The 230,686-nt window shown below is 71.4% G+C and carries 197 protein-coding genes, 2 tRNA genes and 7 pseudogenes (1 of these 206 only partly in view); 126 read left to right on the top strand and 80 right to left on the bottom strand.

From position 1 onward, the window contains the following. Nucleotides 1-671, top strand: the 3' portion of a protein-coding gene (locus CFW40_RS07000) for a pirin family protein (RefSeq protein WP_088796968.1). The gene continues 292 nt to the left of window position 1, outside the view; the window shows 671 of its 963 coding nt (coding positions 293-963); its start codon lies off the left edge, out of view; the stop codon is at nt 669-671. A 27-nt stretch (nt 672-698) separates the two neighbouring features. On the opposite strand, the gene CFW40_RS06995 is transcribed toward CFW40_RS07000, so the two are convergent. Next, entirely contained in the window at nt 699-1,811 is a 1,113-nt protein-coding gene (locus CFW40_RS06995; protein ID WP_088796967.1) for a DUF5925 domain-containing protein, read from the bottom strand. Between the two features lie 233 nt (nt 1,812-2,044). Here CFW40_RS06995 and CFW40_RS06990 point away from each other — a divergent pair, with 233 nt between their 5' ends. The 3 genes from CFW40_RS06990 to CFW40_RS06980 all read left to right on the top strand — a co-directional run bounded on the left by CFW40_RS06990 (nt 2,045) and on the right by CFW40_RS06980 (nt 4,351). Then, complete coding sequence (locus CFW40_RS06990) at nt 2,045-2,755, top strand: YoaK family protein (protein ID WP_088796966.1); 711 nt, start codon at nt 2,045-2,047, stop codon at nt 2,753-2,755. A gap of 254 nt (nt 2,756-3,009) precedes the next feature. Further along, nucleotides 3,010-3,816, top strand: coding sequence for an SGNH/GDSL hydrolase family protein (locus CFW40_RS06985; RefSeq protein WP_088796965.1), 807 nt, complete (start codon nt 3,010-3,012; stop codon nt 3,814-3,816). Between the two features lie 271 nt (nt 3,817-4,087). After that, nucleotides 4,088-4,351 (top strand): hypothetical protein, encoded by a 264-nt coding sequence (locus tag CFW40_RS06980; RefSeq protein ID WP_088796964.1) that lies wholly within the window; start codon nt 4,088-4,090, stop codon nt 4,349-4,351. A gap of 265 nt (nt 4,352-4,616) precedes the next feature. Here CFW40_RS06980 and CFW40_RS06975 read toward each other — a convergent pair whose 3' ends face one another. Beyond that, complete coding sequence (locus tag CFW40_RS06975; RefSeq protein ID WP_088796963.1) at nt 4,617-5,879, bottom strand: type ISP restriction/modification enzyme; 1,263 nt, start codon at nt 5,877-5,879, stop codon at nt 4,617-4,619. Between the two features lie 218 nt (nt 5,880-6,097). Here CFW40_RS06975 and CFW40_RS06970 point away from each other — a divergent pair, with 218 nt between their 5' ends. Next, nucleotides 6,098-7,489: an MFS transporter gene (locus CFW40_RS06970; RefSeq protein ID WP_088796962.1), complete on the top strand. Its 1,392-nt coding sequence runs from the start codon at nt 6,098-6,100 to the stop codon at nt 7,487-7,489. A gap of 546 nt (nt 7,490-8,035) precedes the next feature. Here CFW40_RS06970 and CFW40_RS06965 read toward each other — a convergent pair. Together CFW40_RS06965 and hmgA are read right to left on the bottom strand one after the other, a co-directional pair. Beyond that, complete coding sequence (locus tag CFW40_RS06965) at nt 8,036-8,782, bottom strand: GntR family transcriptional regulator (protein ID WP_088796961.1); 747 nt, start codon at nt 8,780-8,782, stop codon at nt 8,036-8,038. Between the two features lie 16 nt (nt 8,783-8,798). Next, on the bottom strand, nt 8,799-10,148 hold the full coding sequence (gene hmgA / locus CFW40_RS06960; RefSeq protein ID WP_088796960.1) for a homogentisate 1,2-dioxygenase: 1,350 nt from the start codon (nt 10,146-10,148) through the stop codon (nt 8,799-8,801). A gap of 223 nt (nt 10,149-10,371) precedes the next feature. Here hmgA and CFW40_RS06955 point away from each other — a divergent pair, with 223 nt between their 5' ends. From CFW40_RS06955 to CFW40_RS06945, 3 genes and pseudogenes are all read left to right on the top strand, one after another. Beyond that, nucleotides 10,372-11,058 carry a TetR/AcrR family transcriptional regulator gene (locus CFW40_RS06955; RefSeq protein WP_088796959.1) on the top strand — a complete coding sequence of 229 codons (687 nt, stop codon included), beginning with the start codon at nt 10,372-10,374 and terminating at the stop codon, nt 11,056-11,058. 218 nt (nt 11,059-11,276) lie between these two features. Then, complete coding sequence (locus CFW40_RS06950) at nt 11,277-12,788, top strand: CitMHS family transporter (protein WP_088796958.1); 1,512 nt, start codon at nt 11,277-11,279, stop codon at nt 12,786-12,788. 111 nt (nt 12,789-12,899) lie between these two features. Continuing rightward, nucleotides 12,900-13,658: pseudogene (locus CFW40_RS06945) on the top strand (MFS transporter); the annotation flags it as partial. Between the two features lie 252 nt (nt 13,659-13,910). On the opposite strand, the gene CFW40_RS06940 reads toward CFW40_RS06945, so the two are convergent. Further along, nucleotides 13,911-14,492, bottom strand: a complete 582-nt coding sequence (locus tag CFW40_RS06940; protein ID WP_088796957.1) for a hypothetical protein — start codon at nt 14,490-14,492, stop codon at nt 13,911-13,913. A 345-nt stretch (nt 14,493-14,837) separates the two neighbouring features. Between CFW40_RS06940 and CFW40_RS06935 the strand changes: the two genes are divergently transcribed. Continuing rightward, on the top strand, nt 14,838-16,232 hold the full coding sequence (locus CFW40_RS06935) for an aldehyde dehydrogenase family protein (RefSeq protein WP_088796956.1): 1,395 nt from the start codon (nt 14,838-14,840) through the stop codon (nt 16,230-16,232). A 187-nt stretch (nt 16,233-16,419) separates the two neighbouring features. Next, the gene (locus CFW40_RS06930; RefSeq protein WP_088796955.1) at nt 16,420-17,502 is read left to right on the top strand and encodes a Zn-dependent alcohol dehydrogenase; all 1,083 of its coding nucleotides are present in this window, start codon (nt 16,420-16,422) and stop codon (nt 17,500-17,502) included. Between the two features lie 71 nt (nt 17,503-17,573). Here CFW40_RS06930 and CFW40_RS06925 read toward each other — a convergent pair whose 3' ends face one another. The 3 genes from CFW40_RS06925 to CFW40_RS06915 all read right to left on the bottom strand — a co-directional run bounded on the left by CFW40_RS06925 (nt 17,574) and on the right by CFW40_RS06915 (nt 20,437). After that, nucleotides 17,574-18,626 (bottom strand): hypothetical protein, encoded by a 1,053-nt coding sequence (locus tag CFW40_RS06925; RefSeq protein ID WP_088796954.1) that lies wholly within the window; start codon nt 18,624-18,626, stop codon nt 17,574-17,576. A 292-nt stretch (nt 18,627-18,918) separates the two neighbouring features. Continuing rightward, the gene (locus tag CFW40_RS06920; protein ID WP_088796953.1) at nt 18,919-19,656 is read right to left on the bottom strand and encodes a hypothetical protein; all 738 of its coding nucleotides are present in this window, start codon (nt 19,654-19,656) and stop codon (nt 18,919-18,921) included. Between the two features lie 133 nt (nt 19,657-19,789). After that, the gene (locus CFW40_RS06915) at nt 19,790-20,437 is read right to left on the bottom strand and encodes a TetR/AcrR family transcriptional regulator (RefSeq protein ID WP_088801947.1); all 648 of its coding nucleotides are present in this window, start codon (nt 20,435-20,437) and stop codon (nt 19,790-19,792) included. Nucleotides 20,438-20,602: 165 nt separating this feature from the next. Here CFW40_RS06915 and CFW40_RS06910 point away from each other — a divergent pair, with 165 nt between their 5' ends. Further along, complete coding sequence (locus tag CFW40_RS06910) at nt 20,603-21,253, top strand: TetR/AcrR family transcriptional regulator (RefSeq protein WP_088796952.1); 651 nt, start codon at nt 20,603-20,605, stop codon at nt 21,251-21,253. Between the two features lie 82 nt (nt 21,254-21,335). Here CFW40_RS06910 and CFW40_RS06905 read toward each other — a convergent pair whose 3' ends face one another. After that, a complete protein-coding gene (locus CFW40_RS06905; RefSeq protein WP_088796951.1) occupies nt 21,336-21,797 on the bottom strand; it encodes a MaoC family dehydratase in 462 nt (153 codons plus the stop codon). 155 nt (nt 21,798-21,952) lie between these two features. Between CFW40_RS06905 and soxR the strand changes: the two genes are divergently transcribed. Beyond that, nucleotides 21,953-22,522 (top strand): redox-sensitive transcriptional activator SoxR, encoded by a 570-nt coding sequence (soxR, locus tag CFW40_RS06900; protein ID WP_256331562.1) that lies wholly within the window; start codon nt 21,953-21,955, stop codon nt 22,520-22,522. An 87-nt stretch (nt 22,523-22,609) separates the two neighbouring features. Here soxR and CFW40_RS06895 read toward each other — a convergent pair whose 3' ends face one another. Both CFW40_RS06895 and CFW40_RS06890 read right to left on the bottom strand, forming a co-directional pair. Next, entirely contained in the window at nt 22,610-24,052 is a 1,443-nt protein-coding gene (locus CFW40_RS06895; protein WP_088796950.1) for an amidase, read from the bottom strand. A gap of 247 nt (nt 24,053-24,299) precedes the next feature. Next, nucleotides 24,300-24,920, bottom strand: coding sequence for a hypothetical protein (locus CFW40_RS06890; protein ID WP_088796949.1), 621 nt, complete (start codon nt 24,918-24,920; stop codon nt 24,300-24,302). A 253-nt stretch (nt 24,921-25,173) separates the two neighbouring features. On the opposite strand from CFW40_RS06890, the gene CFW40_RS06885 reads away from it, so the two are divergent. Together CFW40_RS06885 and CFW40_RS06880 are read left to right on the top strand one after the other, a co-directional pair. Then, nucleotides 25,174-27,993: a penicillin acylase family protein gene (locus CFW40_RS06885; RefSeq protein WP_088796948.1), complete on the top strand. Its 2,820-nt coding sequence runs from the start codon at nt 25,174-25,176 to the stop codon at nt 27,991-27,993. Between the two features lie 239 nt (nt 27,994-28,232). Next, nucleotides 28,233-29,255, top strand: coding sequence for a LysR family transcriptional regulator (locus CFW40_RS06880; protein ID WP_088796947.1), 1,023 nt, complete (start codon nt 28,233-28,235; stop codon nt 29,253-29,255). A 21-nt stretch (nt 29,256-29,276) separates the two neighbouring features. On the opposite strand, the gene CFW40_RS06875 is transcribed toward CFW40_RS06880, so the two are convergent. After that, nucleotides 29,277-30,611 (bottom strand): MFS transporter, encoded by a 1,335-nt coding sequence (locus CFW40_RS06875; RefSeq protein WP_256331564.1) that lies wholly within the window; start codon nt 30,609-30,611, stop codon nt 29,277-29,279. Nucleotides 30,612-30,714: 103 nt separating this feature from the next. Beyond that, nucleotides 30,715-31,992: an exo-beta-N-acetylmuramidase NamZ domain-containing protein gene (locus CFW40_RS06870; RefSeq protein ID WP_088796946.1), complete on the bottom strand. Its 1,278-nt coding sequence runs from the start codon at nt 31,990-31,992 to the stop codon at nt 30,715-30,717. Between the two features lie 262 nt (nt 31,993-32,254). On the opposite strand from CFW40_RS06870, the gene CFW40_RS06865 reads away from it, so the two are divergent. The 4 genes from CFW40_RS06865 (at nt 32,255) to CFW40_RS06850 (ending at nt 36,462) form a co-directional block, all read left to right on the top strand. After that, nucleotides 32,255-33,028: an SDR family oxidoreductase gene (locus CFW40_RS06865; RefSeq protein WP_088796945.1), complete on the top strand. Its 774-nt coding sequence runs from the start codon at nt 32,255-32,257 to the stop codon at nt 33,026-33,028. 135 nt (nt 33,029-33,163) lie between these two features. Beyond that, entirely contained in the window at nt 33,164-34,858 is a 1,695-nt protein-coding gene (locus CFW40_RS06860; protein ID WP_088796944.1) for an AMP-binding protein, read from the top strand. Nucleotides 34,859-34,883: 25 nt separating this feature from the next. Then, nucleotides 34,884-35,489 carry a TetR/AcrR family transcriptional regulator gene (locus CFW40_RS06855; RefSeq protein WP_088796943.1) on the top strand — a complete coding sequence of 202 codons (606 nt, stop codon included), beginning with the start codon at nt 34,884-34,886 and terminating at the stop codon, nt 35,487-35,489. A gap of 352 nt (nt 35,490-35,841) precedes the next feature. Further along, a complete protein-coding gene (locus CFW40_RS06850; RefSeq protein WP_088796942.1) occupies nt 35,842-36,462 on the top strand; it encodes a class I SAM-dependent methyltransferase in 621 nt (206 codons plus the stop codon). Here CFW40_RS06850 and CFW40_RS06845 read toward each other — a convergent pair. The 8 genes from CFW40_RS06845 to CFW40_RS06810 all read right to left on the bottom strand — a co-directional run bounded on the left by CFW40_RS06845 (nt 36,450) and on the right by CFW40_RS06810 (nt 43,195). After that, entirely contained in the window at nt 36,450-37,091 is a 642-nt protein-coding gene (locus CFW40_RS06845; RefSeq protein ID WP_088796941.1) for a MerR family transcriptional regulator, read from the bottom strand. The two genes, CFW40_RS06850 and CFW40_RS06845, sit on opposite strands and share 13 nt — an antisense overlap. Before the next feature lie 150 nt (nt 37,092-37,241). Then, on the bottom strand, nt 37,242-38,456 hold the full coding sequence (locus CFW40_RS06840; RefSeq protein ID WP_088796940.1) for an acyl-CoA dehydrogenase family protein: 1,215 nt from the start codon (nt 38,454-38,456) through the stop codon (nt 37,242-37,244). Between the two features lie 7 nt (nt 38,457-38,463). Continuing rightward, nucleotides 38,464-39,516, bottom strand: a complete 1,053-nt coding sequence (locus CFW40_RS06835; RefSeq protein ID WP_088796939.1) for a phosphotransferase family protein — start codon at nt 39,514-39,516, stop codon at nt 38,464-38,466. 182 nt (nt 39,517-39,698) lie between these two features. Continuing rightward, nucleotides 39,699-40,670, bottom strand: coding sequence for an MBL fold metallo-hydrolase (locus CFW40_RS06830; RefSeq protein ID WP_088796938.1), 972 nt, complete (start codon nt 40,668-40,670; stop codon nt 39,699-39,701). Between the two features lie 167 nt (nt 40,671-40,837). Then, nucleotides 40,838-41,200, bottom strand: coding sequence for a DUF202 domain-containing protein (locus tag CFW40_RS06825; RefSeq protein WP_088796937.1), 363 nt, complete (start codon nt 41,198-41,200; stop codon nt 40,838-40,840). Nucleotides 41,201-41,203: 3 nt separating this feature from the next. Beyond that, nucleotides 41,204-41,614: a YidH family protein gene (locus tag CFW40_RS06820; protein ID WP_088796936.1), complete on the bottom strand. Its 411-nt coding sequence runs from the start codon at nt 41,612-41,614 to the stop codon at nt 41,204-41,206. A 43-nt stretch (nt 41,615-41,657) separates the two neighbouring features. Then, entirely contained in the window at nt 41,658-42,191 is a 534-nt protein-coding gene (locus CFW40_RS06815) for an NUDIX hydrolase (RefSeq protein WP_176956559.1), read from the bottom strand. A gap of 110 nt (nt 42,192-42,301) precedes the next feature. Next, complete coding sequence (locus tag CFW40_RS06810; protein WP_088796934.1) at nt 42,302-43,195, bottom strand: DMT family transporter; 894 nt, start codon at nt 43,193-43,195, stop codon at nt 42,302-42,304. A 206-nt stretch (nt 43,196-43,401) separates the two neighbouring features. Here CFW40_RS06810 and CFW40_RS06805 point away from each other — a divergent pair, with 206 nt between their 5' ends. The 6 genes from CFW40_RS06805 (at nt 43,402) to CFW40_RS06780 (ending at nt 49,880) form a co-directional block, all read left to right on the top strand. Beyond that, nucleotides 43,402-45,057 carry an FAD-binding dehydrogenase gene (locus CFW40_RS06805; RefSeq protein WP_088796933.1) on the top strand — a complete coding sequence of 552 codons (1,656 nt, stop codon included), beginning with the start codon at nt 43,402-43,404 and terminating at the stop codon, nt 45,055-45,057. Between the two features lie 302 nt (nt 45,058-45,359). Then, nucleotides 45,360-46,328 carry a tetratricopeptide repeat protein gene (locus CFW40_RS06800; protein ID WP_088796932.1) on the top strand — a complete coding sequence of 323 codons (969 nt, stop codon included), beginning with the start codon at nt 45,360-45,362 and terminating at the stop codon, nt 46,326-46,328. 168 nt (nt 46,329-46,496) lie between these two features. Then, nucleotides 46,497-47,162, top strand: coding sequence for a molybdopterin-dependent oxidoreductase (locus CFW40_RS06795; protein WP_088801945.1), 666 nt, complete (start codon nt 46,497-46,499; stop codon nt 47,160-47,162). Beyond that, nucleotides 47,146-47,841 (top strand): cytochrome b/b6 domain-containing protein, encoded by a 696-nt coding sequence (locus CFW40_RS06790; protein ID WP_256331565.1) that lies wholly within the window; start codon nt 47,146-47,148, stop codon nt 47,839-47,841. Before CFW40_RS06795 ends, CFW40_RS06790 begins: the two co-directional genes overlap by 17 nt. Nucleotides 47,842-48,012: 171 nt before the next feature. After that, entirely contained in the window at nt 48,013-48,579 is a 567-nt protein-coding gene (locus tag CFW40_RS06785; protein WP_088796930.1) for a helix-turn-helix domain-containing protein, read from the top strand. After that, nucleotides 48,576-49,880 carry an MFS transporter gene (locus CFW40_RS06780; RefSeq protein ID WP_088796929.1) on the top strand — a complete coding sequence of 435 codons (1,305 nt, stop codon included), beginning with the start codon at nt 48,576-48,578 and terminating at the stop codon, nt 49,878-49,880. Before CFW40_RS06785 ends, CFW40_RS06780 begins: the two co-directional genes overlap by 4 nt. A gap of 90 nt (nt 49,881-49,970) precedes the next feature. On the opposite strand, the gene CFW40_RS06775 is transcribed toward CFW40_RS06780, so the two are convergent. The 3 genes from CFW40_RS06775 to CFW40_RS06765 form a co-directional block, all read right to left on the bottom strand. Beyond that, nucleotides 49,971-51,107 (bottom strand): sensor histidine kinase KdpD, encoded by a 1,137-nt coding sequence (locus tag CFW40_RS06775; RefSeq protein WP_088796928.1) that lies wholly within the window; start codon nt 51,105-51,107, stop codon nt 49,971-49,973. Next, nucleotides 51,104-51,907: a response regulator transcription factor gene (locus tag CFW40_RS06770; RefSeq protein ID WP_088796927.1), complete on the bottom strand. Its 804-nt coding sequence runs from the start codon at nt 51,905-51,907 to the stop codon at nt 51,104-51,106. Before CFW40_RS06770 ends, CFW40_RS06775 begins: the two co-directional genes overlap by 4 nt. A gap of 210 nt (nt 51,908-52,117) precedes the next feature. Next, a complete protein-coding gene (locus CFW40_RS06765) occupies nt 52,118-52,519 on the bottom strand; it encodes a hypothetical protein (RefSeq protein ID WP_088796926.1) in 402 nt (133 codons plus the stop codon). 88 nt (nt 52,520-52,607) lie between these two features. On the opposite strand from CFW40_RS06765, the gene CFW40_RS06760 reads away from it, so the two are divergent. Continuing rightward, the gene (locus CFW40_RS06760) at nt 52,608-54,074 is read left to right on the top strand and encodes a cytochrome P450 (protein ID WP_088796925.1); all 1,467 of its coding nucleotides are present in this window, start codon (nt 52,608-52,610) and stop codon (nt 54,072-54,074) included. Between the two features lie 415 nt (nt 54,075-54,489). Further along, the gene (locus tag CFW40_RS06755) at nt 54,490-56,109 is read left to right on the top strand and encodes an ABC-F family ATP-binding cassette domain-containing protein (protein ID WP_088801944.1); all 1,620 of its coding nucleotides are present in this window, start codon (nt 54,490-54,492) and stop codon (nt 56,107-56,109) included. Between the two features lie 64 nt (nt 56,110-56,173). Here the strand turns inward: CFW40_RS06755 and CFW40_RS06750 are convergent, their stop codons facing one another. From CFW40_RS06750 to CFW40_RS06725, 6 genes are all read right to left on the bottom strand, one after another. Next, the gene (locus tag CFW40_RS06750) at nt 56,174-56,623 is read right to left on the bottom strand and encodes an NUDIX hydrolase (protein ID WP_088796924.1); all 450 of its coding nucleotides are present in this window, start codon (nt 56,621-56,623) and stop codon (nt 56,174-56,176) included. Nucleotides 56,624-56,643: 20 nt separating this feature from the next. Beyond that, complete coding sequence (locus CFW40_RS06745; protein WP_088796923.1) at nt 56,644-57,318, bottom strand: HAD family hydrolase; 675 nt, start codon at nt 57,316-57,318, stop codon at nt 56,644-56,646. A 141-nt stretch (nt 57,319-57,459) separates the two neighbouring features. Further along, nucleotides 57,460-58,401 carry a pseudouridine synthase gene (locus CFW40_RS06740; protein ID WP_088796922.1) on the bottom strand — a complete coding sequence of 314 codons (942 nt, stop codon included), beginning with the start codon at nt 58,399-58,401 and terminating at the stop codon, nt 57,460-57,462. Nucleotides 58,402-58,580: 179 nt separating this feature from the next. Then, a complete protein-coding gene (locus tag CFW40_RS06735; protein ID WP_305523244.1) occupies nt 58,581-65,954 on the bottom strand; it encodes a MupA/Atu3671 family FMN-dependent luciferase-like monooxygenase in 7,374 nt (2,457 codons plus the stop codon). Further along, complete coding sequence (locus CFW40_RS06730; RefSeq protein ID WP_088796921.1) at nt 65,951-69,214, bottom strand: type I polyketide synthase; 3,264 nt, start codon at nt 69,212-69,214, stop codon at nt 65,951-65,953. The genes CFW40_RS06735 and CFW40_RS06730 overlap by 4 nt, the downstream gene beginning before the upstream one ends. Then, nucleotides 69,214-70,479 carry an MFS transporter gene (locus tag CFW40_RS06725; RefSeq protein ID WP_088796920.1) on the bottom strand — a complete coding sequence of 422 codons (1,266 nt, stop codon included), beginning with the start codon at nt 70,477-70,479 and terminating at the stop codon, nt 69,214-69,216. The genes CFW40_RS06730 and CFW40_RS06725 overlap by 1 nt, the downstream gene beginning before the upstream one ends. Nucleotides 70,480-71,122: 643 nt before the next feature. Here CFW40_RS06725 and CFW40_RS06720 point away from each other — a divergent pair. The 3 genes and pseudogenes from CFW40_RS06720 to CFW40_RS06710 form a co-directional block, all read left to right on the top strand. Next, a pseudogene (locus tag CFW40_RS06720) lies at nt 71,123-71,361 on the top strand (cupin); the annotation flags it as partial. Next, a complete protein-coding gene (locus CFW40_RS06715) occupies nt 71,358-72,068 on the top strand; it encodes an aldo/keto reductase (RefSeq protein WP_306427426.1) in 711 nt (236 codons plus the stop codon). The pseudogene CFW40_RS06720 and the gene CFW40_RS06715, both read left to right, overlap by 4 nt. Nucleotides 72,069-72,095: 27 nt before the next feature. Next, nucleotides 72,096-72,950, top strand: coding sequence for a hypothetical protein (locus CFW40_RS06710; protein ID WP_088796918.1), 855 nt, complete (start codon nt 72,096-72,098; stop codon nt 72,948-72,950). A 68-nt stretch (nt 72,951-73,018) separates the two neighbouring features. Here the strand turns inward: CFW40_RS06710 and CFW40_RS06705 are convergent, their stop codons facing one another. Beyond that, nucleotides 73,019-73,654: a recombinase family protein gene (locus CFW40_RS06705; protein WP_218136803.1), complete on the bottom strand. Its 636-nt coding sequence runs from the start codon at nt 73,652-73,654 to the stop codon at nt 73,019-73,021. 263 nt (nt 73,655-73,917) lie between these two features. Next, nucleotides 73,918-74,005, bottom strand: a tRNA-Leu gene (locus CFW40_RS06700). Nucleotides 74,006-74,311: 306 nt separating this feature from the next. On the opposite strand from CFW40_RS06700, the gene CFW40_RS06695 reads away from it, so the two are divergent. The 3 genes from CFW40_RS06695 to CFW40_RS38665 all read left to right on the top strand — a co-directional run bounded on the left by CFW40_RS06695 (nt 74,312) and on the right by CFW40_RS38665 (nt 76,981). Further along, on the top strand, nt 74,312-75,637 hold the full coding sequence (locus CFW40_RS06695) for a M20/M25/M40 family metallo-hydrolase (RefSeq protein ID WP_088796916.1): 1,326 nt from the start codon (nt 74,312-74,314) through the stop codon (nt 75,635-75,637). 142 nt (nt 75,638-75,779) lie between these two features. Further along, nucleotides 75,780-76,013: a chaplin gene (locus CFW40_RS06690; RefSeq protein ID WP_088796915.1), complete on the top strand. Its 234-nt coding sequence runs from the start codon at nt 75,780-75,782 to the stop codon at nt 76,011-76,013. 170 nt (nt 76,014-76,183) lie between these two features. Beyond that, entirely contained in the window at nt 76,184-76,981 is a 798-nt protein-coding gene (locus CFW40_RS38665; protein WP_088796914.1) for a chaplin, read from the top strand. 85 nt (nt 76,982-77,066) lie between these two features. On the opposite strand, the gene CFW40_RS06680 is transcribed toward CFW40_RS38665, so the two are convergent. Next, a complete protein-coding gene (locus tag CFW40_RS06680; protein ID WP_006607658.1) occupies nt 77,067-77,255 on the bottom strand; it encodes a DUF5703 family protein in 189 nt (62 codons plus the stop codon). A gap of 47 nt (nt 77,256-77,302) precedes the next feature. On the opposite strand from CFW40_RS06680, the gene CFW40_RS06675 reads away from it, so the two are divergent. Continuing rightward, a complete protein-coding gene (locus tag CFW40_RS06675; RefSeq protein ID WP_088796913.1) occupies nt 77,303-77,977 on the top strand; it encodes a hypothetical protein in 675 nt (224 codons plus the stop codon). Nucleotides 77,978-78,145: 168 nt separating this feature from the next. Here CFW40_RS06675 and CFW40_RS06670 read toward each other — a convergent pair whose 3' ends face one another. Together CFW40_RS06670 and CFW40_RS06665 are read right to left on the bottom strand one after the other, a co-directional pair. Further along, nucleotides 78,146-80,839, bottom strand: coding sequence for a helix-hairpin-helix domain-containing protein (locus CFW40_RS06670; RefSeq protein ID WP_088796912.1), 2,694 nt, complete (start codon nt 80,837-80,839; stop codon nt 78,146-78,148). Then, complete coding sequence (locus CFW40_RS06665; RefSeq protein ID WP_088796911.1) at nt 80,836-81,819, bottom strand: aldo/keto reductase; 984 nt, start codon at nt 81,817-81,819, stop codon at nt 80,836-80,838. The genes CFW40_RS06670 and CFW40_RS06665 overlap by 4 nt, the downstream gene beginning before the upstream one ends. Nucleotides 81,820-81,946: 127 nt before the next feature. Here CFW40_RS06665 and CFW40_RS06660 point away from each other — a divergent pair, with 127 nt between their 5' ends. Both CFW40_RS06660 and CFW40_RS06655 read left to right on the top strand, forming a co-directional pair. Further along, a complete protein-coding gene (locus CFW40_RS06660) occupies nt 81,947-83,002 on the top strand; it encodes an LLM class F420-dependent oxidoreductase (protein ID WP_088796910.1) in 1,056 nt (351 codons plus the stop codon). Between the two features lie 283 nt (nt 83,003-83,285). Next, nucleotides 83,286-84,074 carry a hypothetical protein gene (locus tag CFW40_RS06655; RefSeq protein ID WP_088796909.1) on the top strand — a complete coding sequence of 263 codons (789 nt, stop codon included), beginning with the start codon at nt 83,286-83,288 and terminating at the stop codon, nt 84,072-84,074. Nucleotides 84,075-84,128: 54 nt separating this feature from the next. Here the strand turns inward: CFW40_RS06655 and corA are convergent, their stop codons facing one another. Next, nucleotides 84,129-85,121 (bottom strand): magnesium/cobalt transporter CorA, encoded by a 993-nt coding sequence (gene corA, locus CFW40_RS06650; protein WP_088796908.1) that lies wholly within the window; start codon nt 85,119-85,121, stop codon nt 84,129-84,131. Between the two features lie 59 nt (nt 85,122-85,180). Here corA and CFW40_RS06645 point away from each other — a divergent pair, with 59 nt between their 5' ends. The 5 genes from CFW40_RS06645 (at nt 85,181) to CFW40_RS06625 (ending at nt 92,061) form a co-directional block, all read left to right on the top strand. Next, entirely contained in the window at nt 85,181-85,879 is a 699-nt protein-coding gene (locus CFW40_RS06645; RefSeq protein ID WP_088796907.1) for a histidine phosphatase family protein, read from the top strand. 118 nt (nt 85,880-85,997) lie between these two features. Then, complete coding sequence (locus CFW40_RS06640) at nt 85,998-86,588, top strand: DUF3090 domain-containing protein (protein ID WP_088796906.1); 591 nt, start codon at nt 85,998-86,000, stop codon at nt 86,586-86,588. Continuing rightward, nucleotides 86,552-87,481, top strand: a complete 930-nt coding sequence (locus tag CFW40_RS06635) for an SCO1664 family protein (protein ID WP_088796905.1) — start codon at nt 86,552-86,554, stop codon at nt 87,479-87,481. The genes CFW40_RS06640 and CFW40_RS06635 overlap by 37 nt, the downstream gene beginning before the upstream one ends. 132 nt (nt 87,482-87,613) lie before the next feature. Next, the gene (mshC, locus tag CFW40_RS06630; protein WP_088796904.1) at nt 87,614-88,843 is read left to right on the top strand and encodes a cysteine--1-D-myo-inosityl 2-amino-2-deoxy-alpha-D-glucopyranoside ligase; all 1,230 of its coding nucleotides are present in this window, start codon (nt 87,614-87,616) and stop codon (nt 88,841-88,843) included. Between the two features lie 161 nt (nt 88,844-89,004). Further along, the gene (locus tag CFW40_RS06625; RefSeq protein ID WP_088796903.1) at nt 89,005-92,061 is read left to right on the top strand and encodes an NPCBM/NEW2 domain-containing protein; all 3,057 of its coding nucleotides are present in this window, start codon (nt 89,005-89,007) and stop codon (nt 92,059-92,061) included. A gap of 68 nt (nt 92,062-92,129) precedes the next feature. Here the strand turns inward: CFW40_RS06625 and CFW40_RS06620 are convergent, their stop codons facing one another. Next, the gene (locus tag CFW40_RS06620) at nt 92,130-93,290 is read right to left on the bottom strand and encodes a PAC2 family protein (RefSeq protein WP_088796902.1); all 1,161 of its coding nucleotides are present in this window, start codon (nt 93,288-93,290) and stop codon (nt 92,130-92,132) included. Between the two features lie 261 nt (nt 93,291-93,551). Between CFW40_RS06620 and CFW40_RS06615 the strand changes: the two genes are divergently transcribed. From CFW40_RS06615 to CFW40_RS06580, 8 genes are all read left to right on the top strand, one after another. Further along, on the top strand, nt 93,552-94,895 hold the full coding sequence (locus CFW40_RS06615; protein WP_088801942.1) for an enolase C-terminal domain-like protein: 1,344 nt from the start codon (nt 93,552-93,554) through the stop codon (nt 94,893-94,895). Next, on the top strand, nt 94,892-95,689 hold the full coding sequence (locus tag CFW40_RS06610; protein WP_088796901.1) for an SDR family NAD(P)-dependent oxidoreductase: 798 nt from the start codon (nt 94,892-94,894) through the stop codon (nt 95,687-95,689). The genes CFW40_RS06615 and CFW40_RS06610 overlap by 4 nt, the downstream gene beginning before the upstream one ends. Before the next feature lie 122 nt (nt 95,690-95,811). Next, on the top strand, nt 95,812-96,843 hold the full coding sequence (locus CFW40_RS06605; protein WP_088796900.1) for a sugar ABC transporter substrate-binding protein: 1,032 nt from the start codon (nt 95,812-95,814) through the stop codon (nt 96,841-96,843). A gap of 2 nt (nt 96,844-96,845) precedes the next feature. Continuing rightward, entirely contained in the window at nt 96,846-98,477 is a 1,632-nt protein-coding gene (locus CFW40_RS06600) for a sugar ABC transporter ATP-binding protein (protein ID WP_088796899.1), read from the top strand. Continuing rightward, nucleotides 98,474-99,505 carry an ABC transporter permease gene (locus CFW40_RS06595; protein WP_088796898.1) on the top strand — a complete coding sequence of 344 codons (1,032 nt, stop codon included), beginning with the start codon at nt 98,474-98,476 and terminating at the stop codon, nt 99,503-99,505. Before CFW40_RS06600 ends, CFW40_RS06595 begins: the two co-directional genes overlap by 4 nt. A gap of 7 nt (nt 99,506-99,512) precedes the next feature. After that, the gene (locus CFW40_RS06590) at nt 99,513-100,514 is read left to right on the top strand and encodes an aldo/keto reductase (protein WP_256331566.1); all 1,002 of its coding nucleotides are present in this window, start codon (nt 99,513-99,515) and stop codon (nt 100,512-100,514) included. 73 nt (nt 100,515-100,587) lie between these two features. Further along, nucleotides 100,588-101,445 (top strand): amidohydrolase, encoded by an 858-nt coding sequence (locus CFW40_RS06585; RefSeq protein WP_088796897.1) that lies wholly within the window; start codon nt 100,588-100,590, stop codon nt 101,443-101,445. Nucleotides 101,446-101,682: 237 nt separating this feature from the next. Beyond that, nucleotides 101,683-102,468 carry an SDR family oxidoreductase gene (locus tag CFW40_RS06580; RefSeq protein WP_256331819.1) on the top strand — a complete coding sequence of 262 codons (786 nt, stop codon included), beginning with the start codon at nt 101,683-101,685 and terminating at the stop codon, nt 102,466-102,468. A 132-nt stretch (nt 102,469-102,600) separates the two neighbouring features. On the opposite strand, the gene CFW40_RS06575 is transcribed toward CFW40_RS06580, so the two are convergent. The 5 genes from CFW40_RS06575 to CFW40_RS06555 all read right to left on the bottom strand — a co-directional run bounded on the left by CFW40_RS06575 (nt 102,601) and on the right by CFW40_RS06555 (nt 108,555). Then, nucleotides 102,601-103,272 carry a FadR/GntR family transcriptional regulator gene (locus CFW40_RS06575; protein WP_088796896.1) on the bottom strand — a complete coding sequence of 224 codons (672 nt, stop codon included), beginning with the start codon at nt 103,270-103,272 and terminating at the stop codon, nt 102,601-102,603. 293 nt (nt 103,273-103,565) lie between these two features. Further along, entirely contained in the window at nt 103,566-105,170 is a 1,605-nt protein-coding gene (locus CFW40_RS06570) for a glycerol-3-phosphate dehydrogenase/oxidase (protein WP_088796895.1), read from the bottom strand. Nucleotides 105,171-105,172: 2 nt separating this feature from the next. Then, entirely contained in the window at nt 105,173-106,723 is a 1,551-nt protein-coding gene (gene glpK / locus CFW40_RS06565) for a glycerol kinase GlpK (RefSeq protein WP_088796894.1), read from the bottom strand. 49 nt (nt 106,724-106,772) lie between these two features. Then, complete coding sequence (locus CFW40_RS06560; RefSeq protein ID WP_088796893.1) at nt 106,773-107,561, bottom strand: MIP/aquaporin family protein; 789 nt, start codon at nt 107,559-107,561, stop codon at nt 106,773-106,775. Between the two features lie 229 nt (nt 107,562-107,790). Then, entirely contained in the window at nt 107,791-108,555 is a 765-nt protein-coding gene (locus tag CFW40_RS06555; RefSeq protein ID WP_088796892.1) for an IclR family transcriptional regulator, read from the bottom strand. Nucleotides 108,556-108,824: 269 nt separating this feature from the next. Between CFW40_RS06555 and metH the strand changes: the two genes are divergently transcribed. From metH to CFW40_RS06535, 4 genes are all read left to right on the top strand, one after another. After that, nucleotides 108,825-112,334: a methionine synthase gene (gene metH / locus CFW40_RS06550; protein WP_088796891.1), complete on the top strand. Its 3,510-nt coding sequence runs from the start codon at nt 108,825-108,827 to the stop codon at nt 112,332-112,334. A 248-nt stretch (nt 112,335-112,582) separates the two neighbouring features. Beyond that, nucleotides 112,583-113,296: an HAD family phosphatase gene (locus CFW40_RS06545; RefSeq protein ID WP_088796890.1), complete on the top strand. Its 714-nt coding sequence runs from the start codon at nt 112,583-112,585 to the stop codon at nt 113,294-113,296. Nucleotides 113,297-113,659: 363 nt separating this feature from the next. Beyond that, entirely contained in the window at nt 113,660-115,267 is a 1,608-nt protein-coding gene (locus tag CFW40_RS06540; RefSeq protein ID WP_088796889.1) for an ABC transporter substrate-binding protein, read from the top strand. Nucleotides 115,268-115,355: 88 nt separating this feature from the next. Next, nucleotides 115,356-116,954, top strand: a complete 1,599-nt coding sequence (locus tag CFW40_RS06535) for an ABC transporter substrate-binding protein (protein ID WP_088796888.1) — start codon at nt 115,356-115,358, stop codon at nt 116,952-116,954. A gap of 93 nt (nt 116,955-117,047) precedes the next feature. On the opposite strand, the gene CFW40_RS06530 is transcribed toward CFW40_RS06535, so the two are convergent. Together CFW40_RS06530 and CFW40_RS06525 are read right to left on the bottom strand one after the other, a co-directional pair. Continuing rightward, a complete protein-coding gene (locus tag CFW40_RS06530) occupies nt 117,048-117,719 on the bottom strand; it encodes a response regulator transcription factor (protein ID WP_088796887.1) in 672 nt (223 codons plus the stop codon). Between the two features lie 55 nt (nt 117,720-117,774). After that, nucleotides 117,775-118,746 (bottom strand): RecB family exonuclease, encoded by a 972-nt coding sequence (locus CFW40_RS06525; protein WP_088796886.1) that lies wholly within the window; start codon nt 118,744-118,746, stop codon nt 117,775-117,777. Between the two features lie 175 nt (nt 118,747-118,921). Between CFW40_RS06525 and CFW40_RS06520 the strand changes: the two genes are divergently transcribed. The 3 genes from CFW40_RS06520 to CFW40_RS06510 all read left to right on the top strand — a co-directional run bounded on the left by CFW40_RS06520 (nt 118,922) and on the right by CFW40_RS06510 (nt 121,990). Then, the gene (locus CFW40_RS06520) at nt 118,922-120,187 is read left to right on the top strand and encodes a site-2 protease family protein (RefSeq protein WP_088796885.1); all 1,266 of its coding nucleotides are present in this window, start codon (nt 118,922-118,924) and stop codon (nt 120,185-120,187) included. Nucleotides 120,188-120,285: 98 nt separating this feature from the next. Next, entirely contained in the window at nt 120,286-121,212 is a 927-nt protein-coding gene (locus tag CFW40_RS06515; protein WP_088796884.1) for a tRNA (adenine-N1)-methyltransferase, read from the top strand. Nucleotides 121,213-121,414: 202 nt separating this feature from the next. Beyond that, on the top strand, nt 121,415-121,990 hold the full coding sequence (locus CFW40_RS06510; protein WP_176956708.1) for a hypothetical protein: 576 nt from the start codon (nt 121,415-121,417) through the stop codon (nt 121,988-121,990). Nucleotides 121,991-122,035: 45 nt separating this feature from the next. Here the strand turns inward: CFW40_RS06510 and CFW40_RS06505 are convergent, their stop codons facing one another. Further along, entirely contained in the window at nt 122,036-122,329 is a 294-nt protein-coding gene (locus CFW40_RS06505) for a ferredoxin (RefSeq protein WP_088796882.1), read from the bottom strand. Between the two features lie 249 nt (nt 122,330-122,578). On the opposite strand from CFW40_RS06505, the gene arc reads away from it, so the two are divergent. From arc to prcA, 6 genes are all read left to right on the top strand, one after another. Next, entirely contained in the window at nt 122,579-124,345 is a 1,767-nt protein-coding gene (arc, locus tag CFW40_RS06500; RefSeq protein ID WP_088796881.1) for a proteasome ATPase, read from the top strand. Nucleotides 124,346-124,619: 274 nt separating this feature from the next. Continuing rightward, nucleotides 124,620-126,131, top strand: coding sequence for a depupylase/deamidase Dop (dop, locus tag CFW40_RS06495; RefSeq protein ID WP_371127150.1), 1,512 nt, complete (start codon nt 124,620-124,622; stop codon nt 126,129-126,131). A 189-nt stretch (nt 126,132-126,320) separates the two neighbouring features. Beyond that, entirely contained in the window at nt 126,321-126,539 is a 219-nt protein-coding gene (locus tag CFW40_RS06490) for a ubiquitin-like protein Pup (protein ID WP_088796879.1), read from the top strand. A 129-nt stretch (nt 126,540-126,668) separates the two neighbouring features. Next, entirely contained in the window at nt 126,669-127,052 is a 384-nt protein-coding gene (locus CFW40_RS06485; protein WP_088796878.1) for an endonuclease VII domain-containing protein, read from the top strand. Further along, nucleotides 127,004-127,849, top strand: a complete 846-nt coding sequence (gene prcB, locus CFW40_RS06480; RefSeq protein WP_088796877.1) for a proteasome subunit beta — start codon at nt 127,004-127,006, stop codon at nt 127,847-127,849. The genes CFW40_RS06485 and prcB overlap by 49 nt, the downstream gene beginning before the upstream one ends. 69 nt (nt 127,850-127,918) lie before the next feature. Further along, nucleotides 127,919-128,791, top strand: a complete 873-nt coding sequence (gene prcA / locus CFW40_RS06475) for a proteasome subunit alpha (protein WP_088796876.1) — start codon at nt 127,919-127,921, stop codon at nt 128,789-128,791. A 70-nt stretch (nt 128,792-128,861) separates the two neighbouring features. Here the strand turns inward: prcA and CFW40_RS06470 are convergent, their stop codons facing one another. Continuing rightward, nucleotides 128,862-129,911 (bottom strand): LacI family DNA-binding transcriptional regulator, encoded by a 1,050-nt coding sequence (locus CFW40_RS06470; protein ID WP_088796875.1) that lies wholly within the window; start codon nt 129,909-129,911, stop codon nt 128,862-128,864. 121 nt (nt 129,912-130,032) lie between these two features. On the opposite strand from CFW40_RS06470, the gene CFW40_RS06465 reads away from it, so the two are divergent. The 10 genes from CFW40_RS06465 to tatC all read left to right on the top strand — a co-directional run bounded on the left by CFW40_RS06465 (nt 130,033) and on the right by tatC (nt 138,395). After that, a complete protein-coding gene (locus tag CFW40_RS06465) occupies nt 130,033-131,292 on the top strand; it encodes an MFS transporter (protein ID WP_088796874.1) in 1,260 nt (419 codons plus the stop codon). A gap of 9 nt (nt 131,293-131,301) precedes the next feature. After that, nucleotides 131,302-132,663 carry a Pup--protein ligase gene (gene pafA / locus CFW40_RS06460; RefSeq protein ID WP_088796873.1) on the top strand — a complete coding sequence of 454 codons (1,362 nt, stop codon included), beginning with the start codon at nt 131,302-131,304 and terminating at the stop codon, nt 132,661-132,663. 228 nt (nt 132,664-132,891) lie between these two features. Next, nucleotides 132,892-133,800 carry an FKBP-type peptidyl-prolyl cis-trans isomerase gene (locus CFW40_RS06455; protein ID WP_088796872.1) on the top strand — a complete coding sequence of 303 codons (909 nt, stop codon included), beginning with the start codon at nt 132,892-132,894 and terminating at the stop codon, nt 133,798-133,800. A gap of 57 nt (nt 133,801-133,857) precedes the next feature. Then, nucleotides 133,858-134,232: an FKBP-type peptidyl-prolyl cis-trans isomerase gene (locus CFW40_RS06450; protein WP_018087767.1), complete on the top strand. Its 375-nt coding sequence runs from the start codon at nt 133,858-133,860 to the stop codon at nt 134,230-134,232. 164 nt (nt 134,233-134,396) lie between these two features. Beyond that, nucleotides 134,397-135,365 (top strand): YafY family protein, encoded by a 969-nt coding sequence (locus CFW40_RS06445; RefSeq protein ID WP_088796871.1) that lies wholly within the window; start codon nt 134,397-134,399, stop codon nt 135,363-135,365. Nucleotides 135,366-135,381: 16 nt separating this feature from the next. After that, nucleotides 135,382-136,332: a YafY family protein gene (locus tag CFW40_RS06440; protein ID WP_088796870.1), complete on the top strand. Its 951-nt coding sequence runs from the start codon at nt 135,382-135,384 to the stop codon at nt 136,330-136,332. A gap of 58 nt (nt 136,333-136,390) precedes the next feature. Then, nucleotides 136,391-136,651 (top strand): hypothetical protein, encoded by a 261-nt coding sequence (locus CFW40_RS06435; RefSeq protein ID WP_088796869.1) that lies wholly within the window; start codon nt 136,391-136,393, stop codon nt 136,649-136,651. 17 nt (nt 136,652-136,668) lie between these two features. Next, on the top strand, nt 136,669-136,881 hold the full coding sequence (locus CFW40_RS06430) for a hypothetical protein (RefSeq protein ID WP_088796868.1): 213 nt from the start codon (nt 136,669-136,671) through the stop codon (nt 136,879-136,881). A gap of 204 nt (nt 136,882-137,085) precedes the next feature. Then, the gene (gene tatA / locus CFW40_RS06425) at nt 137,086-137,370 is read left to right on the top strand and encodes a Sec-independent protein translocase subunit TatA (RefSeq protein WP_088796867.1); all 285 of its coding nucleotides are present in this window, start codon (nt 137,086-137,088) and stop codon (nt 137,368-137,370) included. Between the two features lie 62 nt (nt 137,371-137,432). Then, on the top strand, nt 137,433-138,395 hold the full coding sequence (tatC, locus tag CFW40_RS06420; protein WP_088796866.1) for a twin-arginine translocase subunit TatC: 963 nt from the start codon (nt 137,433-137,435) through the stop codon (nt 138,393-138,395). A 182-nt stretch (nt 138,396-138,577) separates the two neighbouring features. On the opposite strand, the gene CFW40_RS06415 is transcribed toward tatC, so the two are convergent. Then, nucleotides 138,578-138,982 carry a hypothetical protein gene (locus tag CFW40_RS06415; protein ID WP_143034579.1) on the bottom strand — a complete coding sequence of 135 codons (405 nt, stop codon included), beginning with the start codon at nt 138,980-138,982 and terminating at the stop codon, nt 138,578-138,580. 278 nt (nt 138,983-139,260) lie between these two features. Then, nucleotides 139,261-139,548, bottom strand: coding sequence for a hypothetical protein (locus CFW40_RS06410; RefSeq protein ID WP_088796864.1), 288 nt, complete (start codon nt 139,546-139,548; stop codon nt 139,261-139,263). A 263-nt stretch (nt 139,549-139,811) separates the two neighbouring features. On the opposite strand from CFW40_RS06410, the gene CFW40_RS06405 reads away from it, so the two are divergent. Further along, on the top strand, nt 139,812-142,628 hold the full coding sequence (locus tag CFW40_RS06405) for an RNA helicase (RefSeq protein ID WP_088796863.1): 2,817 nt from the start codon (nt 139,812-139,814) through the stop codon (nt 142,626-142,628). A 97-nt stretch (nt 142,629-142,725) separates the two neighbouring features. Here CFW40_RS06405 and CFW40_RS06400 read toward each other — a convergent pair whose 3' ends face one another. Continuing rightward, nucleotides 142,726-143,583, bottom strand: a complete 858-nt coding sequence (locus CFW40_RS06400; protein WP_088796862.1) for a siderophore-interacting protein — start codon at nt 143,581-143,583, stop codon at nt 142,726-142,728. 51 nt (nt 143,584-143,634) lie between these two features. After that, on the bottom strand, nt 143,635-144,549 hold the full coding sequence (locus tag CFW40_RS06395; RefSeq protein ID WP_088796861.1) for a 5'-3' exonuclease: 915 nt from the start codon (nt 144,547-144,549) through the stop codon (nt 143,635-143,637). 227 nt (nt 144,550-144,776) lie between these two features. Between CFW40_RS06395 and CFW40_RS06390 the strand changes: the two genes are divergently transcribed. The 3 genes from CFW40_RS06390 (at nt 144,777) to CFW40_RS06380 (ending at nt 149,600) form a co-directional block, all read left to right on the top strand. Then, nucleotides 144,777-146,021: a glycine betaine/L-proline ABC transporter ATP-binding protein gene (locus tag CFW40_RS06390; RefSeq protein WP_256331567.1), complete on the top strand. Its 1,245-nt coding sequence runs from the start codon at nt 144,777-144,779 to the stop codon at nt 146,019-146,021. Beyond that, on the top strand, nt 146,014-148,623 hold the full coding sequence (locus CFW40_RS06385) for an ABC transporter permease/substrate binding protein (protein ID WP_088796860.1): 2,610 nt from the start codon (nt 146,014-146,016) through the stop codon (nt 148,621-148,623). Before CFW40_RS06390 ends, CFW40_RS06385 begins: the two co-directional genes overlap by 8 nt. Nucleotides 148,624-148,823: 200 nt before the next feature. Next, entirely contained in the window at nt 148,824-149,600 is a 777-nt protein-coding gene (locus tag CFW40_RS06380; RefSeq protein WP_256331568.1) for a helical backbone metal receptor, read from the top strand. A gap of 91 nt (nt 149,601-149,691) precedes the next feature. Here CFW40_RS06380 and CFW40_RS06375 read toward each other — a convergent pair whose 3' ends face one another. Beyond that, nucleotides 149,692-150,852 (bottom strand): TDT family transporter, encoded by a 1,161-nt coding sequence (locus CFW40_RS06375; protein WP_088801938.1) that lies wholly within the window; start codon nt 150,850-150,852, stop codon nt 149,692-149,694. Between the two features lie 86 nt (nt 150,853-150,938). Between CFW40_RS06375 and CFW40_RS06370 the strand changes: the two genes are divergently transcribed. Then, nucleotides 150,939-151,871: a LysR family transcriptional regulator gene (locus CFW40_RS06370; protein ID WP_176956560.1), complete on the top strand. Its 933-nt coding sequence runs from the start codon at nt 150,939-150,941 to the stop codon at nt 151,869-151,871. Nucleotides 151,872-152,022: 151 nt separating this feature from the next. Here CFW40_RS06370 and CFW40_RS06365 read toward each other — a convergent pair whose 3' ends face one another. From CFW40_RS06365 to CFW40_RS06355, 3 genes are all read right to left on the bottom strand, one after another. Continuing rightward, on the bottom strand, nt 152,023-152,721 hold the full coding sequence (locus tag CFW40_RS06365; protein WP_088796859.1) for a gamma-glutamyl-gamma-aminobutyrate hydrolase family protein: 699 nt from the start codon (nt 152,719-152,721) through the stop codon (nt 152,023-152,025). A 123-nt stretch (nt 152,722-152,844) separates the two neighbouring features. Further along, nucleotides 152,845-154,332 carry an ethanolamine permease gene (gene eat / locus CFW40_RS06360; protein WP_088796858.1) on the bottom strand — a complete coding sequence of 496 codons (1,488 nt, stop codon included), beginning with the start codon at nt 154,330-154,332 and terminating at the stop codon, nt 152,845-152,847. A 149-nt stretch (nt 154,333-154,481) separates the two neighbouring features. Further along, complete coding sequence (locus CFW40_RS06355; RefSeq protein WP_088796857.1) at nt 154,482-155,213, bottom strand: FadR/GntR family transcriptional regulator; 732 nt, start codon at nt 155,211-155,213, stop codon at nt 154,482-154,484. Nucleotides 155,214-155,286: 73 nt separating this feature from the next. Here CFW40_RS06355 and CFW40_RS06350 point away from each other — a divergent pair, with 73 nt between their 5' ends. From CFW40_RS06350 to CFW40_RS06335, 4 genes are all read left to right on the top strand, one after another. Beyond that, nucleotides 155,287-156,654 (top strand): glutamine synthetase family protein, encoded by a 1,368-nt coding sequence (locus tag CFW40_RS06350; RefSeq protein ID WP_088796856.1) that lies wholly within the window; start codon nt 155,287-155,289, stop codon nt 156,652-156,654. Nucleotides 156,655-156,664: 10 nt separating this feature from the next. Continuing rightward, nucleotides 156,665-158,035: an aldehyde dehydrogenase gene (locus CFW40_RS06345; RefSeq protein WP_088796855.1), complete on the top strand. Its 1,371-nt coding sequence runs from the start codon at nt 156,665-156,667 to the stop codon at nt 158,033-158,035. Continuing rightward, on the top strand, nt 158,032-158,817 hold the full coding sequence (locus tag CFW40_RS06340; RefSeq protein ID WP_088796854.1) for a 3-oxoacyl-ACP reductase: 786 nt from the start codon (nt 158,032-158,034) through the stop codon (nt 158,815-158,817). Before CFW40_RS06345 ends, CFW40_RS06340 begins: the two co-directional genes overlap by 4 nt. 112 nt (nt 158,818-158,929) lie before the next feature. Continuing rightward, entirely contained in the window at nt 158,930-160,198 is a 1,269-nt protein-coding gene (locus CFW40_RS06335) for a haloacid dehalogenase-like hydrolase (RefSeq protein WP_088796853.1), read from the top strand. 34 nt (nt 160,199-160,232) lie between these two features. On the opposite strand, the gene CFW40_RS06330 is transcribed toward CFW40_RS06335, so the two are convergent. Then, nucleotides 160,233-161,486 (bottom strand): amino acid deaminase/aldolase, encoded by a 1,254-nt coding sequence (locus CFW40_RS06330; RefSeq protein ID WP_088796852.1) that lies wholly within the window; start codon nt 161,484-161,486, stop codon nt 160,233-160,235. A gap of 255 nt (nt 161,487-161,741) precedes the next feature. Between CFW40_RS06330 and CFW40_RS37860 the strand changes: the two genes are divergently transcribed. The 4 genes from CFW40_RS37860 (at nt 161,742) to CFW40_RS06305 (ending at nt 165,908) form a co-directional block, all read left to right on the top strand. Beyond that, complete coding sequence (locus CFW40_RS37860; RefSeq protein ID WP_256331569.1) at nt 161,742-163,025, top strand: hypothetical protein; 1,284 nt, start codon at nt 161,742-161,744, stop codon at nt 163,023-163,025. Beyond that, nucleotides 163,022-164,194 carry a type VII secretion-associated serine protease mycosin gene (mycP, locus tag CFW40_RS06315; RefSeq protein ID WP_088796849.1) on the top strand — a complete coding sequence of 391 codons (1,173 nt, stop codon included), beginning with the start codon at nt 163,022-163,024 and terminating at the stop codon, nt 164,192-164,194. Before CFW40_RS37860 ends, mycP begins: the two co-directional genes overlap by 4 nt. 91 nt (nt 164,195-164,285) lie before the next feature. Beyond that, entirely contained in the window at nt 164,286-165,017 is a 732-nt protein-coding gene (locus tag CFW40_RS06310) for an SseB family protein (protein ID WP_088796848.1), read from the top strand. A gap of 117 nt (nt 165,018-165,134) precedes the next feature. Next, nucleotides 165,135-165,908 carry an aquaporin gene (locus tag CFW40_RS06305; RefSeq protein WP_088796847.1) on the top strand — a complete coding sequence of 258 codons (774 nt, stop codon included), beginning with the start codon at nt 165,135-165,137 and terminating at the stop codon, nt 165,906-165,908. An 86-nt stretch (nt 165,909-165,994) separates the two neighbouring features. Here the strand turns inward: CFW40_RS06305 and CFW40_RS06300 are convergent, their stop codons facing one another. Continuing rightward, a complete protein-coding gene (locus CFW40_RS06300; protein ID WP_086719722.1) occupies nt 165,995-166,375 on the bottom strand; it encodes a DUF1844 domain-containing protein in 381 nt (126 codons plus the stop codon). Between the two features lie 331 nt (nt 166,376-166,706). On the opposite strand from CFW40_RS06300, the gene infC reads away from it, so the two are divergent. The 10 genes from infC to CFW40_RS06250 all read left to right on the top strand — a co-directional run bounded on the left by infC (nt 166,707) and on the right by CFW40_RS06250 (nt 177,995). Next, the gene (gene infC / locus CFW40_RS06295) at nt 166,707-167,405 is read left to right on the top strand and encodes a translation initiation factor IF-3 (RefSeq protein ID WP_088796846.1); all 699 of its coding nucleotides are present in this window, start codon (nt 166,707-166,709) and stop codon (nt 167,403-167,405) included. A gap of 124 nt (nt 167,406-167,529) precedes the next feature. Then, nucleotides 167,530-167,724, top strand: a complete 195-nt coding sequence (rpmI, locus tag CFW40_RS06290) for a 50S ribosomal protein L35 (RefSeq protein WP_016576627.1) — start codon at nt 167,530-167,532, stop codon at nt 167,722-167,724. 105 nt (nt 167,725-167,829) lie between these two features. After that, nucleotides 167,830-168,213 carry a 50S ribosomal protein L20 gene (gene rplT, locus CFW40_RS06285; RefSeq protein ID WP_006607577.1) on the top strand — a complete coding sequence of 128 codons (384 nt, stop codon included), beginning with the start codon at nt 167,830-167,832 and terminating at the stop codon, nt 168,211-168,213. Nucleotides 168,214-168,344: 131 nt separating this feature from the next. Next, complete coding sequence (locus CFW40_RS06280; RefSeq protein WP_088796845.1) at nt 168,345-169,199, top strand: RNA methyltransferase; 855 nt, start codon at nt 168,345-168,347, stop codon at nt 169,197-169,199. Between the two features lie 83 nt (nt 169,200-169,282). Then, entirely contained in the window at nt 169,283-170,443 is a 1,161-nt protein-coding gene (locus tag CFW40_RS06275) for a PAS domain-containing sensor histidine kinase (protein ID WP_088796844.1), read from the top strand. Nucleotides 170,444-170,657: 214 nt separating this feature from the next. Further along, complete coding sequence (pheS, locus tag CFW40_RS06270) at nt 170,658-171,782, top strand: phenylalanine--tRNA ligase subunit alpha (RefSeq protein WP_088796843.1); 1,125 nt, start codon at nt 170,658-170,660, stop codon at nt 171,780-171,782. After that, entirely contained in the window at nt 171,782-174,307 is a 2,526-nt protein-coding gene (gene pheT / locus CFW40_RS06265) for a phenylalanine--tRNA ligase subunit beta (RefSeq protein WP_088796842.1), read from the top strand. The genes pheS and pheT overlap by 1 nt, the downstream gene beginning before the upstream one ends. 369 nt (nt 174,308-174,676) lie before the next feature. Further along, nucleotides 174,677-175,897, top strand: coding sequence for a PP2C family protein-serine/threonine phosphatase (locus CFW40_RS06260; protein WP_088796841.1), 1,221 nt, complete (start codon nt 174,677-174,679; stop codon nt 175,895-175,897). Between the two features lie 181 nt (nt 175,898-176,078). Further along, nucleotides 176,079-177,416, top strand: coding sequence for a transcriptional regulator (locus tag CFW40_RS06255; protein ID WP_088796840.1), 1,338 nt, complete (start codon nt 176,079-176,081; stop codon nt 177,414-177,416). A 48-nt stretch (nt 177,417-177,464) separates the two neighbouring features. After that, nucleotides 177,465-177,995, top strand: coding sequence for an NUDIX domain-containing protein (locus CFW40_RS06250; protein WP_088796839.1), 531 nt, complete (start codon nt 177,465-177,467; stop codon nt 177,993-177,995). A gap of 30 nt (nt 177,996-178,025) precedes the next feature. On the opposite strand, the gene CFW40_RS06245 is transcribed toward CFW40_RS06250, so the two are convergent. From CFW40_RS06245 to CFW40_RS06220, 7 genes and pseudogenes are all read right to left on the bottom strand, one after another. Next, a complete protein-coding gene (locus CFW40_RS06245; RefSeq protein ID WP_088796838.1) occupies nt 178,026-178,283 on the bottom strand; it encodes a hypothetical protein in 258 nt (85 codons plus the stop codon). Nucleotides 178,284-178,664: 381 nt separating this feature from the next. Beyond that, nucleotides 178,665-181,139, bottom strand: coding sequence for a type VII secretion system-associated protein (locus CFW40_RS06240; RefSeq protein WP_256331570.1), 2,475 nt, complete (start codon nt 181,137-181,139; stop codon nt 178,665-178,667). Beyond that, nucleotides 181,136-181,543, bottom strand: coding sequence for a hypothetical protein (locus tag CFW40_RS37855; RefSeq protein WP_180289468.1), 408 nt, complete (start codon nt 181,541-181,543; stop codon nt 181,136-181,138). The genes CFW40_RS06240 and CFW40_RS37855 overlap by 4 nt, the downstream gene beginning before the upstream one ends. Continuing rightward, the gene (locus CFW40_RS06235) at nt 181,540-183,336 is read right to left on the bottom strand and encodes a putative T7SS-secreted protein (protein WP_088796836.1); all 1,797 of its coding nucleotides are present in this window, start codon (nt 183,334-183,336) and stop codon (nt 181,540-181,542) included. The genes CFW40_RS37855 and CFW40_RS06235 overlap by 4 nt, the downstream gene beginning before the upstream one ends. Then, nucleotides 183,336-183,944 (bottom strand): hypothetical protein, encoded by a 609-nt coding sequence (locus tag CFW40_RS06230; protein WP_143034580.1) that lies wholly within the window; start codon nt 183,942-183,944, stop codon nt 183,336-183,338. The genes CFW40_RS06235 and CFW40_RS06230 overlap by 1 nt, the downstream gene beginning before the upstream one ends. Before the next feature lie 7 nt (nt 183,945-183,951). After that, the gene (locus CFW40_RS06225) at nt 183,952-184,416 is read right to left on the bottom strand and encodes an SseB family protein (protein WP_088796834.1); all 465 of its coding nucleotides are present in this window, start codon (nt 184,414-184,416) and stop codon (nt 183,952-183,954) included. A gap of 616 nt (nt 184,417-185,032) precedes the next feature. Further along, a pseudogene (locus tag CFW40_RS06220) lies at nt 185,033-185,128 on the bottom strand (3-hydroxyacyl-CoA dehydrogenase family protein); the annotation flags it as partial. A gap of 692 nt (nt 185,129-185,820) precedes the next feature. On the opposite strand from CFW40_RS06220, the gene CFW40_RS36565 reads away from it, so the two are divergent. The 3 genes from CFW40_RS36565 to CFW40_RS06210 all read left to right on the top strand — a co-directional run bounded on the left by CFW40_RS36565 (nt 185,821) and on the right by CFW40_RS06210 (nt 189,124). Further along, a complete protein-coding gene (locus CFW40_RS36565) occupies nt 185,821-186,183 on the top strand; it encodes a hypothetical protein (protein WP_143034581.1) in 363 nt (120 codons plus the stop codon). An 86-nt stretch (nt 186,184-186,269) separates the two neighbouring features. Next, a complete protein-coding gene (locus tag CFW40_RS06215; protein ID WP_256331571.1) occupies nt 186,270-186,941 on the top strand; it encodes an ABC transporter ATP-binding protein in 672 nt (223 codons plus the stop codon). Then, nucleotides 186,938-189,124 carry a hypothetical protein gene (locus CFW40_RS06210; protein ID WP_088796833.1) on the top strand — a complete coding sequence of 729 codons (2,187 nt, stop codon included), beginning with the start codon at nt 186,938-186,940 and terminating at the stop codon, nt 189,122-189,124. The genes CFW40_RS06215 and CFW40_RS06210 overlap by 4 nt, the downstream gene beginning before the upstream one ends. Nucleotides 189,125-189,699: 575 nt before the next feature. Here CFW40_RS06210 and CFW40_RS06205 read toward each other — a convergent pair. Then, nucleotides 189,700-190,557, bottom strand: coding sequence for a 3-hydroxybutyryl-CoA dehydrogenase (locus CFW40_RS06205; RefSeq protein ID WP_088796832.1), 858 nt, complete (start codon nt 190,555-190,557; stop codon nt 189,700-189,702). 168 nt (nt 190,558-190,725) lie between these two features. Here CFW40_RS06205 and CFW40_RS06200 point away from each other — a divergent pair, with 168 nt between their 5' ends. Then, a complete protein-coding gene (locus CFW40_RS06200; RefSeq protein ID WP_088796831.1) occupies nt 190,726-191,955 on the top strand; it encodes a glycoside hydrolase family 10 protein in 1,230 nt (409 codons plus the stop codon). Between the two features lie 128 nt (nt 191,956-192,083). Here CFW40_RS06200 and CFW40_RS06195 read toward each other — a convergent pair whose 3' ends face one another. Together CFW40_RS06195 and CFW40_RS06190 are read right to left on the bottom strand one after the other, a co-directional pair. Further along, nucleotides 192,084-192,293, bottom strand: coding sequence for a DUF1918 domain-containing protein (locus CFW40_RS06195; RefSeq protein ID WP_088796830.1), 210 nt, complete (start codon nt 192,291-192,293; stop codon nt 192,084-192,086). Nucleotides 192,294-192,540: 247 nt separating this feature from the next. Continuing rightward, nucleotides 192,541-193,524, bottom strand: coding sequence for a DMT family transporter (locus CFW40_RS06190; RefSeq protein WP_088796829.1), 984 nt, complete (start codon nt 193,522-193,524; stop codon nt 192,541-192,543). Here CFW40_RS06190 and CFW40_RS06185 point away from each other — a divergent pair. From CFW40_RS06185 to CFW40_RS06175, 3 genes are all read left to right on the top strand, one after another. Further along, entirely contained in the window at nt 193,523-195,028 is a 1,506-nt protein-coding gene (locus tag CFW40_RS06185) for a PLP-dependent aminotransferase family protein (protein WP_088796828.1), read from the top strand. The genes CFW40_RS06190 and CFW40_RS06185 overlap by 2 nt on opposite strands. A gap of 149 nt (nt 195,029-195,177) precedes the next feature. Beyond that, entirely contained in the window at nt 195,178-195,630 is a 453-nt protein-coding gene (locus tag CFW40_RS06180) for a GNAT family N-acetyltransferase (protein ID WP_088796827.1), read from the top strand. 43 nt (nt 195,631-195,673) lie between these two features. Beyond that, entirely contained in the window at nt 195,674-196,246 is a 573-nt protein-coding gene (locus CFW40_RS06175) for a histidine phosphatase family protein (protein WP_088796826.1), read from the top strand. Between the two features lie 12 nt (nt 196,247-196,258). On the opposite strand, the gene CFW40_RS06170 is transcribed toward CFW40_RS06175, so the two are convergent. Then, nucleotides 196,259-196,504 carry a hypothetical protein gene (locus CFW40_RS06170; RefSeq protein ID WP_143034582.1) on the bottom strand — a complete coding sequence of 82 codons (246 nt, stop codon included), beginning with the start codon at nt 196,502-196,504 and terminating at the stop codon, nt 196,259-196,261. 204 nt (nt 196,505-196,708) lie between these two features. Then, nucleotides 196,709-197,311: a MerR family transcriptional regulator gene (locus CFW40_RS06165; RefSeq protein ID WP_107446762.1), complete on the bottom strand. Its 603-nt coding sequence runs from the start codon at nt 197,309-197,311 to the stop codon at nt 196,709-196,711. 218 nt (nt 197,312-197,529) lie between these two features. Here CFW40_RS06165 and CFW40_RS06160 point away from each other — a divergent pair, with 218 nt between their 5' ends. Next, nucleotides 197,530-198,246, top strand: coding sequence for a hypothetical protein (locus tag CFW40_RS06160; RefSeq protein WP_088796824.1), 717 nt, complete (start codon nt 197,530-197,532; stop codon nt 198,244-198,246). A 5-nt stretch (nt 198,247-198,251) separates the two neighbouring features. Then, entirely contained in the window at nt 198,252-198,614 is a 363-nt protein-coding gene (locus tag CFW40_RS06155) for a DUF4333 domain-containing protein (RefSeq protein WP_088796823.1), read from the top strand. Nucleotides 198,615-198,676: 62 nt separating this feature from the next. On the opposite strand, the gene CFW40_RS06150 is transcribed toward CFW40_RS06155, so the two are convergent. Then, on the bottom strand, nt 198,677-199,426 hold the full coding sequence (locus CFW40_RS06150; RefSeq protein ID WP_088796822.1) for a helix-turn-helix transcriptional regulator: 750 nt from the start codon (nt 199,424-199,426) through the stop codon (nt 198,677-198,679). A 193-nt stretch (nt 199,427-199,619) separates the two neighbouring features. Beyond that, a complete protein-coding gene (locus CFW40_RS06145) occupies nt 199,620-200,708 on the bottom strand; it encodes a methyltransferase domain-containing protein (protein ID WP_088796821.1) in 1,089 nt (362 codons plus the stop codon). Nucleotides 200,709-200,873: 165 nt separating this feature from the next. On the opposite strand from CFW40_RS06145, the gene CFW40_RS06140 reads away from it, so the two are divergent. Beyond that, nucleotides 200,874-201,065, top strand: coding sequence for a DUF1059 domain-containing protein (locus CFW40_RS06140; RefSeq protein WP_088796820.1), 192 nt, complete (start codon nt 200,874-200,876; stop codon nt 201,063-201,065). Between the two features lie 150 nt (nt 201,066-201,215). Here CFW40_RS06140 and CFW40_RS06135 read toward each other — a convergent pair whose 3' ends face one another. Further along, the gene (locus CFW40_RS06135; RefSeq protein WP_088801935.1) at nt 201,216-202,040 is read right to left on the bottom strand and encodes a LysR substrate-binding domain-containing protein; all 825 of its coding nucleotides are present in this window, start codon (nt 202,038-202,040) and stop codon (nt 201,216-201,218) included. Between the two features lie 58 nt (nt 202,041-202,098). Here CFW40_RS06135 and CFW40_RS06130 point away from each other — a divergent pair, with 58 nt between their 5' ends. After that, complete coding sequence (locus CFW40_RS06130) at nt 202,099-202,503, top strand: DUF5997 family protein (RefSeq protein ID WP_088796819.1); 405 nt, start codon at nt 202,099-202,101, stop codon at nt 202,501-202,503. A gap of 71 nt (nt 202,504-202,574) precedes the next feature. Here the strand turns inward: CFW40_RS06130 and CFW40_RS06125 are convergent, their stop codons facing one another. After that, nucleotides 202,575-203,693 (bottom strand): NAD(P)/FAD-dependent oxidoreductase, encoded by a 1,119-nt coding sequence (locus CFW40_RS06125; RefSeq protein WP_088796818.1) that lies wholly within the window; start codon nt 203,691-203,693, stop codon nt 202,575-202,577. 136 nt (nt 203,694-203,829) lie between these two features. On the opposite strand from CFW40_RS06125, the gene CFW40_RS06120 reads away from it, so the two are divergent. From CFW40_RS06120 to CFW40_RS06110, 3 genes and pseudogenes are all read left to right on the top strand, one after another. Next, nucleotides 203,830-204,411: a TetR/AcrR family transcriptional regulator gene (locus tag CFW40_RS06120; RefSeq protein ID WP_088796817.1), complete on the top strand. Its 582-nt coding sequence runs from the start codon at nt 203,830-203,832 to the stop codon at nt 204,409-204,411. 151 nt (nt 204,412-204,562) lie between these two features. After that, nucleotides 204,563-205,423, top strand: coding sequence for a class I SAM-dependent methyltransferase (locus CFW40_RS06115; RefSeq protein WP_088796816.1), 861 nt, complete (start codon nt 204,563-204,565; stop codon nt 205,421-205,423). A 94-nt stretch (nt 205,424-205,517) separates the two neighbouring features. Further along, nucleotides 205,518-205,685 (top strand): annotated as a pseudogene (locus CFW40_RS06110) (FAD-dependent oxidoreductase); the annotation flags it as partial. 71 nt (nt 205,686-205,756) lie between these two features. Here the strand turns inward: CFW40_RS06110 and rox are convergent. Further along, nucleotides 205,757-207,193 carry a rifampin monooxygenase gene (gene rox, locus CFW40_RS06105; protein WP_088796815.1) on the bottom strand — a complete coding sequence of 479 codons (1,437 nt, stop codon included), beginning with the start codon at nt 207,191-207,193 and terminating at the stop codon, nt 205,757-205,759. 324 nt (nt 207,194-207,517) lie between these two features. Here rox and CFW40_RS37845 point away from each other — a divergent pair. Beyond that, nucleotides 207,518-207,592, top strand: a pseudogene (locus tag CFW40_RS37845) (ATP-binding protein); the annotation flags it as partial. Between the two features lie 97 nt (nt 207,593-207,689). On the opposite strand, the pseudogene CFW40_RS06100 reads toward CFW40_RS37845, so the two are convergent. Beyond that, a pseudogene (locus CFW40_RS06100) lies at nt 207,690-207,985 on the bottom strand (MFS transporter); the annotation flags it as partial. A 209-nt stretch (nt 207,986-208,194) separates the two neighbouring features. Between CFW40_RS06100 and CFW40_RS36560 the strand changes: the two are divergent. Continuing rightward, a complete protein-coding gene (locus tag CFW40_RS36560) occupies nt 208,195-208,560 on the top strand; it encodes a hypothetical protein (protein WP_143034584.1) in 366 nt (121 codons plus the stop codon). A 212-nt stretch (nt 208,561-208,772) separates the two neighbouring features. On the opposite strand, the gene CFW40_RS06095 is transcribed toward CFW40_RS36560, so the two are convergent. Beyond that, nucleotides 208,773-209,366, bottom strand: coding sequence for a hypothetical protein (locus CFW40_RS06095; protein ID WP_088796814.1), 594 nt, complete (start codon nt 209,364-209,366; stop codon nt 208,773-208,775). 111 nt (nt 209,367-209,477) lie between these two features. Next, nucleotides 209,478-210,524 carry an LPXTG cell wall anchor domain-containing protein gene (locus CFW40_RS06090; protein WP_088796813.1) on the bottom strand — a complete coding sequence of 349 codons (1,047 nt, stop codon included), beginning with the start codon at nt 210,522-210,524 and terminating at the stop codon, nt 209,478-209,480. Between the two features lie 513 nt (nt 210,525-211,037). Between CFW40_RS06090 and argC the strand changes: the two genes are divergently transcribed. From argC to CFW40_RS06060, 6 genes are all read left to right on the top strand, one after another. Further along, nucleotides 211,038-212,066, top strand: a complete 1,029-nt coding sequence (gene argC, locus CFW40_RS06085) for an N-acetyl-gamma-glutamyl-phosphate reductase (protein WP_088796812.1) — start codon at nt 211,038-211,040, stop codon at nt 212,064-212,066. A gap of 70 nt (nt 212,067-212,136) precedes the next feature. Then, nucleotides 212,137-213,315: a bifunctional glutamate N-acetyltransferase/amino-acid acetyltransferase ArgJ gene (argJ, locus tag CFW40_RS06080; RefSeq protein WP_088796811.1), complete on the top strand. Its 1,179-nt coding sequence runs from the start codon at nt 212,137-212,139 to the stop codon at nt 213,313-213,315. Between the two features lie 64 nt (nt 213,316-213,379). Then, nucleotides 213,380-214,297, top strand: coding sequence for an acetylglutamate kinase (argB, locus tag CFW40_RS06075; RefSeq protein WP_088801934.1), 918 nt, complete (start codon nt 213,380-213,382; stop codon nt 214,295-214,297). Then, nucleotides 214,294-215,529, top strand: a complete 1,236-nt coding sequence (locus CFW40_RS06070; RefSeq protein WP_088796810.1) for an acetylornithine transaminase — start codon at nt 214,294-214,296, stop codon at nt 215,527-215,529. Before argB ends, CFW40_RS06070 begins: the two co-directional genes overlap by 4 nt. 8 nt (nt 215,530-215,537) lie before the next feature. Continuing rightward, the gene (locus tag CFW40_RS06065) at nt 215,538-216,095 is read left to right on the top strand and encodes an arginine repressor (RefSeq protein WP_030987163.1); all 558 of its coding nucleotides are present in this window, start codon (nt 215,538-215,540) and stop codon (nt 216,093-216,095) included. 252 nt (nt 216,096-216,347) lie between these two features. Then, nucleotides 216,348-217,469, top strand: coding sequence for a mechanosensitive ion channel family protein (locus tag CFW40_RS06060; protein WP_088796809.1), 1,122 nt, complete (start codon nt 216,348-216,350; stop codon nt 217,467-217,469). 172 nt (nt 217,470-217,641) lie between these two features. Here the strand turns inward: CFW40_RS06060 and CFW40_RS06055 are convergent, their stop codons facing one another. Next, complete coding sequence (locus CFW40_RS06055; protein WP_088796808.1) at nt 217,642-217,830, bottom strand: hypothetical protein; 189 nt, start codon at nt 217,828-217,830, stop codon at nt 217,642-217,644. After that, entirely contained in the window at nt 217,827-218,150 is a 324-nt protein-coding gene (locus CFW40_RS06050; protein WP_256331574.1) for an ATP-binding protein, read from the bottom strand. Before CFW40_RS06050 ends, CFW40_RS06055 begins: the two co-directional genes overlap by 4 nt. Nucleotides 218,151-218,416: 266 nt before the next feature. Here CFW40_RS06050 and CFW40_RS06045 point away from each other — a divergent pair, with 266 nt between their 5' ends. The 3 genes and pseudogenes from CFW40_RS06045 (at nt 218,417) to CFW40_RS06035 (ending at nt 220,228) form a co-directional block, all read left to right on the top strand. Further along, the gene (locus tag CFW40_RS06045) at nt 218,417-219,316 is read left to right on the top strand and encodes a hypothetical protein (RefSeq protein WP_305523602.1); all 900 of its coding nucleotides are present in this window, start codon (nt 218,417-218,419) and stop codon (nt 219,314-219,316) included. After that, nucleotides 219,250-219,666, top strand: a pseudogene (locus CFW40_RS06040) (GNAT family N-acetyltransferase); the annotation flags it as partial. The gene CFW40_RS06045 and the pseudogene CFW40_RS06040, both read left to right, overlap by 67 nt. Nucleotides 219,667-219,745: 79 nt before the next feature. Then, complete coding sequence (locus CFW40_RS06035) at nt 219,746-220,228, top strand: SAM-dependent methyltransferase (protein WP_088796807.1); 483 nt, start codon at nt 219,746-219,748, stop codon at nt 220,226-220,228. 105 nt (nt 220,229-220,333) lie between these two features. On the opposite strand, the gene CFW40_RS06030 is transcribed toward CFW40_RS06035, so the two are convergent. Further along, a tRNA-Pro gene (locus tag CFW40_RS06030) sits at nt 220,334-220,407 on the bottom strand. A gap of 142 nt (nt 220,408-220,549) precedes the next feature. On the opposite strand from CFW40_RS06030, the gene CFW40_RS06025 reads away from it, so the two are divergent. The 6 genes from CFW40_RS06025 to CFW40_RS06000 all read left to right on the top strand — a co-directional run bounded on the left by CFW40_RS06025 (nt 220,550) and on the right by CFW40_RS06000 (nt 228,258). After that, complete coding sequence (locus CFW40_RS06025) at nt 220,550-220,927, top strand: DUF488 domain-containing protein (protein WP_176956561.1); 378 nt, start codon at nt 220,550-220,552, stop codon at nt 220,925-220,927. A gap of 117 nt (nt 220,928-221,044) precedes the next feature. Beyond that, nucleotides 221,045-222,238, top strand: coding sequence for an argininosuccinate synthase (locus CFW40_RS06020; RefSeq protein WP_088796805.1), 1,194 nt, complete (start codon nt 221,045-221,047; stop codon nt 222,236-222,238). Between the two features lie 117 nt (nt 222,239-222,355). Beyond that, a complete protein-coding gene (gene argH / locus CFW40_RS06015) occupies nt 222,356-223,798 on the top strand; it encodes an argininosuccinate lyase (protein WP_088796804.1) in 1,443 nt (480 codons plus the stop codon). Nucleotides 223,799-223,929: 131 nt separating this feature from the next. Further along, nucleotides 223,930-224,481, top strand: a complete 552-nt coding sequence (locus tag CFW40_RS06010) for a TetR/AcrR family transcriptional regulator (protein WP_088796803.1) — start codon at nt 223,930-223,932, stop codon at nt 224,479-224,481. Beyond that, nucleotides 224,478-226,022: an MFS transporter gene (locus tag CFW40_RS06005; protein WP_088796802.1), complete on the top strand. Its 1,545-nt coding sequence runs from the start codon at nt 224,478-224,480 to the stop codon at nt 226,020-226,022. The genes CFW40_RS06010 and CFW40_RS06005 overlap by 4 nt, the downstream gene beginning before the upstream one ends. A gap of 265 nt (nt 226,023-226,287) precedes the next feature. After that, entirely contained in the window at nt 226,288-228,258 is a 1,971-nt protein-coding gene (locus tag CFW40_RS06000) for a bifunctional UDP-sugar hydrolase/5'-nucleotidase (RefSeq protein WP_088796801.1), read from the top strand. Nucleotides 228,259-228,363: 105 nt separating this feature from the next. Here the strand turns inward: CFW40_RS06000 and CFW40_RS05995 are convergent, their stop codons facing one another. After that, nucleotides 228,364-229,032, bottom strand: a complete 669-nt coding sequence (locus tag CFW40_RS05995; RefSeq protein WP_088796800.1) for a 1-acyl-sn-glycerol-3-phosphate acyltransferase — start codon at nt 229,030-229,032, stop codon at nt 228,364-228,366. Between the two features lie 307 nt (nt 229,033-229,339). Between CFW40_RS05995 and CFW40_RS05990 the strand changes: the two genes are divergently transcribed. Beyond that, nucleotides 229,340-230,476, top strand: coding sequence for a glycerophosphodiester phosphodiesterase (locus tag CFW40_RS05990; RefSeq protein ID WP_088796799.1), 1,137 nt, complete (start codon nt 229,340-229,342; stop codon nt 230,474-230,476). Nucleotides 230,477-230,686 lie beyond the last annotated feature (210 nt).

Raw genomic sequence — 230,686 nt, 5'->3', positions numbered from 1 at the left:
TCGGCAGCCTGCAGACCGTACGGCCGGGCGAGCTGGGCCTGATGACCTCGGGCCGGGCCATTGCTCACTCCGAGGAGTCACCCTCCGGCCATGGCCGCATCCTGCACGGCGCCCAGCTGTGGGTGGCGCTGCCCGGTGGACACCGCGACACCGCACCGGCCTTCGAGCACCACACCGAGCTGCCGGTGATCACCGGCGGTGGCGGACTGTCCGCCACCGTCGTCCTGGGCGAGCTGGCCGGCGCCACCTCACCCGGCACCACCTACTCCCCGCTGGCCGGCGCCGACCTCGCGCTCGCCGCCGGCACGGACGCCCGGCTGCCGGTCGAGCCCGATTTCGAATACGCGGCGCTGGCCATCTCCGGCGAGAGCGAGGTCGACGGGGTGCGCCTCGCCCCCGGCGCCCTCCTCTACCTCGGCTGCGGACGGAGCGAACTGCCCTTGCGCGCCGACGCCGACAGCAGCCTGATGCTGCTCGGCGGCGAGCCGTTCGAGGAGCAGATCCTCATGTGGTGGAACTTCGTGGGGCGTTCGCAGCAGGACATCGAGGAGGCCCGCGACGCCTGGATGTCGGGCTCCCGCTTCGGCGAGGTGCACGGCTACGACGGGGAGCGGCTGCCGGCCCCCGACCTCCCGGGGGTGCCCATGAAACCGCGGGGGCGGGCGCACTGACGGGGCGGGCGGCACAGCGTCAGAGGTTCACAGGTACAGCCCCGCATCGGCACCCGAGTCCTGCGACGGGACCGAAGCGGGCCGGGTGCCGCGCCGCAGTGCGTACAGTTCGGCGAGCGAGGCGCCCGCGCGTCCGATGCCCTGCTCCGTGCCGAGCCAGCTCACGGCCTCCGGGCGGGTCAGCGGCCCGACCTCGATCCGGGCCAGACAGCGTCCGGGGCGGATCACCGCCGGATGCATCCGTTCCAGATCCTCGTTGGTGGTCACCCCGACCAGGACGTTACGGCCCTGCCCCAGCAGTCCGTCCGTCAGATTGAGCAGCCGCGACAGCGCCTGGCCCGCGGCGTGCTTGGCCTCGCTGCGGATCAGCTCGTCGCAGTCCTCCAGGAGCAGCAGCCGCCAGCGGCCCTTGCCGGTGCTGTCGTCCTCGCCGATCGCGATGTCCATCAGATAGCCGACGTCGTGGAACAGCCGCTCCGGGTCCAGGACGCAGTCCACCTGGCACCAGTCGCGCCAGGAGCGGGCGAGCGTGCGCAGCGCGGAGGTCTTGCCCGTACCGGGCGGGCCGTGCAGCAACAGCAGCCGTCCGGCGATCTCCTCGGGCGCCACCTTCATCAGCCGGTCCATGGCCTCGGCCACCGGCGCGGTGTAGTTGGGCCGGATCTCCTCCCAGGTGCCGGCCGAGATCTGCCGGGACGTGCGGTGCGGTCCGCGGCGCGGCGAGAAGTACCAGAAGCCCATGGCCACGTTCTCCGGCTGTGGCTCCGGTTCGTCCTGCGCACCGTCGGTGGCGGCTCCCAGCACCTTCTCGGCCAGCTCGTCGGTGACGGCGGTGACCGTCACATCGGCGCCGCGGTTCCAGCGGGAGACCAGCAGGGTGAAACCGTCGCCCTCGGCGAGCGTGGCGCTGCGGTCCTCGTCCTTCGCCGAGCGCAGGACCCGTGCGCCCGGCGGCAGCAGCGTCAGGCCGGACTTCACCCGGTCCAGGGACCGGCCGCGGGCGTACGGCTGTTCTCCCTTCGCGAATCGCCCCAGGAAAAGCGCGTCGACGACATCGGCGGGCGCATCGCTGTCGTCCATGGTCAGCCGGAGCGGAAGGGAATCCTCGGTGGCGGACGGCTGGACGTGATCGGCACACATGCCGCCATGATCTGTCACAGCCGTCCGCCGCGTACACGGATTATCCCGGCGTTTTCCCCGCACCAGAACAGAACTGTTACCCAGAAACCCGGGCGTAGTGGGTGGTTCGCCGGCTGGTGTGCCGCGGCGCCGGGCCGCCCTCGGACGGCGCAATGGCGCCGGCGCGGGCCGGCCGTCCGGAGACTGGGGGGACGTGCCGCGAGGCGAGGTGACCGCCGGAAGGAGCCGTGCCCGTGGAGCCGCCGAGCGGAATCGCCCTGACGGTGATCATGGTGTGCCTGACCGTGGCCACCGGGGTGCTCGACGCCGTCAGCTTTCTGTCGCTCGGTCAGGTCTTCACCGCCACCCAGACCGGCAATCTGCTCTTCCTCGGGTTCGGTATCGCCGGTCAGGGCGGACTGCCGGTCCTGGCGACGGTGGTGTCGCTCGGCGCCTTCGCCCTGGGCGCGGCGCTCGGGGCGCGGTGGGAATCGGCGCTGGCCGTGCGGCGGCGCCAGTGGTTCCCGGTCGCGCTGGTCACGGAGGCCACGCTGCTGGCCGGGGCCGCGGCGGCCGCATGGGAGTGGGGGCCGGTCCGGGGCCTGCCGCCGGGCCGGCGCCTGGTGGTCGTCGGGCTGATGGCGGTGGCGATGGGCATGCGCAATGTCACCGCCATACGGACCGCCGCCCCCGACTTCACGACGACGGTGGAGACCCGGGCGATGACGGCCCTGGTCAGCGGGTCACCCCTGGGGCACGACAAGCGCCTGGGGTACGGCAGCCATGCGGCGGGCCGCCGGCTGGTCTCGGTCTCCGCGATGTTCGCCGGGGGCCTGCTCGGCGCCGGACTGCTCGGTCTGGGGACACGTCCGACGCTGGTGATCCTGCTGGTGGCCGTCGTCATCGCGGCCACCGCCTTCCTCGTCCCCGGCCTCGCCGGCCGGCTGGGCCCCGCCGAGGAATGACCGGCCTCCCGCACACCGGCCCGGAGAGGCGGACGGGACCGGCGGAGGAGCGGCCCCGGCGAGGAGAAGCCCCGGCGAGGAGGAAGGCCCGTGCCCCCGTAGGCAGGGGGCCGTGACGGGAGGGCGGAGGGCGAACATCCCCACGTATCGGGATATTTGCCGTGAACTGCCGACGAATTTTGGCATGGACACTTCCGGCTACCCGTGAGTTTTGCTACCACGAAAGTGGCAGAGACCCTGCTAAGGGAGGTTTCATGAGACTGTCCCGATGTGCGGCCTTGACATCCGCCTTCTTCGTCACCATGACGCTCGCGCTCACCGGCGCGAGCGCCGCCGTATCGGCTCAACTCCCCACCGCCACGGGCTATGTGGCCCTCGGCGACTCCTACTCCTCCGGTGTGGGGGCCGGCAGCTACGACAGTGCCAGCGGCTCCTGCAAGCGCAGCAGCAAGGCCTACCCGGCCCTGTGGGCCGCCGCGCACTCCCCCTCCTCCTTCCAGTTCACCGCCTGTTCCGGCGCCCGAACGGGTGACGTTCTCGGCGGCCAGCTCACCCCGCTCAACAGCTCCACCGGCCTGGTCAGCATCACCATCGGCGGCAACGACGCGGGATTCGCCGACACCATGACGACCTGTGCACTCCAGGGCGAGAGCGCCTGCCTGTCCCGGGTGGCGCAGGCCAGGACCTACATCGACACCACCCTGCCCGGTCAGCTCGACGGGGTGTACAGCGCCATCTCCCGGAAGGCCCCGGCCGCGCATGTGGTGGTCGTGGGCTACCCCCGCTTCTACAAGCTCGGCGGAAGCTGTATCGCCGGCCTCTCCGAGAAGTCCCGTGCCGCGATCAACGCGGCCGCCGACGACATCAACGGCGTGACCGCCAAGCGGGCCGCCGACCACGGCTTCACCTTCGCCGATGTCAACGCCACCTTTTCCGGCCATGAGCTGTGCTCCGGCAGCGCTTGGCTGCACAGCGTGACCCTCCCCGTGCTGGAGTCCTACCACCCCACCGCCACCGGGCAGTCCGGCGGCTATCTGCCGGTGTTCGCCTCCGCTGCGTAATCACCCGCTCGCCGGTCGCCGGGGAGAGGCAGTGAGATTCCGGTCTCTCCCCGTGCACCCTGGCGCCCCGTCAGGCGCCCCGCGCGCCCCCGGCGGCAGCCCGATGACGCTCAACTCGCCCTGGCCCATGCGGCGTACGTGACATTCCGTATGGTGTTCGTCAACGTCAAGGCGAGGCAGGTGAATCCGTTGACCGGTCTGCACGCGTGTCCTCCGAGAGAGATAGGGTTACCCTGCCCGGGCCGGGTGCCCTCGTAGGGTGGGGAGAGTCATGGAACAGATAACAGTGCGTAGCAGGGCGCGAGTCCCTGCCATCAATTGCGGGAGCGGTGCGTCCAGTGCACGTCTCGACCGCCATTTCGCGGTGCTGGGTGGTCCCGCCATTCCGCAGCGCGAGGTGGAGGGCGCGACCTCGCTGATGCAGGAGCTCACCGCACGCGATCATTCGCGTGCGAGGAACAGCCGCGGCGCCAGGGTGTCGTTGTTCGCGCCGCTGCGCAGGCTGCGGCGCTCGCTGTTCGGGGGTCACGGCTGATCCGCTGCTGAAGCGGCATCTCGGGCGATCACACCGTCCCGGCGCGGCACCGCGGTCCGATCGCTCGTCAGACTCAGGGCGCCGGCAGCTCGTCGGTGTGCTCGCCGGGGCGGGAACCCTTGCCCCGACGATGCCGTGAGGCACCCGCTCGATTGCTCCGGCCCCGTCCCCACCCGGCCGGCACAGCACTCCCCACCACCCGTTGCCCGGCAGCGGGTGGTTTTGTGTGCCTACGGGGCCTCCGGGGCCCTTCGCGCGGCCGGACTCACAGCAGCGCGAACTGCCCTTCCGGGCCCTCCTCGTGGTGATCGAGCACCGAGGCCGGGCGGTGCGCGGAGATTGGCGCCGGGAGGATGCCGGCTGCCCGCAGTTCGCCGGCTGTCACCAGCGGACCGCCGTCCTCCGCGGATCGCCGCAACTCCTCACACCGCGGCTGCAGTTCGGACAGCAGCGCCAGTACGGTGATCAGCTCCAGCAGCTCCGAGGTCCACTCCTGCGGCCAGCCGGCGGGGCGCAGCGCCGCCAGCGAGCCGGCCTCGGGCGCGTCCGTACCCGCCGCGGCCGTGACGGTGCGCTCGGCCAGCCACGCTTCCAGGACGCGTACGCCGCCCGCGTGGAAGTCCCAGGCGCCCGGCGGCACCGGTGAGATCCGGCCGCCGCCGAGCAGCAGCGCCTCCTGGGCCGGGTCGTAGGCGACCTCCTGCGGCAGTCCGCGGGCGGGGAGCGCGGAGCGCACGTACGGGCGCCGGCCGCCCGGCATCCGGGGCCGCTCGCCGCCGCGCGCGCCGTCCGCCCCGGGTGCGTAGGCGCCCCGGGTGGCGAGCCAGAGCAGGCGCTCGCCGAGGGCGACGCCGCGGTCCCAGAGCTCCGGGTCGGCGGTGAGCGGCACCGTGCAGCCGTCGGGGGAGTGCCGGGCGCTCGCGACGAGCCAGGCCAGCAGGTCCGTCGGCGCCACCGGGCGGTCCAGGCGGCGGCCGAGCAGGGTGAGCAGGCCAGGGGCGAGATTGGGCTCGTGTCCGCCGGGACGCCGGTAGAACGGGCGGATCCGTCCGGGGCGGCCGGCCGGGGAACGCCCGTCGGGCAGCAGCGCGGAGCACACCACCGCGGGGCCGGGCACCTGCGGCACCGGCCCCCACTCGACCACGAACAGCTGCCGTTCGTCCGCCACCCGCCACAACTCCGGCCGGGCGCCGTCGATCAGCCGGTGATCGGGCAGCAGCCACTGCTGGTCGAACGGGCCGTGCGTCACCCGTACCGGCTCGGGGCACGGGCCGCCCGCACGGTACAGCCGCTCGGTCGCCGTGGCCTGGCCCGGCAGCTGGCCGACGGCGGAGTGCAGGGTCCGGGCCCGGGACGGCCGGAACAGCCGTTCGCGGGCCGCCGCGTCCTCGGCGTCCACCAGCGCCGCCCAACGGGCCCGCAGCGTGGCCGGGTCCGGCGCCAGCACCCAGGAGCGGCCGAGCCGCAGCGGCGCCACGGACCAGGGCATGAGATCGGACAGCCGTGGCGCGTCCTGCTTCGCCGTCACGCGGAGCCCCTCCCGGACCGTTCGGTTGACCCCGGCATGGTATCCACCGGGCCGGCCGCGACATCGAATCCGCAGGCCACCTCCACCGCCGGGGCGGCCGGGAAGGCGGTCTTCCGCTTGCTGATCTTGGCGGAGTACGGTCCTCGCCGTACGCCCGACCACGCGGTGCGGACCTGGCTCCGTCCTGCGCGCCGGGACCTGCTCAGGGGAGGACCGCCATGACGGACACCACCTCTCCCACGCCTGAACGGCGCGGGGGGACCCCCACCGGCACCCGGGCCGCCGCACGGCTGGACCGGCTGCCGCCGTCCCGGTGGCACCGCCGGATCACCCTCGTCGTCGGCATCGGGGCCTTCTTCGACCTCTACGAGATCTTCCTCGGCGGAGTGCTGGCCACGGCCCTCGCCGAACAGTGGCACCTCGGGCCCACTGCGAAGTCCTGGGTGATCGCCGCCGGCTTCCTCGGGATGTTCGTCGGCGCGAATGTGCTCTCGGTGCTCGCCGACCGCTTCGGGCGGCGCCGGATGTTCCTGATCAACCTGGCGGCGTACTCGGTCTTCTCGCTGCTGTGCGCCTGTGCCCCCGACCTGTCCTGGTTCCTCGCGCTGCGCTTCCTGGCCGGTCTGGGGCTGGGCGCCGAACTCGTGCTGGCCGACACCTATCTCGCGGAGTTCCTGCCCCGGGCGGTACGCGGCCGCTATATCGCCCATGCGTACACCTTCGGGTTCCTCGGCGTTCCGGTGGCCGCGCTGCTCGGCGCCCGGCTGGTGGCCGCCCATCAGCCGCTGGGCGTCGAGGGCTGGCGCTGGCTGCTGGTCGCCGGAGCGCTGGGCGCCGGGTTCCTCCAGGTAATGCGCCGCCAACTCCCGGAATCCCCGCGGTGGTTGGTGGTGCAGGGGCGCGGCGAGGAAGCCGAACGGATCGTGGCCGGGCTGGAGGAGCGGGTGGCCCGGGAGAGCGGCGGCAGCCTGCCGTCGGTGCCGGAGGCGGAGACCGTACCGGAGCGGAAGGTGCCGCTGGCCGAGATGTTCCGGGGCGACCAGCGGCGGCGCACCGTCATGTGGTGGATCTTCCAGGTGCTGCAGACGGTCGGCTACTACGGCTTCGGGTCGCTGGCACCGGTGGTACTCACCGCGAAGGGCCACACCGTCACCGAGTCGCTGCTGTACGCGGCGCTGAGCTTCTGCGGCTATCCGGTCGGGTCCGCGCTGTCCGTCCCGCTCATCGACCGGATCGAACGCCGTACGCTGATCATCGCCTCGGCACTGGGTATCGTCGGCTGCGGTCTGGCCTTCGGTTTCGCCACCGCCTCCTGGGCCGTCGTCACCTTCGGCTTCCTGCTGACGGTGTGCAGCAATGTCTTCTCCAACGCCTTCCACGTCTACCAGACCGAGATCTTCCCGACCGCCCTGCGCAGCAGCGCGATCGGCATCGCCTACTCCCTGTCCCGGCTCACGTCGGTCGTGCTGCCGTTCGTGGCACTGAGCGTGCTGAACGACCTGGGCCCGGCCGCGGTATTCACCGGCTCGGCCGGGCTGATGCTGCTGCTGTGCGTGGACGTGGCGTTGCTGGGGCCGCGGAGTACCGGGCGGAGCCTGGAACGGATTTGAGCTCCTCCGGTTTTGGCTGCCCCGCCGGTTCGCTGCGCTTTGCCTTGGCCCGTTTTTGGCTTTCCCGTCGTTGCGCGTGCGCGTGCGCCTGGCGGCGGGCCGTGCCGCTGCGCGGGGCGGGTCCGCTGCGCGGGGCGGGTCCGCTGCGCGGGGCTGTCGGGGTGCGGTGACGGGCCTCCGCGGGTGGGGGTGTCCGGACTGCTTCGCTTTACGTCCGGACACCCCCACCCGCTCCGACCCGTCCCCTCCCGTGGAGGGGTGGGAAAAGTCAGGTGGGAGTGCAGGTAGGTGGTCCGGTGCACGTGTCACTCACAGTGAAGTGAACTGGCTACGAACTTCGCGCGCCCCCACTCACCGTCACTCACTCCCCCACGGGAGGGGACGGGCCGGAGGGGCGGGGGTGTGGGACGTAAAGCGAAGCAGTCCCACACCCCTGCCCCGGAGGTCCGTCACCGCACCCACAGCCCCGCGCAGCGGACCCGGCCCGCCGCCAGGCGAAAGCAAGAGAAACCCCCACGGCGGGAAAGCCAAAAACGTGGGCAGCGGCTACGCCTCAAGCGTCACCGTGAAAGAGAACCTGTCGCCCCGGTAATGAATCCGGGCGACATCAACCACGTCGCCATCCTCACCGTAGGTGACCCCCGTGTAGTGCAGGATCGGGCTGAGCAGCGGAACCTGCAGCAGGCGGGCGGTCTCGGGGTCGGCCAGGCGGGCCTCGACGCTGTCGGTGATCCGGCTGATCCGGACGCCCACCCCGTCCCGCAGCACCTTCGTCATCGGCCAGCGCAGCAGATCCGCCGGATCGATCCGCTCGGCGACCTCGGGGCGTACGTAGTTGTGTGCGTGATTGGTCGGCTCGCCGGTCTCCTCGTCGCTGCGCAGCCGGCGGAATCCGGCCACCTCCGCCATGTCCGGGAAATACTCGGACAGTTCGGGCGGGACCGCGGTGGGTCCGTGCTCCAGCAGTTCGGTGCTCATCCCGGACTGCTGGGCCACGATCGTGTCCACCGAGCCCAGCAGCCGCACCGGCGCACCGCGCCGGGCGCTCGGCTCGATGAAGGTGCCACGGCGCCGGTGCCGGCTGATCAGGCCCTCCGCCTCCAGCTCCTTGAGGGCCTGGCGCATGGTCAGCACGCTCACGCCGTAGTGTGCGGCGAGCGCGTCCTCGGTGGGCAGCCGCAGCGGCGCCTCGGGCGAGCGGCCGAGTATGGAGGCGCGCAACGACTGCGAGACCTGGTACCACAGCGGCAGCTTGCGGTTCAGGGCGAGCGAGTCGGGAGCGAAGGTGGTCACGAGGCGTTCCCCGGTGTCACGGGCGGAAATGACGTTGCAGACCCTGCCATACGTCGTCGTAGCCGCGCTGCAGATGGCCGGCGTCCCGGGCCTGTTCGGTCAGCGTCAGCGGCCAGCGGGTCTCGAACATGAAGGCCAGTCCGTCGTCGATCTTCTGCGGCCGCAGCTCGGCGGCGCTCGCCCGGTCGAAGGTCTCCCGGTCGGGCCCGTGCGCCGACATCATGTTGTGCAGTGAGCCCCCGCCCGGAACGAAGCCCTCCGCTTTGGCGTCGTAGGCGCCTTCGATCAGCCCCATGTACTCGGTCATCACATTGCGGTGGAAGTACGGCGGCCGGAAGGTGTCCTCGCCGACCAGCCAGCGCGGCGCGAAGGCCACGAAGTCGACGCCCGCCAGCCCCGGGGTGTCGGAGGGCGCGGTGAGCACGGTGAAGATCGACGGGTCGGGGTGGTCGTAGCTGATCGAGCCGATGACATTGAAGCGGCGCAGGTCGTAGACGTAGGGGACGTGGTTGCCGTGCCAGGCGACGACGTCCAGCGGTGAATGGTCGTAGGTGGCCGTCCAGAGGTGGCCGCAGAACTTGTTCACGACCTCGACGGGGCCCTCGACGTCCTCGTAGGCGGCGACCGGGGCGCGGAAGTCGCGGGCGTTGGCCAGCCCGTTGGCGCCGATCGGGCCCAGATCGGGGAGCTGGAAGGGGCGGCCGTAGTTCTCGCAGACGTAGCCGCGGGCGGCCGGGCTCTGCCCGCCGTCGGGTGCGGTGTCCAGCAGCTCGACGCGGAAGCGGATGCCGCGCGGGATCAACGCCACCTCGCCCGGTTCGGCGTGCAGCAGGCCGAGTTCGGTGCGCAGCAGCAGCCCGCCGCGTTCCGGCACGATCAGCAGCTCGCCGTCCGCGTTGCCGAACACCCGCCGTTCCATGGAGGTGTTGGCGCTGTAGAGGTGGACGGCCATGCCCGTGCGCTGGGTGGCGTCGCCGTTGCCGCCCAGCGTCCACAGCCCGTCCAGGAAGTCGGTCGGGCCGGCGGGCGCGGGCAGCGGGTTCCAGCGCAGCCGGTTGGGGTCGGGGGTGCAGTCGGTGAACGGCGCCGAGCGGACGCCGCGCTGCCCGGCCCGGACGAACGGCGGATGCGCGGCGGACGGGCGGATGCGGTAGAGCCAGGAGCGGTGGTTGTGGCCGCGCGGTTCGGTGAAAGCGGACCCGCTGAGCTGTTCGGCATACAGGCCGAGCGGTGCGCGCTGGGGGGAGTTGCGGCCCACCGGCAGCGCGCCGGGGACGGCCTCCGAGCTGTGCTCGTTGCCGAAGCCGGTGCTGTACGCCAGCCCTTCGGCCGTCTTCCTCGCCTGCTCGTTGCCCGTGCCTGCCATCGCGTGCTCCCGCCGCTCAAGGAATCCTATGCAAGACCTTAGGATTGCTGTCGGGGGGCGTCAACGGAGGCTCCCGGCCGCGTCGGCCGGATCGCGCCGGTCGGTCGGATGCCGGGGCGGCCGGACGGGGCCGGTTCGCTGCGGTCAGCAGGTGGCCGGCTCCGGTGGGCCGGATCGCGGCGATGGCGCTCACGCCCGTCGGGGCGGCGGGCAGGATGGACGGGTGCAGCAGCCGACCCCTCGCCCCGGCCCCCCGCCCGCCTCCCTGCGCCGTGCACCCGTCCAGCAGCGCAGCGCCCAGCGGCTGGCCAGAATCCTCGATGCGTGTGCCGAAGTCCTGGACGAGACCGGATACGACGAGCTGAGCACCCGGGCCGTGGCCGGCCGCGCGGGCGTCCCGATCGGCTCCGTCTACCGCTTCTTCCCCAACAAGCGCGCCATGGCCAAGGCCCTGGCCCGGCGCAATCTCGACGCCTACGCGGACCGCATCACCGCCCGGCTGACCGCCCCGGCCGGCCGGCCGCTCCAGTGGCGCCACGCGATGGACGTGGTGGTCGACGAATACCTCGCCATGAAGCGGACGATGCCGGGCTTCGCCCTGGTGGAGTTCACCGTCCCCGCCCCGCACGCCTCCCGGCAGGCCAATGACGAGGTCGCCGACCGGTTGCGCGCCCTCCTCGCCGGCCCGCTCGGCCTGGACACCGCCGACGAGCGGCTGCGCACCGCCTTCCTGGTCGCTGTCGAGACGGCCGACGCGCTGCTCCAGCTCGCCTTCCGCACGGACCCGGCCGGCGACCCCGCCATCGTCACGGAGACCAAGGAACTGCTCCGGGCCTACCTGGCGCGCTATCTGGACGCGGCGGTCTCGGGGGACGGGGAGACGGCGGAGGGGAAGACGGTGGAGGTGTGAGGGGTCGGCCGGGCTCCGGCGGTGCCGCGTCCCGGCGCTCCGGTCGGCGGCAGGTTGCCGGTTGTGCGCACGCCCGTCCGGTGAGATCCGTATTGACCTGGGGTTTTGCTCGTATTGCTCGCGTGTCAAGACCTTGTTAACAAAAGTTAAGGGGACCTACCGTCGCCTGAACTGCCACCCCCCGGCAGCTGTTCAAGGGCGAACGTGAGGTACCCCTAATGCTGACAATCCTCGGATTCGTCATGATCGCCGCCTTCCTGGCGCTGATCATGATGAAGAAGATGTCACCGATGGCCGCGCTGGTGCTCATCCCCGCGCTGTTCTGCGTCCTGGTCGGACAGGGCGCGCACCTGGGCGACTACGTCCTCAAGGGCATCGGCGACCTGGCCCCCACGGCCGCGATGCTGATGTTCGCCATCATCTACTTCGGGGTGATGATCGACGTCGGGCTCTTCGACCCGGTCGTCCGCGGCATCCTGAGGTTCTGCAAGGCCGACCCGGTGCGGGTGGTGCTCGGCACGGCCCTGCTCGCCGCGATCGTCTCGCTCGACGGCGACGGCTCCACCACCTTCATGATCACCGTCTCGGCGCTCTACCCGCTCTACAAGCGGCTGAAGATGAGCCTCGTCGTCATGACCGGTGTCGCCGCCACCGCCAACGGCGTGATGAACACCCTCCCCTGGGGCGGACCGACCGCCCGCGCCGCCACCGCTCTCAAGCTCGACGCCGGCGACATCTTCGTCCCGATGATCCCGGCCCTGGCCGTCGGCCTGGTCGCGGTGTTCGCCCTCGCGTACGTCCTCGGCCGGCGCGAGCGCAAGCGGCTCGGCACGCTGACCCTCGGCGACACCCGGCTGGTGGCCGGGGCCGCGGACGAGCGGGAGAGCGCGAAGGAGACCGAGCAGGTGCTGGTCGGCGCGGGTGCCGGCGGCGCGGGGGGCGCCGGTGGCACGGCGACCGCCGGCGGCGGTGCGCAGCGGGGCACCGGCGGCGCGGGCACCGGCTCCGCCAGCCAGGCCGACGCCGATGCCGACAGCGACAGCGACAGCCACAGCGACGGTGGCACCCGCACCGACACCGACGAAGGCCTCCAGGTCCTGGACCCGCAGCGGGCCACCCTGCGCCCCAAGCTCTACTGGTTCAACGCCGCGCTCACCGTCGCGCTGCTCACCCTGCTGATCCTGCAGGCCCTGCCGATCCCGGTCCTCTTCCTCCTCGGCGCGGCCCTCGCCCTGACCGTCAACTTCCCGCACATGAAGGACCAGAAGGCCCGCGTCGCCGCGCACGCCGAGAACGTGCTCAATGTGTCCGGAATGGTCTTCGCCGCCGCCGTCTTCACCGGTGTGCTCACCGGCACGGGCATGGTCGAGCACATGGCCCGCTGGCTGGTCAGCGGCATCCCCGACGCGCTCGGCCCGCACATGGGCATCGTCACCGGCGTCCTCAGCATCCCGCTGACCTACTTCATGTCCAACGACGGTTTCTACTTCGGTATCGTGCCGATCCTCGCCGAGGCCGGCGCCGCCCACGGCGTGGCCCCCATCGAGATCGCCCGTGCCTCCCTCGTGGGACAGGCCCTGCACATGTCCAGCCCGCTGGTCCCCGCCGTCTACGTCCTCGTCGGCATGGCCAAGGTCGAGTTCGGTGACCACACCAAGTTCACCGTCAAGTGGGCCGCGCTGACCTCCCTGGTGGTCCTGGGCGCCGGTGTGCTCTTCGGCATCCTCTAGAAGACCGGCACCCACAACGGCGCCGGCACCGTCACCGGCAGCGCGAGGCCCGGCAGGAGCTGGCTGCTGCGCCTGGTCGTCACCTTCTCCTTCGCCCAAGGAGCGGTGAGCATGGCCAGGCCTGCCGTCTCCTACCGGGCCCTCGCGCTGGGGGTTGGGGTCTCCCCTGCTCGAACGTAGTTGAGAGCTTGGGGAAGAGCGGGCCATCGGCGTGATCACTGCCGTCTACGCCCTGCTCCCGCTGCTCGTCGCCGTCCCGCTCGGCCGTCGTACCGACCACGGCCGCTGTGCTCCACTGCTGGTCGTCGGGGTGGCGCTGATCAGTGGGGGGCTGTGCGCTCAGCGGTCTGGCCGGTTCGCTGCCCGTGATGGCCGCCTGGAGCGGGGTGATGGGGCTGGGGCACCTCTGCTTCGTCATCGGTGCCCAGTCGATCGTCGCCCGCCGCAGCGCGCCTGCTGCTCAGCCTGCGGGCCGCGGCCACCATCGCCTGCCGGCTGGTGATGACGCCGATGATCCGGTGGCTGGGGCGCACCGCGCTGATGGCCGGCAGCTGTGCGCTGGCCGGTCTGCTGTGCATGGGCCTGGTGCTGCCGGTTCCGGTGGCGGCACTGGCGGCGATGCTCCTCGCGCTCGGCTTCTGTCTCGGCGTCGGCCAGCCGCTGTCGATGACGACGGTCGTCCAGGCCGCTCCCGACCGGGCCCGCAGCACGGCACTGGCGCTCCGCCTGACCGGCAACCGGCTCGGCCAGGTCGCCGCCCCCGCCGGCCTGCTGGCCGGACTCGCGGGCACCGCGGCGCCTTTCGTCCTGCTCGGGGCGCTGCTGCTGGCCTCGGGCGCGATGGCGGCGCGTACGGGCGGGGGTGCGGGGTGGCGAAACCGCACCCGGCGCGGGCGGGGTGCCCGCTTCGGGTACCGACGAGGCCGGGCCGGGGCGGGTGGGCAAGGGCACCGGTGCTCCGCCCGCCCGTCCCAAGGGGCCGTGAGCGGACCGGCGGCAGGATGCATCGGCGTCATCGAGGGAAGGCGCAAGCCGTCCGCCGAGGGGGAGGGCGGGGGCGCCTTCGGGGGCGAAGTGGTCAGACCGGGTTCGACCGCCACAAGAACGCGGAGCGTTCCTGGTTCAGCCGCCGCAGCCCTCGATGTCGTCAGCGCATCCGTCCACATCGCCCGGAGCGACGGTGTTCAGGCGCCACAGGACCAGGCCGGGGACGCTCCGGACCGTTTCGACGCGGGCTGTGAAGGGGGCACCCGGCGGGATGTTGAACTGATCGGCCTCACGGTCCCCGCAGCCGATGCCATAGGCCTGTTCCCTGCTGCCGCGTGTCAGGGTCAGGGTGAGTTCGTCAACGCCCGCTGCGTCACAGGTGATGTCGAGGCGGTACCACCGCTTCCCCGGTGCCTGGAACGTCTTGTTCACTCCGCTCGCGAGATGCGCGGACCCGGCCTCGGCGCGTTCCGGGCGGCTGCCGTCGTCGTCATAAGCGTCCAAAGCCCGTTCCGCGCGTTGCAAGGCATCGTCGGGTTCCCATGGCCTGCCGCGGTCCGGTGCGGAAGTCCTCGGCTCTTCCGCTGTCGCCGGGGCCTTTGCCGAAGCGGTGGCCTGACCCGGGCTCTCTTTCTCCGCGCCGTCGGCGCAGCCGGAAAGGAGGAAGGCCAGGGCGGCGCCGAGCGGGACGAGGTGGCGCAGACGGTGCAGACGCATGTGAACCTCAGGTATCGGGTGTTGGCCGAGGGCGGGAGCCGTTGACGGGCCCAGCCCTCAGTGCGAGATGCCCGATGGTGACCCCATTCGGCATGTTTCCGCAATGCGGAATGCTCGCCTTCGGATGGGCGAGGGGAGCCACTGCCGGCCGCCGGCAGCCGGCAGGCGGTCGAACGGTGCGTCGGCGTGTTGGTCCAGACTCCCGGACCGCGGACAGACTGCGAGGTCGCGACCGATCAGGTCGGTCCCTCGTGGTCACCCCCAGCGGGTGCCGGGCTCCCTGGCAGCGCAAAACTACCGACGCTAGTTTAGGGCGGACCAGTAGCCGGCCCGGGAGGACACGACGTGAAGCAGCACGACGCGATGTACATCGACGGAAGCTGGCGGCCCGCCGAGGGCAGCGGCACGATCGAGGTCGTCAACCCGGCCGACGGGCAGGTCTTCGCCACCGTCCCGGCCGGCTCGGCGCAGGACGTGGACGCCGCGGTCCGCGCCGCCCGCGCCGCGCTGCCGGGCTGGGCCGCCACCCCGCCCGCCGAGCGCGCGGCCCGCCTGGCCGCGCTGCGCGACCAACTCGCCGCGCGTGCCGAGGAGATCGCCGAGACCGTCACCGCCGAGCTCGGCTCGCCGCTCGCGTTCAGCACGATGGTGCACGCCGGGGTGCCGGTCGCGGTCTGCGGCTCGTACGCCGAACTGGCCGGTACCTACTCCTTCGAGGAGAAGATCGGCAACTCCACCGTGCTGCACGAACCGGTGGGGGTGGTGGGCGCGATCACGCCCTGGAACTACCCCCTGCACCAGGTCGTCGCCAAGGTCGCCCCGGCGCTCGCGGCCGGCTGCACGGTGGTGCTCAAACCCGCCGAGGACACCCCGCTGGTCGCCCAGCTCTTCGCCGAGTGCGTCGACGCGGCCCGGATACCCGCCGGTGTCTTCAACCTCGTCACCGGACTCGGCCCGGTCGCCGGACAGGCACTCGCCGAGCACGAGGGGGTCGACCTGGTCTCCTTCACCGGCTCGACGGCCGTCGGCAAGCGGATCGGTGCCCTCGCGGGCGCCGCCGTCAAGCGGGTGGCGCTGGAACTGGGCGGCAAGTCCGCCAATGTCATCCTGCCCAGCGCCGACCTGCCCAAGGCGGTCGCGGTCGGCGTCGCCAATGTCATGGCCAACTCCGGCCAGACCTGCAGCGCCTGGACCCGGATGCTGGTCCACAAGGACCAGTATGCGGAGGCCGTGGAGCTGGCGACCGCGGCGGCCGCCAAGTACGTCCCGGGGGAGCGGGTCGGCCCGCTGGTCAGCGCCAGGCAGCGGGACCGGGTGCGCGGCTACATCGAGCAGGGCATCGCCGAGGGCGCACGGGTCGTGGCGGGCGGACCGCAGGTACCCGCCGGGACGGGCTTCTACGTCACGCCGACCGTCTTCGCCGATGTCACCCCGGAGATGACCATCGCCCAGGAGGAGATCTTCGGCCCGGTCCTGGCGATCCTGAAGTACGAGGACGAGGACGACGCCGCCCGGATCGCCAATGACACCGTCTACGGGCTGGCCGGCGCGGTCTGGGCGGGCGACGACGCCGAGGCGGTCGCCTTCGCCCGCCGCCTGGACACCGGTCAGGTCGATATCAACGGTGGCCGGTTCAACCCCCTTGCCCCCTTTGGCGGCTACAAGCAGTCCGGCATCGGCCGCGAGCTGGGCCCGCACGGTCTGACCGAGTATCTGCAGACCAAGTCGCTGCAGTTCTGATCGGGGGGGCGGGCGTGCTGCGGGGCGCGGCCCGGCGGGGCAGTGCCCGGCCGGTGCCACATCCCGCCGCGCCGCTCGCCCTTCCTCGCCGGCCCCGCCACCCTCACCACCCCGTCACCCTCACCACCCCGCCAGTCCCGCCCTTCGCACTCCGCCCTCCGCCCTCCGCACCGAGGAGACTCCTTCCATGGTCCGCGCCGCCGTACTGTCCGCCGTCAACGCCCCGTTGCAGGTCACCGAGATCGACCTGCCCGAGCCCGGCCCCGGCCAGGTCCGTATCCGGCTCGCCGCCGCCGGTGTCTGCCACTCCGACCTGTCCCTGTCCAACGGCACCCTGCGCCAGCCGGCCCCGGCCGTCCTCGGTCACGAAGGCGCGGGCACGGTCACCGCGGTGGGCCCTGAGGTGACCACGGTGGCCCCCGGCGACCAGGTCGTCCTCAACTGGGCGCCGTCCTGCGGCGACTGCCACTTCTGCGGGCTGGCCGAGCCGTGGCTGTGCGCCCGCTCCGGCCATGCCGCGGACGCTCCGTACGCCACCCTCGCCGCCGACGCCACCGACCTCTACCCCGGCCTCGGCACCGCCGCGTTCGCCGAGGAGACCGTGGTGCCCGCGCGGGCCGCGCTGCCGCTGCCCGACGGGGTGCCGCTCGCCGACGCGGCGCTGCTGGGCTGCGCGGTGCTCACCGGCTGGGGCGCCGTGCACCACAACGCCCGGGTACGGGCCGGGGAGTCGGTCGCGGTCTTCGGCGTCGGCGGGGTGGGCCTGGCCACGCTGCAGGCCGCGCGGATCGCCGGCGCGGGCCCGATCGTGGCCGTGGACGTCTCCCCGGAGAAGGAGGAGCTGGCCCGCGCCGCGGGTGCCACCGAGTTCGTGGTGGCGGGCGACGACACCGCCAAGCGCATCCGCAAGCTCACCTCAGGCGTGGGCGCCGATGTCGCCGTGGAGTGTGTGGGCCGCGCCGACACCATCCGTACGGCCTGGTCGTCGACCCGCCGCGGCGGCCGCACGACGGTCGTCGGCATCGGCGGACAGGACCAGCAGGTGGCCTTCTCCGCCCTGGAGCTCTTCTACTTCGGCCGGACCCTCTCCGGCTGCGTCTACGGCAACAGCGACCCCGCCCGAGACCTCCCCGTCATCGCCGGCCACGTCCGCTCCGGCGCCCTCGACCTGTCCGCGCTGGTCACCGAGCGGATCGGCCTGGACGACATCCCGGCCGCCTTCGACGCGATGCTGGCGGGCAGGGGCGGACGGGCGCTGGTGGTCTTCTAGGCGGCGGGCACGGGCCGGGCGGGGCCGGGCTGCTGTCAGGCATGGCCCCCGGGTCGTACCCTTGTTTTGGCTCACTCAAGTCGGCGCATGTCGCGGTACATCGATTTCAAGTAGTCGGAGAAGTCCTCGACATAGCTTTCGTGTTCTCGACGCCATGTGTCGAGGTCGGACTGATTCACGGGCTCCCCCAGCACCACGGACAGATGCTGGGCCAAGAAGTCGTCATCCTGTTGCGGAGTGAAGGTCACCGCCTTGTTGCTTGAGATATCGAACCTACGGATCAGGTCGAGGCGGAGCGTCTTGTAGAGGAATGAGCCCACAGGGAATCGCAGCGACTCGGGCATCTCCAATGAACGTGACCGGGGACTGTCATACCAGGAGACGTATACAGAGTCGTCGAACATTTCATACCTGTAGACCGCTGTGTCTTCGACGTACAGCAGGTCCACCGGGCAAAAACTGCGGTAGTCGAAGAGTGAGACCACGCTGAGGATAAGTTCATGGCGCAGGTCGCTTTCGAGTTGCTGCATATCTCTACCCTGGGATCGGCCCCATGGTGCCCTGTCCGCTGCACGCCGTTGGATTGCCCTGGGGTCGCCGGGGCTCAGCATGGCGACCTTGACCTGCTGAGGATAATGGTTCGATTCGCGAAGCCGCGCTGCCACATATCGCGCGCTGGGTCCGCGAAAAGCGTAGAATCTTGTTTCCTCAAGGCTGCGAGTCATGTCGACGTTGAATCGGTCACCGTATTCGGCGTTCTTCGGGTCGAGCGGAGGGTAAAGCGCGTCCGGGAGGAATTCCGTATTACCCTGCGCCACTGTTGCCGTGAGTTTGACGGAGAAGTCTTTGTAGGTTTTCGTCATCTCGCCCGAGTAGGCTTTGAAGCTCTCTTCCAGCGACTCGTTAAGGCTTCTCTCTTGAACGCGTCCGCTCAACCAGGAGAAGATAACGGCAAAGATGACACTGGCGATCAAGTTCAGTCCGAGATTCGCCAGAATTTGACGACTCGTCAGGCTGTGGTCAAGATTCACGAAAACGATGCCCACGACCAGGATGGCCAGACTCGCCGTCGCGAACGCGTAGTCGGCCAGGTTCCTGCGGATGTTTCGCCGACTCGCCGTCATACGTCCTCCCGTTGCCGGCTTCCGTCCCGGTACGACCAAGCTCATGAGCGAAAAGGCGCCTCAGAGTGTACGTCAGGCGGCGTCGGGCCGGGCGGATCACATAGACCGAACACACCTGAGATCAAGGGTGAGTTGGTCCTGGTCGACTACGGGACCGACGGCTGAGGTTCACACCTGACTCGGCCGGCCTCGCGCTTTCGCGAAAGAAGAGCCCTCGCTCCCGGCGGCCGTCGATGCTCTGGCGCAGGGGACGCCCCCGGTGTCTGCGCAACGGGTCTACGGCGCCGTGGAACTACGGCTGCGTGCGGGCCAGTTCTTCCAGTGCTGTGTGGCCCACGTGCGGTGCGCTCATGGCCAGCCAGCCGTGGCCGCGTATCTCGGCGTCGGCGTCAACCGGGCGCGGGTGCACGGACAGGTACTCGCACGCCTCCATGGCGTCGGCGGTGCCTTCGTCGGGCTCGGCCTCGTCGAACTCCGGGTCGAAGTCCTCGTCGTCGACGGCCAGCGTTTCCCACGGCAGGGGCTCGCCCACCCACTCGGGATTGCTCTCCAGCGCGTACCGGCGCCGGATGCGGCCGGCTTCGGCGACCGCCCAGATGTCCGCTCCGCCCGCGAAGTCTTCATAGAACATCTGCGCCTCGCCGCAGTGCGCACTCAGCCGTTCCACGGCCCCCGTCATGTCGTTCCAGCCCCGGCCGATGACGCTGTCGAGGTTGCCGAATATCAGCCGCCAGCCGTCGATTTCAGGAGTGACGAAGACGGGGTCGGCGTTCGGCCGGGCAGGCAGGCCGGCCACGTCGAGTCCTTCGCGGAAGGTGACCGGGACCCGGTCGTGGAGGTCCAGCGCCGCGAACAAGCCCTCGTAGCTCTCGCCGGGCACCGCGTACCACCAGCAGGTCGGGAGATGGAACGGCGGTTTCTCGCCGCCTGCCTTGAGCAGAGCGCGGCGCGCCAGCAGCTTCCGGTCCCGCTCGCCCAGGCAGTCGGTGAAGCCGGCCCGCAGCAGGGTGCCGAGTCGGTTCTCGCTCATGCTCCAGGAGCTTACGGCGCACCACTGACATTCTCCGCAGCAGGCAGCAGGCAGCAGGCAGCAGGCAGCAGGCAGCAGGCAGCAGGAGTAGGTAGTAGAGGGCAGAGGCGGTCGGCCGGTCCGTCCTGCGTGCTCAGCCGCCGTTCGGTGGTACGAGTCCCGGGTGTTGCAGCGCCAGGCCGTCCACCAGGGCCCGCAGCCCGGTCTCGAACGCTCCCTCGTCCACCTGCCGTTGATGCTCCGCGAGCAGATGGGCCTGGCCCAGATGCGGATAGTCGGCGGGGTCGTAGGCGCTCGGGTCGTCCACGAAGCCGCGGGCGAAAGAGCCCAGCGCGGAGCCGGCGACGAAGTAGCGGACCATCGCACAGACCCTGGTGGCCTGGGCGGGCGGCCAGCCCGCCTCGACCATGCCGCCGAACGCCGCGTCGGCCATCTTCAGTCCGGCGGGGCGGCGCCCTGGCCCCTGGGCGAGGAACGGCACGATGTGCGGATGGGCGGCGAGCGCCGCGCGGTAGGAGCGGGCCCAGTCGAGCAGCCCGGCGCGCCAGTCCTCGCCCGTCTCCAGCGCCGACACATCGACCTGGGCGATGACCGTGTCGGCCACCGCGTCGAGGATCTCGTCCTTGGTCGTGAAGTGGTTGTAGAGGGAGGGCCCGCTCACCCCCAGCTCCGCCGCCAGTCGCCGGGTGGAGAGCGCCGGCAGCCCTTCGGAGTCGATGAGCGCCAGCGCCGTGGAGACGATGCGTTCGCGGCTCAGCAGGGGCTTACGGGGTCGGGCCATGAGGCACATAGTAGGGGCCCTCCGAGGAAAACTAGCAGTGCTCATTAAGCGCTCCGGCCCGGCCCGCCCGCACCCCGCGGGGCCCTAAGCGCTTGCTCAGCGGCGCGATATGGTGTTCGATCCGTCAGAGGAGGGTCCCTGGCGGATCGAGGAGCGGGGTACGCGATGGGTGCGGCGGCGAAGCGGGCCGAAGAGGAGAACCAGGAGTGGGCCGGGGTGACCCCGGACGCCGCGCGGCGCCTGGTCAGCGCCGCCGTCGAGGCCTTCGCCGAGCGTGGCTACCACGCCACCACCACCCGTGACATCGCCGGCCGCGCCGGTATGAGCCCGGCCGCCCTCTACATCCACTACAAGACCAAGGAAGAGCTGCTGTACCGCATCAGCGGCATCGGCCACGAGAAGGCGCTGCGCATCATGGAAGCCGCCGCCGAGGCCGAGGGCAGCGCCACCGAGCGCCTTCGCGACGCCGTGCGGACCTTCGCCCGCTGGCACGCCGAGCACCACACCACCGCCCGGGTCATCCAGTACGAGCTCCAGGCGCTGAGCCCCGAGCACTACACCGAGATCACCGGTCTGCGCCGCCGTACGGACCGGGTGCTGCGGCAGATCATCCAGGACGGTGCGGACAGCGGGGAGTTCCAGGCCGACGACGTGCCGGGCACCACCCTCGCGGTGCTGTCGCTGTGCGTGGACGTCGCCCGCTGGTTCACGGCCCAGGGCCCGCGGACACCCGACGAGGTCGGCACCCTCTATGCCGACCTCGTGCTGCGCATGGTGGGTGCGCCGGTGGACCGGGCCGCCGCCCGCGAGGGGTAGAACGGCCCGCTTTCCGGAACGGGCCGGCCGGGCGCGGGCGTCGGGAGCCGCGTGTCCCGCGGTCCGCCCGGCCGTCGCCCGGCTACAGGTAGAAGCGGCTGACCGACTCCGCGACACAGACCGGCTTGTCGCCGCCCTCGCGCTCGATGGTCACGACCGTGGCGAGCTGGACGCCGCCGGGCACCTCGGTCACCTCCGCGATCCTGGCGGTGGCGCGCAGTCGTGAGCCGACCGGGACGGTGGCGGGGAAACGGACCTTGTTGGTGCCGTAGTTGATGCCCATCTTCACGTTGTCGACCCGCATCAGCTGCGGTACGAAGGCGGGCAGCAGAGACAGCGTCAGATAGCCGTGCGCGATGGTGGTGCCGAAGGGGCCGGCCGCGGCCTTCTCCTGGTCCACGTGGATCCACTGGTGATCGCCGGTGGCCTCCGCGAACAGGTCGATCCGCTTCTGGTCGATCTCCAGCCAGTCGCTGGTGCCCAGCTCCTCACCGACTGCGCCGCGCAGTTCGTCGAGCGATCCGAACACTCGGGGCTGTGCCATTTTCGTCCGCCTCCTCGGGATCCATCCGCCGCTGTGCTGCACCGGCCGATGCTTACTAAGCGCTTGCTCAGCATGCTGAGTGCAGGGCCCGCTGTCAACGGTCGGCGAGCCCGGAGGCCGGGAGGCCACCCCCAAGGGTCGCCTAGGGTTGAACCGTGCCCCAGCTTCCGTACAAGGTTCATGAGCTCACCGTCGGCCAGCTCTCCGCGCGCAGCGGTGCCGCGGTGTCCGCGCTGCACTTCTACGAGTCCAAGGGGCTGATCAGCAGCACCCGGACGGCGGGCAACCAGCGGCGCTATACCCGTGACGCGCTGCGCCGGGTCGCGTTCGTGCGGGCGGCGCAGCGGGTGGGGATCCCGCTCGCGGTGATCCGTGACGCGCTGGCCGAGCTGCCCGACGAGCGCACGCCCAACCGCGCCGACTGGGCCCGGCTCTCCGCGCTCTGGCGCGCCGAACTGGACGAGCGGATCACCCAACTCGTCGAGCTGCGCGACCGGTTGACGGACTGCATCGGCTGTGGCTGCCTCTCGCTGGAGACCTGCGCACTGTCCAATCCGTACGACAACCTCGGTGAGCAGGGGCCCGGCGCGCGACGGCTGCGGGTCGACCGGAGCGTCAAGGACCCGGACGGGGCGCAGCAGCGCGCGGGCGGCGAGCAGCGGCATCCGCGGGTCCGGTCCGGTGAGCGGGACGAGCAGGGCTGCTGTCCGGACGACGAGCCGTGAGCGCGGGTGCGCCCGCCCCGGTCGTGGTGCCCCACGGCTCAAAAGCGCCCGCCCCACGGCAGGGCGGGCGCGGGTGATGCGGCTGCGTCACCACATGGCCGGGGTGCGGTCCGCCCACGGGCGGGCCTGCTCCAGCTGTGCCGACAGCGCGATCAAGGTGGCCTCGTCGCCGTAGCGCCCGGCCAGCATCACCCCGATCGGCAGCCCCTCGGCGTTCCACTGCAGCGGGACGTTCACCGCGGGCTGGCCGGTGGCGTTGTAGAGCGCGGTGAACGGTGTGAAGGCGCCGATGGCGGCGAACTCGGCTTCCGGATCGGCGTCGTTGCGCAGCGCGCCGACCGGCACCGGGGGCGCGGCCAGCGTGGGCGAGAGGATCACGTCATAGCCGGTGCCCGGCGGCATCAGGCCGTCCGCGATGGACTGGGCGAGGAGCCGGAACGCGTACATCGAGCGTGCGAAGTCGGGACCGGAGACCTCGGCGCCGCGGGCGCGCAGTGAGCGGGTGAGCGGCATCAGCAGCTCCTCGCGCTCCGGGGGTACGGGGCGGCTCGCGGCGAGCACCGACCAGACACGGGTGAAGGCGAGCAGGATGCCGTCGTCGGCCGGCAGGGACAGCTCCTCGACCTCGTGGCCGAGCGCGGTCAGCAGGGCGGCGGTGTCGGTGGTGGCGGTGCGGCAGTCGGAGTGGACCTTAAGGCCGGGGACGGGCGGCTCGGTGAGGCAGGCGATCCGCAGCCGTCCGGGGTCGCGGCGGGCGTGGGTGGCGAAGGTCTCGCCGGGCGGCAGCGGCGGCGCGGCGAACGGATCTCCGGGCATCGCGCCCGCCATGACGTCCAGCAGGGTGGCCGCGTCCGCGACCGTACGGGCCAGTGGTCCCGAGGTGGCCAGGCCGGAGATGTCGTGGAGCAGCGGGCCGCCGCTGATCCGGCCGCGGCTGGGCTTGATGCCGAACAGCCCGCAGACGGAGGCCGGGATACGGACCGAGCCGCCGCCGTCGCTGGCGTGCGCGAGCGGTGCCAGGCCGCCGGCCACGGCCGCGGCCGCCCCGCCGCTGGAGCCGCCCGCCGAGCGCTCCGGGTCCCACGGGGTGCGGGCGGGCGGCGCCAGGTCGTTCTCGGTGTAGCACGGCAGCCCGAATTCGGGGGTGTTGGTCTTGCCGAGCAGGATCGTGCCGCCCGCCCGCAGCTTGTGGACCACATGGTCGTCGACGGTCGGCACATGCCCGGCCAGCGCCCGGGAACCCATCGTGCAGCGCACCCCGGCGACCTGGTTGAGGTCCTTCACGGGGACGGGGACGCCGTGCAGCGGCGGGAGCGCACGGCCCTCCCGGCGGGCCGCGGTGGCCTCGCTCTCGGCGTCCGAGGCCTGCTTGCGGGCCGTCTCCGGGGTGCGGGTGAGGAACGCGCCGAGTGAGTCGTCGAGCCGCTCGATCCGCGTCAGATAGTGCTCGGTGAGCTCCACGGGGGAGAGCTCACCGGACCGGATCTTCCCGGCCTGTTCGAGCGCGGTCAGATCGTGCAGGTCGGCCATGGACGCCAGCCTCTCCTCAGGGTGCCCGCACGGCCCTGGTGCCGTACGGGCGGGAGGGCCGACGCCGGCCGGGCGCGATGCCGGTGCGGGGACGGCCCGTGAACAGTTGTTTCAGGTGGAGGGGTGGCTCGTAAAGGAGGCCATGGGGGAGGGGGATGCCCGCCCGGGCCGGACGAGAGCGCGCCTGGGCCGGACGAGGGCGGACGGGAGGGCGGCGCCGCCCGTTCGCCCCCCGCCCCGGCCCCGGTCAGGCCGCCGCGAACGCCCCCGCCTCGTGCACCCGCACCCGGCCCGCCGTGGTCAGCGCCTCGTGCGTCAGCACGGACAGCGGGGCCAGCACCCCGCACTGCCGGCAGGCCGGCCCGGGTGCCGGTGCGTCCACCGCATCCGGGAGCCAGGCGAAGCGGGTGCCGCCGCACACCGGGCAGTCGTGGCGCGGCCGCCCCGCTTCCATGGCCACGATCATGCGGCGCAGCACCACCGCGAGGCGGGCCGCGGGGTGGCGCTGCGGTGACTCGCACGGCACGATGTCGCAGCCGCCCCAGGTCCGCCGGTGCCATTCGTCGATCGCGCCGGGCTGCCGGATGCCGTCGTGTTTCTCCTTGCGGCGCCGGGTGGCGAACTCTTCCTCGTACGCGAGCCAGAGCGTGCGGGCCTCTTCCAGCTCGGCGAGCGCGGCCATCAGCCGCTCCGGATCGGGGTCACGGTCCTGGGTCGCGATACCGGCCCGGGTGCACAGATGGTGCCAGGTCGCCCGGTGCCCGTAAGGGGCGAAGCGTTCAAGGCACTTGCGCAGGGCCGTGCGCCGCTGGGCCGCGACGAGTCGTGGATTGCGGACCTGTTCTGCGAGGGCTCTGAAACCGGCCATTTCATCCCACCTCCGTGGGGAGGATCCGACTGAACGGAGATGGGACGTAGTCGATCACCAACTGGATCCCTCGAACTTTCTTGCGGTTTCAGGGTGATGTTCCGGCTTTCCGGGGCGGCTCCGGCGCAAACTCCCGGCGCAAGAACAAAAGTTGACTGTTGTTCATCTTCCGGTCAGGGATAACCGGCGGTAACGTCCCGCCCGCCCTCCCCCTCGCTCGTGACGGGCAGGGGACCCCCAGCGAGGAGCAGGAATGCGACGACGTACCGGAAGGCTCAGGACTGCCGCCGCGGCGGCCCTGTTCGCCTTGGGTGCCATGCTCTTGGCACCGCCCCCCACCGCGGCCGCGGCCGCCGCACCGAACGACGACTACTGCCAGGGCCAGTGCGCCGACATCCTGCCGCCCGGCGCCACCGGCAACGCCACCTTGGTGGAGATCCTCGGCAACAAGCTGTTCGGCACCCACCCCGAGCACTCCACCGACCAACTCGGCCCGTACGGCGCGCTGGCGAGCGGCTACCAGTCGCTCACCGACGACACCCTCACCACGTTCTTCAACGACGCCTCCTTCGGCGTCCCCCAGGACCAGGTCGGCAAGGTCACCGCGCCCCGCAACGACGTGACCATCACCCGGGACAAGAAGACCGGGGTGCCGCACATCAAGGGCACCACCCGCTACGGCACCGAGTTCGGCGCCGGCTACGCCGCGGGCCAGGACCGGCTCTGGCTGATGGACCTCTTCCGCCACATCGGCCGCGGCGAACTGACCTCCTTCGCCGGCGGCGCCCTCGCCAACCAGGGCCTGGAGCAGCAGTTCTGGCCGCAGGCGCCGTACACCGAGGCCGATCTCCAGGCCCAGGTCGACAACATCCGCGATTCCAACGGCGAGCGCGGCAAACTGGCCATGCAGGACGCCCAAGCCTACGTCGACGGCATCAACGCCTACCGCGAACAGTCCAAGAACGGCCGCTACTTCCCCGGCGAGTACGTCCTCACCGGCCATGTCGACGCCCTCACCAACGCCGGTGAGATCCAGCCCTTCAAGCTCACCGACCTGATAGCCCTGGCCTCCGTCGTCGGCGGGCTGTTCGGCAACGGCGGTGGCGGCGAGGTGCCCTCGGCCCTCGCGCTGCTCTCCGCCCAGCAGAAGTACGGCGTCGAGAAGGGCACCCAGGTCTGGGAGTCCTTCCGGGAGCGCAACGACCCCGAGGCCGCCAAGACCCTGCACGACGGCAGCAGCTTCCCGTACGCGGTCAAGCCGGCCAAGGCCAAGGGCACCGCACTGCCCGACCGCGGCTCGGTCACGGCCGAGCCGCTGGTCTTCGACCGCACCGGTGCGGCCACCGTCAAGAGCGGGACACCGCCGCGGGACCCGGTCAAGGCCCCGAAGAAGTACAGGAAACTGGAAGGCCTCTTCAAGGACGGGGTGCTGCCCAAGGGGAGCTTCGACCCCACCCAGCACCGTGGGATGTCCAACGCCCTGCTGGTCTCCGGCAAGCACTCCGCGAGCGGCCACCCGGTCGCCGTCTTCGGCCCGCAGACCGGCTACTTCGCGCCGCAGCTCCTGATGCTCCAGGAGATCCAGGGGCCCGGCATCAGCGCCCGCGGCGCCTCCTTCGCCGGCGTGGGGATGTACGTCCAGCTCGGCCGCGGCCAGGACTACGCCTGGAGCGCCACCTCCGCCGGCCAGGACATCACCGACACCTACGCCGTGGAACTGTGCAACGCGGACGGCTCCGCGCCCACCAAGGACTCCACCTCCTACCGCTACCGCGGCGCCTGCGTCCCCATGGAGAAGCTGGAGCGCACCAACTCCTGGAAGCCCACCGTCGCCGACCCGACGGCGGCCGGTTCCTACCGGATGCAGGTCTTCCGGACGAAGTACGGGACCGTCACCCACCGCGCCACCGTCGACGGCAAGCCCGTCGCCTACACCGCGCAGCGCTCCACCTACCGTCACGAGGCCGACTCGATCATCGGCTTCCAGATGTTCAACGACCCGTCCTACGTCCGCGACGCCAAGACGTTCCAGCAGGCCGCCGAGCACATCGGCTACGCCTTCAACTGGTTCTACGCCGACTCCCGTGACATCGCGTACTACAACAGCGGCCTCAATCCGGTCCGCAACCCCGACGTCGATCCCGCACTGCCCATCAAGGCGGAGGACGCCTACGAGTGGAAGGGCTACGACCCGGACACCAACACCACCGACTACACCCCGCCCGCCCAGCACCCGCAGTCCGTCGGCCAGGACTACTACATCTCGTGGAACAACAAGCAGGCCAAGGACTACGACTCGGCCGGCTTCGGCAACGGGTCGGTGCACCGCGGCAATCTGCTGGACGACCGGGTGCGCGCACTGACCGAGAAGGGCGGGGTGACCCGGGCCTCGCTGACCCGCGCCATGTCCGAGGCCGCCGTCACCGATCTGCGCGGCGAGGACGTGCTGCCCGAACTCCTGCGGGTCCTGGGCAGCAAGCCCGTCACCGACCCCCAGCTGAAGACCGCGGTCCAGCAGCTGGAGGCCTGGCACAAGGACGGTGCCCAGCGCCGCGAGACCGCCGCGGGCTCGCACACCTACACCCACCCCGACGCCGTACGCCTGATGGACTCCTGGTGGCCGCTGATGATCGACGCGGTCTTCAAGCCGGGGCTGGGCGGCGATCTCTATGACGCGCTGCGGGCCAATCTCGGCATCGACGAATCCCCGTCGGCCGGTCACGGCCCGACCGGGGCCCACGCCGGATCGGCCTTCCAGTACGGCTGGTGGAGCTACGCGGACAAGGATCTGCGGTCGGTGCTCGGCGACCAGGTGGCCGGCCCGCTCGCGCAGCCGTATTGCGGCAACGGTGACCTGTCCGCCTGCCGCGACACGCTGCTGGCCACGCTCCGGCAGGCGGCCGGGAAGACGGCCGGGCAGGTCTACCCCGGCGACGACAGCTGCAAGGCCGGCGACCAGTGGTGCGCGGACGCGATCATCCACCGCGCGGTGGGCGGTCTGACCCACGACACCATCAGCTGGCAGAACCGGCCGACCTACCAGCAGGTCGTGGAGTTCCCGGCACACCGGTAACACCGGTAACACCGGCAGAGGGAGCACGAACGGCCAGGCCCCGGGGCATCACCACCGCCCCGGGGCCTGCGCGCGCCCGCCGGTTGCCCCGCCGTCCCCTCTCCCGTGACGGGAAGCGCGAACTCCGGTACCGGGAAGCGCGAACTCCCCTACCGGGAAGCCCGACTGGCCTCCGGGCCGGAATTCCGCGGGGGTTATGCTGCAGGGTTCGGAAGTCCAGGGAAATGGGAAAGCGAGGCATGGCCTTGTCAGGTCCGCAGCAGTACCCGACGGAGCTGCTGGATACCACCATGGACCAGCTGCGCACGCTGATCGTCGTCCACGAGGCGGGCACCGCGCTGGGCGCCGCGCGGCGGCTGGGCCGCGAACAGTCCAGTGTGCAGAAGCAGTTGGACACCATGAACCGCACCTTTGCCGCGCTGTGCGGCGAGGAACTGGTCCTCAAGCAAGGACGGGGCCGGGACGCCCTGTTCACCGCGACCGGCGAGGCGCTGGTCGAGCTGGCGCGGCGCACGCTGGGGGAGTGGTCGGACGGCGTGCGCGACGCCCGCCGCCGGCTCGGCCGGACGCTGTCCGTCGGCACCACCCGCTACACCCTCGGTTTCCTGCTGGACGCGGTGGAACGCGTCGCCGAGGACTATGAGCGCGACGACGTCGATCTGAAGGTCACCCATGTCCGCACCGGAGACCTCTTCACCAAGCTGCGCACCAAAGAACTCGACCTGGTCTGCGGCAGCGTCGTGGTCACCCAGGGCGACGAAGCGGAAGTGCTGGCTCCGTACGAGGTCATGGAGTGGCGGCGCAGCGGGCTCTCCCTGCTGACGAACCTGCCGCCGGAACGGCTCCCCGGCACCTCCTTCGGCGCCCACGACCTGCCCCGGCTGCCGCTGGTCGTCTCGACACGCGGCCTGATCAGCCGTTTCCTGACCTCCTGGTACGGCCCCGACTACCGGAACAAGCTGTCCGTGGCGGCCGAGATCGAGGCCGCGCACTACGGCTTCGAACTGCTGCGGTCGGGAGTGGTCAGCGGGGCGATGCTGGTCACCCGGGGCATCGGGGAGGCCGCCGCGGACGGCCGCCTCCCGGAAGCCGGCGGGCTGCGCACCCTGGAGATCGTCGGGGAGGTGGGCCCCCGGACCGAGGTGCTGGTCGGCGTCTTCACCCGCCGCGGCGAGCGGGACTCCTACGCCCCCGGCCACCCCCTCAACCTCCTGTGGGAGGCGCTGTCCAGGGAGAGCGGGCGATGGTGGCTGAGCTCGTGAGCGCGCGGCGTCACCGGCGCCTCAGACCAGGTCCCGCTCCCGGGTCTCCGGCAGCGCCAGCACGCACAGCAGCGAGACGACCGCCATCGCGCTGACGTACCAGCCCACCGAGGCCGATCCGTACGCCGACTGGAGCCGGGTGGCGACCAGCGGGGCCACCGCGCCGCCGAGGACACCGCCCAGGTTGTAGGCCAGCGAGGCGCCCGAGTACCGCACCCGCGTACCGAACAGCTCCGGCAGATACGCGCCCATCGGGCCGTACACCACACCCATGCAGAACAGCGCGCCGCCGATGCCGAGGGCGATCAGCACCGGCGCCCCGGTGTCCAGCAGCGGGAAGAGCACCAGCCCCCACACGACCGCGAGGGCGCTGCCGGCGAGGATCAGCTTGCGGCGCCCGGCGCCGTCGGAACGGGTGGCGGCGAGCCAGGTCCCGGCGGCCAGGAACAGGCAGGCGACGAGGGAGAGCCCCAGCATGGTGTTGCGGGAGATGCCGAGGGTGGCGGTGGCGTAGGACAGGCAGTAGGTCGTCGCGGTGTAGAAGAGGCCGTACGCGACGATCATGCCGCCCGCGCCCAGCAGCAGTTCGCGCGGATGACGGCGCAGCACCTCGACGGCGGGCACCTTGCTCGCCTCCTGGGCGTCCAGCACCTTCGCGAACACCGGCGTCTCACTGATCTTCAGCCGTACGAACAGCCCCACGCCGACCAGCAGGAACGACAGCAGGAACGGCACCCGCCAGCCCCACGAACAAAACGCCGCGTCATCGAGCACGGACGACAGCAGCCAGAACACCCCGGTCGCCGCGAAGAACCCCACGGACGGGCCGAGTTGCGGGAAGGCCGCATACAGCCCCCGGCGCCTGCGCGGCGCATGCTCGACCGCGAGCAGCGCGGCCCCGCCCCACTCGCCGCCCAGGCCGATGCCCTGCAGGAAGCGCAGCACGAGCAGCAGCAACGGCGCCCAGACGCCCCAGGCGCCATAGCCCGGGAGCAGCCCCACGCACGCCGTCGAGAGCCCCATCAGCAGCAGCGAGACGACCAGCACGGATTTGCGGCCCACCCGGTCACCGAAGTGGCCGAAGAGCACCGAGCCCAGCGGCCGTGCGGCGAACGCCACCGCGTAGGTGGAGAAGGACGCGAGGGTGGCGTTGACCGGGTTGAGCGTCGGGAAGAACGCCTGGTTGAGGACGAGCGCGGCGGCCGTCCCGTAGATGTAGAAGTCGTAGAACTCGATGGCCGTCCCGATGAACGAGGCCACCGCCACCCGGCGCAGGCTCTCACCGCCGCCGGCCTCCCCCGCCGTCTTCGGCGGAGCGTCTGCTGATCCCTGTGCTGCTGTCGCGTCGCTGCTCACCAGCGCACTTTCCGGCCCGGTGGAGCGGCCGGTCAAGAGCGCAGCGGGCCCGTCTCGGTTCGTGAGACCGGGGCGGGCCCGGACCGCCGTCGGCCCAACGCCCCTACGCGTAGCGCAAATAGGGCTTCCGCAGTGCGCGGAAGCGGGCGAGGTTCTCCCGCCAGGCGGTGACGATCTCGTCCGTCCCCGCGCCCGCGTCGATCATCTTCCGGACGGTCGACGAGCCGGTCAGCCGGTCGATGCCGTTGTCGGGACGCCAGGCGAAGCCGCTCCAGACCCGCTTCGCGGTCACCAGGAGGCCGATGCCGGTACGTACCGGGTCGAACGCCTCGCGGTCGTGGACGTGCAGCTGGACGCCCCCGATCGTCTTGCCCTGGAACTTGGAGAAGGTGGGGGCGAAATAGGCCTCCCGGAAGTGGACGCCGGGCAGGTCCAGTTCGGTGGCGGCCGCGGCCCAGCGGCGGTCGATGCCCTCCGCGCCCAGCAGCTCGAAGGGGCGGGTGGTGCCGCGCCCCTCGGAGAGGTTGGTGCCCTCGAAGAGGCAGGTGCCGGAGTAGACCAGGGCGGTGTCGGGCGTGGGCATGTTGGGGCTCGGCGGCACCCAGGGCAGGCCGGTGGCGTCGAAGAAGTCGGTGCGCCGCCAGCCGGTCATCCGCACGGTCTCCAGCTCCACCGGGCGCCCGGCCGCCTGCGGCACGAACTCGCCGTTGAACAGCAGCGCCAGTTCCCCCGCCGTCATCCCGTGTGCCTGCGCGATCGGCTCCCGGCCGACGAACGAGGCGTACGCCTTGTCGAGCACGGGGCCGGTGGCCGAGCGGCCGGTGACCGGATTGGGCCGGTCGAGGACGACGAAGCGCTTGCCGGCGAGCGCCGCCGCCACCATGCAGTCGTACAGCGTCCAGATGTAGGTGTAGAAGCGCGCGCCCACGTCCTGGATGTCGAAGACGACGGTGTCCACACCGGAGGCGCCGAAGATGCCGGCGAGTTCCCTGCCGCTCTTGTTGTACGTGTCGTAGACCGGCAGTCCGGTGGCCGGATCGTCGTAGCGGCCTTCGGAACCGCCGGCCTGCGCGGTGCCGCGGAAGCCGTGTTCGGGGCCGAAGACGGCGGTCAGCCGCACCCGTTGGTCGGCGTGCATCACATCCACGATGTGCCGCAGGTCGCGGGTGACGCCGGTGGGGTTGGTGACGATGCCCACCGTGCGGCCGTCCAGCAGGCGGTAGCCGTCGGCGGACAGCCGGTCGAAGCCGGTGTGCACCCGCCGGCCGCCGCCGTGCGCGGGTCCCGCCGCCTGCGCGGGCCCCGCGCCCGTGGCCAGTGCCGCACCGGCCGCGCCGGCCGTCGCCAGCCGCCCGAGCAGAACGCGTCTCGACAGAGCCATCCGCACACCTCCGTGATCAGGAATCAACCGGGTACGTGTCGTGTGCACGCTAGCCCGCTCCGGGGCGCGGCGGAACGGACTCGGCGGGCGCGGCGGGACGGACTCGGCGGGCGCGGCCAAGACTCCTCCGTAGGGACGCGGCGGGTGCGGCGCGGACTCTTCCGCACGGACCCGGCGCCGGTTCGGCAAGGGCTCTTCCGCCGGGACATACCGACTGGTTAGTCTGCCTCCGTCGCATCGACCCGACCGAGGGAGACCCAGGGTGGCAGCCGTACGGGACAAGACCGTTGTCGTGACCGGGGCGGGCGGGGGGATCGGCGCCGCGCTGGCCCGCCGGTTCGCCGCCGAGGGCGCCCGGGTCGTGGTCAACGATCTCGACGAGGCCAAGGCGGCGAAGACCGCCGGGGAGATCGGGGCGATCGCGGTCGCCGGAGACGCCTCCGCCGTCGTCCCGGCCGCACGGGCGGCGCTCGGCGGCGGTATCGACATCTTCTGCGCCAACGCCGGGGTGGGGACCGGCGGCGGGCCCGAGGCGTCCGACGAGGACTGGACGCTGGCCTGGGACGTCAACGTCATGGCACATGTCCGGGCCGCGCGGGAGCTGCTGCCCGAGTGGCTGGAGCGCGGCAGCGGGCGCTTCATCTCCACGGTCTCCGCCGCCGGCCTGCTCACCATGGTCGCCGCCGCCCCGTACAGCGTCACCAAGCACGGCGCCTACGCCTTCGCCGAATGGCTCTCGCTGACCTATCGGCACCGCGGCATCGACGTCCACGCCATCTGCCCGCAGGGCGTCCGCACCGACATGCTGGCCGCCACCGGCGCCGCCGGGGACCTGGTCCTGACGCCCACGGCCGTGGAACCCGAGGACGTCGCCGACGCCCTGTTCGCGGCGATGGCCGAGGGCCGCTTCCTGGTCCTGCCGCACCCCGAGGTCGCGGACTACTACACCGCGCGGGCGGCGGACCCCGACCGCTGGCTCGGCGGGATGAACCACCTCCAGCGGAAGTTGGAGCAGGCCGAGGGCGGCCGCTCGTAGGGCCACCCGCCGGCGCGGGGTGACGGGGCCGGCCCCGGCCCGGCGCGTCACCGCACGTCACCGCCACCCCGCGTCACCCGGGCGTTTCCCCCGCAGGGATGATTCAGGCGATCAGGAAGAAAGGGCCGCACCCCGATGACCTCCTACCAGGACATGCCGTGGCTGGCACAGCTCACCGACGCCCAGCGCGCCCCCGTGCAGCCGCCCCCTTCGACACTGCACGCCTTCCGCGCCGCGGTCGGCCGCGTCCCCGACCGTACGGCGCTCGCCTACTTCGACGGCCGGCTGTCCTACGCGGAGACCGACGCGCTCTCCGACGGCATCGCCGCGCACCTCGCCGAGCGCGGCTTCCGGCGCGGCGACCGGGCCGCGGTCATGCTGCAGAACACCCCGCACTTCGTGCTGGCCCTGCTCGGCGTGTGGAAGGCCGGCGGGGTGGTGGTACCGGTCAACCCCATGTACAAGTCCGCCGAAATGCGGCACATCCTGGACGACGCCGAGGTCACCGCCGTCATCTGCGCCGACCGCACCTGGGACGGCTTTCTGCGGGCCACCGCCGCCGGGGCGCCGTCCGTACGGATCGCGCTCACCGCCTGGGAACGGGACCTGCAGACCCGGGACGACCGGCGGGTGCTGCGCGGTGACCGGCTCGGCCCCCAGGAGGGCGCCGACGACCTGCTGACCGTCGCCCGCACGGCGATGGGGGCACCTCCCACGCCCTCAAGGCAGTGGGGGAGGATACGCGCCGTGCCCACCGACCCGGAGCTCACCGCCGACGACCTCGCGCTGATCAGCTACACCTCCGGCACCAGCGGCACCCCCAAGGGAGCCACCAACACCCACGGCAACGTCATCTACAACGCCGAACGCCAGCGCGCCGGCCTGGGCCTGCCCGACGGTGCCACCTACTTCGCCCTCGCCCCGCTCTTCCACATCACCGGCATGGTCTGCGAACTGGCCGCCTGCGTCGCCAACTCCGGCACCCTCGCGCTCGCCTACCGCTTCGACGCCGGCGTCGTCCTGGACGCCTTCCTGGAGCACCGCCCCGCCTATACGGTCGGGCCTTCCACCGCCTACATGGCGCTGATGGCCCACCCCGAGGTCACCCGCGACCACTTCGCGTCCTTTTGGACCATGTCCTCGGGCGGTGCGCCGCTGCCGCCCGCCCTCGTCGAGAAGTTCCGCACCGACTTCGGGCCGTACCTCCACAACGGCTACGGCCTGACCGAGTGCACCGCCCCCTGTGCCAGCGTCCCGCCGGGCCGCGAGGCACCGGTCGACAAGGTCTCCGGCACGCTCGCCGTGGGCGTCCCCGGCCCCGACACCCTCGTGCGGATCACCGACGAGAGGGGCCGCGACCTCCCGTTCGGCGAGCAGGGCGAGATAACGGTCCGCGGCCCCCAGGTCGTCCCCGGCTACTGGCGCCGCCCCGACGCCACCGCCGAGGCCATCCCGGACGGCGAGCTGCGCACCGGTGACATCGGTTTCATGGACGCCGGCGGCTGGCTGTACGTCGTCGACCGCAAGAAGGACATGATCAACGCCTCCGGCTTCAAGGTCTGGCCCCGCGAGGTCGAGGACGTCCTCTACAGCCATCCGGCGGTGCGCGAGGCGGCGGTCGTCGGGGTGCCCGACGCCTACCGCGGCGAGTCTGTCAAGGCCTATGTCAGCCTGCGCCCCGGCACGTCCCCGGAACCCGCCGAGCTGGCCGCTTACTGCAAGGAACGGCTCGCGGCGTACAAATATCCCCGTGCGGTGGAGATCCTGGCCGAGCTTCCGAAGACCACGAGTGGCAAGATCCTCCGACGGGAGCTGCGCCACCGCGCATGACGAGCACGAAGGACAGGTGAGGGCGATGGCCGGCACGAAGGACGGCAACGGCAACGGCGGTGCGAAGCCGGTGGCCCAGCGGCTGCTGGCCACCGCCACCAGGCTCTTCGCCGAGCAGGGCTACGACCGCACCTCCGTCCAGGAGATCGTCGATGCGGCGGGCGTCACCAAGGGCGCCCTCTACCACTACTTCGGTTCCAAGGAGGATCTGCTCCACGAGGTCTACGGCCGGGTCCTGCGACTCCAGCAGGAGCGGCTGGACCACTTCGCCGGCGCCGACGCGCCGGTGGAGCAGCGCCTGCGGGACGCCGCCGCCGATGTGGTCGTCACCACCATCCAGAACCTCGACGACACCAAGATCTTCTTTCGCTCGATGCACCAGCTCAGCCCGGAGAAGGACAAGCAGGTACGTGCCGAACGGCGCCGCTACCACGAGCGGTTCCGGGCCCTGGTCGAGGAGGGCCAGCGCACCGGCGTCTTCGCCGCCGACATCCCCGCCGACCTGGTTGTGGACTACCACTTCGGCTCCGTGCACCACCTGGGCACGTGGTACCGCGAGGACGGACCGCTCAGCCCGCAGCAGGTCGCCGATCACCTGGCGGACCTGCTGCTGCGTGCCCTGCGGCCGTAGGGGGCGCCGCCCTTCTCCGGCGCGCACCACACGCCGCGTGCGCCGCCCGTACCGGCCGGCCGCGGTGTTCCGTTGGCCACATGTGCGGGGGTGACGTTCCTCACACACCCTCACCCTGCGTATCGGACCGGCCACATCGAGGCGGTCCGGGCCGCCTCCCGGCGCGTCCCCGCGGGCCTTCACCGCATCTTCAGGAATTTGTTGGATTGCGCGCAAGGCCTGCGGGAATGCGCTCCCGGGCAAGGACACTCAAGGGGTGGTTACGGCTCGGGGCTGTCCTCATCCGCCGTCCGTAACTTACGGTATCGATAGTTCTGCTATCACTACCGATGTGGGTGGCCTTGTGGCTGAAGTGACGCTGTTTCTCCGGGAGTACGCACGAACGCGCCGGGAGGTGGGCGCGATTGCTCCGAGCAGTCCCCGGCTCGGCAAGGCCCTGACCCGCTACCTGGTCCCCAGCCCCGGCCGCTCCCGCGCGGTCCTGGAGGTGGGGCCCGGCACCGGCGCCGTGACCCGCCACATCGCCGACGCGCTCGGCCGCGAGGACACCCTCGACCTGGTCGAGGCCAACCCGCGCTTCGTCGACATCCTGCACGGCGCCTACGGCAGCGACCCCCGGCTGCAGTTCCTCACCGGCCTGGTGCAGGAGCACGAACTCGGCACCTACGACACGATCGTCTGCGGCCTGCCGTTCGCGAACTTCGACGCCCCGACCACCACGGACATCTTCGACCGGCTGCTCGGCGCCCTGCGGCCCGGCGGCACGCTCTCCTTCTTCGGCTACGTCGGCGGGGCCACGGTCCGCCGCACGTTCAGCGGCCCGGCCAACCGGGTCCACGCCCTCGACGGCCAGAACGCGCTGCGCCGCATACTCGACCGGCACACCTTCCGTACCGAACTGGTGCTGGGCAACCTGCCGCCGGCCCGGGTGCATCACCTCGTGCCGGCCGGCGTGCCCGCTCAGAGCGTCTGAGACCGCTCCCGCACCCGCCGGGCCACGTCCTCCTGGGCGATACGCCGCAGTGCGGCCATCGCGGTGTCGCCCAGTACGGTCCCGAGCACCGCACCCTCGATCTGGGCGTCGAGGCTCGGGACCCCGTCGAACGCCGCCAGCTCGGCGGCGGCCAGCGACCCGGCGGCTTGCGCATACCGGTCGAGCAGGCCCAGCAGCTCGCTCTGGTCGAGCTCGTGGTAGGCCACCACGACCTGCACCAGCGTCCGCCACCCCGGATTCTCCGGCCGCACCGCCCAGTCGTGCCGGCGCACCAGCTCCGCGACCTCGCGCTCGGCGCGCTGCCACATCTCGTCGGTGCCCCGCTCGGTGGCCACCTTGCTGACCGCCGACTGCGCGGTCCCGAGCATGCCCTGCGGGGTGGTGCCCGGAGAGTCGATGCCGGCCAGTACCTCGGCGGCCGCCGCGATGGACAAGCCGCCCACTTCGGTCAGCGCCCGGATCAGCTTCAGCCGCCGGATGTGCGATTCGGCGTACTGGACCTGGTTCGGACTGATGCGCTCGCCCGGGGGCAACATGCCTTCCCGGGTGTAGTACTTGATCGACGGAACCGGCACCCCGGTCCGCCGCGCCAGTTCTCCGATACGCATCCCCCGAGGATAGCCGTGGGGGCCGCACGGCCGGGGCCCGCTCCGACGGGTGGACAAGGGGCCCGGCTCGCGGACGTACGCAGGCCGTGCCCGAGGTCCCCACCCCCTCGGGCACGGCTGCGGTACCGGGGCCGCCCCGGGCCGTCGGGCCTACAGGTAGCGCTTCAACTCGCGGCGCGCCAGCGACCGTTGGTGCACCTCGTCGGGGCCGTCCGCCAGCTGGAGCGTGCGGGCGCCGGCCCACAGCTCCGCCAGCGGGAAGTCCTGGCTGACGCCGCCCGCGCCGTGCAGCTGTACCGCCTTGTCGAGGATGTCCACGACGGTGCGCGGGGTGGCGATCTTGATGGCCTGGATCTCGGTGTGCGCGCCCTTGTTGCCGACGGTGTCCATCAGCCAGGCGGTCTTCAGCACCAGCAGCCGCAGCTGCTCCACCGCCACCCGGGCGTCCGCGATCCACTCCTGCACCACGCCCTGCTGGGCCAGCGGCTTGCCGAACGCCGTACGGGTCACCGCACGGCGGCACATCAGCTCGATGGCGCGCTCGGCCATGCCGATCAGCCGCATGCAGTGGTGGATCCGGCCGGGGCCGAGCCGCGCCTGGGCGATGCCGAAGCCGCCGCCCTCCTCGCCGATCAGATTGCTCGCCGGCACCCGTACGTCGTGGAACACCACCTCGGCGTGGCCGCCGTGGTAGTGGTCCTCGTAGCCGTAGACCTGCATGGCGCGCTTGACCTCCACGCCGGGGGTGTCCCGCGGGACCAGGATCATCGACTGCTGGCGGCGGAGGTCCGGGCCGTCCGGGTCGGTCTTGCCCATCACGATGAAGATCTGGCACAGCGGGTTCATCGCGCCGGAGATGTACCACTTGCGCCCATTGATAACGTAATCGTCGCCATCCCGCGCGATATGCGTCTCGATGTTGGTGGCGTCCGACGAGGCCACCTCCGGCTCGGTCATCGCGAACGCCGACCGGATCTCACCGGCCAGCAGCGGCGCCAGCCACTGCTTCTGCTGCGCCTCGTTGCCGAACTGCGCCAGCACCTCCATGTTGCCGGTGTCCGGTGCCGCGCAGTTCAGTGCGGTGGGCGCCAACTGGGGGCTGCGGCCGGTGATTTCGGCCAGCGGAGCGTACTGGAGGTTCGTCAGCCCGGCGCCGTGCTCCGCGTCCGGCAGGAAGAGGTTCCACAGCCCCTGCCGCCGGGCCTCGGCCTTCAGCTCCTCGACGATCGCCGGGGTGTCCCACGGTGAGGCGAGCGCGGCCCGCTGCTCATGGGCGGTCCGCTCGGCCGGGTACACGTGCTCGTCCATGAACGTCAGGAGCCGTGCGCGCAGTTCCTCGGTCCGGGCGTCGTATGCGAAGTCCATGGGTGCCTCAGCCTTCCTTGAGGGTGGTGAGTCCGTGGTCGATGAAGACGGGGACGAGCTCGCCGATCCGGTCGAACCCGGCGCCGACGGTCTGGCCGAGCGTGAAGCGGTAGTGGATGCCCTCGAGGATCACGGCGAGCTTGAACCAGGCGAACGCCGTGTACCAGGCGATGGCGGAGGTGTCCCGGCCCGAGCGGGCGGCGTAACGCTCGATCAGCTCGCCCGGCGAGGGGTGCCCGGGGGCGCTGCTGGTGGTGCTCACCGGCGACTGCGGCAGGCCCAGGTCCGAGCTGTACATCGCCAGCAGGCCGAGGTCGGTCAGCGGATCGCCGAGCGTGGACATCTCCCAGTCCAGGACGGCCTTGAGGGTGTCGTCGGACCCGATCAGGACGTTGTCGAGGCGGTAGTCGCCGTGGACGACGGCCGGGGCGGGCGAGGCGGGCAGCGCCCGGCCCAGCCTCTCGTGCAGCTCGTCGATCCCGGGCAGGTCACGGTTCTTCGACGCACTCAACTGCTTGCCCCAGCGGCGCAGCTGGCGCTCCAGGAAGCCCTCGGGGCGGCCGAAGTCGCCGAGCCCGACCGCCTCGGGGTCCACCGCGTGCAGGTCCACGAGCGTATCGACCAGGGAGAGCACCACGGCCCGGGTGCGCTCGGGCCCGAGCGGGGCCAGCTGGCCGGCCGTGCGGTAGGGCACGCCCTCGACCAGCTCCATCACATAGAAGGGTGCGCCGATGACCGACTCGTCCTCGCACAGCAGCAGCGCCTCGGGCACCGGCACCGGTGTCTCGTGCAGGGCGCTGATGACCCGGTGCTCGCGCCGCATGTCGTGCGCGGTCGCCAGCACATGGCCGAGCGGCGGCCGCCGGACGACCCAGGAGGCGGCGCCGTCGGTGACGCGGTAGGTGAGATTGGACCGCCCGCCCTCGATCAGCCGGGCCCGCAGCGGGCCGCCGGCCAGCCCCGGCCGCTCCCGGCCCAGATGCTCGCGCAATCGCTCCAGGTCGAGGCCGGGAGGATCCTCCTGGCCCTCGGGCTGCGGGGGAGGGGTGCCCTTGCTCATCGTGCTCCTCCGTACGGAGTGGACGGTCGGTCGGCCGATCGGTTGCAGCACGATCATGCCGACTAGTCGGTATGGCGTCCAGTGCCGGGCCGTGGGGCGTGGGTCACGCGGGGATTTTCCGCCACGCTCGCGGTCCCGGACGCGCCCGGCCTCCCCTCAGGCCTCCGCCCGCACGGCCGTGGTCAGGCGTGACACGCCATCGGCACCCCGCCGTTCATCACCGTCATATCGGCGAACCCGGCCACCACGTCGAGCGGCGCCCCCGGCGCGGTGCCCGCCAGCTCCGCGTACGCCCGGTGCAGGTTCGCCACCAGCCGCTCGCTCTCGGCCAACTCCGCGAACGGGCCGAGGTCCGCCTCCCGGGCCACCTCCAGCGGCGTACGCCCGGCCGCCCGGCCCTCCTGCGCCAGCCGGCCGACGAACCGCAGGTAGCGCTCGATGCCGTCGTACACCTCGGGGCCGGTCACCGGGCCGTGCCCGGGGACGACGGTGACCGCGTCCAGGGTGCGCAGCAACTCCAGTGCCCGCAGCGATCCGGTCAGCGACCCCATGAAGACGAACGGGGTGCCGCCGTGGAAGACCAGGTCCCCGGCGAAGACGATGCGCTGCCGGGGCAGCCAGACGACGGTGTCGCCGGTGGTGTGGGCCACGCCGGGGTGGATCAGCCGCACCTCGATGTCCCCGACGTGCAGGGCCAGCTCGTCGGTGTAGGTGACCTCGGGCGCCGTCAGACGGATGTCGCCGTACGCCACCTCGGGCCACACCGCGTGCAGCTGCTGCCCGGCGGCCAGCAGCTCACGGCGGCAGGAGGCGTGCCCGATGACCGTCGCCTCGGGCGCGAAGACGCAGTTGCCGTAGGTGTGGTCGCCGTGGTGGTGCGTGTTGACCACCATGCGGGGCGTGGGCGCGCCGCTCTCGGCGATCCGGCGGCGCAGCAGGCGCGCCCGGCGCTCGGTGGCGGCGGTGTCCACGACCAGGGTGGCGTCCCCGTCGGTGACGAAGCCCGCGTTGTTCAGGCACCAGCCGCCGTCCGGCTGGATGAAGGCGTGGACCCCGGCGGCCAGTTCGGTGAGGTAGGGCTCGGGGGTCGGTGCCGCCGAGGCGTGTGCTGCCGGGGTCCGTGCCGGCGTGTCCCGTGCTGCCGAGTCGTCCATGCGGGTGTGTCCCCTCGTCCGGTGGTCTCTCATGTCCCGCTGCCGGGGCGGGAGTCGGTCCCGACCCGGGACGGCGGGGGTCGCGTCACCGTACCTCTGCCGCCCGCCGTGGTGGCGCCGGACCCCGGCGCCGCACCCCGGCCCCATGCCCTGGCTCAGGCTCCGGCTCAGTGCCCCGGCCGTACCAGGATCACCGCGCCGCACAGCGCCAGCCCGAGGGTGCAGCCGACCAGCAGCAGGGCCGTCCGCGGGGGCAGGCCCGGCGGCCGGCCGGTGAGCATCGCCCGCATCCGCCGGTGCGCGAGCGCCACGAACGCGCTCCACAACAGGCCGGTCAGCGCCGCCAGAGCCACCTCCACCGGCCCGGGGGCGGCGCTGTGCAGCAGCTGACGGGCGGCCAGCACCGCCAGCGCCGTGGCGGACAGCGTGGTACGCCGCCACGCCAGCCGGGTCCGCTCCGGCTGCAGCCCGGGGTCCCGGTCGGGGGCCGCACGCGGCGGCCCGGCGCCCGGGGGCGCTTTGCCCGTCATCGGCTAGCTGGTCCGGCCCAGGAGGACCAGCACGACCACCGCCACCGCCAGGACGCCGACGCTCAGCGCCAGCGCCGTGGGGAAGCGGCTGACCGGCAGGTCCTCGCCGCGCCGCATCGCACGCTCGCAGCGCACCCAGTGATTGACCGCCCGCAGCGCACACAGCGCGCCGCCCACCAGCAGGACGACGGTGCAGGTCACCCGCAGCCCCTGGTGCAGCCGGGGCAGGAACTGGTCCACCGCGAAACCGCCGCCGACCAGCGCCAGCCCGGTGCGCAGCCAGGCGAGAAAGGTGCGCTCGTTGGCGAGCGAGAAGCGGTAGTCGGGGGTCGTGCCCTCCTCGCGGACCCGCGCGGGCGAGAACCACAGCCGTACGGCAGCGCCGGCCGACCGCAGTGCCTCGGTAAGGATCATGGCCGAAACCCTATCGGCCGGCCGGTGCCCTGCCCGGGGCGCATCAGACTTCCCCCGCCTCCCGCCGGGCCAGCAGCTGCCGGTACGCGGCGAGCCCGTCCGGCGTCCACGGCCACTCGTCCAGCCGCCGGGCCAGCTCCTCCTCGGTCAGGAACGCGAACCAGTCGATCTCCGACTCCTGCGGGGCGACCGGCAGGGTGCAGCGCACCTCGTAGACCGCGGACCACCAGGTGTGCTCGGCCGTCTCGTAGAGGAACTTGAACAGCGGCCGGGGCGGCTCCAGCCCCTGGACGCCCAGCTCCTCCTCGGCCTCGCGCAGCGCCGCCCGGTCGTAGCTCTCGCCGGTGCCGAGCACCCCGCCGACGAACATGTCGTAGTGCGAGGGGAAGACGAGCTTCTGCGGGGTGCGGCGGTGAACGAAGATCCGATCCGCCTCGTCCCGGGCGAGGACGAAGGCGCAGCGGGTGCGCATCCTGCGGGCGTAGGTCTCACCGCGGGGGGCCTGCCCCACGACCTGATCGTTCTCATCGACGACGTCGAGGATTTCGTCCGCGTTGAGCGGTTGCTGATCGGTCATGGCAGCCATGCAACCACCCGGGACCCGGGCACGGCCCATCGGGCGACGGTTTCCCGGCGGCGGTCTGCGCGCGTGTCCGCCACCGCGGGGGAGCGCCCGGGACGCCCTCCTCAGTGCGGCTGCAGCTCCCGTACGTCCTCGCGCCGGCCGGACCCCGGCGGCATCGCCGGATGGCTGCCGATCAGCACGATGCCCGCGACGACGGCCACGATCCCGGCCACCTCCCACGCCAGCGCCCCCGGCGTCACCCGCAGCTGGTCACCGAGGAACCCCACCCCGCAGGCGATGCCGGCCAGCGGCTGGGCGGCGGTCAGCGCGGGCAGCGAGAGCCGCAGCGGCGCCGACTCGAAGGCGCTCTGAACGAGCACCAGCGCCAGCACACCGAGCACCACGATGGCGTACGGCTGCCAGCTGGTGACCAGGGCCGACCAGCCGCCCTCGCCGAAGTGCTCCCCGCTGATCCGGGTCAGCGCGTCCTGCAGCCCGTAGATCAGTCCCGCCGCGATCCCCAGCAGGGCGGCCTCCAGGCTCACATGCACCCGCTCGCGCTTGGCGACCGCCGCCAGCAGCAGCGCGGTGCCCAGCACCATGCCCATGATCAGCCACTGCCACAGATGATCCGTGCTGCGCTGTCCGCCCTGGGGGCGCCCGGCCACGATGAAGGCCGTCACCCCGCCCGCCAGCAGCCACAGCCCGGCCCAGCCGCTCCGGCCGAGCCGCTGCCGGGTCAGCCGCCGCGACAGCGCCATCGCGAACAGCAGGTTGGTGGCCAGCAGGGGCTCCACCAAAGTGATGTCGCCCATCCCCAGCGCCATCGCGCCGAGCGCCATCCCGACCACCATCAGACCGATACCTGCCAGCCACAGCGGCATCCGCACCAGATCGAGCAGCAGCCGCACCGAGAGGTAGTCCTTCATCGGGGCGTGCTGTGCCGCGGCCTGCTGAAACACGAAACCGAGTCCCAGACAGCAGGCCGCTCCAAGGGCGAGCAGTATCACCGTCACGTCGCACCTCGTATCGGGGGCGGGGGATGCGCCTGAGGATAGTCACCAGGCGGCGGGCGTGGCGTGGCCCTCGTCACCGACCATTCTCCCGCGCGCCTTGGCGTACTGCGCGGTAACCCGGTGGTTGACGCGGCAGTCGGGTGCGCTGAGGATCGTTCCACCAGGCGGCCGGGGCGCCCGGCGTGCCCCGTTGAGGAGTTGCTGAGATGGCGTACGACGCTGATGTGATCGTGATCGGAGCGGGGCTCGCGGGCCTGGCGGCCACCGCGGAACTGGTGGACGCCGGACGGAAGGTGATCCTCCTCGACCAGGAGCCCGAGCAGTCCCTCGGCGGACAGGCCCACTGGTCCTTCGGCGGTCTCTTCCTGGTGGACTCCCCCGAACAGCGCCGGCTGCGCATCCGCGACAGCCATGAGCTGGCCTGGCAGGACTGGCTGGGCACGGCCGGCTTTGACCGGCCCGAGGACCGCTGGCCGCGCTCCTGGGCCGAGGCCTACGTCGACTTCGCGGCCGGCGAGAAGCGCTCCTGGTTGCACCGGCAGGGCGTACGGCTCTTCCCCGTCGTCGGCTGGGCCGAACGCGGCGGCTACGACGCGACCGGACACGGCAACTCCGTCCCCCGCTTCCACATCACCTGGGGCACCGGCCCCGGGCTGGTGGCCCCGTTCGAGCGCCGGGTGCGGGCCGGGGTCGCCCGCGGACTGGTGGAGCTGCGCTTCCGCCACCGGGTGACCGGGCTGTCGCGCACCGCGGGGAGCGTGGACACGGTCAGCGGCGAGGTCCTGGAGCCCTCGGACGCCGAGCGCGGCAGGCCCAGCAGCCGCGAGGTGGCCGGCGCCTTCGAGCTCAAGGCCCAGGCCGTGATCGTCACCTCGGGCGGTATCGGCGGCAATCACGAACTGGTGCGCGCCAACTGGCCCGAACGGCTCGGCAAGCCCCCGCGGCGGATGCTGTCCGGGGTGCCCGCGCATGTGGACGGCAAGATGCTGGGCATCGCCGAGGCGGCCGGCGGCCGGATCATCAACCGCGACCGGATGTGGCACTACACCGAGGGCATCGACAACTGGAACCCGGTCTGGCCGCAGCACGGCATCCGGATCCTGTCCGGACCGTCCCCGCTGTGGCTCGACGCGCGCGGCAAGCGGCTGCCGGTGCCGCTCTTCCCCGGCTTCGACACCCTCGGCACCCTCGAACACATCATGCGGACGGGCCATGACCACACCTGGTTCGTCCTCACCCAGAAGATCATCGAGAAGGAGTTCACCCTCTCCGGCTCCGAGCAGAACCCCGATCTGACGGGCAAGAGCATCCGCGGCGTGCTGGGCCGGGCCAGGGCCGGCGCACCGGGGCCGGTGCGGGCGTTCATGGACCGTGGCGCGGACTTCGTCGTCGAGCGTTCGCTGACCGACCTGGTGCGGCGGATGAACGAACTGACCAAGGAGCCGCTGATAGGCGAGGAGGCGCTGCGCGACGCGATCGTGGCGCGGGACCGGGAGATCGCCCACTCCTTCACCAAGGACCTCCAGGTGACCGCGATCCGCGGGGCCCGCGCTTACCTCGGGGACCGCCTGATCCGCACCGCGGCGCCACACCGGCTGCTCGACCCCCAGGCCGGCCCGCTGATCGCCGTACGGCTGAACATCCTCACCCGCAAGACGCTCGGCGGACTGGAGACCGACCTCTCCTCGCGGGTGCTGACCGACGGTGGCACACCCCTGCCCGGCGTCTACGCGGCGGGCGAGGCGGCCGGGTTCGGCGGCGGCGGGGTGCACGGCTACCGCTCGCTGGAGGGGACCTTCCTCGGGGGCTGCCTCTTCTCCGGCCGGACGGCGGGCCGGGCGGCGGCGCGGGCGGTGTCCTGAGGGGGAGGGGCGGTGCGGGGGAGCGTGCTGCCGGAGGGGCCTCGCCCCGCCGGCAGGAGGCGGGCCGCTCCCTTCCGTGGACGAAGAGAGAGGGGGGGCGGATCCGGCCATTCCCCTTCGCGCCTTGACGCGGAGCTCTGCGGGCCGCTTTGCTGTGCGTGATGACTGGTGCGGACCAAGTCGTCACCCTCTGTAGAGGTGCGCGGATCCGGTCCCCGCCCGCCGAGGACGACTCGGTGCGGTGAGACGGCCGGTGCGGCGCGCCGTGGAGCCCCTGATGGAGCCCCTGACCCGTGATTTCGATGTCGCCACCGATGCCGCCACCCCTCCGACGCGCCCGCCCCGGCCCCCCGGTGCTCACCCCGGCCCTGGACGACGCCCAACTGGCCCTCGCGGTCGAGGCGTTGACGCTCGGCCAGTGGGCCAGGGTGCGCACCCTGCTCGCCGGGACCGGTGCGCAGTGGGATCTGCGCGGCCACCGATTAACCGTCCTGGCCACCTGCCCCGGCAGCGCCGCCTGGGCCGGCGACTGGCTGCTCGCCGAACCGGACAGCGGTGACGCCGCCACCCTCCTGGCCCTCGCCACCGTCCATCTCGCCCTGCGCGGCGAGAGCGGTACCGGGGCCGCCGCGCAGGCCTGTGCCACCGCCGCCCGGATGCTGCCCGACGACCCCACCCCCTGGCTCGGCGCGCTGATCCTCGCCCGCCGCACCGGCACCCCGGGCGAACGGGCCCACGCCTTCCACCAGGTGTGCGCCCGCCACCGCGACCACCACCACGCACACCACCTCATGACGGCCTCCCTGGCCGAGCAGCTGCCGGGCGTCGCCGACGATCCGCGGCACCCGGTCCATGTCTTCGCGGCCCGCGCGGCGGCACGTGCCCCCGCCGACTCCCCGCTCGCCCTCCTCCCCGTCGTGGCGCACGCCGAGCGCTACCGCGTCCTCGCCGCCGCGGGCCTGGCTCCCCCCGACCCCGCGGGCTGGGGCCACTGGTCCACCCGGCGCGCCCGGCAGGTGCTGCAGGCCGCCGTCGACTGGTGGCTGGAATGGGAGGGCGAGGAACACCCGCGCCGCAAGATCGATCTCAACTTCCTCGCCCATGCCGCGTTCCACCAAGGGCGGACCGCCGAGGCCGCCACGCTGTTCCAGCGGATCGGTCCGCACGCCACCCGCGCCCCGTGGTCGTACCCGGGCCGCGACGGCGCGGGCGCCTTCCGCGCCGCGCGGGCCACCGCACTGTGCCGCGCCCGGGAGGCCGCCGCCCCGTGACCCGGCGGCGCTGATGACGAAAGTCTGACGCCGGGGCCGGGACGCCGGCCCCGGCCCCCGCGGGGGGTTCACAATCGAAGGGTGACCAAGGACGCGAAGAGGCCCCGCCCGGCGGGCGGCGGCGAGGACGGGCAGGGCACCCCCGTGGGCCGCCGCGTGGTGCTCGGCATGCTCGCCGCCGGTGCCGCCGGCGTCGCCGCCGCCCCCTACCTGCAGAGCGCCTACGACAGCACCCTCGGGGCCGCCGCACAGCAGGACCCCACCGGCCTGACCGGCCTGCTCCCGGGCGGCGGCGGCTTCCGCTACTACTCCGTGACCGGCTCCGTACCGGCCAAGGACGCCCACACCTACCGCCTGACCCTCGACGGCCTGGTCCGCCACCGGACCACCCTGAGCCTCGCCGGTCTGCGCCGGCTGCCGCAGACCCGGCTCGTCCGCGACGTCCAGTGCGTCACCGGCTGGCGGGTGCCCGCCACCCCCTTCGAGGGCGTCCGCCTCTCCGCCCTCCTCGACGTCGCGGGCGTCCGCCCCGAGGCCAAGGCCGTCCGCTTCACCTGCTTCGACGGCACCTACAGCGAATCCCTCACCCTCGAACAGGCCCGCCGCGACGACGTCCTGGTCGCCCTGCGGATGCAGGACAAGCCGCTCGCCCACGCCCACGGCGGCCCGGTGCGCCTCTATGTCGGGCCCATGTACTTCTACAAGTCGGCGAAGTGGCTCTCCGGGATCACCGTCACCGACCACGTCCAGCCCGGCTACTGGGAGAACCTCGGATATGACATCGACGCCTGGGTCGGCCGGTCGAACGGACGCGACGATGCCCCGACCACCTGAGAGCCGGTCCGCCACCGCCACGGCGCGCCCCCGCGTCCCGCGCTTCACCCCCGCCGAACGCCGGGTGCACCGCGCCACCGCCACCCTGATGGCCGTCTGCGTCCTCGCCGCGGGCTGCCTCTACCTCCCCTTCCTCGCCGAACTCGTCGGCCGCCGCCACCTGATGGTCACCGTCCACGAGTGGTCCGGCGTCCTGCTGCCCGTCCCCCTGCTGCTGGGCCTCGGCTCCCGCGCCCTGCGCGCCGACCTCACCCGCCTCAACCGTTACGGCCCGCACGACCGCCAGTGGCTGCGCGCCGCACTGCGCCGCCGAGGGGGCCGCCCGGCCGGCAAGTTCAACGCCGGGCAGAAGCTCTACGCCGCCTGGATCGCCGGTGCGGTCCTGGTGATGCTCGGCACCGGGCTGCTGATGTGGTTCACAGGTCTCGCGCCCCTGGTCTGGCGCACCGGCGCCACCTTCGTCCACGACTGGCTCGCGCTCGCCGTGATCATCGTGATCGCCGGCCATGTCGGGAAGGCGTACGGCGACCCCGAGTCACGCCGCGGCCTGCGCACCGGCTCCGTCGACGCGCAATGGGCACGGCGCGAGCATCCGTTGTGGGAGCAGCGGGAGGAGGACGGGGGTGACGGCGCGGAAGCGGGGGAGAGCGCGAACAGGGACTCCGAGGACAGGTCCTAGCTTCCTTCCCACGGCATGGCCGCTCCCGCCCGTTGCCGAGACTTCTCTGCAGAGATCTCTGTGCAGAGGAGTCTCTGCAACTCTAGGCTGCCGTTCATGTCTGACGCTTCCGCAGCACAGCACCCGTCCCGCCCGACGCCGACGCCGCCGGCCGCGCCCCCGACCCGCCGGATGGACGCCCGCAGCCTGCGCGGGGTCGCCCACCCCTTGCGGATGCGCATCCTGGAGCTGCTGCGGCTCGACGGGCCGGACACCGCCACCGGGCTCGGGCGCCGTCTCGGCGAGAACACCGGTACGGTCAGCTGGCATCTGCGGCACCTCGCCGAACACGGCTTCATCGAGGAGGAGACCGGCCGCGGCACCAAGCGCGAGCGCTGGTGGCGGGCGGTCCGGGTAGCCCACCGGCTGGACACCACCGAATTCCGCGACGATCCGGACACCCGAGGCGCGCTGGAGCTCTATGTGCACGAAATCGTCCAGCAGCACTTCAACCGGGTCGTCAGCTACCTCATCGAGGACTGGGCCCCGGAGTGGCGGGACGCCGGCACCCTCTCCCAGTGGCACGATCTGCGCCTGACGCCCGGACAACTCGCCGCACTGAACGCGGAGTTGGAGCAGGTCGTGATACGGCACCGGGCGGCGGCGCACAGCGGATCCGACGAGGAAGCCCCCGAGGAGCAGCGGCCCGTCGTCGTCCAGCTGCAGGCCTTCCCGCGCAAGGAGCGGCACGAGCGATGAGCGGACTGCTGCGCCGCCATCGTGACTTCCGGCTGTTGTGGTGCGGTGAGACGGCGGGGAAGTTCGGGGCGGCGGTCACCACCGTGGCGATGCCGCTGGTGGCGGTGTCCACCCTGCACGCCTCCACCTTCGCGGTCGGGCTGCTCAGCGCCTGCGGCTGGCTGCCCTGGCTGCTCATCGGCCTCCCGGTGGGCGTCTGGGTGGACCGGACGCGCCGCCGGCCCCTGATGCTGGGCGCCGCCGGCCTGTCACTGGTGCTGTTCGCCGCCGTACCGCTCCTCGCCCGCTACGGCGGGCTCAGCCTCGGCTTACTGATCGCCGTGGCCCTGCTGGCCGGTGCCGCGGCGGTGGTCTTCCAGACCGCCTACAGCGCCTACCTCCCCGGCCTGCTCGCACCGGCCGACCAGGCCGAGGGCAACGCCAAGCTGCACGGCAGCGCCTCGGCGGCGCAGATCGCGGGACAGGGGGCGGGCGGCTTCCTCGCCCAACTGGCCGACGCCGTCAACGCGTTGTCCGCCCAGGCCGCCGGCTTCCTCATATCCCTGCTGTGCCTGCTCCGCATCCGGCACCGCGAACCACGCCCGGACCCCCGCGACCGCGCCGCACGGACCCTGTTCGCGGACATCGCCGAGGGGCTGCGGCTGGTCACCGGCGATGTATGGCTCCGCACCCTGACGCTCTTCGGCGCCGCCTCCAACCTCGCGCTCATGGGGTACCAGTCGATCGCGGCGGTCTTCCTGGTCCGCGAGGTCGGTCTGCCGCCCGGCGCGGTCGGCGGGCTGACGGCGCTGGCCAGTACGGGCGGGATCGTGGGCGCCTTCCTGGCGCGCCGGGCCGCCGACCGGTTCGGTACGGCCCGCGCCATGCTGCTGTGCGAACTGGGCCTGTCCGGCACCGCGTTGCTCATCCCCCTCGCCGGCCATGGCGCCGGGGCGCTGCTCTACGTCGCGGGCAGCTTCGGCGTCTGCGCGGGTGTGGTGGGCGGAAACACCCTCAAGGCGGGCTTCCAGCAGCGCTACTGCCCGCCGGCCCTGCTCGGCCGGCTGATCGCCGGCAGCTCCTTCCTCAACTACGGCACGCTGCCCCTGGGCGCGCTGCTCGGCGGCGCGCTCGGCTCCGCCCTCGGCCTCCGCCCGGCCATGTGGATCATGACCGCCGGGGTGCCGCTGGCCGCCCTGATCCTGCTCCTCTCGCCGGTCGGGGCCGTCCGCGACCTGCCGGTGCGCCGGACGGGGGACGAGGGGCGGGAGGAGCGCGGCCCGGATCCGGCGGGCCGGGACGGAGCGGCGGCACGGCGCTGAGGCGCGCCAGGCACACCCGTACGCCCACGCGCACACCAAGGCCCGGCCCCACGCGCGCCAAAACCGTCCACGGCCCCATCCGCCGCCCTCCTACGCCTCCACCGGCACGTCCGCCGACGGCAGTTCGACCTCGAAGCGGCAGCCCGCCCCGGTATTTTGTACCGTCGCCCGGCCCTCGTGGGCCTCCACGATCCCGCGGACGATCGCGAGACCCAGCCCGGCGCCGCCCTGGCCGTCCGCGCGCGGGGTGCGGGCCGCGCCGCCGCGCCAGCCGGTGTCGAAGACCCGCGCCAGATCCTCCGGCGGGATGCCCCCGCAGCCGTCCTCGACCGCGAGGATCACCCGGCCCTTCTCGTGTCGTGCGCTGAGTGCCACGGTGCCGTCCGCCGGCGTCGCACGGATCGCGTTGACCAGCAGATTGCCCAGGACGCGGGTGATCTGCTGGGCGTCCACCCGTACCGGCAGCGGCGCCACCCCGCCGTCCACCAGCCGCACCCCGCCGGCCCGCGCCAGCGGCCCGGCCCCGGCGAGGGCATCGTCCACCAGGTCGTACACCGACACCCGCGACAGCGTCAGTGCCAGCGCCCCGGCCTGGATGCGGGAGAGTTCGAAGAGGTCGTCGACCATGGCGGCCAGCCGGTCGACCTCGACCCGCATCCGTGCGTGGTAGCGCGCGGTGTCCTCGGCGACCCCGTCCTCCAGCGCCTCGGCCATCGCCCGCAGCCCGGCGAGCGGGGTGCGCAGGTCGTGCGAGATCCCGGCGATCAGATCGCGCCGGGAGGCATCCAGCGCCCGCTCCCGTTCCCGTGCCGCGGCGAGCCGCCCGCTGGTCTCCTCCAACGCCCGGGACAGCGCGGCCAGTTCCGCGGTGGGCGGCTCGGCGGGCGCCACGAAGCCGCCCTCGCTGCCGACCGTACGGGCCGAGCGTGCCAGCTCCCGGCTGCCCGCCGCGATCCGGCGTCCGAAGAGCAGCGCGGCCGCCAGCGACACCACCCCGGAGACGGCCACCACGGCCATCACCACGCCCAGGTCGTGCCCGGACAGGAACATCGCCTGGGCGACCGCCACCGTGCCCGCCGCCATCGCGGCCACCGCCAGCACCGCCACCGCGAACAGCGACAGCGCGACCGAGCGCCGCCGCAGCACCCGTACCGCGGGCGCGGCGAGCAGGCCCGCCAGCGCCGCCCCCAGCGCCGCCAGCGCCACGATGACCAGAAAGTCCGTCATGAGAGCGGATCGCCTTCCAGCAGCGGTCCGGGCTCCGGCGGGGGCTCGTCCTCCATGGGGTCGAAGCGGTAGCCCGCGCCCCAGACCGTCGTCACCAGCCGTGGCGCGGCCGGATCCGCCTCGATCTTCTCGCGCAGCCGCCGCACGTGCACGGTCACCGTGGACAGATCGCCGAACTCCCAGCCCCAGACCCGGGCCAGCAGCTCCTCCCGGGAGAAGACCTGCCCGGGGTGGCGCATCAGGAAGACGAGGAGATCGAACTCGCGGGCGGTGAGGGAGAGTGCCCGTCCGCCGCGGTCGGCGCGCCGGCCGCCGGGGTCGGCACGCAGGTCCCCGGCGCACAGGACGGCCGAGGGCGCCGCGGCCGGCGGCGCGGACTCCGCGCGGCGCAGCACCGAGCCGATCCGCAGCACCAGCTCGCGCGGGCTGAAGGGCTTGGTCACATAGTCGTCCGCACCCAGCTCCAGCCCCAGGATGCGGTCCGCCTCCTCGCCGCGGGCCGTCAGCATCACCACCGGGACCGCCGGGCCGTCGTCGGAGCGGCGCAGCCGGCGGCACACCTCCAGCCCGTCGAGGCCGGGCAGCATCAGGTCGAGCACCACGAGATGCGGGCGGAACTCCGCGGCCCGGTCGAGGGCGGCGAAACCGTCGGCGGCGTGCCGGGTGGTGTAGCCGGCGCGGGAGAGATAGCCGGTGACGACCTCCGCGACGGTCGGATCGTCCTCGACGACCAGGACACGGCGCGGCGGCCCGTGCAGCGGGACGGGCGGGGGTGCGGAGGGCGGCGTTGCGCGGTGCACGGGCTCAGCGTGCCCTTCTGGAGGGAGACGTCATGGGGCCAGCCAACACCAGCGCGCGCGGTGGCGGGCGGGCAGGCCTGCTGTCGTAAGACTCCGGTAACCCATGGCCGGTAACCCATGGCCGGGAGCCGGGAGCCGGGAGCCGGGAGCCGGGAGCCGGTGCAGCGGTGGGCCGCTCACGGCGCCGCGGCCCCGTCCTGGCGCCTCAGCTCAGCCCTCCAGCCCCTCCCGTACCCGTCGCGACACCGTGATCGCATAGAGGTCGAGCACGCCCGGCGGTTCGGCCAGACCGGGCCCGCCGGCCCGGATCCACGCGGCGATATCGGCCAGCGCGTCGTCGTCGTTGACCAGCCCCAGCCACACGGGGCGCCCGCCGGCCGCCCGGCCCGCGGGCGACGGCTGGACCACGACCACATTCGCCTGGTCACAGACGTCCAGACACTCCGAGGCCCGTACCGGCGCCGCGCCGTCGAGCGCCGCGCGCAACCGCGGTATCTGCCCGGCGTGGTCCACGCCCGGGATCTTGGCCGCATCGCCGCAGCAGCAGCCCCGGCATACGATGACCCGGCACGGGGCCGCGGTGGCTGCCCGTCCGGCACGCTTGTCGATCATCCGGCTCATGCTACGGGCGGCGCCATGCCCCCGAGGACGGAGGGCCGGGCGGGGGTAGGAACCCGGTTCCGCGGGATAGACATCCGGCATGCCCCTCACAGACCCCCAGCCCTACCCTCACCCCGGCCCTCACCCCGGTCCCGCACCGGAGAGCGCGATACCCGGCCCGGCCGGTCTCCCGGTGCTCGGCTCGATGCTCGACCTGCGGCGCGACTCCCTCACCACCTTCGTCAACGCGCGGCGTACGCACGGCGATGTGGTGCGGCTGGTGGCCGGCCCGCCCGGTCTGCGCAGCGTGTTCCATGCGGTCTTCGCGCCCGAGGGCGTACAGCAGATCCTCGGCTCCCAGGCCGCCAACTTCCGCAAGGACCACCCGCTCTACGAGGAGGTCCGGCAGGCCTTCGGCAACGGCCTGCTCACCAGCCAGGACTCCGACTACCTCAGACAGCGGCGGCTGGTGCAGCCGCTGTTCACCAAACGCCGGGTCGACAGCTACGCCGCGGCGATCACGACCGAGGCCGGCACCTCAGCCGAACGCTGGCACACCGCCGGGGGCCAGACCGTGGACCTGGTCCCCGAGATGAACCGGCTGGCGCTGCGCACCGTCGCCCGGATCCTGTTCGGCCTGGACGCGGCGGCGGCCGAGGACGCCTTCCACCGGTGCGCCCCGGTCATCAACGCCTATGTCGTCCGGCGTGCCTACGTACCCGTGAAGGTCCCGCGGGAGTGGCCCACCCCCGCGAACCTGCGGGCCCGGGCCGCCACCGACGAGCTGAACGCCCTCTGCGACCGCATCATCGCGGACCGGCGGGCGGCGCGCGGGGCGGCCCCGGAGGCGGCGGACGAGGCGGACGGGAGGGATGCCGGGGACGCCGGGGACGACCTGCTGTCCCTGCTGGCCGCCGCCGGCAACGACGAGGACGGTTCCCTCGACGCGACCGAGGTCCGTGAACAGGTCCTGATCTTCCTGCTGGCGGGGCACGAAACCACCGCGACCTCCCTCGCGTTCACCCTCCACCTCCTCGCCCGGCACCCCGAGGAGCAGCACAGAGTGCGCGAGGAGATCGACCGGGTGCTGGGCGAGCGCACCCCCACGGCCGCCGACCTGGACCGTCTGCCGTATCTGACCCAGGCGCTGAAGGAGTCCATGCGCCTGTATCCGGCGGCGCCCGTCATCAGCCGCCGGGCCGTGGCCGCCACGGAGATCGGCGGATACCGCATCCCGGCCGGTGCCGATGTGGTCGTCGCGCCCTGGGTCACCCACCGCAGCCCGGAGCTGTGGGAGGACCCGGAGCGCTTCGATCCGCGGCGCTTCGCACCAGAACGGGAGGCGGAGCGGCACCGCTACGCCTGGTTCCCGTTCGGCGGCGGGCCGCGCGCCTGCATCGGGGCGCACTTCTCGATGCTGGAGTCCGTGCTGGCGCTGGCCGTGCTGCTGCGGACGTACGAACTCGAAGCCGTGGACCAGGAGGTGCCGGTCGCCGCCGGGATCACCCTCCAAGCCACCGGCCCGGCCCGGGTGCGCCTGCGCCCGCGCGACGGAGCCGGGGAGTAGGGGACCGAGATCCGGGGACGCCGCACGCACAGCGGAAACGACGCGCAGGGCGGAACACGAGCGCAACCGTCAACGCAACCGCAACCGCAACCGCAACCCAACCCCAAATAATAAACGCAACGGAAATAGCGTTTGCGTTTCGGCGGCGTCCCCCGTATCGTCAACCCCGGTCCCATTGCCGCCGATCGGAGAAGGCCGTTGCTCGTCTGAGGTCCTGAGGCACCGCGCCCGCGACGGTGATCCGCCCTGCGCTTCCGGTATCCGGAGCGGCGGTTCATGCCTCGCGCGGCCCGTCCGCGACCTCGGCGTACGTACGGCGTACCCGACGCACCCGGCGTTTTGACGACGCGCCGACGGTGCGGTGTCTCCCAGCGCATTCCCCACACCCCTTCGCGCCCAGGAGACCCCTGTGTCCATGCCACCCACCTCCGCGTCCTCCGCGGCCATCGTCTGCACCGGCCTCGGCTTCAGCTGGCCCGACGGCAGTCCCGTCCTGGAAAGCCTCCCGCTGGCCGTCGGCCCCGGCCGTACGGGCCTCATCGGCTCCAACGGGGCCGGAAAGTCCACCCTGTTGAAGCTGATCGCGGGCGAACTCTCCCCGACCTCGGGCAGCGTCAAGGTGGCCGGCGAGGTCGGCTACCTCCCGCAGCACGCCCCGCTCGACACGCACCTGAAGGTCGACGAAGCGCTCGGCATCGCCGCCGCGCGCGCCGCCCTGCACGCCATCGAGGGCGGCGACCCGAGCGAGGAACACTTCACCGCCATCGGCGACGACTGGGACGTCGAGGAACGCGCCCGCGCCACCCTCGACCAGCTCGGGCTGCCCGGCCTCGACCTCGACCGCACCATCGGCGAGGTGTCCGGCGGTGAGGGGGTCCTGCTGCGGCTGGCGGCCCTGCTGCTGCGCCGGCCGGACGTCCTGCTGCTCGACGAGCCCACCAACAACCTCGACGGACCGGCCCGGCAGCGGCTGTACGACGCGGTCACCGGCTGGTCCGGCGTGCTCGTCGTGGTCAGCCACGACCGTGAACTCCTCGAACTCGTCGACCGGATCGCCGACCTCCGCGACGGGGAGATCCACTGGTACGGCGGCAACTTCAGCGCCTACGAACACGCCCTGGCCGTCGAACAGGAAGCGGCCGAGCGCACCGTGCGGGCCGCCGAGGCCGACGTCCAGCGCCAGAAACGCGAACTGGCGGACGCCCAGGTCAAGTTGGCCCGCCGGGTGCGCTACGGCAACAAGATGAACGCCAACAAGCGCGAACCGAAGATCGTCATGAACGAGCGCAAGAGGGAGGCCCAGGTATCCGCGGGCAAGCACCGCATCCTGCACACCGAACGCCTCAAGGAGGCCAGAGAGCGCCTGGACGAGGCGGCCGAGGCGGTCCGGGACGACGCCGAGATCCGCATCGACCTGCCGCACACCGCCGTGCCGCCGGGCCGCACGGTGCTCACCCTGCACGCCCTGCGCACCCGTTACGGCGCCCAGGCCGAGCTGGAGGTCCGCGGCCCCGAACGCATCGCGCTGACCGGCCGCAACGGCTCCGGCAAGACCACCCTGCTGCGGACCCTCGCCGGGGAGATCCCCCCGCAGGAGGGCGTCGCACAGACCCATGTCCCCTTCCGCTTCCTGCCGCAGCGGCTGGACGTCCTCGACCCCGCGCTGACCGTGGCCGAGAACGTCGCCCGGTTCGCCCCGGACGCCACCAACAACCGCATCCGGGCCCGGCTCGCCCGCTTCCTGTTCAAGGGCGCACGGGCCGACCAGCAGGCCGGCACGCTCTCCGGCGGCGAACGCTTCCGCGCCTCGCTCGCCGCGCTGATGCTGGCCGAACCGGCCCCGCAGCTGCTGATGCTCGACGAGCCGACCAACAACCTCGACCTAGCATCGGTCCGCCGGCTGGTCACGGCCCTGGAGTCCTACGAGGGCGCGCTCCTCGTCGTCAGCCACGACCCGGCGTTCCTGAGGGACATCGGCATCACGCGCCGGCTCGCCCTGGAGGACGGTGAACTGACCGACATCGCACCGCTGTAGACGAAACGGGGCGGGGCGGGGGAGACGCCCCCCGCCCCGCCCCATCGGCGGCCCCCGTCCCGCGTCAGTCCCGCCCCCGGCCGGCCCGCCGGGCACCGGGCACCGCGCCGAACAGCTCCAGAGCCGCACCGCACTGCGAATGCAGCGGCACCGGCAGCTCATGGGGAGCGCACCAGGCGAGCGCATCGAACTTGTGCGGCTCGCCGATCGTCACCCCGGCCGGCGCCACCCGTACGGCGAAGACCACCGCGACCCAGTGCGAGTCGACCGGATCGCCGCGCAGCACATTGCGCACCCCGATCTGCTCGATGCCGAGCGGCCGCACGCCGTACTCCTCGCGCACCTCCCGTGCCACGGCCGTCTCGAAGGACTCACCGAACTCCAGCGCCCCGGCGCCGCAGTCCCACGTCCCCGGCTCATCCCTGGCCCCCGCGCTCCGCCGGGCCAGCAACACCCGCCCGGCGCCGTCATGGCACACGAAGACACAGGACACCCCGGGCCCCGCCACCGTCATCTCTCCCGCCCTTCTCAGCCTCAGAAGTGCCGCAGCAGGTCACCGAACGCCGACAGCCGCAGCACCTTCTCGTCGGCGGGGTCGAGCTCCCCGTGCTCCAGGACCCAGGTGTGGTCGTGCGGGATGAACACCGCGTTCAGGCCCGCGGAACGGGCCGGCAGGATGTCCGACTTGGGGGAGTTCCCGATCATCCACGCCGAGCCCGGCTCCAGGTCGTAGGAGCGGGTCAGCTCCTCATAGGTGGCGGTGTTCTTCTCCGCCACGATGTGGACGCCGCGGAAGTGCCGGGTCAGCCCGGAGGCCGTGATCTTCCGCTGCTGCTCCTCGGTGTCCCCCTTCGTCAGCAGCAGCAGATCGTGCCGCCGGGCGAGTTCGGCCAGGGTCTCGGCGACGCCGGGAATCAGCTCCACGCGGTCCCCGTCGAAGGCCCCGGCCCACCCGGAGATCCGCGCCGCCTCCTCGGCCGTCGCGGCCCGGCCCCGCAGCCGCGCCACGCACTCGCCGAGGCTGTGCAGGAACACCTTGCTGCCGTATCCCAGGGTCACCGCGTTCGCCGCCTCGATCCCGTCGAGCACGGCCCGCACCCCGGCCCGGTCGAGTCCGGGGTGCGTCATCCACTCCAGGAACTCGTCGATGACCCGCTCGAAGACCACGTTGTTCTCCCACAACGTGTCATCCGCATCGAAAATCAGCATGCGCCCGCCCGTCCCTCTCCCGCACCCACTCCACCGACCGGCGCACCTTAGGCACACCCGGCGGCCGACCGCACCGCAAATACCGTGCGGCTCGGCGTCGGTCCGGACCCGGCGATGCGGCGCCCGCCTCCCGGCCCCCGGTCATGCCACCGGGGCCGGGTCCCACGCCGCCAGCCGCCGCCGGCTCTCGAACCGCCGCGTCCTGCCGTCCACCGGATCGGTGAACTCCAGTACCTTCGCGAGCAGTTGGAGCGGCGCGCTGAAGTCGTCCGGGTCCGGGTCCGCGACCACCGGATAGACCGGATCGTGGAGGATCGGCAGCCCGAGGCCGTTCATATGGACCCGCAGCTGATGGGTGCGGCCGGTCGCGGGCAGCAGCCGGTACCGGCCCAGCCCGCCCCGCCGCTCCACCAGCTCGATCCGGCTCTCCGCGTTGACCGCGCCGGCCTCCTCGCGCGCGGCCATCACCCCGCGCTCCTTCACGATCCGGCTGCGCACGGTCACCGGCAGCGCCACCGCCGCGTCGTACGGCGCCACCGCCTCGTACTCCTTGCGCACCCGCCGCCCGCCGAACAGGCCCTGGTACGCGCCCCGGTCCCCGGGCCGTACGACGAACAGCGCCAGCCCCGCCGTGAGCCGGTCGAGCCGGTGCGCGGGCTGCAGCGCGGGCAGCTCCAGCTCGCGCCGCAGCCGGGCCAGCGCGGTCTCGGTGATGTGCCGCCCGCGCGGCGTCGTGGCGAGGAAGTGCGGTTTGTCGGCGATCACGATCCGCTCGTCGCGGTGGACGACCCGCACCTCGAACGGCACCGGCACCTCCGGCGCGAAGTCCCGGTGGAACCAGACGTACCGCCCGGGCTCGTACGGCTCCGCCCCGCTCAGCGCACCGCCGGTCCCGACGAACCGCCCCGCGCCCAGCATCGCGTCCACCCGCCGCGCCCCGATCGCCCCCTGGAACCGGTCGACCAGATGCTCCCGGACCGTCCCCCACACCCCCTCCGGATCGGCGGGCAGCCGCACCCGTACGGGATCGATACCGTCACGCTGGGGGAGCGGGGCGGGAGGAACCGGGGATCTGCGTCTCACCCGGCAAGAGAACCCCAGCCGGGCCGACAACGCAAAGCGGGTCCGGGGCGGCTCGGGGCCCGCCCGCTCCGTGTCCACGGCAGCGCCGGGCCGCGGGCCCCGGGCTGCGGGCCGCACACAGGCGGTGACCAGGGCATTCAAGGTGGCCGGGGCCCGGTGGACCCCGGCCTTCTTGTCCTTCAGCCGCCGTGAGCTTGCCGCACCTCCCTCCGCAGGAGCTCGACGTAGTCACGGGCCCACCCCTCGATGGTCGCGCGGTCCCACAGGTCGGCCGAGTACTCCATGAAACCCGCGAGTACGCCCCCGGTGGGCACGAGCCCGACGGTGAGGTCTGTCCGGGATGCGGCCGGGGCAAGATCCTCGACGGTCGTGGTCAGCCCCGGTAGCTCGATGTCGGTATCCAGCGAGCTCTGGTAGGCGAAGCCGACAGCCAGCTGGTCAGGCATGGGGATGCCCTTTCGCTCCCGCATCACCGGGGCGATCCGGCGTACCGGCATGACCTGATCGATGCACTCCACAGTGGTACGGGCGACCTGGTCCGTCAGAGCGGCAAAGGGACCGGCCGCGCCATTGCGCACCCGGAGTGCAAACCCTGTGGTCGCACAGGCCACCAGCGACTCGAAGTCGCGGCGCTCACGGTTGGCGTAGGAAATGTTGAACAAGACGTCCGGCTGCCCGGACTTCCGCGACAGCATCCGGCCCAGGGCCGCCGCGGTGACCACGAACGGGGTCGTGCGCCGCTGCCTGGCCAGCTGCTCCACGGCGGTACGCAGCTCGGCCGGGACGGTGAACATCACCATCCCGCCCTGCCCGCTCGCGGTCGTCGAGCGTGGCCGGTCGAGCGGCAGGTCGACTCCGAAGTCAACGCCGTCCAACTGGCGCAGCCAGAAATCCAGTTTCCGCTCGTCGGCGGCTGCATCGGCGTGGTCGCGCTGCCACTGCGCGTACGAGATGGGCTGATAGGGCACGGGGGTCAGGGTGTGGGGGGTATCCGTCATGGCCGCGGTGTAGAGCGCGGCCAGCTCCTTCAGCAGCAGGCTGACGGACCATCCGTCGCACAGGGCATGGTGCAGGGCGAACAGCAGCACCCACGTCTTCTCGCCGGTGCGCAGCAGGCGAACCGTCATCGGAACGCCGGCGACGGGGTCGAGCGGGGTCTCCGCGGCCTCGGCGCCGGCGCGTGCCAAGGCGGCATCCCGCTCCTGGGGAGGCCGGGCGGTCAGGTCCTCGACGGGGAGGTCCACCGGCCGGGGACGAAGCACCTCCTGCTGCCAGCCTTCGCCGTCCTTGGCAAGGCGGGTCCGCAGCCCCTCGTGCCGTTCCGTGAGCCGGGTCAGTGCGGTGCGCAGCGCCGCCACGTCCAGGGCCCCGGAGAAGGTGATCCGCATGGCGACGTTGAAGACTTGCGGAAGAGGGTGACGGGCGTGAACCGAGGCGAAGCGCGCCTGCTGCTCGGTAGCGGGCGCCCGGCGTTCGACGGCGCCGCTCCCGTGGTCGGCTCCGGACGCTTGGGCCTCTCCTGCTTCCCCGGTGAGATAGGACGTCATGGCCCGCAGCGTGGGCTCCTGGTAGAACCGCGCCATGGGGTACTCGGTGCCGAATTCCTCCCGGACCCGGTTGACCAGCCGCATCACGGTGATCGAGTGGCCGCCCAGGTCAAAGAACGAGGCGTTGGCCCCGAGGCCGTCGGCGTCGAGGGCGAACTCGGCTGCCCAGAGCTCCCGTATCCGCCGCTCGACGGTGGTGCGGGGGCCGGGCTCGCTGCCTGTGCCGGGGCCGGCACCCGTCTCCTCACCGGTGGCATGCCGTTCCCGTCGCGGTGCCGCGGCGACGAGGTCGGGCGGCGGCAGCTTCGCGCGGTCCAGCTTGCCGTTGCCTGTCAGGGGCAGCCCGGTGAGGACTTGCCAGGCGCGCGGCACGAAATACTCGGGCAGCCGGGCCGCCAGTTCGTCGGCCATGAGGTCGGCGAACGCCTGCCGGTCGTCGGCGGCTTCGCCGACCGGGTCGGCGGGGACGGCGTAGGCGGCGAGATACGCCTCGTCCCGTTCGTTGCGGCGGGTCAGCACGGCCGCCTCGCGCACGCCGTCCAGGCTGTTGAGTACGCGGGAGACTTCCTCCGGCTCGATCCGGAAACCGCGGATCTTCACCTGGTCGTCGGTCCGGCCGCGGAACTCGAGCTTTCCGTCCGTGGTCCAGCGCACCAGGTCGCCCGTGCGGTACAGGCGGGCGGCCGGGCCGCCGTCCGGGTCGGGCCAGAAGCGCTCTTCGGTGCATCCGGGCCGGTGCAGGTAGCCGAGGGCCACACCCGGGCCGCCGACCAACAACTCCCCCACGGTTCCGACCGGCACCGGGCTGCCCGACTCGTCGACCACGCGCAGGCGCACATTGTCGACCGGGCGGCCGATGGCGATCGGCCCGTCGGCCGGGGGAGAGCCTTGAGGGGCCACGGTCTCCACCGTGCACAGCACCGTGACCTCGGTGGGCCCGTACACATTCACCGTCTCGTACGGTGCCTCGGGCCGCGGGCGGGTGCGCAACACGTCACCACCGAGCAGCAGATGACGCAGTGGCGGCTGGTTGCCGGGCGGCAGCTGCAGCACCGCTTCGCCCAGCGCCGTGGGAAGGATGGAGAAGGTGACGCCCTGCTCGGCGTACCACTGGGAGAGGGCGAGCGGGTCCTTGCGGACCGCCTCGTCGGCGATCGTGACCGAGGCGCCCGCGGTCAGTGCCGGCCAGATCTCCAGGACCGAGGCGTCAAAGCTCTGGCTGCAGACGACGGCGCTGCGATCGGCTGTGGTGAAGGCGAAGCGCCGGTGGTGCCACCGGCACAGGTCGACGATGCTGCGGTGTGGCACCGCGACGCCCTTGGGTGTGCCGGTGCTGCCGGAGGTGTAGAGGACGCAGCACAGGGACTCGCGGTCCGTGGCGGCCGCGGCGCGACGGGGCCGCCGCGGGGTGGCGTCGGGTGCCACGGTGGTCAGTTGGCCGGGCAGCGCCAGTGCGGCCGCCTCGGCCGGCGTGGACACCACGATCCGGGCCCCGGACTCGACGATCACCTGCTGGGCGCGCGCCCGGCCGAGGGAGGGGTCGAGCGGCACGTAGGCGCGGCCCGACTTGAGTACCGCGAGCATGGCTACGACGAGATCGGCGGAGCGTGGCAGCCACAGGGCCACCACGTCATCGGAGCTGTCCTCCGCGTGCTGCTCCTGGAGTACGGCGGCCAACTGCTCGGCCCTCCGGTCCAGTTCACGGTAGGTCAGCACGGTGTCGCCGCTGATGACCGCCGTGCGGCCCGGGACTTCGGCGGCCTGCCGGCCCACCAGCTCGTGCACAGCGGTGTCCGGCGACGTACGGGAAGGGCCGCGCTGCCAGGACTCCGGTACGGGCTCCCCGCAGGCGGCCACTGCGGTAAGCCGGGACAGCGGTGTCCGGGGGGTGTCGACCGCCGCCGCGAGCAGGTCCCGGAAGGTGGTGAAGAACCGCTCGACGGTGTCCGGATCGAACAGGTCGGTGTTGTACTCCAGGTGACAGCGGATGCCCTGGGGCTGGTCGGTGAAGTAGAGGGTGAGATCCGTCAGGGCCTTGTCCGGACCGGCGTCCAGGGGCGTGGCCACGATGCCGGGCAGCTCGAAGCGGAACGGTTCGCTGCGCTGGAACTCGGCGAGCACCTGGAACACCGGAGTACGGTCCACCACCCGTGGCAGGGCGAGCTCGCGGACCACCGTCTCGAACGCCACGTCGGCGTGGTCGTACGCGTCGAGAGCGACGGTACGCACCCGGTCCAGCAGCTCGCCGAACCCGGGATCGCCGGAGAGATCGAAGCGCAGCGCAAGGGTGTTGACGAAGAATCCGAGCAGGTCCTCGGCCCGCTGAGGCCGGTCGGAGACCGGGACGCCGATGACGATGTCTTCCTGACCGGTGACCCGGTGCAGCATCGCCGCGTACCCGGCGAGCAGGGTCATGAACAGGGTGCTCCGGTGCTGACGACTCAGTTCCCGGAGCTGTCGGGAGAGACCGGGATCGAGAGTGCGGAAGACCGCCCGGCCGTTGGACGTCATCGTTGCGGGGCGCGGCCGGTCGGTGGGCAGGTCCAATACGGGCAGATCACCGCCGAGCGCATGGAGCCAGTAGCCCAGGTCCTCGGCGGCCTTGGGGTCGTCCGCGGATGCCGCCTGCTCGCAAGCGTGATCGGCGTAGCTCCAGGCCATCGTCGGCAGAGCGGGGCAAGTCCGGTCGAGTGCGGCGCGGTAGAGGGCGGACAGGTCGCGGGCCAGGACGGTGGCGGAGGCCGCGTCGACCACGATGTGGTGGAGGGAGAGGACGAGGACGTGCTCGTCGTCAGCAACTCTGACCAGACGGCTGACGAACAGCGGGCCGGCCGCCAGATCGAAACGGCGGGCGCTCTCCGCCGCCAGGACCTCCAAGGCCGCGGCCTCCGGACGGCTGGTGCCGTCCACGACCTCGAAGTCCGGCCGGGCCGATGCCTGCACCACCTGCCGCGGCTCACCTCCCGTCTCCCAAAAGACCGTGCGCAGCCCCTCGTGGCGGGCGATGAGGCCGTGCAGAGCCGCACGCAGAGCAGGCACGTCGAGCGGGCCCTCGAGGCGGATCGCCTTGACCTCGTTGTAGGCGGTACGTCCTGGGAGCAGCCGCTCCAGGAACCAGATCCGCTCCTGGCCCGGCGAAAGCGGCGCCTCACGAGGCACGGGGGCGGGGGCGGCGGCCGGCACGGCGGCGGCAGCGGCCGGCGTGGAGGCTGCCGGGGCAGCAGGCTTCTCCGGGTTCTCCAGGTAGCGACGGCGCAACGCGGCGATGTGGGGGAGGCCCGCGCGCAGCTCGTCCGGCGCGACACCGAAGTCGACCAGGGTGACGATCTCGTCGGCGCCCGCCGTGGTCACCGCGTCCACCACCGGGCCGACGCTGTCCACCGTGCCGATCAGGGCCCGCTGGTCGCAGTAGCGGCCGTACGCGCGGCGGAACACCGTTGCCAGGTCGTCCTCGCTGAGGGCGGCCAGGTCGACGCTGTGCCCGAGGCTGTTGGTGACGCCGCTGAACAGTGACAGGGACGCGCGCATGTAGCGGGACAGCGGTTCGTACGCCCCGGTCCGCGCGGTGTCGTCGTCTGCCGCGAGGTAGGTGTGCAGCAGGACGGCCACCCGGCCGGCGTCCGGATCCAGGCCGTGCCGGGCGCGGGCGCGGCGGTAGCGGGTGATGTTCTCCTGGAGCTGTTCGACGCTCTGCGTCATCAGGTTGGTGACGATGCCCAGGTCGTGGCGGGCGGCGAGCTCGTACGACTCCGGGTTGCCGACCACCGCGGTGTACATGGGCGGGACGTCCTGCACGGGCCGGGGGAAGAGCCGCACCTCGTCCTCGCCGTCACCGGTGGTGCGCCGTAGCGCCTCACCGCGCCAGAAGTTGCGCACCCGCTCCACCTGTTCGTACATCACCTCCTTGTGCCGGCCGAAGCGGTCGGGGAAGAAGACGAAGTCCTTGGCGTTCCAGCCGCTGGCAACGCCGATGCCGATACGCCCGCCGGAGAGGTTGTCGACCATCGACCACTCCTCCGCCACCCGGATCGGGTCGTGGAGCGGCAGCACCACGGAACCGGCGTTGAGCCGGATGCGCTCGGTCTCACGGGACAGCGCGGCGGCGAGCACCGCCGGGTTGGGGAAGAGGCCGCCGAAGGAGTGAAAGTGGCGCTCGGGCATCCACAGCGCGTGGAAGCCGTGCCGGTCGGCGAAGCGCGCCGTCTCCATGAGGAGTTCGTACTTGCCGTGCCGGGGCGTGGTGGCGTCCTGTGGGTAGTCGCCGAAGAAGTAGACGCTGAAGTCGGGGGTGCGGGGCGCGGGCCCGTTCGCGGGAGCCGGGCAAAGTGCGGTGGCCGCGGCGGTGTTCCGGGTCATGGCGGCCGGCGTGGCAGATGCCGCTGTGGGTGCGGCCGGCTCCGGTGCCACTGCCTTTTGAACCACTGCCTTCGGAACGACCGTCTTCGGGACCACCGTCTTCGGGGCCGCGGGACGGCTGCCCGGGAAGAAGCCCGCCGACCGCAGCTCGCGCAGCGCGCCCCGCACGGCATCCGCGAGGAACTCGATGTCGCCGTCCGAGTGGGCGGTGGACAGGAAGAAGTTGCGCCACTCCCAGACATGCACCCCGCGCAGCATCAAGTGGTGGTAAAGGAGCTCCATGTCGGCGCGGTGCTCGAAACGGAACTGGGAGCCGAAGTGGCTCATCCGCAGGGGGAACTCCTCGGCCTCGAAGAAGCCGTTGAGCGTGGCGGCCAGTCCGGCGGTACGCGCGTTGAGCTGCTCCTGCAGGCGCGGGCTGTGCTCCTTGAGGTGCGTGAGAACGGCCCGCGCGGCGACCATCGACACCGGGTGCTGGATGTACGTACCGCCGAAGAAAGTGGTGTCAGCGGGCGGGTAACTGTCGTCGCCGTACGACCAGTAGCCGCCGTCGACGCCGTCCATGATGTCGGCACGGCCCGCGATGGCTCCGATGGGGAAGCCGCCACCGAGCAGCTTGCCGTAGGTGGCGAGGTCCGGGCGGACGCCGTACAGCTCCTGCGCCCCCCGCAGCGCCGGGCGGAAGCCGGTCAGCATCTCGTCAAACATCAGCACGATGCCGTGGCGGCGGGTCAGCTCGCGCAGCTTCCGCACGAACTCGACGGGCTGCAAAGAGGGGTGTCTGCTCTGCACCGGCTCCACCACGACGGCGGCGATCTCCGCGGCCTGCTGCTCGATCGCCTCCAGGGCTGCGTCGCTGCCGTAATCGAGCACCAGCAGATCGGAGACGGCACTGTGCGGGATACCGCGGGAGACGGGCACGGTGGCGCGCTCCGTCCCTGCGCCCGGGGGGCGGCCGAGGACGTTGTCGGCATGGCCGTGGTACGCCCCCAGGAAGGTGACGACTTTGCCCCGTCCCGTGGCCGCGCGGGCCAGGCGGATGGCTGCGGAGTTGGCTTCCGTACCGGAGTTGGCGAACGCCACCCGCTCCAGGCCGGTCAGCTCGGCCAGTAACTCGGCCGCCTCGCCGGTCTCGGTGGTGCGGGGGCCGAGCTGGATGCCCCGCGACAGGTGCTCACGGACGGCCTCGCTGACGAAGGCCGGCTCGTGGCCGAAGAGCAGCACGCCGAAGCCCATCGTGATGTCGACGTACTCGTTGCCGTCGACGTCCTCCAGCCGCGCGCCGCTCGCCCGGCGGCTCGCAAGGGGGTAGAGCATTTCCTTGGTGCTGCTGCGGAAGCCGACGACGGCACGGCTGTCGGCCAGAACACGGCGGTAGCGCTGGGCGATCCCTTTCGATGTCGGGGTCCTGGCGGTGTAGCGGCGTACGAGGTCGTCCAGATGCTGCTGCTGGGAACGTGGCGAGGTGCCCTGGATCATGCCGGAGGCACGCGGGACGGTCACCCGGGGGCCGTGCACGGCGTGCGGCTCAGCAGGTCGCCCCGCGGCGGGTGCCCCGGCGCCCATCTGCTCGGCGATGCGCCGCGAGAGTCCGGCCATCGCCGCCAGGTCCTGGTCAAGGGCGGCACGGACGCCGTTCACCCCGGTCACTCGGCTGCCTTGCCGTTGCCCCCGAGCGTCACCGAAGCGGCCTGGAGCGCGAGCAACTGGGAGAGCTGGGACATCATCTGCAGCTGTATTTGCGATAGCTGGTGAAGCTTGTGGGCGAGGTCTTCCAGCTCCTGGCGAGTGGCGTAGTCGGGAGCGGTGGCGACGGGCGGGGGCTCCGGAACGGACTGGGCATGGGCAGCCACCGGCTCGCGTGCGGCGGGGGAGCGCCGGTCGACCGGCTCCGGAGCCCAGGCCCGCTCCGCCACGTGCTCCGGCGCCGCCGTCTTCGCTCCAGGAAGCCGGTCGGCGATGAGCTTCGCCAGCAGGCCCGGCGTGCCCGTCTCCTCGAACAGCTCTCGCATCGTCACCTTGACCTGGTGCTCCTGCTCCAGTTCGCGCAGCACGCTGATCATCTGCAAGGAGTCGGCGCCGAGGTCGAAGAAGGAGGTGTCGCTGGTGATGGCCGATGGATCATGGCTGAGGTGCCGCGCCGTCGACTCGGTGATGCTTCGACGTATCCGCTCCATCACTGCCTCGTGCTGTCCCACTGCGGCTCCATCTATCTCTGGGGTTCTGGCGGGCAGGACCGGCAACTCCGGCCCTGCCCAGTGGTCTTTGTGCTGAAAGCGGTATCCGGGCAGCGGTATCCGCCTGCCCCCGCAGCCCGCCAGGAGCGCACGCCAGTCGATGTCCGCTCCCGCGCAGTGCAACGCGGCCGCCGCGCCCCAGAGCGCGCCGAGCGCGGTGCCACGCCGCAGGGACGGCAACGACCGCACGCTCGGCAGCGCCCGGCGTGCCAGGCCGCTCAGGGTGGTGTGCGGTCCGATCTCCAGCAGCACATCGGGCCGGTGCCGGCCGATGCCGTGCAGCGCCTCGTCGAAGCGGACCGGCTCACGGGTGTGCCGGAGGAAGTACGCGGCGTCCGGGGCCCACCCGGGCGGGCGTGTCATGCCGTCGAGCCCGCTGACGAACGGGATGCGCAGCGGCCGGAAGGCCACCTCGCCGAGGACCGTCCGGAAATCGTCCAGCATCGGCTCCATCAAGGCCGTGTGGAAGGCGCGCGCCACGGGCAGCCGCTCGCCCGGTATGCCGCGCTCGTCGAGCAGGGCGTCCAGCCGGTCCACGGCCGTGGCGGGCCCGGCGAGCACCCTTGCCCGCTCCCCGTTGGTCACGGACAGCTCCAGGCCCGGCACCTCGGCAGCCAGCGCCTGGGCAGCCTCCCGGTCGAGCGCTACCGCGGTCATCGCACCGGGCAGACAGCGCTGCTGCATCAGCCGGCCGCGAGCGGCGGTGACACGAAGCCCCTCATCGAGCGACAGGGCTCCGGCCGCATGGAGCGCCGCAAACTCGCCGACGCTGTGCCCGGCCACGACGTCAGGAGCGATACCGGCGTCGCGCCACAGCTGGACGAGGGCGCACTGCAGCGCGAACAGGGCGGGCTGCGCCGTGTCGGTGTGCCAGGGCCCGCCCGTGTGCGAGCCGTTCCCGAGCAGCCCGGTGAGCAGGGAGCCGCCGGTGAGGTCGCGGTAACGGCGCTCACAGGTGTCGAGCACGTTGCGTACGGTGGGAAAGCGCTCGTACAGGGCGGTGGCCATGCCGGGGTAGGGGCTGGCCTGCCCGGTGAACTGGAAGGCCACGCGGGCCAAGCCTTCCGGCGGTGGCGTTCCCGTCGTCACCGCTGCCGGGTTGGTGCCGCTCAGCCATGCGTCGAGGACGTCGGCGAGAGCGACCGGGGTCGCGCCCCGGGCAGCGAGCCGGTGCCGGCCGTGGACGCGGCCGAGGGCAGTGGTGGTGACGAGGTCCGCCAGGTGTGTGCCGGGCTGCTGCCGCAGGCGGTCGCGCAGGGCGCCGGCGTTGGCTGCCAGGGCCTCCTCGGTGCTCCCCGAGACCAGGAGTAGGTCCGGCGCAGCGGCGGTGCCGGACCGGGGCGTGGGGTCGGGGGCCTGTTCGAGGACGAGGTGGACGTTGGTGCCGCCGACACCGAGGGAGGAGAGGCCCGCACGGCGCGGGGTGTCGCTCTCCGGCCACGGTCGGGCGGTCCGGGGAATGTAGAACGGGCTGTGGTCCAGGCCGATGGCGGGGTTGGGCTTGCTGAAGTTCGCCATCGGCGGGATGACGCCGTGCTTCAGGACCAGGAGGGTCTTGATCAGTCCGGCCACTCCGGCGGCCGCGTCGAGATGGCCGATGTTGGCCTTGGCCGAGCCTAGGGCGCAGTAGCCGGTGCGGTCGGTGTCCTCGCGGTACGCGGCGGTGGCGCCGTCGAATTCGATCGGGTCACCCTTGTGTGTGCCGGTGCCGTGGGTCTCCAGGTAGCCGATGGTCTCCGCGCCGACACCCGCACGCTCCAGAGCCTGGCGAATGGAGGTGCGCTGGCCCTGGGCGCTGGGGGCGGTGAACGCCTTCTTGCCGGCACCGTCGTTGCCGATGCCCCAGCCGCGGATGACGCCATGGATGGTGTCGCCATCGGCGACGGCCCGCTCCAGCCGTTTCAGCACGACGGCCACCACCCCCGTACCGCCGACCGTCCCGTCCGCGTCGGCGTCGAAGGGGCGCAGGCGGCCGGACCTGGAGAGAATCGAGCCCTTGACGTAGCGATAGCCGAGTACTTGCGGCACATGGACGGCGGCCGCTCCGGCGAGGGCTATGTCGCAGTCGCCCATGAGCAGCGACTGTGCGGCGAGTTGCACTCCGGCCAGGGAACTGGAGCACCCGCTCTGCACGCTGAGGGCCGGTCCGGTGAGACCGAGCCGGTAGGCGACGCGAGTGGCCGTGAAATCGTTGTGGTTGCCGATCGTGATCTGCATCCCCGCCATCCAGTCGTCGACGGCCTGGCCGGGCAGCACGTGGTGGAGCAAGTAGCTCCGCAGGGCGTACAGGTGGTAGCCCGTACTGGCGTAGACACCCACCCGGTGGCCGTCCCGCTCGTCCGGGTATCCGGCGTTCTCCAGGGCGTGCTGGGCGCACTCCAGGAACATGCGCTGCTGAGGGTCGGTGAGCTGGGCCTCGCGGGCGCTCATCCCGAAGTGCGTGGCGTCGAATCCGGCGATGTCCTCCACCACACCGGACGCGCCGACGAAATCCGCCGCTTGGTACTGCTCAGCAGGAATACCGGCGGCAGCCAGCTCTTCTTCCGTGAACCGGGTGATGCGGTCCGTGCCGTCGCGGATGATGCGCCAGAACTCCTCGGGAGTGTCGGCACCGGGCAGCCGGAAGGCCATGCCGATGACAGCCATGCGAGGGTCGGGGTTGCGTAGCGTCATCAGCTGCGTCCCTCCGCCGCTGCCGGCACGTCCGGGCGGACCGGTTCCTCCGTGCGCCGGGCGGCCGCGCCGGCCCGTCGCATGCTCACCAGGAGCAGGACTGCGCACAGGACGATGGCAAGGCCGTGGAAGGACGCCACCACCTGCAGCGGCGAGAAGGTCTCCAGCAGTGCCCCGCTGACGAGCATCCCCAGACCGAAGCCGGCGTTCTCGGCCGAGGCGGAGAGCCCGAAGAGGCGACCGCGCTGCTTGTCAGGGGCGGCTTGCAGCCTCGTGACGTACACGGTCTCGGTGAATCCATCGGCCGCCCCCGCGATGAGCGCGGCGATGATGGCCGGCACGGTGGGAAGCCCGCAGAACACCACGATGAAGCCCGCCGACATCACACATGCCCCGAGCGCGAACGCCTGCTCGCCCGGCGTCCGGCCGGTCCTCTTGGCGACCCGGCCGAACAGTTGCTGGGCCACGATGTTGCCGATCGCCCAGGTGGCCCAGAACTGGCTGATGAAGGTGGCCGGATGGCCGGGGTCCAGGCCGTGGGAATAGAGGGGCAGGGCGATGTTGTGGGAAGAGGAGCCCAGCCCGTCCACCGCTCGCACTGCGATCATCACCATCAGCAGCGGCGCCGTCCGCAGCAGCATCCGGACCGTCCACGCCGTGGCGCGGGAGGCATGCTCCGCACCGCTTTCGGTGGCTTCTTGCGGCGCCTTCGCCCTGGTCCGTACGGGCAGCAGGAACATGATCGTCGCAGAGATCACGAAGGTCACGGCGTCCAGCGCGAAGGCCGTGGAGTAGCCGTACCGCGCCACCACCACGCCCGACGAGGCGAAACCGACGATCATGGCCAGCGACCGGCCGACGACCAGCAGACCGTTGGCGCGTGCCCGGTGCTCGCTGCCGACGATCTCCGGAATGCTGCTGCGCAGAGCCACTTGTGAGAGCGTCGAGCAACCGCCGGTGACCACGGCGAGGAAGTAGAGCAGCGTGGCGCGCGTCCCCTCAGGGGCGAGCAGCAGCGTCAGCAGCGAGACGGCCTGGCAGAGGTCGGCGCCGACCATCAGGCGCTTGCGGTCGTAAGCCGCGACGAGGCGGCCGCTCACAAAGCCCGACGCGAAGCTGGTCGCGAGGCGTACGGCCATGAAGAGTCCGGCGGCTAACGCGCTGCCCGTGACGTCGTAGATGAAGACGTTCAGGGCCACCAAATTCAGGTAACTGCCGTACGCCGAGATTCCATTCCCGACGACGAGCAGACGGAAGTATCCCATTCGCGTTTCCTCTGGTCTGCTGAAGGCCGAGAACCGATGAATAGAGGTGGAACGGTTTGCTCTCCTCGTCGCTGGACAAGCTGAGGGAAAGCGGAGCGCACGGCTCGATAAGGGGAGACGGATGGGAACCAACACGGAGGCATATGAGGAACTGCCGATTCCCCGCGCTGCTGAAGTCCCAGGTCACGTGGTGTATGCACGGTTTCGGCGTCCGGCTCGAACCGCAGCCTGCGCGCGCGTCCCGAGGTCTCTTACGGCATCTCCTTCGCCAACTCCCCCATCATCCCCCGATACTTCACCGTGCCATCCATGGAGTGCTTGCACCATGGCACCCGAAATCCCCGCCGAGTCGGCCGGTATCAACGCTCGCATCGAGGCGCCAATGCCGCAGACTCACATCCCCCGGCTCAAGGCGGCAACAGAAGAGGCCCCGAGCGGCTACTCATTCGCCAGTCAAGCATGTGCGCCCCTGCCAATCAAGGCTTCTGGTCAGCCGCGCTGGAATCCGGTCGATTTCCGGCGGTCTTAGGACGCATTCCCTTTTGACGAGCGGGATGCGGGGCCGGGGAAAAGGGAAATTGGATTACCTTGCTCCGCTTCACGCCTGCGGGGACCGCACCAGCTCGACAGGGGCTCCGGGAATACCCCTCGGGGCCGTCTGACGGCAACCCCGCCCACAGCACGGTCACGTTCTCGGCGGCCGGTACCGCCTGGGACTTCACCGAGTCGGCCGCGCCCGTCCTCGGCGCGCTGCTGACCGGTCAGCCGACCACGCTCGGCGAGATGGCCGACTTCACCGGACTGGAGATCAAGGTCGTGGCCGAGCTGGTCTCCGCCCTCATCGAGGGCCATGCCGTCGCGGTCGTGGGGACCGCGCTGTGACCGCCGCTCTCTCCCTGGGGACATACCGCGTGCGTGCCGTCAGTCAGGCGGCACGCACCGCCCTGGCTGCCGGTAGCCCTTGGGTGGACACGGCACCCAACTACGCCCACGGTCGGGCGCATGAGGAGCTGCGCCCGGTTCTCGGGGAGTCCCCGAGTGTGCGGGTAGCTACGAAGACGGGGTTCTTCACGGAGGCGCAAGGCCGCACCGCCCTGGCTGAGGGCGTGCTCACCCAGGAAGAGGCGGCCGGCCGGCACAGCGTTGAACCGGGCTTCGTCCACTGGCAGACGGAGCGCTCGTTGGCCGTGCTCGGCCGCGTGGATCTGGCGTTCGTGCACAACCCCGAACACCACGGGCACGGCCTTGACCGGGCTGCTCTGCACTGGCGTATGCGGGAAGCCTTCACGGCGTTGGAGGAGTTCGCCCATGCAGGCAGGATCGGCGGGTACGGCGTCGCCACCTGGACGGGCCTGACCTCCGAAGCGTTCACAGTTCCCGAGTTGCTCGCGCTCGTCCGACAGGCGGCGGGCTCCACCGAACACCACTTCACGGGGTTGCAGATGCCCGTCAGTCTGATCATGGATGACTTGATCAGGCAGGCGCTCGACGGCGGCGGACCGCTGGTGCAGGCGAAGGACGCGGGGCTGACCACGCGAGCACGCGCGAACACTGGGACGATGCGGCGAAGGCTCTGGCTGCGCCCCTGACGGCGGAGGAACTGAGGAGGGTGACCGATGAACTCGCCGCCGAGTGAGGACGTACAGACCCTGATGGAGGCCGCTCACGACCGGGCGGCCAAGGCTCTGGGTCTCACGTGCATGGGCCCGCTGGCGTGGGGCTTCCAGGGCGTCACACTCGGTCGGCAGGCCGGGAACCGGTGGCTCCGGGTAAGCCGGACCGCTGAGAGGAACGCGGGCAGGAAGCAGGGGGAGGGCATCGTGGGGGCCTCCTTGTTGGTGCCTGACGCTGTCCCGCGACCGCGCCTGTACGAGGTGTACGACTGGACCGACGGCGAGTGGGCCTTCGAGGCCGAAGTCCTCGGCTACGTGACACATCCCGTCGTGTCCCCGGAGCGGGCCGACCTGCACCACGACCCCCACTTGCCTGACGAGTGGTGGGTCGACCTGCGCCGAGCCCTGGCCCTGCTCACTGGGGCGGAGGGGGCGAGGGCCACTGTCCGCGACGGGTGGATCGAGCGCGCCTTCCCCCAGTTCCTCGGCATCCCTGCCCCTGCCAAGGTGGAGCGGGTGACCGGACACGGTGACCTGCACTGGGGCAACCTCACAACCATGCCCCTCACCCTGCTGGACTGGGAGCGGTGGGGCCGCGTGCCCTACGGCTACGACGCGGGTCTTCTCCACGCGAACAGCCTTCTCGTTCCCGACGTGGCGGACCGTATCCGGCTGGAGTTCGCTTCGGTCCTGGACACCCCAGCCGGCCGAGTCGGAGAACTCGCTGCCCTGGCGGAGATGCTGCAAGCCGTAGCCCGTGGCTGGTACCCGGACTTGGCCCCGCGCCTTCTCGCTCGGGCGGAGTCACTCACAGGCGTTCGGCCATCGGTCCCGGTGCACTCCGAGGTCAGCACCTGACAGCCCGGTGCATCACAGCGGCTCCCGACGTGATGCCGGGGGCCTGCCTGTGTCCGTGTGCGCCTGTCTCAGGCGCTCTCTCCCAGGTGGCGGTACAAGGTGGCACGACCGATTCCCAGGGCCTTGGCGATGGACGTGACGCTCTCTCCCTTGAGGTACCGGGCGCGGGCCACGGCCAACTTGTCCTCGTCCACGACGGTCGGACGCCCACCGACGTTGCCCTTGCGGGCCGCAGCGTCCAGCCCTTCCAACGCCTTCTCCCGGATGCCTTCCCGCTCCACCTCGGCACTCACGGCGAGCACGGCGAACACGATGGCACCTGCCCCATTCGGGTCGTACACGCCTTGAAGGGGACCGGACAGGAGTTCCCGTTGGATGCCGTCCGCCTGAAGCGTGGACGACAGCGTCATCAGCTCTGCCGCACTCCGGGCAAGCCGCTTCATCTCGGCGACGATCAGGATGACCGGCTGATTCGGCGCGGCTGCCTTGATCTCCCGTGCCGGCGTGAGTGCCTTCTCCAACTCCGGCCGCTCCTTCACACGGGTAGTGGTCTTCTCCGAGAAGACGCGGGTGCAGTCGGCACGGGCGAGCATGTCCAAATGTGACTGGAGTTCCTGCCCGACCGTGGAGCAACGAGAAGGTTTCGGCCCGGTGGGCTGACGCTCCGGACCCGGCTGCACCTGCCCGAGGACTTCCGCATCCACGACTGGAGGCACAGCAAGATCTGGAGGCCGGGGAGAACCCCGTAGAGGTTTCTGCGAACGCCGGCACCACTCGCCGAACTACACGATGGCCCGGTACGGCCACTCTCGTAGGGACGGAGCGCAGAAGCTCGCCGCCTCCGGTGCCGGCCGACTCAGCCTGTCATCCCTGGTCTGACCTGGGGATTCGCCAGGCTGTTGGTCACGTGGTTGGTCACGCCACAGTCCTGGAAAGCAGAAGACCCCAGATGAACTGGGGTCTCAGCTGGTGTCCGAGGGGGGACTTGAACCCCCACGCCCGATAAAGGGCACTAGCACCTCAAGCTAGCGCGTCTGCCATTCCGCCACCCGGACAAGGTGTCTGCCGGTGCGGCCTGGGCCGTTCCGACGTGGAAAACAATAGCAAACGTTCGCGGGTGGTCGATCACCCCTGCATTCGGCCGGAAGCGGGGCTGTGACCAGCGCATGTCGGGAGTATTGCGGCCTTGGGTACAGCGGGCGACGGGTGGAGGATGGCAGTGGACCCGCCGTGGGCCGTGCTCTGAGGGGTGCGTGACGCGGCCGTGAAGCCAGAGGAGGCACCGTGAGTCAGCTCCGCGAGCGAACCATGGAGAGGTGGGAGCCCCGCGCATGCGGGGCCGGGCGAAGCGAGGGCGCCGCATGAGCGAGTCGCAGTCGGGCCGTGCGGTGACCGGTGAGGACGAGGTCGTCGACCTGTGCCGGGATCTGATCCGGATGGACACCAGCAACTACGGCGACCACTCGGGCCCGGGGGAGCGGGCCGCCGCCGAGTACGTCGCGGAGAAGCTCGCCGAGGTCGGCCTGGAGCCGCAGATCTTCGAGTCCCACAGGGGCCGCGCCTCGACCGTCGCCCGGATCGAGGGCGAGGACCGCTCGCGGCCGGGGCTGCTCATCCACGGACACACCGATGTGGTGCCGGCCAACGCCGACGACTGGACCCACCACCCGTTCTCCGGGGAGATCGCCGACGGCTGCGTCTGGGGCCGGGGCGCGGTCGACATGAAGGACATGGACGCGATGACGCTCGCCGTCGTCCGGGACCGGCTGCGCACCGGCCGCAAGCCGCCGCGCGACATCGTGCTGGCGTTCCTCGCGGACGAGGAGGCGGGCGGCACCTACGGCGCGCGCTACCTCGTCGACCATCACCCGCACCTCTTCGAGGGCGTCACGGAGGCGATCAGCGAGGTCGGCGGCTTCTCCTTCACCGTCAACGAGCAGGTGCGGCTCTACCTCATCGAGACGGCCCAGAAGGGCATGCACTGGATGAAGCTGACGGTGGACGGCAACGCCGGTCACGGTTCGATGATCCACAAGGACAACGCGATCACCGAACTGTCCGAGGCGGTCGGCCGGTTGGGCCGGCACGAGTTCCCGGTGCGCGTGACCAAGACGCTGCGCTCCTTCCTCGACCAGCTCGGGGACGCGCTGGGCACCGAGCTCGACCCCGAGGACATGGACGCCACGCTGGCCAAGCTCGGCGGCATCGCCAAGCTGATCGGCGCCTCGCTCAAGAACACCGCCAACCCGACGCAGCTGGGTGCCGGCTACAAGGTCAACGTCATCCCGGGGCAGGCCACCGCCCATGTCGACGGCCGGTTCCTGCCGGGCCACGAGGAGGAGTTCCTGGCCGACCTGGACCGGATCCTGGGCCCGCGGGTGAAGCGGGAGGACGTCCACGCGGACAAGGCGCTGGAGACCACCTTCGACGGTGCGCTGGTCGAGGCGATGCAGTCGGCGCTGCAGGCCGAGGACCCGATCGCGCGCGCCGTGCCGTACATGCTCTCCGCCGGCACGGACGCCAAGTCCTTCGACGATCTCGGGATCCGCGGATTCGGCTTCGCCCCGCTGAAGCTGCCGCCGGAGCTGGACTTCGCAGGAATGTTCCACGGTGTGGACGAGCGGGTGCCGGTGGACGGACTGAAGTTCGGGGTCCGGGTGCTCGACCGGTTCATCGACCAGAGCTGAATTCGGCGCGGATTTCCTGCCTTTCGCACCGGCTTCGCTGAAAAGGGTGAACGCACCGATGTGTTCGTAGCTTCAACAGCATTTTTCTCGTTGCAGTGAGTGCGGTCCGCGGCTGGGATCGTATTGCCTACAAGGAGGAATAATGATCAAGAAGGTCGTCGCCGCTGCGGCAGTGGCCGGTGGTGTCGTGCTCGCCGGTGCGGGCCTGGCCGTTGCTGACTCGGGTGCCCAGGGCGCTGCCCTGAACTCTCCTGGTGTGGTTTCCGGCAACACCATCCAGGTGCCGGTACACGTTCCGGTGAACGCTTGTGGCAACACGGTCTCCGTGATCGGGCTGCTGAACCCCGCGTTCGGCGAGGGCTGCGTCAACAAGTGACCTTCTGGCGTCCTTTGGCGTTGTATTTGCACCCGGTAAGGGTCTGACTCGGTCCGGCTCCGGAAGGCGCACCACATTCCGGAGCCGCTGGGTTTCGGCGGGCCGGTGGATTCTTCCGAGGATCCTCACTTGCCCGTATTCCTGTAAGGCACTAGGCAGGGGAACAACCTATGAGACAGGTCGCACGAAAGGGCCTGATCACCATGGCGGCCGCCAGTGGCGTACTCGCCATGGCCGCCGGCTATGCACAGGCCGACGCGGGAGCCGCCGGAGGCGCGGCGAACTCGCCCGGCGTCGGATCCGGCAACAGTGTTCAGGTACCGGTGCACGTACCGGTGAACGCCTGTGGCAACACCGTCAATGTCGTCGGGCTGCTGAACCCCGCGTTCGGCAACCACTGCGCCAACGTCGGCGGTGGTCGGCACATCGGCGGACACCAGGGTGGTCACCAGTCCGGACACCAGGGCGGTGCGAACGCCGCGGGCGGGGCCTCGAACTCGCCCGGTGTCGCGTCGGGCAACAGTGTCCAGGCTCCGGTCGACGTACCGGTGAACGCCTGTGGCAACAGCGTCTCGGCGGCCGGGCTGCTGAACCCGGCCTTCGGCAACCACTGCGCCAATGGGTCGACGCCGGCCCCGGGCCGGCCGCACCACCCGGGCAAGCCGCACGAGCCCGGCAAGCCGCATCACCCGGGCAAGCCCCATCAGCCCGGTAAGCCTCACCAGCCCGGTAAGCCCCACCACCCGGGCAAGCCTCACCAGCCGGGCAAGCCCAGCCAGCAGTCGCCGCACACGCCGGGGACGAAGCCGCAGACCGGGGGGCACAGCCAGATCGTGACGCCCCCCAAGCCCGTCGGTCACCTCGCGCAGACGGGTGCCGGAGGGGTCGGCTACGCGATTCCGGCCAGCGCCGGACTGCTGCTCGGGGGCGCCTTGATCTACCGCAAGGCGCGCGCCGCCCGCCGGTGAGCAGCACGACATAGCGCACCGGCGCTCCACGAGCGGGCCCTGCCCAAGCGGGGCCCGCTCTGCCGTGCTCAGGCGCCGGTGGCGCTCACCATGTGGCACGGAGCTGGCGGATGATCCGGCGGCGCAGCCGCACCTTGCGGCTCCCGTCCGGGTTCAGGCGCAGTCGGTCCAACTCCCAGTGTCCGTACTCGGCATGGTCGGTCAGCAGGCGAGTGGCGGCCTTCCGGGACACTCCCCGAGGCACGTACACATCGCAGAATTCGTATTCCGGCATCGCATCTATTGTGCGGGACCGGCCCCGGTACGGATAGCGTCTGCACTATGTCTGATGCTGCGCAGCCTTCCGCTGCCGAGGTACGTGCCGCCGCCAAGGCGGTCAAAGCCGCGCTGGACCGTCACCTCGACGCGGTCGAACGCCGCTCGGGGCAGGACGATCCGGCCGTCTACGCCGCGTTCGACGAGCTCGCCGCGGCGGCAGAGGTCTATGACGAGCTGCTGTACGACACCTACGACGAGGTCACCCCCTTCGAGATCCCCGGGAGTGATGCCCTGCCCGCCTACGCGGGCCCGGAGGAGCCGAGTGCGCTGAGCGTGCTGATCCGGCGCGATTACACCGTCGCCGAACCGCAGCGGCTGCTGCATCAGGCCCAGCGCATCGCCGACCTCGATCCGGATGCCGCCGACGAGGCGGCGGGCAGCGGCGCCGACGCCGCCGCGGTCGTCGGCACCAGCGTGCATGCGGCGCTGGGCGTGCTCTTCGGGGAGTTCGAGCCGGACGAGATCGCCTCCCGGCACAAGGAGTTCGGCCTGGAGGAGGGCGACTCCACCCTGTGGGTGGCGGCCGCGGACGACCCGGCCGAACCGGGGGAGTGGCTGTCCGCGCCGTTCGATCAGGCGGACCCCCAGCGGGTGGTGTGCCGCTTCGACGTCAGCGCGGTCTTCGACGAGGAACTGGGCGACGAGGACGAGCTGGAAGCGCCCGACCGCGGACGGTGAGGTGGGCGGGGTGGCGGCCCTGGCCCACAGGCCCTGCCCCAGCCCCGCCAGAGCGCCCTGATCCGTGTACACCGACCGCTGCCCCGGTCCGTCGGCAGGAGGCTGCCCACGGGCCGGGGCGGCGGCTGGTGGTGCGTGTGGTCAGGGGGAGCGGGCCGCGCTCTCCGGTCAGCCGGCCGCCGGCGGCTCCTCGGCGCTCTGGACGCTGTCCCGCAGCAGGGTGCGCAGCCGGGTGGTGCGTTCCTTGACGGGTACCTCGGCGATGGCGCGGGGCAGCGCCTGGTCGACCCCCTGGACGACCGACAGGTGCCGTTCGCCGCGGCTGAAGGCGGTGTAGACCCAGGCGCGGGTCAGCCCGCCCGCGGCGTCCCCGGGCAGCACGACCACCGCGGCGGGCCAGCGCATCCCGGCCGCCTGGTGCGCGGTGAGCGCCCAGCCGTGGCGTACGGCTCCCGCAGCGACCTGTTCGCGCGGTACCACGGCCGCGGTGCCGTCGCAGTCGAGATGCAGCCCGGACGCGTCCGCGCCGGTGACCGTGCCGGGCACCGTGCGGCCGGGCGCGGGGGCGTAGGCCACGCGGTCGCCGGGGTCGAAACCGCCGAACCGGCCGGGGCCGGGGCTGAGCCGTTCCTTGAGGGCGGCGTTGAGCGCGCGGGTGCCGGCCGCGCCGCCGTGGCCGACGGTGATGACCTGGGTCTGCTCCGCGGGGACACCGAGCGCCCGGGGCACGGAGTCGGCGACCAGCTGGACGGTGCGGTGCACCGCCTCTCCGGCATCCCGCGCCGGGACGATCACCACTTCCTTTCCGGGCGCCTCGACCTGGCTCAGTTCGCCGATGCCGATGCCCGACACCAGCTCGCCGATCGGGCCGAAGTCCGGGGTGCGGGAGGCGACCTGAGGACAGAAGCGGGCCGCGAGCAGATCGGCGAACAGCCGGCCGGGACCGGCGGACCACAGCACCCCCGGATCGCCGCTGAGCACCAGGCGGGTCCCGTCGGTCAGCGACTCGACGAGCAGCGCGGCGGTCTCCAGATCCAGCTGCGGGGCGTCCAGCACGACCAGCAGATCGAGCGCCAGGGCGCCGTCGGCGTCACGGCCGGGGCCCTGGCGGCCGGACAGCAGGCCGGACACGGTCACCGCGGCCGCGCCGGGGTCCCCGGAAGCGGCGGCGGCCTCCGGGGTGCTCGCGGCGAGGTGGGCGGCCAGGCGCCGGCGGCCGTTCTCGGTATGCGTGGCACCGAATGCCCGCAGGCCCAGCGAGCGGGCCGCGGCGATCAGCGCGGCGGGCTCGGCGCGGGCCGCCTCGGCACCGGTGTGCGCCACCAGGCCGCTGTGTGCGGTGGCGCGGATGAGCTCCGCGGCCGACGGCGACGGTGCGGCGGCCGCCGCGGCCTCCCAGGCGGCGGCGGAGGGGCGTACGGGCCGGGGGGCGGCGGTGTCGTCGGCGTCGGCGGCTGCCCCGGTGTCTCCGGCGTCGGGGGCCGGGGCGCCAGCACCCTCCGCGGCCGGGCTCCGGTCGGCGTCCGCCGGCTCCGCGGTCGTCGGCTTTGAGGCCGCCGTGTCGCCGCCGGGCTCACCGGCGTCCGCCGCGGTGTGCCGCTCCGGCCCGGCCACCGCTTCGAAGGTGTTCAACAGCCGCGCCAGGCCGTCGGCGACGCTCTCCTCGGCCATCGCGAACCGGTCCAGGCCGAGCAGGATCCGGACCGGCTGCTCCTCGTCCTCGTCGTCGCCCGTGGCGGGGCGCGCCCGGCCCGGTTCCTCGATCGCGTCCTGGAAGACCAGCACGGCACCGTCCGCGATGGCGGTCTGCAGGGCCTCGTCGGGGTCGGGCACCGAGCGCTGGGCGAGTGCGGCACGCAGCGCGGCGGCCTCCAGGGCGGAGTGCCCCGCGACGGCGGCCTGTTCCAGCAGCCAGCCGACCAACGCCTGCGCGCGCCGCTCGTCGCCAGGGCCGCAGGCCGGGCCGAGCAGCGCCCGGGCGAAGCCGTCGGCCTGTTCGGGGCGTACCCCGGGCACACCGAGCAACTGCCAGGGGTCCTCGCGCAGCGCCTCGGCCGCCCGCTCTCCGAGCACTTCCGCGGCGGGCTCCGCCAGCGCCTGGGGTGCGCCGCCCGCCGTGAGGACCTGCCGTACGCCCTCGATGCCGGGCGCCGTGGCCACGGAGGGACGGGGGGCGGGAGCCGGGCCGGCCGGAGCCGGTGCGGCGGCCGGGCCCATGGCGCCGGTGTCCGTGACGGGGGGACCGGCCGGACGGCCGGCGTCGGGCGCGGTGCCGGGCCGGGCGGCCTCCGGGGCGGCGGGGCCGGGGGGTGCGCCCTGCTGCGGGGCGCGGCCGGTGGTGTCAGGGCGGTCCTCGCGGGGCCGGGCGGCGGGTGCGGCCTGCCTGGTGGGACGGGGTGCGGGACGGGGTGTGTCGTTGAAGAACGAAGCGGCCGTGCGCTCGCCGCTCTCCACCGCGCGTACCGCCGCGGCCAGCGCGTCCGCGGTCGCCTTGCCCGACGCGGGCACCGCGGTCTCCCGCGCCGCACCGGAGCCGGGAGCCCGGTCCCCGGCGCCGGATGCCGCGGGCGCCGGCTCGCTCACCGGAACCGTCGCGTCCGCGGCGCCGGCCGAGGAGCCCTCCGGCGCCGTCGTGTCTGTGTCCGTGTCCGGTGCCGTGGCGTGTTCCGGCGTCGTCGTGTCCGTGTCCGGTGCTGTGGCCTGCTCCGGTGCCGTCGCGTCCGGGCCAGGCGCCATGGCGTCGTTCCGCGGTGCCGTGGGGTCCTCCGGTGCCGTGGGGTCGTCGGGTGTCTGGGCATCCGCAGTCCCGGGCGCGGCCTCCTGCTCGGGCGGGGTTTCGCCGGCGAGGCGGTCGGTACTCACAGCGTGCTCCAGTCGTGATCGGGGTAGTGGTGCACCGGAGCCGAAACATCGTCCAGCGCCCGGCGGATCTCGTCAGGAAGACTAAGGGTCTCCACTGACAATGCGGCTCTGAGCTGCGCTTCCGTGCGGGCGCCCAGGATCGGCGCGGTCACTCCGGGACGGTCGCGTACCCAGGAGAGCGCGACCTGGAGCGGGGTGACGGCCAGTCCGTCGGCGGCCGTGGTGACCGCTTCGACGACCCGGCCCGCCGTCTCGTCGAGGTAGGGCGCGACGAACGGGGCCAGATGCTCCGAGGCGCCCCGCGAGTCGGCCGGCGTCGCGTGGCGGTACTTGCCGGTCAGCACGCCCCGTCCGAGTGGCGACGACGGCAGCAGGCCCATACCGAGATCCAGCGCCGCCGGCAGCACCTCCCGCTCGACACCGCGCTGGAGCAGGGAGTACTCCATCTGCGTGCTCGCCAGCCGGTTGCGTACACCGGGCGCGGCCAGCTGCCAGGTGGCCGCCTTGGCGAGCTGCCAGCCGGAGAAGTTCGACAGCCCCACATAGCGCGCCCGGCCGCTGGTGACGGCGAGGTCGAGGGCCTGCAGGGTCTCCTCCAGCGGGGTGTGCGGATCGAAGGCGTGCAGCTGCCACAGGTCGACGTACTCGGTGCCCAGCCGTTCCAGGGAGGCGTCCAGGGCGGTGAGGAGATGGCGCCGGGAGCCGTCGACGCGGCGGTCCGCGGCCAGGACGCTGCCGGCCTTGGTCGCGATGACCAGGTCCTCGCGCGGAACGAGCCCTTCCGTCAGCCGGCCCAGGAGGTATTCGGCGCCGCCGTCGGCATAGATGTCGGCGGTGTCCACCAGAGTGCCGCCGGCCTCCCAGAACGCCTTGAGCTGGTCGGCGGCTTCCTGCTCGTCCGTGTCGCGGGCCCAGTTCAGGGTGCCGAGCCCGAGGCGGGACACGCGAAGGCCCGTACGGCCGAGGTGCCTTTGCTCCATGGGCCTTGAGATTACTGGCCGCGCGCCGGGAACAGGGGACCTGTGGACAACCCGCCGATGACGGCCGGCGGGGGCGCGCGCTACAGTCCCCGCAACAGCGACGTTACTGATCGGTAAGGGGAGCGGCATGAGGCTTGGCATCAACCTCGGCTACTGGGGCGCCGGGATGGACTCCGACAATCTCGCGGTCGCGCAGGAGGCCGACCGCCTGGGCTATGCCGTCTGCTGGGCCGCCGAGGCCTACGGCTCCGACGCCGCCACCGTGCTCTCCTGGGTCGCGGCCCAGACCGAGCAGATCGACATCGGTTCGGCGATCTTCCAGATCCCGGCGCGTATGCCCGCGATGACCGCGATGACGGCCGCCACCCTGGACTCCCTCTCCGGCGGCCGGTTCCGGCTGGGGCTCGGCGTCTCGGGGCCGCAGGTGTCCGAGGGCTGGTACGGCGTCAAGTTCGACAAGCCGCTGGCGCGCACCCGCGAGTACGTGGACATCGTCCGCAAGGCCATGTCACGCGAGCGGCTGTCCTACCAGGGCGAGCACTGGACGCTGCCGCTGCCCGGCGGCCCCGGCAAGCCGCTGAAGCTCACCGTCCACCCGCAGCGCGAGCACATCCCGCTCTACATCGCCGCGATCGGCCCGAAGAACCTCCAGCAGACCGGTGAGATCGCCGACGGTGCTCTGCTGATCTTCCCCTCGGCCGACCACCTGGAGGAGACCGCGATCTCGCACCTCCGGGCCGGCCGCGAGAAGGCGGGCAAGACCCTGGAGGGCTTCGACGTCTGCCCGACGCTGCCGCTGGCCGTCGGCGCGGACAAGGACGTCAGCGCGCTGGCCGACATGTTCCGTCCGTACACCGCCCTGTACGTCGGCGGAATGGGCAGCCCTAAGCAGAACTTCTACAACCAGCTCGCCCAGCGCATGGGGTACGAGAAGGAAGCCGCCGAGATCCAGGGCAAGTACCTGTCCGGCGACAAGGAAGGCGCCGCCGCCGCGATCCCGGAGCAGCTGATCGACCAGACCACGCTGCTCGGCTCCGTCGAGCGGATCGCCGAGCGGATGCAGGCCTACGCGGCGGCCGGAGTGACCACACTGACGCTGGCCCCGGCGGGTTTCACCCTGGAGGACCGCCTCGCCTCGCTGCGGGCCGGCACCGAGGCCCTGGAGCGGGCCGGCCTGGCGTAGGCGACGGGCGGCAGGCGCTCGTACCGGAACCCGTCCGGAAGTCCCGCACACGGCCCGGCGCGCACAGTGCCGGGCCCGGTCGGCCCCACGGCCGTGGCGGGGGCTCGGGGGATCTTCCCCGCCGCGGCCGTCAGGCGGCACAACGCAGTGACAGGGGCCGGGTTACGCCCGCCACCTGGACGGACATCGCCCGGACGGCCGTACGAACGGCCGCTCCGGTTGCCTCCCGCCGGACACCCCCTTTGACTTTTCCTACGGGTGTGTCCGTTCGGAGGTGGCGCAGATGATCTCGGCCCGAAGCCTGTTCCAGGAGATCGTCGACAACGACGACTCCTACCGCCTGTTCTGCTCCATCGCGGCCACCGGAGAGGCCCAGGGCGGCTGGGAGAACGGCCGGATCGCCGCCCTCATGCCCGCCTCGCTGCGCGAGCTGGCGCCCAAGGTCACCCGGCACGGCGCGGACGAGGACAAGCACGGCCGGATCTTCCACGCCCTGCTGCGCAAGCGCGGCCTGACGCCCGCCGCCGTCCCCGCGGCGACCGACTACACCGCACTGCTGGAGCGGCGGGGCATCGGCCTGGCGCACGACAAGCTCCGCCGCGACGAACCGCTCACCGAGCTCGACATCATCACCTACCTCGCGCACAGCCGGGTCACCGAACAGCGTGCCGCCGACCAGATGGTGATGCTCAACAAGCACTTCGGCGACCACCCCGAGGTGGGCAAGGCGATCCGGATGATCTCCCACGACGAGGACAACCACCTGGCGTACTGCCACGAGGAGCTGCTGCGGCTGGCCCGCCTCGGCCACGGCCGGACCATCCAGCGGATCCTGCACGACTGCGCCCATACCGAGATCGTCATCTACCGGGACGTCAGCCTGGCCGTGATGGACCACATGGGCCGCATCCTGCGGTGGCCGAAGGCGAAGAGCGGCGGGATCACCACCGGGATCCGGGCGATGTACGGCTATGAGCGGCTGGGCGGCTGGCGGCGGATGGTCAGCCTCCGGATGCCCGAGCGCCGGAACGCGCTGGGCGGCCCGGCCACCTCGGCGCCGGAGTTCGCCTGAGCCCTGCGGGGCGCCCGGCCGCCGGGACCGCCCCCGGCACAGCCGGCCGCGCCGTCACAGCCAGCCGCGGCGTTTGAACAGGCGGTAGAGCGAGACCTCGATGACGACCATCACCAGCAGGATCGCCGGATAGCCCAGGTGCCACTTCAGCTCCGGCATGTCATCGAAGTTCATGCCGTAGATGCCGGCGATCAGGGTCGGTACGGCCGCCAGCGCCGCCCAGGCCGAGATCTTGCGCATGTCGTCGTTCTGCCGGACGCCCATCTGCGCCAGATGGGCGGCGAGGATGTCCGAGAGCAGGCGGTCCAGGCTCTCCACCGACTCGTTGGCGCGGGTGAGGTGGTCGTCGACGTCGCGGAAGAACGGCCGGGCGTGGTCGTGCACGTACGGCACGCCGGGGTTCTGCAGGAGGGTCATCGGCGCGGCCAGGGGGCCGGTCGCCCGCCGGAATTCCAGCACCTCGCGCTTGAAGGCGTAGATCTCGGCCGCGGTGTTCTTGGTGTCCCGGCGTACCGGAGCGAACACCTCCGCCTCCAACTCCTCCAGATCCAGCTGGAGTTCGGAGGCCACGTCGATGTAGTGGTCGACCACCGCGTCACAGACCGCGTACAGCACCGCCCCCGGGCCGTGCCGCAGGATCTCCCGGTGTTCCTCCAGCCGCCGGCGCACCGCCGCCAGCGGGCTGGCCTCGCCGTGCCGGACGGTGACCACGAACGCCTCGCCCAGGAACACCATCACCTCCGACGCGGTCACCGTGGCGGCCTCGTCGTCGTAGGTGACCGGCTTCAGCACCATGAACAGCGAGTCGTCGTAAACCTCCAACTTGGGCCGCTGATGCGCCTTGAGCGCGTCCTCGACGGCCAGCGGGTGCAGCCCGAATTCGCTGCTGGCGAGCTCGAACTCCCGTTCCGTCGGCTCGTACATCCCCAGCCACAGGAAGGCGTCGCCCTCGGCCCGCGCCTCCTCCAGCGCGCGGGAGAAGTCGGTCGCGCACTCGGCGCGGCGGCCGTCCCGGTAGATGGCGCAGTCCACGATCACACCTGGCATTCTCGCTCGTCACGCCGGCACCTGCCAGGAACACGGACCGGGAACGTAGGGTGGCGCCCATGCCCACGCTGATCCTGGTGCGACACGGCCGCTCCACCGCCAACACCGCCGGAGTGCTCGCCGGACGGGCCCCCGGCGTCGCCCTCGACGAGCACGGCGCCGCCCAGGCCGCCGGGCTGCCCGTACGGCTGTCCCAGGTGCCGCTGACCGCCGTCGTCTCCAGCCCGTTGCAGCGCTGCCGGGAGACCGTGGCGCCGCTGCTGGAGGCCCGGCCCTGGCTCACGCCGCACATCGAGGACCGGATCAGCGAATGCGACTACGGCGACTGGTCGGGCCGCAAACTCGCCGAGCTGAGCGACGAGCCGCTGATGGAGGTCGTCCAGCAGCACCCCTCGGCGGCCGCCTTCCCCGGCGGTGAGTCGATGCGCGCGATGCAGGCCAGGGCGGTGGACGCGGTACGCGACTGGAACGCCCGCATCGACGGGACGCACGGCCCCGAGGCGGCCTACCTCATGTGCTCGCACGGCGACCTCATCAAATCCCTGGTCGCCGACGCGCTGGGCATGCACCTCGACCTCTTCCAGCGGATCTCCGTCGAGCCGTGCTCGGTCACCGCGATCCGCTACACCCGGCTGCGCCCCTACCTCGTACGGCTCGGGGACACCGGTGACTTCGGATCACTCGTGCCCCGGGCGGACGGCGGCGGCGCGGCGGCAGACCGGGACGCGGCCGTCGGCGGTGGTGCGGGAGCAGCGTGATCAGTCGGCGCAGTAGGGTGGTGCGACGGCGCTGCCCGCCACGCCTGCGATCCGCGCAGTGACCGCAGGACGTGCAGCGACCGCAGTGACCCCGCAGTCGAGCAATCGGAGCAGGACGTTGTCCCGTCAGGTGTTCTTCTACGACGCGCCGGACCGCTTCGTGGCCGGTACGGTCGGGCTGCCTGGCCGCCGTAGCTTCTACCTCCAGGCCACCGCCTCCGGCCGCACCACCAGCGTCGCCCTGGAGAAGACCCAGGTCGCGGCGCTCGCCGAGCGGATCGACGAGCTGCTGGACGAGGTCGTGCGGCGCAGCGGCGGCAACGCCCCGGTGCCCGCCGTCTCACCCGCCGAGGTGGCCGACTCCGCCCCGCTGGAATCGCCCGTCGAGGAAGAGTTCCGGGTGGGCACCATGGCGCTCGCCTGGGACGGCGAGGACGAGCGGATGATCGTCGAGGCACAGGCCCTGGTCGAGCTGGAAGCGGACAGCGACGAGGACCTCGCCGACGCGGAGGAGCGGCTGCTCCAGGACGACGAGAACGGCCCGCCGATGCTGCGGGTGCGCCTCACCGGCACCATGGCCAGGGCGTTCGCCAAGCGGGCGCTCGAAGTGGTCAACGCCGGCCGCCCGCCGTGCCCGCTGTGCAGCCTGCCGCTCGACCCGGAGGGACACGTATGCCCGCGCCAGAACGGATACCGACGGGACGCCTGAGCGCCGTGCCCGTCGAACCTGCCGGGCAGGCCGCTCCGCTGCCCGGTCCCGTCGCCCCCCAGGACCCGCCGCCGGCCGCGCCGGAGCCCGCCGGGGACCGGTCGGACGCCCTGTTCACCGACGGCGAGCTGACCGTACGCGGCCGCATCCAGGAGGCCTCCAACGCCGTGCTCTACTGCACGGTCGCGCAGGACGGGCGCAGCGCCGCCTGTGTCTACAAGCCGGTCGCCGGTGAGCGCCCGCTGTGGGACTTCCCCGACGGCACGCTCGCCCAGCGCGAGGTCGCCGCGTACGAGATCTCCCGTGCCTGCGGCTGGGACCTCATTCCGGTGACGGTGCTGCGCGACGGCCCCTACGGCACCGGCATGGTCCAGGAGTGGATCGATCCGCCGGAGAGCAGCGACGAGGTGCCCGAGCTGCTGGCCCTGGTGGAGGACGAGGAGCCGGGGCCCGGCTGGAAGGCGGTCGGCTTCGCGCAGGTCGGCGAGGGCCGCACCGCGCTGCTGGTGCACGCCGACCATCCACGGCTGCGGCGGCTCGCGGTGCTCGACGCCGTGATCAACAACGGTGACCGCAAGGGCGGCCACCTGCTGCCCGGCGACGGCGGAGCGTTCTTCGCCATCGACCACGGCGTCACGTTCCACGCCGAGGACAAGCTGCGCACCCTGCTGTGGGGGTGGGCGGGGGAGCCGCTGACCGACGAGGCGCTGGAGGTGCTGCGGGGTCTTCAGGAGGCACTGGAGGACGCAGCGCCGCTCGCCGCCCGACTGGCCGAACTGATCACGGATGACGAGATCGCGGCGCTGCGGGCGCGGGTGGCCGGGCTGCTGCGCAGCGGCCGGCACCCGGAGCCGAGCGGCGAATGGCCCGCCATCCCCTGGCCGCCGGTCTGAGATTCCGCCGTGGGCGCGGCGGGACACCGCCCGATCCGCTTGCATGTTCGGCCGCTGAACGCAAGAGCGCCTTTCCGGCCAGACCTCCGATCCCGTTCGTAGACGGAACCTCCGTCCGGTTAGGCTCATGGCATGCATGCATGGCCCGCTTCTGAGGTCCCCGCCCTGCCTGGCCAGGGCCGCGACCTGAGGATCCACGACACCGCGACCGGCGGACGGGTGACCCTCGACCCCGGTCCCGTCGCCCGTATCTACGTCTGCGGCATCACGCCCTACGACGCCACCCACATGGGGCACGCGGCGACCTACAACGCGTTCGACCTGGTTCAGCGCGTGTGGCTCGACACGAAGCGCCAGGTTCACTACGTGCAGAACGTCACCGATGTCGACGATCCGCTGCTGGAGCGGGCCGTTGCCACCGGTGTCGACTGGACGGCGCTCGCCGAGCGCGAGACCGCCCTCTTCCGCGAGGACATGACGGCCCTGCGGATGCTGCCGCCCCGCCACTACATAGGCGCCGTCGAGGCGATACCCGGCATCGTCCCGCTGGTGGAGCGGCTGCGCGACGCCGGCGCCGCCTACGAGCTGGACGGCGACATCTACTTCTCCGTAGAGGCCGACCCGCACTTCGGCGAGGTCTCCGGGCTGGACGCCGAGGCGATGCGGCTGCTGTCCGCGGAGCGCGGCGGCGACCCCGAGCGCGAAGGCAAGAAGAACCCGCTCGACCCGATGCTGTGGATGGCCGCCCGTGACGGCGACCCGAGCTGGGACGGCGGGTCGCTGGGCCGCGGCCGGCCCGGCTGGCACATCGAGTGTGTCGCCATCGCCCTGGACCTCCTGGGCATGGGCTTCGACATCCAGGGCGGCGGCTCCGATCTCGCCTTCCCGCACCACGAGATGGGCGCCTCGCACGCCCAGGCGCTCACCGGCGAACACCCCTTCGCCAAGGCGTATGTGCACGCCGGGATGGTGGCCCTGAACGGCGAGAAGATGTCCAAGTCCAAGGGCAACCTCGTCTTCGTCTCGGCGGTGCGGCGCGACGGCACCGACCCGGCCGCGATCCGTCTGGCGCTGCTCGCGCACCACTACCGCGCCGACTGGGAGTGGACCGACGCGGTGCTGGAGGGGGCCGTGGAGCGGCTGGCGCGCTGGCGTGCCGCGGTCTCCCGCCCCGACGGCCCGTCCGCCGACGCCCTCCTGGAGGAGATCCGTACGGCGCTGGCCGACGACCTCGACTCCCCGGCGGCCCTCGCGGCCGTGGACCGCTGGGCCGCGGCACAGGAATCCGGCGGCGGCAGCGACGAGGGCGCTCCCGGCCTCGTGTCCCGTGCGGTCGACGCACTGCTCGGCGTGGCCCTGTAACCACCCGTCGAACCCGTCCTCAGGGGCGCCTTCGCCAGTCGGCGGGGGCGCCCCTCTTGTCACGGTTCATGCGCCGGTCGGCCGCCGGGCGCGCAGAAATCCAGCAACCCGGGCCAAGAGTCCATGGTGGCGCGGCCCGGCCGCGGACTAGAGCTGCGGGCATGAGGAAACCAACAGGACTGCGGGTGGCGGTCGTTGCCGCGCTGCTCGGGCTCGTGGCGGCCGTCGCGGGCCCGGCGGGCAGCGTACGGGCGGACGGCCGCGCACCCGACCGGACCGTCGGCGACGTCACCGGCTTCGCCGCGGACGGGCCCGTCTACCGTCTGCACGCGGGCCGGGCCGAGGCGCGCGTCAGCTTCGTGACGGACCGGATCTTCCGCATCGAACTCGCCCCGGACGGCACCTTCACCGACCCGACCGGCAAGGACATCGTGCTGCCCCAGGGCGCACCGCCCGCCACCCACTGGCGGGACGCCAAGGACGCCTACGAGCTCAGCACCTCACAGGTCACCCTGAAGGCCTTCAAGGCGCCGCTCCGCTTCGAACTGCGGCGGGCCGACGGCTCGTTGGTGTGGTCCGAGGCGAAGGGGCTGAGCTGGGACGACACGACCACCACCCAGACCCTGGCGCGCGGCGGGGACGAGCAGTTCTACGGCGCGGGGATGCAGAACGGGCGCGGCAACACCTCACATCGCGGCCACACCGTCGAGGTCGGCGTCGACTACCACTGGGACGACGGCGGACACCCCAACTCCGTCCCGTTCTACCTCTCGTCCGCGGGCTACGGGGTCTTCCGCAATACGTACGCGCCCAATACGTACGCCTTCGGCCGGCCGGTGACGACGCGCGCGAAGGAACGGCGGTTCGACGCCTACTATTTCGCCGGGCCGAGCGCCAAGGACGTCATCGGCCAGTACACCTCGCTGACCGGAAAGCCCTTCCTGCCGCCGCTGTACGGCCTGGAGATCGGTGATTCCGACTGCTATCTGCACAATGCGAACCGGGGGGAGCGGCACACACTCGACGCCCTGAAGGTCGCCGACGGCTATACGGAGAACGACCTGCCTGGCGGCTGGATGCTGGTCAACGACGGCTACGGCTGCGGCTACGAGAACCTGGCCGAGACCTCCCAGGGACTCGGCGAACGGAAGATGAAGCTGGGGCTGTGGACCGAGGACGGCATCGCCAAGCTCGCCGACCAGGTCAAGGCGGGCCAGCGGATCGCCAAACTGGATGTCGCCTGGGTCGGCGACGGCTACAAGTTCGCCCTGGACGGCTGCAAGGACGCCTACCGGGGCATCGAGGACAACAGCGATGCCCGGGGCTTCACCTGGGCCCCCGAGAGCTGGTCGGGCGCCCAGCGCTGCGGGGTCCAGTGGTCCGGTGACCAGAGCGGCAGCTGGGACTACATCCGCTGGCAGATACCCACCTACGCGGGCGCGACGATGTCCGGACTCGCCTACACGACCGGCGATGTGGACGGCATCTTCGGCGGCAGCCCCCACACCTACGTCCGCGACCTGCAGTGGAAGTCCTTCCTCCCGGCGATGATGACGATGGACGGCTGGGCGGCCAGCGACAAACAGCCCTATCGCCAGGGCGAGCCCTACACCTCCATCAACCGGAAGTACCTGAAGCTCAAGGAGTCGCTGCTGCCGTACATGTACTCCTACGCGGCCGAGGCGACCCGGACCGGCGTCGGGCCGGTGCGGCCGTTGTCGCTCGAATACCCCGACGACCCGAAGGCCGCCACCGACGCCGCCAAGTACGAGTTCCTGACCGGCCGGGACTTCCTCGTGGCGCCCGTCTACCAGGACACCGGCACCCGCGACGGCATCTACCTCCCGAAGGGCACCTGGATCGACTACTGGACCGGACGTACCTACCGGGGACCGGCCACGGTCGACGGCTACAGCGCCCCCCTGGACACCCTGCCGCTCTTCGTCAGGGCCGGTGCCGCCGTGCCCATGTGGCCGGGCATCAGGTCCTACCGGGACCGGACGGCACACTCGCCGCTCGCCTGGGACGTCTACCCGCAGGGCCGTTCCTCGTTCACCCTCTACGAGGACGACGGGGTGACCCGCGCGCACCGGGACGGCAGCAGCGCCACCCAGCGGGTGCAGGTGGCGGCACCGCGCTCCGGAGGCGGCGACGTCCGGATCGGCGTCGGCGCCTTGCGGGGCGCGTTCCGGGGCAAGCAGACGGCCCGGCCGTACCGCTTCACCGTGCACACCGGGGACGCGCCCCGCGGCGTCACCCTGGACGGCCGTCCGCTGCGGCGGCTGCCGTCCGCGGGCGCGTTCGAGGCGGCGGACGAGGGCTGGTTCCACGACCCCGCCGACCGGGCGGGCGTCGTCCGGGTCAAGACCGCCTCCCGCCCCACCGGCCGCGCGTTCACCCTGCTGCTGAAGGGCGCGAGCGCGGTCGGCGGCCGGACCCCGGGTGCGACGGTCGCGGTGGCCACACCGGGCGGCCAGGAAGTGACCAAGGGCGTGCCGACATCCGTACGCACGGCGCTCACCGCGGGCACCCGCGCGGCACACGGGGTGTCGGTGTCCCTGTCCGCGCCCAAGGGCTGGACCGTCTCGGCGCCGGTGCGCCATGCGCGGATCGCCGCCGGAGCCACCCGGCGCGACACGCTGACGCTCACCGCGCCCCGGGACGCCAGGAGCGCGGACCCGGTCACCGTCACCGCGACCGTCCGCTACCGCTCGGCCGGCGTGCCGCGGACGGCGGTGCACCGCTTCGAGGTACGGGCCGTACCGCCGGCGCCCGCCGCCGACACCTGGGCGAGCGATCTGGAGTGGCTGAGCCAGACCAATGGCTACGGACCGGCCGAACGGGACCGCAGCAACGGCGAGTCGGGGGCGGCGGACGGCCATCCGCTCACCCTCGCCGGGAAGACGTACGGCAAGGGCATCGGGACGCACGCCGACTCGGACCTGGAGTTCTTCACCGGCGGGCGCTGTACGTCCTTCACCGCGGACGCCGGGATCGACGACGAGATCGCGGACTACGGGCAGGTCGCCTTCTCGGTGGAGGGGGACGGCAAGGTGCTGTGGACCTCACCGAAGCTGACCGGCACCTCGGCGCCGGTGGCGGTGGACGTGCCGCTCGGCGGCGTCCGGCACGTACGCCTCAAGGTGACCGATACCGACGGCAAGAAGTCCGGCGATCACGGTGACTGGGCGGGGGCGCGTTTCCACTGCTCGGGGTGAGCAGGCGCTGCTCCTCCCGCAGCGAGCGCTGCCCCTCCCGTTCCGGCGGGAGGGGCAGCGCGGGGCGCTCAGCTTCCGGCGTCCTCCGGGCCGTCCTCCGGCCGCGGGGAGTCGGCGGAGTCCGCGCCCCCTGACGGGTTTTCCGACGGGCCGGGCGCGTCACCGGAGCCCTTGGTGCCCTTGCCGGTGTCCTTCGGGCCGCCGCCCGTACCGGTGTCCTTCGGCCCCGCGGCGCTGTCGTCGCCGGACTTCGGCTCCCGCGGCTCCTTCGGCACCGGGCGGGGCGGGCGGCCGCGGCCGCCGGCGGAGTCGCGGAGGTAGGAGCTGTCGCGGCCGTCGGCGAGCCCGCCCTCGGTCGCCACACCGGGAGGGGCCTGCGGATCACGGCGGCGCAGATAGCGCTCGAACTCGCGGGCGATGGCCTCGCCGGACGCCTCCGGCAGGTCCGCGGTGTCCCGCGCCTCCTCCAGCGACTGGACGTACTCGGCGACCTCGCTGTCCTCCGCCGCCAGCTGGTCCACGCCCAGCTGCCAGGCGCGCGCGTCCTCGCTCAGCTCACCGAGCGGGATACGGACGTCGAGGAGGTCTTCCAGGCGGTTGAGCAGTGCGAGGCTGGCCTTCGGGTTGGGCGGCTGGGACACGTAGTGCGGCACCGCCGCCCACAGGCTCACCGCGGGAACGCCCGCGTGGGTGCAGGCCTCCTGGAGGATGCCGACGATGCCCGTCGGGCCCTCGTAGCGGGACTCCTCCAGGTCCAGGCGGCTCGCGAGCTCCGCGTCGGAGGTGACCCCGCTGACCGGCACCGGCCGGGTGTGCGGGGTGTCGCCGAGCAGCGAGCCCAGGACCACCAGCATCTCCACGCCCAACTCATGGGCGAAGCCGAGGATTTCGTTGCAGAACGAGCGCCAGCGCATGCTGGGCTCGATACCGCGGACCAGGACGAGATCGCGGGTCCGCCCCTTGCCGTTCTTGTCGCCGACGCGGACGACGGAGAGCCGGGTCGTCGGCCAAGTGATCTTGCGTACGCCGCCGTCCAGGAAGACGGTGGGGCGGTTCACCTGGAAGTCGTAGTAGTCCTCCGCGTCCAGCGCGGCGAAGACCTCGCCCTTCCACTCCCGGTCCAGATGCGCGACCGCGGCGGAGGCGGCGTCGCCGGCGTCGTTCCAGCCTTCGAACGCGGCCACCATGACCGGGTCGATCAGCTCGGGCACCCCCTCGAGCTCGATCACCCAGCGCCTCCTTCCGACCGGTCCGGCCACCTGGGGCGGCCGCCGGCAGCAGTTCCATTGCGTGCGTTCCCAAGACTACGGCGTCCGTGGTGCCGGTTCGCAGCCCCTTTGCGTGAGGGGGGCGAGATTCATCCGATCTGTTGCAGGGGACGGTCGGTCAACTTCCGTACGGGGTCTGGACGGTGCCTGACTCGCGGGTCTATACATCGGATGACTGGCAGACGTCCGATGTTCTTCCGCAACATCTCAGGGGGCATGCCCATGGCTGCGGCCGACACCGTCACCGGGTTCGAGGTCCACGACGTCCGCTTCCCCACCTCGGAGCAGTTCGACGGCTCGGACGCCATGAACCCGGACCCCGACTACTCCGCCGCCTATGTCGTGCTGCACACCGGCAGCGGACCGCGGGGCCACGGCCTCTGCTTCACGATAGGGCGCGGCAACGATGTCATGGCAGCCGCGATCCGGTCCCTCGCCCGGTACGTCATCGGCCGGCCCGTGCCCACCACCGCCGCCGCTCTCGCCGCCCTCCACCACGACCTCACCCATGACTCCCAGCTGCGCTGGCTCGGCCCCGAGAAGGGCGTGATGCAGATGGCGGCCGGCGCCGTGGTCAACGCCGCCTGGGATCTGGCCGCCGCCCGGGCGGGCCTGCCGGTCTGGGAGTTCCTTGCCGCGCTGACGCCCGAGGAACTGGTCTCCCTCGTCGACTTCCGCTACCTCTCCGACGCCCTCACCCCGGCCGAGGCGCTGGCGATCCTGCGCGCCGCGGTGCCCGGCCGGGCCGAGCGCGCCGCCCGCCTCAAGGCCGAGGGCTACCCCGCGTACACCACCTCGCCCGGCTGGCTCGGTTACGACGACGGCAAGCTGGTGCGGCTGGCGAAGAAGGCGGTGGCCGAGGGCTTCGGCCAGATCAAGCTGAAGGTGGGCGCCGACCTCGACGACGACAAGCGGCGGATGCGGCTGGCGAGGGACGCGGTCGGCCCCGGCGTCCGGATCGCCGTCGACGCCAATCAGCGCTGGGACGTGGCCGAGGCGGTCCGCTGGATGACCGCGCTCGCGCCGTACGCCCCGCACTGGATCGAGGAACCGACCAGCCCGGACGACGTGCTGGGGCATGCCGCGGTGCGCTCCGGCCAGCCGGTGAAGGTCGCCACCGGCGAGCACGTCGCCAACCGGGTGGTCTTCAAACAGCTGCTGCAGGCCGGCGCCGTGGACTTCGTCCAGATCGACGCGGCGCGGGTGTCCGGGGTCAACGAGAACCTGGCGATCCTCCTGCTGGCCGCGAAGTACGGCGTGCCGGTGTGTCCGCACGCGGGCGGGGTCGGGCTGTGCGAGCTGGTGCAGCATCTGGCGATGTTCGACTACGTGGCGGTGTCCGGGAGTTGGGAGGACCGGGTGATCGAGTACGTCGACCAGCTGCACGACCACTTCAGCGATCCCGTCGTCGTCGAGCGCGGCCGCTACCGCGCTCCGGCCGCGCCCGGCTTCTCGGCCCGGATGAAACCGGCCTCGATCGCCGCCCACCGCTTCCCCGACGGGCCGGTGTGGCGCGCCCGCCGCTCCCCGCGCAGCCGGCACGGCGAACAGGAGGTCTCCGCATGAGTTCCGCACCGCACCACGCCCGGCCGCCGGCCGACTTCGCGGGGATGACCGCGCTCGTCACCGGCGGCGGCTCCGGCATCGGGGCGGCCACGGCGGCCCTGCTGCTGGCGCGCGGCGCCAGGGTCGCCGTCCTGGACCGGGACCCCTCCGGCGCGCCCCCCGGGACGGTCCCGGTCACGGCCGATGTCACCTCCGACGCCGCGGTACGTGCCGCCGTCGCCGAAGCGGTGGGGGAGCTGGGCGCCCTGCACACCCTCGTCGGCAACGCCGGCATCGGCGCCGTCGGCACGGTCGAGGACAACGACGACGCGGAGTGGGCCCGGGTCCTGGACGTGAACGTGCTGGGCCTGGTGCGCACCGCCCGTGCCGCGCTCCCGGCGCTGCGCCGCACCGCTGCCGGCGCCCCGGGCCGAGTCTCCATCACCCACACCTGTTCCATCGCCGCCACCGCCGGCCTGTCGCAGCGCGCCCTCTACAGCGCCGCCAAGGGTGCGGTCCTCTCGCTGACCCTGGCGATGGCCGCGGATCACCTCCGGGAAGGCATCCGCGTCAACTGCGTCAATCCGGGCACCGCCGACACCCCGTGGATCGGCCGGCTGCTGGAGCGGGCCGACGACCCGGCCGCCGAACGCGCCGCCCTCAACGCCCGCCAGCCGATGGGCCGGATGGTCACCGCGGACGAAGTGGCCGCCGCCATCGCCTCCTTGGCGTCCCCGGCCGCCTCCGGCATCACCGCGACGGCGCTCGCCGTGGACGGGGGGATGCAGGGGCTGCGGCTGCGGCCCGCCACCTGACCGGCCATGACCCGCATCCGGCCACGCCCTGAGCCCGGCCCGGCCCGTATCCGGCGACCCGCATCCGGCCCGGCCCGTACAGCGCCCCGCACCAGCCGCACACCACGACCGAGGGACCACCCATGAGACTGCGTACGACCGGCGCGGCGGCCTGTGCCGCGCTGCTCGCCACCGCCGCGCTCGCCGGCTGCAACCGCGGCAGCAGCGCCGCGGGCGGCAGGATCGGCATCGACCTGCCCCGTACGGACACCGACTTCTGGAACTCCTACCAGCAGTACCTCGAAAGGGACCTGGACCACGGCGGACCGGCCGCGCTGCCGCTGTCCAACTCGCAGAACGACATCGGCAAGGTCGTCTCCAATGTGCAGGCGCTGACCGACCAGGGCGCCAAGGCCATCGTCATGGCGCCGCAGGACACCGGGGCCATCGCCGAAGCGCTGCGGCGCCTGGCGGAGAAGAAGATCCCGGTGGTGAGCGTCGACACCCGCCCCGACGAGGGCAAGGTCTACATGGTCGTACGCGCCGACAACCGCGCCTACGGCGAGAAGTCCTGCGACTACCTGGGCAGGAAACTGGGCGGCAGGGGCCGGGTCGCCGAACTCCAGGGCGACCTCAGCTCGATCAACGGGCGGGACCGCTCCGAGGCCTTCGCGGCGTGCATGAAGAAGAAGTTCCCGAAGATCACCGTGCATGAGCTGACGACCGACTGGAAGGGCGAGGTCGCCTCCGGCAAGCTGCAGAGCCTGCTCGCCCAGCACCCGGACGTGGGCGGCATCTACCTGCAGGCCGGCGGCGCCTTCCTGCAGCCGACGCTCGCCCTCCTGCAACAGAAGAAGCTCCTGCGGCCGGCCGGCACCGACGGGCACATCACCATCATCTCCAACGACGGCATTCCGGACGAACTGGACGCGATCCGCGCCGGAAAGATCGACGCCACCCTCTCCCAGCCCGCCGACCTCTACGCCAAGTACGCGCTGTACTACGCCGAGGCCGGCCTGGAGGGCAAGACCTTCACACCGGGCCCCACCGGCCACGGCTCGACCATCGTGAAGATCAAGAACGGTCTGGAGGACCAGCTGCCGGCGCCCCTGGTCACCAAGGACACCGTCGACGACCGGAAACTGTGGGCCAACCAGCTCGGGAAGAAGAAGTAGCGATGGCGGCGGACGAGCACACGGTGGCGGCGAACGGGCCCGAGCCGGCGGCGAACGGGCCCGCGGCGGCGGTGCACGCCGAGGGGATCGTCAAGCGCTACGGCCCCACCGTCGCCCTCGACGGCGCCCGGCTGACCGTACGTCCCGGAGAGGCGCACGCCCTCGTCGGCCGGAACGGCGCGGGCAAATCCACCCTGGTGTCCGTACTGACCGGCATGGCACGCCCGGACGCCGGCCACGTCACCTTCGGCGGCGCGCCCGCGCCGGGCTGGGGCGACACCGCCGCCTGGCAGCGCAAGGCCGCCTGCGTCCACCAGAAGCCGATGACGGTGCCGGAGCTGACCGTCGCGGAGAACCTTTACCTGGGCCGCTTCCAGGGCGGGCACACCATCCGCTGGCGGGCGCTGCGCGAGCGGGCCCGCGAACTGCTCGCCGGGTACGGCGTCGAGGTCGACCCGGCCACCCGGATCAAGGAACTCGGCGTCGAACAGCGGCAGTTCGTGGAGATCGCCCGTGCGCTGTCCTTCGGCGCCCGGCTGATCATCCTCGACGAGCCCACCGCCCGGCTGGACGCCGCCGGCATCGACCGACTCTTCGGCAAGCTGCGGGAGCTGCGCGACCGGGGAGTGGCCTTCCTGTTCATCTCGCACCACCTCCAGGAGGTCCACGAGCTGTGCGACACCGTCACCGTCTTCCGTGACGCCCGGCACGTGCTGACCGCGCCCGTCCCGGGGCTGACCAAGGACGCGCTGGTGGCGGCGATGACGGGCGAGGAGGCGGGCCCCGCGGGCCGGCCGCGGACGGCCGCGCGCCCGCCCGGCGAGCCGGTGCTGCGCATCCAGCAGCTGGCCGCCACAGGGCACTTCGCCCCGCTCGACCTGACCGTACGGGCCGGCGAGGTGGTGGGCCTCGCGGGCGCCACGGCCAGTGGCGCCACCGAGATCGGCCGGACGCTGGCCGGACTGCGCGCCCCCGACGGCGGCCGGATCACGGTGCGCGGGCGGCCGGTCCGTACGGGCAGCGTGCCGCACGCCCTCGCCGCCGGCATCGGCTACGTTCCCGAGGACCGGCACCGCGAAGGGCTCGTCCCGGGCCGCAGCGTCGCCGAGAACGCCACCCTCACCGTCGCCGGCCGGCTGGGGCCGAGGGGCACCGTACTGCCCTCCCGGACCCGCGCGTTCGCCCGCAAGATGATCGCGGCGCTGGACATCAAGGCCACCGGGCCCGGCCAGCCGGTGTCCGGGCTCTCCGGCGGCAACCAGCAGAAGGTCGTGATCGCCCGCGCGCTGGCCCGCGAGCCCGCCGTGCTGGTCGCCGTCCGGCCCACCAACGGCGTCGACGTCAAGTCCAAGGACGCGCTGCTGGGCGTCGTACGGGAGGTCGCGGACGGCGGCAGCGGCGCCGTGATCGTCTCCGACGAACTGGACGATCTGCGGATCTGCGACCGGGTGCTGGCGGTCTTCCACGGCCGGGTGACCGCCGAATTCGCCGCCGGCTGGCGCGATCACGAACTCGTCGCCGCGATGGAGGGCGTGCCGGCCGGTGAGGGCGCTGCGCCCGGCCCGTCCGGCACGGCCCGCGATCGCGAGCCCAAGGCCCTGGACACGCACGGAACGGAAGGGACCGCGCCATGACCGAGACCGTATCGCCGCCGGCCACCGACGCGGCCTGGCGCCCGCCGCGCCGCCGGCCCCGGATCGACCCGGCCCGCTGGCGGGATCTCTCCCTGGTGCCGGTGATCTTCGTGCTGGGCGTCATCGGCTTCATCGTGTCGCCCGCGTTCCTCACCCAGGACAACCTGGTCGGCGTCATCCAGCAGTCCACGGAGCTGGGCCTGCTGGTGCTCGGCGAGGCGCTCGTCCTCATCAGCGGGCGGATGGACCTGTCGCTGGAGTCCACCATCGGCCTGGCACCGGTGGTCGCCCTGTGGCTGGTGATGCCCGCACACGGCGGCCGCTTCGCCGGGCTGGAACTCTTCCCCGACCAGGCCGCGATCCCGCTCTGCCTGGCCGTGGGCGCGGCGATCGGCGCCGCCAACGGCTTCCTCATCCTCACGCTGCGGGTCAACGGCTTCATCGCCACCCTCGGGATGCTCACCATGCTCCGCGGCCTGCAGGTGGGCCTCTCGGAGGGCCGGTCCATCGGCAATGTCCCGGCGTCCTTCGCCTACTTGGGCCAGGCCGACTGGCTGGGCATCCCGGCCGCCGTCTGGATCTGCCTCGCCCTCTTCACGCTCGGCGGCGCGGCTCTCGGCTTCCTCCGGCACGGGCGGGCGCTGTACGCCATCGGCGGCAACCCGGAGGCGGCCCGCGCGGCCGGCATCCGGGTGGACCGCGTCACCTGGATCGTGCTGACCGTCGGGGGAGTGCTGGCCGCCTTTGCGGGCATCCTCTACACCGGCCACTACGGCGCGGTCTCCGCGAGCCAGGGCAACGGCTGGATCTTCCAGGTTTTCGCCGCCGCGGTGATCGGCGGCATCAGCCTCAAGGGCGGCCGGGGCACCCTCTTCGGCGCCCTCACCGGCGTCCTCACGCTCCAGCTCGTCATCAATGTGATGACCCTCGGCGGCGCGCCACCGCTGTGGACCCAGTTCCTCAACGGCATGATCATCATCGTCGCGCTGGTCATCTCCCGGTTCACCAGCGGCGAGAAGCAGGACTGAGGCCGCCGTGCACTGTTCTCCGCAGGGGCCGAGGGAGCTGGGACGGACCGGGGTCACCGTCCCGCCCCTGGGCCTGGGCTGCGCACCGCTCGGCAACCTCTACCGCGCCATCCCCGACGAGCAGGCGCAGCGCGTCGTCCACACCGCCCTCGCCACCGGCGCCGGCTACTTCGACACCGCCCCGCACTACGGCGTGGGCCTGTCCGAGGAACGCCTCGGCCGGGCGCTGCGCGGCCGCGACCGCGCCGCCTACACCCTCTCCACCAAGGTCGGCCGCCGGCTGCGGCCGCTCGCGCCGGGGGAGCGGGCCGCCGGCGAAGGCTTCGTGGACACCCCCGCCCGTGCCCGGGTACGGGACCTGACCCGCGACGGCATCCGCGCCACGCTGGACGCGTCCCTGCAGCGGCTCGGCGTGGACGCCGTCGACATCGTCTACCTCCACGACGTGGAGGACCACCTGCGGGAGGTGTACGAGACCGGCTTCCCGGCCCTCGCCGAGCTGCGCGCCGAGCGCGTGGTGCGCGCCATCGGCTTCGGCATGAACCACAGCGGTCTGCTGGCCCGCCTGGTCGCCGACCTGGATGTGGATGTGGTGCTCTGCGCCGGCCGCTGGACCCTGCTGGAACGCACCGCCTTCGACGACCTGCTGCCGGAGTGCGAGCGCCGCGGCACCTCCGTGGTCGTCGGCGGCGTCTACAACTCCGGCCTGTTGGCCGACCCGTCGCCCGGCGCGCCCTACGACTACGCGCCCGCGCCGCCCGCCCTCCTCGACCGGGCACGTCAACTCGGCGCCGTCTGCGCACGGTTCGGCATCCCCCTCAAGGCAGCCGCGCTCCGGTTCCCCTTCGGTCACCGTGCCGTCGCCTCCGCGGTCGTCGGTGCCGCCGGTCCCGAGGAGATGGCCGAGAACGCCGCGCTGTTCACCCGTCACATCCCGGACGAGCTGTGGCATACGCTCGTCGCCCGCGGCCTGCTCGACCCCGATCTGCCGCTGCCCTTGCACGACTGAGCCCGAGGCCGACGAGCCCGAGTCCGGCGGCCCGAGCGACGACCCCGCCCACGACCCCCGGAGCGCGCCCCTGATGCGTATCGACGCCCATCACCATCTGTGGGATCCGGCCCGGCGCGCGCAGCCGTGGATGGACGGGCCGTGGGCCGATCCGATCCGCCGCGGCTATGCGCTGAGCGACCTCACCCCGCATCTGACCGCGCACGGCCTCGACGGCACGATCCTCGTCCAGTCGTCGTCCTCGTACGAGGAGACCGCCGAACTCCTCACCCTCGCGGTGGGGGAGGGGCCGGTCACCGGTGTCGTCGGCTGGGCCGACCTCCGCGACCCGGCGCTCGCCCAGGTCCTCGCGGCGCTGCCCGCCGGCCTGGTGGGCATCCGGCACCAGGTGCAGGACGAACCGGACCCCGAGTGGCTGCTCCGCCCGGACGTGCTCCGGGGCCTGGGCATCGTGGCCGACGCCGGACTGGTCTACGACCTGTTGGTCACCCCGCGCGAACTGCCCGCCGCGCACGCCGCCGTACGCGCCGTTCCCCAGCTGGCCTTCGTGCTGGACCACGCCGGCAAACCGGCGGTCGCGACGGGGGACTGGCAGCCCTGGGCCGACGCTCTCACCGCGCTCGCCGGGCAGGCGAACGTCAGCTGCAAACTGTCCGGGCTGGTCACCGAGGCCGACTGGGACGCCTGGCGGCCGCAGCAGATCCTGCCCTATGCCCGGCATGTCCTGGAGGCCTTCGGTCCCGGCCGGGTGATGTTCGGCTCCGACTGGCCGGTGTGCACGCTGGCGGCCGGCTACGAAGACGTCGTGGCGCTCGCGGAGTCGGCGACCGCCCACCTGGACGCGGCGGAACGGTCGGACGTCTTCGGGGGAACGGCGGGGCGGGTGTACGGCGTCGGGACGCCGGCCGGGCAGGGGCAGCCGGGCCGCTGACGCGACGTCCGGATTCCGCCAGCTTCGTGATCCGCCGCGCCGGAGGATCGAGTCGCACCACGGAGAACACCGGCAGACCGGTGTACCCGGTGCGGAATGCGGCCGGCTCCGTGGGACTGCGGACGGCTCCGCAGGAATGTGGCCGGCTCCGTGGGACCGCGGACGGCCGCGGGCGACGACGGACGACTCGATGCGAAGGTGATGACGATGACGGCGACCGCGATGACGGCGACCGTGATGGCGGCCGTGACGGCGACGGCGGGGACCACGGCGGAGCACGGCCCCCGGCCGCTCACCGGCAAGGTGGCCCTGGTGACCGGCGGCAGCCGGGGCATCGGGGAGGCGACGGCGCTGCGGCTGGCCGCCGACGGTGCGGCGGTGGCCCTGACCTATCAGAGCCGACAGGAGAAGGCAGGACAGGTGGTCAAGGAGATCGAGCGGGGCGGCGGGCAGGCCTGGGCGGTACGGGCCGACAGCGGGGAAGCGGACGCGGTGCGGGCCTCGGTGGCCGGCACCGTCGAACGGTTCGGGCGGCTGGACATCCTGGTGAACAACGCGGGCATCGGCGTGCTCGGCCCCTTCGAGGACATCTCCCTGGATGACGTCGACCGGGTGCTGCGGACGAATGTCCGGGCCCCGTTCCTGGCGGCGCAGGCCGCGGCCGCTCATCTCGCCGAGGGCGGCCGGATCATCTCCATCGGCAGCTGTATGGCCGAGCGGGTCGCCTTCCCCGGCGGCACCCTCTACGCCACCAGCAAGGCCGCCCTCACCGGCCTGACCCGGACCCTGGCCAAGGAGCTGGGGCCGCGCGGCATCACCGCGAACCTCATCACCCCGGGCCCCATCGCCACCGATATGAACCCGGCCGACGGCGAGAGCGCGACGATGCAGGCCGGGCTCACCGCCCTGGGGGCGTACGGCCGGGCCTGGGACGTCGCGGCGACCGTGGCCCATCTGGCAGGCGAGGGCGGACGGTACATCACGGGCGCCTCGATCGCGGTGGACGGAGGCTTCGCGGCCTGACCGGCAGTGCCGGAGGGACAACAGTCCGGAGGGACGACCGTCCGGAGGGACGACCGTCCGGAGGGACGACCGCGGAGCACCGGAGGGGCAACCACGGGAGCACCGGAGGGACAACCGCCGCCCGGCACCGGCTCACAGCGACGCGCGCAACCACTGCTCCACACTGGCGATATGCACCGTCGCCCACGCCCGCGCCGCCTCCGCGTCCCGGTCGCGCAGCGCGCCGAGGATCGCGCGGTGCTCGGTGAGGGTGCGGGCCACCGCGTCCTTCTGCGTCAGCCCCCGCCAGATCCTGGCCCGGGTGGTCGGCCCGGACAGCCCGTCCAGCAGGGAGCAGAGCACGGAGTTGCCGGACGCCGCGACGATCCCGCGGTGGAACTCCAGATCGCCGGCGACCAGGTCCTCCACCGAAGGACTCGGCCCCAGCGCGTTCAACCGGTCCTCCAGGGAGTTCAGTTCCTCCAGGCCTATCCGGCCGGCCGCCATGGCCGTGGCGGCCGGCTCCAGGATCCGGCGGACGGCAAGGAACTCCAGCACGGTGTCGTCCCGGTGGAAGTCCACCACGAAGCTCATGGCCTCCAGCAGGAGTTGCGGATCGAGGCTGGTGACATACGTGCCGTCGCCCTGGCGCACATCCAGGATGCGGATCAGGGAGAGCGCGCGGACCGCCTCGCGCAGCGAGTTGCGGGACAGGCCGAGCTCGGCCGCCAGTTCGCTCTCTTTCGGCAGCCGGTCACCCGGCCGCAGCGCCCCGGAGACGATCATGCCCTTGATCTTCTCGATGGCCTCGTCGGTGACCGCCATGCCGACCTCCCCGTTCACACCCGCCCGGATGCCGTCACCCGGATGCCGTCACCCGGATACCGCCGCCCGGATGCCGGCACCCGGGTACCGCCGCCCGGATGCCGGCACAGACATCCGATGTCTGAGGCCCATTATGGCCCGGTACGCCGCCCCGCTCGCCCCCGTACGCGGTGCAGCCCATGGGGACGACGGAGGGGGCGGCCCCCGTGAACCGCCCCCTCGTCATGCGCTCTACGTCACCGTGAGGCGCCGTCAGCTCCCCGGCCGCCGTCCGCAGCGGCCGGGTGCCGCCGTCAGCCGGCCAGCATGTCCTTGACCTTGGCCCGCACGTCCTCCGTGTCCAGACCGCGGATCATCAGCGTGGTGCGGCGGCGCAGCACATCGTCGACCGTCTCGGCCCACTCGTTGTCCCGGGCGTAGGCGACCTGCGCCCAGATCTCCGGCGCGTCCGGGTGGATGCGCTCGGCCAGTGCCGGGTTCTCGTTCGCCAGCCGGACGATGTCGAAGGACAGCGAACCGTAGTGGGTGGCGAGGTGCCGGGCGGTCTCCGGAGCCATCCGCGGGCCGGGCGTACCGCCGTCGACGAGCAGCCGGTGCGCCACCGCGTTCGGGTTGGCGATACCGGGCAGCGGGAGCTTCTTCGGCAGGTGCGCGATCGGCTCCATGTCCTCGGCCAGCGGGTGGCCGGGCAGCGCGGCGAGCTTGTTCATGACCGTACGGCCGATGTGCCGGAAGGTCGTCCACTTGCCGCCGGCCACCGACAGCATGCCGCCGCTGCCCTCGGTGACGACCGTCTCGCGCTTGGCCTTGGAGGTGTCGCCGGGACCGCCGGGCAGCACCCGCAGACCCGCGAAGGAGTACGTGATCAGATCACGCGACAGCTGCTGGTCGCGGACGGAGAAGGCCGCCTCGTCCAGGATCTGGGCGGTGTCCTTCTCGGTGACGGAGACATCGGCCGGGTCGCCCTCGAACTCCTCGTCCGTGGTGCCCAGCAGCAGCATGTCCTCCCAGGGGAGGGCGAAGGTGATGCGGTACTTGTCGATCGGGGTGGCCAGCGCGGCCTTCCAGGGCGCGGTCCGCTTGAGGACCAGGTGCGCGCCCTTCGACAGCCGGATGGAGGGGGCCGCGTTCGGGTCCTCCATCTTGCGCAGGTGGTCCACCCACGGGCCGGTGGCGTTGAGCACCAGGCGGGCGTTGACGCCGAACTCCTCGCCCTCCATCCGGTCCTTGAGCTCCGCACCGGTGACCCGGCCCTGGGTGAAGCGCAGGCCGGTGACCTCGGCGTGGTTGAGGACCGTGGCGCCGGCCTCGACCGCCGCACGGACGGTCATCAGGGCCATCCGGGAGTCGTTCATCTGGTCGTCGCCGTACACGGCCACGGCCTTGAGGTTGTCCGTCCGCAGCTCCGGCACGTCGCGCTGCGCCTTGGCCGGGGATATGACGTGGCCGACGCCGTCGCCGAACGCGGACAGCGCCGAGTAAGCGAAGACGCCCGCGCCGAGCTTGGCCGCGCCGTGCGGGCCGCCCTTGTAGACGGGCAGGTAGAAGGTCAGGGGGTTGGCGAGGTGCGGTGCCACCTGGCGGGACACCGCACGCCGCTCGAAGTGGTTCTCCGCCACCAGCTTGACCGCGCCGGTCTGCAGGTAGCGCAGACCGCCGTGGAGCAGCTTGGAGGAGGCGGAGGAGGTGGCGCCGGCGAAGTCACCGGCGTCCACCAGGGCAACCCGCAGTCCGGCCTGTGCGGCGTGCCAGGCGGTGGAGATGCCCAGGATGCCGCCGCCGATCACCAGGAGGTCGTACGTCGCCTTGGAAAGCTGCTCCCGAGTCTCGGCGCGGCTCGCGTGCGAACCATTGGCCGGGTGCGTCCCGAGTGCCGGGGCGCTCTGCAGGGTGCTCATTTTTACTCCTCGACAGTGCTGTCATCGAGCCAGCCCATGGAACGTTCCACAGCCTTGAGCCAGCTCTTGTACTCGCGGTCACGGGTGGCCGCATCCATCCGGGGGGTCCACTCGGCGGCCCGGCGCCAGTTGGCGCGCAGCTCGTCGGTGCTGGACCAGAAGCCGACGGCCAGTCCGGCCGCGTAGGCCGCGCCGAGGCAGGTCGTCTCGGCGACCATCGGGCGCACCACGGGCGCGTCCAGGAAGTCCGAGATGGTCTGCATCAGCAGGTTGTTGGAGGTCATGCCGCCGTCGACCTTGAGCGCGGTCAGCTCGACGCCGGAGTCCTTGGTCATGGCGTCGGTGATCTCGCGGGTCTGCCAGGCGGTGGCCTCGAGCACGGCGCGGGCGATGTGCGCCTTGGTGACGTAGCGGGTCAGGCCCGCGATGACACCGCGCGCGTCCGAGCGCCAGTAGGGGGCGAACAGGCCGGAGAAGGCCGGCACGAAGTACGCGCCGCCGTTGTCCTCGACCGTGCTGGCCAGGGTCTCGATCTCGGCCGCGCTGTTGATCAGGCCCATCTGGTCGCGCATCCACTGGACGAGCGAGCCGGTGACGGCGATGGAGCCTTCCAGGGCGTAGACCGGCTGCTGGTCGCCGATGCGGTAGCCGACCGTGGTCAGCAGGCCGTTGTAGGAGTTCACCGGCTCGTGCCCGGTGTTCATCAGCATGAAGGTGCCGGTGCCGTACGTGGACTTGGCCTCGCCCTGCTCGAAGCAGGTCTGGCCGAACAGCGCGGCCTGCTGGTCACCGAGCGCCGAGGCGACCGGGACACCGGCCAGCACACCGCTGGTGGTGCGCCCGTAGACCTCGGAGGAGGACTTGATCTCCGGCAGCACGGCCGCCGGGATCTCCATCGACGAAAGGATCTTCGGGTCCCACTCCAGGCGGTGGAGGTTCATCAGCATGGTGCGCGAGGCGTTGGTGACGTCGGTGACGTGCACGCCGCCGTCGACCCCGCCGGTCAGGTTCCAGATGACCCAGGAGTCCATGGTGCCGAAGAGGATGTCGCCGCGCTCGGCGCGCTCGCGCAGGCCCTCGACGTTGTCGAGCAGCCAGCGGATCTTCGGGCCGGCGAAGTACGAGGCCAGCGGCAGGCCGGTCTCGCGGCGGAAGCGGTCCTGGCCGACGTTGCGGCCGAGCTCCTTGCAGAGCGCGTCGGTGCGGGTGTCCTGCCAGACGATGGCGTTGTGGACCGGCTCACCGGTGGTGCGGTCCCACAGGAGCGTGGTCTCGCGCTGGTTGGTGATACCGATCGCCTTGACGTCGGCGGCGGTGAGCCCGGCCTTGTGGACGGCGCTGTCGACGACCTGCTGGACGTTGTTCCAGATCTCGGTGGCGTCGTGCTCGACCCAGCCCGGCTTCGGGAAGATCTGCTCGTGCTCCTTCTGGTCGACCGAGACGATCCGGCCGTCCTTGTCGAAGACGATGCAGCGGCTGGACGTGGTCCCTTGGTCGATGGCCGCAATGAATGGGCCGTGCCCGTGGGAGGCGGTGCTGGGGGTGTCGCTCATGGTGTGCTCCAAGAAGTCGGTGCGGGCGGAGTCGGGGCGGTCAGGCGGCTCAGGCGAACGCCACCTGGTAGATACCACCGGCGAGGGCTCCGCCGATGAGCGGGCCGACGACCGGGATCCAGGCGTAGCCCCAGTCTGAACCGCCCTTGTTCCGCAGCGGCAGAAGCGCGTGCACGATGCGCGGGCCGAGGTCGCGGACCGGGTTGATGGCGTACCCGGTCGGACCGCCGAGCGACAGGCCGATGCCGGTGACGACCAGCGCGACCAGCAGGGTGCCGAGGACGCCGACGCCCTTGCCGTTGTCGCTCAGACCGAGCGTGAGGATCGACAGCACGAGCACGGTGGTGGCGATGATCTCGGTGGCCAGGTTCTGCACCGCGTTCCGGATCTCCGGGCCGGTGGAGAAGATGCCGAGGACCGGTCCGGCCGCCGGGGCGGCGGACTGGTCGACCAGTCCCTCCTCGCCGGTGTGGTCGGCCAGCACCTCGGGGTCACTCAGATGGGCCTGGAACTGCCCGTAGTAGGTGATCCACACCAGTACCGCGCCGATCATGGCGCCGAGCATCTCGCCGCCGAAGTAGACCGGCACCTGGCTCCACTCGATGCCGCCCTTGATGGCGAGACCGATCGTGACCGCAGGGTTGAGGTGGGCGCCGGACTTCGCGGCGATGTAGGCACCCGTGAGGACGGCGAAGCCCCACCCGAAGGCGATGGCGACCCATCCGGCGTTGAACGCCTTGGAGCGCTTGAACGTGACGGCGGCGCAGACGCCACCGCCGAGCAAGATCAGAACAGCGGTACCGATGGTCTCGCTGATGAAGATGTCGGAGCTGGACACCCGCGACTCCTTTGTCCTTCGTCCAGGGGAAGACGAACCCCGGGTCCCGTCCGGTGGTCCGCGCCCTCCTAGAGGGCGGTGGTCGGCCCGCGGCAATGCCCCACCATAGCGAATATTGCCGTTAGGTGTTCGACAATGCCGACCGACGAACGGCAGTTTTGTTCACCGGTAGAACCCCGTCAAGGGTTCCGTGGCGAAAAACTTAGGTGAACTTATGGGGTGAATCCGGTCAGAATCGCCCTGCGCCAAGATCCCGGGACACAGCGCGTGCGCAATCCCTCACAGCGGCGATGATTTCCGGCCGCAGATCACCCTCCTGGCAGACCCTCTCGACGGCCCCCGTGACGCCCACCGCACCCACCGGCATCCGCCGCCGGTCATGGATCGGCGCCGCCACCGACGCCACGCCCTCCCAGGTCTCCTCCACGTCCGCGGCCCAGCCCCGCGCCCGGATCAGGTCCAGCAGCCGCTCGAAGTCCGCCAGCCCGGTCACCGTTTGCGGGGTGAACGCCGTCCGGTCCGCCTCCACGATCTCGCTGTGCGCCACCGGGTCGTACGCCGACAGCACCTTGCCCAGCGCCGTGCTGTGCAGCGGGTGCATCGCGCCCACCTCCAGCACCTGCCGGCTGTCGTCCGGGCGGAAGACGTGGTGGACGATCAGCACCCCCTGCTGGTGCAGGACCCCCAGGTAGACGGCCTCGCCGCTGGAGCGGGCCAGATCGTCGGTCCACACCAGGGCGCGGGCGCGCAGCTCGTGCACGTCCAGGTAGCTGTTGCCCAGCCGCAGCAGCTCCGCGCCCAGCTGGTAGCGGCCGGACGCCACGTCCTGCTCGACGAAGCCCTCCTGCTGCAGGGTGCGCAGGATCCCGTGGGCGGTGCCCTTGGCCAGTCCCAGGGAGGAGGAGATGTCGGAGAGTCCCAGCCGCCGTTCCCCTCCTGCGAGCAGCCGCAGCATCGCTGCGGCGCGCTCCAGCGACTGGATGGTGCGTGCCATCGGGCAACCTCCGAAGTGAGCGGTTCGACAATGCTGAACGATATCGGTCCATGCCGACTTCAGTCAGCGTTCCGCAACCTTTTGCTGGGCGAACGGAGTCTGCCAACGATCACGGATGGTGCGCGCAGGGGGGTGGCGGGGAGCCGGGCGGTGCTGTCCACGGCGTGGAACGGGGAACACGTGTACCGGACCGGCAGCTACGCTGGCCGGGTGCGCCCTCTGAAGGCGGGTGCAAAGCCGACAGCCGTCGCAACCACGGGAGCATCTCCATGGCCTCGAACACGCCAACGTCCGACAACACGTCTCGCGTCGCATCCCTGCGCGAGGCGCTTGCCTCGCGGGTGGTGGTCGCCGACGGGGCGATGGGCACCATGCTGCAGGCGCAGGATCCGTCCATGGAGGACTTCCAGCAGCTCGAGGGCTGCAACGAGATCCTCAATCTCACCCGGCCCGACATCGTGCGCTCGGTGCACGAGGAGTACTTCGCGGTCGGTGTCGACTGCGTGGAGACCAATACCTTCGGTGCGAATTTCGCCGCGCTCGCGGAGTACGACATCCCCGAGCGGGTCTTCGAGCTGTCGGAGTCCGGTGCCCGGATCGCCCGTGAGGTCGCCGACGAGTTCACCGCCTCCACCGGCCAGCAGCGCTACGTCCTCGGTTCCATGGGGCCCGGCACCAAGCTGCCGACGCTGGGCCACGCCCCGTACGTCACGCTGCGTGACGCCTACCAGCAGAACGCCGAGGGCATGATCGCCGGCGGCGCCGATGCCCTCCTGGTGGAGACCACCCAGGACCTCCTGCAGACCAAGGCCGCCATTCTCGGTGCCCGCCGGGCGCTCAAGGCCACCGGCAGCAACCTGCCGGTGATCTGTTCGGTGACCGTGGAGACGACCGGCACCATGCTGCTGGGCTCGGAGATCGGTGCCGCGCTGACGGCGCTGGAGCCGCTGGGCATCGACATGATCGGCCTGAACTGCGCCACCGGCCCCGCCGAGATGAGCGAGCACCTGCGCTACCTGGCCCGGCACTCGCGCATCCCGCTGGCGTGCATGCCGAACGCGGGCCTGCCGGTGCTGGGCAAGGACGGGGCGCACTACCCGCTGACCGCGACGGAGCTGGCCGACGCCCAGGAGACCTTCGTCGCCGAGTACGGCCTCACCCTGGTCGGTGGCTGCTGCGGTACGACGCCGGAGCACCTGCGGCAGGTCGTCGAGCGGGTCCGCGGCACCGCCCCCACCGCCCGCGAGCCGCGCCCCGAGCCGGGCGCCGCCTCGCTGTACCAGACGGTGCCCTTCCGCCAGGACACCTCGTACCTGGCGATCGGCGAGCGGACGAACGCCAACGGGTCGAAGAAGTTCCGGGAGGCGATGCTGGAGGGCCGCTGGGACGACTGCGTGGAGATGGCGCGCGACCAGATCCGTGAGGGCGCCCACATGCTCGACCTGTGCGTCGACTACGTCGGCCGGGACGGCGTGGCCGACATGGAGGAGCTGGCCGGCCGGTTCGCCACCGCCTCCACCCTGCCGATCGTGCTGGACTCCACGGAGCTGAACGTCATCCAGGCCGGCCTGGAAAAGCTCGGCGGCCGTGCGGTGATCAACTCCGTCAACTACGAGGACGGGGACGGTCCGGAGTCGCGGTTCGCGAAGGTCACCGCGCTGGCGGCCGAGCACGGCGCGGCGCTGATCGCGCTGACCATCGACGAAGAGGGCCAGGCCCGCACCGCCGAGCACAAGGTCGCCATCGCCGAGCGGCTGATCGAGGACCTGACGGGCAACTGGGGCATCCACGAGTCGGACATCCTCATCGACTGCCTGACCTTCACCATCTGCACGGGCCAGGAGGAGTCCCGCAAGGATGGCATCGCCACCATCGAGGCGATCCGCGAGCTGAAGAAGCGCCATCCGGACGTCCAGACCACCCTCGGTCTGTCCAACATCTCCTTCGGCCTGAACCCGGCCGCGCGCATCGTCCTCAACTCCGTGTTCCTGGACGAGTGCGTCAAGGCCGGCCTGGACTCCGCGATCGTGCACGCGAGCAAGATCCTGCCGATCGCGCGGCTGGAGGAGGAGCAGGTCAAGGCTGCCCTCGACCTCGTCTACGACCGGCGCAGCGAGGGCTATGACCCGCTGCAGAAGCTGATGGAGCTGTTCGAGGGCGTCAACACCAAGTCGATGAAGGCCGGGCGGGCCGAGGAACTTCTCGCCCTGCCGCTGGAGGAGCGCCTCAAGCGGCGCATCATCGACGGGGAGAAGAACGGCCTCGACACCGACCTGGAGGAAGCTCTCCAGGACCGCCCGGCCCTCGACATCGTCAACGACACCCTTCTGGAGGGCATGAAGGTCGTCGGCGAGCTGTTCGGGTCGGGGCAGATGCAGCTGCCGTTCGTGCTGCAGTCCGCCGAGGTCATGAAGAGCGCGGTGGCCTACCTGGAGCCGCACATGGAGAAGTCGGACGACGAGGGCAAGGGCACCATCGTGCTGGCCACCGTCCGCGGCGACGTCCATGACATCGGCAAGAACCTCGTCGACATCATCCTGTCCAACAACGGCTACAACGTGGTCAACCTCGGCATCAAGCAGCCGGTCTCGGCGATCCTGGAAGCCGCCGAGGAACACCGCGCCGATGTCATCGGGATGTCCGGGCTGCTGGTCAAGTCCACGGTGATCATGAAGGAGAACCTGGAAGAGCTCAACCAGCGCAAGATGGCGGCCGACTTCCCCGTCATCCTCGGCGGCGCCGCACTGACCCGCGCCTATGTCGAACAGGACCTCCACGAGATCTACGAGGGCGAGGTCCGCTACGCCCGCGACGCGTTCGAGGGCCTGCGCCTGATGGACGCCCTGATCGCGGTCAAGCGCGGCGTGCCCGGCGCCACCCTCCCCGAGCTCAAGCAGCGCCGGGTGCCCAAGCGGGACACGGCCGTGCTGGAGGTCGAGGAGCCCGAGGGCGCGGTGCGCTCCGACGTCGCCATCGACAACCCGGTCCCCGAGCCGCCGTTCTGGGGGACCCGCGTCGTCAAGGGCATCCAGCTCGCCGACTACGCGTCCTGGCTGGACGAGGGCGCCCTCTTCAAGGGGCAGTGGGGCCTCAAGCAGGCCCGCACCGGTGACGGCCCGACGTACGAGGAGCTGGTGGAGACCGAGGGACGCCCCCGGCTGCGCGGCTGGCTCGACAAGCTCCAGACCGAGAACCTGCTGGAAGCCGCCGTCGTGCACGGCTACTTCCCGTGCGTGTCCAAGGGCGAGGACCTGATCCTGCTGCACGAGGACGGCACCGAACGCACCCGCTTCACCTTCCCCCGCCAGCGCCGCGGCCGGCGCCTGTGCCTGGCCGACTACTTCCGCCCCGAGGAGACCGGCGAGACGGATGTCGTCGGGCTCCAGGTCGTCACGGTCGGCTCCAAGATCGGCGGCGCCACCGCCGAACTCTTCGAGGCCAACTCCTACCGCGACTACCTCGAACTCCACGGCCTGTCCGTCCAGTTGGCCGAAGCCCTCGCCGAGTACTGGCACGCCCGGGTCCGCGCCGAGCTGGGCTTCGCGGGCGAGGACCCGGCCGACGTCGAGGACATGTTCGCCCTCAAGTACCGCGGCGCGCGCTTCTCGCTGGGCTACGGCGCCTGCCCCGACCTGGAGGACCGCGCCAAGATCGCCGACCTGCTGCAGCCGGAGCGGATCGGCGTCGAGCTCTCCGAGGAGTTCCAGCTGCACCCCGAGCAGTCCACCGACGCCATCGTCATCCACCACCCCGAGGCGAAGTACTTCAACGCGCGGTAGCGGGGCGAGCCCGGAGCGGACCCGGAGGGCCGGGAGCCCACCGGGGGCGCCGTGACACTCGGTGATTCCGCGTGAGCGGGTCAGGGCCGCCCCCGGGTCCCTCCGGGACGGCCCTGACCTCCTTCACCACGCATTCCGGCCCGTACCGTCGTACACTTATCGGTCCGGTAGTGGCCGGTCGTCTCCCCAGCCGGGGATGGCGACCGGCCCTTTCGTCCCTTCGGGGACGTCGCAACGGAGGTGGATGGATGACCAGCAGCATCCCCGCAGTCGGCACCCGAACGGCCGAAGCCGCGACCCTCCAAGCCGTATTCCTCGATCTGGACGGCACGCTCGTCGACACCGAGGGATTCTGGTGGGAGGCGGAGGCGGAAGTCTTCGCCGAGCTCGGCCACATCCTCGACGACACCCACCGCGAGGTCGTGGTCGGCGGCCCGATGACCCGCAGCGCCGGGTATCTGATTCAGGCCACCGGTGTCGACATCAGCCTGACCGAGCTCAGCGTGCTGCTCAACGCCGCCTTCCTGGCCCGGATCAGGCGGGGCATCCCCCTGATGCCGGGCGCCCGCCGGCTGCTGGCCGAGCTGGCCGCCCACGAGGTGCCCGCCGCTCTGGTCTCCGCCTCGCACCGCGCCATCGTCGACCAGATGCTGCACTCCCTGGGCCCGGAGAACTTCCGGCTGACCCTCGCGGGCGACGACCTGGAGCGCACCAAACCGCACCCGGACCCGTATCTGACGGCCGCCGCGCGCCTGGGGGCCGACCCGGCGTGCTGCGCGGTCATCGAGGACACCCTGACCGGTGTGGCCGCGGGGGAGGCCGCGGGCTGCCCGGTCGTCGCGGTGCCCTCGGTGACGCCGATCCCGCCGGCCGCGGGCCGTACGGTCGTGCCCTCGCTGGAAGAAGTCGATCTCCCATTTCTCCGTACGCTCATCACGGAAAGCCGGGGATCCGTGCACTGAGCGTGTCCCGGAGAATGCCCGTCAGAACCGAGGGGAGCGGCCCGCTCATTTTCCGTGACGAATGCGATGACCGAATTCCGGCCTCGCCGCTGTTCCTTGAACGCGTGACGTTTCTCACGTGCCGGGCCGTCGACAGTGGGACCCATGGGTGTTCCAGAGGGGCTGCCGGGGGGTTTGGGCGGGGGTAAGTGTCCGGATTGGTGGAGCAACGCGCGAATCGTTCCACCGTCCGGATATCGATCACCCGCCCGTCGTTATCCGGAGCCCATATCGAATCAACTCCTTTGCGTCTGAGAGCGGCTGGCCGTTCCTACTAATGTCGACGCGAGCAACACCTCTGCGCTGATAAGGAACCTGCCGACGATGAATCGCAAGACCCTGGTGCTGCCGGCGCTGGCCGGTCTCCTCGCCCCCGTTCTCGCAGCCTGTGGCAGCACGGACGGCGCGGGCGAAGGCGGCGATCCGATCGTCGTGGGCGTCCCCACCGTGATCGAGGCGACCAAGGCGGCGCCCGCGCCGCTCGACCCGGCGCAGGCCTACGACGTCGATGCGTGGAACATGCTGCGCGGCACCCTGCAGACGCTGATGCGGCTGCCCAGGACCGGCACCGCGCCGGTACCCGAGGCGGCCGAATCCTGCGGGTTCCGCGACACCCAGAACGAGCAGTACCGCTGCACCCTGCGCAGCGGTCTGAAGTTCTCCAACGGGCACGCCCTGACGGCACAGGACGTCAAGTTCTCCCTCGACCGCATGCGGACCATCAACAACACCAACGGTCCGGTCGCGCTGCTCGACGACATCGACAAGGTCGAGACGCCCAACGACAAGGAGGTGGTCTTCCACCTCCGCAAGCCGGACGCCACCTTCCCGCAGAAGCTCGCCACCCCCGCCGCGGCCATCGTCGACAGCGAGGTGTACCCCAAGGGCCGTCTCTACAGCGGCTTCGACGTGGTCGGCTCCGGCCCGTACACGCTGAAGACGGAGCGCAGGAACAACCGCATCACCAAGGCCACCTTCACCAAGAACCCCGGCTACAAGGGCGGGGTGAACGTGAAGAACGACAAGGTCGAGATGCGCTTCTACGCCGACTCCAAGGCCACGGAGCAGGGGTTGCGCAAGGGTGATGTCGATCTGATGTACCGCGGGCTGTCGCCCGACCAGATCAGGGAACTGCAGAACTCCCAGGACAAGCACGTCATGATCCAGGAGATGCCGGGGCAGGAAATCCGGTACCTGGCCTTCAACATCAAGGACCCGGCCGTCTCCAACAAGGCCGTGCGGAAGGCGATGGCGCAGATCGTCAACCGCTCGGAGCTGGTGCGCGACGTCTACTCCTACACCGGCGACCCCCTCTACTCGATGGTTCCCACCGGCCTCACCGGTCACATCAACTCGTTCTTCACCAAGTACGGGAACCCCAGCGTGACCGCGGCCCGTAAGACGCTGCAGCAGGCGAACATCTCCACCCCGGTGAAGTTCACCCTCACGTACACCACGAACCACTACGGCTCCAGCACCGCCAAGGAAGTCCGTGCGCTGCAGAGCCAGCTCAACAGCACCAAGCTGTTCGACGTCAGCGTCAAGGGCGTCGACAGCTGGCAGCAGTACCGGACCGACGCCCTGCACGGCAAGTACAGCGTCTACAACATGGGCTGGTTCGCGGACATCCCGGACCCGGACAACTACATCGCGCCGTTCATCGGCAAGCAGAACTTCCTCGGCTCCCCGTACCGCAACCCCAAGATCGAGTCGCAGCTGATCCCGGACAGCCGGCAGCAGAGCGACCGCAACGCCGCCGCGGCCAACTTCAAGCAGGCGCAGGACCTCATCGCCGACGACGTACCCCTCCTCCCGCTGTGGCAGGGCAAGCAGTACGTGGTCGCCCGCGATGACGTCACCGGCATCGAGTGGGCGCTCAACTCCTCCTCGTCGCTGCAGATCTGGGAGCTCAGCCGCGGCGTCGCCGACTGAGCCCGCGGATCGGCCCGATGCAGTACACCCCGCCACGGCCTCCCCGCCGCGGCCCGACAGGCACCACCCAGAACGTGAGGACCGTTTAGTGAGGAAGCGTGACCAGTGGCTGGCCGCCCCGATCGGAGCCGGGCTGGCCACAGCCCTGCTCGCGGTCGCCGGGTGCGGCACGGACGACTCGGGGGCGGCCGGCACCGGCGAGCCCGTGGTCATGGGGATGACGGACAAGGTCCAGTCCACCGACCCGGCGTCCGGCTACGAGCCGGGATCATGGCTGTTGTTCAACAACGTCTTCCAGTCCCTGCTGAGCTTCCCCAAGGGAGGCACCACCCCCGAGCCGGAGGCCGCCGAACGCTGCGGCTTCACCGACAGCGACAGCAAGGTCTACCGCTGCACCCTCAAGGACGGCCTCAAGTTCAGCAACGGTGACGCGCTGACCTCCAAGGACGTCAAGTACTCCTTCGACCGCACCCGGCGCATCAAGGACCGCAACGGCCCCGCCGTGATGTTCTCCGCGCTCGACACGGTCGAGGCACCGGACGCCAAAACCGTGATCTTCCGGCTGAAGTCGCCCGACGCGACCTTCCCGATGAAGATAGCCTCCGGCGCCGGCTCCATCGTGGACCACGCCGACTACCCCGCCGACCGGTTGCGCACCGACGGCAAGGCCACCGGCTCCGGCGTCTACACCCTCAAGGAGTACAGCTCCCAGAAGGCCGTCTTCGGCGTCAACGGCTCGTACAAGGGCCCCGCCAAGGTCAAGAACTCCGGGATGACCGTGAAGTTCTTCAACCGCCCCGACAAGCTCAAGACGGCCGTCGAGAAGGGCGACGTCGATGTCGCCTACCGCGGCCTGTCCATGAAGGACATCGCGGCACTCGACAACGCCTCGCTGAAGCAGCAGCACGGCACCCAGGTCGTCGAGGGCGCCAGCGCCGAGGTCATGCACCTGGTCTTCAACCTCAAGGACCCGGTCGCCGGCAAACTGGGCGTCCGCAAGGCGATCGCCTACCTGCTGGACCGCTCCACCCTGGTCCGGGACGTCTACCAGCGCACCGCGGTGCCGCTGTACTCGATCGTCCCGGCCGGCATCACCGGCCACAGCACCTCCTTCTTCAACACCTACGGCGACAGCCCGAAGCCCGACAAGGCCAAGGACGCACTGCGCCAGGCCGGCTACAACGGCAAGGTGCCGCTCACGCTGTGGGCCACCCCCGACCGCTTCGGCCCCGGCACCGTCCCGGCCTTCGAGAAAATCGCCCAACAGCTCAACGCCGGCGGCCTGTTCGACGCCAAGGTGCGCACCCTGCCCACCAAGGAGTACGAGCAGGGCGTGGCCTCCGGCCGGTTCGGCGTCTACGTCAAGGGCTGGATCCCCGACTATCCGGACCCCGACAACTTCACCGCGCCGTTCTTCGGCAAGGACAGCGTGGTGGCCAACCACTACAGCTCGCCCACCATCACCGGGCACCTGCTGCCCAAGACGGCCGACCAGCCGGACCGGGGCGCCACCAAGTCCCAGTTCCGGCAGCTGCAGGACATCGTCGCGCAGGACGTGCCGATGATCCCGCTCTGGCAGGGCAAGCAGTACGCGGTGGCCCGTGATGGGGTCTCCGGCCTGCAATGGACCCTGGACCCCTCGACCGTCTTCCGGTTCTGGGAGATCAGCAAGTCGTCCGAGGCCTGACCGGACCTGACACACACCGGCGGGGCCGGCCCGGGAATCTCCCCGGGCCGGCCCCGCCGTCGTCCGTCTGCCAAAGCGTCAGTCCCGCGCCGGCTACTGGGCGCCGGGGCGCACCAGCCCGCTCTCGTACGCGTACACCGCCGCCTGCACCCGGTCGCGCAGCCCCAGCTTCGTCAGCACGTGCCCCACATGCGTCTTCACCGTCGTCTCGCTCACGAACAGATCCGCGGCGATCTCCGCGTTCGACAGCCCGCGCGCCACCAGCTTCAGCACCTCCACCTCGCGTTCGGTGAGGGTGTGCAGCGTGTCCGGCACCGGCTCCTCGCCCGACGGCAGATGCCCGGCGTACTTGTCCAGCAGCCGGCGCGTGATGCTCGGCGCGAGCATCGCCTCGCCCCCCGCCACCACCCGGATCGCCTGCACCAGCTCATGGGCCGGCGCGTCCTTGAGCAGGAAGCCGCTCGCCCCCGCCCGCAGCGCCTCGACGACATACTCGTCCAGATCGAACGTCGTCAGCACCAGCACCTTCGCCGGCCCGTCCTTCGCCGGTCCGGTGATCTGCCGGGTCGCCTCGACGCCGTCCATCCGGGGCATCCGGATGTCCATCAGCACCACATCCGGCTGCAGCGCGCGCACCTGCTCCAGCGCCTGCAGACCGTCACCGGCCTCCCCGACCACCGCAAGATCCTGCTCCGCCTCCAGAATCATCCGGAATCCCGTACGCAGCAGGGGCTGGTCGTCGACCAGCAGGACGCGGATGGCCACGAGCTCTCCTTTGATAGGCCTGTCCGGGCGAACAGTGCCTGGTAGGGCAACTGCGCTAGATGTCCCCCATTCTGCCCTGCGGCACCCCACCGCCCTCCGGCGGGCGGATCTGCAGCGGATACACCGGGGGAGTGCCGCCGAATTCCGGACAGTGCGCCTGATGGTCGCACCAGCCGCACAGCTTCGTCGGCCGCGGCCGCCAGTCGCCGGTCTCCGTCGCCAGCCGGATCGCCTCCCACAGCGCCAGCAACTTCCGCTCCACGGCCCGCAGATCGGCCTCACCCGGGTCGTACGTCACCACATCGCCGCTGCCCAGATAGACCAGCTGCAGCCGTCGCGGCACCACACCGCGCAGCCGCCACATCACCAGCGCATAGAACTTCATCTGGAACAGCGCACCCTCGGCGAACTGCGGCCGCGGCGCCTTGCCGGTCTTGTAGTCGACGATCCGCACCTCACCCGTCGGCGCGACATCCACCCGGTCGATGAACCCCCGCAGCTGCAGCCCCGAATCCAGCACCGTCTCGACATAGAGCTCACGCTCCGCCGGCTCCAGCCGCGTCGGGTCCTCCAGCGAGAACCACCGCTCCACCAGCGTCTCGGCCTCGGCCAGCCACTGCGCCAGCCGCTCACCCGCCACGTCGTCCGCGAACAGCTCCGCCAGCTCCGGCCGCTTGGCCAGCAGCTTTTCCCACTCGCCCGGCACCATCGCCCGCGCCCCGACGGCCGTACGCTCCGCCGCCGGCGCGTCGAAGAGCCGCTCCAGCACCGCATGCACGACCGTGCCGCGGGTCGCCGCCGGGCTCGGCTTCTCGGGCAGCCTGTCGATCACCCGGAAGCGGTAGAGCAACGGACACTGCATGAAATCGCTCGCCCGCGACGGCGACAGCGCCACCGGCGGCCGCGGCTGCTCCCCGCCCCGCGCCCCCGGCCCGGCAGCCTCACCGCCCACCCCGGCAGCCTCCGCGCCCGCCCCGGCTTCCCCGCCCTGTGTGCCCGCCCCGGCCTGCTCCGTGCTCCATCCCATGCCACAAAACCCTACGGCCCGCCACTGACAGGCGCGGACGGGCCGGCGCCGCAAGGGCCCCGCAGCGGATCGGGCCGGGGCACTCCGCATACCATCGACCCTGGACCCCTGCGCCCTGCATGATCGAGATATCAGGCCGAGCAGGGGCGAATGCCGTATTCGATGAGGGGACGCCGTGGACGAGAGCGGGAAGTCGCAGGACCCCGAGGAGTCCGTGCGGCCCCAGCCGCCCGAGCCGCCCGAGGGCGGCAACGGGCCCAAGGCACCCACGCCGGGCAAGAGGAAGCCCGGCGGGGGCGGCATCCTGATGGGCCGTCCCTTCGGCGTGCCCGTCTACGTCGCGCCCAGCTGGTTCCTCGTCGCTGCCCTGATCACCTGGGTCTTCGGCGGCCAGCTGGAGCGCGTACTGCCCGAGCTCGGCGCCGCCCGCTATCTCGTCTCGCTGTTCTTCGCGGTCGCCTTCTACGCCTCGGTGCTCGTCCACGAGCTCGCCCACACCGTGGCCGCGCTCCGCTTCAAGCTCCCCGTACGGCGCATCCAGCTGCAGTTCTTCGGCGGCGTCTCGGAGATCGAGAAGGAGACCGAGACCCCCGGCAGGGAGTTCGTCCTCGCCTTCGTCGGTCCGCTGCTCTCCCTCGCCCTCGCCGGGGTCTTCTACGCCGGCATGCAGCTGGTCGAACCCGGCACCGTCCCCGGCGTCCTGCTCGCCGGCCTGATGATCTCCAACCTCATCGTCGCGATCTTCAACCTGCTGCCCGGGCTTCCCCTGGACGGCGGCCGGATGCTGCGCGCCGTCGTCTGGAAGATCACCGGCAAACCCATGAGCGGCACCATCGCCGCCGCCTGGGTCGGCCGCGCCCTCGCCGTCACCGTCCTCATCGGCCTGCCGCTGCTCACCCACACCGGCGTCCTCGGCGCCGCCCGCCCCGAGATCGGCGGCGCCGACTCGCTCACCGACGCCCTGCTCGCCGCGATCCTCGCCGCGATCATCTGGACCGGCGCCGGCAACAGCCTGCGCATGGCCCGCCTGCGCGAACGGCTCCCCGACCTCACCGCCCGCACCCTGACCCGGCGCGCCGTCCCCGTCGAGACCGACACCCCGCTCTCCGAGGCGCTGCGCCGCGCCAACGACGCCGGCGCCCGCGCCCTGGTCGTCGTCGACCGCCAGGGCACCCCCACCGCCCTCGTCCGCGAGGCCGCCATCATCGGCGTCCCCGACCACCGCCGCCCCTGGGTCGCCGTCGGCACCCTCGCCCAGGACCTCAAGGACGGTATGCGGGTCTCCGCCGAACTCGCCGGTGAGGACCTTCTGGAGTACCTGCGCGCCACCCCCGCCACCGAATACCTCGTCATCGAGGAGACCGGCGAGATCTACGGCGTCCTGTCCACCGGCGACGTCGAGCGGGCCTTCGTCTCCGCCATGGCCCGCAAGGCTGCTTGACCGGACTCGGTTCGCCTCCGGGGGCGCCCAAGCCTCCTCCGGCTCACTCGCCCTGCCCACTGGTCCGCGGCGTCCCGACGGGCCGGTAGGCTGGTCACATGTCCGAACCGACCGGTGCCGCCCGCCGTCGCGGGCCCTTCAAGGTCGGGGACCAGGTCCAGCTCACCGATCCCAAGGGACGCCACTACACCTTCACGCTCGAAGAGGGAAAAAGCTTCCACACCCACAAGGGAGCTTTCCCCCACGACGAGCTGATCGGTGCTCCCGAGGGCAGCGTTGTCCGTACCACCGGGAACGTCGCCTACCTCGCGCTGCGCCCGCTGCTCCCCGACTATGTCCTGTCCATGCCCCGCGGCGCCGCCGTGGTCTACCCCAAGGACGCGGGGCAGATCCTGGCGATGGCCGACATCTTCCCCGGCGCCCGCGTCGTCGAGGCAGGTGTGGGCTCCGGCTCGCTCAGCAGCTTCCTGCTGCGCGCCATCGGCGACGACGGCATGCTGCACTCCTACGAGCGCCGCGCCGACTTCGCCGAGATCGCCACCCAGAACGTCGAGCGCTACTTCGGCGGACCGCACCCCGCATGGACGCTCACCGTCGGTGACCTCCAGGACAACCTCTCCGACACCGACGTCGACCGCGTCATCCTCGACATGCTCGCCCCCTGGGAGTGCCTGGAGGCCGTCTCCAAGGCCCTGGTCCCCGGTGGCATCCTCTGCGCCTACGTCGCGACGACGACGCAGATGGCCCGCACGGTCGAGGCGATCCGCGAACACGGCACCTTCAACGAGCCCTCGGCCTGGGAAACCATGGTCCGCACCTGGCACGTCGAGGGCCTTGCCGTCCGCCCCGACCACCGCATGATCGGCCACACCGGCTTCCTGCTGACCGCCCGCCGGCTCGCCGACGGCGTCGAGCCCCCGCTGCGCCGCCGCCGCCCGGCCAAGGGCGCCTACGGCGAGGACTACACAGGACCGGGCAAGGACCAGGCAGCCGCCCCCAAGGGCAGCTCCGCCGAGCGCGGCTGACCGCCCGGATCCGGCCACCGAACCACCCGGCGCCGCCGACGAGTTCCCCACCGGGAACCGCCGGCGGCGCTCCGTCGTTTCCCCCACCGGATCTGCACGGAAAACTCCGGCCCGGCCGGTTCCTCGGCGCACCCTCCTGTGGAACGATGCTGGGCACTCCCACCGGTACAGCACTTCACAGGAGTTACCCCGCGTGCAGCCCATGGCAGGCCAGGACCTTTTGCACACCCAGCCGCGCCCCATGCACTGGCTCGCCACCGCCACCGCCATCTCGGCGGTCGTGGCGGCCGCGTCCTTCGTCCAGCCCCCCGACGCCAAGGCCACGACCTCCCCCGTTGCCGCGGCCGGCCCCCGCCCCGTGGCCGCCCCCGACCCGGGCAAGGTGACCTTTCCGGTCGACTGCGGCCCCAACCGCCTCGACGTGGTGAAGAAGGCCTCCGGCGACCTCGACGGCGACGGGACGACCGAGACCGTTGCCGTGGTCCGCTGCCACAGCCAGACCGGCACCCCGCCCAGCGGCGTCTACGTCCTCGCGCAGCCGTCCGACCCCAAGGCCGCACCCCGGATCGTGGCGACACTCCTCGACCCCGCCCGCCGCCGCACCGTCCAAACCCTCACGGTCGGAAACGGCGCGATCTCAGCGGCCCTGCTGGGCTACTCCACGCTCGACGTCCCGCGCTGCTGCCCCGATGTGCACCGGAGCGTCAAGTGGCAGTGGAAGGGCGGGAAGTTCGTCCAGAGCGAACTCCCCGCGGCCATGAGCACCCAGGGTCTGTGATCTGTCACATCATGTGTCCGGCCGACGCGGTGCGCGCCGCGCCGGCTACTCCGCGTCCGGACCGTAGACCTCGACCAGGTCCTTGACGCGGCGGACGTGGATGCAGTCCCCGGGGCACTCCTTCGCGGAGTCCCGGACGTCATCGAGCAGCTTCAGCGGGACGGGGGTTGTGGCCCCCTTGTCCTGCAGCAGCTCGTCCTCGGTGCTCTTCACATAAGCCAGCCCGTCGATGTCGAGCTCGAAGACCTCCGGCGCGTACTGCGCACAGATGCCGTCCCCGGTGCACAGATCCTGGTCGATCCATACTTCCAGCTCTGGGGCTTCGTCCTGCGCGGTCATCTCGCCTGCCGTTCCTGCGTACGTGAACCGTTTTTGTCTAAGTGGCGCCAGCCCTGACGGGTGTTGACCGACTCGACGATACAACCGCTCGCTTTCCGATGTTGTTGGGTGGGTATTCCCTTGGCGTGAGGACGTGCGCAAGGGTGAAGATCGGACACGCCCCGACAGTCTTTTCGATCTAGGGGTTTCAACCTGCACCGGCCCAGGTAGGGTCAGGAAGCGTCCAGCTCCTTGGAGGAGGTGAGGACCGTGGCAGCCCACGACGACGACATCAACCGCGGCATCCGGCCGGGGCGGGGGTCTGAAGATCCCGCCGGCCAGGTTGCCTATCTTGAGCAGGAGATCGCCGTCCTGCGACGCAAGCTCGCCGACTCTCCGCGTCATACGAGGATTCTCGAAGAGCGGATCGTCGAGCTGCAGACCAACCTGGCCGGCGTCTCGGCGCAGAACGAGCGTCTCGCCAATACTCTCCGCGAGGCCCGCGACCAGATCGTCGCGCTCAAGGAGGAGGTCGACCGGCTCGCACAGCCGCCGGCCGGCTTCGGTGTCTTCCTGCAGGCGAACGAGGACGACACGGTCGACATTTTCACCGGAGGCAGAAAGCTCCGGGTGAATGTCAGCCCCAGCGTGGAGACCGGGGACCTCCGGCGCGGCCAGGAGGTCATGCTCAATGAAGCGCTCAACGTGGTCGAGGCCATGGAGTTCGAGAGCGCCGGCGACATCGTCACCCTCAAGGAGATCCTCGAGGACGGCGAGCGCGCCCTGGTGATCGGGCACACCGACGAGGAACGGGTGGTCAGGCTCGCCGAGCCGCTGCTGGACATCACCATCCGCCCCGGCGACGCCCTGCTCCTCGAGCCCCGCTCCGGCTACGTCTACGAGGTCATCCCGAAGAGCGAGGTCGAAGAGCTCGTCCTCGAAGAGGTCCCGGACATCGACTACACCAAGATCGGCGGTCTGGGCGGCCAGATCGAACTGATCCGGGACGCGGTCGAGCTTCCGTACCTCTACCCCGACCTCTTCAAGGAGCACGAACTCCGCCCGCCCAAGGGCGTCTTGCTCTACGGCCCCCCGGGCTGCGGCAAGACCCTCATCGCCAAGGCGGTCGCCAACTCCCTTGCCAAAAAGGTCGCCGAGGTGACCGGCCAGCCCGCGGGGAAGAGCTTCTTCCTCAACATCAAGGGCCCCGAGCTGCTCAACAAATACGTCGGTGAGACGGAGCGGCACATCCGGCTGGTCTTCCAGCGGGCCAGGGAAAAGGCGAGCGAGGGCACCCCCGTCATCGTCTTCTTCGACGAGATGGACTCCCTCTTCCGCACCCGGGGATCCGGCGTCAGCTCGGACGTGGAGAACACCATCGTCCCGCAGCTGCTCTCCGAGATCGACGGTGTCGAGGGCCTGGAAAACGTGATCGTGATCGGTGCCTCGAACCGCGAGGACATGATCGACCCGGCGATCCTGCGCCCCGGCCGTCTCGATGTGAAGATCAAGATCGAGCGACCGGACGCGGAGGCCGCCAAGGACATCTTCTCGAAGTACCTCACGGAAAATCTTCCGCTGCACTCCGACGACCTCGCCGAACACGGCGACTCGCGGAAGGCCGCAGTGAGCGGAATGATTCAATCCGTCGTCGAGCAGATGTACGCGGAATCCGAGGAAAATCGCTTCCTGGAGGTCACCTACGCCAATGGTGACAAGGAAGTCCTCTATTTCAAGGACTTCAACTCCGGTGCGATGATCGAAAACATCGTAGGACGCGCAAAGAAGATGGCCATCAAGGCCTTCCTCGAACACAATCAGAAGGGGCTTCGCGTCTCCCACCTCCTCCAGGCATGCGTGGACGAGTTCAAGGAGAACGAGGACCTGCCCAACACCACCAACCCGGACGACTGGGCCCGTATCTCCGGAAAGAAGGGCGAGCGGATCGTCTACATCCGTACGCTCGTCACCGGAAAGCAGGGCGCGGACACCGGTCGCTCCATCGATACGGTGGCGAATACCGGCCAATACCTGTAACACCGCTCTCCGGCTGCGGATGTCCTGCACGGGGCGTCCGCAGCCGGACGCTTTTCCGGGGGCTTCACCACCGCACCCGATAAGGCGCGGTGACCAGGGAAAACCGGACTGGAGCAATGACTGTAATGATCTCCCCAGCGCCGCAAAGGCGTTCTAGGCTCTTCGGTACCGCAGCGTCACCCTGTGCGGGCGCGGGGCACGCGCACGGACCGGAGGCACCGCGGTACTTGAGCGCCGACCCCATCCGGGGGCGCCGCCGGGCAAGGAGGGCCGCATGACCGTACGGCGAGTAATGGGAATCGAGACGGAGTACGGGATCTCCGTCCCCGGTCACCCGAACGCCAATGCCATGCTCACCTCGTCCCAGGTCGTCAACGCCTACGCGGCCGCGATGCACCGGGCACGCCGTGCCCGCTGGGATTTCGAGGAGGAGAACCCGCTGCGGGACGCCCGCGGCTTCGACCTCGCACGCGAAAACGCGGACGCCAGCCAGCTCACGGACGAGGACATCGGCCTGGCGAACGTGATCCTCACCAATGGCGCAAGGCTGTACGTCGACCACGCCCACCCCGAATACAGCGCCCCCGAGGTCACCAATCCATGGGACGCCGTGCTGTGGGACAAGGCCGGCGAGCGGATCATGGCCGAGGCCGCCGAACGGGCCGCCCAGGTCCCCGGCGCCCAGCCCATCCACCTCTACAAGAACAACACCGACAACAAGGGCGCCTCCTACGGGACGCACGAGAACTACCTGATGAAGCGGGAGACCCCCTTCTCGGACATCGTGCGGCACCTGACGCCGTTCTTCGTCTCCCGCCAGGTGGTCACCGGCGCCGGCCGGGTCGGCATCGGCCAGGACGGCCATGAGCACGGCTTCCAGCTCAGCCAGCGCGCCGACTACTTCGAGGTGGAGGTCGGGCTGGAGACGACGCTCAAACGGCCCATCATCAACACCCGCGACGAACCGCACGCGGACGCGGAGAAGTACCGCCGGCTCCACGTGATCATCGGGGACGCAAACCTCTCCGAGATCTCGACGTATCTGAAGCTGGGCACCACCTCCCTGGTGCTCTCGATGATCGAGGACGGCTTCATCGCGGTCGACCTGGCCATCGACCAGCCGGTGCGCACCCTCCACCAGGTTTCGCACGACCCCTCCCTGCAACATCTGATCACGCTCCGCAGCGGCCGCACGCTCACCGGCGTACAGCTCCAGATGGAGTACTTCGAGCTGGCCCGCAAATACGTCGAGGACCGCTACGGAGCGGATGCGGACGAGCAGACCAAGGACGTCCTGACCCGGTGGGAGGACGTGCTCGGCCGGCTGGAGAACGACCCGATGAGCCTGTCCGGCGAACTGGACTGGGTCGCCAAGCGGGAGCTGATGGAGGGCTACCGGCGCCGCGACGGCCTGGAGTGGGACGCGGCGCGACTGCACCTCATCGACCTGCAGTACGCCGATGTGCGGCCCGAGAAGGGCCTGTACAACCGTCTGGCGGCCCGCGGGAAGATGAAGCGACTCCTGGACGAGTCCCAGGTCGAGCGGGCCGAGCAGAAGCCTCCAGAGGACACCAGGGCCTACTTCCGCGGCCGCTGCCTGGAGCAGTACGCGGACGATGTCGCGGCCGCCTCGTGGGATTCGGTCATCTTCGATCTGCCCGGGCGTGACTCCCTGCAACGGGTTCCCACACTGGAGCCACTGCGGGGGACCCGGAAACACGTCAAGGAGCTTCTTGACCGCTGCCGTACCGCGGAGGAGCTGGTGAGGACGCTGTCCGGCCGCTGAGCTTCGGCAGGTGCACGACAGAATTCCTCAAGATCCACGCCCGATCCGCGGCTGAAATCGCCGCGGTGCGGGAATCAATGAGGTGACTCCCGGGCGTTGCAGCAACTGCAGGGCCGATGTCGGACCCTGCTTGTAGGGTCGGATCTTGAAGGTCACATCGAGCGGGGCGAACCGAGCGGGGTGAGGGACATGGCGACCAAGGACAGCGGCGGCGGACAGGCGAAGGCCACGCGTTCCACGGAAGAGGTCGAGGAGCAGACAGAGGACGCGCAGGCCTCGGAAGACCTCAAGGAACGCCAGGAGAAGTTGTCGGACGACGTGGACTCGGTGCTGGACGAGATCGACGATGTCCTCGAGGAGAACGCAGAGGACTTCGTGCGCTCCTTCGTGCAAAAGGGTGGGCAATAGGCCCGGATTTCCCTTGCATCGAAGGCTTACGGCCGGTGGGGGCTTCGAGTGTCAGAAGGCCAAGGCGTGAAGCGCTGTCCGCGGCGTAAGGAGGACAAGCCGCGGACGGCCTTCGCGAGGAACAGGGCGATGCGTGACGGGCCGCAGGCCCACTGCCGGGAGCCCGCGGCGGCGTACCACCGGGACGGTCCGGCGGCGCTCTGCACGTCGTGCAAGGCGATGAAGGGGCGCGCAGGCCACCTGAAGCGCCACTGCGGCATGAGCGAAGCCGAGCGCGATGCGCTCATCGAGGAACAGCGCCGGATGTGCCCGATGTGCCTTGCCGACCCCGTGCAGGTGGATCACGATCACGGGACGGGTAGGGTCCGAGGCGTACTGTGCTTCAGTTGCAATGCAGCCTTGGGTCAATTCAAGGATCGGCCGGACGTATTGAGGCGGGCGGCCGAGTATCTGGAAGGAAACGTGTGGAAGCCAATACTCGAAGCACCGGGCGTCTACCAGCTGCCTTCCTGACGCCTGGATCCTCGTCCTTCATGGATTTCCTCGGTGAGCACTCGCCCACTCTGCTGCCGGGCAACCGCCCGTTGCCGCCGGTGCAGGGTGCCATCGAGGCGCCGCATGGCACGACGATCGTTGCCACGGCGTTCCCCGGAGGCGTGGTGCTCGCCGGTGACCGGCGGGCGACAATGGGCAATGTCATCGCGCAGCGTGATATCGAGAAGGTTTTCCCGGCCGACGAGTATTCGGCGGTCGGCATCGCGGGCACGGCCGGCCTCGCGGTGGAGATGGTCAAGCTCTTCCAACTGGAGCTGGAGCACTTCGAGAAGGTCGAGGGCGCCCAACTCTCCCTGGAGGGCAAGGCAAATCGTCTGTCGACGATGATTCGCAGCAATCTGGGGATGGCCATGCAGGGCCTGGCCGTGGTGCCGTTGTTCGCCGGCTATGACCTCGACCGCGAGAAGGGCCGTATCTTCTCGTACGACGTGACCGGCGGGCGGTCGGAGGAGCACGGCTTCGCGGCGACGGGTTCCGGCTCGGTCTTTGCGCGCAGTGCGCTGAAGAAGCTCTTCCGGGAAGATTTCACGGAGGATCAGGCCGCCACCGCCGTCATCCAGGCCTTGTATGACGCGGCCGATGACGACTCCGCGACCGGCGGGCCCGATATGGGGCGGAGGATCTACCCCATCGTCACCGTGATCACCGAGGACGGCTTCAAGCGGCTCACCGGGGACGAGGTCTCGGAGATCGCCCGTGCCGTGCACGAGCACCGCCTCGAACAGCCCGACGGCCCGCGTGCCGCGCTGCTCTGACGGGACGGATGGTCCGCAGTGCTCCCCCAGCTACCGAGAGAGCTTTTGACAGGAAGGGACGGATAGCCGGTGTCGACGCCGTTCTATGTCTCACCCCAGCAGGCCATGGCGGACCGCGCCGAGTACGCCCGCAAGGGCATCGCGCGCGGCCGGAGTGTCGTGGTGCTGCAGTACACCGACGGCGTGGTCTTCGTCGCCGAGAATCCCTCCCGCGCCCTGCACAAGGTCAGCGAGATCTATGACCGGATCGCCTTCGCGGCGGTCGGCAAGTACAACGAGTTCGAGAACCTGCGGATCGGCGGGGTGCGCTACGCCGATCTGCGGGGCTACACCTACGACCGTGAGGATGTGACCGCGCGGGGCCTGGCGAATGTCTATGCCCAGACACTCGGCACGATCTTCTCCAGCGCCGCCGAGAAGCCCTACGAGGTCGAGCTGATCGTCGCCGAGGTCGGCGCGGCCCCCGAGGACGACCAGATCTACCGGCTGCCGCATGACGGCTCGATCGTCGACGAGCACGGCTCGGTGGCGGTCGGCGGCAACGCGGACCAGATCAGCAGCTATCTCGACCAGCGCCACCGCGACGGTATGACGCTGGCCGAGGCGCTCAAACTGGCCGTGGAGTCGCTGTCGCGGGACAACAACGGCGGCGAGCGCCGGCTGACCGCCGAGCAGCTGGAGGTCGCGACGCTGGACCGTACGCGTCCCCAGCAGCGCAAGTTCAAGCGGATCCTGGGGCGGCAGCTGTCCCGGCTGCTGGACGAGAGCGGCGGGGCGGACGCCGGCGAGGCGGCGGACGCGGATGCGGGCGCCGGTGCCGGGGAGTCCGGGACCACCGCCGGGGAAAGCGGCGGCAAGGGCTCGAAGGACAAGGGAAGCAAGCCGGACAACGGCAAGGGAGCGTCGGACGGGGAGGGCTCCGACGGGGAGCCCCTGCTCTGACGTCAGGCTGCGGGGCGTGTCCCCGGTCGCGCGCCCCGGTGGGTCACTGCCCGCCGGGGCGCGCCGCTTTTCACGGGGTGTCCGCGGCCGGGGCGGTGGAGCCCCGGGTGATCAGTTCGACCGACAGGGCGGGGGCCGCGGCCGGGTGGCCGCCGAGCACGCTCATCAGGGCCCGCATCCCGGCCGCACCGAACTCCTCGGCGGGCAGCCGTACGGTCGTCAGCTCCGGCTCGACGGCGAGGGCCAGGGCCAGGTCGTCGAAGCCGGTGACGGAGACGTCCTCGGGGACCCGCAGGCCGAGTCGGCGTACGGCCTTGCAGGCGCCCGCGGCGATGATGTCGTCGTCGCAGAGCAGGGCCGTGGGGCGGGGGCCGGGGGCGGTCAGGGCGGCGTGGGCGGCGTGCAGCCCGGCGTCGACACCGAGGGCGGCCGGCTGCCGGCGCAGCAGTGTGCCGGGGGTGTGCGCCAGGGCTTCGGTAACGGTGCGGGCGCGCAGATCGAAGGTCCAGGAGTCCACGTCGGCGGCGAGGTGGGTGATGCGGCGGTGGCCGAGGGCCGTCAGATGGCGCGTCAACTGCCGGACGCCGTCGGCGATGTCGAGGTTGACGGTGGCGGTGGCCCGGTCGTCGTCGGGGTCGCTGTCCAGCATGACCAGCGGCAGGTCCGCGTCGCGGAGCGCGGTGAGGGCTTCGGCGGCCATCGATGAGGCGATCACACCGTCCAGGGTGGCCGCCGCGGAGTCGAAGGGGTCGCGGGCCGGGCCGATGCCCTCGGGGGAGGGGTAGAGGACCACTCCGAAGTCGTGGTCGGCGGCGACCCGGGCCGCGCCGGTGTAGACGCGGGCGAAGAATTCTGTGGTCAGGGCGGGGACGACCAGCAATGCGGTGCGGGTGCGGCCCATCCGCAGGCTGCGGGCGGCGAGGTTGGGACGGTAGCCCAGCTCGCGGGCGGCGGTGCGGACGGCTTCGGCCTTGGCGGGGGAGACCCGGCCCCGCCATTTGTCGCCCAGCACGAGGGAGACGGTCGCCTGGGAGACCCCGGCGGCACGGGCCACATCCCGGCTGGTGGTGCGCGCGGTGGCCGGGCGCCGGCCGGGTGAGCTGGTCTCGTTGCTGGTCACCGGGTGTTTCGCTCCTTGCGCACGGCGATTACGAGTGGACTGCGGATGAGGGTCATGATACGTATAACGGCGCAGGTTATACGTACCATGTCCGGCCGGGCCGGACGGGAAAGGGGCAGGGATGGCCGCGGGATATGCGGAGCTGCTCAGAACCCGGCACGCGGCCCGGCTCCTGGCGGGGACGCTGTTCGGCAGGCTGCCCAACGCCACCGCGCCGCTGGCCGTGGTCCTCTTCGTACGCGCCGAGGGCGGCAGCTATGCCCTGGCCGGTGCGCTCTCCGCGGTCTACGGCGCCTGCAACGCCCTCGGCCAGCCACTGCTGGGCCGGGCGGTGGACCTCTACGGCCAGCCGCGCGTGATGCTGCCCGCCTCGCTGCTCTCCGCGCTCGGTATGGCGCTGCTCGCGGCCGTCGGCCTGGATGTGCTCTGGCTCGCCTACGCGGCCATGGTGATCGCCGGTTTCTTCACCCCGCCCCTGGAGGGCGGCCTGCGGGCGCTGTGGCCCGGTGTCCTCAAGCGCGCGGACCGGGTGCACGCCGCCTACGCGCTGGACGCGGTGGCGCAGGAAGTCATGTACGCGGTGGGGCCGTTGCTGGTGACGCTGTGCGTGGCGGCCTGGTCGGAGGGGGCGGCGCTGTTGGTGATCAACCTGCTCGGGGTCCTGGGGGCGCTCTCCGTAGTGCTCAGCGAACCCTCCCGGCAGTGGCGCAGCGGGCCGCGAGAGGCGCACTGGCTGGGTGCGTTGCGCTCGGCCGGGATGCTGGTGCTGATCGGGGCGTTCTTCTTCGTGGGGCTGGCGCTGGGTTCGATCGCGGTCGCGGCGGTGGCGTACGCGGAGGAGCACGGCGGCGGGATGGTCTCCAGCTGGCTGCTGTCCGCGTTGGGTGCCGGCGCGCTGATCGGTGGCCTCGGCTACGGCGCGCGCGAGTGGCCGGGGCGGCCGGAGAGCCGGCTGCGACTGCTGATCGGGCTGCTGGCGCTGGGCTATCTGCCGCTGGTGCTGGTTCCGGGGGTGGCCGGAATGACGGTGTTGACCGGGGTCGCGGGAGTGTTCCTGGCGCCGGCGCTGGCCTGTGCCTTCGTGGTGGTGGACCGTCACGCGCCCCGGGGCACGGTGACGGAGGCGTTCTCCTGGCTGGTGACGACGTTCGGTGTCGGATCGGCGGTGGGTGCTTCCGTGGTGGGCCCGGCGGTCGAGGGCGGTGGCGCGGTGGCGGGTTTCGCGGTGGCCGGCGCCGGTGGGCTCGCCGCGCTGCTCGTCCTTTTGTCGACGAAGCGATTTCTCGGGGATCCCGTGCTGCGTACGGCGGGTGCGGCCCCGGCGGAAAATGATCGAAACGGGGCCGTCGAACCCGGTTTCAGAGCAGGCCGTCAGGCGTAATGTTCAGTCATGGACCGCCGCATTTTCGGGCTGGAGAACGAGTACGGCGTCACGTGCACGTTCAGGGGACAGCGCCGACTGTCGCCTGACGAAGTGGCGCGGTACCTCTTCCGCCGTGTCGTGTCATGGGGCCGCAGCAGCAATGTCTTCCTGCGGAACGGTGCCCGCCTGTACTTGGACGTGGGTTCGCACCCGGAATACGCAACTCCCGAGTGCGACAACGTGACCGAACTGGTCACGCACGACAAGGCCGGCGAGCGCATTCTCGAAGGTCTGCTCGTCGACGCCGAGCGCCGCCTGCATGAGGAGGGAATCGCGGGCGACGTCTATCTCTTCAAGAACAACACCGATTCGGCGGGAAACTCCTACGGATGTCACGAGAATTACCTCGTGGCCCGGCATGGTGAGTTCTCCCGGCTCGCGGACATCCTCATTCCGTTCCTCGTCACCCGTCAGCTGCTGTGCGGCGCGGGCAAGGTGCTGCAGACTCCGCGGGGCGCCGTCTACTGCGTCAGCCAGCGTGCGGAGCACATCTGGGAGGGCGTCTCCTCGGCGACGACCCGTTCCCGGCCGATCATCAACACCCGCGATGAACCGCATGCGGATGCCGAGCGCTATCGCCGGCTGCATGTCATCGTCGGTGACTCCAACATGTCCGAGACGACCATGATGCTGAAGGTCGGGGCCACCGATCTCGTGCTGCGCATGATCGAGGCGGGCACGGTCATGCGGGATCTGACGCTGGAGAACCCGATCCGGGCCATCCGTGAGGTCAGCCATGACATCACCGGGCAGCGAAAGGTGCGGCTGGCCAGCGGGCGCGAGGCATCGGCGCTCGAGGTCCAGCAGGAGTACTACGAAAAGGCCGTGGATTTCTGCGACCGCCGCGGAATCCGTACGGGCACCGTCGAACGGGTCCTGGAGCTGTGGGGCCGTACGCTCGAGGCGATCCGGGAGGAGGAGCTCGACCGTATCTCCACCGAGATCGACTGGGTGATGAAACATCAGCTCATCGAGCGGTACCGCACAAAGAACAACATCACCATGTCCCACCCCCGGGTGGCGCAGATAGACCTCGCGTATCACGACATCCATCGCCGCCGGGGGCTTTACTACCTCCTGGAGCGGAAGGGGCAAGCGGAGCGGATCTGTAACGACTTGAAAATCTTCGAGGGCAAGTCGGTACCGCCGCAGACCACTCGCGCCAGGCTGCGCGGTGACTTCATTCGCCGGGCACAGGAGCAGCGCCGTGATTTCACGGTCGACTGGGTGCATCTCAAGCTGAACGACCAGGCGCAGCGGACGGTGCTGTGCAAGGACCCCTTCCGTTCGGTGGACGACCGCGTGGAGAAGCTGATCGCAGGCATGTGACCGGAGCGGGAGCATGCCGCCGCCGGTCCGGGGCCGGGGCCCTGCGTCACTCACGGTAGGGACCCTGGTCCGGTCGAGTGGCGACACCCCGGGCGTGTGGTGCCGGTAAAGGGGCCGGTGGGATGGGACAGTGGCGAGGTCCGTGTGACACGGGCCCGCCATTGTCGTGTGGCGTGGCTAGAGTGGATCTGTCCATTCACTGATCGCAGCCCGTTTTGAGGGATATACGTGCGCCGACGCCCCATCGCAGCCCTGATCGCCGTTCCCCTGCTTCTCGTCTCTGCAGCGGCCTGCGGCAATGACGAGTCATCCAAGGCCGGCTCCGTGCCGGCGGTGAGTGGCCAGGCGGATGCCAAGCCCAAGGTCGACAAGGGCGAGGGCACTCCTCCCAAGAAGCTTCAGGTCAAGGTCCTCAAAAAGGGTGACGGGCCGGAGGTGAAGAAGGGCGAGGCCCTGAACGCCAACTACCTCGGCCAGACCTGGGACGGCAAGGCGTTCGACAACAGCTGGGACCGCGGCGCGCCCGCCACCTTCGAGATCGGCAGCGGCAAGGTCATCAAGGGCTGGGACGAGGGCCTGGTGGGCCAGAAGCTCGGCAGCCGCGTCGAGCTGGTCATCCCGCCGGACAAGGGGTACGGCGCGCAGGCGCAGCAGAACATTCCCGCCAACTCCACGCTGGTCTTCGTCGTCGACCTCAAGAAGATCATGCCGAGCAAGATCGAGGGCAAGCCGGTCGCGCAGAACGACCCCGATCTCCCCAAGGTCGGGACCGCCATCGACGACAAGGCGCCGAAGATCACCCTGCCCAAGGGCCAGGACGCGCCGAAGGACGTCAAGAGCGAGACGATCATCAAGGGCAAGGGCGCGACGATCAGTGACAAGAGCATCGTGCGTGCCAACTACACGGTGGTCACCTGGAAGGACGGCAAGGTGATCGCCGACACCTGGGCGCCGGGGCAGCCCGGGGCACAGGATGTGCCGGTCGCGCAGCTGCCGGGGTGGAAGGAAGGCCTCAAGGGGAAGAAGGCCGGCAGCCGGGTGCTGATCGTGGTGCCCAAGAGCAAGCTGACCGCGCAGCAGCAGAAGTCCATCGGCTCCGATCTGGTGTTCTCCGTGGACGTGCTCAGCGTCAGCTGAAGCCGATCTGCGAGACTGACGCCGTAGTCGTAAAGATTCGTAAGTAGGAGCACATTCGTGAGCATCGACAAGCCCGAGATCGACTTTCCTGAGGGACCGGCTCCCACCGAGCTCGAGATCGTGGACCTGACGGAGGGCGACGGGCCGGTCGCCAAGGCCGGGGACACCGTCTCCGTCCACTACGTCGGCGTGTCGTTCAGCACCGGCGAGGAGTTCGACGCCAGCTGGAACCGCGGCAAGCCGCTGCAATTCCAGCTGGGCGCCGGCCAGGTCATCGCCGGCTGGGACCAGGGCGTGCAGGGCATGAAGGTCGGCGGCCGCCGTCGGCTGACCATCCCCGCGCACCTCGCGTACGGCGACCGCGGTGCCGGCGGCGGCCGGATCGCCCCGGGCGAGACGCTGATCTTCGTCTGCGACCTGGTCTCCGTCTGAGACCGTTGCCGGTCGCGGTGCGCGACCGCCGCTGACGTTTCCGAGGGCCCGTGCCGTGCCGGCACGGGCCCTCGGGGGTGTCTGCCCGCTTTCCCGTCCGGCTTTGCCCTGACCTCCCCGAGCGGTACGGTCAACGATCGGGAGTTCAACGAGAAAGGGCGTCGATGGCCATTGCCAAGGCCGAGCGGCTGATGAATCTGGCGCTGTGCCTGCTGGGGACGCGACGCCCGCTGACCAAGCGTGAGCTGAGGTCGTCCATCGAGGCCTATATCGAGGCCGGCAGCGACGACTCGTTCAACCGCATGTTCGAGCGCGACAAGGACGATCTGCGCGAGCTCGGCCTGGTCATCGAGACCGTCGAGGGCATCGAGGGCGACATCGGCTATCTCGCCCGCCGCGACAGCAACCGCCTGCCCCCGATCACCCTGGACGCCGAGGAGGCCGCCGCCCTCGGGCTCGCCGCGAAGATCTGGCAGCAGGCCCGGCTGGCCGGTGCCGCCAGCGGCGCGCTCCAGAAGCTGCGCGCGGCGGGTATGCCACTGGCCGGGGACGGTGCGGACTACGACGCCGGGCAGCCGCACAGCGCCCTGGAACCCCGTATCCCCGCTCATGAAGCCGCCTTCGAGCCGTTGATGCTGGCCTGCCGGGACCGCCGTCCGGTCGTCTTCGATTACCGCAAGTCGAACGCCGCCCGCCCCGAGCAGCGGCAGGTCGAACCGTGGATCCTGGAGTGCTGGCGGGGCCATTGGTACGTCGCCGGCTGGGACCGCGAGCGCAAGGCGGAGCGGGTCTTCCGGCTTTCGCGGATCACCGGCAAGGTCCGTTCCCGGCAAGGGGCGTTCACCGCGCCGGTACCCGATCACGTCACCGTCCGCGAGACCGTCGAGAGCTGGGCCGGGGAGACCGCGACCGGCACCGCCAGGATCAAGCTCCGCGCCGAGCACGGCTATCCGCTGCGCGCCCGCGCGCTCACCGTCCGCGAGCTGGGCGGCGGCTGGGACGAGCTGGAGATCCCCAACGGCCATGGCCTCGACGCCTGGCTGGTGGAGTTCGGGCCCGATGTGGTCGTACTGGAACCCGCGGAACTGCGCGCCGAGGTCATCGACCGGCTGCGTGCCGTGGCCAAGGGCTGAGAGGAACACGAGACCCATGGCGACGAACGCGATCGACCAGACCCGCCGGATGCTGTCCCTGGTGACCTATCTGCGCGAGCGCCCCGGCGCCCGCGTCGGCGACGTCGCCCGCGCCTTCGGCATCACCGAGGACGAGCTGATCGCCGATCTGGACGTCCTGCCGATGTGCGGGACGAGCTTCCGCGGCGGCGACCTCCTCGACATCGACACCGACGGCGACCGCATCTGGTGGCACAACCCCGACGACGTCGCCGAGCCGCTGCGGCTGGCGGCCGACGAGGCGACCGCGCTGCTGGTCGCGGCCCGCGCGGTGGCCACGCTCCCCGGGCTGCGCGAGGGCGACCGGCAGGCGCTGCTGCGGGCCACCGCCAAGCTGGAGGCGGCGGCCGGCGAGGCGGCCGGTGCCAGTGCCCGGCTGTCGGTGACCTTCGAGTCCGAGGGCGGCGTCTTCGCCGACGTGGACCGGGCCATCGCCGAGCGGCGGCGGCTGTGGCTGCGGTACTACTCACCGGCCCGCGACGAACTGACCGAGCGTGAGGTCGACCCGATCCGGCTGTTCGCCGTCGGCCACACCTACATGGAGGCGTGGTGCCGGCTCTCCGAGGCCCGGCGCACCTTCCGGCTCGACCGGGTCGCCGAAATCAAGCTGCTGGACGCCCCCGCCGACCCGCCGCCGGTCGAGCTGCGCGATCTGTCGGAGGGACTGGTGCAGCCCGCGGCCGAGGACCCCGAGGTGTCCATCGAGGTCGGGCCCGGCGGCCGCTGGGTCGCCGAGTACTACCCGCACGACAGCGCCGAGGAGCTTCCCGACGGCGGACTGCGCATCAGGCTGCGCACGCCTGATCCGGCCTCGCTGCGGCGGCTGGCGCTGCGCCTGGGCCGCGACGGCCGGATCGTGGCGCCGCAGGAGCTCGCGGACAGTGCCCGGCAGGCCGCCGATCAGGCGCTCGCGGCGTACGGCGAGTGACGGCGGGGCACCCGGTGGCGCACCGCCGTGCGCAGGGAGCAGGAGACGGCAGCGAAGGATGACGACCACGATGGTGACCACCACCCTGGCGGGCATGAGCGCGCCGGTGCTCTTCAAAGCGGCCTGCCCGGACTGCCGGGGCCGCTTCGAGCTGGCGTCGGACGCCTTCCGGCTGGCGATCGGCGCCAGCAGCCGCACCACCTTCTACTCCTTCACCTGCCCCGACTGCCGCCGCGCGGTGCGCAGACCGGCCGGTGAGCGGATCGTCGAGCTGCTGACCGGCGGCGGGGTCCGCACGCTGCGGCTGCACACGGGCTGACCGATAGGCTCGTCCCCATGCTCTGGCCCATGATCGCAATCGCCCTCGGCTTCGCCGGGATCGCCGTGCTCGGCGTCCTGGCCGTACGTGTCTTCGCCGAGGTGCGGCGGCTCGCCCGCCAGGTCGGAGCGAGTTCGGAGCGGATCCGGCGGGCCGCCGAGGATCTTGAGCGGGCGGCCGTTCCGCTCGCCTTCGCGGCACGTCGGCGTGAAACGGACCCCCGGGTGTGATGCATCCGAGGTCTCGTACACGCGGGCGGTAGGCTGTCCGACGGGGCCGATGGACGAGGCGTGGTCGGCTGCCGGGAGTGCGCACAGGGGTTGCTTTGCGTTTACCCGTGAGCGTTACGATCGCCTGCAGTACGGCGGGCGGACGGATGTCCGGCCAAGTCAGGTAGTCCCATCCCAACCGCCTCGGTGAGAAGGTTAACGCTTATGTTCGGACGCATCGGTGCTCCCGAGATCATCCTCATTCTCGTTGTGGTCGTCCTGTTGTTCGGCGCCAAGAAGCTTCCCGACATGGCTCGCTCGCTCGGTAAGTCGGCTCGCATCCTCAAGAGCGAGGCGAAGGCGATGAAGTCCGAGGGGAGCCAGCAGCAGGAGGCTCCTTCCGACCCGCCTAACCCCGGCGCGCAGCAGGCGACCCGCACCATCCAGGCCTCGCCCGGCGACGTGAGCAGCGCGCGACCGGCGGAGACCGACCACACGGCGCAGCGCTGACCGAGGTTTTCCTGCTGCACCGGCCCGGGCCGGTGGCCCGCTGCATGAGATGAGGACATGGGTTGCTCAAGTCTGCCCCCAAAGAACAAAAGGTGAAGGATCCCGAGGGGCGGATGCCTCTGGTGGAGCACCTGCGTGAGTTGCGCAACCGGCTCGCCAAGGGCCTGCTGGCCATCGTCATTGCAACGGTCATTTCGGCCTTCTTCTACGAAGCGATCATCGACGTCTTCACGAAGCCGGTGCTGCAGTCCGTAGGATGCAATGCGCTTTTTACCGAACTCGCCAAGCAGGAAAAAGGGTCACGATGCGCCAGCATCGTCATGATGGACCTGCTCGGCCCCTTCACTCTTGCGCTCAAGGTCTCCTTGGTCGCGGGGCTGATCCTTTCCTCCCCGGTGTGGCTCTACCAGCTCTGGGCATTCCTCGCGCCCGGTCTTCACCGTAATGAGAAGAAGTACGCGCTCTCCTTCGTAGGAGTGGGCTTCCCGCTGTTCGCCATCGGCGGGTATTTCGCGTACCGGGTGCTGCCGACCACCGCCGAGGTGCTCATTGGCTTCACCCCGGCCGGGATCGGCAATCTGATCACGTTGGACAAGCTGCTCGATCTGATCGCGCGCATGGTCGTCGTCTTCGGACTGTCCTTCGAACTGCCGTTGCTCCTGGTGATGTTGAATTTCGCCGGGATCATCAGCGGCAGGCGCATGCGGGGATGGTGGCGGGCCATGGTCATGGCCATTACCGTTTTCTCGGCCATCGCCACGCCGAGCACCGACCCGCTGACCATGATCGCTCTCGCGGGACCCATCGTTCTGCTGTACTTCGGTGCCGTGGGAGTCGCATTGGCCAACGATGCCCGCCGGCGGCGGCGTGCCGCGGTCGAGCCCGCTGACGACGAGGCGTCCGAGCTCGACCTGACACCTACCGACATCGGTGAGATCCAGCCTGTGGGGTCCCCCGTGGCAGCCTTGCCGGAGCAGGCGAAGGGCGAAGACAGCAAGCGCGGCGGCTTCGACGACGTCACCTGAGGAGGGCGCGGGCTCCGCCCCGCGACAACTGCTGCGAACCGAAGGCCCCGTGCTCGTCGAGCCAGGGCCTCCCGCACGTCCGGTGCAGGGTCTTGCGCGGAGTGAATTGAGCATGAGCAGCAGAAAGCCTTGGGTGGGTGGCTCCGCGGAGCCACCCACCCAAGGCTGCTAGGTGTGAGCGCTCAGCACTTGCCGTAGTCCTTGATGGCGGTGGGCCCACCCACGGCACGGGAATTGAAGTGCGCACCTCCGGCAACGCACTGTTCATAGTCGGCGGCGACGGACCAACTTATGTGGATCTTGTGCGCCGAGGAGCAGGTGTTGTGGCTGTACACCGCCGTGGTGACGTTGCCGTCTGCCCACGACCAGCTAAAACAACCGGACGTGCCGCGGTGCGTGCTCATGGTGGTCGCCGTGGCAGCTGCCGCCGGCACGGCGGTCGTCATGATTGCCACAGCCGCGGTGCCTGCCACCACAGCGATGGCGCGCTTCGTGATGCTCATTTTCTCCACCCGATGTCGCTCGTTCCTCTTGTCACGGGCGCGACTCGCGGAATCGCCAAAAATGGAAAATTCGTTCGAGTGCACGCTGATCGCTACCTTACGGGCGGTCAAAAGGGGTGATCAAGTAGAAAACCGGCCATGGGTAAGAGTGCGTGGTCGTATGCGTCGGCGTTCTTTTCCGTGCACTCTGCGGTGGGGGGAGGCGCGTGGGGCCGACCTGCTGACCGTTCCCTTGCGGTCGGGAATGGCGTGGCGGGGGTGGAAATGGCAGGGCGGGGAGCCGTGCACGGCTCCCCGCCCTTCATTGTGAGCTGCCCCTCTCCCGACCGTGCGGTGACGGGCTCATGCGGCGCTCCCGGGCCTCAGCAGTACTTGGCGCCCTGGAGTTGGCCGGTGCCCTGGTAGTGGAGCCTGCCCTTCGGCCGGATCGTGAAGCAGTCGCTGTCCGGCCACCAGCGCTCGGCGATCTGCACCTTGATGGTCTTCTTGCAGCCGTTGTAGATGTCGACGGAGTTCTTGCTCGGGTGCCACGTCGCCTGGACGCACTTGCCCACGCTTGCGGCGGCGGCCGGCCCAGCCGTCGCCATGGGAAGGCCCAATGCGGTCACGGCCAGTGTCGCGGTCACGGTTGCTGCCCTGAACTTGTTCATCGTTCCCCTTCGTTGCCGGAGGTGCATGCGGCCCTCCGCTGTGCCCGAGGGTGGCGTCCTTGGTCACTGAACGCCTGCTCAGCCCCCCCGGGCAGGCAGAATGATCATAGTGGGGACCTTTCATGGGAGTGCCAGCGGTTTTCCGGCCGTAAGGACCGCAACGTCGGCGCCCCGGTCGCCCGCGGGCGTGCGGGCTCGTTCGGTAAAGGGCCGTCATAAAGATCCGGTCGTTGTCAGAGGTGGCCGGTAGGCTCGTAAGCACGATGACCGAGGACATGTCCCCTGCTGAGCGCTATGCCGCCGCCAAGCTCCGGGCGGCCGAGCAGGCCACCGCACTCGCCCCTTTCCGAGAGATGTACGACTTCGGTCTGGACCCGTTCCAGGTCGAGGCGTGTCAGGCCCTGGAGGCCGGCAAGGGCGTGCTGGTCGCGGCCCCTACCGGATCCGGAAAGACGATCGTCGGCGAATTCGCCGTCCACCTGGCTCTGGAGCAGGGCCGAAAATGCTTCTACACCACGCCCATCAAGGCGCTGTCCAACCAGAAGTACCAGGATCTGGTGAAGCGGTACGGTGCCGAGAAGGTCGGTCTGCTGACCGGCGACAACAGTGTCAACTCCGAGGCTCCGGTGGTCGTGATGACCACCGAAGTGCTGCGGAACATGCTTTATGCCGGCTCCCAGTCGCTGGTCGGCCTCGGCTATGTGGTGATGGACGAGGTGCACTACCTCTCCGACCGCTTCCGTGGCGCCGTCTGGGAAGAGGTGATCATCCATCTGCCCGAATCGGTGACGCTGGTGTCACTGTCGGCGACGGTCTCCAACGCCGAGGAGTTCGGCGACTGGCTGGACACCGTCCGTGGTGACACGGCCGTGATCGTCTCCGAGCACCGTCCGGTGCCGCTGTGGCAGCACGTCCTCGCGGGCCGCCGGATATACGACCTGTTCGAGGAGCGGGACGGGCAGAGCGGCGGCCGCCGCGAGGTCAATCCCGATCTGGAGCGGCTGGCGCGGATGGAGAACAGCCGGCCGACGTTCGGCCGGGACAAGCGCCGGGGCCGCAATCTGCGCGAGGCGGACCGTGAGCGCGAGCGGCGCCAGCGTGCCCGGATCTGGACGCCCAGCCGGCCCGAGGTCATCGACCGCCTCGACAACGAGGGTCTGCTGCCCGCGATCACCTTCATCTTCAGCCGCGCCGGCTGCGAGTCCGCCGTCCAGCAGTGCCTGTATTCGGGCCTGCGGCTCAACGACCAGGAGGGCCGTGAGGAGGTCCGCCGCATAGTGGAGGCGCGGACGGCCGGCATCCCGGACGACGACCTGCATGTGCTGGGCTACTTCGAGTGGCTGGAGGGCCTGGAGCGGGGCATCGCGGCGCACCACGCCGGCATGCTGCCGACGTTCAAGGAGGTCGTCGAGGAGCTGTTCGTCAAGGGTCTGGTCAAGGCCGTCTTCGCCACCGAGACGCTGGCGCTGGGCATCAACATGCCCGCGCGTTCCGTGGTGTTGGAGAAGCTGGTGAAGTGGAACGGCGAGCAGCACGCCGACATCACCCCCGGTGAGTACACCCAGCTGACCGGCCGCGCCGGCCGCCGCGGGATCGACATCGAGGGCCATGCGGTGGTGCTGTGGCAGCGGGGGATGAATCCGGGCGCGCTGGCCGGGCTCGCCGGGACGCGTACGTATCCGCTGCGGTCCTCCTTCAAGCCGTCGTACAACATGGCGGTCAACCTCGTCTCGCAGTTCGGCAGGCACCGTTCGCGGGAGCTGCTGGAGATGTCCTTCGCGCAGTTCCAGGCCGACAAGTCGGTGGTCGGGATCTCGCGGCAGGTGCAGAAGAACGAGGAGGGGCTGGAGGGCTACCGCGGCTCGATGACCTGTCACCTCGGCGACTTCGAGGAGTACTCCCGGCTGCGGCGGGAGCTGAAGGAGCGGGAGACGGAGCTGGCCAAGCAGGGCGCGGCTCAGCGGCGGGTGGCGGCCGCGGCGGCGCTGGAGAAGCTGAAGCCCGGCGACGTCATCCATGTGCCGACCGGCAAATACGCGGGCCTCGCGCTGGTCCTCGACCCCGGTATGCCGTCGGGGCGGACCAACGGCCATCGCGGCTTCGAGGCGCAGGACGGCCCGCGTCCGCTGGTGCTGACCGCCGAGCGGCAGGTCAAGCGGCTGGGGTCGATCGACTTCCCGGTGCCGGTCGAGGCGCTGGACCGGATGCGGATCCCCAAGTCCTTCAACGCCCGCAGCCCGCAGTCGCGCCGCGATCTGGCCTCGGCGCTGCGGACGAAGGCAGGACACCGGGTGCCGTCGCGGCACCGCAAGCCCCGTTCGGCGGCGGCCGACGACCGTGAGATCTCCCGGCTGCGGACGGAGATCCGGGCGCACCCCTGCCATGGCTGTGCCGAGCGCGAGGACCACGCCCGCTGGGCGGAGCGCTATCACCGGTTGCTGCGCGACACCCGCCAGTTGGAGCGCCGGATCGAGGGGCGGACGAACACCATCGCCCGTACCTTCGACCGGATCTGCGCCCTGCTGACCGAGCTGGACTACCTCGAGGGCGACACGGTCACCGACGAGGGCCGCCGCCTGGCCCGGCTCTACGGCGAGCTGGATCTGCTGGCGAGCGAATGCCTGCGCGAGGGCGTCTGGGAGGGCCTGGGCCCGGCGGAGCTGGCGGCCTGCGCCTCGGCGCTGGTGTACGAGGCACGGCAGGCGGACGACGCGGCGGCACCCAAGCTGCCGGCCGGCAAGGCCAGGGACGCGCTGGGCGAGATGGTCCGCATCTGGGGCCGGCTGGACGCCCTGGAGGAGGACCACAAGATCAACCAGGCGGAGGGCGTCGGCCAGCGCGAGCCGGACCTCGGCTTCGCCTGGGCCGCGTACCGCTGGGCCTCCGGCTTCGGCCTCGACGAGGTCCTGCGGGAGGCGGAGATGCCCGCCGGTGACTTCGTCCGCTGGTGCAAGCAGCTGGTCGACGTCCTCGGCCAGATCGCCGCGGCCGCCCCGCCCGGGGGCACGGTGGCGCGTACCGCCCGCAAGGCCATGGACGGTGTGCTGCGCGGCGTGGTGGCGTATTCGTCGGTGGGCTGAGCGGCAGGGCCGGCCCGGCCCGGCAGTGCGACGGCGCCGCACCCCCGTTCGGCGGGGTGCGGCGCCGGCTGCGCTCGCCCGGAAGGCCGGGCGGGCGTCAGGAGGCCGTTGCCGGCGCTGACTCCTGTTCGGCCTCGACCTGCTGGTTCCAGTCGCGCTTGGCGGCCTGCCAGCCGTCCTCGTTGTGGCCGGTGCGCCAGTAGCCGGAGACGGACAGGGCCTCACGGGGGACCGCGTGCTCGACGCGGAGCAGATGGCGCAGTTCCTTCACGAACCCGGCCTCGCCGTGCACGAACGCCTGGACCCGGCCGGCCGGGAACTCCAGCGCCCGTACGGCGGCGACCAGTTCACGGCCGACCGGCGCGGCACCGCGGTAGAGCCAGGTGACCTCGGCGCCGGGCGGTACCTCCAGTTCCTGACGCTCCTCCGGGCCGGCCACCTCGATGAAGGCGTGCACCGGCGCCCCCGCGGGCATCCGGGCCAGGGAGGCCGCGATGGCCGGCAGCGCGCTCTCGTCGCCCGCCAGCAGGTGCCAGTCGGCGCTCGCCTCGGGGACGTAGGCGCCGCCGGGGCCGAGCAGGAAGATCTCCTCGCCGGGCTTCGCCGCGGCCGCCCACGGCCCGGCCAGGCCCTCGTCGCCGTGCACCACGAAGTCCACGGTCAGCTCGCGGGTTCCGGCATCCCAGGCGCGGACGGTGTAGGTACGGGTGCTGGGCCACTGGTCGCGCGGGAAGTCGGCGCGGATCTGCGCGATGTCGAACGGCTCGGGGTAGCTGACGCCGGGCAGCGGAAAGACCAGCTTCACGTAATGGTCGGAGTATTCGCCCGACGTGAACTCCGCCAGCCCGTCACCGCCCAGCACCACACGGACCATGTGCGGGGTGAGCTGCTCGGTGCGCTCCACCCGGGCGCGGTGCAGGGTGGGCTTCTTGCGGGACGGACGCTCTGCTGCCACGGCAATCTCCCCTGATGCGTGAATTGTTAGGTATACCTAACCTAACAGGTGTCAGCGGCGGAGGGTGAGGAGCAGGCGCTGCAGGGCTCCGCCGAGGCCCCATTGGGCGGCCAGCGCCTCCAGGCGCTCGGGGTCGGCCGGTTCGGCCGGCAGGGTGTGGTCGACGGCGGGGACGGGCACGTCGGTGGCCACCTTCACGACCTTGGGGGCGACGGTCAGATAGGGGCGCGCCTCCAGCAGCCGCTTGCGCTGGGCGGGGGTCACCTTCGAGGCCGGGTCGTCGGCGGCGGCCATGATGCCGGCCAGGTCGCCGTAGGTGTCCAGCAGTTTGGCGGCGGTCTTCTCGCCGATGCCCGGTACGCCGGGCAGGCCGTCGCTGGGGTCGCCGCGCAACAGCGCCAGATCGGCGTAACCGGGGCCGTCCACCCCGTACTTCTCGCGCAACAGGGCCTCGTCGGTGATCTGGAGGGTGCCGACGCCCTTGAGTGGATAGAGGATGCGGATGCCGCGCCGGTCGTCGACGAGCTGGAAGAGGTCGCGGTCGCCGGTGACGATGTCCACCGGGCCCTTCGCCTGTGCGGTCAGGGTGCCGATGACGTCATCGGCCTCGTAGCCGGCCGCCCCGATGCGGGCGATGCCCAGGGCGTCCAGGACGTCCTCGATGACCGGGACCTGCGGCGAGAGGGTGTCGGGGATCTCCTCCTCGTCGGGCTCCGTGGAGCCGGCCGGGGCTTCCTCGGCGACCCGGTGCGCCTTGTACGAGGGGATCAGATCGACCCGCCACTGGGGGCGCCAGTCGAAGTCCATGCAGGCGACCAGGTCGTCGGGGTGGTGGTCCTGGACGAGCCGGGCGATGAAGTCCAGCAGGCCGCGTACCGCGTTCACCGGGGTGCCGTCCGGGGCCTTGACTGATTCCGGTACCCCGAAATAGGCGCGGAAGTAGAGAGAGGCGGTGTCGAGGAGCATCAGGCGTCGAGTCACATCCCGCATCTTGCCGTATGCCCCATACGTCACGCGGATGTGAGTTGAATCACTGACTTGTTTGAGCCAGATAAAGAAGGGCAGGCGCGCAACCGGAGTGGACCCGGTCGAGATTCAACCTTTCGACCGGTAAAGGCGGGCGGAACCCGTGCCGCTCCACGACCTGGCTACGGGGGTGGCAGGTCGTCCCTCAATCGACAAGAGAGGCATATGTGGCCAGGCTGCAAGCCGAGCATCTGTACAAGGTGTTCGGCAGACGACCCGAGGACGCGGTCCGCAAACTCGAAGCCGGCGCCGACCGGGAGGAGCTGCGGGCCGAAGGCACCACCGCCGCGGTGATCGACGCCTCGATCGAGGTCGACGAGGGCCAGATATTCGTCGTCATGGGTCTGTCCGGATCGGGCAAGTCCACCCTGCTGCGCACCCTCAACGGGCTGTTGGAGCCGACCTCGGGGACCGTCCGCTTCGACGGCCAGGACCTGACGTCGCTCAGCGACAAGGAGCTGCGCAAGGTCCGTTCCCAGAAGATCTCCATGGTCTTCCAGCACTTCGCGCTCTTCCCGCACCGCAGTGTGCTGGAGAACGCCGCCTACGGCCTCGAAGTGCAGGGCGTACCGCGCGCCGAGCGTACCGCGCGCGCCACCGAAGCGCTGGAACTCACCGGGCTCAAGGGCTGGGAGAAGTCCTGGCCCGACGAGCTGTCCGGCGGTATGCAGCAGCGCGTGGGACTGGCCCGCGCGCTGGCCACCAACGCCGATCTGCTGCTGATGGACGAGTCCTTCAGCGCCCTCGACCCGCTGATCCGCCGCGATATGCAGGACCAGCTGCTGGAGCTGCAGAAGTCGCTGAAGAAGACCATCGTCTTCATCACCCACGACCTGAACGAAGCCATGCGGCTCGGCGACCGGATCGCCGTGATGCGTGACGGCCGGATCGTGCAGATCGGCAGTGCCGAGGACATCCTCGTCACACCGGCCAACGACTATGTCGCCTCCTTCACCCAGGACGTGGACCGCACCCGGGTGCTGACCGCGGGCGCGATCATGGCCGAGGTCGGGACCGTGCTCGGCGCCACGACCCCGGAGGGCAAGAAGCTCGCCACCGCGGCGGAGTTCCGGGCCGCGGCGCCCGCCACGGTCGGGGTCGACACCCCGCTGGTCGAGCTGTTCACGCCCTGTTCGGCCAGCAGCGTTCCGGTCGCCGTGACCGATGAGCAGGGTGCTCTGGTCGGGGCCGTCACGGCCGAGCGGCTGCTGGCCGTCCTCGGGGAGGCCGCGGAGCTGAGCCCGGCCCCGGCCGGCCCCGCCCCGGCCGAGGCCGACGGCGGGACGGCCACGGAGACGACACCGGCCGAGAAGACACCGGTGGCGAAGACCTCCGAGCCCACGTCCGAGCCCACGTCCGGGAACACGTCCACGGACCACGACCCCGAGGACAAGGTGAACGCCGGTGCCTAGGATCCCGATAGGCAGTTGGGCCGACAGCCTGGTCGAATGGCTGCGGGACCACGCCGAGTGGCTTTTCCACTTCGTCACGACCGTGCTGGGCGGCTTCTACGACGGCATCCTCACGGTCCTCTCCGGCCCCACACCGCTGCTCCTGACGGGCATTTTCGCGGTGATCGCCTGGTGGCTGCGGGGGCTGCCGGCCGCCGTGCTGACTTTCATCGGCTTCGCCCTGATCGATTCGATCGAGCAGTGGCACCAGACCATGCAGTCGCTCTCGCTGGTGCTGGTGGCCTGCATCATCACGGTCGCCGTCGCCGTCCCCCTCGGTATCTGGGCGGCCCGCAACCGTGCCGTCAGCGGAGCGGTGCGTCCGGTACTGGACCTGATGCAGACGATGCCCGCGATGGTCTACCTGATCCCCGGCATCCTCTTCTTCGGCCTGGGCGCCGTCCCCGGCATCGTGTCGACCATCGTCTTCTCCATGCCGCCCGCGGTCCGCATGACTGAACTGGGCATCCGGCAGGTCGACGGTGAACTCGTCGAGGCGGCCGACGCGTTCGGCACCCATCCGCGGCGCACGCTCTTCCGCGTACAGCTGCCGCTCGCGCTGCCGACGATCATGGCCGGTATCAACCAGGTCATCATGCTGGCGCTGTCCATGGTCGTCATCGCCGGCATGGTCGGCGGTGCCGGTCTCGGCGGCACCGTCTACCTCTCGCTCAGCTCGGTCGATGTGAAGCTGGGCGCGGAGGGCGGTCTCGCGGTCGTCATCCTCGCGGTGTACCTGGACCGGATGACCAGCGCGCTCAACCAGCGGGTCTCACCGCTCGGCCGGCGCGCGCTGGCCAAGGCGCAGGCCGCGCTCGGCGGCCTGAAGTTCCTCCGGTGGAAGCCCACGACCTCGCTGGCGACGGTCGCAGTGGTCGTGCTCGCGCTGGTCGCCGGCGGGATGAGTGTCCTCGGCAAGGACAAGGGCAGCGGCGCGGGCGGCACCGACGGCAACGGCCGGCCGATCAGCCTCGGCTACGTCAACTGGGACGAGGGCAAGGCCACGACCTTCCTGTGGAAGGAGATCCTCGAACAGCGCGGCTACAAGCCCCGGGCCCAGGCCCTGGACGCCGGCCCGCTCTTCACCGGCCAGGCCCGCGGTGACATCGACGTCCAGACCAACGCCTGGCTGCCGACGACCCACGCGGAGTACTGGAAGAAGTACAAGGACAAGCTCGAGGACCTGGGCGCCTGGTACGACAAGACCTCGCTGGAGATCGCGGTCCCGTCCTACATGAAGGACGTCAAGACCCTGGACGACCTCAAGGGCAAGAGCGGCACCTTCGGCGGCAAGATCGTCGGAATCGAGCCGGGCGCGGGCGAGATGAAGATCCTCAAGGACAAGGTCCTCAAGGATTACGGCCTGGGCGGCGAGTACAAGGTCATGGAGTCCAGCACCTCGTCCATGCTCACCGAGCTGGACCGCTCGATCCACGACAAGAAGCCGATCGCCGTCACGCTGTGGTCGCCGCACTGGGCCTACGACAAGTACAAGCTGACCAAGCTCAAGGACCCCAAGGGCTCCTTCGGCTCCGGGGACAGCCTGCACATGCTGGGCCGCAAGGGCTTCTCCCACGACGAGCCCCAGGTCGCCGGCTGGATGAAGAACTTCCACCTGGACGAGAAGCAGCTCACCAGCCTCGAGAGCGCGGTCAAGAACGCCGGTACCGGGCATGAGCAGGAGGGCGTCCGCGCCTGGCTCAAGCAGCACCCGGGCCTGGTCAACAAGCTGGCGCCGTCCGCCAAGGCCCAGTACGCCAAGGGCAAGGACGCGGGCAAGGCCCCGACCATGGGCTACCCGGCGTGGGACGAGGGCATCGCCACCACGTATCTCTGGAAGAACATCCTGGAGAAGCGGGGCTACAAGCCGAAGCTGCAGAACCTCGATGTCGGCCCGATGTGGACCGGGTTGTCGACGGGGCAGATCGATGTCGAAACCGACGGCTGGCTTCCGGTGGCGCAGAAGCAGTACTGGGACAAGTACAAGAACGATCTCGTCGATGTCGGGGCCTGGTACGACAAGACCTCGCTGGAGATCGCCGTACCGTCCTACGTCAAGGGCGTGAAGACCCTGGACGACCTGCGCAAGCACAAGGACACCTTCGGCGGCAAGATCATCGGTATCGAGCCGGGCACCGGCGAGATGAAGCGCCTCAAGAGCGTGGTGTCTCCCGCGTACGGCCTGGACGGCTTCGACGTCACCGAGGCCGGGACCAGCGCCATGCTCACCGAGCTGGAGCGGGCCTACGCCAAGAAGGAGCCCATCGCGGTGGTCCTGTGGTCCCCGCACTGGGCGTACAGCAAGTACCACCTCACCAAGCTCAAGGACCCCCAGGGCACCTGGGGCGCCAACAACCAGATCAAGACGATCGGCAACAAGAGCTTCCCGGACAAGTTCCCGGAGTTCCACCGCTGGTTGAAGAACTGGAAGATGAGCGCCGATGAGCTCGGCAGCCTGGAGAAGGACATTCAGGCGGCCGGCAAGGGCAACGAGAACAAGGGCGTCCAGAAGTGGATCGATGCCCATCCGGGCATCGTCGACAAGATGGCACCCGTGAAGTAGCCCTCATCGGCGCCCACGTCAGTGCGGCGAGCCCCGTCACCGGATCCTTCGGTGGCGGGGCTCGGCCGTATCCGGCCCGCGGGACGCAATGCGGGACGGAAGGCGGGACGGAAGGCGCAACGGAATGCGTGCGCACGGATCCGGTTGTGCGCCCGGGCGCGGTCCGGCCGGGGCGGGCCGGTCCGTGCGAGGCTGGCGCCATGATGAGCCGCACTCCGCCGCACCGCGTGGTCTCCCTCGTGCCCTCGCTGACGGAGGCCCTCGCCCGCACCGCCCCCGGCCTGCTGGTGGGGGCCACCGACTGGTGCAGCGAGCCGGCCGGGCTCGATGTCGTCCGTATCGGCGGCACCAAGAACCCGGACACGGAGCGGATCGCCGCCCTCGCCCCCGATCTGGTGCTCGCCAACGAGGAGGAGAACCGGGAGCCGGATCTCGCCGCGCTGCGCGCCGCCGGGATCGCGGTGCTGGTCACCGAGGTACGGACCCTGCCGCAGGCGTTCCGGGAGCTGGAGCGGGTCCTCGTCCACGGCTGCGGGCTGGCCCGGCCCCCGTGGCTGGACGCCGCCGAGGCCGCCTGGCGCGAGCTGCCGGTCCCGGCGGCGATTGGGGTCTCCCCTGCTCGAACGGAGTTGAGAGCTTGGGGAAGGACGGCGGTGGTGCCCGTCTGGCGGCGCCCGTGGATGGTGCTGGGCCGGGACACCTTCGCCGGCGACCTCCTGGCCCGGCTGGGCGTCCGCCATCACTACGCGGACCATGCCGACCGCTACCCCCGCATCCCGCTCGACGCGCTCCTGGCCTGCGGCGCCGACCTGGTGGTGCTGCCCGACGAGCCCTACCGTTTCAGCGCCGAGGACGGTCCCGAGGCGTTCCCGGGCCTGCCCGCCGCGCTGGTCAGCGGCCGGTATCTGACCTGGTACGGGCCGTCCCTGGTACGCGCTCCGGCGGAACTGTCCGGGGCCTTGGCCGCGGCGCGGTGAGGGAGCGTGAGGCCCTGGCCGCGGCCAGGTGAGGGGCGGCGTACGACGGCTGCGTGGTCGGGCGGCGCACCACGGTTGAGGCAGACACCCCCTACGAGGCGACCGGCCGGGGCGGCGCGAGCAGGCGGCCGTGGGCCAGGCCGGCGGCGGTCCGGGTGGCGGCCACCGCCACGGCCGTCACCAGAAGCGCGAACAGGCCCACCGCGAGCCAGTCGAAGGCGGTCAGACCGGTGCGCCGGGCCAGCCCCACTGCACCCGTGACGCAGGTCCCGAGCGGGAAGGTGAAGCCCCACCAGGTCATCGCGAAACCCATGCCGTTGCGGACGGCGCGCACCACCAGTGCGGTGGCGATCGCCAGCCAGAGGAGGGCGAAGCCCATGACCGGGACGCCGTAGAGCACCGCGAAGGCGCCCATGGCGTGCGCGGAGGAGGAGTCCACGACGCCCGGTGCGGCATGGGCGAGGTTGGCCACCGCGGTGGTGGACTGCCCCAGGGGGCCCAGGACGAGGAACAGCGTGGGGGTGAGCGCGAGGGGGAGCGGGCCGTGGTGGATCAGCCGGGACAGCACGAGCGGCAGGACGAGCAGCGTGGCCAGCAGCGACATGCCGAACAGCGCGTAGCAGGCGAACAGCAGGGCCGCCCGCCACTGGCCGGCCGGCAGATACGGCACCAGGGCCGGGCCCAGCGCCGCCGACACCATGGGAGCGACCAGCGGCAGCAGCCAGACGGGAGAGGCGCTGCCCGGCTCGATGCGGTGCCGGGCCACCATCAGGTACGGGATCCCGGCGGCGCAGGTGAGGCCGACGAGGGTGCCCAGGATCCACAGCGTGGCATCCGCGGCCACCGCGGCCGGTTCGCCGAGGACATCCCGGCCCACGGCGAGTGTGCCGCCGCCGACCGCCAGCAGGGCCATGGCCAGGCATCCGTAGAAGGGGGCGACGGCCGGGTCGAGCAGATGGGTGCGCGCCTGGTCGCCGTGGCGCGCCCAGTGCACGGCCCGCGCGGCCAGCAGCGTCAGCAGCATCAGCGCCGACAGTGCCCAGACGACCTGGAGGGCGGTGTGCAGGCCGGGGGCGGTGAGCGGCAGGACCGTGCCGGCGTTGGCGACGATCGCGGTGCCCATGACGGCGGCGTACCAGTTCGGCCCGAGATGGCGGACCGAGGGCGCGGTATCGGGGGTGCCGGGACGGGTGCCGGGGCCGGTCCCGGCGGCGGTGCCGGGGCGGGAAGGTGCTTGCGCGAGAGATGCCATGACAACAGCGTCGGCGCCCGGGACGGCCGCCACCAGGGACCTTGTGTCTATGAGGGCATAAGCTGGGGTTATGTGCAGGGGGACTTATGAGTGGTGAGACCCGGCCCGCCGCCGTTTCGCTGGCGCACCGGGTCCCGGACCTCGGTGCGCTGGAGCTGCTGCTCGCCGTCGCCCGGCTCGGGAGTCTGGGGCGGGCCGCGCGGGCGCGGGGCATTTCCCAGCCCGCCGCCAGCAGCCGTATCCGCTCGATGGAGCGGCAGTTGGGAGTGGCGCTGGTCGAACGCTCGCCGCGCGGCTCCCGGCTGACGGAGGCCGGGGCCCTGGTGACGGACTGGGCGCGCCGGGTGGTGGAGGCCGCCGAGGCCTTCGACGCCGGTGCGCAGGCGCTGCGGGGGCAGCGCGATTCAAGGCTGCGGGTCGCGGCCAGCATGACCATCGCCGAGTATCTGCTGCCGGGGTGGCTGATCGCCCTGCGCGCGCGGCGGCCCGGGACCGCCGTATCGCTGCTGGCGGGCAATTCCGGCGCGGTGGCCGAGCGGCTGCTGGGCGGGGAAGCGGACCTCGGCTTCGTGGAGGGGCTGCAGGTGCCGGCGGGGCTGGACGGGACCGTCATCGGGCAGGACCGGCTGGTCGTGGTCGCCGCTCCCTCGCACCCGTGGGCCCGGCGCCGGGGGGAGCTGACCGTCGCCGAACTCGCCGCCACTCCGCTGATCCTGCGCGAGCGGGGCTCGGGAACCCGCCAGGTGCTGGATGCGGCGCTCGCCCGGCACGGCGGGCTGGCCGAACCGCTCCTGGAGCTCGCCTCGACCACCGCCGTGAAGGCGGCCGTGGTGAGCGAGGCGGCACCGTCCGTGCTCAGTGAACTCGCGGTCGGGGAGGAGCTGACCGCGCGCCGGCTGGTCGAGATTCCGGTGCGGGAGCTGCGGCTCGGCCGGGAGCTGCGGGCCGTGTGGCCCGCCGGTCAGCGGCCGGCGGGCCCGGCCCGCGAGTTGCTGGGGCTGACCCGCGGGGCGTCCTGAGCGGGCCGGGCGCACGGGGCGCCTTGAAGGTGCCGGGCCCGTGGGGCGCCTTGGGGGTGCCGGGCGCACGGGTCGTCCTGGGGGTGCCGGGCCCGTGGGGTGTCCTGAACGTGCCGGGCCCGCGGGCCGCCGACGGCCCGGCACGCCCCCGTCACGTGGTGGCGGCTGCCTCGCGCGCCGCCGCCACCAGGGCCTCCATCACCCGGGTGTCGTCCCCGGCCTCCGGGTGCCACTGCACCGCCAGGGTGAAGCCGTACGCGCCAGGGAGTTCCACCGCCTCGATGGTGCCGTCCTCCGCGTAGGCGGACGGCACCAGTCCGCGGCCGAGCCGGTCCACGGCCTGGTGGTGGTAGGTCGGCACGGAGACCGGCTCGGGCAGCGTCCGGCCCAGCAGCGTCCCGGGGACCGGTTTGATGTCGTGCCGGTCGAAGACGCCGGGCGCTCCGGCATGCCCGTCGAGGTGCTGGACGAGGGTGCCGCCCAGGACCACGTTCAGCAGCTGGAGGCCGCGACAGATGCCCAGCAGCGGTACGCCGCCCGCCAAGGCGGCCTCGATCAGGGCCAGTTCCCAGGCGTCCCGGTCCAGGGCGGGCGGACCCGTCCTGGGGTGCGGCTCCGCGCCGTAGCGCGCCGGCTGCACATCCGCGCCGCCGGCGATCACCAGCCCGTCCAGGCGGGCCACGGCCGCGGCCGCCGTGTCCGGATCGCCCGGTGGCAGCAGCGCGGCCAGCCCGCCCGAGCGCTGCACCAGCTTCGGATAGCCGGCGGGCACCAGCGCGGCGGGCAGGGCCCACACCCCCCACCGGGCCTCTTCCTGGTACGTGCTGATGCCGATGAGGGGCTGGGACATGGGGTGCGGTCCTCCGTGGGTCGGTGGGGGCGGTGGGGCGCGTGAGTGAGTGCGGGTGGTGCGGGGACGGACGGGGCCGGCCGGGGGTGCCGGCCGGCCATGGCGTGCGTCCCGGGGTGCCGGTCAGGTGCGTTCGAGCTCCGCCTCCGCCGCCGCGAGCGCCGCGAACTCCTCCTCGGGCGCCGCGGCCACCAGCCGGTGGCGGGAGTAGAAGGCGAAGTAGGCGAGCGCCACGACGTAGACGCCGAGGGCGATGAAGGCGGCTTCCTTGTCGACCAGGAACGTCGCCACCAGCGCCGAGCAGGCCAGGACGAAGGCGACGGACGAGGTCAGCATGCCGCCGGGGGTGCGGTACGGGCGGGGCAGCCCGGGTTCGCGGCGGCGCAGCACGAGGTGCGAGAGCGCCATCAGCGCATAGGAGATGGTGGCGCCGAAGACCGCGACATTGAGCATCCGGGCGCCGTCCCCGGTGGCCGCGGCGAGCGCGAAGCCCAGCGCCCCGGGCACCAGCAGCCCCAGGTAGGGGGCCTTCCGGCGGCTGGTCAGGGAGAGGAAGCGGGGCAGGTAACCGGCCCGGGAGAGCGCGAAGAGCTGGCGGGAACCGGCGAAGATGAGGGAGAAGAAGGACGCCACCAGGCCCGCGAGCCCCGCGTAGTTGACGATCCGGCTGACGGTGGTCGGCGCGCCGTGCGGCTGCAGCGCCTGGACCAGCGGGTCGCCCACCGACTGGATCGCCGCCGAGCCGCGTGCCCCGGTGGCGGCGACAAAGGTGATCAGTGCCAGCACCAGCAGGATGCCCATCGCGGCGGCCATCGCCTTGGGCAGCGACCGGGCCGGGTCCTTGGTCTCCTCGGCCGCCAGCGGTACGCCCTCGACGCCGAGGAAGAACCACATGCCGAACGGGAAGGCCGCCCAGATCCCCAGAATGCCGAACGGCAGCCAGGAGTTGGCCCCGAAGGCCCCGGCCTTGACGGGGATGTCGTTGAGCGTGTCCACATGGAAGTCGGTCAGGGCGGCGATCGCGAAGACGATGATCGCGGCGACCGCGACGGCGGTGACGATCAGGCTGAAGCGCAGCGCCTCGCCCACGCCCCACAGATGGATGCCGATGAAGATCGCAAAGCAGGCGAGATAGACCGGCCAGCTGGAGTGCAGGCCGAAGAGGCCGAGCGATTCGACGTAGTCACCGATGAAGATGGAGATCGCGGCGGGCGCCAGTACATATTCGATGAGGATGGCGGTGCCGGTCAGGAAGCCGCCCCAGGTGCCCAGGGCGCGCCGGGCGAAGCCGTAGCCGCCGCCGGCGGTCGGCAGGATCGAGGCCAGCTCCGCCAGCGCGAAGACCAGACAGGTGTACATCAGGCCCATCAGGACGGCGGCGATCGCCAGGCCGCCGAAGCCGCCCTGCGCCAGACCGTTGTTCCATCCCGAGAAGTCGCCGGAGACGACATAGGCGACGCCCAGGCCGGTCAGCAGCAGGGGCCCCGCGCTGCCGCGGCGCAGCGTCCGCCGCTCCAGGTAGCTCTCGTCGGATGATGCGCCGCCGTCCGGGGAGCTGCCGCCCGGGGACGCGGTGGGCGGTGCGGTCTGCGATTCCGTGCTGTCGGCCATGAGCCGCTCCTGCCTCGCCGAGGGGATAACGAGCAAAGGTTTAGCCGCATACCTTTGCTGGCGGGTCGCCTCGGCGCAAGACCTGTACGTAAAAGAATGGTGAACGCGCGCGCACGGTCCCCGGGCGGGCGCTCAGGGTGACGGTGCGGTCAGGGGGAGGGGGCGGTCAGGAAGCCCCGCAGCAGCGCCGCGGTCCCGCAGCAGTGCTCGCGCATCACCTCGCGCGCACCGTCCGCATCGCCCTCCAGCACCGCCTCCACCAGCGCCGTGTGCTGGGTCTGCGAGTGTTCCAGGTTCCGCACCAGCAGCGGAATGCAGTCCAGGAGGTCGTTCACCCGTGCCCGCACCGCCGCGTACTGCGCCGCCAGCGACGCCGACCCGGACAGCTCCGCGAGGGTCAGATGCAGCAGGGTGTCGCGCCGGCGGTAGTCGGCGAGCGGTGCGTCCTGGGTCGCCGCGAGGGCCGCCCGCAGCCGGTCGCTCTGCTGGTCACCGAGCCCGTGGGCCGCGCACAGCCCGGCCGCGCCCACCTCCAGCACCTCCCGGAAGCGCAGGGTGTCCTCGACGTCGATCTTCTCGATCCTGCGGCGCAGCTCCGCCTCGTCGGGATTCTCCGTGCGCAGCCGGACGAAGGTGCCGCCGTAGCGCCCGCGCCGGCTCTCCACCAGGCCCTCGTCCTGCAGCACCTTCAGCACCTCGCGCAGGGTGACCCGGCTGATCTGCAGCCGCTCGGCCAACTCGCGCTCGGCGGGCAGCCGTTCGCCCTGGGGTACCAGGCCGAGCCGGACGACCTGGAGTATCTGCTCCAGTGCCTCCTCGAAACCGTTGCCCGCCCGCACCGGTCGCAGTACGGGTGCCAGCCGGTCCGCCGCACCGTCCATCGATACCCCTTCCCAATCAATGGTTCGTGTGCCTACCTTATGACCTCCGGATGCAGTGACAGGAGGCAACACCGTGGCAGACCGCACGCCCCCACTCTCCGTCGAGGAGCTCAGGGTCCTCGTCGACGCCGGGGAGATCGACACTGTCGTCCTCGCCTTCACCGATATGCAAGGCAGGCTCCAGGGCAAGCGGTTCGCGGCCCGATACTTCCTCGACACCGTCCTCGACCACGGCACGGAGGGCTGCAACTACCTCCTCGCCGTCGACGTCGACCTCAACACCGTCGAGGGCTACGCGATGTCCTCCTGGGAGCGCGGCTACGGCGACTTCGCCATGCACGGCGACCCCGGCACGCTGCGCCGCACCCCCTGGAACCCCGGCACCGCCCTGATCACCGCCGACCTCGCCTGGCACGACCGCTCCCCGGTCGCCGCCTCGCCCCGGCAGATCCTGCGCCGCCAGCTCGACCGGCTCGCCGAGCGCGGCTGGAGCGCCTACGCCGGCACCGAGCTGGAGTTCATGCTCTTCAAGGACTCCTACGAGGACGCCTGGTCCCGCGGCTACCGCGAGATGAACCCCGCCAACCAGTGGAACGGCGACTACTCCGTCCTCGGCACCGGCCGGGTCGAGCCCGTCCTGCGCCGGATCCGCAACGAGATGGGCGCGGCCGGCATGACCGTCGAGTCCGCCAAGGGCAAGTGCAACCTCGGCCAGCACGAGATCGTGTTCGTCTACGACGAGGCGCTCACCACCTGCGACCAGCACGCCATCTACAAGACCGGCGCCAAGGAGATCGCCGCGCAGGAGGGCATGTCGCTCACCTTCATGGCGAAGTACGACGAGCGCGAGGGCAACTCCTGTCACATCCACCTCTCGCTGCAGGACGAGGACGGCCGCCCGGTGCTGGCCGACGACGACGGCCCGTACGGCATGTCGAAGACCATGCAGCACTTCCTGGCGGGCCAGGTCGCGGCGATGCGGGACTTCACGCTCCTCTACGCGCCCAACATCAACTCCTACAAGCGCTTCCGCCCCGGCTCCTTCGCGCCCACCGCCGTCGCCTGGGGCCCCGACAACCGCACCTGCGCCCTGCGGGTGGTCGGCCACGGCCGCGCCCACCGGCTGGAGAACCGTCTGCCCGGCGGCGATGTGAACCCCTACCTCGCGGTCGCCGGCATGGTCGCGGCCGGTCTCTACGGCATAGAGCACGAGCTCGAACTCCCCGAGGCGACCACCGGCAACGCCTACACCGGCGATGCCGCCCATGTCCCCACCACCCTGCGCGAGGCCGCCGAGCTGTGGGAGCGCAGCCCGATCGCCCGGGCCGCGTTCGGCGACGAGGTCGTCGACCACTACCGCCACATGGCCCGCGTCGAACAGGACGCCTACGACGCCGCCGTCACGGACTGGGAGCGCTTCCGCTCCTTCGAGCGCATGTAAGGAACCGCACGTGTTGCACGAGCTGAAGATTCTCAACCCGGCGACCGAGGAGGTGGTGGCCACCGTCCCCACCACCTCTCCCGAAGAGGTCGACGCGGCGGTCCGCCGCGCCGCGGCCGCCCAGGAGGCCTGGGCCGCGGTGGCACCCGGCGACCGGGCCCGCATCCTGCGCCGCTTCGCCGACGTCGTCGACGCGCACATCGAGCCGCTTGCCGCCCTCGAACTCAAGGAGGCCGGCCACCCGCTGGGCAACGCCCGGTGGGAAGCGGGCAACGTCCGCGACCTGCTGCACTACGCGGCCGGGGGAGTGGAGCGGCTGACCGGCACCCAGATTCCGGTCGCCGGCGGCCTGAACCTCACCGTCCAGGAGCCGCTGGGCGTGGTCGCCGTCATCGCGCCCTGGAACTTCCCGATGCCGATCGCCGCCTGGGGCACCGCCCCCGCGCTCGCGGCCGGCAACGCCGTTCTCCTCAAGCCCGCCGAGACCACCCCGCTCACCGCACTCCGGCTCGGCGAACTCGCCCTGGAGGCCGGGCTCCCCGAGGGTCTGTTCCAGGTCCTGCCCGGCGAGGGACCGGTCACCGGCACCGCGCTGGTCGACCACCCCGGCGTCGCCAAGGTCGTCTTCACCGGCTCCACCACCACCGGCCGGCAGATCGCCGCCCGCTGCGCGGCGCAGACCAAGCGGCTCACCCTGGAACTCGGCGGCAAGAGCCCCAACATCGTCTTCGCCGACGCGGACATCGAGGCCGCGGCGGCCGCCGCCCCCGGCTCCTTCCTCGACAACACCGGCCAGGACTGCTGCGCCCGCAGCCGCATCCTCGTCCAGCGCTCCGTCTACGACCGCTTCCTGGAGCTGCTGGAGCCCGCGGTCAAGGCGTTCACCGTCGGCGACCCGGCCGATCCGGACACCCAGATGGGGCCGCTGATCTCCGCCGCCCAGCGCGAGCGCGTACGGTCCTTCGTCCCCGAGGACGCCCCGGCGGCCATCCGCGGCGAGGCGCCCGCCGGCAAGGGCTTCTGGTACCCGGCCACCGTCCTGGAGGGCCGCCCCGAGGACCGTACGGCCGTCGAGGAGATCTTCGGCCCGGTCGCCGTCGTCCTGCCCTTCGACGACGAGGCCGACGCCGTCCGGCTCGCCAACGCCGGCGACTACGGCCTGGCCGGCTCGCTGTGGACCCGTGACGTCGGCCGCGCCCTGCGGGTCTCGCGCGGCGTCGCGGCCGGCAACCTCTCCGTCAACTCCCACAGCGCCGTGCGCTACTGGACCCCCTTCGGCGGGTTCAAGCAGTCCGGTCTCGGCCGTGAGCTGGGCCCGGACGCACTGACCGCGTTCACCGAGACCAAGAACATCTTCATCAGCACCGAGGAGACCAAGTGACCGAGCAGACCGCAGTGTGCCGCCGCCTCGTCGGCCGTACCGCCGTGATCACCGGTGCCGGCAGCGGCATCGGCCTGGCCACCGCCCGCCGACTGGCCTCCGAAGGCGCCAACGTCGTCTGTGCCGACATCGACGAGACGGCGGGCAAGGCCGCGGCCGCCGAGGTCGGCGGCCTCTTCGTCCAGGTCGACGTGACCGACTCCGACCAGGTCGAGGCGCTGTACAAGACCGCCTTCGACACCTACGGCTCGGTCGACATCGCCTTCAACAACGCCGGGATCTCCCCGGACGACGACGACTCGATCCTCACCACCGGCCTGGACGCCTGGAAGCGCGTCCAGGAGGTCAACCTCACCTCGGTCTACCTCTGCTGCAAGCACGCCCTGCCCTACATGCGCGACCAGGGCCGTGGCTCCATCATCAACACCGCGTCCTTCGTGGCCGTGATGGGCGCCGCCACCTCGCAGATCAGCTACACCGCCTCCAAGGGCGGCGTGCTGTCCATGTCCCGTGAACTGGGCGTGCAGTTCGCCCGCGAGGGCATCCGGGTCAACGCCCTGTGCCCGGGACCGGTCAACACCCCGCTGCTGCAGGAGCTGTTCGCCAAGGACCCCGAGCGCGCCGCGCGCCGCCTGGTGCACGTCCCCGTCGGCCGGTTCGCCGAGCCCGAGGAGATCGCCTCCGCCGTCGCCTTCCTCGCCAGCGACGACTCCTCGTTCGTCAACGCCGCCGAATTCCTGGTCGACGGAGGCATCGCGGGCGCGTACGTCACCCCGGTGTAACCACTGGTTGTTCACCTCCACTTCAGCGTCATGGCGGCCGGGATTCGCACCACGCCCGGCCGCCGTGCGCTAGCCTCCGCCTTCGATTCTTCGTTCGACAGGAGTGCGTTCCATGCTCACCAAACGTCGCTGGTTGGCAGCAGGTGCCGCCCTCGCGGTCGTGGGAGGCGGCGTCGTGGCCGCCCAGACGGCCACGGCGGGCCCGGCACCGCGTCAGTGCCCCACCCTCCACGTCACCAAGGGCTGGTACGGCGACAACCGTGCCAAGCTGCAGAAAATGATCGACGAGCGGGGCAGCTGCGCCGGCTCCCACGGCGCCCGGCCGGTCGCCACCTTCGACTGGGACAACACCGTCGTCAAGAACGACATCTCCGACGCCACGCTGGCCTGGATGCTGCGGCACGACAAGGTGCTGCGCCCCGCCAGCTGGAAGGCCACCAACAAGTGGCTGACCGACGACGCGGCTGCCGCGCTCACCAAGGCCTGCGGCACCTCCGTACCGGCCGGCCGCCCGCTGCCGACGTCCACCGACACCGGCTGCACCGACGAGATCCTCGACGTCTACAACGACGAGAAGACCTCGGACGGCAAGCCCGCGTTCGCGGGGGAATGGAACCACCGGCGCACGGTGCCCTCCTACGTCTGGATCACCCAGCTGTTCGCCGGGCACAGCCCGGACACCCTGACCTCGTACGCCGCCAAGGCGCGCAAGCAGAACCTCGCCGCGCCGATCGGTACGGAGCAGACGGTCGGCACGCACAAGTGGGCCGGATACATCCGCTACTACGAGCAGCAGCGCGACCTCATCGGCACCCTCAAGAAGGCCGGCTTCGACGTCTACATCGTCTCGGCGTCCGCCGAGCCGCTGGTGCGCGCCTGGGCGCCCGGTGTGGGCATCGACCGTGACCACACCGTCGGCATCCGCAACATCGTCCGCGACGGCCGGCTCACCACCGGCGTCCAGGGCTGCGGCGACGTCAAGGACACCAACGGCGAGGTCCTGACGTACATGGACGGCAAGCGCTGCTGGATCAACCAGGAGATCTACCACGTCAAGGGCGCCAAGGCCTGGCAGCAGCAGGACCCGGCGCACCGCCCCGCCTTCGCGGCGGGTGACGCCGAGACCGATGTGACGTTCGTCGGCGATGCCACCGCCGGCCACCTGGCCATCAACCGCAACAAGACCGAGCTGATGTGCCGGGCGTACGACAACAGCGACCACCGCTGGGTCGTCAACCCGATGTTCATCGAGCCGAAGAAGCGCAAGACCGACGCGTACCCGTGCTCGACCGCCGGCTACCTCCAGCCGGACGGCACCCTCGCCCCGATTCACCGCCCCGACGGCTCGGTGATCCCGGACCAGCAGGACACGGTGTACTGAGCCACCGGCTCCGTACGGGGGAGGGCCGCACCGGTCAGAGAAAGGTGCGGCCCTCCCCGCGGTACGTCGGCACCGTCCCCACCACCCGCTCCCCGTCGATCAACTGCAGCTGGTCGAACCGCTCACACAGTTCACCGGCCTTGGCGTGCCGGAACCACACCTTGTCGCCGATCCGCAGACCGTCGGCGGCCGGACCCAGCAACGGCGTCTGCACCTCGCCGGGGCCCTCCTGCGGGTCGTAGCGCAGCCCGGCCGGCAGATACGGCACCGGCAGCCGGTCGGGACCCGCCACCCCTGACGCCGGATAGCCGCCGCCCAGCACCGTGACCACCCCGGGGCCCGGGCGGCGCACCACGGGCTGGGCGAACAGCGCCGCCGGACGACCGCTGAACGAACGGAAGTTGTCGAACAGCCGGGGCACATACAGCCCCGACCCGGCCGCGATCTCGGTGACCGCCGCCTCCGCCGCGGTGTGCTGCACACTGCCGGTCCCGCCGCCGTTGACGAACTCCAGGCGCGGTGCCACCGCCCGTACCGCCCGTACCGCCTCCCAGCGGCGCCGCGCCAGCTCCTTGCGGGCCGCCGCCTGCATCATCCGGATCGTCCGCGAGAACACCGGCTTGCCGGCGACGTCGTCGCCCACACCGGCCACATGCCCCTCGTACGCCATCAGCCCCACCAGCCGGAAACCGGGGCGGCGCACCACCGTCCGGGCCAGCGCCGCCAGCCGGTCGGGCGTCCGCAGCGGTGAACGGCGGGCACCGACCCGCACCTTCCCGCCCATCAGCCGGTAGGAGGTGTCGAGTTCCAGGCACACCCGCACCTCCTCACCCGCCCCGCCGGCCGGCCGGGCCGCGTCGATCAGATCCAGCTGTACCGGGTCGTCGACCATCACCGTCACCGCGGCCGCGAGGTGCGCGTCGCCGGTCAGCTCGGCGAAGCCCGCCCGGTCCACCGACGGATAGGCCAGCAGGACGTCCGGGAAGCCCGAGCGCGCCAGCCACAGCGACTCGGCGAGCGTGAAACTCATGATCCCCGCGAAGCCGTCGCGCGCCAGCACCCGCTCCAGCAACGCCCGGCAGCGCACCGACTTGCTCGCCACCCGGATCGGCTTGCCCTTCGAACGGCGCACCAGATCGGCGGCGTTGGCGTCGAAGGCCTGCAGATCGACGACGGCCAGCGGCGCGTCGAGATGGGCGGTGGCCCGGTCGAACGGGGTCTGACCGGCCGGGTGGTGGGCCCGGTGAGGGGCCGTGCCGTCAGGGGTTTCGACTGTGTGCGGGGGCATGGCCGCAGCCTGCCAGAGCTTCCCCCCTGCCAAAAGGGCGCGGTCGGCGCCCCTGCCACTGGGGGAGATGCCCCTACCGGCGGGTAGAGGGGAGTTTGCGACAGAGCGGACATGGGTTGGAGCACCGACGGCGTCAGCGCTTACAGTGACTCGAACACCGCAACCAGCAGGTCAGCGGCGTGTTGTCCGGATACGAACCACCGTGCCCCGATTGCGGATCGGGCCCGGAGGCCAGCGGCGCAAGGGGGAGCGCGGGTGAGCACCGACGCGGAATTCGCCGATGCGCAACCCGCCCCGCCCATGCCCCCCAAGCCACCCCGGCGGCCCGCCGCGGCCGCTGGACCCGGGGCGCGGCCGGCCGACGACCCGCAGACGGCCGTGCTGCGCCGGGTGCCGCCCATGCCACCCCTGCCGCCGTCCGCGCCCGCCGCCCCGGCCGCCACCGGCCCGCTCCCCGTGCCGCCCCGCCCCGCCGCCCCGCCTTGCGCGGGGCCCCCCGCCGCCGGCGCGCCGCTGCCGCCCCGCCCGGACCGTGCCCCCGGCTCCCCGGCCCCTACGGGAGGGGCCCCCACCGGACCGGCCGTCCCCGGCCCCTCGCAGCCCCCCGCCTTCCGTGACACCGCCGCCTTCCACCTGGCCCACAGCCAGGACCTGTGGAGCGGCCCCGGTGCACGCACCGCCGGGCGCCCGGCACCGGTGCCGTGGCCCCGTACTCCCCTCCCTCGCCCGGGAGCGGTGCACGGGACCGGCGCACCGGCCGCCCCCTTCCGCCGCCCCGGCGCCCGGGTGCTCACCGCCGCGGCCTGCCTGATCCTCGGCATCGGCCTCATCGGCGGTGCGGTGGCGGGAAGTTGGCTCACCGGGGACGCCTCCGGCGCCGCACCCACGGCCGAGGCCGTCTTCGCCAAGGGCCGCGACGTCTGGCACGACACCCCCGTCGACACGCTCTTCCCCCGCACTGTCAAAGGCCTGGGCGCCGGCCCCGGAGGCGCCGACCGGACCTGGACCCGGATCGCCGTCGCCCCCGACACCGGCTGCTCCGGCGCCTACGACACCGAGCTCGCCGCCGCGCTCGCCCCGGCAGGCTGTGTCCGGCTGCTGCGCGCCACCTACGTCGACGCCACCCGCAGCGCCGTCATCACGGTCGGCGCGCAGACCACCAAGGCCGCCCCGGCCGCAATGACGGCGCTCCACACCCGCTTCAGCAGCAAGAACCTGGGCACCCGCACGGACCTGATGCCGCTGCCGTACGCGGCCAAGGGCACCGTGGCCGAGGACTTCGGGCCCGCCCAGCGGGCCAGCTGGACCGTGCGGGTGCTCACCGACATCCCGGCCGTCGTCTACGCCGTCTCCGGGTTCGCCGACGGCCGCACGTTCACCGCGCCACAGCCCGCCGAGGCCGCGGTCCGGCCCGGTACCACCACCGCCCCGGCCGAATCCGGACTGGGCCACGACGCGAAGGACCTGGCGGACCGCATCGAGGCGGACTTCCGCAAGGCGGCCGGCCGCCCGACCCCGACAAGGCAGGCCTCGTCATGACGCAGTCCGTGCGGCGTGGCACCGCCCTCGCGCTGGCCTCGGCGGTGCTCGCCGCACTGCCCGCCGTCCCCGCCGGGGCCGATGCCCTCCGCGCCCAGGAGTGGGCCCTCCAGGCCGTCCACGCCCAGCAGGCCTGGCGCACCACCAAGGGCGAGGGCGTCACCGTCGCCGTCCTGGACACCGGTGTGGACGCCAACCACCCCGACCTGGAAGGACAGGTGCTGCCCGAGCAGGACCTGGTCGGCTTCGGCGCCGGGCCGGGCGACTCCGCCTGGGCCCGGCACGGCACCGGCATGGCCAGCATCATCGCGGGGCACGGCCACGGCGCGAACGGCCGCGACAGCGGAGTGCTCGGGCTCGCCCCGGCCGCCAAGATCCTGCCGGTCCGGGTGATCCTCGAAGACAACGACACCCAGCGCGAGCGGGCCCGCACCGAGAAGGCGGGGGCGCTCGCCGACGGCATCCGCTGGGCCGCCGACCACGGCGCCGACGTGATCAATATGTCGCTGGGCGACGACAGCGAGTCCGCGCACCCCGAACCACGCGAGGACGCCGCCATCCAGTACGCCCTCGGCAAGGGCATCCCCGTCGTCGCCTCCGCGGGCAACGGCGGCCAGAAGGGCAACCACGTCTCCTACCCCGCCGCCTACCCGGGCGTCATCGCGGCCACCGCCGTCACCCACCTGGGGGGCCGGGCCCGGTTCTCCACCCGGCACTGGTACGCCACGGTCAGCGCCCCCGGCTTCGACATCGTCATGGCCGACAACGACGACGGCTACCTCTCGGGCTGGGGCACCAGCCCCGCCGCCGCGTTCGTCTCCGCGGCCGTCGCCCTGATCCGCTCCGCACACCCCGGTCTGAGCCCGGACCAGATCCGCCGCCTGCTGACCTCCACCGCCCAGGACCACCCCAAGGGCGGCCGCGACGACGACTACGGCGCCGGCCTGATCGACCCGGCCGCCGCCCTCGACGCCGCGGCGGACCTCAAGCCCACCCCGCAGAAGCCGGCCCCCGCCGGCTACGCCACCCGCTACTTCGGCCCCGGCCCCACCGCCGACGACGACGGGGACACCCCCACCGACTGGCTGCCCTGGGCCGCCGGCACCGCGGGTCTGGCCTTCCTCACGGCCGCCGTCGTCCTCTGGCGCCGCCGCCCCGCGCACCACTGACCGGCCCCGCCCACCGCGCCGGACCCACCGGACCGCACGTCAACGGCACCGCCCCCGAAAAGGCACCGTCACCGGCCGATACGCTCACCCCGTGCAGAAGAACATCCCGGACCCCGGTTTCTCCGACGACGACGGCTCCGCCGACGCCGCGCTCGCGGCAGCCCTGGCGGCGTACGGGGCGGACCGGGCCGCCGAGCCCCAGCTCCTGTCGGCGCTGGCCGGCGCGCGCGTCCTGGTGCCCGTGGTGGCGGTCCTCGGCGAGGTGGAGACCGGCCCCGACGGCCTGCGCCGCGAAAAGACCAGCGATATGGCCGTCCCCACCCTCCAGGCCCCCGACGGGCGCCGCGCCCTGCCCGCCTTCACCTGCATGGAGTCACTTCAGCGCTGGCGCGGCGACGCCCGCCCCGTCGCGGTCCCGCTGCAGCAGGCGCTGCTCGCCGCGTCCCACGAGAAGGCCGACACGGTCGTCGTCGACCTGGCGGGCCCGGTCACCTACCAGCTCACCGGTCCGGCCCTGCGCGCCCTGGCCGAGGGCCGGACGAGCGCCGACCCGCTCGCCGACCCGGCCGTCACCGACGCGCTGCGTGCCCTCCTCGACGCCGAGCCCGGCGTGCTCGTCGCCCGTCTCGCCCCGTCCGGCGAAACCGACGCCACCCTGGCTTTGGGCCTCGCCCCGGATGCCCCGGCCGCCGAGGTCGCCCAGCGGCTGGCCCGGTCGCTGGCCGCCGACGAGGTCCTTCGTGCCCGGCTCGTGAAGGGCCTGGACCTGGCCCTCCTGCCGCCCGGCGCCACGACGGCCGGAGAACCCCTCTACCGGCGCTGACCCACCACCGCCGGGGCCCGGATGCGACGAGTGGGCCCCGGGCCGCCGACGGGCGCGTTCGTCTCCAGGGACGCACAATGCGAGGAGAGCTCAAGATCCACGCGAGGAGAGCCCCCCATGGAGAAAACGGAGATCTCGAAGGTACTGACCCGCACGGTCGTATCCGAGTTCCTCGGCACGCTGCTCCTGGTGTTCTTCGCCGTCGGCTCGGCCGTGCTGGCGGGCGAATACATCGGCACCTTCGGCATCGCCCTGGCCTTCGGCTTCACCATGGTGGCGCTTGCCTACGCCCTCGGCCCGATCTCGGGCTGCCATCTCAACCCCGCGGTGACGCTGGGCATGCTGCTGGCCCGCAGGCTCACCCTGCGGACCGCCGCCGAATACTGGATCGCCCAGGTGGTCGGCGCCATCGTCGGCTCGGCGCTGCTCTTCCTGGTGGCCCGGCAGGTCCCGGGGCTGCAGACCCATGGGTCCTTCGGCACCAATGGCTGGGGCGACCGCTCGGCGGTGCACCTCAACCTCGGCGGCGCGTTCGTCGCCGAGATGGTGATGACCTTCCTGCTGGTCTACGTGTGGCTGTCGGTCACCCACAAGGTGGCCGTGATCGGCTTCAACGGGATGGCGATCGGACTGGCCCTGGCCACCGTCCACCTCATCGGCATCCCCCTGGACGGCACCTCCGTGAACCCGGCGCGCTCCATCGGCCCGGCGCTGTTCGCGGGCGGCGGGGCCATCACCCAGCTGTGGCTGTTCATCGTCGCGCCACTGATCGGCGGCGCCATCGCGGCGGTGGTGCACCAGATCACCCATCCGCCGCACGAGCCGGTCCTCGTCGCCGACGACGCGGTGCCGCCCGAGGCCACCACGGAATCCCGGGCCGAATCCGACTGACCGGCCGGCGCCCCGCCCCCGGCACACGACGAGCCCCGGCCCTTCCCGGGCCGGGGCTCGTCGCCGGTATGCCGTAGTGGCGCGGCTCAGCCGTAGACCGGCCCGGTGAACTTCTCCCCGGGACCCTGGCCCGGCTCGTCCGGCACGACCGAGGCCTCGCGGAACGCCAGCTGCAGCGACTTCAGGCCATCCCGCAGCGGCGCCGCGTGGTATGAGCCGATCTCGGTGGCGCTGGCGGTGACCAGCCCGGCCAGCGCCTGGATGAGCTTGCGCGCCTCGTCCAGGTCCTTGTGCGCCGCGCCCTCCTCGGCGAGCCCGAGGTTGACCGCCGCCGAACTCATCAGATGCACCGCGACCGTGGTGATCACCTCGACCGCCGGCACCTCGGCGATGTCGCGGGTCATGGAGTCGAAGTCAGGGTTCGCCGCGTCCGGCGCGTCGGGCTGCTGCGGTGTCTGGTCGCTCATGTCTTCGGGCTTCTTCCTGCTGAGGGGTCGGCTCCAGCCTATGGGCAGGGGGCCCGGTCCCCGCGTCCGGGAGTGTCCTCCCGGGCCCGGGGCACGGCAGTACCGGCACAGGAGTGGGTGCCACCTCTTGACTCGTGTATTCTGGTGTTCCGACCGGCCGGACACGCATGTGACCGGCCCACAAGTGGAGGCTCCGATCTCCCACCCGGCCGACCTCAGGTTGGCGGGTCAACGGTCCGGCTGCGCCCCGCGGAGACTTCGCGACGGTGCTCCAGATCTATGTGGAGCCCCGCCTGTGTCCCGTCCGGGGCATTTTTCATGTACCGCGCGGTTGGTCACACCGAAAAGACGTTACGCGGCAGTCCGCCAGGCCGTCGCGTGGTGCTACCGAGGAGGATCCATCAGCGCCGAGCCCCGCATCAACGACCGGATTCGCGTTCCCGAAGTGCGACTTGTCGGTCCCAGCGGCGAGCAGGTCGGGATTGTTCCGCTTGCCAAGGCCCTTGAGCTTGCTCAGGAGTACGACCTCGACCTGGTCGAGGTGGCGGCGAACGCTCGCCCGCCCGTCTGCAAGCTCATGGACTACGGGAAGTTCAAGTACGAGTCGGCCATGAAGGCCCGTGAGGCGCGCAAGAACCAGGCGCACACGGTCATCAAGGAGATGAAGCTCCGGCCGAAGATCGACCCGCACGACTACGACACCAAAAAGGGTCACGTCGTCCGGTTCCTCAAGCAGGGTGACAAGGTCAAGATCACGATCATGTTCCGTGGTCGCGAGCAGTCCCGCCCCGAGCTGGGCTTCCGGCTGCTGCAGCGGCTCGCGTCCGACGTGGAGGACCTCGGCTTCATCGAGTCGAATCCGAAGCAGGACGGCCGAAACATGATCATGGTCCTCGGTCCGCACAAGAAGAAGACCGAGGCGATGGCCGAGGCCCGCGAGGCGCAGGCCGCCCGCAAGGCGGAGCGCCAGAGCGGGGCGGCCGCGGACGAGCCCGCCGAGGAGCCCACCGAGGAGCACGCCCAGGCGTGATCCCCGAGGCGTGAGCCCCGGTTCACGCCGGGGCACCCCGCCCCGGACAGCAATCGACATACATGACGCTCCCGCTCGCCGGTTCACGCCTGCGGGAGCGCCCCTGACGAGGAGAGAACGGCGCATGCCGAAGAACAAGACGCACAGCGGTGCCAGCAAGCGCTTCAAGGTCACCGGCTCCGGCAAGGTGCTGCGTGAGCGCGCCGGCAAGCGCCACCTGCTCGAGCACAAGTCGTCCCGTGTGACGCGTCGCCTCACCGGCAACGCCGAGATGGCCCCGGGCGACGCCGCGAAGATCAAGAAGCTTCTCGGCAAGTGAGCCGCCGCGCCCCACTGAACAGGAGGGGGCGCGCGACTCGGACCGGGACCCAATCGATTCGGGCCGTGTGACGACAACCACGGCCCCGCTACAAGGAGTTAACAAGTGGCACGCGTCAAGCGGGCAGTCAACGCCCACAAGAAGCGCCGGGCGATCCTCGAGCAGGCCAGCGGCTACCGCGGCCAGCGCTCGCGCCTGTACCGCAAGGCGAAGGAGCAGGTCACCCACTCCCTCGTCTACAACTACAACGACCGCAAGAAGCGCAAGGGCGACTTCCGTCAGCTGTGGATCCAGCGCATCAACGCCGCTGCCCGCGCCAACGGCATGACCTACAACCGCTTCATCCAGGGTCTGAAGGCCGCCAACATCGAGGTGGACCGCAAGATCCTGGCCGACCTCGCGGTGACGGACGCCAACGCGTTCGCCGCGCTCGTCGAGGTTGCCCAGAAGGCGCTTCCGAGCGACGTCAACGCCCCGAAGGCTGCCTGAACTTCAGCCTGACGACGTGATGACGCGGACCCGCAGGCCCCGGCCTGCGGGTCCGCCGCTTTTCCGGACCGGCCAGGTCCCGTCCGCAGACCGGCCCCCACGCACCGAACCACAGAAGCGAGCCGCCGCCCATGGGCACCCCCGAGCTGATCTCCCCGCGTTCCCCGCGCGTCACCGCCGCCCGGCGGCTGGCCCGCCGCGCCTTCCGCGGCAAGGAGCGCCGGTTCATCGCCGAGGGCCCGCAGGCCGTACGGGAGGCGATCGCGCACCGCACGGGCGGGGTGCCCACCCTGACCGAGCTGTTCGCCACGGTCGAGGCGGCCGAGCGGCACACCGAGATCGTCGAGGCGGCCCGCGCGGCCGGGGTGCGGGTCCACTTCGCCGACGACCGGACCGTCGCCGACATCTCCCAGACCGTCACCCCGCAGGGCCTGCTCGGCGTCTGCGGCTTCCTCGATTCGCCGTTCGAGGAGATCCTGGCCGCCCGCCCGCAGCTGATCGCGGTGCTCGCCAACGTCCGTGACCCCGGCAACGCCGGTACGGTGCTGCGCTGCGCGGACGCCGCCGGCGCGGACGCCGTCGTGCTGACGGACGCCTCCGTGGACCTGTACAACCCCAAGTCCGTACGGGCGTCGGTGGGTTCGCTCTTCCACCTCCCGGTCGCGGTGGGCGTACCGGTCGAGCGGGTGGTGAGCGGGCTGCAGGCCGCGGGTGTGCGGATCCTCGCCGCGGACGGTGCGGGCGACCGTGACCTGGACGCCGAGCTGGACACCGGCTCGATGGGCGGGCCCACCGCCTGGGTCTTCGGCAACGAGGCCTGGGGCCTGCCGGAGGAGACCCGGGCGCTGGCGGACGCGGTGGTGCGGGTCCCCATCCACGGCAGGGCCGAAAGCCTCAACCTCGCGACGGCGGCCGCGGTCTGCCTCTACGCTTCCGCCCGGGCCCAGCGCAGCCCCGGCGGCTGCCGCGCGGTGTCACCCGCCTGAGGGGCGTCCTCGCGAACTCCGCGGCGCCATCGAGGCGAACTAGTAGGCTTGCGTGCTCGGGGGCCCGGAAGGGGGTAACGGGGATGGATGTGAGGACTTCCGGCACCGCAGCCACCGCTGACAGCTGCCCGTCCGACGGACCGGCACGCGGGCCGTCGTCCACCGCTGCCGCGGGACCGGGCGCCCTGGACGCCGGTCTCGGGGTGGATCCCGACGATCTGCCCGACGGCCTGGTGGTCGCCGACGAGACCGGGCGGGTGATCTGCTTCAACGCCGCGGCGGCCAAGATCACCGACATCCGCCCCGGCGACGCGCTCGGCCGCCCCCTGGAGCACGCCCTGCCGCTGCAGGACATCGAGGGCCGCCGCTGGTGGCGGCTCACCGACCCCTACGGCGGGCTCGCCATCCGCCGCGGCCAGCCCGAGCGCAACCTTCTGCTCGGGGGCCGTGAGGTGCTGGTCTCCGCCCGCTATGTCCGCAGCCGGCCGACCGGGCCGGTCCAGCGGCTGGTGATCGCGCTGCGCGGCACCGAGGCCCGGCGCCGTACGGAGCTCAGCCACGCCGAGCTGATCGCCACCGTCGCCCATGAACTGCGCTCACCGCTGACCTCCGTCAAGGGGTTCACGGCCACCCTCCTCCAGAAGTGGGAACGCTTCACCGACGACCAGAAGCGGCTGATGCTGGAGACGGTGGACGCCGACGCCAACCGCGTCACCCGGCTGATCGCCGAGCTGCTGGACATCTCCCGGATCGACTCCGGGCGGCTGGAGGTGCGCCGCCAGCGGGTCGACATGAGCGCCGCGGTCCGCCGGCACGTCCAGGCGCAGACCACCGCCGGCCAGCGCCCGGACCGCTTCCTGATCCGGATGCTGGAGCCCCTGCCCGATCTGTGGGCGGACCCGGACAAAGTGGACCAAGTGCTGGGCAACCTGCTGGAAAACGCGGTGCGCCACGGCGAGGGAACCGTCACCATCGAGGTCGGACCGGTAGCGGATACGACCAGCGGAGAGGGGACGAGCGTCACCGTGAGCGACGAGGGCCCCGGCATCCCGGAGGAGTCGATGAGCCGCGTGTTCACCCGCTTCTGGCGGGGCAGCAAGCGCGGCGGCACCGGCCTGGGCCTCTATATCGTCAAGGGCATCGTCGAGGCGCACGGCGGGACGATCACGGTCGGCCGTGCCCCGGCCGGCGGCGCCCAGTTCCGATTTAGCCTGCCTGTCGCGGCCCCGGCCTTCATGGCCTGAGAGGAAGCGGCAGGCGCCCCGCGGGGGCGCGGACCGGCCGCGCGGCCCGTCCCCCTTAGACTTGACCTTTGGCACCTTTGGCGCACAGGCATCGCGGGCACACGCGGGCTCGGCATCGCCCGTTCGTGATCGACGTTCGTCATCGACGTTTGTGAGCGAAGAGCCGAGGCGACGCGAGCCAAGCCAAGCCAGTCCACCGGAAGCACGGGAAGAGATGTCCGCACCCAATAAGTCGTACGACCCTGTCGAGGTCGAAGCCCTGAAACCGGAAGCGATCGCCGCACGGCTGGACGAGGCGCTGGCCGCCATCGCCGCCGCGGACGGTCTGGAGGCGCTGCGTGAGGTGAAGGTCGCGCACACCGGCGACCGCTCGCCGCTCGCGCTCGCCAACCGTGAGATCGGCGCCCTGCCCCCGCACGCCAAGGCGGACGCCGGCAAGCGCGTCGGCCAGGCCCGCGGCCGGGTGAACCAGGCACTCAAGGCCCGCCAGGAGGAGCTGGAGGCGGAGCGCGATGCCCGCGTGCTGGTCGAGGAGGCGGTGGATGTCACGCTGCCCTACGACCGCACCCCGGCCGGCGCCCGGCACCCGCTGACCACCTTCATGGAGCGGGTCGCGGACGTCTTCGTGGCCATGGGCTACGAGGTCGCCGAGGGCCCCGAGGTCGAGGCGGAGTGGTTCAACTTCGACGCCCTGAACTTCGTGCCCGACCACCCGGCGCGCCAGATGCAGGACACCTTCTTCGTCCAGGGCAACGGGACCGAGGGCGACGAGTCCGGCGTCGTGCTGCGCACCCACACCTCGCCGGTGCAGGCCCGTACGCTGGTCGACCGCGAGCCGCCCGTCTACGTCGTCTGCCCGGGGCGGGTCTACCGCACCGACGAGCTGGACGCCACGCACTCCCCGGTCTTCCACCAGATCGAGCTGCTGGCCGTCGACGAGGGCCTGACCATGGCCGACCTCAAGGGCACCCTCGACCACATGGTCCGGGCGCTGTTCGGCCCGGACATGAAGACCCGGCTGCGGCCGAACTACTTCCCGTTCACCGAGCCGTCCGCCGAGATGGACATGGTCTGCTACGTCTGCCGTGGCGAGTCCGTGGGCAACCCCGACCGGCCCTGCCGCACCTGCTCCAGCGAGGGCTGGATCGAGCTCGGCGGCTGCGGAATGGTCAACCCCAAGGTGCTCATCGCCTGTGGCGTCGACCCGGAGAAGTACAGCGGCTTCGCCTTCGGGTTCGGCATCGACCGGATGCTGATGTTCCGGCACAACGTGGAAGACATGCGTGACATGTTCGAAGGCGACGTCCGGTTCACCCGGCCGTTCGGGATGGAGATCTGATGCGGGTCCCGCTTTCTTGGCTGCGGGAGTACGTCGACCTGCCGGCGACGGAGACCGGCCGGGACGTACAGGCCAAGCTCATCGCCGTCGGCCTGGAGGTCGAGACCGTCGAGCGGCTGGGCGAGGGCCTCAAGGGCCCGCTCGTCGTCGGCCAGGTGCTGACCATCGAGGAGCTGGAGGGCTTCAAGAAGCCGATCCGCTTCTGCACGGTCGACGTCGGCCAGGCCAACGGCACCGGTGAGCCCCAGGAAATCGTCTGCGGCGCGCGGAACTTCGCCGTCGGCGACAAGGTCGTGGTGGTCCTCCCCGGCGCCGTGCTGCCCGGTGACTTCAAGATCGCCGCGCGCAAGACGTACGGCAAGAAGTCGCACGGCATGATCTGCTCCGGCGACGAGCTGGGCATGGGCGACGACGGCACGCACGGCATCATCGTGCTGCCGCCGGAGTACGAGGTCGGCACCGACGCGATCGAGCTGCTGGAGCTCGTCGACGAGGTGCTGGACATCGCCGTCACCCCGGACCGCGGCTACTGCCTGTCGATGCGCGGGGTGGCCCGCGAGACCGCCACCGCGTACGGCCTGCCGCTGCGCGACCCGGCGCTGCTGGACGTGCCGCCGCCGAACGTCGGCGGCTACCCCGTCCAGGTCTCCGACCCGATGGGCTGTGACCGCTTCACCGCCCGTACGGTCAGCGGCCTGGAGCCCGAGGCGCGTACGCCGCTGTGGATGCAGCGCCGGCTGCAGAAGGCCGGGATGCGCCCGGTCTCGCTGGCCGTCGACATCACCAACTACGTGATGCTGGAGCTCGGCCAGCCGCTGCACGCCTACGACCGCACCAGCGTGGACGGTCCGATCGGCGTCCGCCGGGCGACCGCGGGCGAGAAGCTGACCACCCTGGACGGGACCAAGCGGGTGCTGGACGCCGCGGACCTGGTCATCACCGACAACCGCGGCCCCATCGGCCTCGCGGGTGTCATGGGCGGCGCCAACACCGAGATCGCGGGCGGGGTCACCGACCCGGAGACCGGCGAGCGGCGCGGCACCACCGACGTCGTGATCGAGGCCGCGCACTTCGACGCGCTCTCCATCGCCCGTACGGCCCGCCGTCACAAGCTGTCCTCGGAGGCCGCCAAGCGCTTCGAGCGCGGGGTGGACCCGGAGGCCGCGTCCGCCGCGGCGCAGCGCACCGTCGATCTGCTGGTGCTGCTCGCGGGCGGCACCGCAGGGGAGGGCGTCACCGAGGTCGTCACGCCCCGCGGGCCGCGCACCATCACCCTCTCCGCCGACCACCCGGACAAGGTCGCCGGTGTCGCCTACGGCCGGGAGACCGTCGTCCGCCGCCTCCAGCAGGTCGGCTGCGACGCCTACGGCCAGGACGAGCTGGTCGTGACCGTGCCGTCCTGGCGGCCGGACCTCAGCGACCCCAACGACCTGGCGGAAGAGGTCATCCGGCTGGAGGGTTACGAGAACCTGCCCTCCACCCTCCCGAAGCCGCCGGCCGGCCGGGGGCTGACCGAGCGTCAGCGGCTGCACCGCAGGGTCGGCCGGGCGCTGGCCGGTGCCGGCTACGTCGAGGCGCTGAACTACCCGTTCACCGGCTCGCACGTCCTCGACCAACTCGGCATTGAGCCCGACGACCCGCGCCGCGCGGCCGTCACCCTCGTCAACCCGCTCTCCGACGAGGAGCCCGACCTCCGCACGACGCTGATCCCGGGGCTGCTGAACGCGCTGCGCCGCAACTACGGCCGGGGCACGCACGATCTGGCGCTCTTCGAGACCGGTCCGGTCTTCCGGGCGACCGGTGACGAGCAGCCGGCCAGCCGGCTGGTGGTCGACCGCCGGCCGACCGACGACGAGATCGCCTCGCTGGACGCCTCCCTCCCGCAGCAGCCGCGGCGCGCCGCCGTGGTGCTCGCCGGAGGCCGTGAGCAGGCCGGCTGGTGGGGCGACGCACGTCCCGCGATCTGGGCGGACGCCATCGAGGCGGGCCGCACCGTCGCGCGGGAGGCGGGTGTGGAGCTGATCGTCCGTCAGGACCAGCACGCGCCGTTCCACCCGGGCCGCTGCGCGGCGCTGCTCGCCGTCGCCGACGGCGAGGAGATCCTCGTCGGCAACGCCGGTGAGCTGCACCCGCGGGTCATCAAGGCGCTGTCCCTGCCCGAGCGCACCTGCGCGATGGAGATCGACCTGGACCGCCTGGAGCGGGCCGGGGCCGGCCCGCTGCGCGCGCCGAAGATCTCGGCCTTCCCGGTCGCGACCCAGGACGTCGCCCTCGTGGTCGACGAAGCCGTCCCGGCCGCTGAGGTGGAGGGCGCGCTGCGTGGTGGCGCGGGTGAACTGCTCGAATCGCTGCGGCTGTTCGACGTCTTCACCGGCGAGCAGGTCGGCGCGGGCAAGAAGTCGCTGGCCTATGCGCTGCGCTTCCGTGCGGCCGACCGGACGCTGACCGCGGAGGAGGCCTCGGCGGCCCGTGACGCGGCGGTCGCGGCGGCCGTGGAGCGGACGGGTGCGGTGCTGCGCGGCTGAGCCGGGCATGGCCCGCGGCGGCGTGTCGTGAAGGCTGAGGGCGCGGACGGTGAGACCGTCCGCGCCCTTCGTCGTGCGCGGTGTGCGGTGGGCGGGTCCGGTGAGGGCGGTGAGGTGGGCCGGAGGCGCTGAGGGAGCGGCCCGCGGGCGTGCCGCTGACCGCCGGAGGTGATCGGAGCCGTACGCCCTCACTCGATCGGGTGACGGTGTACGGATCGTCGCCGGGTGGATACGGAACGTCGCAAGAATCAGACCGGTTGCGGCGACCCGTGTGAGCACGACGGTGGGCCCTGCCGGGCCGCTCAACGCCTGCTGGGGAGTGCGACGAGCCCCTGGGAGACCACCGGACCGGCTAAGGGGACCATCGGCATGATCCGAACCTGGGCGCCGGGCGCAGGCGGCACCGCAGCGGCGGCCGTCCGGCGCGCCTTCGTCTTCGTGCTGCCCGGCCTGTGGGTGCTCGGTGTGGTGGCCTGGGAGCTGTGCTGCCCGACCGGCGGCCGGCTGCTGCAACTGCTCGCCGCCGCACCGGCCATCGCCTGTGCGGGCACCGGCCGCCGCCAGTGTGTGCTGCTCGGCGGGGTGTGCGCGCTGCTCGCACTGGTGCCGTTCGGCGCGGTGGAGCCCGCGGCCGGAGCGGGTACGCGCGTGATGACCTGCGGTGCGATCCTCGCGGTGATCGGCGCCGGCTATCTGACGGCCGGGCGGCGGCTGCGGCTGGTGCGGGAGCTGGAGCGCACCCGGGAGGTCGCCGTCGCCGCCCAGCGGGTCGTGCTGCGGCCGCTGCCCCGGCGGGTCGACGGGGTGCTGCTGGCGGCCGACCACCTCTCCGCGAGCGAGGGGGCCATGGTCGGCGGGGATCTGTACGAGGTGGTGGGGACCCGGCACGGGGTGCGGGCGGTGATCGGGGACGTGCGCGGGCACGGCCTGGAGGCGATAGGCACGGTCGCCGCGATGCTCGGCAGCTTCCGCGAAGTGGCGCACGACGAACCCGAACTGGGCGGGGTGCTGCGGCGGTTGGAGCGGACGCACCAGCGGCATCTGCGGGAACGGGCGCTCGTGGAGCGGCCGGCGGCCGGTGACGGGGGCCCGGTGAGCGCCTTCGCCGAGGAGTTCGTGACCCTGCTGCTCCTCGAGGTGGCACGGGACGGATCCGTCACGGCGCTGAACTGCGGGCACCCCTGGCCGTACCGGGTCGCCTGCCGGGCGGTCGCCCCGGTCGCGCCGGCCGAGCCGATGCCGCCGCTGGGGCTGTTCCCGCTGCCCGAGGAGCTGTCCGCGGTGCGGTGCGGACAGCTGCGGCCGGGGGAGGGGCTGTTCCTGCACACCGACGGGGCGGCCGAAGCCCGGGATGCGACAGGGGAGTTCTTCCCGCTGGCCCAGGAGCTGCGCAGCAGTGTCGAGGCCGCCGCGGCGCCGTGCGGGCCCTCGCCGTCGGGGGTGGTCGGGGAGGTGCGGGAGGCGCTGCTGCGGCATGCGGACGGGCGCCTCACCGATGACGTGGCGCTGGTGATGCTGAGCAATGACCGGGTGCGGGTGCCGGCCCAGCAGGCCCGTGGCACGCCTCCCGGCGCCCGCCTTCCGCGCTGACCTGCCGGCCGGCCGGCGGGGAAGTGACCCGGCCGGTTCCCCTGATGCCTGCCCAAGACGGCCGCCGCCCTTCACACCCCGTGTGAGGGGCGCTTCACTACGCTCGACGGACACAGTGGTGAAGTCGACAAGGCCATGAGCTGATGGCCCGTGGGCGGGCCCGGCTCACCGGGAGGCCGGTATGGAGCCCAACACCCTGCTCGACGCGATCCTCGACGAGGCCGGTATCTCGCATGCCGGGCTCGCCGCGCGCATCAACCGGCTCGGCCGCTGCCGTGGCCTGGCGCTGCGGTACGAACACACCGCGGTGGCCCGGTGGTTGAAGGGCCAGCGGCCGCGCGGGCAGGTACCGGACCTCATCTGCGAAATCCTCGGCGAACGGCTGCACCGGCCGGTCGGGCTCGACGACATCGGGCTGAGCGGCCCGGGGGCGGGGCGTGCCGCCGGCACCCCGCTCTCCGGTTTCGTCGAGCGGGCCACCGCGCTGTGGCGGTCCGACGAGCAGCAACGGCCGCACATCCTCGACGCCCCGGCGCTCACCGGCACCTCCGCGGTCATCCCCGTGTGGGAGTGGGAGAACCCGCCCGAGGACTCCGATGTCTCGCGCGACGGGCTGACGAGGGTCGGTATGGCCGACATCGAGATGCTGCGCGCCGCGCGGACGCACTACGAGACGATGTACCGGAAGGCGGGTGGTATCGCTACCAGAGCACGCATCGTGGGATTCCTCAACGCCGAGGCGGCGCCGCTGCTGCGGGGCAGCTACAGCGATGCGACGGGGCGTCAGCTCCACCGGGCGACCGGCGGACTGGTCGCGGTCGCCGGCATCTGTGCGTACGACTCGGACGCTCTCGGGCTGGCCCAGCGCTACTTCCATCAGGCGCTGCGGCTGGCCAAGGCCAGCGGGGACCGCGGCCTCGGTGCGTATGTCATCGCGCTGCTGGTCAACCAGTCCCTCTTCGTGAGGGAGTACCGCCAGGCGGTCGCCTTCGCGGAGGCGGCGCTGCGGGCCGCGGGCCCGCAGATCACCCCGGCGCTCTCCGCGGACCTCTACGCGATGCAGGCCAAGGCCTACGCCCGGCTCGGCGACGGCGCCGGCGCGCTGGCGTGCATCCGGCGTGCGGAGGCGGCCGCGGAGCGCATCCGGCCCGGACAGGAGCCGGCCGAGACGGGCTACGTCCAGCCCGGCCTGGTGAACGTACAAGTGGCGGAGGCGCTGCTCAGCCTCGGTGACCTGCGGGCCGCCCGGGAGCAGGCGGACGCCGCCGTCGACACCCCCGCACACGACCGCGGCCGGGTCCACCGGCTGGCCATGCTCACCCATATCGAGCTGCGTCAAGGCGATGCGGACCGGGCCGTGGCCAATGCCGCGCAGATGACGGAGCAGGCTCGGGGCATGGAGTCGCAACGGCTGCGGGACCGGCTGCGGGCGGTGCGCGAGCATCTGGCGGAGACCGGGAGCTCCGCGACGGACGAGGCTGCCGATCTCATCGACGAGGTGCTGCGCGTTCCGCTGTGACCGGGCTCGTGTCACCTTGCCGGCTCCTCAGCGGAAGGTGGCAGTTACGTGCGTTGGAACAATCTCAGCGAAAAGCCCGTCTATGCGAATTTGTGGTTCCGGGTCAATCTGGCCGATGTGGAACTGCCCGATGGCCGTCACCTGGATCACTACCTGATCCGGATGCGGCCCGTCGCCGTGGCCACAGTGGTCAACGAGGCCAACGAGGTGCTGCTGCTGTGGCGGCACCGGTTCATCACCGACACCTGGGGCTGGGAACTGGCCGCCGGTGTCGTCGAGGGCGGTGAGGACATCGCGGCGGCGGCCGCCCGGGAGATGGAGGAGGAGACCGGGTGGCGCCCGGGGCCCCTCCACCACCTCCTCACGGTGGAACCCTCCAACGGTCTCACCGACGCCCGGCATCACGTCTACTGGTCCGAGGAGGCCGAGTACACCGGCCTGCCCCAGGACGGCTTCGAGTCCGAGCGGCGGGAGTGGGTGTCGTTGAAGCTGGTGCCCGACATGGTGGCCCGGGGGGAGGTGCCGGCCGCGGGCATGGCCGCCGCTCTGCTGATGCTGCACCACCTCCGCCTGGGCTGAGGTGACCCGGCCGGTGACCGCGTCCCGCGGTCACCGGCCGATCGCCTGCCACAGCGCGACCATCAGTGCCGCGAGCCCCGTGAGCGCGGCGAGGGACGGCAGTGGCCAGCGGGTGTGCTCCAGCCGTGCGACGCGGGCCTGCACATCGTCCGAGTCCCGCTCCTGCTGCTCGGAGCGCTGGGCGAGCAGGGCGAGTTGGCCGTCGACCCGGGCCGTGCGGACGTCCAGGAGACGCCTCAGCTCGGCTAAGTCGGCGGTGACCAGATCGGGTTCGGGGTGGGCGGTCACGGTCCGCTCCTCATTCCTTCAGTCAGCGACTTCGTTGTCCGTACGGGCATCAGTCAACTGCGCTGCGGTGAAGGGCGGGAGCGTGTGCGGCGGGGATATGCGGGTCTGCGGTTCACACCCCGTGTGAGGTGACGGGGGGTGACGGGCCGGACGGCGTACGCACGGGGTGTGAAGCGCGCACCCCGGACGGGGCGGTTCACACGCTCCCGAGGGCGCCCGCACGGGAGTTGACTTGAGGGTGCCACGGGGGGCCGAAGCCGGCGGACGGGCGCCCGCCGGCCCGGGGTCCGCCCGCCGGTTTTCCCCCGAGCGGCGGGCGGACGCCCAGGGTCTTCTCCGGGACTCCAAGCCACTTCGCGCGGGTCTGCTGCGGACGGGGCATCAGTCTGCAGCAGACCGGGCGTCACGCCAGGACGGCAAGAGCTCGTCGAGGAGGGCCTCGGTGCGGGGCGGGAGGCTACGGGCGCCGCCGCTGTGCTCGTGATGGCGGGCAAGGAGCGATGCTGCCGTTGCTTCGAGCTCGGCCGCATCGCCTGTGGCGTGTGCGGCGCGGAGAAGTTCGTTCCAGAGTCGCTCGTCCGTCGGCGTGGTGGTCAAGGCTGCGTTGAGGGCCTTGAGCGCTGGTGCCGGGTTGCCGGCCTCCAAGTGGTGGGCGGACAGGGCCAGTGCGACGTCTGCCACCAGTAGGGGCAGCCGGGCCTCGCTGATCTCGTGGGAAAGCCAGGTATAGCGGCCCTGTGGGCGGTTTGCGAGCAGGGGGCCGTGGGCGAGTGCCAGGGCGTCGTTGAGCAGGCGTTCCCGGAGGCGTGCGTTGCTTGCGCCGCTGCCCGCGGTGGCCTCGTAGTGGAGGGTGCGGAGCACGTCGAGGTCGGAGACGACGGACGGCGCGAGGGTGAGCCGACCGGTGGTGTCGGTGCCGAGCCGCGGGGTTCCGTCGGGGTCGCTCCCCAGCCAGGTTCGCAGGCGTTCGACGAGGGCGTCACGGACCTCCTCGGTTACGCCGCGGGGCCACAGTCCGGCGGCCAGAACGCGCGGGTGCACTCCTTCGCGATGGAGCAGGAGCATGGCCAGCGCCTCGTGGAGAAGCGGGCCGTGCTCGGCGTCAGGTGCGTCGAGGCCGGTGATCTCGTAGGTGCCGACCAGCCGTGCGTACACCGCGGGTCGTCCGCTCGGGGTGATGTCCACCATGAACTGAGGGGTGCTGGGGTCCGAGTCGCGGTCGTCGTCGGGTGTGGCACCGGCGAAGAGCTGGACCACAGCATCGTACTGGGCCCGGGGCAGGAGCTGTGCTTGCAGTTCCAGGCCGAGGAGTGGGGCCAGGAGGCGTCCCTCGGGGGTGATGCCGAGTTTCCAGGTGGCGCCTGGCAGGCCGTTCTCCTCGGTGGCCGCCAGGTAGCTGATGCCCAGCCGGCCGGAGTCGGCAACGAGCTCGGCGAACTTCGCTGCCTGCTCCTCGGTCGGCTGTGCGGCGAGGAGGACCAGGTGGGGCGCCCATGGGGGCTGCTGTACGGAGTCGTGGCCCGCCATGGCGAGGGCACCGCGCCGCTGCCGGGTTTCCGCCTCCATGGTTTCCATGAGGGCTTCGACGTCGTCGAAGTGGCGGACGCGGGTGGGGTCGAGCGTGGTGAGTTCCTTGCCGAAGCCGACGAGGGTGACTGTCATGCGGTCCGACCAGCCGCTGGTGGCGAGCTCCGCGGCGACCGACGTGAGGACGGCACTTTGGTCCGCGTGCGTGCCGGTGAGTGAGACGAGTCCGGGGGCGGCTTCGAGGTTCAGCAGCAGGCGCGCGCCGTCGAGGCTGCCGAGGCTGACCAGGCCCGGGTAGGGGGCGGCAGTGCCGGTGTCTGTTTCGTGCACCGGGATGTCGGCCCGTTGGATGCGCCAGATCGTCTCGTTCTGGCCGAGCTGCCAAGGTGCTGGGGCCTTACCCGCGGGATGGGCGAGCTGGAGGCTCAGCTCGCTGTCGGTGAGCCAGGCACCGTAGACGGTCGGCAGGGTGCGCGATTCGACGCTCAAGGCGGACGCCAGGCCCCTCAGGGCGTGGTCGAGATCGCGTACGGCCTGCGGGTCGGCCCCGACGAGCAGCGCATCTTGGGTATCGGCGGCGCCCCCCGTCGGCCGGCGAAGCTCCGGGGTGCGGCGGCCCTTGGCGCCCATGGCGGACTGCCACAGGGCCGTGCGGCGTCGGCGGCCGAGCGCCGCGAGCAGGCCCGCGGCGAGCAGCGGGGCATCCACGAGGGCCTCGGGGAGGCCGGAGGGCGAGGCGGAGGGCGAAGAATTGGGGCCGGCCTTCTCGCCACCGGCTTGATTCCCGGCCGCGCCCGGGATGGTCAGGCTGATGCGGTGGCCGGGGTTGAGACGGACCGGGAGGCCGGTGGCGGCAAGGTGCCGGCCGGTCGCCTGTTGCCACTGGTGCCAGGCGTCGGGGGTGTGGGTGGGGTGGGTGAAGGCCGGGATGTAGCGGCTGCCGTCGTCCTCGACGACGGTGTAGAGGCCGGTCTGCCCCTCCTGGCTGAACAGGATGAGCGTGGCGTCGTGAAAAGCCGCGAGGAGTTCCTGCTCGCTGCCGTAACCGGTGACGGCGCGCTGTAGGGCTTGGTCCAGGGCCGTGACAGGGGGCGGGAACTCCAACGCCGTCGGCGACGGGCGGTAGTTCTGGTTGTGCGTGAAGGAAACGAGCTGGCCGGCGCTGCCGACGGACCAGCCGCCGACGATGCCGTACGGGGGAACGGCGCCGTTGGGGTCGAAGTACGGGTCGATCGCGTACACGTAGCCGCCGCGCTGCTGTGCGGCCTGGGCCCGCAGAGCCTCGGTGACCGGGGGAATGGCGGGGGCAGGGCCGGCCGGGGTGGTCACAGTGACTGGCTCCACTGCTCTTCGAAGGCGATCTGCTCGGCGACAGTGGCCAGCGTCTCGCGGGGTGCGGGGTGGAACGTCTGGATGCGATCGGCGCCGGTGGGGCGAAGCCCGGGCCTGAGCAGGTAGACGAGGAAACCCCCCGTACCACGGCACATCCCGGAGGGCCAGGTGTCGCGACGCGAGCCGTTGACACCCAGGAGCCACCCCTGGGGTTCGATCTGCTCGCGGATGCGGGTGAGCGCCTCGAAGCAGTCATCCGCTCTGCCGGTGACATGCCCCCAAGGGCCGTCGGCGGTCACGGTGAAATCGCAGTATTCGCCCTCCCAGCGCAGGACGGCGTCGGCCTGCTGGTCGCCGTTGAAGGCGAGGACGTCGAAACGGTCGGGGAGCTGGCGACTCATAGGGTCCATCCTTCGGGCAGTTGACTGGAGGGTGGTGCTTCAGGTGCGGGAGCGACGGGTTTTTTGGGGATATGAGGCTCGTAGTGGGGGTTCGGTATCCATTCACCTTTGGTTCCGGTGCGGGGGTCGACCTCCCAGGCTCCCTTGATGTGCTTACGGTCGATGCCTCCGGCGAAGGCGATCTCCTCCTCACCTCGGTACTTGTTGTTCGGCAGGGTCTGATTGACGTCGATGCCGCCGGGAGCATCCACCTCGTACCGGTAATGGGTCACCCAGTTGGCATCGGCGTCCTTGGTGGTACTCACAAAGGCCGACGCATGGTTGCCCTCCACATAGCTGTGAAGGTCTCCGTTGGACGAGTCGCGTGGATGGAAGCCCTGGTCGAAGATCTCCCGGGGATGACGGTTGTCGTTGCGGTACAGCGGCTCGTGGTCTTCGCGCCACACCGGCTTGTGGCTGAAGCTGTCGATGTCGACGTTCTTGTCCACGGCTGCGGGAAGGCTGCGCGGGTCGTCCGGGTCCAGATCCTTACCCGCCCCGGCGTCGTCGGCGTGCTCGGCAGCATCATCGGCATGCGTTGCCGCATCATCGGCATGCCGAGCTGCGTCGGCCGCGTCATCGCCGTGCCCGGCAAAGCCGGCCGAGTCCTTTGCAGCGGTCTTGGCAGCGTCTTTGGCGGCAGCGCTTTCCATGCCGTGGGCGACGGCTTTGGCTCCGACCTTGCTCGCGGCGCCTCCGCCGCCGAGGAAGTTCGTCGCGAAGGCGCCGATGGCCTGGTTGCGGTCGGTGCTCCAACCCTCGCCGATGAAGCCCTTGACCAGCTCGGTGGGGTGGTTGGCAGTGTGAATCAGGCCGCCGGCGACACCGGTGAGGTGGGTGGTGTAGTCGGCCGGGTGGGTCAGGTTGTAGGGGTCCTGGGGGTTGACCGTGCGGACCAGGCGCAGCAACGAGGTGCCGGTCTTGACGATGCCGCCCAGCTGGTGCTCGGCCCCGACCAGCTGGTTCTTCACCGTGTTGCCGACTTCGCGCTTGAGGCGGTCCAAGCCCTGGGGCTCGGCCGGTGCCCGGCCGGTGCCTCGGGCGAGCTTCACGGCCAGTTGGGCGCCGGCGCTGTCGCGCTGGCTGCGGGCCGTCTTGAGCAGGTGCTCCGCGGACTTGCGTCCCTCGTCGCCGGGGTCGTGGAACGGGCCCGGCTTCTGCGGGGACTGCTGCCCGTCGGCGTCGGCCTGCTCGGTGTAGTCGTCGACCTTGCGCTTGTACTGCTCCACGGCCGCCACGGTCAGCTTCTGGGCCCGCTTCCACCGCTCGACCGCCTCGCGGGCCTGCTTACCCGCCCACTCGACCGTGTCGGCGTAGTGATCCAGCGCAGCGGCCGCGTCCTCGAACGAGTCGGCGGCGCTCAGCCAGCGCTTGGGGTGGGTCTGCACCTTCTCGCGAAAGCGGTCGGCGGCCTTTCCGTGCCAGTCCGAGGGATCCATCTTCCGCAGTGCAAGGCCGGTACGCTCGAAGGCCGCGCCCAACTTCTTCACCTGCCGGGCGGACTTACGGATGCTGCTCGCGTCCCCGTGCAGCAGCAGGGCGGGGTCGTCGGTCTCGTTCAGCTCGAGCTCGCGGGTCTGGGCACCCAGCCCCTCGGCCGCCCAGGAGCCGGCTGCGTCGGCCTTGTCGGCCCAGTCGTGTGCGCCCGCTGCATCAAGCAGCTTCGACGTGCCGTGGGTGACGGTCTGCACCCCGTCGGCGAAGGTGTCGCGGGCCGACTGGGTGACGCGGTCCACCTCGTCGAAGAAGCCCATCACTTCTCCTTCGCCGCGGTGCCGGCGTCGTGCCCGTCGTCGTCACCGCTGAAGGGTGCGGAGACGACGGCCTTCGCCACCCGGATGTGGCCCCCGGCCACTCCGGTCTCCGTGACGTCCGTCCAGGTGTGGGAGAGGTTCTTCCGGCTCTCCTTGGCAGCGTCCTGGAAACTGTCCATGGAGTAGTCGGGGGTGTAGGCGTCCTCGATCTTGCCGCCCACCTGGCTCCAGGACATCTTCTCCGCCTTCTCCGAGGTCAGCGTCGGGTCCGCAGTCGCGGACAGCACCACGTCCTTGAGGACGCCCGTGCCGTACTCTTCCGCCTCCTGGTAGTAGCCCGCGTTCAGATCCAACGTCCCGGCCACGTCGTCGCCCTCGTCCAGGAGCGCCTGGACCTCCCAGCCCCAACGCTTGGCGAAGTCGTCCAGCCACTGAGAAGCATCGGAGTGCCCCATCACGGTCGGCGACACCGACAGATCGGAGAAGCCCTGACCCGTGGTCGCTTCAGTCGCATCCGTGATCTTCTTCAGCTCGTCCAGCGCATCGTTGATGCCCTTGGACACCTGCTTCAGGATCTGCGGATCGACCCCGAAACCCCCACCACTCACCACGTGGTCAGCTCCCCTTGGCTATGGATTCCTTATCGAGCGCGATCCCGTCCGGCACGATTCCGGACACGGGCGGCAGGAAGGCGCGAAGTCCGGAGGACACGTCCACCACGACCCCCATCAAAACCCGGTCCCGCTCCACCAGCCCAGGAAGCAGCTCCTGCAACAGCTCCTCACCGCCCACGCGCAAGTAGCGTACGTACCGGGCCAGTTCGGCGGGGAGTTCGTCGGGCTTGGCCGCCTCCCACTTCTGCTGCAGGAAGGCGTGCATCTCACCTGTGCTGGTGAACGCGAACAACCAGCGCATGCCGTCCAACTCGCCACTCCACACGGCACTCTCACCGAGCAGGGGGAGCAGAAGCTCCGCGCCCTGCGCGGCCTCGACCAGCGCCTGCGGATCGCCTTCACCTCGTAGGAACGCGGCCATCTGCGCGCGCAGTTCCGCCGTCCCTGGCGACAGCTCGCTGCCCATCCGGCTCCGCACCCCTGCTTGTGTCGACCTGTCACGGCTTCAGCGCACGCCAGGCAGCGCGGTACGACCGTCACCCCATGGTGTGAGCAGGGGCGATACTAGATTGACGGCTGCGATCCCCGCGAATCGGGAGGGGACGCGAGTCCTTCCCGCAGGCGCAATCGGCGGTACCCCAGGCGAGGGGGAACCGGGAGACCACGGGGCGTTCGATCATGGCGCGGGCAAAGTTGCCCTTGATGGCAAAGTTGCGCTCGCCGGGAACGCGGGCGGCGCGGCAGGGCCGGCGGTCGCCGGTAGAGGACTTGGGCCCTTCTTCACGAAGCCGGTGTCGTCCACGACCAACACCCCGTTTGCCTCGCCGAGTTGTTCGGCGAGGTATGCCTGCAGATCGTCGCGGAGGTCGTCGGCATCCCCGCGGCTGCGGGGCAGCAGGTACGGGAGGCCGTCGGGACGGCGTGGCTGCCGTACTCGGCGAGCTGCCGGCCGTTTTTGCGGCTTACTGGGATCGCAGGCCCGGCGGAGGTGGCGAGAGCCACCCGGGGCGGGCCGGCCGTCGGCGCTGTTCCAGAATGAACTCACCCCGGAACAGCGCTGCTTGGCGGTGCCGTTGTGCCCCTCAGTACGCGTAGAAGCCCGACCCGGACTTCCGGCCCAGCCGCCCCGCGTCGACCATCCGCGCCAGCAGCGGGGGAGCGGCGTACAGGGGCTCCTGCACACACTCACGATTGCCTCGCCTGCCTCAAGCTGGGTACTCGCGTACGTGCGCCGGAGGACGTGGAACATGTCCGCGGGCGAAAGTTCGTAGACGGGGTACCGCCGGATCCCCGAGGACTTGTCCGGGCAGGCATCCTTCTGGAACACGCACTTGTCAGCTCCGCCCCCCTGAGAGGGGCGAGAAAAGGGCGGTTGGCGGGATTTACGCTCGCGATGAGGACCCTGAATGCCAGGACACTGCCTTGCCTTCGCCGGCGGAGCCGCGGCCCTCATCACCCACCATCACCTCCCCAAATCTAACGACCTCTCATTCAGGCCGAATGTTTCGCGACCTGCCGGGAGCGGGAGATGAACGGAATGATTGCTTCAGGTGATGGCGTGAGTCGCACGAAGGTTCGGAGTGCCCTTGCGGTGTATGGGAAGCGAAGCCACTCGGAGATCGCGGGAATGGGTGGTTCGCCCCTGGCGCGGGCGGCTCAGGATGGCCGGTGTGGATGTCGGTGCGGGAGTGTGTAATTCCGCTTTAGTAGTCTACGCAGGAATCGTTCGAATTCAGATGGGAACGGCCACTCTGTAAGTGCAATGGCCAGAATGCGACTTCACGCTAGATTTGCGGACTGTAAGGATCGTTAGCGTCCACCGCCCGCTGGCCTCTGCTGCGGGTGTCTGCACGACAACGGGAGACGTTCCATGAAGAGAGCCAGCAAATTAGTGTCACGGGCAGCTGTGGTGGTCGCGGGGGTTGCCATAGCAGCAGGCGCCACCACCGCCTTCGCGGACATGCAACGGTACACGTCTGGTGCGCATTCGTGGCGTAGGGATGACGGACATCAGGTCGGCCTGAAGGATACCAAGGGAGACGGCAACTCCGTAAAGGCTGAGTACAACCGCAACAGTTCGGAGGATATTTACACACTGTGGAATCACAGTGGTGAGGGCACCAAGGTGTACAGCAATCGGGGCGGAAGGGTGTGGGACATGCGAGTCTGCACCGAAATCGACAAGTGGCCGGACGACTGTTCCAACTGGTGGAGCGACGACCAGCGTCGCTAACGGGCCGCTGTGACATCGAGCTGCCCGGGACGCTCTTCGCCCCGGGCAGCGTATTGCTGATTCTTTTCCTCTGAAAGGCAGATGGCGTGTCGGATGCGTTGCCTCTGGAAGTCCGCGAGCTGGGGTACGAGGTCGGGGGCCGACGCCTGCTCGACGGGCTCGGACTTGCCGTGAGCGCCGGCGAGTCCGTCGCCGTTATGGGCCCTTCAGGGTCCGGGAAAAGCACACTCCTTTCCATCATCCTTGGGCTCGTTCGCCCTGATGCTGGATCAGTCATGGTCGCTGGACGCGATGTCGTCTCTTTGCGCAGCCGCCGCCTGGCAGAGCACCGCAGGAAGCGCATGGGGATGGTCTTCCAGTTCGGGGAATTGCTGCCCGAACTCTCTCCGGTGGAGAACGTGGCGTTGGTTGCCCTGCTGGATAGCGTGGACCGTGACCGCGCCTATGGCGAAAGCCGTAAACTTCTGGATGAACTCGGCGTGCCCTTCACTGACACTGCCACCAGTGAGCTGTCCGGCGGTGAGCGCCAACGGGTGGCCGTGGCACGGGCGCTGATCGGCAGCCCCACACTGCTCTTGGCGGACGAGCCCACCGGTGCACTTGACGAAGCCTCGCGCGATCATGTGGCCGAAACGCTGTTCGCCGTACCCGCCGAACGCGGATGCGGATTGCTCGTCGTCACCCACGATCCCGCTGTGGCAAACCGGGCCGACCGGGTCATGCACCTGGAACAAGGGGCCCTGGCAGGTGCACGATGAAGCGTGGTCGGATCCACCACATGCTCCGCATCGGCCGGGCAGCCGGGCGGACTGCCGAGGGCGGCCGGGCCCGCTTCTGGGCGCTGCTGGCCGCCACCGCGGTCGTCGCCGTCACGCTCTGCTCGCTGGTCGCGACCGCTGCGACGTGGGAGGGACGCGAGCAGCGCGGCGCGGCGCGCGTGCCCACCCTTGCGGATCACGGGCACCAGGCCTCGGCTCTGTGGAGCCGGTACTGGGACAGCTACCAAGGGCGCCAATTCACCGTGGTCGTCATCGCTCCCTTGACCAAGGATGCGCCTTTGCCGCCTGGCGTCGCGAGCTGGCCGGCCCCCGGTGAGGTGTTGTTGTCGCCGGCGCTGGCCGAGGGGCCCGCCAGTGAGGATTTCACCCACCGGTATGGCACCAGCGTCGGTACCGTCTCCGCGGAGGGGCTGGCATCACCGGGCGAACGGCTGGCTTACGTGCGTCCCACCACGGCGATGGTGGGCACAGCACGGATGGAGGGGATCACCGGGTACGGAGGCCCCGGACCGGTCTTCGGCGACCTGCGGATCATCGGCCCCCGGTCGTCCATGATGGCCATCATCGGCGTGCTGCTGGGACTTCCGGCTCTGGGACTGGCGGCAGCGGCGGCCAGGATGGGCGCTGCGGGAAGGGACCGTCGCGATGCTCTGCTGCACACTCTCGGTGCCGGCCGGGCGGCACGCGCCTGGATGGACATCGGGGCCGCGGTCCGGCCCGTCTGTATCGGGGCTGCTCTCGCTGTCTTGTTCACCGTTCCTTTCCTGCTGGTAGATGTCCAATTGCCGTGGATCTACTACACCCTGTACGCAAGGGACCTGCGTCGCGTGGGCGTGACTCTGGCGGCTGCCGTGGCCTTCTCCGCGGTGGGGATGCTCGGACTGATCCTCTTGTTGCGTCCGGCTGCCTCGCGTAAAGGAGCATCGACAAGGCCTCGTGCGGCAGGCAGCGGTCTGCTGCGACTTCTGGCCCTGGGGTCCTGTCCCGCCTTTCTTGTCCTGGCTCTGACGTCGCGGTCCTTCGGTGCGCAACGCTCCGCGGCGGCTTATCTGTTCGCGGTCGTCGGCGTGTGGGTGACGCTTCCCTGGGTGATCGGCTGGGCCGCGTCACGAATCAGCGGCCGGGCTGCGAAGTCGCCTCACCACAGTGGCGCCCCGGCGCGCCTGATCGCCGCCCGCACCACTGCGGCCCGACCTGGCATGGTGGTCCGTCTGGTGGCCGCAATGATCATCGCCATCGGTGTCATCGGCCAGACCCAGATCATCACCAGTCTTCTGTTCGCCCGCTCCGGAGACGAGGAACAGCTGAACTCCGCGCAGGGGCGGAGCATGGCGCTCGTGCAAACTTCGGCAACGCGGCTCACCGACGCCTTCACTGCCGCACTTCCCGAAGGGGCGCACACGGTCGCCATCGGCACGGGGAACATCCAACCCGACGGTTCCAGCGCCAGCCGTGTCCTCCAAGCGCCGTGCAGCGGCCTCCATGCCCTACGGCTCCCCTGCCCTACCACTGGGCAAGAGGCCAAAGTGCCGTACGGGGAACTCGACAAGCGCCTCAGAGTCTCCGGCTACCAGACTTTCGGCCAGACCCCCGCCGCGGTGCGCACCGGTCCCGTCCGTGCCATCAACCGTGCCGAAGGTCTGCAGGCCGTCGTCTTCACCGACATCGACAAGCCCATGGATATCCCGGCCGTCAAACGCGCCGCCCACCTGTACCTGGGCGTGAAGGCACGCACCGAGCCGGTGGCGGAAGACGGAGCCAAATCTTTCACCGTCGGCTATCAGTCACGCTGGATTCCCTTCCTCGGCACCATCGGCACGCTCGTTCTGCTCACCGCCATGGCACTGGCCGCCCTCTCAGAATTTCTGCGATTCTCGCAAACGCTGGCCCCCCTCACCGTGCTCACCGGACGCAGTCAGGTGTTCCACACGACGGCTTTCTGGTGCCTCGGGGTCCCGCTTCTGGGCGCTGGTGCCGTCGGCGCCTTCGTTCACGTCGTGCTGGTCCAGCCCGTCACGGGAGGAGAAAGCGGAGCAACCCTGTCGTGGAACCTCATCACGGCCGTCCTGACAGCAACGGGCCTCCTGGCCGCAGCTGCAACAGCTGCGGGTGGTTCGACAGCCGCACGACGCGCACTGGCGTGGCGGCCTCGCGCCGACTGACCGAAACAGCTGCTGACTCTATGAGCGTAGCCACGGCCCTCCGACACCACCCGCCCGATCAGACGGGTGGTGTCGGAGGGAGACTCCCCCCCCCGGCACCCACTGCTGCGACTCATCGAGGTACTGCTGAACCGACTTCGGCGACGCCGTGCCAGACGTCCGAGATGTGGTGGGAGCTTTTCCCTGGCCGGAAAGTCCGCTCGCCATGGTCGTCGCCCTGAGCCTCGGACGCAGGGCTCGAAGACGTTGGTCAGGCCGCTCCGAACCAGGTGCTTCCCAGGGATTTTTCAGGGACTTCCAGCTCTGTCTCAGGGACTTCCCAGGGACTTTCCGCTGAGTAAGCCGGAAGGTCCCTGACAGCTCCGAAAGAGGAAAAGTCCCAGTTCAGGGCCAGTTCTCTACCAGTCGATGACGGCGCCCAGGCCGTTTCCTCGTGCAGACTGGCCGGCCGGCCAAGACTGCGTGGCTGAGGGACCGGCGGGGAACGAGAACGCCCCCACGGCAGCGGCGCCGTCGGCGCTGCTCCAGGCCAACTCGCCCGTGAACAGTGCCACTTGGCGGGTCCGCCAGACTCCCTAGTACGGGTAGAACCCCGACCCCGACTTCCGCCCCAGCCGGCCCGCGTCGACCATCCGCGCGAGCAGCGGGGGAGCGGCGTACAGGGGCTCCTTGTACTCCTCGTACATGGAGGCGGCGACCGAGGACACGGTGTCCAGGCCGATCAGATCGGCCAGCTTGAGCGGGCCCATCGGGTGGGCGCAGCCCATCTCCATGCCGTTGTCGATGTCCTCGCGGCTGGCGATGCCCGACTCGAACATCCGGATCGCGGAGAGCAGATACGGGATGAGCAGGGCGTTGACCACGAAACCCGAGCGGTCCTGGGCGCGGATCGCATGCTTGCCCAGCACGTCCTGCACCAGGGACTCGGCGCGCTTGATGGTCTCCTCGCCGGTGGTCAGGGCGGGGATCAGCTCGACGAGCTTCTGCACCGGGGCCGGGTTGAAGAAGTGGATTCCGATGACCTGGTCGGGCCGGGAGGTGGCGACCGCCAGCTTCACCAGCGGGATCGACGAGGTGTTGGACGCCAAGATGGCGTCCGGCCGGGTGATCACCTGGTCGAGGACCTGGAAGATCTCGGTCTTGACCTGCTCGTTCTCCACCACGGCCTCGATGACGAGATCGCGGTCGGCGAACTCACCGAGGTCGGTGGTGAAGCTGAGCCGGTCGAGCGTCGCGTCGCGTTCCTCGGCAGTGATCTTGCCGCGCTCGGCGGCCTTGCCGAGAGAGTTGGTCAAACGGGTACGACCCAGCTCCAGAGCTTCGCCGGTGGTCTCCGCGACCATGACGTCCAGTCCGGCGCGGGCGCACACCTCGGCGATGCCGGCGCCCATCTGGCCGCAACCGACCACTCCGACGCGTTCGATGTCGGTCACATCGTGCCTTTCGCTGATCTTCAGGACCGGCGATACGCCGTTACGCCGTAAGGGTCCGGCGGCCGCCTCGGCCCCGACGTTACTCCGCGCGGTGCCGTGCCGAGGCCGCCGGGGCGGGCATTGTGAACCCTCAGGACGGGACGAACCGGACAACCTGGGGAATTCTTGATGAGGCATTTCACACGCAGAGGGTTTGCCGTGGCCACGCTGGGCGCGGCCTCTTCGCTGCTCACCGCGGGGGCGGCGGCGCCCGCGGACGGCCCGCCGCGGCGCGAGATGCGCGGCATGTGGCTGGCCACCGTGGCCAACCTGGACTGGCCCTCCAGTACGAAGCTCCAGCCCGCCGCGCAACAGCGCGAACTGCGCGCCCACTTCGACACGGCCGTCGCCCGCAAGCTGAACACGGTGTTCTTCCAGGTGCGGCCCACCGCGGACGCCCTGTGGCCCTCCCCGTACGAGCCCTGGGCGCAGTGCCTGACCGGGCAGCAGGGCCGTGACCCCGGATGGGACCCGCTCGACTTCGCGGTCCGCGAGGCCCACCGGCGCAATCTCGAACTCCATGCCTGGTTCAACCCGTACCGGGTGGCCAACCACACCGACCCCGGCAGGCTCACGGCGGACCACCCCGCCCGCCGGCACCCCGACTGGGTCCTGCCCTACGGCGGCAAGCTCTACTACAACCCCGGTCTGCCGGAGGTGCGCGGCTTCGTCCAGGACGCGATGTTCGACGCGGTGCGGCGCTACGACATCGACGGGGTGCACTTCGACGACTACTTCTATCCGTATCCGGTCAAGGGAGAGGACTTCGACGACGACGCGGCGTTCGACGAGTTCGGCAGCGGCTTCCGGAGCCGGGCGGCCTGGCGCCGGGACAACATCGACCGGCTGATCTCCGAGATGGCGGCCAGGCTCCGGGACGGGAGGGGGCGGTCCGGGCGCCGGGTGCGGTTCGGCGTCAGTCCGTTCGCGGTCTGGCGCAATCGCGCCACCGACCCGCAGGGCTCCCGCACCCAGGCCGGGGTGCAGACCTATGACGACCTGTACGCCGACACCCGCCGCTGGGTGCGCGAGGGGTGGCTCGACTACCTCGTGCCCCAGGTCTACTGGCCCCTCGGCTTCAGCGCCGCCGACTACGCCGAACTCGTGCCCTGGTGGGCGCGGACCGTCAAGGGCACCGGGGTGGACCTCTACATCGGCGAGGCCCTTTACAAGGCGGGCGACGCCCAGCCCTCCGCCTGGAAGGACCCGGCCGAAATCTCCCGCCACCTCACCTTCGCCCGCGACTATCCGCAGGTGGGCGGCCACGTCTACTTCTCGGCGAAGGAAGTGGCCAAGGACCGGACGGGTGCCATGGCGCGCGTCGTGCGCGACCACTACGCCGCCGCGGCGCGGTCGTAGCGGCGGCCCGCGCCGACCGGGAGGGTCCGCGCGGACCGCGGCGTATGCGGAGATTCCGGTACCGGGCCGGAGCGGTGTCCGCCGGCCGGGTCCGCCGGCCGGTGCCGGTGGCTACCGGCGGACAGTGTCTACCGGCCGGGATCCATGTCGGTGGCCTTGCCGTGCCGGACGACCGAGTCGGGGCCGGGAGACATGATCGCCTCATGTCCGTCCTCGGCGCGGACGCGGTAGGGCGGATCGCCGTTCGGGCCCAGTACTTCGACGATTTCGACGACCTTGTCGTGATGCCCGACGGTCCTGCCGTGCACCACCAGCCGGTCGCCCCTGTTTGCGTGCATCAGGGTCCTCCCCGCCTCGGGGCGGCCGTACGACCCGCGGGCCGACAGTGCGGCGGCCGACGGTTGAACGGCCAACGATTTCCACGGTGTACGGGCCTGGCAATGACCCGGACGGCGGTACCTGCCGTCGCGGCAAGTTTACGTCCGCGGGCCGCCGTCGCACCCCGGAAAGTGCAGGTTCATCCCTTTCGGTGGGCCGGTGGCCGGGGCGGCTCGGTGCCCCGGCGTGCCCCGGGGCACCGAGCGGTCATCCACGGGTCCGCTGGGTGACCGCGATGCACGCCAGGACCGCCAGCGCCGCGGCGGGGGCGGCCGGCGGCAGCCGCTCGCCCAGCAGCAGCACGGACCAGAGCAGGGTCAGCAGCGGCTGGGCGAGCTGCAGCTGGCTCGCCTTGGAGATGCCGATCGCGGCCATCCCGCGGTACCAGGCCACCATCCCGAGGAACTGCGAGCCGAACGCCAGCCACAGCACTCCGCCGACCGAGTGCACCGTGAGCCGCAGCGGCTCCGCGGACAGCGCCACCGCCGCGCCCGTCACCGTGACCGGAAGCGCCAGCACCAGCGCCCAGCCCATCACCTGCCAGCCCGGCATATGGCGGGCGAGCCGCCCGCCTTCGGTGTAGCCGGCCGCGCACACCAGCAGTGATCCGAACAGCAGCAGATCCCCGCGGCCCGGCGCCCCGCCGCTCTGCTGCACCGCAAAGCCGATGACGACGACGGCGCCGACCAGCGAGGCGATCCAGAACGTCCGGGAGGGCCGGGCACCGGTCCGTACGGCCGAGAAGGCGGCCGTGGTCAGCGGCAGCAGGCCGACGACGACCGCCGCGTGCGAGGTGGTGGAGGTCTGCAGCGCGAGGGTGGTCAGCAGCGGGAAACCGAGGACCACGCCGCCCGTGACGACCGCGATGCCCGCCCAGTGCCGCCGCTCGGGAAGGCGCCCCCGGAACACGGCCAGCGCGCCGCCGGCCAGCACGGTGGCCAGCACGCTGCGCAGCATCACCACCGTCCACGGCCCCATGCCCTCCAGCGCCCAGGCGGTCGCGGGGAAGGTGAGCGAGAAGGCGGCGACGCCGAGCGCGGCGAGCAGCGCGCCCCGGGCGGCCCCGCTCGCGGCCTCCGGGAGCTGCGGGGCCTTGGCCGGCTGCCGGTTCTCCGGGGCGGCGGTGTCCGGGGCGTCCGGGGTGCTGACCGCTATCGTCACGGTGGCAGTAGCGCTATCGTTGTCTCTCATGCAAGAGCGTAGCAGCGGCGCCGAACTGGCCGCGACCCTGCGGGTGGAGCTGAACCGCTACTCTCCAGGAGAGAAGCTGCCATCAAGTCGCGCCCTCGTGGAGCGGCACCGGGTCAGTCCGGTGACCGTCTCCCGGGCGCTCGCCGAGCTGGCGGCGGAGGGTCTGGTCGTGACCCGGCCGGGCGCGGGGGCCTTCCGGGCCGAGCCGCGCGGCGAGGCGCCCCGGCCGGTCGACACCTCCTGGCAGGAGATCGCGCTGAGCGCCGAGCCGGCCGGCGACCAGGTGCCGCGCAGCGTCGACGCCTCGGGTGTGCTCGCCACGCTCGCCACCCCGGCGCCCGGTGTCATCGAACTCATCGGCGGCTATCTGCACGCCGATCTCCAGCCGGAGCGCGCCCTCGCCGCCGCCCTGGCCCGCGCCGGACGGCGGCCGGGCGTCTGGGGGCGCCCCACGATCGGCGGGGTGGCGGAGCTGCGGGCCTGGTTCGCCCGCGAGATCGCCGGCCCCGGTGGCCCGCTGGCCGCCAGCGACGTCCTGATCACCGCGGGCGGTCAGAGCGCGCTGAACGCCGCCCTGCGTGCCCTCGCCGCCCCCGGCGCCCCGGTGCTCGTCGAGTCCCCGACCTACCCGGGCATGCTGGCCGTGGCCCGCGCCTCCGGACTGCGGCCGGTGCCCGTACCGGTGGACGCGGACGGGGTCCGTACGGACCTGCTCGCGGACGCCTTCCGGGCCAGCGGCGCGCGGCTGTTCGTCTGCCAGCCGCTGTTCCAGAATCCGACCGGCGCGGTGCTGGCCGATGACCGGCGGCGCGAGGTGCTGCGGGTGGCCCGCGCGGCCGGCGCCTTCGTGATCGAGGACGACTTCGCACGACTGCTGGTCCACGGCGACGCCCCCGCGCTGCCGCCGACCCTGATGGCGGACGACCGGGACGGCACGGTCGTCCACGTCCGCTCGCTGACCAAGGCCACCTCGCCCAACCTGCGGGTGGGCGCCCTGGCCGCGCACGGTCCGGTCCTCGACCGGCTGCGCGCCATCCAGGTCGTCGACAGCTTCTTCGTGCCGGGCCCGCTCCAGGAAACCGCCCTGGAACTCGTCGGCTCGCCCGCCTGGCCGCGCCATCTGCGGCTGATCTCCGGCGAGTTGACCGTCCGCCGCAATGCCCTGACCGCGGCCCTGCACCGGTACCTGCCGGGCCTCGCCGGGCCGGGCGGGGGGCACGGGGCGGCGTACGGCCACGACCCCGCGCCGGGCGGCCTCTACATCCCGCCGGGCGGCTACCACCTCTGGCTGCGACTGCCGGACGGCACCGACGAGGCGGCGCTGACCGGTGCGGCGCTGCGGGCGGGCGTCGCGGTCGCGGCCGGCCGGCCGTACTTCGCCGCCGAGCCGCCGGCCGCGCATCTGCGGCTGAGCTTCGCGGCCGCGTCCGGCACCGCCGAGATCACGGAAGGCGTCCGCAGGCTCCGCACGGCGTGCGAGGAGCTGGGGGTGCCGGCGGGCTGAACGGGCGGGGCGGGGAGGGGTGCGCCGGCTCCCCTGCCGGCAAGTACGGCGGGCGGCCGGAACCCTCCCCGCACGTACGGCGGGCCGGCCGGAACCCTCCCCGCCGGTAACGGCTCGACGCCGCCCCGCCCTTCTGCGAACCTCCCGGCATGAGCACCCACGCCCTCGACGGCTACGAGATCTCCACCGACCCGGCGCGCCTGGACACCGGCCTGGTCCACCACTGGCTGTCTGCCGACGCCTACTGGGCCGTGGGCCGGTCCCGGGAGCTGCATGACCGCGCCGTCGCGGGCTCGCTCAACTTCGGTCTGTACGAGGCCGGTTCCGGCCGTCAGGCCGGCTACGCCCGGGTGGTGACCGACCACGCCACCTTCGCCTGGCTCTGCGACGTCTATATCTGCCGCGACGACCGCGGCAAGGGCCTGGGCACCGCCCTGGTCGAGGCCATCGCCGACCACCTGGCGCCCTGCGGGCCGAGCCGCCTGACGCTGGCCACCAAGGACGCCCACGGCGTGTACGAGAAGGCCGGCTTCCGCCCCCTGGTCTCCCCGGAGCAGTGGATGACCCTCGGGCTGATCGACCCGGGTCCTGTCGAGATGTGATCAACAAGGGCCAGTGCGGCGTTACTGCTCTTACCATCGGCGGATGAGCGTCCGACTGAAGCTGCTCGCCGCCGGCCGCAGCTCCGCGCTGCTCGGAACGCGGTTCGGCGACGACCGGCCGCTCGACGCCGCGGGATGGCACGAGGCCGAGCGGGCCGCGCCCGTCCTGTGCCGGCTCGCCGCCGCCGAACTGCGCTACTGCTCGCCGTCAGCCCGCTGCCGGGACACCGGCGAAGCCCTCGGCCTGCGCCCGCTCCCGCAACCGGCGCTGCGCGACTGCGACATGGGGCGCTGGCACGGCCGCACGCTGGGCGAGGTGGCCACCGAGGAACCGCGCGCGGTGGAGGCCTGGCTGGCCGATCCGCGCGTGGCGCCGCACGGCGGGGAGTCGTTGCTGGCCTTCATCACGCGCGTCGGCGGCTGGCTGGACACCCGGCCGGTCGAGGACGCCGACGGACTCCTCGCGGTCGCCGAGCCCGGTGTCGTCCGCGCCGCCCTGGTCTACGCGCTCCAGGCCCCGCCGCACACGTACTGGCGGATAGACGTCCAGCCGCTCTCGGTGACCACCCTCACCGGCCGGTCCGGCAGGAAGTGGGACCTCCAACTGGAGGCATGAGGCGGCACCGCGCTACGACCTGCCGGCCGCCGGCCCGCGGCCCAGCCGCACATCGGTCAGCACCCCCTGGAACACGAGCGCGACCAGCCCGGCGCACGGGATCTGCCAGGCGAGGGCCCCGGTCGCGGCGAGCACACCACAGGCCGCAACGGCGAGCAGGGTGGGCAGCGTCGAGGCCACGGCGATACGGGTACGGGTGCGACGGTGCATGGCGGGCTCCTTCAGGGGGTGGGGCTTCATGGTGTGGGGCTTCGGCATGGACTGCATGGCATGAGGCTGCGGGGGGCGGCGCGCCAGGGCGTGGTGCGCCAGGGGCGCGGTGCGGGACGGGCGAGGAGGCGGCCCCGCCGTCAGGACCCGGCGGCGCGTGCCCGGTCCAGGTAGGCGGTGAGGTCCGGCAAGCCGGCGTCCGCCCATCCGGCGTCCGGCGCCGCGCCGTCCCCGGACCTGGCCACCGAGCCCTCACGCCACGCCGTCCGGACGGCGTCGGACACCGCCGTGTCGCCGCCGGTGAACAGCGTGCTCAGCTCGTCCATCCGCGCCACCAGCCGCCGCACCCGCGGATCGCCGGGCGCGACCCCTTCGGTGCGCAGGCGCTCCGCCCGCCGGTACAGCTCGGGCCACTCCACCTCCAGGAGGTAGTGCGCCAGGGAGCCGAGCGCGGTGGCCCGCGTCTCCAGGGTCCGCAGCTGGTCGGGCTCCAGACGGTGGCGGAGCGCCCGGCCGGCTCCCGCGGCGCCGGCACCGGTCGCCCGCAGCGCGTCGAACAGGGCGGTGACCGTCGGCGTCCGTGCGGCGGCCAGTTCGCCGTCGAGACGGCACCACCCGGGCCGGATCGACCCCGCTGTCCAGGCAGACGCCGATGGACTCCAGCCCGAGCCCCAGGTTCCGCAGCGCCAGCACCTGATAGAGCCGTACGGCATCGTCCTCCGTGTACTCCCGGTGCCCGCCCGCCGTGCGTTGCGAGGGGCACAGCAGGCCGATGGTGTCCCAGTGGTGCAAGGTGCGTACGGTCAGTCCGCTCGCCTCGGCGAGGGCCCCGACCTTCCAGGTGGCGGCGTTCATGGAGCAACGATGCCTCCTCACGCGGCGTGAGGTTCAAGTGTCGGGGCCGCCCTCGGGCACCACCCGGAAAGCCCATCCGGCGCGTTCCGCCGTCCGGGGCGTACGCACCCTTGTGACCTGCGGGAAGAGGCGGCGGGCCGGTGTCTCGCGCGGAAGTTGGCCTTGCCGGGGCCCGCCATCGAGGTGCGCGCCGCCGGGCCGGACGCTTCTCTCGGGGTATGCCCATACGTCAGATTCCTCTGTACGCCCTGGCGGCCGGTGCCCTGGCGGTGTCCGTCCTGCTTTTCGGTGACGACCGCGGCGCCGATGCCGCCCCCGGGGCCGTCACCGGGACGGTGACCGGAGCCGCCGCCGAGACCGGCTCCGCGCCGGAGACCGCGGACGCGGTGGTCGTGCAGCCCGACCCGGTGACACCGGGCGCCGCCTTCTCCGTCTCCGACGGCGGGCAGTGCTCCGGCGACACCGCGGAGGCCACCTTCGACGACGCGAACATCCCCGCGCTGGAGCTCGCCGAGCGGAGCGGGCGGCTCGGCGGCACCGCGATCCTGCCGGAGAACACCGCGCCCGGCTCCTACCGGGTCACCCTCACCTGCGGCGGTACCTCCCGGGCCCGGCAGAGCGCCCTGGACACCGGCCGGACGGGCGACGAGGAAGACGGCACGGTGCGCGGCGGGGAGGACGGCGAACGCCACGGCAGCGGACGCGGCGAGGAGTACGGGGAGCAAGCCGGCGACGGCCGGAAAACCCTCACCGGCACCATGACCGTCTCCGGTGGTGCCGACGAGGTCGTGCCCCGGGGCGGCGCGGACACCGGCCTCGGCGGCGCGGCCGGCACCGGCCGGGCGGCCACGACCGCGGGCGGACTGCTGCTGCTGGCCGCGGCCGGCTGGGGAGCCCGCGCCCGCCGGCGGCACCCCCGCGGCACCGGGAGCTGACGGCGGTGACCGCGGATCCACCACGGCGCGGCCTCGTCACCGCCCTCATCACGGCCCTCACCCTCGCGGGCGTGTGCACGCTCACCGTCGTCCACCTCCGCGCCCGCGACGCCACCAGCGAGGTCGACGACGGTACCCACACGGTGCCGCGCACCGAGATCGCCAGAACGCTCAGCGGCCAGCTCACCCTGCCCTTCCGCAACGGGCCCGACGCGGTGCACTGCTCCGGCGATCTCCGGCCCGTGCCGTACGACGAGGTGCGCTGTACGGCCCACTTCCCCCTCGGCCTGGACCGGCACCTCAGCGTCGAGGTCACCCAGGTCCGCCACAACAAGGTCACCTACCGGCGCCACGCCGTGCCGCGGTGAGCGGCCCCGGCCGCCGTGAGCGGTGCCCGCCGCACTGCGCGGTGCCTCGCGCGCCGGCCCACCTACGGCGCGAGCCGCAGTGCCGCCGGCCCCCGGGTCAGCCAGGCGTTCGCCGCCTCGACCCGGCCGCCCACCTGCAGCTTTGCGTAGGCGTGTTCCAGATGTTTGTCGACCGTGCGCGGACTGATCGCCAGCCGGCGGGCGATCTGCTGGTTCGTCAGGCCGCGGGCGAGCAGGGTGAGTACGGCCGACTCGCGGCGGGTGACGGGGGACGGCGCAGGTGCGGGCGGGGCGAGCCGGCTGAGGACGTGGCTGAGCCGGGTGCGCAGCAGGGCCGCGGCCGCCACATCGTCGTCGGAGAAGTCGCTGCCGTTGCGGCTGATCGCCACGCACACCTTCCGCGGCACACCGGCCGCGTAGCCCGCGGGGAACGACATCGCGAGCTGCTGCTCGGCGCCCAGCGGCCGGTAGACGTCGGCATAGGCGGCGAGGGCGTGGAAGGCGCTGCGGGTCTGCAGGGTGGAGCGGCGCATCGCGGTGCCGGGGCCGAGGGTGGTGTGGGTGACGAGGGAATCGGCCGCCGATTCGCGCGCGAACGCCTCCCGTATGTCCGGGGTCAACAGACCGGCGGGCAGGGTGAGCGGCCGGTCGGCAGAGCCGGCGCGGGGCGACCAGATGATGCTGTCGCCGGGAACGGCACCGAGCAGCAGCGGAAGCAGCGCCGGAACAAGGGTGTCCTCGTCGACGGCATCGATCAGGAGGTCCACGACGGCGAGAATGCGCCGCAGGCCGGCCTCCGCGGCCGCGCTCATACCTCCAGCGTGCCGAGGGGGCACAGGCCAGTCAAACGCGTGCCGAGTGGGCAGCGGCAACCAAACGCAGAAGCAGCCGAACGCGCCCGCGCGGTGCACCGGCACGTCGGACCTGTGCCGCGCGGGGCACAGGCCGCTCACATGAGGCCCACCCGGCCGGCCGGGGGAAGACCGGCCGGGCGCGTCAGGCGGCTCAGCGCCCGACGGCATAGACGCGGTTGACGAGGCTCTGTGCGGCGAGTCGCCAGTGATGGAGTCCGGCCTCGTCGGCGAGCTGCCGCAGCACCTCCTCACCCGCGTGGTTTCCCAGTGCCTGCGGACCGTGCTGGGCCAGCGCGGACGGCAGACAGATGGCAACCGAGCTTGCGGTCAGCGCCCGTCCGACGGGGTTGACGTTCTCCTGGGCGTTGGCAGAGGCGTTCGGCTCGACGACCATGCAGGTGCCGCCGTCGGCCAGGGCCTGCTCGGCGTGGTGCAGTGCGCCGCCCGGGTCGCCGGTGTCGTGCAGGCAGTCGAAGAACGTGATCAGGTCGAAGTCCTCGCCCGGGAAGTCCTGGGCGGTGGCGACCTGGAAGCTGACCCGGTCGTCCAGTCCCCGCTCGGCCGCGATGCCGCGGGCCGCTTCGATGGACGGACGGTGGAAGTCGAAGCCCTCGAAGCGCGACCGGGGGAAGGCCTGGGCCATGAGCGTCGTGGAGTAGCCGTAGCCGCATCCGACGTCGGCGACGCGGGCGCCGCGCTCCAGCTTCTCCACCACACCGTCCAGCGCGGTCAGCCACTCCGGCACCAGCGCGGCCGCGTACCCGGGGCGGAAGAACTGCGCGGTGCCGGCGAACAGCGCGTTTCCGTGTTCCTCCCAGCCGACGCCCTCACCGGTGCGGAAGGCCTCCACGAGGACGTCCTCGGTGGCGTAGATCGCCTGCAGCACGGTGGAGAACCCCGCCGCGTACGTCGGCAGGTCCGGGTCCGCCAGGACGGCGGCGTGCTCGTCGGGCAGCAGGTAGGTGTCGGTGCCGGGCGCGTAGCTGACGTATTCGCCGGCGACCTGGGACGTCAGCCATTCGCGGACGTAGCGCTCGACCAGCCCTGTACGGGCGGCGAGTTGTACGGACGTGAGGGGGCCGGCGCCCGCCATGGCCCGGTACAGGCCGAGCCGGTCACCGAGCGAGGTGCACAGGCCGGCGACCGCGGCGCCGCTGTCGGCGATCACCCTTTCCAGGAATTCCTGCACCCGGTCCTCATCCACCGCGGCGCCGGGGGCGACATCGGCGGAGGCCGTCATGTCTCTCACCTCCACCTCCTCGTCCGCATCTCACTCTCGTCCTCCTCTCACTGCAGCAGGACGGCCACCCCGCGCGCCATACGGGATTCGCCGTATGCGGCGGGTGGTGACCCCCGACGACACCCGGGCCGACACTGGAGGAGAGGAGGGGACAGGAGGTGCACCATGCGCAAGAAGATCGACTGCCGGGATCAGCCCAGCGAGATGAACTGCACCCTCGTCATCGCCGGCGAGGAGGAAGAAGTGCTCCGCGCAGCCACCGAGCACGCGGTATCCGTCCACGGACACCAGGACAGCCCGGAACTGCGGGAACAGATCAGGACGGCCATGAAGGACGAGGTTCCGCAGCACGCCTGAGCAGGCCTGAGCAGGCCTGAGCACGCCTGGGCACAGCTCGCGCGCGGGAGCCGTGGAGGTCCGCGGCGCGGCAGCGGCACGCCGTCCCCGCGGCGGGACGGCCGCCTCGCCCTGTCCGGATGCGCGGGTGCCGTGGGCGGCCCCCGCGGGCTACGACCGACGCCGGGGCCTGCCGCGCTTGGCGCCCCTCGCACCGCCGGAACCGCCGGAAGCACCCCGCGGACTCTTGCCGGACGGCTTCCCGGCCGATTTCCCCGCCGGTTTTCCGCCCGTCTTCCCTGCCGTCTTCCCGGCCGCGGGCTTCCGCCGCGCGCTGCCGGTCTCGCCGCGCTTGCCCTTCGGCTGCGCCGGGTCCGGGTCCGGGCGGCGCCCGCGAGAGCTGTTGACGGTCCGCCCGCGGACGATCCCGATGAAGTCCTCCACCAGGTCGGTGGTCGCGTCCTGCGGCCACGACAGCGCGACCCGTGACGCCGGGGCGTCCGACACCGGCCGGTAGGTGAGGTCCCTGCGGTGGTGCAGACGGGCGAGGGACTGCGGGACGACGAGGACCCCCACCCCTGCCGCCACCAGCTCCACGGCGTCCGCGGTCGTGGCGGGGCGGTCGTTCGCGGGCCGCCCCGGCCGCTGCTCCCAGTCGAGGGTGTCGTCGAGGGGGTGCAGCACGATCTCGTCGGCCAGGTCCTCGGCGGACACCTCGTCGGCGGCCGTCACGAGGTGGTCCTTCGGGACCACGACGACGGTCGTCTCGGTGTAGAGGGGGATCGCGCTGAGGTCCGCCCGGTCCACCGGCAGCCGCACGAAACCCGCGTCGGCGTCGCCGCCCCGCAGGACGTCGCACGCCTCCGCGGCGGACACCGGGACGAGGGTCAGGGGAACGCCGGGAAGCCGCTCGTTCCAGATCCGCACCCACTTCGTGGGCGTCACCCCCGGGACATACGCGAGACGGAACGAAGGGGATACTTCCGAGCCAGTCACGTGCACAGGCTACCGGTCGTGGTCGGAGGTAGCGCACACGATCGATACCCTGGACACCATGACGTCGCACCAGACCACCCAGACGATGAAGCCCGCAACCGCGGCGAAGAAGCTGGGTGTGTACCTCGAGGCCACCCCCGCCGAGTTCCAGGAGGGTGTCGTCTCGCGCACCGAGTTGAACGCCCTGCAGGCCGATCCGCCCCAGTGGCTGCAGGACCTGCGGCGCAACGGCCCGCACCCCCGGCCGGTGGTCGCGGCCAAGCTGGGCATCTCCATCTCCGGCCTCGCGCGGGGCGGTGTCACCGAACCCCTCACCACGGAGCAGATCGACGCGCTGAAGAAGGACAGCCCCGAGTGGCTGCAGAAGGAGCGCGCCACCCAGGCCGAGGTCCGCAAGGAAGCGGCCCGGATCAAGGAGAAGAACGCGGCCCGGGACGAGCAGCCCGGCGGGCCGCGTTCCTGAACCGCCGCTGATCCCCCTCCTTCCCCGCCGGGCCGCCCCGGCCCCGTACCCGCGGGGGCGGCGGGGCGTGCTCAGGCGCCCGTCGGGGGGAGGAGATGCGCCAGCCCCTCCGCACAGTCCTTGGCGGCCTCGGCCGAGCGCGGCAGCATGACGCTCTCGTACGCACGGACGGCGTCGTCGACGCAGGGTTCGGCGACGAGGGCCTGGGCGAGTTCGGCGCCGTCCAGCATGGCGAGATTGGCCCCCAGCCCGAGCGGTGGCATCAGGTGCGCGGCGTCGCCCAGCAGGGTGACGCCGGGGACGTGCTCCCAGGTGTGCGGGACGGGCAGCGCGAAGACGGGCCGCTGGACGAAGGCGCCGTCGTTGTCCCGCAGCACAGCGAGCAGGCGCTCGTCCCAGCCGTCGAACATCGTCAGCAGGTGCGCCCGCACGGCCGCCGTGTCACCGGGCTCCACACCCGCGGCCACCTGCCAGTCCTCCGGTCCGCGGAAGCCTATGTAGACGCGGATGCGGCCGTTGCTGTTGCGCTGGGCGAACAGCACCTTGCTGTCGGCCATGGCCACCATGGTGCCGGCGCCGACCATCCGTGCCAGACCGGGATGACGGGTGTCGCAGTCGTCGAAGCCGGCCTCGACGAAGGTGACGCCGGTATAGCCGGGTACGGCGTCCGACAGGGCCGGGCGCACCCGTGACCAGGCGCCGTCGGCACCGATCACCAGGTCGAAGTCCTCGGTGGTGCCGTCGCCGAAGAGCAGGCGGCCGGTGCCGTCCCCGAGCGGGGTGACCGAGCTGACGGCACGGTCCCACCGCACGCTGCCCGCGGTGAGGGAATCCAGGAGCAGACCCCGCAGCTGACCGCGGTCGATCTCCGGCCGGTCCTCCTCGCCGTGGTCGTCCGGCGGGCCCTGCGCGGGCAGGACGGCGGCGGTGGCGGGATCGAGATTGCGCCACTCCTGGCCTTCGGGCCGGGCGAGGGCGCGGAAGCGGTCGAGCAGTCCCGCCGCGCGCAGGGCTGCCTGACCGGTCCCGGCGTGCATGTCGAGAGAGCCGCCCTGCGCACGGGCTCCGGCGGAGGCCTCCCGTTCCCAGATGGTGACGGAGCGACCGTGGCGCTGCAGGACACGGGCGCAGACAAGGCCTCCAAGGCCGGCGCCGACGACGGCGATGCGGGGGTCACGCGTGGAGTTCATGGGGCTGGTCCCCTCGGAAGTGAGTGATCGCCGGGAGATCCGGCACGACTAAGAAAGCACACTCACTAAATAAGTGCAATGAGTTAACTTTCGCAGTGAGTGTGCTCCGTGATGCCCTTCGGGATACGCTGCGACGGTGACCGAACCGACCGGGCGCCGTGAGCGCAAGAAGGCCCAAACCCGCAAGTCGCTGGCCGACGCCGCGCTGGAGCTCTTCCTCGACCGGGGCTACGACCAGGTCTCCGTCAAGGACGTCGCCGACGCCGCCGACGTGTCGGTGACCACCCTGTTCAAGCACTTCCCCAGCAAGGAGGCGCTGGTTTTCGACGAGGAGGACGACATCGAGGCGGGGCTCGTCGCCGCCGTGCGGGAACGCGCCCCCGGGCAGTCGATCCCGCAAGCGCTGCACGAGCACATCCTGCGGACCCAGGACCTCGCCAAGGATCCGCGGTTCGCCCCGTTCCTGCGCATGGTGGAGGGCACCCCGGCGCTGCGGGACTACTCCCACCGCATGTGGATGCGCCACGAAACGGCCGTGGCGCGGGCCATCGCCGAGGAGACCGGCGCCCCCGAGGGCGACGTCACCTGCGCCGCCCTCGCCCGTTTCGCGCTGGAGACCCGTGGGCTGCTCCAGCGGCACACCGACCCGCGCCGTGCCACCGAAGCAGCCTTCGCCCTGCTCGAACACGGCTGGGCGGCCACCCACCCCGGGCAGTGACCAGGGCTGACCGAGGCTGACCAGGGCTGACCAGCTCCTGGCGGGGCGAGAAGACCGGGAATCCCGCACGGACCGGCGTCACACACGGAATACTCCGGTGTCCCACACGAAATACCTGAGGCCCTTGAGCCGGAAGTTACTGGGGGAACACATGGAAGCCGGTCAGCCGAGCCGTACCGCGATGCGGACAGCGCACGCCCGTGCGCGCCACCAGGCCGATCCCCAGCGGTTCTTCACCGACCCGCTGGCGTCGAAGATCCTCCACCTCCCCCTCGACCCCGACGCGTTGCTGCCGCCCTCCGACGACCCGATCGCCCGGCACAACATCCGGTTCGTCGCCGCGCGCAGCCGCTTCGCCGAGGACTCGCTCGCCTCCGCGGTGGCCGCCGGCACCCGGCAGGTCGTCGTACTCGGCGCCGGCCTGGACACCTTCGCCTGCCGCAACCCGCACGCCGGCCTGACGGTGTTCGAGGTCGATCATCCGGACACCCAGGAGTGGAAGCGGCAGCAGCTGGCCGCGGCCGGGATCGCCCTCCCGCCGTCGTTGGTTTTCGCCCCGATCGACTTCGAACGCGACACGCTCGCCGAGGCCTTGGACGCGGCCGGGCTGGACCGCCACCGACCGGCGTTCTTCATCTGGCTCGGGGTCACGCCCTACCTGACACGGGACGCCGTCCTCGCCACACTGCGCTGCGTGGCCGAGCACACCGCGCCCGTCGAAGTGGTCTTCGACTACTACCTCGAACCGTCGCCCTCGATGTCGCCGGAGCTCCGCGCCGCGTACGAGGCCGCCACACGGCGGGTGGCGGAGTTCGGCGAACCCTGGCTCAGCCACTTCACCCCGGACGGCCTCGCCGATGAGCTGCGCGCGATGAAGCTGGACGACATCGAGGACTTCACGGGGCCGGAACTGCTCGCGCGATACTTGGGCGAACCCGCTCCCGGCGCCGGTGCCGACGCCGATGCGTTCAGCGGCCATGTGCTCCGCGCCGGGCGCACCACCGTCCGATAGGCAGGCACCCCCACCGCCCGGTCAGGTACTCCACCGCCCGTCAGGCGAGCGTTTGTGAGCACTGACCCGGGAGCCCCACCGCCGCATTGCTGACGTGCCGGGCGGGCGGGTGTGGAACCGTAAACTTCCCGACGGGACCGTGGTGTCGGCCGGCGGGACCTGGCTGGGCAAGGGGCAGGACCGGATGTTCCAGCTCTGCCGGGAACTGGGGCTTGAGGTGTACCGCCAGTACGAGCAGGGCGATCACCTCCTGCGCCTCGACGGAGTCAACCACCGCTACCACGGCCCCCTCCCCGCCACCGGCCCCAAGACCCTCTCGGCTCACCGCCTTGCTCAGCCGGCCGCAGCGCCGAACCACCGGGGCAGCCGGCGGAGCAGATCCTGCTGCTCGTCACCCACCCACGCCACATGGCCGTCCGGCCGCAGCAGCACCGCGGGCACGTCCAGTTCCTCACTGGCATCGATGACGTGGTCGACCCGGTCCGCCCAGCCCGCCACCGAGAGCCGACCGGTCCGGTCGAGCAGCAGTCCGCGGCCGCCGTGCATCAGCTCGTAGAGGCGCCCCTGCTTCAGCTGGACGTCCCGCAGCCGCCGGCCGAGCAGTTCGTGGCCCTCGCCGACGTCGTAGCGGACCCCGACCGCGGTGATCATCCCGGTCACGTACCGGTTCACCTCCTCGAAGTCCATCAGCTTCGAGAACAGTCCCCGCAGTGCGGTCGCCCCCGGATCGGTCCCCAGCAGCGTCATCTGCGCGCGGGTGCTGTCCAGTACGGCGGCGCCCACCGGGTGCCGTTCGGCGTGGTAGCTGTCCAGCAGCCCCTCCGGCGCCCAGCCACCGATCTCGGCCGCCAGCTTCCAGCCGAGGTTGAAGGCGTCCTGCACGCCGAGGTTGAGCCCCTGCCCGCCGGTCGGCGGGTGGATGTGCGCCGCGTCGCCGGCCAGCAGGACCCGGCCCACCCGATACCGCTCCGCCTGCCGGGTGGCGTCGCCGAACCGGGACAGCCAGCGCGGCGAGTGCACCCCGAAATCGGTGCCCGCGGTCGCCCGCAACTGCTGCTTGAACTCCTCCAGGGTCGGCGCGGTCGCCCGGTCCTCGGCCACCCCGTCGGCGGGCACGATGACGCGGCACACCCCGTCCTCCGTGGGGGCGACGCCGAACCGCAGCTGGGTCTTGCGTACGTCCTCGACGACGGCGGCGATCGTCGCCGGATCCTCGGCCACCTCCATCTCACCCAGCAGCGTCTCGACGGTGGCGGGCTCACCGGGGAAACCGACCCCGAGCAGCTTGCGCACCGCACTGCGACCGCCGTCGCACCCGACGACGTAACGCGCACGCAGGTGCGTGCCGTGGCCCCCACTCGCCGGCTCGACGGTCACCCCGTCCTCGTCCTGGCTCAGCCCGACCACTTCGCAGCCGCGCCGGATCTCGGTACCGAGTTCGACGGCACGCTCGTTGAGCAGCCGCTCGGTGACCGGCTGCGGGACGGCGAGGGCGTACGGGTGAGCCGTGTCCAGCCGGTCCGGCCACGCCTTCATGATGCCGCCGAAAAGCCCGCCGGCCCGGAACTTCTCACTGACCGCGAGGAACCGGTCCAGCAGGCCGCGTTGGTCCATCAGCTCGACGCTGCGCGCGTGGAGCCCCTGCCCGCGGGACTCCCCGGTCGGCCCGGCCAGCTTCTCCAGCACGACCACCCGCACGCCGTGCAGCCGCAGCTCACAGGCCAGCATCAACCCGGTCGGCCCGCCGCCGACCACGATCACGTCAATCATCAATACGCCCCGTTCCATGAGAGGTGATGTCGGCCGGCCGCCCCGCGCCGTCCGGCGGCCGGACGGCCCCCACACAACCCATGCGTCGGCATGCGTCGGCACGCAGCGGCATGTGTCGACATGCATCGACATCGACAAACGCCGGCAACAGCCCACGTACCTCGCACATCTGCGATATGCGCAGGTCCTGGCCTTGGCCGAACATTCTGCGGCACCTCCCGGCCCTTGCCGCAAGCCCCCCGGTGCGCTATAGCTTGAGAGTGGCAAGGAGTGCGTAACCTCCTTGCCTTCGCTATTTGTTGCCGGTGCCGGCCGTGAACGGTGGCCGAGGTCGTCGACACCACGCACCGCACGCCCGCCCAGGCCGCCCTGCAGATCGCGGAGGCCGCCAAGAGCTGAGGTCCGCCCGCTGGGGTGGCGGGCCTCCCGGGCCTCCCGGGCTTCCCGGGCCTCCCGAGCTGGTGCTCCCGTTTTCGGTGCAGCGGTACGGGCGTTCTCACCGCCGCCGGGCGGACACTCGCCCACCGACGAGCACCGCGCAGGCCCCGCACGTCAGCAGCCCGCCGGCGAGAAAGGTGCCCTGCACATCGGCCGACGGCAGGATCAGCCCCCCGAGCGCGGCGCCCGCCGCGATACCGGCGTTGTAGGAACCGGAGTTCGCCGCAAGTGCGAGATCCGTGCGGCCCGGTGCGCAGCGCAGCATCGCGTGCTGGTAGCCATGAACACCGGCCCGAGCGCACCGCCCATCAGCACCAGGAACACCACCGCCGCCACTGGATCGGTGCCGGCCGCCCCAGCCTTGGAACAACGGTGCCGCTCCTCTGCGCACCATGCTCACCGGGCGGCGCGACATCGAACGCCAGGGGGTCAAATGCGGCATGTGGAACAGGCCAAGTATCGAGGAAATATCGGACACTCTTCCTCGCGGGGTCTTACCGAAGTGGACCCCCGCCCCCAACCATGGCCGCGTGCATGCCTGCTTCCTGCGAGGGGGAGAAATCATGAGATTCCACGCAAAGATCACTGCGGCTGCCATGAGTGTGTCCGCACTGACCATGGGCTTCTTCACCGCTGCGGTCCCTGCCGCGTCCGCAGTAGTCCACAAGAGCAACCCCCGTCCCGCTGGCGAGGTCGCTGCTGCGTGGACCCGGACCACCACACCGAGCTCTGCCCCGATCAGAGAGTGTTACGCGTCCTCGTGTGACGTGGTGATACGGACGGACCCTGGCTCCTGGGTGTACTGGAGTCACTACGCATACAACAGTTCCGGCAACCGCTGGTACTACGTCAGGTACACGGCCGGCAACGGTACCCCCCACGACTTCTACGGCTGGGTCTACTGCGGCAACGTCACCGCTCCCTGCTGAGCACCTCCGACTGAGCACCGGCCCGCGATGGCGATTCAACGATCATCGCAATGCGGGGTTTGGTGAAGTCGTTCTTCAGCTGGTCGGCGAAGCGTTCGGCTGGGGTGCCCCAGCCGAAGGTCTACCTGTCGGAGCTTTGGTGGCGGATCTTGAGAGGCCTACAGGAGGCCGCCGCCGTCGGGGCGCGACGGCGGCACCCCCCCCCGTGGGTTTCAGCCCTTGCGGGGATAGAAAGCGCCGACCTCGTCGACCTCGGCCGTGCAGTCCGTGTCACGGTAGCGGTCGGTGAAGGCGCCGGTGATGCCGGTGAACGCGTCGTACGCCTGGTCCAGGGGCAGGTCCTTGCTCACCCTGAACCGCAGCTGCGCGTGGACGGACTCGCGGGGCTTCAGCGTCTTCGGGCCGGGGAGGGTGCCGCGGGCCTTTCCATCGGCCTGGCGCAGCGTCTTCCAGGCGTGCTGCGTGGTGTCCCAGTACTGCAGATCGCCGTACGGGCTCAGGTCGCGCTCGCCCTCGTTGTAGATGTAGCTGCCCAGCTTGGCGCTGAGTTCGAACGACTTCAGCTCCTTCGCCGAGGCATTGGTGAGTGTGGCGGTGTAGGTCGTCCACTGAGTGCCGAGAGCGATCGACTTGGGTATGCCGAACGAGCGGCCGACTAAGGTGTTGTGCTGCTGCCCGGTGTCGAGGTCGGAGCACTTCGGGAGCTTCGCGGCAGGGGCCGCCTGGGCGGCGGGCGCGGCGGCCATCGCCACGGGGAGCAGGGCGACCGTCGCGGCCGAGACCGACAGGGCGCGGCGCAGTTTCATGAAGATCTCTTTCCTGGTTCGTCGGACCCCTGGAGCCTTCGTTTCCCGTGTCATCGGGTGCCAAGGCCGTGAGTTCTTGGGGTAACAGGTTCTCGGAGAAGTGGTGGGGGCTTACGCGGTGACGTCCGTGGCGCCCGGACCGGCGAGGCCCTTCCGGCGGCGTACGCCGATGACCGCACCCGCGCCGATCACCATCGCGGCTCCGCCGGCGAGAGCGATCGGCGGGAGCGCCGACGAGGAGCCGGTCGCGGCGAGCTCGCCGCCGCCCTGCGGGCTGAGGCCACCGGTGGAACCGGAACAACCCGTACCGCCGCCGGACGCGGCGCTCTGTCCGGGCGCGGCCGTGCCACCCGGCTCGCCCGGCTTGTCGGCCGGGGGCTGTGTCGGCTTCGCGCCCGCGCGCAGGATGGTGAAGTCGTACCAGGCTTCCTTGGCCGAGCCACAGGAACCGTCGCGGTTGCGGTAGTCGCCGGCGGCGAGCGCGTATCCGGCGCCGGGCTTGGCGTCCTTGACCGCGTGGGTGCGCAGCTGCAGCGTGATGCTGCTGTGCGGACCGATGGCGAAGAAGCCGAACAGGTCCTCGGGCAGGGCGTCGTGGAAGGTCTTCCACTTCCCTGTCTTGGCGTCCCGGTACTCGGTCTCCAGCTCCCAGTACGGCCGGTCGACATCTTGGGCGGAGGACACGAGCAGAGAGGGCTGGACCTCCTCCAGGGACTTGCCGGTGGTGTTGGTGAGCGTCATGGTGAAGGGGGTCCAGGCGCCGCCCGCAGTCAGCTGGCGCGGCAGCCCGTGCACTGCCGCCTGCAACTGGTCGGACTCGAACGCGCAGGACTGACCCGCACCGTCGGAGTCACCGGCGTCCTTGCCTCCATCGGTGGCACCTTTAGCGCCGGTGGTCGCCTTATGGGGCCCTTCGGCGGTCCCGGCGGCTTTCGGCAGCTTCCCCGGGGCGTGCCCCGTTCCGCCGTCGTTCGTGGCGGAGGCCGCCGGCTGGTCCGCCGGTGTTGCGGCACCGGGGGAGTCGGGAGAAGCAGGCGTGCGGGGACCGGTCCCGGACACCGGCTCCGTTGCGAACGCGGCGGCGGGCGCGGTCAGTACGGCAACGGGCGCTAATACGGCAGCCGCTGCGGCGGCCGTCAGGGCGCGGCGAATCTTCATTCAGCAGACCTCTCGTATCCCACGTGCCGCCTGGGCGGCACAGGTTGACGTGCGGCATGTTCAGGCCGTGCATGACTCATGCTGTGCGGGAGTGCGCATGCAGATGCACACATGCGCACCCTTGCGCCCCATATAAGAGGACTCGCGCTGCGACGAGGTTCCACACTCAAGTCACTGAAGTGGCGCATATGGTGGGAGGTGTCCTGGATTTCCGCCAGGGTCCGTCTTTAAAGATCATCGAGTGGTGGGCCGTGGTGGTCGGCTCCACCGTCGTCCGCGTCCGCCGGCAGGCCCTCGCCGCCGGCCGGCGGCCACTGTGCGTGAGTGTGGTGGCGAGGCGGTCCGACGCGGTGGAAGTGGCTGAAAGGAATGGGTCGGCATGGTGGTCGACCTTGAGTGCGGTCGGTGTCGCAGCCATGACGCGAGGCGAGAAGGGCGGCGCGGCCGTCCCCTCGGGCCATTGCATAAAACTGCCACTATCCGTATAGTCATGCCATCAGGGAGGAGAGGTCCATGACGGTACGAGCAGCAGTGGCCGGGGCGAGCGGGTATGCGGGCGGTGAAGTGCTGCGCCTGCTTCTGGGGCACCCGGAGGTAGAGATCGGGGCGCTGACCGGGCACTCCAACGCCGGGCAGCGCCTGGGCGGGCTGCAGCCGCATCTGGGCCCGCTGGCCGACCGGGAGCTCCAGCCGACCTCCGCCGAGGTGCTGGCCGGGCACGACGTCGCCTTTCTCGCGCTGCCGCACGGCCAGTCCGCCGCGGTCGCCGAGGAGCTGGGGCCGGATGTGCTGGTCGTGGACTGCGGCGCCGACTTCCGGCTCAGCGACTCCGCCGACTGGGAGGCCTTCTACGGCTCGGCCCACGCCGGCACCTGGCCGTACGGCCTCCCGGAGCTGCCCGGGGGGCGCGCCGCGCTCCAGGGGACCCGGCGCATCGCGGTCCCGGGCTGCTACCCCACCGCCGTCTCGCTCGCCCTGTTCCCCGCCTACGCGGACCGGCTCGCCGAGCCCGAGGCCGTGATCGTCGCGGCCACCGGCACCTCCGGCGCCGGCAAGGCCCTCAAGCCGCAGCTGCTGGGCTCCGAGGTCATGGGCTCGATGAGCCCGTACGGCGTCGGCGGCGGACACCGGCACACCCCCGAGATGATCCAGAACCTGAGCGCGGTGGCCGGCGAGCGGATCAGCGTCTCCTTCACCCCGACCCTGGCCCCCATGTCGCGCGGCATCCTCGCCACCTGCTCGGCGAAGGCGAAGCCCGGCGTGGACGCCGCCGCCGTCCGCGCCGCGTACGAGAAGGCGCTGGCCGACGAGCCGTTCCTGCGGCTGCTGCCCGAGGGCCAGTGGCCGTCGACCGCCGCCGTGTACGGGTCCAACACCGCCCAGGTCCAGGTGACGCTGGACGCCGCGGCCGGCCGGATCATCGCGATCAGCGCCCTCGACAACCTCACCAAGGGGACCGCGGGCGGCGCGGTGCAGAGCATGAACATCGCCCTCGGCCTCCCCGAGGAGACGGGACTTTCGAAGGTCGGGGTGGCTCCGTGACACGGACGGACCCGGGGCAGCACAGCGTGACCGGCGGGGCGGCCGGCGAAGCGACGGAGGAGAAGAAGCAGTGAGCGTCACGGCAGCACAAGGGTTCACGGCGGCGGGCATCGCCGCCGGGATCAAGGAGAACGGCAACCCGGACCTCGCCCTCGTGGTGAACAACGGGCCGCGACTGGCCGCCGCAGGTGTCTTCACCTCCAACCGCGTCAAGGCCGCACCGGTCGTCTGGTCCGAGCAGGTCCTCAAGGGCGGCACGGTCTCCGCCGTCGTCCTCAACTCCGGTGGCGCCAACGCCTGTACGGGCCCGCTCGGCTTCCAGGACACCCACGCCACCGCGGAGAAGGCCGCCGAGGTGCTGGGGCACAACGCCGGCGAGGTGGCGATCGCCTCCACCGGACTGATCGGCCTGCGGCTTCCGATGGACAAGCTGCTGCCCGGAGTCGAGCGCGCCGCGGCGGAGCTGACCGGGCACGGCGGCGAGAAGGCCGCCATCGCCATCAAGACCACCGACAGCGTGCACAAGACCGCCCAGGTCACGGTGGGGGGCACCACCGGGCCGGAGGCCGGTGGAGGCTGGACCGTCGGCGGGATGGCCAAGGGCGCCGGCATGCTCGCCCCGGGCCTGGCCACCATGCTCGTCGTGCTGACCACCGACGCCGATCTGCCGGCCGCCGCCCTCGACACGGCACTGCGCGACGCGACCCGCACCACCTTCGACCGGGTCGACTCCGACGGCTGTATGTCGACCAACGACACGGTGCTGCTGCTCGCCTCGGGCGCCTCCGGCGTCGTACCGGACACCGCGGAGTTCGCCGAGGCGGTGCGCACGGTCTGCGCCGACCTGGCCCGGCAGCTGATCGGGGACGCCGAGGGCGCCAGCAAGGACATCCGGATCGAGGTCGTGGGCGCGGCCAGCGAGGACGACGCGGTCGAGGTCGGCCGCTCCATCGCCCGCAACAACCTCCTCAAGTGCGCCATCCACGGCGAGGACCCCAACTGGGGCCGGGTGCTCTCCGCCATCGGCACCACCTCCGCCGTCTTCGAGCCCGACCAGCTCAATGTCGCCATCAACGACGTCTGGGTCTGCAAGAACGGCTCGGTGGGCGAGGACCGCGACCTGGTCGACATGCGCTACCGGGAGGTACGCATCACCGCCGACCTCGCGGCCGGCACCGAGTCCGCGGTCATCTGGGCCAACGACCTGACCGCCGACTACGTCCACGAGAACAGCGCGTACTCCTCATGAGCGAGCGCATCCATCACCGGTGCGTGCCGGGCTCCCGGCACGCACCCAGAAGCGAGGCCGCAGCATGAGTACCCGCAAGCACACCGCGCTCCCCAAGGCCCGGACCCTCATCGAGGCGCTGCCCTGGCTGACCCGGCACCACGGCAAGACCGTCGTCATCAAGTTCGGCGGCAACGCCATGGTCGACGAAGAGCTCAAGCGCGCCTTCGCCCAGGACGTGGTCTTCCTGCGGCACGCCGGACTGCGCCCCGTCGTCGTGCACGGCGGCGGCCCGCAGATCAGCGCCCAGCTGGACCTGCTCGGCCTGGAGTCCGAGTTCAAGGGCGGCCTGCGGGTCACCACGCCCGAGGCGATGAACGTCGTCCGGATGGTGCTGGCCGGCCAGGTGCAGCGTGAGCTGGTGGGGCTGCTCAACGAGCACGGCCCGCTCGCCGTCGGCATGACCGGCGAGGACGCGCACCTGATGACCGCGACCAAGCACTTCGCCGACATCGGCGGCGAGCAGGTGGACATCGGCCGGGTCGGCGAGATCACCGGCATCGACCCCGGGGCCGTCCACGCCCTCCTGGACGACGGCCGGATCCCGGTCATCTCCTCGATCGCCCGCAGTAGCGACGAGGAGGATGCCGGCGGTGTCTTCAACGTCAACGCCGACACCGCCGCGGCCGCGCTGGCCGCGGCCCTCGGCGCCGAGACGCTGATGGTGCTCACCGACGTCGAGGGGCTGTACGAGGACTGGCCCCAGAGCGACGAGGTGATCTCCCGCCTCACCGCCACCGAACTGGAGAAGCTGCTGCCCGACCTGGCCAGCGGCATGGTGCCCAAGATGCGGGGCTGTCTGCACGCCGTCCGCAACGGCGTCCACACCGCCCGGGTCATCGACGGGCGGGTCCAGCACTCGATCCTGCTGGAGATCTTCACCGACGAAGGAATCGGCACGATGGTCGTGCCGGACGCGAACACGATCGAGGGGGCGACATGAGCGACGCGGCACACGGCCACGGCCCGGTGACCAACGCGGGCCTCACCGGCCGCTGGCAGGGCGCCATGATGGACAACTTCGGCACTCCCCGCATCCCGCTCGTCCGGGGCGAGGGCGCCAAGGTGTGGGACGCCGACGGCAAGGAGTACCTGGACTTCCTCGGCGGCATCGCGGTCAACGCCCTCGGCCACGCCCACCCCGCGGTGGTCCGCGCCGTCTCCGACCAGGTCGCCACCCTCGGCCACGTCTCGAACTTCTTCGTCACCGAGCCCACCGTGGCCCTCGCCGAGCGCCTGCTCGCGCTGGCCGGACGCCCCGGCCGGGTCTACTTCTCCAACTCCGGAGCCGAGGCCAACGAGGCCGCCTTCAAGATCGGCCGGCTGACCGGGCGCCGCCATATGGTCTCCACGGCCGGCGGTTTCCACGGCCGCACCATGGGCGCCCTCGCCCTCACCGGCCAGCCCGCCAAGCAGGCGCCGTTCGCGCCGCTGCCCGGTGACGTCGACTACGTCCCGTACGGCGACGTCGAAGCGCTCCGGGCCGCCGTCACCACCGACACCGCCTTCGTCATCCTGGAGCCCGTCCAGGGCGAGAACGGCGTCATCGTCCCGCCCCCCGGCTACCTCCGGGCCGCCCGCGAGATCACCGCCGCCACCGGCACCCTGCTGGTCCTGGACGAGATCCAGACCGGCATCGGCCGGACCGGACACTGGCTGGAATCCCAGGCACAGGGCATCGAGGCCGACATCGTCACCCTCGCCAAGGGCCTGGGCGGCGGTCTGCCGATCGGCGCCACGCTGGCCTTCGGCCCGGCCGCCGGCCTGCTCACGCCCGGTTCGCACGGCTCGACCTTCAGCGGCAACCCCGTCGTCTGCGCCGGCGCCCTCGCCGTCCTGGACACCATCGAGGCCGACGGCGTCCTGGAGAACGTCAAGCGGGTCGGCGAGCGGCTGAGGAGCGGAACCGAGGCCCTGGGCCACCCCTTGCTCGGCCAGGTCCGCGGTGCGGGCCTCCTCCTGGGTATCGTCTTGACGGAGCCGCTCGCGCCACAGGTACAGCAGGCGGCTCAGGACGCGGGCCTGCTGGTGAACGCGGTCGCGCCGGACGTCATCCGGCTCGCCCCGCCGCTGATCGTCTCCGACGACGAAGCGGAAGTGTTCCTCCACAAGCTTCCCGGCGTCCTGGACACGGCCCGCCAAGGGGCCGACGGGGAACGACGAGCCGGAGACTGACGACAACGATGAGCGAGCCGCAGGACAACGAGCCGCAGGACAACGAGGCGCAGAACGGCGGCCAGGCCGTACCGCAGACCCGTACCGCCCGCCACCGCCGGATCGTGGACATCCTCAACCGGCTGCCGGTCCGCTCCCAGAGCCAGCTCGCCAAGCTGCTCGCCGACGACGGCCTGTCCGTCACCCAGGCGACGCTCTCGCGCGATCTGGACGAGCTGGGCGCGGTGAAGATCCGCAACACCGGCGGCGAGCTGATCTACGCGGTGCCCAGCGAGGGCGGCGACCGCAAGCCGCGGGCGCCGCTGGGGGAGTCGGCCAAGGAGGAGCGGATGCGCCGCCTCTCCGGCGAACTCCTCATCTCCGCCGAGGCCTCCGCCAACCTCGTGGTCCTGCGTACCCCGCCGGGCGCCGCCCAGTTCCTGGCCTCGGCCATCGACCAGGCCGAACTCCACGACATCCTCGGCACCATCGCGGGCGACGACACCCTGATGCTCATCAGCCGCGACCCCGCAGGCGGCCAGGCCCTCGCCGACCATCTGCTGCGCCTGGCGCAAAAGGCGCACTGACGCCGCTCCCCGCGCCTCTCGACACCCCGGGGAGCGAACCGCCCCGCCCCCGGCGGCGGCCGCGCGCACCATTCCACCCGAGCCACCCGCTGCCTGCCGAACCCCATACGGCAGGATGGCAGTTCGCGCCGGGACGTCCGCGGATGTCCCGGCGCCTTCACAGCCCTAGAGACGAGCAGGTGGCATGGTGACGAGACATCACATCCGGCTGATAGCGAGGCCGCTCCTTCCGGCCGCGGGGGGAGCCGGCCGGTGAACCGCGCTGTGACACTGCACGATCTGATCGTGGCCGGCGCCGCGCTGGCGGCCGGCATCGTGGCCGCCGTTCTGCTGCGGGTGACCCTGCGCTGGCTGGGCAAACACGCCCTCAAAACCCGGTGGAGCGGGGACGACATCCTCGTAGACGCGCTGCGGGCGGTGGTGCCCTGGGCGGCGGTCACTGGCGGCCTGGCGGCGGCGGCCGCGGCGCTGCCGCTGACGGAGACGGTCCAACGCACCGTCAACCGGACGCTGATGGTGCTGCTCATCCTGGTCGTCACGCTCACCGCGGCCCGGGTGATCACCGGAGGGGTGAAGTCCTTCGCCCAGTCCCGGTCCGGGGTGGCCGGATCGGCGACCATCTTCGCCAACATCACCCGCATCATCGTCCTGGCGATGGGTTTCCTGGTCGTCCTGCAGACCCTGGGCATCTCCATCGCCCCGCTGCTCACCGCCCTGGGCGTGGGCGGCCTCGCCGTCGCACTGGCCCTTCAGGACACCCTCGCCAACCTCTTCGCGGGCGTGCACATCCTCGCCTCCAAGACGGTGCAGCCCGGTGACTACATCCGGCTCAGCAGCGGCGAGGAGGGCTACGTCGTCGACGTCAACTGGCGGAACACCGTGGTGCGCCAGCTCTCCAACAACCTGGTGATCATCTCCAACGCCCAGTTGGCCGGCACCAACATGACCAACTTCACCCGCCCGGAACAGAAGCTGACGATCCTGGTGCAGGTGGGCGTCGGCTACGACAGCGACCTCGACCATGTCGAGCGGGTGACCACCGAGGTCGTCGAGAGCGTGATGAAGGACGTCGACGGCGGCGACCCCGACCACGAACCGGCCGTCCGCTTCCACACCTTCGGCGACTCCAGGATCAGCTTCACGGTGATCCTGGGCGTCGGCGAATTCAGCGACCAGTACCGGATCAAGCACGAGTTCATCAAGCGCCTGCACCAGCGCTACCGGGCCGAGGGCATCCGCATCCCCTCCCCGGCCCGGACCGTGGCCCTCCAGAAGCCGGACGAGATCGCGATACCGCACCAGCGGGACCTGTCGGACCAGCGCGATCTCTCGGACCGGCGCGACCTGTCGGGCCCGGTCCCGCCGGTGCCGTAGTCCCGGGCGCGCATTCCGGCCGCGAAACGGCCGCATTCCGGCCGCATTCCGGCCGCGAACCGGCCGCGAACCGGCCGCGAATCGGCCCAGAACCCGGCCGCGCATTCCGGCCGCCCCGCGCGGGTCTTCCCCGCCGGGGCGGCACGGCGTCGCACCATCGCCTCACCTCACCTCAGCCGTCACGCCGCTCCTCGCGCGCCACCAGCACCGTCCGGCCGGGGACCTCGCAGAGCCAGTGGCCCGGCCCGTTGGTCGGCCGCAGCACATAGATGCCCCCGCGTACATCGCTGACGATGCCGGTCCGGCCGGCGCCCTCGTCACGCACCAGATCACCCACCCAGGGCTTTTCCGCATCGGTCACCGGCCGTCCTTCCTGTGCAGTTCGCCCCAGACCCGCTTGCCCCAGCGGAGCCGGTCGCTACCCCAGGCGGCCGTCAGTCCGGCCACCAGCACGAGCCCCCGCCCGCTGTCGTCCTCGTTCCCCGACGCGCGGTGCCGGGGAGGGGCCTTCGACTTGTCCACGACTCCGATCCGTACCGTCGCCGGGCCGGGGCGGCTGACGACCAGCCGGATCACCTCGCTCCGTGCATGCTGCACGGCGTTGGTCACCAACTCGGAGAACACCACGGCCGCGTCGTCGGCCAGTTCCTCCATGTCCCAGGCCGCCAGCGCGGTCCGCACCAGGCGAACGAGCGTCTTGCCGACGCCCTCGGGGAAGCGGGCTTAACCCAGGCCGAGTTGGCCGAGGCGGTGAACGATTACCTGCGCTCGCTCGGCCGGGCGGGCACCGTCAGCGACCGCACCGTGCGCCACTGGCTGACCGGAAAGACCCGGTGGCCGCACCCTCGGCAGCGGGAAGCCTTGGAAGCAGTATTCGGACGTACCGCCGATGAACTGGGCTTCGCCCCTCCGGCGGGCAGACATGTCCCCACAGGACGGAGGATCCCGTGCGCCGCAGGAACTTCCTCACCGCCGCCGGCACGACGGCCGCCACGGTCACCCCCCTGGCCGTCGCCCGGCCGTACGCGGTCGGCACTTCCGACGGGATCCGCCTCCGCAGCGGCCTGGACGCCCTGACCGCCCTGGACGCCTCCAACGGCGGGCACGAGGCCCTGGAGCGGGCCGCCTTGGCGGGTGCTGCGGAAGCGCTGGAGTTGCAGAAGCGGGCGGCGTCCCAGCGCATCCGCCAGCGGCTCTTCAGCGTGGCCGCGAACTACACCGCGTCGGCGGCGTGGTCGGCCGTGGACGCTCGTCAGAGCGACCGTGCGCAAGCTCATCTCAACCGGGCGCTGTACCTGGCGGGCATGGGGAAAGACCCCGTGGCGGAGCTCCGGGTGTGGAACTCACATGCCATGCTCGCGAGCCAGCGCGGGGACTTCTCGCAGGCCGTGGACGCAGGGCAGGCTGCGCAGGCGACTGCCGTCACGCGCCGCGACCCGCTGTTCGCGTCCCTGGCCCACGCGCGCACGGCGATCGGGCACTCGAGCGTCGGGGATCGGCGGGGCGCCCTGCGGTCTTTGGGGTACGCGGAGGAAGCGCTGGCGAAAGCGTCCACGGACGAGCCCCGGCCCTCCTGGGTGGCCTTCTACGGCCCGGCCGAGTTGATGGCCATCACTTCCATCGTCCGGGACGGCATCGGGGACGCGGCGGGCGCCGAGGCGGCGTCACACCGTGCCCTGGCGGCCATCCCGCAGCGGTTCCGCCGGAACCGGGCGCTGACTACCCTCCAGCTCGCCCTGACACAGCTTCACCAACGGGACGAGGAGCAGGCCTGCGCCACGAGTTCCGGCAGAAGTTCCCCTGGTTCGTCGACCACTGGGGCGGACACCCCGAGTTCTCCTGCGTGATCGGGTACGACGGTGACGAGGTGGTGGGCTTCGCCTACGGAGCCCCCGGAGCCGAGGGCCGCGAATGGTGGCGTGAGCACCTGGACCCGGCGCCGGAGCAGAGCCGCACGTTCCATTTCTCGGAACTGATGGTGCGCGAGCGGTGGCGGAAGACGGGCACGTCCGAGCGGCTGCACCGGGCGTTGACGGACGCCGAGGAAGCGGACCTCGCGGCGCTGCTGGTGGACGTGACGCATCCCAAGGTCCAGACCCTGTATGAGTCCTGGGGGTATCAAAAGGTGGGCGAGCGCCAGCCCTTCCCCGACTCCCCGGTGTTTGCGCTGATGGTGGTGGGACTGCCGCTCCCGTGACCCGCCGGCGGCCGTGGAGGGTCGCCCGCCCGCCTGCTTCCCGTACATTTCCGGCCCCCTCCCCGAGGAGTTCCGCCCCATGACAGAAGAGTTCAAGGTCGTGCCCGTCGCCCATGTGGTGGGCGGGCGGGTCGAGCCGACGGATGACTACTGGGGCGGCACCCGCTCCGTCATCCGGATCGACCCGGACCGGTTCACCGAGGAGTCGGTCGTCGGCCTGGAGGCCTTCTCCCACCTGGAGGTCGTCTTCCGCTTCCATCTGACCGACCCCACCGATCTGCCCCCGGAATCCCGGCACCCCCGCGGCAACCCCGACTGGCCGGCCGGTGGCTCCTTCGCCCATCGCAATATGCGCCGGGTGAACTGGCTGGGCGTCTCGCGGTGCCGCCTGGTCGCGGTCGACGGCCTGGATCTGCAGGTGGAGGCGCTGGACGCCGTGGACGGCACACCGGTGCTGGACATCAAGCCGTGGTTCGGCGTGATGGGACCGCAGGGCGAGGTGCGCGAGCCCGCCTGGCCCTCGGAGATGCTGGCCGACTACTACGCCGATCCCCGCGCGTAAGGCACCTGCCCCGCACGTGAGGCACCGCCGAAAACGATCAAGGGCCTTGTTTCCGCCGAAGCGGAAACAAGGCCCTGACCTGGGCTGTAAGCCCTTACTGCACCGTCGGGACGACAGGATTTGAACCTGCGACCCCTTGACCCCCAGTCAAGTGCGCTACCAAGCTGCGCCACGTCCCGGTGCTCGTGCCGGCCGGAGGAATCCCGGCCGAGGCGTGCAGAAGAAAAATACCCTGTCCGGGGCCATGAATCCAAAGCGGGACCCGCAGGGGGTGCTTCCCGGTCACCCGGCGGGACTCCCGTGGTCATGTTTCGATGGGGTATGGGCGAAAAATTCCCCGCGGATGCCCTACGGGTGCGCCGCGTCTATGAGGCGCCGGAGCCGGCGGACGGGGCGCGGGTGCTGGTCGACCGGCTGTGGCCGCGCGGGCTGTCCAAGGCAGATGCGCAGCTCACCGAGTGGTGCAAGGACGTGGCGCCCTCGTCGGAGCTGCGCCGCTGGTTCCATCACGAGGAACCGCGGTTCGCGCAGTTCGCCGAGCGGTACCGCGAGGAGCTGGCGCAAGAGGCGGTGCGGCCGGCGCTGGAGGGGCTGCGGGAGCGGGCCGGGCAGGGGCCGCTGACACTGCTGACGGCCACGAAAGACGTATCGGTGAGCCATGTGAACGTCCTGGTCGAGGTGCTGCAGGAGGGGTCCTGAGGCTCTCGCTGCATCGACGACCCGCCTCGTGACCTGCGTGTTCATCCTCTCGTTGACGAAACATACGGTGGAGTGCATACTTATACCCATCAGCGTATGCACCGTAAGGAGAAACCCGTGACCGAGCGCGTCGTACTCGCCTACTCGGGCGGCCTGGACACCTCTGTCTGCATCGGCTGGATCGCCGAGGAGACGGGCGCCGAGGTCATCGCCGTTGCCGTGGACGTCGGCCAGGGCGGCGAGGACCTGGACGTCATCCGCAAGCGTGCGCTCGACTGCGGTGCGGTCGAGGCCGAGGTCGCGGACGCCAAGGACGAGTTCGCCGACGAGTACTGCCTCCCGGCGATCAAGGCCAATGCCCTGTACATGGACCGCTACCCGCTGGTCTCCGCGCTCTCGCGGCCGACCATCGTCAAGCACCTGGTGGCCGCCGCCAGGAAGCACGGTGCCACCACCGTCGCCCACGGCTGCACCGGCAAGGGCAACGACCAGGTCCGTTTCGAGGCCGGCATCTCCTCCCTCGCCCCCGACCTGAAGTGCATCGCCCCGGTCCGCGACTACGCGATGACCCGGGACAAGGCGATCGCGTTCTGCGAGGAGAAGAACCTCCCGATCGCGACCACCAAGAAGTCGCCGTACTCCATCGACCAGAACGTCTTCGGGCGGGCCGTGGAGACCGGCTTCCTGGAGGACATCTGGAACGCGCCGATCGAGGACGTGTACGAGTACACCGAGAACCCGGCCGTCCAGCGGGAGGCCGACGAGGTCGTCATCACCTTCAAGGAGGGCGTCCCGGTCGCCCTCGACGGCAAGCCCGTCACCGTCCTGCAGGCCATCCAGCAGCTCAACGAGCGGGCCGGCGCCCAGGGCATCGGCCGGATCGACATGGTCGAGGACCGGCTGGTCGGCATCAAGTCCCGCGAGGTGTACGAGGCGCCCGGCGCCATCGCGCTGATCACCGCGCACCAGGAGCTGGAGAACGTCACCGTCGAGCGCGAACTGGCCCGCTACAAGCGGCAGGTCGAGCAGCGCTGGGGCGAGCTGGTCTACGACGGCCTGTGGTTCTCGCCGCTCAAGCGCGCCCTGGAAGGCTTCATCAACGAGGCCAACCAGCAGGTCAGCGGCGACATCCGGATGACCCTGCACGGCGGCCGCGCGGTGGTCACCGGCCGGAAGTCCGACCAGTCGCTCTACGACTTCAACCTCGCGACGTACGACACCGGCGACACCTTCGACCAGTCGCTCTCGAAGGGCTTCATCGAACTCTTCGGGATGTCGAGCAAGATCGCGGCCAAGCGCGACCTGGCCTGAGCCCGTCTCGTTATCTCCGTACGACGGCCCGCGTCCCCGCCCTCGTGGCGGGGGTACCCCCTGGTCCCCGGGACCCAGGGGGAGGTCGCGTATCCGAAGCAGCCTTGAGGAGCAGCAGTGAGCAGCAACAGCGGTGACGTCCGGCTCTGGGGCGGCCGTTTCGCCGATGGACCGGCCGAGGCGCTGGCCCAACTGTCGGCGTCCGTCCACTTCGACTGGCGGCTGGCCCCCTACGACATCGCCGGTTCCCGTGCGCACGCCCGGGTGCTCCACAAGGCCGGGCTGCTCACCGAGGACGAGCTGACCCGCATGCTCGCCGGCCTCGACCGGCTCGCCGCGGACGTCGCCGACGGCTCGTTCACCGGCACCATCGCCGACGAGGACGTCCACACCGCCCTGGAGCGCGGGCTGCTGGAGCGGCTGGGCCCGGACCTGGGTGGCAAGCTGCGGGCCGGCCGGTCGCGCAACGACCAGGTCGCCACGCTCTTCCGGATGTACCTGCGCGACCACGCCCGGATCATCGGCGGGCTGATCGCCGGCCTCCAGGAGGCGCTGGTCTCCCTCGCCGAGACCCACCCGGACGTCGCGATGCCGGGCCGCACCCACCTCCAGCACGCCCAGCCGGTGCTCTTCGCCCACCATGTGCTGGCGCATGTGCAGTCGCTGTCCCGGGACGCGGAACGGCTGCGGCAGTGGGACGACCGCACCGCCGTCTCCCCGTACGGCTCGGGCGCGCTGGCCGGCTCCTCGCTCGGCCTCGACCCGGAGGCGGTCGCGGCCGACCTCGGCTTCGAGCACGGTTCGGCCGGCAACTCCATCGACGGCACGGCCTCCCGTGACTTCGTCGCGGAATTCGCCTTCATCACGGCGATGATCGGGGTGAACCTCTCCCGGATCGCCGAGGAAATCATCCTCTGGAACACGAAGGAGTTCTCCTTCGTCACGCTCCACGACGCCTTCTCGACCGGCTCCTCGATCATGCCGCAGAAGAAGAACCCGGACATCGCGGAGCTGGCGCGGGGCAAGTCGGGGCGTCTCATCGGCAACCTGACCGGTCTGCTGGCGACGCTCAAGGCGCTGCCGCTCGCCTACAACCGTGACCTCCAGGAGGACAAGGAGCCGGTCTTTGACTCCTGTGACCAACTGGAGGTGCTGCTCCCGGCGTTCACCGGCATGATGGCCACGCTGACCGTCAACCGTGAGCGGATGGAGGAGCTGGCCCCGGCCGGGTTCTCGCTGGCCACCGACATCGCGGAGTGGCTGGTCAAGCAGGGTGTGCCGTTCCGGGTGGCGCACGAGGTCGCCGGTGAGTGCGTCAAGGAGTGCGAGGCGCACGGCATCGAGCTGGACCAGCTCACCGACGAGCAGTTCGCCAAGATCTCCCCGCATCTGACCCCCGAGGTCCGCGGGGTCCTCAACGTCCCGGGCGCGCTCGCCTCGCGCGGCGGCCGGGGCGGCACCGCGCCCTCCGCGGTGGCGGTCCAGCTCGCCGAGGTGCGGGCCGATCTGGTGAAGCAGCAGGAGTGGGCGGCGGCCAAGGAGGCCACCGAACTGGCCTAGCGGGAGCCCTCTGGTCACAGGAGTGAGTGACGGCGGCCCGCCCCCGGGAAAGACCCGGGGGCGGGCCGCCGTCGTGCGTGTGACGAGGGTCATGTGAGACATCAACGTCTCATTCAGCTATTGTGTGTCTCATGGCTGTGGACCGTGAACGGGTACTCAAGGAAGCCGCCGCGTTGCTCACGCGCCGGGCATCGACGCCGATGGACGAGATCGCCCGCGCCGCGGGGATCAGCCGCGCGACGCTCCACCGGCACTTCGCCGGCCGGGACGCACTGATCAGGGCGCTGGAGGAGCACGGCATCGCGCAGTTCGTGCAGGCGATGGACGCGGCGCGGCTGGAGGAAGGGGACGCGACCGAGGCACTGCGCCGGCTGATCGCCGAGGCCGAACCGGTCGCCGCCGTCCTGGCCTTCCTCTTCACCGAGAACCAGCTCTTCGAGGACGGCGAGATCAACGCCGGCTGGGCGGAACTGGACGCCCGTATCTCCGCCCTCTTCCGCCGCGGCCAGGAAGAGGGCGACTTCCGCATCGAGCTGAGCGCCGCCTGGCTCACCGAGGCCTTCTACGGCCTGATCGGCGCCGGGGCCTGGGCCGTCCACGAAGGACGGGTCGCCCGCAATGACCTCAACCACTCGATCGCCGAGCTGCTGCTCGGCGGCATCCGACGGAGCATGGAGAAATGACCGAGACCATAGCGTCAGAACCGGCCGGCTCGGCTCATGTGGACGACCAGCCCCGGCCGGGACGCTGGCTCGCACTCGCCGTCCTCGTCCTCGCCGTCCTGCTGGTCGGCGTCGACGCCACGGTCCTCGGCCTCGCCACCCCCTTCCTCAGCGAAGACCTCCGGCCGTCCGGCACGCAGCTGCTGTGGATCGGCGACATCTACTCCTTCGTCATCGCCGGCCTGCTGGTCTCCATGGGCAGCCTCGGCGACCGCATCGGCCGGAAGAAGCTGCTGCTGATCGGCTCGGTCGGCTTCGGCGCCATGTCGGTGCTCGCCGCGTACGCCGCCACCCCGGAGATGATGATCGCCGCCCGTGCGCTGCAGGGCGTGGCCGGCGCCACGCTGATGCCGGCCACCCTGGCGCTCATCCGCAACCTCTTCCACGACCCCAAAGAACGCAGCCTGGCCATCGGCATCTGGGGCGCGATGGCCTCGGCCGGTATGGCGGTGGGGCCGGTCCTCGGCGGCTTTCTGCTGGGGCACTTCTGGTGGGGTTCGGTCTTCCTGATCAACCTGCCGGTGATGGCGCTGCTGGTGGCCGTCGGCGCCCGGGTCATCCCGGAGTCACGTAACCCGGATCCCGGTCCGTGGGACATCCCCAGCGTGCTGCTGGCCCTGGTGGGCATCGTCGCCGTCGTCTACGCCATCAAGGAAGCGGCGGTGGAGGGCTACCGCTGGGACATCGCACTGGCCGCCGTCCTCGGCGTGCTCGCCCTGCTCGTGTTCGTCCGGCGGCAGCTCACCCTCGCCTCGCCGCTGCTGAACATGAAGCTCTTTCACCACCGCGGCTTCTCCGGGGCGGTGCTGGCCGACCTGCTGACCATCCTCGGACTCTCCGGCCTGGTCTTCTTCCTCTCCCAGTTCCTCCAGATGGTGCAGCTGCGCTCGCCGCTCAATGCCGGGCTCACCGAACTCCCGGCCGCGATCGGTGCGGTGGGCGCCGGTCTGGCCGCCGGCTGGGTCGCCCGCCGGCTGTCCGTACGGATCGTGGTGGCCGGCGGCCTCGCCGTGGTCGGCCTCTCGCTCGTCGGCTGCACCACCCTGCACGGCGACACCGGCACCGCCGCCCTGTGCCTGATCCTCTTCGTCGTCGGCATCGGCGCCGGCTTCTCGTTCACCGTCACCGCCGATGTGATCCTCTCCAGCGTCCCCAAGGAGGAGGCGGGAGCCGCCTCCGCGGTCTCCGAGACGGCGTACGAACTGGGCGCCGCCCTCGGCATCGCGCTGCTGGGGTCCATCGTGACCGCCAACTACCGGGGCTTCGCCGCCCCGCCCGGGGTCCCGGCGCCGGCCACTAACGCCGCCCGCGAATCGCTCGGCGGCGCCTTCGAGGCGGCCCGCCACCTCCCCGCCGACCAGGCCGCGGCACTGGTCAAGGCCGCACAGCACTCCTTCGTCGCCGGGGTGGACGCCGCGGCCGCGGTGGGTGCGGCGGTCCTGCTGTCCGCCGCGGTGGCCGCGTGGTTCCTGCTCCGCGGCCAGGAGCTGGCCAACAGCTAGGGGTGTCTCCCGCCCTCCGCAGGCCTGCGAGGCCGGGGGAACATCCCGGGCCGATCCGCCGGACGGCGGGCACCCACCGCGCCTCAGGGCGTGTCCTGTGGATCACGGTGCCGTGCACCGGCCATGATCCACGGGACACGCCCTGGGGGCGACTGTCCCTCGCCTGTTCACGCCCGGTACGTGTGCTGGTGACCGGCCGTCCGGCGCGGCTCGCTTGACTCTCCCGTCGTCCCCCTACGGACGGCTCGTTCAGGAGAGTGACGCAGTGCGCGACATCGGACGACGCTCCTTCATCACCGCCGCGGGGGCCCTGGCCACCGCGAGCGCCATCGGCAGCAACGCCTACGCCACCGACCACGCCCGCGACGCGGCCAGCGCTGACGAATACGTCGACGTCCAGCTCCTCAACATCACCGACCTGCACGGCTATCTGCAGGGCGCCCCGGGCGCCAACTCCCTCATCACCGGTGCCGGCGGAAAGACGTACACGGTGGGTGGCGTGGCCTATATGGCCGCCCACCTGGAGCGGCTGAGAGACGGCCGCGACAACTCGCTCTTCTTCGCCCCCGGCGACCTCTTCTCCGGCTGGGAGTTCGACGCCTCCTCCTTCGCCGACGAGCCCACCATCGAGGCGCTCAACGCCATGGGCCTCGACTTCGCCTCGGCCGGCAACCACGAGTTCGACAAGTCGGCGGCCTTCCTGACCTCGCACATGGGTGACGGCGACGACTTCCCGGTCGTCGGACGGGACGACGACTTCAAGGACTCCACCGGGCGCCGCTTCGAGGGCGCGCAGTTCCCCTACTACAGCGCCAACATGGTCTGGAACGCGACCGGCGAAACCGTACTGGCGCCCTACAACATCGAGTACGTGGACGCCGGCCGGGGCCGCCGGCTGGCGATCGGCTTCATCCATCTGACCGCCATCGGCACCGAGTCGTTCCCCGGCTCCTACCAGCCGGGACTGCGCACCCTGGACGAACTGGAGACCGCCAACCGCTGTGCCGCGGAGCTCAAGAAACGCGGCGTCCATGCGATCGTGCTCAGCATGCACGACGGCGCGGTGGCCGGCAGCGACTTCTCCAGCGGCAAGAACCCCTCGGGACCCGCCTACGAACTGGCGCTGCGCGTCTCGCCCGACATCGATGCCATCGTCACCGGCCACTGGCACTGCGCCTTCACCATGATGCTGCCCGACCCCAACGGCGACCCCCGCCCCTTCGTCGAGGCCGGCTGCTACGGGCAGATCATCAACGAGATCAACCTCCGCCTCGACCCGGACACCGGAGCGGTCATCCGGGAGCTGACCACCTCCACCAACCACCCCAACACCCGCGATGTGACGCCGGACCCCGAGCTGCGCTCGATCGCCGGCTATTGGGCGGACTACGCCTCCCGCCGCGCCCGCACCAAGATCGGCACCCAGACCGCCTCCTTCACCCGCCGCCGCAACGCGCTGGGGGAGTCCACCATGGGCAACCTCGTCGCCGACTGGGCGCTGTGGGCGGGCCGTCAGCCGCACGGCCCGATGGACGACCCCGCCGACCACCCCAACACCCCCGCCGACCTCGCCGTGATCGCGGTCGCCCCGCGCGTCGGCCAGGCGGTGATCGCCGGCGATCTGATCCGCGACCAGGAGACCGACGGCGCCCTCACCTTTGCGCAGGCCTGGAACTCCGTGGGCTTCGGCGACCCGATCCTGACCGTCACCGTCACCGGCCGGCAGATCCATGACGCGCTGGAGGAGCAGTGGGCGCCGACCGCCGGCGGCGGCCTCGGCTTCTCACCGCTCGCGGTCTCCGGGAACGTCCGCTACACCTTCGACGCCGCGGGGCCGGTCGGCCGGCGGATCGACCCCGCCGACGTCTTCATCAACGGCACCGCACTCGACACCGGCCGCCGCTACCGCCTCGCCGCCCCCTCGTACACCCTCATCAACCAGGACGGCTTCAGCGCTTTCACCGGCTTCACCGCACCGGTCCGCCACACCCGCGACTACGAGAGCTTCATCTCCTTCGTCCGTACCAAGAAGCAGCTCACGCCCGCACCGCTGAACCGGGTGCGGGTCAAGAACGCGGAGGTGCCCGGCGCCCGCACCGGCACCATCACCCAGCGCCAGCAACTCCTGCAGGCCGACGGCAGCGTGGTACCGAGGCCCGAGGCGGCGCTGCGCACGGCACTGACCGGCGGAGCCGAGGGCCAGCGAGCCCCCGGCGGCTTCCGGGTGCCCTGCTGACCCGGGGCGGGCCGGGTGCCCGCTGCCCCGGAGCGGAGGCACCACACGCACCACGGGCCCCGTCCAGGAATCGGACGGGGCCCGGCGTAACGGGTCGAGGACGGGTCAGGCGGCCCTGGCCTTGGTGGCGTAGATGTCGACGTACTCCTGGCCGGACAGCTCCATCACGTCGCTCATCACCTCGTCGGTGACCGCCCGCAGCACATAGCGGTCACGGTCCATGCCGTCATAGCGGGAGAAGTCCAGCGGCTCGCCGAAGCGCACCGTCACCGGAGCGAGGTGCGGGCGGCCCTTGCCGCCGGGCTGCACCTTGTCCGTGCCGATCATCGCGAACGGGACGACGGGCGCGCCGGTCATCAGGGTGAGTCGGGCGATACCCGTACGGCCGCGGTAGAGACGGCCGTCGGGGGAGCGGGTGCCTTCGGGGTAGATGCCGAAGACGCTGCCCTCCTCCAGCACCCGGCGGCCGGTCATCAGCGCCGCGACCCCGCCGTGCCCGCCGTCGCGGTCCACCGGGATCATGCCGGCGCTGGTGAAGAACCAGGCCATCAGCCGGCCCTTGACGCCCTTGCCGGTGACGTACTCGTCCTTGCCGATGAAGTACACCGGGCGCTTGACCACCAGGCTCAGAAACAGCGAGTCGATGAAGGTGACGTGATTGCCGGCCAGGATCACCGGTCCGGTCGCCGGAATGCGCTCCATGCCCTCGACCTTCGGGCGGTACAGGACACGCATGACGAATCCGAGAATCGCCTTCAGCACAATGCGGGACAACGGGCCCTCCGGGTCGCGACTGGTCAACGTCAAGCGGGCGCAGATCTCTGCAGCCCAGGACAATACTCGCGGGTCACTCCGGCTCGCACATCGGGTTCACGAGGTCGATACGCACAGTTGACCCACGGTTGACGTGTGTTACCTCCATGTTCCCCCCTGTGTTGGTGGGCGTCTCCCCGGCGTGACCCGTCCGTGCTTACGATCGGCCCGGTTCCGTGGGCCGGTGTGCAACACGCCTCACCGCACGCCGGAAAACACCCGGAAGCACCTGGAACAGACGAAAACACCTCGGACAAGGAGCGTGGGCATGCACAAGTGGCAGCAGCCGGGACGACGGACGGTGCTGGGGGCCGCGGCCCTCGGCGCGGGAGCGGCGGTATTCGGCACAGCCGGCCAGGCGAGCGCCCGTGCTCGCGAGGGCGCGCCCCAGGAGCTGCCGGTGCCGCTGATCGTCGGCCACCGCGGCGCCAGCGGCTACCGCCCCGAGCACACCTTCGGCTCCTACCAACTCGCCCTCGACATGGGCGCGGACGTCATCGAGCAGGACCTCGTCCCCACCAAGGACGGGCATCTGGTCTGCCGTCACGAGAACGACATCACCGCCACCACCGATGTCTCCGCGCACCCCGAGTTCGCGGACCGCAAGACCACCAAGACCGTCGACGGCGCCAAGCTGACCGGCTGGTTCACCGAGGACTTCACGCTCGCGGAGCTCAAGACCCTGCGCGCCAAGGAGCGCATACCGGGCACCCGCCAGCACAACACCCTCTACGACGGGGTGTGGGAGGTGCCGACCTTCGAGGAGGTCCTGCAGTGGGCCGAGCGCGAGGGCCGCAAGCGGGGCCGCCGTGTCTGGCTGCACATCGAGACCAAGCACCCCACCTACTTCCGCAAGCTCGGCCTCGGCCTGGAGGAGCGGCTGGCCAAGGCGCTGCGGGCGCACGGCCGGCACCGGAAGAACTCCCCGAACTTCCTGCAGTCCTTCGAGCCGAGCAGCATCCAGCGCCTGGACAAGCTGGTCGACTGCCCCAAGGTCGTCCTGCTGGGCACGCTCAAGGACCGCCCCTGGGACTTCACGGCGTCCGGTGATCCGCGCACCGTGGCCGACCTGGTCAAGCCCGAGGGCCTGAAGTGGCTCGCCGGGTTCGCCCAGGGCATCGGCCCGGACCTGACCGTGATCATCCCGCGGGACGCCGACGGCAAGCTCGGCGAGCCCAGCTCCGTGGTCAAGGACGCCCACGCCGCCGGGCTGGTGCTGCACCCCTACACGGTCCGCAACGAGAACACCTTCCTGCCGACCGACATGCGCCGCGGCACCGACCCGAACGCCTACGGCGACTCCCTCCGCTTCTTCAAGGCGCTCCTGGGTACCGGTATCGACGGCCTGTTCTCCGACAACCCCGACACCGCGCTGCTGGCGGCCGCGGAGTTCCGCAAGCGCTGACCCCGTGGGGCCCTCCGCGGCCTCTTCATGTCACCTTCGCGGGCCTTTCGCGGCGAACCGCCGCCGTGACGGAGACCGGACCGGCACCACCTCCCCTGCGCCCTCCTCCGACTTCCCCGCACTCTCATCTGAGTTGGGAATGTCACAGGAGAGCCCGGTGCCGGTCCGTTCCGTCTGCCCCAATTGCCTGCGCAGAATGCTCGCGGCGGA

The sequence above is a fragment of the Streptomyces sp. 2114.4 genome (genome assembly GCF_900187385.1).
GTDB classification, from domain to species: domain Bacteria; phylum Actinomycetota; class Actinomycetes; order Streptomycetales; family Streptomycetaceae; genus Streptomyces; species Streptomyces mooreae.
This window is presented reverse-complemented; position numbering and strand designations above follow the sequence as displayed.

Bases quoted from the DNA above. Each gene is read 5' to 3' on its own strand.
- CFW40_RS06995 (WP_088796967.1), bottom strand. From the start codon at position 1,811: ATGTGTGCCGATCACGTCCAGCCGTCCGCCACCGAGGATTCCCTTCCG.
- CFW40_RS06985 (WP_088796965.1), top strand. From the start codon at position 3,010: ATGAGACTGTCCCGATGTGCGGCCTTGACATCCGCCTTCTTCGTCACC.
- CFW40_RS06980 (WP_088796964.1), top strand. From the start codon at position 4,088: ATGGAACAGATAACAGTGCGTAGCAGGGCGCGAGTCCCTGCCATCAAT.
- CFW40_RS06970 (WP_088796962.1), top strand. From the start codon at position 6,098: ATGACGGACACCACCTCTCCCACGCCTGAACGGCGCGGGGGGACCCCC.
- hmgA (WP_088796960.1), bottom strand. From the start codon at position 10,148: ATGGCAGGCACGGGCAACGAGCAGGCGAGGAAGACGGCCGAAGGGCTG.
- CFW40_RS06950 (WP_088796958.1), top strand. From the start codon at position 11,277: ATGCTGACAATCCTCGGATTCGTCATGATCGCCGCCTTCCTGGCGCTG.
- CFW40_RS06940 (WP_088796957.1), bottom strand. From the start codon at position 14,492: ATGCGTCTGCACCGTCTGCGCCACCTCGTCCCGCTCGGCGCCGCCCTG.
- CFW40_RS06930 (WP_088796955.1), top strand. From the start codon at position 16,420: ATGGTCCGCGCCGCCGTACTGTCCGCCGTCAACGCCCCGTTGCAGGTC.
- CFW40_RS06925 (WP_088796954.1), bottom strand. From the start codon at position 18,626: ATGACGGCGAGTCGGCGAAACATCCGCAGGAACCTGGCCGACTACGCG.
- CFW40_RS06920 (WP_088796953.1), bottom strand. From the start codon at position 19,656: ATGAGCGAGAACCGACTCGGCACCCTGCTGCGGGCCGGCTTCACCGAC.
- CFW40_RS06915 (WP_088801947.1), bottom strand. From the start codon at position 20,437: ATGGCCCGACCCCGTAAGCCCCTGCTGAGCCGCGAACGCATCGTCTCC.
- CFW40_RS06910 (WP_088796952.1), top strand. From the start codon at position 20,603: ATGGGTGCGGCGGCGAAGCGGGCCGAAGAGGAGAACCAGGAGTGGGCC.
- CFW40_RS06905 (WP_088796951.1), bottom strand. From the start codon at position 21,797: ATGGCACAGCCCCGAGTGTTCGGATCGCTCGACGAACTGCGCGGCGCA.
- CFW40_RS06895 (WP_088796950.1), bottom strand. From the start codon at position 24,052: ATGGCCGACCTGCACGATCTGACCGCGCTCGAACAGGCCGGGAAGATC.
- CFW40_RS06890 (WP_088796949.1), bottom strand. From the start codon at position 24,920: ATGGCCGGTTTCAGAGCCCTCGCAGAACAGGTCCGCAATCCACGACTC.
- CFW40_RS06885 (WP_088796948.1), top strand. From the start codon at position 25,174: ATGCGACGACGTACCGGAAGGCTCAGGACTGCCGCCGCGGCGGCCCTG.
- CFW40_RS06880 (WP_088796947.1), top strand. From the start codon at position 28,233: ATGGCCTTGTCAGGTCCGCAGCAGTACCCGACGGAGCTGCTGGATACC.
- CFW40_RS06870 (WP_088796946.1), bottom strand. From the start codon at position 31,992: ATGGCTCTGTCGAGACGCGTTCTGCTCGGGCGGCTGGCGACGGCCGGC.
- CFW40_RS06860 (WP_088796944.1), top strand. From the start codon at position 33,164: ATGACCTCCTACCAGGACATGCCGTGGCTGGCACAGCTCACCGACGCC.
- CFW40_RS06855 (WP_088796943.1), top strand. From the start codon at position 34,884: ATGGCCGGCACGAAGGACGGCAACGGCAACGGCGGTGCGAAGCCGGTG.
- CFW40_RS06845 (WP_088796941.1), bottom strand. From the start codon at position 37,091: ATGCGTATCGGAGAACTGGCGCGGCGGACCGGGGTGCCGGTTCCGTCG.
- CFW40_RS06840 (WP_088796940.1), bottom strand. From the start codon at position 38,456: ATGGACTTCGCATACGACGCCCGGACCGAGGAACTGCGCGCACGGCTC.
- CFW40_RS06835 (WP_088796939.1), bottom strand. From the start codon at position 39,516: ATGAGCAAGGGCACCCCTCCCCCGCAGCCCGAGGGCCAGGAGGATCCT.
- CFW40_RS06830 (WP_088796938.1), bottom strand. From the start codon at position 40,670: ATGGACGACTCGGCAGCACGGGACACGCCGGCACGGACCCCGGCAGCA.
- CFW40_RS06825 (WP_088796937.1), bottom strand. From the start codon at position 41,200: ATGACGGGCAAAGCGCCCCCGGGCGCCGGGCCGCCGCGTGCGGCCCCC.
- CFW40_RS06820 (WP_088796936.1), bottom strand. From the start codon at position 41,614: ATGATCCTTACCGAGGCACTGCGGTCGGCCGGCGCTGCCGTACGGCTG.
- CFW40_RS06815 (WP_176956559.1), bottom strand. From the start codon at position 42,191: ATGACCGATCAGCAACCGCTCAACGCGGACGAAATCCTCGACGTCGTC.
- CFW40_RS06805 (WP_088796933.1), top strand. From the start codon at position 43,402: ATGGCGTACGACGCTGATGTGATCGTGATCGGAGCGGGGCTCGCGGGC.
- CFW40_RS06800 (WP_088796932.1), top strand. From the start codon at position 45,360: ATGTCGCCACCGATGCCGCCACCCCTCCGACGCGCCCGCCCCGGCCCC.
- CFW40_RS06795 (WP_088801945.1), top strand. From the start codon at position 46,497: ATGCTCGCCGCCGGTGCCGCCGGCGTCGCCGCCGCCCCCTACCTGCAG.
- CFW40_RS06790 (WP_256331565.1), top strand. From the start codon at position 47,146: ATGCCCCGACCACCTGAGAGCCGGTCCGCCACCGCCACGGCGCGCCCC.
- CFW40_RS06785 (WP_088796930.1), top strand. From the start codon at position 48,013: ATGGACGCCCGCAGCCTGCGCGGGGTCGCCCACCCCTTGCGGATGCGC.
- CFW40_RS06780 (WP_088796929.1), top strand. From the start codon at position 48,576: ATGAGCGGACTGCTGCGCCGCCATCGTGACTTCCGGCTGTTGTGGTGC.
- CFW40_RS06775 (WP_088796928.1), bottom strand. From the start codon at position 51,107: ATGACGGACTTTCTGGTCATCGTGGCGCTGGCGGCGCTGGGGGCGGCG.
- CFW40_RS06765 (WP_088796926.1), bottom strand. From the start codon at position 52,519: ATGATCGACAAGCGTGCCGGACGGGCAGCCACCGCGGCCCCGTGCCGG.
- CFW40_RS06760 (WP_088796925.1), top strand. From the start codon at position 52,608: ATGCCCCTCACAGACCCCCAGCCCTACCCTCACCCCGGCCCTCACCCC.
- CFW40_RS06755 (WP_088801944.1), top strand. From the start codon at position 54,490: ATGCCACCCACCTCCGCGTCCTCCGCGGCCATCGTCTGCACCGGCCTC.
- CFW40_RS06750 (WP_088796924.1), bottom strand. From the start codon at position 56,623: ATGACGGTGGCGGGGCCCGGGGTGTCCTGTGTCTTCGTGTGCCATGAC.
- CFW40_RS06745 (WP_088796923.1), bottom strand. From the start codon at position 57,318: ATGCTGATTTTCGATGCGGATGACACGTTGTGGGAGAACAACGTGGTC.
- CFW40_RS06730 (WP_088796921.1), bottom strand. From the start codon at position 69,214: ATGACGCTACGCAACCCCGACCCTCGCATGGCTGTCATCGGCATGGCC.
- CFW40_RS06725 (WP_088796920.1), bottom strand. From the start codon at position 70,479: ATGGGATACTTCCGTCTGCTCGTCGTCGGGAATGGAATCTCGGCGTAC.
- CFW40_RS06710 (WP_088796918.1), top strand. From the start codon at position 72,096: ATGAACTCGCCGCCGAGTGAGGACGTACAGACCCTGATGGAGGCCGCT.
- CFW40_RS06695 (WP_088796916.1), top strand. From the start codon at position 74,312: ATGAGCGAGTCGCAGTCGGGCCGTGCGGTGACCGGTGAGGACGAGGTC.
- CFW40_RS06690 (WP_088796915.1), top strand. From the start codon at position 75,780: ATGATCAAGAAGGTCGTCGCCGCTGCGGCAGTGGCCGGTGGTGTCGTG.
- CFW40_RS38665 (WP_088796914.1), top strand. From the start codon at position 76,184: ATGAGACAGGTCGCACGAAAGGGCCTGATCACCATGGCGGCCGCCAGT.
- CFW40_RS06680 (WP_006607658.1), bottom strand. From the start codon at position 77,255: ATGCCGGAATACGAATTCTGCGATGTGTACGTGCCTCGGGGAGTGTCC.
- CFW40_RS06675 (WP_088796913.1), top strand. From the start codon at position 77,303: ATGTCTGATGCTGCGCAGCCTTCCGCTGCCGAGGTACGTGCCGCCGCC.
- CFW40_RS06665 (WP_088796911.1), bottom strand. From the start codon at position 81,819: ATGGAGCAAAGGCACCTCGGCCGTACGGGCCTTCGCGTGTCCCGCCTC.
- CFW40_RS06660 (WP_088796910.1), top strand. From the start codon at position 81,947: ATGAGGCTTGGCATCAACCTCGGCTACTGGGGCGCCGGGATGGACTCC.
- CFW40_RS06655 (WP_088796909.1), top strand. From the start codon at position 83,286: ATGATCTCGGCCCGAAGCCTGTTCCAGGAGATCGTCGACAACGACGAC.
- corA (WP_088796908.1), bottom strand. From the start codon at position 85,121: ATGCCAGGTGTGATCGTGGACTGCGCCATCTACCGGGACGGCCGCCGC.
- CFW40_RS06645 (WP_088796907.1), top strand. From the start codon at position 85,181: ATGCCCACGCTGATCCTGGTGCGACACGGCCGCTCCACCGCCAACACC.
- CFW40_RS06635 (WP_088796905.1), top strand. From the start codon at position 86,552: ATGCCCGCGCCAGAACGGATACCGACGGGACGCCTGAGCGCCGTGCCC.
- mshC (WP_088796904.1), top strand. From the start codon at position 87,614: ATGCATGCATGGCCCGCTTCTGAGGTCCCCGCCCTGCCTGGCCAGGGC.
- CFW40_RS06625 (WP_088796903.1), top strand. From the start codon at position 89,005: ATGAGGAAACCAACAGGACTGCGGGTGGCGGTCGTTGCCGCGCTGCTC.
- CFW40_RS06615 (WP_088801942.1), top strand. From the start codon at position 93,552: ATGGCTGCGGCCGACACCGTCACCGGGTTCGAGGTCCACGACGTCCGC.
- CFW40_RS06610 (WP_088796901.1), top strand. From the start codon at position 94,892: ATGAGTTCCGCACCGCACCACGCCCGGCCGCCGGCCGACTTCGCGGGG.
- CFW40_RS06605 (WP_088796900.1), top strand. From the start codon at position 95,812: ATGAGACTGCGTACGACCGGCGCGGCGGCCTGTGCCGCGCTGCTCGCC.
- CFW40_RS06600 (WP_088796899.1), top strand. From the start codon at position 96,846: ATGGCGGCGGACGAGCACACGGTGGCGGCGAACGGGCCCGAGCCGGCG.
- CFW40_RS06595 (WP_088796898.1), top strand. From the start codon at position 98,474: ATGACCGAGACCGTATCGCCGCCGGCCACCGACGCGGCCTGGCGCCCG.
- CFW40_RS06585 (WP_088796897.1), top strand. From the start codon at position 100,588: ATGCGTATCGACGCCCATCACCATCTGTGGGATCCGGCCCGGCGCGCG.
- CFW40_RS06580 (WP_256331819.1), top strand. From the start codon at position 101,683: ATGGCGGCCGTGACGGCGACGGCGGGGACCACGGCGGAGCACGGCCCC.
- CFW40_RS06575 (WP_088796896.1), bottom strand. From the start codon at position 103,272: ATGGCGGTCACCGACGAGGCCATCGAGAAGATCAAGGGCATGATCGTC.
- CFW40_RS06570 (WP_088796895.1), bottom strand. From the start codon at position 105,170: ATGAGCACCCTGCAGAGCGCCCCGGCACTCGGGACGCACCCGGCCAAT.
- glpK (WP_088796894.1), bottom strand. From the start codon at position 106,723: ATGAGCGACACCCCCAGCACCGCCTCCCACGGGCACGGCCCATTCATT.
- CFW40_RS06555 (WP_088796892.1), bottom strand. From the start codon at position 108,555: ATGGCACGCACCATCCAGTCGCTGGAGCGCGCCGCAGCGATGCTGCGG.
- metH (WP_088796891.1), top strand. From the start codon at position 108,825: ATGGCCTCGAACACGCCAACGTCCGACAACACGTCTCGCGTCGCATCC.
- CFW40_RS06545 (WP_088796890.1), top strand. From the start codon at position 112,583: ATGACCAGCAGCATCCCCGCAGTCGGCACCCGAACGGCCGAAGCCGCG.
- CFW40_RS06540 (WP_088796889.1), top strand. From the start codon at position 113,660: ATGAATCGCAAGACCCTGGTGCTGCCGGCGCTGGCCGGTCTCCTCGCC.
- CFW40_RS06525 (WP_088796886.1), bottom strand. From the start codon at position 118,746: ATGGGATGGAGCACGGAGCAGGCCGGGGCGGGCACACAGGGCGGGGAA.
- CFW40_RS06515 (WP_088796884.1), top strand. From the start codon at position 120,286: ATGTCCGAACCGACCGGTGCCGCCCGCCGTCGCGGGCCCTTCAAGGTC.
- CFW40_RS06510 (WP_176956708.1), top strand. From the start codon at position 121,415: ATGGCAGGCCAGGACCTTTTGCACACCCAGCCGCGCCCCATGCACTGG.
- CFW40_RS06505 (WP_088796882.1), bottom strand. From the start codon at position 122,329: ATGACCGCGCAGGACGAAGCCCCAGAGCTGGAAGTATGGATCGACCAG.
- dop (WP_371127150.1), top strand. From the start codon at position 124,620: ATGACCGTACGGCGAGTAATGGGAATCGAGACGGAGTACGGGATCTCC.
- CFW40_RS06490 (WP_088796879.1), top strand. From the start codon at position 126,321: ATGGCGACCAAGGACAGCGGCGGCGGACAGGCGAAGGCCACGCGTTCC.
- CFW40_RS06485 (WP_088796878.1), top strand. From the start codon at position 126,669: ATGCGTGACGGGCCGCAGGCCCACTGCCGGGAGCCCGCGGCGGCGTAC.
- CFW40_RS06465 (WP_088796874.1), top strand. From the start codon at position 130,033: ATGGCCGCGGGATATGCGGAGCTGCTCAGAACCCGGCACGCGGCCCGG.
- pafA (WP_088796873.1), top strand. From the start codon at position 131,302: ATGGACCGCCGCATTTTCGGGCTGGAGAACGAGTACGGCGTCACGTGC.
- CFW40_RS06445 (WP_088796871.1), top strand. From the start codon at position 134,397: ATGGCCATTGCCAAGGCCGAGCGGCTGATGAATCTGGCGCTGTGCCTG.
- CFW40_RS06440 (WP_088796870.1), top strand. From the start codon at position 135,382: ATGGCGACGAACGCGATCGACCAGACCCGCCGGATGCTGTCCCTGGTG.
- CFW40_RS06435 (WP_088796869.1), top strand. From the start codon at position 136,391: ATGACGACCACGATGGTGACCACCACCCTGGCGGGCATGAGCGCGCCG.
- CFW40_RS06430 (WP_088796868.1), top strand. From the start codon at position 136,669: ATGCTCTGGCCCATGATCGCAATCGCCCTCGGCTTCGCCGGGATCGCC.
- tatA (WP_088796867.1), top strand. From the start codon at position 137,086: ATGTTCGGACGCATCGGTGCTCCCGAGATCATCCTCATTCTCGTTGTG.
- CFW40_RS06410 (WP_088796864.1), bottom strand. From the start codon at position 139,548: ATGAACAAGTTCAGGGCAGCAACCGTGACCGCGACACTGGCCGTGACC.
- CFW40_RS06405 (WP_088796863.1), top strand. From the start codon at position 139,812: ATGACCGAGGACATGTCCCCTGCTGAGCGCTATGCCGCCGCCAAGCTC.
- CFW40_RS06395 (WP_088796861.1), bottom strand. From the start codon at position 144,549: ATGCTCCTCGACACCGCCTCTCTCTACTTCCGCGCCTATTTCGGGGTA.
- CFW40_RS06380 (WP_256331568.1), top strand. From the start codon at position 148,824: ATGATGAGCCGCACTCCGCCGCACCGCGTGGTCTCCCTCGTGCCCTCG.
- CFW40_RS06375 (WP_088801938.1), bottom strand. From the start codon at position 150,852: ATGGCATCTCTCGCGCAAGCACCTTCCCGCCCCGGCACCGCCGCCGGG.
- CFW40_RS06370 (WP_176956560.1), top strand. From the start codon at position 150,939: ATGAGTGGTGAGACCCGGCCCGCCGCCGTTTCGCTGGCGCACCGGGTC.
- CFW40_RS06365 (WP_088796859.1), bottom strand. From the start codon at position 152,721: ATGTCCCAGCCCCTCATCGGCATCAGCACGTACCAGGAAGAGGCCCGG.
- eat (WP_088796858.1), bottom strand. From the start codon at position 154,332: ATGGCCGACAGCACGGAATCGCAGACCGCACCGCCCACCGCGTCCCCG.
- CFW40_RS06355 (WP_088796857.1), bottom strand. From the start codon at position 155,213: ATGGACGGTGCGGCGGACCGGCTGGCACCCGTACTGCGACCGGTGCGG.
- CFW40_RS06335 (WP_088796853.1), top strand. From the start codon at position 158,930: ATGCTCACCAAACGTCGCTGGTTGGCAGCAGGTGCCGCCCTCGCGGTC.
- CFW40_RS06330 (WP_088796852.1), bottom strand. From the start codon at position 161,486: ATGCCCCCGCACACAGTCGAAACCCCTGACGGCACGGCCCCTCACCGG.
- mycP (WP_088796849.1), top strand. From the start codon at position 163,022: ATGACGCAGTCCGTGCGGCGTGGCACCGCCCTCGCGCTGGCCTCGGCG.
- CFW40_RS06305 (WP_088796847.1), top strand. From the start codon at position 165,135: ATGGAGAAAACGGAGATCTCGAAGGTACTGACCCGCACGGTCGTATCC.
- CFW40_RS06300 (WP_086719722.1), bottom strand. From the start codon at position 166,375: ATGAGCGACCAGACACCGCAGCAGCCCGACGCGCCGGACGCGGCGAAC.
- rpmI (WP_016576627.1), top strand. From the start codon at position 167,530: ATGCCGAAGAACAAGACGCACAGCGGTGCCAGCAAGCGCTTCAAGGTC.
- CFW40_RS06280 (WP_088796845.1), top strand. From the start codon at position 168,345: ATGGGCACCCCCGAGCTGATCTCCCCGCGTTCCCCGCGCGTCACCGCC.
- CFW40_RS06275 (WP_088796844.1), top strand. From the start codon at position 169,283: ATGGATGTGAGGACTTCCGGCACCGCAGCCACCGCTGACAGCTGCCCG.
- pheS (WP_088796843.1), top strand. From the start codon at position 170,658: ATGTCCGCACCCAATAAGTCGTACGACCCTGTCGAGGTCGAAGCCCTG.
- pheT (WP_088796842.1), top strand. From the start codon at position 171,782: ATGCGGGTCCCGCTTTCTTGGCTGCGGGAGTACGTCGACCTGCCGGCG.
- CFW40_RS06260 (WP_088796841.1), top strand. From the start codon at position 174,677: ATGATCCGAACCTGGGCGCCGGGCGCAGGCGGCACCGCAGCGGCGGCC.
- CFW40_RS06255 (WP_088796840.1), top strand. From the start codon at position 176,079: ATGGAGCCCAACACCCTGCTCGACGCGATCCTCGACGAGGCCGGTATC.
- CFW40_RS37855 (WP_180289468.1), bottom strand. From the start codon at position 181,543: ATGAGTCGCCAGCTCCCCGACCGTTTCGACGTCCTCGCCTTCAACGGC.
- CFW40_RS06235 (WP_088796836.1), bottom strand. From the start codon at position 183,336: ATGGGCTTCTTCGACGAGGTGGACCGCGTCACCCAGTCGGCCCGCGAC.
- CFW40_RS06225 (WP_088796834.1), bottom strand. From the start codon at position 184,416: ATGGGCAGCGAGCTGTCGCCAGGGACGGCGGAACTGCGCGCGCAGATG.
- CFW40_RS36565 (WP_143034581.1), top strand. From the start codon at position 185,821: ATGAAGAGAGCCAGCAAATTAGTGTCACGGGCAGCTGTGGTGGTCGCG.
- CFW40_RS06210 (WP_088796833.1), top strand. From the start codon at position 186,938: ATGAAGCGTGGTCGGATCCACCACATGCTCCGCATCGGCCGGGCAGCC.
- CFW40_RS06200 (WP_088796831.1), top strand. From the start codon at position 190,726: ATGAGGCATTTCACACGCAGAGGGTTTGCCGTGGCCACGCTGGGCGCG.
- CFW40_RS06195 (WP_088796830.1), bottom strand. From the start codon at position 192,293: ATGCACGCAAACAGGGGCGACCGGCTGGTGGTGCACGGCAGGACCGTC.
- CFW40_RS06185 (WP_088796828.1), top strand. From the start codon at position 193,523: ATGCAAGAGCGTAGCAGCGGCGCCGAACTGGCCGCGACCCTGCGGGTG.
- CFW40_RS06190 (WP_088796829.1), bottom strand. From the start codon at position 193,524: ATGAGAGACAACGATAGCGCTACTGCCACCGTGACGATAGCGGTCAGC.
- CFW40_RS06180 (WP_088796827.1), top strand. From the start codon at position 195,178: ATGAGCACCCACGCCCTCGACGGCTACGAGATCTCCACCGACCCGGCG.
- CFW40_RS06175 (WP_088796826.1), top strand. From the start codon at position 195,674: ATGAGCGTCCGACTGAAGCTGCTCGCCGCCGGCCGCAGCTCCGCGCTG.
- CFW40_RS06170 (WP_143034582.1), bottom strand. From the start codon at position 196,504: ATGCCGAAGCCCCACACCATGAAGCCCCACCCCCTGAAGGAGCCCGCC.
- CFW40_RS06165 (WP_107446762.1), bottom strand. From the start codon at position 197,311: ATGAACGCCGCCACCTGGAAGGTCGGGGCCCTCGCCGAGGCGAGCGGA.
- CFW40_RS06160 (WP_088796824.1), top strand. From the start codon at position 197,530: ATGCCCATACGTCAGATTCCTCTGTACGCCCTGGCGGCCGGTGCCCTG.
- CFW40_RS06150 (WP_088796822.1), bottom strand. From the start codon at position 199,426: ATGAGCGCGGCCGCGGAGGCCGGCCTGCGGCGCATTCTCGCCGTCGTG.
- CFW40_RS06145 (WP_088796821.1), bottom strand. From the start codon at position 200,708: ATGACGGCCTCCGCCGATGTCGCCCCCGGCGCCGCGGTGGATGAGGAC.
- CFW40_RS06140 (WP_088796820.1), top strand. From the start codon at position 200,874: ATGCGCAAGAAGATCGACTGCCGGGATCAGCCCAGCGAGATGAACTGC.
- CFW40_RS06130 (WP_088796819.1), top strand. From the start codon at position 202,099: ATGACGTCGCACCAGACCACCCAGACGATGAAGCCCGCAACCGCGGCG.
- CFW40_RS06125 (WP_088796818.1), bottom strand. From the start codon at position 203,693: ATGAACTCCACGCGTGACCCCCGCATCGCCGTCGTCGGCGCCGGCCTT.
- CFW40_RS06115 (WP_088796816.1), top strand. From the start codon at position 204,563: ATGGAAGCCGGTCAGCCGAGCCGTACCGCGATGCGGACAGCGCACGCC.
- rox (WP_088796815.1), bottom strand. From the start codon at position 207,193: ATGATTGACGTGATCGTGGTCGGCGGCGGGCCGACCGGGTTGATGCTG.
- CFW40_RS36560 (WP_143034584.1), top strand. From the start codon at position 208,195: ATGAGATTCCACGCAAAGATCACTGCGGCTGCCATGAGTGTGTCCGCA.
- CFW40_RS06095 (WP_088796814.1), bottom strand. From the start codon at position 209,366: ATGAAACTGCGCCGCGCCCTGTCGGTCTCGGCCGCGACGGTCGCCCTG.
- CFW40_RS06090 (WP_088796813.1), bottom strand. From the start codon at position 210,524: ATGAAGATTCGCCGCGCCCTGACGGCCGCCGCAGCGGCTGCCGTATTA.
- argC (WP_088796812.1), top strand. From the start codon at position 211,038: ATGACGGTACGAGCAGCAGTGGCCGGGGCGAGCGGGTATGCGGGCGGT.
- argB (WP_088801934.1), top strand. From the start codon at position 213,380: ATGAGTACCCGCAAGCACACCGCGCTCCCCAAGGCCCGGACCCTCATC.
- CFW40_RS06070 (WP_088796810.1), top strand. From the start codon at position 214,294: ATGAGCGACGCGGCACACGGCCACGGCCCGGTGACCAACGCGGGCCTC.
- CFW40_RS06065 (WP_030987163.1), top strand. From the start codon at position 215,538: ATGAGCGAGCCGCAGGACAACGAGCCGCAGGACAACGAGGCGCAGAAC.
- CFW40_RS06035 (WP_088796807.1), top strand. From the start codon at position 219,746: ATGACAGAAGAGTTCAAGGTCGTGCCCGTCGCCCATGTGGTGGGCGGG.
- CFW40_RS06025 (WP_176956561.1), top strand. From the start codon at position 220,550: ATGGGCGAAAAATTCCCCGCGGATGCCCTACGGGTGCGCCGCGTCTAT.
- CFW40_RS06010 (WP_088796803.1), top strand. From the start codon at position 223,930: ATGGCTGTGGACCGTGAACGGGTACTCAAGGAAGCCGCCGCGTTGCTC.
- CFW40_RS06005 (WP_088796802.1), top strand. From the start codon at position 224,478: ATGACCGAGACCATAGCGTCAGAACCGGCCGGCTCGGCTCATGTGGAC.
- CFW40_RS05990 (WP_088796799.1), top strand. From the start codon at position 229,340: ATGCACAAGTGGCAGCAGCCGGGACGACGGACGGTGCTGGGGGCCGCG.